At 73.4% G+C, this 230,686-nt stretch carries 124 protein-coding genes and 3 riboswitches (1 of these 127 cut by a window edge); of the genes, 87 read left to right on the forward strand and 37 right to left on the reverse strand.

The annotated features are described in order from the left end of the window. The 11 genes from HA073_RS08870 to HA073_RS08920 form a co-directional block, all read left to right on the forward strand. Positions 1–6,687, forward strand: a 6,687-nt coding sequence (locus HA073_RS08870) for a type I polyketide synthase (protein ID WP_166456118.1), incomplete at its 5' end; no start/stop codon positions are given. Positions 6,688–7,036: 349 nt separating this feature from the next. Continuing rightward, positions 7,037–17,140, forward strand: coding sequence for a type I polyketide synthase (locus tag HA073_RS08875; RefSeq protein ID WP_166456119.1), 10,104 nt, complete (start codon positions 7,037–7,039; stop codon positions 17,138–17,140). 43 nt (positions 17,141–17,183) lie between these two features. Beyond that, positions 17,184–31,829, forward strand: coding sequence for a type I polyketide synthase (locus tag HA073_RS08880; protein ID WP_166456120.1), 14,646 nt, complete (start codon positions 17,184–17,186; stop codon positions 31,827–31,829). A 40-nt stretch (positions 31,830–31,869) separates the two neighbouring features. After that, positions 31,870–43,056 (forward strand): type I polyketide synthase, encoded by an 11,187-nt coding sequence (locus HA073_RS08885; RefSeq protein WP_166456121.1) that lies wholly within the window; start codon positions 31,870–31,872, stop codon positions 43,054–43,056. Between the two features lie 46 nt (positions 43,057–43,102). Then, positions 43,103–57,241, forward strand: a complete 14,139-nt coding sequence (locus tag HA073_RS08890; protein ID WP_166456122.1) for a type I polyketide synthase — start codon at positions 43,103–43,105, stop codon at positions 57,239–57,241. Between the two features lie 47 nt (positions 57,242–57,288). Next, positions 57,289–68,238: a type I polyketide synthase gene (locus HA073_RS08895; RefSeq protein WP_166456123.1), complete on the forward strand. Its 10,950-nt coding sequence runs from the start codon at positions 57,289–57,291 to the stop codon at positions 68,236–68,238. A 36-nt stretch (positions 68,239–68,274) separates the two neighbouring features. Further along, positions 68,275–73,269, forward strand: coding sequence for a type I polyketide synthase (locus HA073_RS08900; RefSeq protein ID WP_166456124.1), 4,995 nt, complete (start codon positions 68,275–68,277; stop codon positions 73,267–73,269). A 46-nt stretch (positions 73,270–73,315) separates the two neighbouring features. Next, on the forward strand, positions 73,316–82,813 hold the full coding sequence (locus HA073_RS08905; protein ID WP_166456125.1) for a type I polyketide synthase: 9,498 nt from the start codon (positions 73,316–73,318) through the stop codon (positions 82,811–82,813). A 25-nt stretch (positions 82,814–82,838) separates the two neighbouring features. Then, on the forward strand, positions 82,839–88,298 hold the full coding sequence (locus tag HA073_RS08910; RefSeq protein WP_166456126.1) for a type I polyketide synthase: 5,460 nt from the start codon (positions 82,839–82,841) through the stop codon (positions 88,296–88,298). A gap of 87 nt (positions 88,299–88,385) precedes the next feature. Then, positions 88,386–89,438, forward strand: coding sequence for an ABC transporter ATP-binding protein (locus HA073_RS08915; protein ID WP_166456127.1), 1,053 nt, complete (start codon positions 88,386–88,388; stop codon positions 89,436–89,438). Next, positions 89,435–90,274: an ABC transporter permease gene (locus HA073_RS08920; protein ID WP_043322806.1), complete on the forward strand. Its 840-nt coding sequence runs from the start codon at positions 89,435–89,437 to the stop codon at positions 90,272–90,274. Before HA073_RS08915 ends, HA073_RS08920 begins: the two co-directional genes overlap by 4 nt. Positions 90,275–90,381: 107 nt before the next feature. Here the strand turns inward: HA073_RS08920 and HA073_RS31005 are convergent, their stop codons facing one another. Both HA073_RS31005 and HA073_RS08930 read right to left on the reverse strand, forming a co-directional pair. After that, positions 90,382–93,204, reverse strand: coding sequence for a LuxR family transcriptional regulator (locus HA073_RS31005; protein ID WP_166456128.1), 2,823 nt, complete (start codon positions 93,202–93,204; stop codon positions 90,382–90,384). Positions 93,205–93,717: 513 nt separating this feature from the next. Then, on the reverse strand, positions 93,718–96,573 hold the full coding sequence (locus tag HA073_RS08930; RefSeq protein WP_113973084.1) for an AAA family ATPase: 2,856 nt from the start codon (positions 96,571–96,573) through the stop codon (positions 93,718–93,720). Positions 96,574–97,845: 1,272 nt separating this feature from the next. On the opposite strand from HA073_RS08930, the gene HA073_RS08935 reads away from it, so the two are divergent. Then, positions 97,846–99,219: an AMP-binding protein gene (locus HA073_RS08935; RefSeq protein WP_166456129.1), complete on the forward strand. Its 1,374-nt coding sequence runs from the start codon at positions 97,846–97,848 to the stop codon at positions 99,217–99,219. Positions 99,220–99,261: 42 nt separating this feature from the next. On the opposite strand, the gene HA073_RS08940 is transcribed toward HA073_RS08935, so the two are convergent. Next, positions 99,262–99,699, reverse strand: a complete 438-nt coding sequence (locus tag HA073_RS08940) for a cold-shock protein (RefSeq protein ID WP_069088288.1) — start codon at positions 99,697–99,699, stop codon at positions 99,262–99,264. Between the two features lie 156 nt (positions 99,700–99,855). On the opposite strand from HA073_RS08940, the gene HA073_RS08945 reads away from it, so the two are divergent. Then, positions 99,856–100,518: a 4'-phosphopantetheinyl transferase gene (locus tag HA073_RS08945; RefSeq protein ID WP_043322816.1), complete on the forward strand. Its 663-nt coding sequence runs from the start codon at positions 99,856–99,858 to the stop codon at positions 100,516–100,518. Here the strand turns inward: HA073_RS08945 and HA073_RS08950 are convergent. Next, positions 100,515–101,927 carry an acyl-CoA synthetase gene (locus HA073_RS08950; protein ID WP_166456130.1) on the reverse strand — a complete coding sequence of 471 codons (1,413 nt, stop codon included), beginning with the start codon at positions 101,925–101,927 and terminating at the stop codon, positions 100,515–100,517. The genes HA073_RS08945 and HA073_RS08950 overlap by 4 nt on opposite strands. 197 nt (positions 101,928–102,124) lie before the next feature. On the opposite strand from HA073_RS08950, the gene HA073_RS08955 reads away from it, so the two are divergent. From HA073_RS08955 to HA073_RS09010, 12 genes are all read left to right on the forward strand, one after another. After that, complete coding sequence (locus HA073_RS08955; RefSeq protein WP_043322821.1) at positions 102,125–102,790, forward strand: HAD-IA family hydrolase; 666 nt, start codon at positions 102,125–102,127, stop codon at positions 102,788–102,790. A gap of 304 nt (positions 102,791–103,094) precedes the next feature. After that, the gene (locus tag HA073_RS08960; protein ID WP_043322824.1) at positions 103,095–104,036 is read left to right on the forward strand and encodes an ABC transporter ATP-binding protein; all 942 of its coding nucleotides are present in this window, start codon (positions 103,095–103,097) and stop codon (positions 104,034–104,036) included. After that, complete coding sequence (locus tag HA073_RS08965; RefSeq protein WP_043322827.1) at positions 104,033–104,770, forward strand: ABC transporter permease; 738 nt, start codon at positions 104,033–104,035, stop codon at positions 104,768–104,770. The genes HA073_RS08960 and HA073_RS08965 overlap by 4 nt, the downstream gene beginning before the upstream one ends. A gap of 251 nt (positions 104,771–105,021) precedes the next feature. Continuing rightward, the gene (locus HA073_RS08970; protein WP_030498879.1) at positions 105,022–105,264 is read left to right on the forward strand and encodes a DUF5988 family protein; all 243 of its coding nucleotides are present in this window, start codon (positions 105,022–105,024) and stop codon (positions 105,262–105,264) included. Between the two features lie 20 nt (positions 105,265–105,284). After that, positions 105,285–105,665, forward strand: a complete 381-nt coding sequence (locus tag HA073_RS08975) for a glyoxalase/bleomycin resistance/extradiol dioxygenase family protein (RefSeq protein WP_064445437.1) — start codon at positions 105,285–105,287, stop codon at positions 105,663–105,665. Between the two features lie 457 nt (positions 105,666–106,122). Next, on the forward strand, positions 106,123–106,686 hold the full coding sequence (locus tag HA073_RS08980) for a dihydrofolate reductase family protein (RefSeq protein WP_166456131.1): 564 nt from the start codon (positions 106,123–106,125) through the stop codon (positions 106,684–106,686). Between the two features lie 178 nt (positions 106,687–106,864). Further along, on the forward strand, positions 106,865–109,096 hold the full coding sequence (locus tag HA073_RS08985) for a hypothetical protein (RefSeq protein WP_309227998.1): 2,232 nt from the start codon (positions 106,865–106,867) through the stop codon (positions 109,094–109,096). A 141-nt stretch (positions 109,097–109,237) separates the two neighbouring features. Then, a complete protein-coding gene (locus HA073_RS08990) occupies positions 109,238–110,359 on the forward strand; it encodes a glycosyltransferase (RefSeq protein ID WP_375336230.1) in 1,122 nt (373 codons plus the stop codon). A gap of 40 nt (positions 110,360–110,399) precedes the next feature. Next, the gene (locus HA073_RS08995) at positions 110,400–111,254 is read left to right on the forward strand and encodes a DMT family transporter (protein ID WP_043322834.1); all 855 of its coding nucleotides are present in this window, start codon (positions 110,400–110,402) and stop codon (positions 111,252–111,254) included. Next, complete coding sequence (locus HA073_RS30850) at positions 111,251–111,385, forward strand: hypothetical protein (protein ID WP_255358557.1); 135 nt, start codon at positions 111,251–111,253, stop codon at positions 111,383–111,385. The genes HA073_RS08995 and HA073_RS30850 overlap by 4 nt, the downstream gene beginning before the upstream one ends. A 45-nt stretch (positions 111,386–111,430) precedes the next feature. Beyond that, complete coding sequence (locus HA073_RS09005; protein ID WP_166456133.1) at positions 111,431–111,967, forward strand: phosphatase PAP2 family protein; 537 nt, start codon at positions 111,431–111,433, stop codon at positions 111,965–111,967. 747 nt (positions 111,968–112,714) lie between these two features. Further along, positions 112,715–113,101 carry a hypothetical protein gene (locus tag HA073_RS09010; protein ID WP_166456134.1) on the forward strand — a complete coding sequence of 129 codons (387 nt, stop codon included), beginning with the start codon at positions 112,715–112,717 and terminating at the stop codon, positions 113,099–113,101. 82 nt (positions 113,102–113,183) lie between these two features. Here the strand turns inward: HA073_RS09010 and HA073_RS09015 are convergent, their stop codons facing one another. Beyond that, positions 113,184–114,821: a hypothetical protein gene (locus HA073_RS09015; RefSeq protein ID WP_064445441.1), complete on the reverse strand. Its 1,638-nt coding sequence runs from the start codon at positions 114,819–114,821 to the stop codon at positions 113,184–113,186. A gap of 755 nt (positions 114,822–115,576) precedes the next feature. On the opposite strand from HA073_RS09015, the gene HA073_RS09020 reads away from it, so the two are divergent. The 6 genes from HA073_RS09020 to HA073_RS09045 are packed head-to-tail and all read left to right on the forward strand — an operon-like array spanning position 115,577 to position 120,130. After that, positions 115,577–115,879 (forward strand): urease subunit gamma, encoded by a 303-nt coding sequence (locus HA073_RS09020; protein ID WP_166456135.1) that lies wholly within the window; start codon positions 115,577–115,579, stop codon positions 115,877–115,879. Beyond that, on the forward strand, positions 115,876–116,256 hold the full coding sequence (locus HA073_RS09025; RefSeq protein WP_051610833.1) for an urease subunit beta: 381 nt from the start codon (positions 115,876–115,878) through the stop codon (positions 116,254–116,256). Before HA073_RS09020 ends, HA073_RS09025 begins: the two co-directional genes overlap by 4 nt. Beyond that, entirely contained in the window at positions 116,253–117,956 is a 1,704-nt protein-coding gene (locus HA073_RS09030; protein ID WP_043322842.1) for an urease subunit alpha, read from the forward strand. The genes HA073_RS09025 and HA073_RS09030 overlap by 4 nt, the downstream gene beginning before the upstream one ends. Then, positions 117,956–118,645, forward strand: coding sequence for an urease accessory protein UreF (locus HA073_RS09035; protein ID WP_064445442.1), 690 nt, complete (start codon positions 117,956–117,958; stop codon positions 118,643–118,645). Before HA073_RS09030 ends, HA073_RS09035 begins: the two co-directional genes overlap by 1 nt. Beyond that, complete coding sequence (gene ureG, locus HA073_RS09040; RefSeq protein ID WP_043322846.1) at positions 118,635–119,393, forward strand: urease accessory protein UreG; 759 nt, start codon at positions 118,635–118,637, stop codon at positions 119,391–119,393. The genes HA073_RS09035 and ureG overlap by 11 nt, the downstream gene beginning before the upstream one ends. Then, positions 119,393–120,130 carry an urease accessory protein UreD gene (locus HA073_RS09045; RefSeq protein ID WP_166456136.1) on the forward strand — a complete coding sequence of 246 codons (738 nt, stop codon included), beginning with the start codon at positions 119,393–119,395 and terminating at the stop codon, positions 120,128–120,130. Before ureG ends, HA073_RS09045 begins: the two co-directional genes overlap by 1 nt. On the opposite strand, the gene HA073_RS09050 is transcribed toward HA073_RS09045, so the two are convergent. Then, on the reverse strand, positions 120,117–120,593 hold the full coding sequence (locus tag HA073_RS09050; protein WP_166456137.1) for a MarR family winged helix-turn-helix transcriptional regulator: 477 nt from the start codon (positions 120,591–120,593) through the stop codon (positions 120,117–120,119). The genes HA073_RS09045 and HA073_RS09050 overlap by 14 nt on opposite strands. A 96-nt stretch (positions 120,594–120,689) precedes the next feature. Here HA073_RS09050 and HA073_RS09055 point away from each other — a divergent pair, with 96 nt between their 5' ends. The 8 genes from HA073_RS09055 (at position 120,690) to HA073_RS09090 (ending at position 128,895) form a co-directional block, all read left to right on the forward strand. Then, positions 120,690–121,772: a substrate-binding domain-containing protein gene (locus tag HA073_RS09055; protein WP_043322855.1), complete on the forward strand. Its 1,083-nt coding sequence runs from the start codon at positions 120,690–120,692 to the stop codon at positions 121,770–121,772. Between the two features lie 404 nt (positions 121,773–122,176). Beyond that, positions 122,177–123,421 (forward strand): urea ABC transporter substrate-binding protein, encoded by a 1,245-nt coding sequence (gene urtA, locus HA073_RS09060; RefSeq protein WP_166456138.1) that lies wholly within the window; start codon positions 122,177–122,179, stop codon positions 123,419–123,421. Between the two features lie 65 nt (positions 123,422–123,486). Beyond that, the gene (gene urtB, locus HA073_RS09065) at positions 123,487–124,374 is read left to right on the forward strand and encodes an urea ABC transporter permease subunit UrtB (protein ID WP_043329910.1); all 888 of its coding nucleotides are present in this window, start codon (positions 123,487–123,489) and stop codon (positions 124,372–124,374) included. After that, positions 124,371–125,501 (forward strand): urea ABC transporter permease subunit UrtC, encoded by a 1,131-nt coding sequence (urtC, locus tag HA073_RS09070; RefSeq protein WP_043322861.1) that lies wholly within the window; start codon positions 124,371–124,373, stop codon positions 125,499–125,501. The genes urtB and urtC overlap by 4 nt, the downstream gene beginning before the upstream one ends. Continuing rightward, on the forward strand, positions 125,498–126,274 hold the full coding sequence (urtD, locus tag HA073_RS09075) for an urea ABC transporter ATP-binding protein UrtD (protein ID WP_084789371.1): 777 nt from the start codon (positions 125,498–125,500) through the stop codon (positions 126,272–126,274). The genes urtC and urtD overlap by 4 nt, the downstream gene beginning before the upstream one ends. Then, complete coding sequence (urtE, locus tag HA073_RS09080) at positions 126,274–126,966, forward strand: urea ABC transporter ATP-binding subunit UrtE (protein ID WP_064446439.1); 693 nt, start codon at positions 126,274–126,276, stop codon at positions 126,964–126,966. The genes urtD and urtE overlap by 1 nt, the downstream gene beginning before the upstream one ends. A gap of 182 nt (positions 126,967–127,148) precedes the next feature. After that, positions 127,149–128,216: a lytic polysaccharide monooxygenase gene (locus HA073_RS09085; protein ID WP_043322864.1), complete on the forward strand. Its 1,068-nt coding sequence runs from the start codon at positions 127,149–127,151 to the stop codon at positions 128,214–128,216. A gap of 94 nt (positions 128,217–128,310) precedes the next feature. Then, entirely contained in the window at positions 128,311–128,895 is a 585-nt protein-coding gene (locus tag HA073_RS09090; protein WP_166456139.1) for a hypothetical protein, read from the forward strand. Between the two features lie 109 nt (positions 128,896–129,004). Here HA073_RS09090 and HA073_RS09095 read toward each other — a convergent pair whose 3' ends face one another. Continuing rightward, a complete protein-coding gene (locus tag HA073_RS09095) occupies positions 129,005–129,604 on the reverse strand; it encodes a TetR family transcriptional regulator (RefSeq protein WP_064445449.1) in 600 nt (199 codons plus the stop codon). 129 nt (positions 129,605–129,733) lie between these two features. Here HA073_RS09095 and HA073_RS09100 point away from each other — a divergent pair, with 129 nt between their 5' ends. Together HA073_RS09100 and HA073_RS31105 are read left to right on the forward strand one after the other, a co-directional pair. Further along, positions 129,734–130,891 (forward strand): alkane 1-monooxygenase, encoded by a 1,158-nt coding sequence (locus HA073_RS09100; protein ID WP_043322873.1) that lies wholly within the window; start codon positions 129,734–129,736, stop codon positions 130,889–130,891. A 227-nt stretch (positions 130,892–131,118) separates the two neighbouring features. Continuing rightward, entirely contained in the window at positions 131,119–132,834 is a 1,716-nt protein-coding gene (locus HA073_RS31105) for a tetratricopeptide repeat protein (protein ID WP_309227999.1), read from the forward strand. Between the two features lie 92 nt (positions 132,835–132,926). Here the strand turns inward: HA073_RS31105 and HA073_RS09110 are convergent, their stop codons facing one another. Next, positions 132,927–135,266 (reverse strand): lysylphosphatidylglycerol synthase domain-containing protein, encoded by a 2,340-nt coding sequence (locus HA073_RS09110; RefSeq protein ID WP_166456140.1) that lies wholly within the window; start codon positions 135,264–135,266, stop codon positions 132,927–132,929. A 119-nt stretch (positions 135,267–135,385) separates the two neighbouring features. Here HA073_RS09110 and HA073_RS09115 point away from each other — a divergent pair, with 119 nt between their 5' ends. From HA073_RS09115 to HA073_RS09175, 13 genes are all read left to right on the forward strand, one after another. Beyond that, positions 135,386–136,042, forward strand: a complete 657-nt coding sequence (locus HA073_RS09115; RefSeq protein WP_166456141.1) for a DedA family protein — start codon at positions 135,386–135,388, stop codon at positions 136,040–136,042. Positions 136,043–136,081: 39 nt separating this feature from the next. After that, complete coding sequence (mgtA, locus tag HA073_RS09120; protein ID WP_166456142.1) at positions 136,082–138,622, forward strand: magnesium-translocating P-type ATPase; 2,541 nt, start codon at positions 136,082–136,084, stop codon at positions 138,620–138,622. Positions 138,623–138,724: 102 nt separating this feature from the next. Next, a complete protein-coding gene (locus HA073_RS09125; protein WP_166456143.1) occupies positions 138,725–140,317 on the forward strand; it encodes a beta-1,3-glucanase family protein in 1,593 nt (530 codons plus the stop codon). A gap of 111 nt (positions 140,318–140,428) precedes the next feature. Next, a riboswitch (cobalamin riboswitch) is annotated at positions 140,429–140,648 on the forward strand. Positions 140,649–140,763: 115 nt separating this feature from the next. Next, the gene (gene metE / locus HA073_RS09130; protein WP_166456144.1) at positions 140,764–143,013 is read left to right on the forward strand and encodes a 5-methyltetrahydropteroyltriglutamate--homocysteine S-methyltransferase; all 2,250 of its coding nucleotides are present in this window, start codon (positions 140,764–140,766) and stop codon (positions 143,011–143,013) included. A gap of 120 nt (positions 143,014–143,133) precedes the next feature. Then, positions 143,134–144,768: an Ig-like domain-containing protein gene (locus HA073_RS09135; protein WP_166456145.1), complete on the forward strand. Its 1,635-nt coding sequence runs from the start codon at positions 143,134–143,136 to the stop codon at positions 144,766–144,768. Between the two features lie 214 nt (positions 144,769–144,982). After that, positions 144,983–146,143, forward strand: a complete 1,161-nt coding sequence (locus tag HA073_RS09140) for an alkaline phosphatase PhoX (protein WP_166456146.1) — start codon at positions 144,983–144,985, stop codon at positions 146,141–146,143. Between the two features lie 201 nt (positions 146,144–146,344). Then, positions 146,345–146,481: riboswitch (cobalamin riboswitch) on the forward strand. A 97-nt stretch (positions 146,482–146,578) separates the two neighbouring features. Then, the gene (locus HA073_RS09145; RefSeq protein WP_166456147.1) at positions 146,579–147,622 is read left to right on the forward strand and encodes a peptidase; all 1,044 of its coding nucleotides are present in this window, start codon (positions 146,579–146,581) and stop codon (positions 147,620–147,622) included. Positions 147,623–147,690: 68 nt separating this feature from the next. Then, entirely contained in the window at positions 147,691–148,143 is a 453-nt protein-coding gene (locus HA073_RS09150) for a hypothetical protein (RefSeq protein WP_181373699.1), read from the forward strand. A gap of 85 nt (positions 148,144–148,228) precedes the next feature. Next, positions 148,229–148,367, forward strand: a riboswitch (cobalamin riboswitch). A 136-nt stretch (positions 148,368–148,503) separates the two neighbouring features. Continuing rightward, positions 148,504–149,958: a terpene cyclase/mutase family protein gene (locus HA073_RS09155; protein ID WP_166456148.1), complete on the forward strand. Its 1,455-nt coding sequence runs from the start codon at positions 148,504–148,506 to the stop codon at positions 149,956–149,958. Next, the gene (locus tag HA073_RS09160; RefSeq protein ID WP_166456149.1) at positions 149,955–150,857 is read left to right on the forward strand and encodes a hypothetical protein; all 903 of its coding nucleotides are present in this window, start codon (positions 149,955–149,957) and stop codon (positions 150,855–150,857) included. The genes HA073_RS09155 and HA073_RS09160 overlap by 4 nt, the downstream gene beginning before the upstream one ends. Continuing rightward, positions 150,850–152,094: a CbiQ family ECF transporter T component gene (locus HA073_RS09165; protein ID WP_166456150.1), complete on the forward strand. Its 1,245-nt coding sequence runs from the start codon at positions 150,850–150,852 to the stop codon at positions 152,092–152,094. The genes HA073_RS09160 and HA073_RS09165 overlap by 8 nt, the downstream gene beginning before the upstream one ends. Then, on the forward strand, positions 152,091–153,722 hold the full coding sequence (locus HA073_RS09170; RefSeq protein ID WP_166456151.1) for an ABC transporter ATP-binding protein: 1,632 nt from the start codon (positions 152,091–152,093) through the stop codon (positions 153,720–153,722). Before HA073_RS09165 ends, HA073_RS09170 begins: the two co-directional genes overlap by 4 nt. Next, positions 153,719–154,573 carry an ECF transporter S component gene (locus HA073_RS09175; RefSeq protein ID WP_166456152.1) on the forward strand — a complete coding sequence of 285 codons (855 nt, stop codon included), beginning with the start codon at positions 153,719–153,721 and terminating at the stop codon, positions 154,571–154,573. Before HA073_RS09170 ends, HA073_RS09175 begins: the two co-directional genes overlap by 4 nt. A gap of 20 nt (positions 154,574–154,593) precedes the next feature. Here the strand turns inward: HA073_RS09175 and HA073_RS09180 are convergent, their stop codons facing one another. Continuing rightward, the gene (locus tag HA073_RS09180; RefSeq protein WP_166456153.1) at positions 154,594–156,132 is read right to left on the reverse strand and encodes an RICIN domain-containing protein; all 1,539 of its coding nucleotides are present in this window, start codon (positions 156,130–156,132) and stop codon (positions 154,594–154,596) included. A gap of 417 nt (positions 156,133–156,549) precedes the next feature. On the opposite strand from HA073_RS09180, the gene HA073_RS09185 reads away from it, so the two are divergent. Together HA073_RS09185 and manD are read left to right on the forward strand one after the other, a co-directional pair. Next, the gene (locus HA073_RS09185; protein ID WP_013287071.1) at positions 156,550–156,720 is read left to right on the forward strand and encodes a hypothetical protein; all 171 of its coding nucleotides are present in this window, start codon (positions 156,550–156,552) and stop codon (positions 156,718–156,720) included. An 84-nt stretch (positions 156,721–156,804) separates the two neighbouring features. Beyond that, positions 156,805–158,013, forward strand: a complete 1,209-nt coding sequence (manD, locus tag HA073_RS09190; protein ID WP_043322904.1) for a D-mannonate dehydratase ManD — start codon at positions 156,805–156,807, stop codon at positions 158,011–158,013. 10 nt (positions 158,014–158,023) lie between these two features. Here manD and HA073_RS09195 read toward each other — a convergent pair whose 3' ends face one another. The 6 genes from HA073_RS09195 to HA073_RS09220 are packed head-to-tail and all read right to left on the reverse strand — an operon-like array spanning position 158,024 to position 165,891. After that, positions 158,024–160,135 (reverse strand): alpha-glucuronidase, encoded by a 2,112-nt coding sequence (locus HA073_RS09195; protein WP_166456154.1) that lies wholly within the window; start codon positions 160,133–160,135, stop codon positions 158,024–158,026. Further along, positions 160,132–160,821 carry a hypothetical protein gene (locus HA073_RS09200; RefSeq protein ID WP_104112229.1) on the reverse strand — a complete coding sequence of 230 codons (690 nt, stop codon included), beginning with the start codon at positions 160,819–160,821 and terminating at the stop codon, positions 160,132–160,134. Before HA073_RS09200 ends, HA073_RS09195 begins: the two co-directional genes overlap by 4 nt. Next, the gene (locus tag HA073_RS09205) at positions 160,818–162,344 is read right to left on the reverse strand and encodes a xylan 1,4-beta-xylosidase (RefSeq protein WP_166456155.1); all 1,527 of its coding nucleotides are present in this window, start codon (positions 162,342–162,344) and stop codon (positions 160,818–160,820) included. The genes HA073_RS09200 and HA073_RS09205 overlap by 4 nt, the downstream gene beginning before the upstream one ends. Next, positions 162,341–163,984 carry an extracellular solute-binding protein gene (locus tag HA073_RS09210; protein ID WP_069088313.1) on the reverse strand — a complete coding sequence of 548 codons (1,644 nt, stop codon included), beginning with the start codon at positions 163,982–163,984 and terminating at the stop codon, positions 162,341–162,343. The genes HA073_RS09205 and HA073_RS09210 overlap by 4 nt, the downstream gene beginning before the upstream one ends. A gap of 42 nt (positions 163,985–164,026) precedes the next feature. Beyond that, positions 164,027–164,965 (reverse strand): carbohydrate ABC transporter permease, encoded by a 939-nt coding sequence (locus HA073_RS09215; protein WP_309228000.1) that lies wholly within the window; start codon positions 164,963–164,965, stop codon positions 164,027–164,029. Then, on the reverse strand, positions 164,962–165,891 hold the full coding sequence (locus HA073_RS09220) for a sugar ABC transporter permease (protein ID WP_064445469.1): 930 nt from the start codon (positions 165,889–165,891) through the stop codon (positions 164,962–164,964). The genes HA073_RS09215 and HA073_RS09220 overlap by 4 nt, the downstream gene beginning before the upstream one ends. Before the next feature lie 67 nt (positions 165,892–165,958). Here HA073_RS09220 and HA073_RS09225 point away from each other — a divergent pair, with 67 nt between their 5' ends. Next, the gene (locus HA073_RS09225; RefSeq protein ID WP_043322924.1) at positions 165,959–166,987 is read left to right on the forward strand and encodes an acetylxylan esterase; all 1,029 of its coding nucleotides are present in this window, start codon (positions 165,959–165,961) and stop codon (positions 166,985–166,987) included. A 29-nt stretch (positions 166,988–167,016) separates the two neighbouring features. On the opposite strand, the gene HA073_RS09230 is transcribed toward HA073_RS09225, so the two are convergent. Genes HA073_RS09230 through HA073_RS09240 form a run of 3 tightly spaced genes read right to left on the reverse strand, consistent with a single transcriptional unit; the run spans position 167,017 to position 169,270 of the window. Continuing rightward, on the reverse strand, positions 167,017–167,982 hold the full coding sequence (locus HA073_RS09230) for an ABC transporter permease subunit (RefSeq protein WP_064445471.1): 966 nt from the start codon (positions 167,980–167,982) through the stop codon (positions 167,017–167,019). After that, positions 167,979–168,878: an ABC transporter ATP-binding protein gene (locus HA073_RS09235; RefSeq protein ID WP_064445472.1), complete on the reverse strand. Its 900-nt coding sequence runs from the start codon at positions 168,876–168,878 to the stop codon at positions 167,979–167,981. Before HA073_RS09235 ends, HA073_RS09230 begins: the two co-directional genes overlap by 4 nt. Continuing rightward, positions 168,875–169,270 carry a GntR family transcriptional regulator gene (locus HA073_RS09240; RefSeq protein WP_043322934.1) on the reverse strand — a complete coding sequence of 132 codons (396 nt, stop codon included), beginning with the start codon at positions 169,268–169,270 and terminating at the stop codon, positions 168,875–168,877. Before HA073_RS09240 ends, HA073_RS09235 begins: the two co-directional genes overlap by 4 nt. Positions 169,271–169,425: 155 nt before the next feature. Between HA073_RS09240 and HA073_RS09245 the strand changes: the two genes are divergently transcribed. The 4 genes from HA073_RS09245 (at position 169,426) to HA073_RS09260 (ending at position 174,491) form a co-directional block, all read left to right on the forward strand. After that, the gene (locus HA073_RS09245; RefSeq protein ID WP_064445473.1) at positions 169,426–170,952 is read left to right on the forward strand and encodes an alpha-N-arabinofuranosidase; all 1,527 of its coding nucleotides are present in this window, start codon (positions 169,426–169,428) and stop codon (positions 170,950–170,952) included. A 391-nt stretch (positions 170,953–171,343) separates the two neighbouring features. Further along, on the forward strand, positions 171,344–172,600 hold the full coding sequence (locus HA073_RS09250; protein ID WP_043322939.1) for an ABC transporter substrate-binding protein: 1,257 nt from the start codon (positions 171,344–171,346) through the stop codon (positions 172,598–172,600). A gap of 71 nt (positions 172,601–172,671) precedes the next feature. Beyond that, a complete protein-coding gene (locus HA073_RS09255; RefSeq protein WP_051611455.1) occupies positions 172,672–173,625 on the forward strand; it encodes a carbohydrate ABC transporter permease in 954 nt (317 codons plus the stop codon). Beyond that, the gene (locus HA073_RS09260) at positions 173,622–174,491 is read left to right on the forward strand and encodes a carbohydrate ABC transporter permease (protein WP_043322941.1); all 870 of its coding nucleotides are present in this window, start codon (positions 173,622–173,624) and stop codon (positions 174,489–174,491) included. The genes HA073_RS09255 and HA073_RS09260 overlap by 4 nt, the downstream gene beginning before the upstream one ends. A 17-nt stretch (positions 174,492–174,508) precedes the next feature. Here the strand turns inward: HA073_RS09260 and HA073_RS09265 are convergent, their stop codons facing one another. After that, complete coding sequence (locus tag HA073_RS09265) at positions 174,509–176,038, reverse strand: glycoside hydrolase family 43 protein (protein ID WP_166456156.1); 1,530 nt, start codon at positions 176,036–176,038, stop codon at positions 174,509–174,511. An 80-nt stretch (positions 176,039–176,118) separates the two neighbouring features. Here HA073_RS09265 and HA073_RS09270 point away from each other — a divergent pair, with 80 nt between their 5' ends. Further along, complete coding sequence (locus tag HA073_RS09270) at positions 176,119–177,783, forward strand: CocE/NonD family hydrolase (protein WP_166456157.1); 1,665 nt, start codon at positions 176,119–176,121, stop codon at positions 177,781–177,783. 27 nt (positions 177,784–177,810) lie between these two features. Beyond that, positions 177,811–179,775 carry a right-handed parallel beta-helix repeat-containing protein gene (locus tag HA073_RS09275; RefSeq protein WP_166456158.1) on the forward strand — a complete coding sequence of 655 codons (1,965 nt, stop codon included), beginning with the start codon at positions 177,811–177,813 and terminating at the stop codon, positions 179,773–179,775. A gap of 65 nt (positions 179,776–179,840) precedes the next feature. On the opposite strand, the gene HA073_RS09280 is transcribed toward HA073_RS09275, so the two are convergent. The 6 genes from HA073_RS09280 to HA073_RS09305 are packed head-to-tail and all read right to left on the reverse strand — an operon-like array spanning position 179,841 to position 188,333. After that, positions 179,841–182,270, reverse strand: a complete 2,430-nt coding sequence (locus HA073_RS09280; protein WP_166456159.1) for a phosphoketolase family protein — start codon at positions 182,268–182,270, stop codon at positions 179,841–179,843. A gap of 33 nt (positions 182,271–182,303) precedes the next feature. Beyond that, complete coding sequence (gene adhE / locus HA073_RS09285) at positions 182,304–184,898, reverse strand: bifunctional acetaldehyde-CoA/alcohol dehydrogenase (RefSeq protein ID WP_240925624.1); 2,595 nt, start codon at positions 184,896–184,898, stop codon at positions 182,304–182,306. A 56-nt stretch (positions 184,899–184,954) separates the two neighbouring features. Continuing rightward, positions 184,955–185,773 (reverse strand): ABC transporter ATP-binding protein, encoded by an 819-nt coding sequence (locus tag HA073_RS09290; RefSeq protein WP_043322950.1) that lies wholly within the window; start codon positions 185,771–185,773, stop codon positions 184,955–184,957. Continuing rightward, on the reverse strand, positions 185,766–186,581 hold the full coding sequence (locus tag HA073_RS09295; protein ID WP_051610846.1) for an ABC transporter permease: 816 nt from the start codon (positions 186,579–186,581) through the stop codon (positions 185,766–185,768). The genes HA073_RS09290 and HA073_RS09295 overlap by 8 nt, the downstream gene beginning before the upstream one ends. Then, positions 186,578–187,348 (reverse strand): ABC transporter permease, encoded by a 771-nt coding sequence (locus HA073_RS09300; protein ID WP_043322952.1) that lies wholly within the window; start codon positions 187,346–187,348, stop codon positions 186,578–186,580. Before HA073_RS09300 ends, HA073_RS09295 begins: the two co-directional genes overlap by 4 nt. Before the next feature lie 7 nt (positions 187,349–187,355). Further along, a complete protein-coding gene (locus HA073_RS09305) occupies positions 187,356–188,333 on the reverse strand; it encodes an ABC transporter substrate-binding protein (protein WP_043329931.1) in 978 nt (325 codons plus the stop codon). Positions 188,334–188,571: 238 nt separating this feature from the next. Between HA073_RS09305 and HA073_RS09310 the strand changes: the two genes are divergently transcribed. The 7 genes from HA073_RS09310 to HA073_RS09340 all read left to right on the forward strand — a co-directional run bounded on the left by HA073_RS09310 (position 188,572) and on the right by HA073_RS09340 (position 193,377). After that, on the forward strand, positions 188,572–189,801 hold the full coding sequence (locus tag HA073_RS09310; protein WP_309228009.1) for a flavin-dependent oxidoreductase: 1,230 nt from the start codon (positions 188,572–188,574) through the stop codon (positions 189,799–189,801). After that, positions 189,798–190,265, forward strand: coding sequence for a MarR family winged helix-turn-helix transcriptional regulator (locus HA073_RS30560; protein WP_199496004.1), 468 nt, complete (start codon positions 189,798–189,800; stop codon positions 190,263–190,265). The genes HA073_RS09310 and HA073_RS30560 overlap by 4 nt, the downstream gene beginning before the upstream one ends. Continuing rightward, entirely contained in the window at positions 190,262–190,747 is a 486-nt protein-coding gene (locus tag HA073_RS09320; RefSeq protein WP_113973054.1) for a DUF3237 domain-containing protein, read from the forward strand. The genes HA073_RS30560 and HA073_RS09320 overlap by 4 nt, the downstream gene beginning before the upstream one ends. 110 nt (positions 190,748–190,857) lie before the next feature. Then, on the forward strand, positions 190,858–191,271 hold the full coding sequence (locus HA073_RS09325; protein ID WP_166456162.1) for a DUF6153 family protein: 414 nt from the start codon (positions 190,858–190,860) through the stop codon (positions 191,269–191,271). A gap of 76 nt (positions 191,272–191,347) precedes the next feature. Beyond that, on the forward strand, positions 191,348–192,007 hold the full coding sequence (locus HA073_RS09330) for a DUF305 domain-containing protein (RefSeq protein WP_166456163.1): 660 nt from the start codon (positions 191,348–191,350) through the stop codon (positions 192,005–192,007). A gap of 87 nt (positions 192,008–192,094) precedes the next feature. Continuing rightward, positions 192,095–192,457, forward strand: a complete 363-nt coding sequence (locus HA073_RS09335) for a BlaI/MecI/CopY family transcriptional regulator (protein ID WP_082930889.1) — start codon at positions 192,095–192,097, stop codon at positions 192,455–192,457. Further along, complete coding sequence (locus tag HA073_RS09340) at positions 192,454–193,377, forward strand: M56 family metallopeptidase (protein ID WP_166456164.1); 924 nt, start codon at positions 192,454–192,456, stop codon at positions 193,375–193,377. Before HA073_RS09335 ends, HA073_RS09340 begins: the two co-directional genes overlap by 4 nt. Positions 193,378–193,404: 27 nt before the next feature. Here HA073_RS09340 and HA073_RS09345 read toward each other — a convergent pair whose 3' ends face one another. The 3 genes from HA073_RS09345 to HA073_RS09355 form a co-directional block, all read right to left on the reverse strand. Beyond that, a complete protein-coding gene (locus tag HA073_RS09345; protein WP_338104091.1) occupies positions 193,405–194,913 on the reverse strand; it encodes a CopD family protein in 1,509 nt (502 codons plus the stop codon). 353 nt (positions 194,914–195,266) lie between these two features. Next, a complete protein-coding gene (locus tag HA073_RS09350) occupies positions 195,267–196,700 on the reverse strand; it encodes a class I adenylate-forming enzyme family protein (protein WP_166456165.1) in 1,434 nt (477 codons plus the stop codon). Then, positions 196,690–198,234: an NAD(P)-binding domain-containing protein gene (locus HA073_RS09355; protein WP_166456166.1), complete on the reverse strand. Its 1,545-nt coding sequence runs from the start codon at positions 198,232–198,234 to the stop codon at positions 196,690–196,692. Before HA073_RS09355 ends, HA073_RS09350 begins: the two co-directional genes overlap by 11 nt. A gap of 63 nt (positions 198,235–198,297) precedes the next feature. Here HA073_RS09355 and hutH point away from each other — a divergent pair, with 63 nt between their 5' ends. The 7 genes from hutH to HA073_RS09390 are packed head-to-tail and all read left to right on the forward strand — an operon-like array spanning position 198,298 to position 207,037. Next, the gene (gene hutH, locus HA073_RS09360; RefSeq protein WP_043322962.1) at positions 198,298–199,785 is read left to right on the forward strand and encodes a histidine ammonia-lyase; all 1,488 of its coding nucleotides are present in this window, start codon (positions 198,298–198,300) and stop codon (positions 199,783–199,785) included. An 11-nt stretch (positions 199,786–199,796) separates the two neighbouring features. Then, positions 199,797–201,362 carry an NAD(P)-binding domain-containing protein gene (locus tag HA073_RS09365; RefSeq protein WP_166456167.1) on the forward strand — a complete coding sequence of 522 codons (1,566 nt, stop codon included), beginning with the start codon at positions 199,797–199,799 and terminating at the stop codon, positions 201,360–201,362. A 1-nt stretch (position 201,363) separates the two neighbouring features. Next, entirely contained in the window at positions 201,364–202,437 is a 1,074-nt protein-coding gene (locus tag HA073_RS09370; protein WP_064445489.1) for an alpha-hydroxy acid oxidase, read from the forward strand. After that, positions 202,434–203,768, forward strand: a complete 1,335-nt coding sequence (locus HA073_RS09375) for a cytochrome P450 (RefSeq protein ID WP_166456168.1) — start codon at positions 202,434–202,436, stop codon at positions 203,766–203,768. Before HA073_RS09370 ends, HA073_RS09375 begins: the two co-directional genes overlap by 4 nt. After that, positions 203,765–205,033 (forward strand): cation:proton antiporter, encoded by a 1,269-nt coding sequence (locus tag HA073_RS09380; protein WP_064445490.1) that lies wholly within the window; start codon positions 203,765–203,767, stop codon positions 205,031–205,033. The genes HA073_RS09375 and HA073_RS09380 overlap by 4 nt, the downstream gene beginning before the upstream one ends. 52 nt (positions 205,034–205,085) lie before the next feature. Continuing rightward, positions 205,086–205,757, forward strand: a complete 672-nt coding sequence (locus tag HA073_RS09385) for a response regulator transcription factor (protein ID WP_104112254.1) — start codon at positions 205,086–205,088, stop codon at positions 205,755–205,757. Then, positions 205,757–207,037, forward strand: coding sequence for a HAMP domain-containing sensor histidine kinase (locus HA073_RS09390; RefSeq protein WP_166456169.1), 1,281 nt, complete (start codon positions 205,757–205,759; stop codon positions 207,035–207,037). The genes HA073_RS09385 and HA073_RS09390 overlap by 1 nt, the downstream gene beginning before the upstream one ends. Before the next feature lie 132 nt (positions 207,038–207,169). On the opposite strand, the gene HA073_RS09395 is transcribed toward HA073_RS09390, so the two are convergent. Beyond that, positions 207,170–207,880 carry a hypothetical protein gene (locus HA073_RS09395; protein WP_233607837.1) on the reverse strand — a complete coding sequence of 237 codons (711 nt, stop codon included), beginning with the start codon at positions 207,878–207,880 and terminating at the stop codon, positions 207,170–207,172. A gap of 11 nt (positions 207,881–207,891) precedes the next feature. Then, positions 207,892–210,174 (reverse strand): fibronectin type III domain-containing protein, encoded by a 2,283-nt coding sequence (locus HA073_RS09400; protein WP_309228002.1) that lies wholly within the window; start codon positions 210,172–210,174, stop codon positions 207,892–207,894. 277 nt (positions 210,175–210,451) lie between these two features. Here HA073_RS09400 and HA073_RS09405 point away from each other — a divergent pair, with 277 nt between their 5' ends. From HA073_RS09405 to HA073_RS09440, 8 genes are all read left to right on the forward strand, one after another. Continuing rightward, positions 210,452–211,249: a TIGR02452 family protein gene (locus HA073_RS09405; RefSeq protein ID WP_069088332.1), complete on the forward strand. Its 798-nt coding sequence runs from the start codon at positions 210,452–210,454 to the stop codon at positions 211,247–211,249. Between the two features lie 9 nt (positions 211,250–211,258). Beyond that, complete coding sequence (locus tag HA073_RS09410) at positions 211,259–211,711, forward strand: OsmC family protein (RefSeq protein ID WP_166456171.1); 453 nt, start codon at positions 211,259–211,261, stop codon at positions 211,709–211,711. Positions 211,712–211,965: 254 nt separating this feature from the next. Next, complete coding sequence (locus HA073_RS09415) at positions 211,966–213,420, forward strand: family 43 glycosylhydrolase (RefSeq protein WP_166456172.1); 1,455 nt, start codon at positions 211,966–211,968, stop codon at positions 213,418–213,420. A gap of 41 nt (positions 213,421–213,461) precedes the next feature. Continuing rightward, positions 213,462–214,955, forward strand: a complete 1,494-nt coding sequence (locus tag HA073_RS09420) for a family 43 glycosylhydrolase (protein ID WP_166456173.1) — start codon at positions 213,462–213,464, stop codon at positions 214,953–214,955. A 38-nt stretch (positions 214,956–214,993) separates the two neighbouring features. Then, positions 214,994–216,511: an RICIN domain-containing protein gene (locus HA073_RS09425; protein WP_166456174.1), complete on the forward strand. Its 1,518-nt coding sequence runs from the start codon at positions 214,994–214,996 to the stop codon at positions 216,509–216,511. A gap of 60 nt (positions 216,512–216,571) precedes the next feature. Next, on the forward strand, positions 216,572–218,014 hold the full coding sequence (locus HA073_RS09430) for an RICIN domain-containing protein (RefSeq protein WP_043322973.1): 1,443 nt from the start codon (positions 216,572–216,574) through the stop codon (positions 218,012–218,014). Positions 218,015–218,299: 285 nt separating this feature from the next. After that, on the forward strand, positions 218,300–219,955 hold the full coding sequence (locus tag HA073_RS09435) for a glycoside hydrolase family 43 protein (RefSeq protein ID WP_187692950.1): 1,656 nt from the start codon (positions 218,300–218,302) through the stop codon (positions 219,953–219,955). Positions 219,956–220,106: 151 nt separating this feature from the next. Then, complete coding sequence (locus HA073_RS09440) at positions 220,107–221,447, forward strand: cytochrome P450 (RefSeq protein ID WP_158629871.1); 1,341 nt, start codon at positions 220,107–220,109, stop codon at positions 221,445–221,447. A gap of 65 nt (positions 221,448–221,512) precedes the next feature. Here the strand turns inward: HA073_RS09440 and HA073_RS09445 are convergent, their stop codons facing one another. The 7 genes from HA073_RS09445 to HA073_RS09475 are packed head-to-tail and all read right to left on the reverse strand — an operon-like array spanning position 221,513 to position 229,157. Further along, positions 221,513–222,703: an acyltransferase gene (locus tag HA073_RS09445; RefSeq protein ID WP_166456175.1), complete on the reverse strand. Its 1,191-nt coding sequence runs from the start codon at positions 222,701–222,703 to the stop codon at positions 221,513–221,515. Further along, entirely contained in the window at positions 222,700–224,016 is a 1,317-nt protein-coding gene (locus HA073_RS09450) for a glycosyltransferase (protein WP_104112261.1), read from the reverse strand. Before HA073_RS09450 ends, HA073_RS09445 begins: the two co-directional genes overlap by 4 nt. A gap of 20 nt (positions 224,017–224,036) precedes the next feature. Beyond that, positions 224,037–224,957 carry a diacylglycerol kinase family protein gene (locus tag HA073_RS09455; protein WP_043322980.1) on the reverse strand — a complete coding sequence of 307 codons (921 nt, stop codon included), beginning with the start codon at positions 224,955–224,957 and terminating at the stop codon, positions 224,037–224,039. Then, entirely contained in the window at positions 224,944–225,939 is a 996-nt protein-coding gene (locus HA073_RS09460) for an NAD(P)-dependent oxidoreductase (RefSeq protein WP_166456176.1), read from the reverse strand. The genes HA073_RS09455 and HA073_RS09460 overlap by 14 nt, the downstream gene beginning before the upstream one ends. After that, positions 225,939–226,988: a thiamine-monophosphate kinase gene (locus HA073_RS09465; RefSeq protein ID WP_069088338.1), complete on the reverse strand. Its 1,050-nt coding sequence runs from the start codon at positions 226,986–226,988 to the stop codon at positions 225,939–225,941. The genes HA073_RS09460 and HA073_RS09465 overlap by 1 nt, the downstream gene beginning before the upstream one ends. A 1-nt stretch (position 226,989) precedes the next feature. Then, on the reverse strand, positions 226,990–227,976 hold the full coding sequence (locus tag HA073_RS09470; protein ID WP_069088339.1) for a UbiA family prenyltransferase: 987 nt from the start codon (positions 227,974–227,976) through the stop codon (positions 226,990–226,992). Beyond that, complete coding sequence (locus tag HA073_RS09475; RefSeq protein ID WP_205796674.1) at positions 227,973–229,157, reverse strand: aminotransferase class I/II-fold pyridoxal phosphate-dependent enzyme; 1,185 nt, start codon at positions 229,155–229,157, stop codon at positions 227,973–227,975. Before HA073_RS09475 ends, HA073_RS09470 begins: the two co-directional genes overlap by 4 nt. A gap of 814 nt (positions 229,158–229,971) precedes the next feature. Between HA073_RS09475 and HA073_RS09480 the strand changes: the two genes are divergently transcribed. Beyond that, positions 229,972–230,364: a VOC family protein gene (locus tag HA073_RS09480; RefSeq protein WP_043329945.1), complete on the forward strand. Its 393-nt coding sequence runs from the start codon at positions 229,972–229,974 to the stop codon at positions 230,362–230,364. A gap of 48 nt (positions 230,365–230,412) precedes the next feature. Beyond that, positions 230,413–230,686: the 5' portion of a M23 family metallopeptidase gene (locus HA073_RS09485; protein ID WP_166456177.1), read on the forward strand. 377 nt of this gene lie beyond the right edge of the window; 274 of the gene's 651 nt are visible here — the first part of the coding sequence; its start codon is at positions 230,413–230,415; its stop codon lies off the right edge, out of view.

Consider the following 230,686-nt stretch of genomic DNA (forward strand, 5'->3'; position numbering starts at 1 on the left):
GAGGGCACGGCCGAGAAGCGGGCCGCCCCGGACGGCGGCGACGTCGAGTTCTGGACCGCCGTCGAGCGTGGCGACCTGGCCGCCCTCGCCGCCGAACTCGGCGACGACCTCGACGCCCTGGACACGCTCGGCCCGGCCCTGCCGGTCCTCTCGCGCTGGCGTCGTCACCGGTCCCGGGACACCGCGCTGGACGGGTGGTCGTACCGGATCGGGTGGGAGCCGGTCCGGCCGAACCCGAAGACCAGGCTGTCCGGGCGGTGGCTGATCGTCACCGTCGACAGCGGCGCCGACGCGGGCGTGGCGAAGACCCTCACCCAGGCCGGCGCCCGGGTGGACACGCTCACCGTGTCGTCCACCCTCGACCGCGCCGACCTGGGCGAGCGGCTGCGCCGGATCAGCGGGGACGGCTGGGCCGGGGTGCTCTGCGTCCTGCCCCGCCAGGACCGGCCCCCGGCGCACACGCCGGCGTTGCCCGCTGGCACGGCCGCCCTGCTCACCCTCGTCCGGGCGCTCACCGACACCGGCCTGGCCGGACGGGTGTGGGCGCTCAGTCGGACCGCGATGCCCGTCACGGCCGGCGAACGGGTCGACGACGTCTGGGCGGCCCTGGCCTGGGGCCTGGGCCGGGTCGTCGCCCTCGAACAGCCGGACCGCTGGGGCGGCCTGGTCGACCTGCCCGCCCGCGCCGACCGCGGCGCCCGCGCCGGGCTCGTCGCGGTCCTCGCCGACGGCACCCTGGACCAGGTGGCCGTCCGGCGCAGCGGCATCTTCGGCCGGCGGCTGGTGCCGGCCGCGCCGCCCGCCGGGTCAGGTTGGCGGCCCGCCGGGACGGTGCTGGTGACCGGTGGTACAGGAGCGTTGGGTCGGCACGTGGCCCGCTGGTTGCTGGCGAACGGGGCCGGTGAGGTGGTCCTCGCCTCGCGGCGGGGTCCGGGGGCTCCGGGTGCGGCGGAGCTGGTGGCCGAGTTGGGTGCGGTGCGGGTCGTGGCGTGCGACGTCACCGACCGGGCCGCCGTCGACGCCCTCGTGGCGGACCTGCCGGAGCTGACCGCCGTCGTGCACACCGCCGGAGCGTCCGGCGGCACCACCCCGGCGTACGAGGTGACCGACGGCGAGCTGTCGGACACCCTGGCCGGCAAGGTACTCGGCGCCCTGCACCTCGACGCCGCCTGCCGGGGTCGCGACCTCGACGCGTTCGTGGTCTTCTCCTCGGTCGCCGGTGTCTGGGGCGGCGGCGGGCAGGCCGGCTACGCGGCCGGCAACGCCCTGCTCGACACCCTCGTCGCAGCCCGCCGGGCGAAGGGCCTGCCCGCCACCGCGCTGGCATACGGCCCGTGGGCGGAGGACGGCATGGCCGCCGGGGAGACCGCCGACGGCCTGCGCCGCCGCGGGTTCAGCCCGCTCGCGCCCGACGCCGCCGTCGCGGCGCTCGGCCGCTGGGTGAACGCCCCCGAGGCGGCCCCGGTGATCGTGGACGTCGACTGGTCCCGGTTCGTCACGGCGTTCACCGCCGCACGGCCGAGCCACCTCTTCGACCGGGTCGCCCCCGCCGTCGCCGAGGAGCCGCAGCGGCCGGAGAGCGCCGCCGCCACCGACGGGCTGCGCAACCGGCTCGCCACGCTGCCGGCGACCGGCCAGGAGGCGCTGCTGGTCGACCTCGTCCGCGCGGAGGCGGCGGCCGTGCTCGGCCACCCCACCACCGACCAGGTGCCCGCCGGCCGGGCGTTCCGGGAACTGGGCTTCGACTCCCTCGCCGCCGTGCAACTGCGGGACCGGCTGGGCCGGGTCACCGGCCTGACCCTGCCGTCGACAGTGGTCTTCGACCACCCGTCGGCGGCGGAACTGGCCCGCTTCCTGCGTACCGAAATCGTCATCGGCGCGGACGGCGGCCCGGTCACCGGCGGCGTGGCCTCTACCCGGCCGGCGGCCGACGAGCCGATCGCGATCGTCTCCATGGCCTGCCGATTCCCGGGCGGCGTGTCGTCGCCGCAGGAGCTGTGGCGCCTGCTGGCCGAGGGGGTGGACGCGGTCACGCCGATGCCGGCCGACCGGGGCTGGGACCTCGACGGCCTGTTCGACAGCGACCCGGAGCGGGTCGGCACCAGCTACACCCGCAGCGGCGGCTTCCTGCACGACGTCGTCGGCTTCGACGCCGCGTTCTTCGGGATCAACCCGCGCGAGGCCCTCGCCATGGACCCGCAGCAGCGGCTGCTGCTGCACACCACCTGGGAGGTCTTCGAACGCGCCGGCATCGACCCGCACCGGGTACGCGGCTCCGCCACCGGCGTCTTCATGGGCACCAACGGGCAGGACTACGCCACGCTGCTGCTGGGCGCCCGCTCGCAGGTGGAGGGCTACCAGGCGACCGGCAACGGCGCGTCGGTGGTCTCGGGCCGCCTGGCGTACTCGTTCGGGCTGCACGGCCCGGCGGTCACCGTCGACACGGCCTGCTCGTCGTCGCTGGTGGCACTGCACCTGGCCGCGCAGGCGCTGCGCAGCGGCGAGTGCGACCTCGCCCTCGCCGGCGGCGTGACGGTGATGTCGACCCCGGGCGCGTTCCTGGAGTTCTCCCGGCAGCGCGGCCTCGCGGCCGACGGGCGGGTCAAGGCGTTCGCCGAGGCCGCCGACGGCACGGGCTGGGGCGAGGGCGTCGGCGTCCTGCTGCTCCAGCGGCTCTCCGACGCCCAGCGCGACGGCAACCGGATCCTCGCCGTCGTACGGGGCAGCGCCGTCAACTCCGACGGCGCGAGCAACGGCCTCACCGCCCCGAACGGGCCCGCCCAGCAGCGGGTCATCCGGCACGCGCTGGACAACGCCGGCCTCACCCCCGCAGACGTGGACGTCGTCGAGGCACACGGCACCGGCACCACCCTCGGCGACCCGATCGAGGCGCAGGCGCTGCTGGCCACGTACGGCAGGGACCGAACCGCCGAGCGGCCGCTGTGGCTCGGGTCGGTGAAGTCGAACATCGGCCACACCCAGGCCGCGGCGGGCGCGGCGAGCCTGATGAAGATGGTGCTGGCCCTGCAACACGAGGTGCTGCCGAAGACCCTGCACGTCGACGCGCCGACCCCGCACGTCGACTGGTCCTCCGGCACGCTGGCGCTGCTCACCGAAGCACGACCGTGGGCCGCCACGGACGGACCCCGCCGGGCCGGCGTCTCCTCGTTCGGCATCAGCGGCACCAACGCCCACGTGATCATCGAGGAGGCCCCGGCGCCGGTCGCCGCCGCCGACACCGCAACGTTCGACGTGACCGCGGGGCACGGCGAAGCGCGACGCGACCACCGCGCCGTGGCCCTGCCGTGGCCGGTCTCCGCCGCCGATCTGCCCGCCCTGCGCGAGCAGGCCGGGAGGCTGGCCGACCACGTCGCGACCGGCGACGACCCGGCCGGCCTGGTCGCCTGGGCGCTCGCCGACGGCCGCGCTCACCTCGGCCGGCGGGCCACCGTGATCGCCGCCGACCGGGAGACCCGGCTGGCCGCGCTGCGCGCCCTGGCCGCCGGGGAGGAGCACCCAGCGGTGGTCACCGCCCGGCGACGCGCCGGCGGCCTCGCCGTCCAGTTCTCCGGCCAGGGCGCCCAGCGCCCCGGCGCCGGCCGCCAGCTGTACGACACGTTCCCCGTCTTCGCGGCGGCCCTCGACGAGGTCTGCGCGGCCCTGGACCACCAGCTGCCGCAGCCGCTGAAGCCGGTGCTGTTCGCGGCCGAAGGCAGCGCCGAGGCGGCGCTGCTCGACGAGACGGTCTTCACCCAGGCGGGGCTGTTCGCGCTGGAGGTGGCCCTGTTCCGGCTGGTCGAGTCGTTCGGGGTGGTGCCCGGGCACGTCGCCGGGCACTCCATCGGCGAGATCACCGCCGCGCACGTCGCCGGCGTGCTGTCCCTCGCCGACGCCGCCACGCTGGTGGCCGCCCGGGGAAGGCTCATGCAGGCCCTGCCCGCCGGGGGCGGGATGCTCGCCGTCGCCGCCGACGAGGCGGCCGTCGTCGAGTCCCTGGCCGGGCTGGGTGACCGGGTCGGCGTCGCCGCCGTCAACGGCCCCACCGCCGTGGTGCTCGCCGGGGCCGTCGACTCCCTCGACGGGCTGGAGCGGCTCTGGCGGGAACGCGGGGTGCGCACCCGCCGGCTGCGGGTCAGCCACGCCTTCCACAGCCCGCTGATGGAACCGATGCTGGCCGAGTTCCGGGCCGTCCTCGACGGGCTGGCGTTCGCCGCGCCGCTGCTGCCGATCGTGTCGAACCTGACCGGGCGGCTCGCCGAGCCCGACGAGATCCGTACGCCCGACTACTGGGTGCGCCACGTCCGCGAGGCCGTCCGGTACGCCGACGGGATCGCCGCGCTGCGCGACGCGGGCGTGGACACCTTCCTGGAGCTCGGACCGCAGGCGGTGCTGACGGCGATGGCCGCCAGCCTGCTGCCCGGCGACGAGGACGGCACTGCCGTGGCGGCGCTGCGCGCCGGCGCCGACGAGCCGGCCGCCCTGCTCGCCGCGCTGGCCGTCGTGGACGGCACCGGGCGGGACGTCGACTGGGCGGCGGTGCTCGCCGCGCTGGCCGGCCCCCGCCCGGATCCCCGCCTGCTGCCCGAGCTGCCGACGTACGCGTTCCGGCCGCAGCGCTACTGGCCGACCCTCGACACGTCGCCGGCACCGGTCGCCGACCCGGTCGACGACGCGTTCTGGCGGGCCGTCACCGACGGCGACCTGGGCCGCCTCGGCCTCGACCCGGACCAGCCGATGCGCGAGCTGCTGCCGGAACTGGAGTCGTGGCGGCGTCGCCAGCAGCTCGACGGCACCCTGGCCGGCTGGCGGTACCGGGTCACCTGGGAACGCCGGGCGCTGACCGGCGCCGACCCGGGCACGTGGCTGGTCGTGGCCCCGCCGCACCAGGTCACCGACCGGGTGCTCGCCGCCCTCACGGCCGGCGCCGCGGCGGTGCACCTGCTGACAGTCGACCCGGCCACCGCCACCCGCGACGGTCTGGCCGCCGACCTCGACCGGCTCGCCGCCGCGCACCAGCCGACGGCGCTGCTGTCCCTGCTGGCGTTGGACGAGGCGCCGCACCCGGAGCAGACCGCACTGCCGACCGGCCTGGCGGCGAACCTGCTGCTGGTGCAGGCGCACACCGGCCGCTCCGGCCCGGCCGTACCGCTGTGGCTGGCCACCACCGGCGCCGTCGCCGTCGACGGGGAAGCGGTCGCGCACCCGGCGCAGGCCACCACGTGGGGCCTCGGCCTCGTCGCCGCGCTGGAACACCCCCGGCACGTCGGCGGAGTCGTCGACCTGCCGGCGGGCCCGGCCGAGGCGGCGTACGCGGCCCTGGTCGGGGCGCTGGTCAACGTCGACGGTGAGGACCAGCTCGCCGTCCGGGAGGCCGGCGTGCACACCCGGCGGCTGGTCCGCGACACCGGGCTGCCGGCGGCGGGCGACGGCTACCGGCCGAACGGAACCGTCCTGCTCACCGGCGGGACCGGCGCCCTCGCCCGGCACACCACCGACTGGCTGGGACGCCACGGCGCCGAGGTGCTCCCGCTGGCCGAGCCGGCCACGGGCAAGCTCGGCGACCTGATGGAGCAGCTCGCCGCCGAGGAACGGTCGGTGACCGCGCTCGTGCACGTCCCGGCCGAGACCGGCTCGGTGCCGCTCGCCGAGCTGACCCTCGCCGGCCTGGCCGCCGACCTGGCCGCCACCGTCGGCGACGTCCCCAGGTACGCCGACGAGCTGGCGCACCGCCCGCTCGACGCGTTCGTGCTGTGCACCTCGACCACGGGGGTGTGGGGCGCGGGCGGCCGGGCCGGCCAGTCCGCCGGCGATGCGCTGCTGCACGCGCTCGCGGCGAACCGGCGGCACGGGGGACTGGCGGCCACCGCCGTGGCGTGGGGCCCGTGGAGCGACGACCCCGAGTCGCCCGAGCAGGCGCAGCTGCGCCGGCGGGGCCTGCCGGGGCTGCCCCCGGAGCTGGCCCTCGAGGCGTTCGGTCAGGCGCTGCGGGCGGAGGCGGGGCTGATCGTCGCCGACGTGCGCTGGGACCGGTTCGTGCCGACGTTCGCGTCGATGCGGCCGTGCCCGCTGCTGACGGGGGTCCCGGAGGCGGGCGCGGCGATGCCCGCCGACGACGAGCGCCAGCCGGCGGACGACGAGGCGGCGACCGCGCTGCGGGAGCGGCTGCGGCCGCTGAGCCCCGCCGAACGCGAAGGCGTCCTCGTCGACCTCGTGGGCGGCCTGGCGGCGACCGTGCTCGGCCACGGCGGGGACGCGGGGCTGGAGCCCGACCGGGCGTTCCGCGAGGTCGGGTTCGACTCGATGACGGCCGTGGAGCTGCGCAACCGGCTCCGCGCCGCCACCGGCGTCCAACTGCCCGCCGCCGTGGTGTTCGACTACCCCACGCCGGCGGCCCTCGCCCGGCACCTGCGCGACCGGCTCGCGGAGGACGGCGCCGCCGCGGCGGCCCCGCTGCTCGCCGAGCTGGAACGGCTCGACGGTGTCTTCGCGGCCGACGCGCCGGACCGGCTGACCCGGCAGAAGCTGCTGGTGCAGCTGCAGGCGTTCGTCGCCCGGTGGGGCGACGACCGTGGTCCCGTCGAGGAGAAATCGGCCACGCACACCCTCGACGACGCCACCGATGCCGAGATCTTCGATTTCATCCACCGCGAGCTGGGTGGCCCCGGCGGCAATTTGCCGGGGATCTAGGAATGGTGTCGTACGACCGTTGTCGAAGGTCGTGACACGCTGGGCCGGGCGGGTCCGCGCACCCGCCCGGCCGCACCCCGCGAGGGCGGTGCGCCACACCGGTCGCGGGGCGGGTCGGCCCAGCCTGCGCCCCCGCCACCTAGGGGCACCCGTAGGGGCACGCTAGGGGTTGTGACCGCCGTCCGGCGACAATTACCTTTCGTCCGGCGCGTAAGACCTGGTGGGGGGCTGAAACGCCATTTTGTCTGGCAATTCGTGGTCGGCTGAATGGGTTTGGATCTTCGCGGCTTGTGGCGTCCGTGGACGGTATTGGGTCGCTGTTTCTCTCCGACCCGAAGAGGTGGCGTCAATGGCGACTGAAGATACGCTCCGGGAGTACCTGAAATGGGTGACGGCGGACCTTCACCAGACCCGGAGGAAGCTCGGCGAGCTTGAGGCGGCCAACCGCGAGCCGATCGCCATCGTCGGCATGGCCTGCCGCTTCCCGGGCGGGGTGGCCTCGCCCGAGGAACTGTGGGAGCTCGTCGACTCCCGCCGCGACGCCTACTCCGCGTTCCCCGCCGACCGCGGCTGGGACCTGGCCCGGCTGTTCCACCCGGACCCCGACCACCCCGGCACGTCGTACGTGGCCGAGGGCGGCTTCGTCGACTCCGCCACCGAGTTCGACGCCGCGTTCTTCGGCATCTCGCCGCGCGAGGCGCTGGCCATGGACCCCCAGCAGCGGCTGCTGCTGGAGACGTCGTGGGAGGCGTTCGAGCACGCCGGCATCGACCCCTCGACGCTGCGCGGCCACCAGGTCGGAGTGTTCGCCAGCACCACCGGCCAGGACTATGTGGGGCTGCTCCAGCAGCCGCCGCCCGGCACCGAGGGCTACATCCTCACCGGCACCGCGGCCAGCGTCGTGTCCGGCCGGATCTCGTACGCGCTCGGCATCGAGGGCCCCGCCGTCACCGTCGACACCGCCTGCTCGTCGTCGCTGGTCGCGCTGCACCTGGCCTGCCAGGCGCTGCGGCAGGGCGAGTGCACCCTGGCACTGGCCGGTGGGGCCACCGTCATGTCCACCCCGTCCGCCTTCATCGGCTTCAGCCGCCAGCGTGGCCTGGCCATGGACGGCCGGGTCAAGTCGTTCGCGGCCGCCGCCGACGGCACCGCCTGGGGCGAGGGGGCCGGCCTTCTGCTCGTCGAGCGGCTCTCCGACGCCCGCCGCAACGGCCACCCCGTCCTCGCGGTCGTACGCGGCAGCGCGGTCAATCAGGACGGCGCGAGCAACGGTCTGACCGCCCCCAACGGCCCGTCCCAGCAGCGGGTCGTGCTCCAGGCGCTGGCCAGCGCCCGGCTCGCGCCCGAGCAGGTCGACGTGGTGGAGGCGCACGGCACCGGCACCACCCTCGGCGACCCGATCGAGGCGCAGGCGCTGCTGTCGACGTACGGGCAGGGCCGTCCGGCCGACCGGCCGCTCTGGCTCGGCTCGGTGAAGTCGAACATCGGCCACACCCAGGCCGCCGCCGGCGTGGCCGGCGTGATCAAGATGGTGATGGCGTTGCGGCACGACACCGTGCCCGCCACCCTGCACGTCGACGAGCCGACGCCCAACGTGGACTGGACGGCCGGCGCGGTGTCGCTGGCGACCGAGCCGCAGCCGTGGCCCGCCGGGGAACAGCCCCGCCGCGCGGGCATCTCCTCCTTCGGCATGAGCGGCACCAACGCCCACGTGATCATCGAGGAGGCGCCCGCCGCCGACCCGGCGGACACCCCGGACGGCCCCGCCGCCGCGACCGACCCGGTCACCGCGCCCGTCACCGCCCCGGTCGACGGTGCCGGCCTGGTGCCGGTGCTGATCTCCGCCCGCGACGCCGCGTCCCTGACCGCGCAGGCCACCCGCTGGGCCGACTGGCTCGACGAGCGCCCCGAGCCGCGGCTGACCGATGTCGGCTGGTCGTCGGCGAGCACCCGGGCCGGCCTCGAGCACCGCGCCGTGCTGCTCGCCGGCGACCGCGCCGACCTGACCGCCGCCCTGCGCGCGCTGGCCACCGGCGGCGACGCCCCGGGCCTGGTCACCGGCGCGGGCCCGCGCGGCGGCAAGCTCGCGTTCCTCTTCTCCGGCCAGGGCGCGCAGCGCAGCGGCATGGGCCGCGAGCTGGCCGCCGCGTTCCCCGTCTTCGACCGGGCGCTGACCGAGGTCTGCGCCGAGCTGGACCGGCACCTGCCCCGCCCGCTCGCCCCGGTGCTCTTCGCGCCCGAGGGCGACGAGGAGGCCGGGCTGCTCAACCAGACCCTCTACACCCAGGCCGGCCTGTTCGCCGTCGAGGTCGCGCTGTTCCGGCTCCTGGAGAGCTGGGGGATCGTCCCGGACGTGCTGCTCGGCCACTCGATCGGCGAGCTCTCCGCCGCGCACGCGGCCGGTGTGCTGTCGCTGCCCGACGCCGCCACGCTGGTGGCCGCCCGGGGCCGGCTGATGCAGGCCCTGCCGGCCGGCGGCGCGATGCTGGCCGTCCAGCTCCCCGCCGACGCCGTCCGAGCCGCCCTGGCCGGCGTCGAGGACGCCGTCGCCGTGGCCGCCGTCAACGGGCCCACCGCCGTCGTCGTCTCCGGCGCCGCCGACGCCGTCGAGGAACTCGAACGCCGCTGGGCCGACCAGGGCGTACGTACCAGGCCGCTGCGGGTCAGCCACGCCTTCCACAGCCCGCTGATGGAACCGATGCTCGCCGAGTTCGCCGCCGTGGTGCGCCGGCTGGAGCTGCAACCGCCGGCGCTGCCGATCGTGTCGAACCTGACCGGCGCCGTCGCCGACGCCGACGAGATCCGTACCGCCGAGTACTGGGTGCGGCACGTGCGGGAGGCGGTCCGCTTCGCCGACGGCGTCGAGCAGCTGCGGGCCCTGGGCGTGCGTACGTTCCTGGAGGTCGGCCCCAGCGGGGTGCTCACCGCGCTGGCCCGCGACGTCCTGGCCGACGACGAGACCGCCGCCGTGGCGCTGCTGCGCCGCGACCGCCCCGAGCCCACGTCGGCGCTCACCGCCCTCGCCGAGCTGCACGTCGGCGGGGTGGAGGTCGCCTGGACGCGGCTGTACGCGGGCGCCGAGACCGCGCGGGTGCCGCTGCCCGGGTACGCCTTCCGCCGCCAGCGCTTCTGGCCCGAGCCGCCGCCCGCCGGCCCCGACACCGCCTCCGCCGACGGCGACGACGAGTTCTGGGCCGCCCTGGAGCAGGCGGACGTCGACACGCTGCGCGGCGAGCTGGGCGACGACGACGAGCAGGTGCGGGCGCTGCTGCCGGCCCTGCCCGTGCTGTCCTCCTGGCGCCGGTCCCGGCGGGAACGCTCCCTCGTGGACGGCTGGTCGTACCAGGTGAGCTGGCAGCCCGTGCCGGTCGCGGACGGCGACGCCCCGGCGGGCCGCTGGCTGGTCGTGCTGCCCGCCGAGGACGCGCCGGCGTGGGCCGACGGCCTGGCCGGGCTCTTCGGCGACGCCGAGCCGCTGGTGCTGCGCGTCGGCGCCGCGGACCTGGACCGCGCGGCGCTCGCCGCCCGGCTCCGGGTGCTGACCGGCGGCCGCGCTGTCGACGGCGTGCTCGCCGTCGTCGCCGGCCAGGACCGGCTGCTGCCCGAGCACCCCGGCGTGACCCTCGCCGCCGCCGGCACCCTCGCCCTCGTCCAGGCGATGACCGACCTGGACCTGGTGGCGCCGCTGTGGTGCGTCACCAGCGGAGCGGTGGCGGCGGCCCCGGGCGACCGGGTCACGCACCCGCTGCAGACCGAGGTCTGGGGCCTCGGCCGCGCGGCGGCTGTCGAGCAACCGCACCGCTGGGGCGGCCTGGTCGACGTGCCGGCCACCGTCGACGCCGCCACCACCCGGCGGCTCGCCGCCGTGCTGGCCGGCCACGGCGGCGAGGACCAGGTGGCCGTGCGCCCGGGCGGCACCTGGGCCCGCAGGCTCACCCCGGCCCCGCCGCCGAGCGACGAGAGCCCGGCCGGTGACTGGTGGTCCGGCGCTGTCCTGGTCACCGGCGGCACCGGCGCCCTCGGCGGCCACGTCACCCGCTGGCTGCTCGACCGGGGCGCCGGGCGGGTGGTCCTGGCCAGCCGCCGGGGCGCCGCCGCCCCCGCCGTGGCGGACCTGCTCGACCGGTACGGCGCCGACGGGCGGGTCACCGCCGCCACCTGCGACGTCACCGACCGGCGGTCCGTGGCGGACCTGGTCGGCTCGCTGCCCGACCTGACGGCGGTCGTGCACGCCGCCGGCACCGACCAGCTCACCCCGATCACCGACACCACCCTCGACGAGTTCTCCCACGTCGTCGCGGGCAAGGTACTCGGCGCCCTGCACCTCGACGCCTGCCTCGCCGAGCGCGACCTCGCCGCGTTCGTCATGTTCTCCTCCATCTCCGGCGTGTGGGGCAGCGCCGGGCAGTGCGCGTACGGCGCCGGCAACTCCCTGCTGGACGCCCTGGCGGTCAACCGGCGCGACCGGGGCCGGCCGGCCACCGCCGTCTCCTGGACGGCCTGGGGCGGCGCGCACGGCATGGCCGCCGAGAACGTCGCCACCGAGCAGCTCAACCGGATGGGCCTGCCGCCCGTCGATCCGGAGAAGGCGCTCGTCGCCCTCGACCGGGCGCTGCGGCGGCCCACGCCCTGCGTGACCGTCGCCGACGTCGACTGGAGCCGGTTCCACCCCGCGTTCACGGTGGCCCGGCCCAGCCCGTTCCTCGGCGACCTGCCGCAGGTGCGGGCGCTCGTCGCGCAGGAGGAGGCCGCCGCGCCGGCGGACGGGGTCGCGGCGCCGCTGCGCCACCTCGCGGCGCTGCCGGCGGCGGAGCAGGAGCGGGAGCTGCTGCGGTTGGTCAACGAGCAGACCGCGGCGGTGCTGGGCCACGCCACCCCCGACGAGCTGCGCGGGCGCCCGTTCAAGGACCTCGGCTTCGACTCGCTGACCGCCGTGGACTTCCGGGGGCGGCTGAACGCGGCCACCGGCCTGCGGCTGCCCACCACGCTGGTCTTCGACTACCCGACCCCCGCCGAGCTGGCCGCGCACCTGCGCGAGCTGGTCTCCGGCGCCGCCCCGGCCGACGCCCCGCAGGCCGTCGTCGTCGACGCCGACGAGCCCGTCGCGATCGTCGGCATGGCCTGCCGCTACCCCGGGGGCGTCGACGGGCCGGAGGCGTTCTGGCGGCTGGTCGCCGACGGCGTGGACGCCATCTCGCCGTTCCCCACCGACCGGGGCTGGGAGATCCCCGAGCCGGCCGAGGGGACGCGCCCGCCGGCGGGCGGCTTCCTCCACGACGTGGCGGACTTCGACCCCGCGTTCTTCGAGATCTCGCCCCGCGAGGCCCTCGCCATGGACCCGCAGCAGCGGCTCACCCTGGAGACGTCCTGGGAGGCGCTGGAGCGGGCCGGGGTGGACCCGGCGTCGCTGCGGGGCACCCGTACGGGCGTCTTCGTGGGCGCCTCCACCTCCGGCTACGGCACGGGGCTGACCGAGGTACCCGAGGGCGTCGAGGGCTATCTGATGACGGGCGCCGCGCACAGCGTCATCTCCGGCCGGGTCGCGTACGCCCTCGGGCTGGAGGGCCCCGCCGTCACCGTCGACACGGCCTGCTCCTCGTCCCTGGTGGCGCTGCACCTCGCCGGGGCGGCGCTGCGGCGCGGCGAGTGCGACCTGGCGCTGGCCGGCGGCGTGGCCGTGATGGCCACCCCGACGGCGTTCCAGGAGTTCTCCCGCCAGGGCGGACTCGCCTCCGACGGGCGGTGCAAGTCCTTCGCCGCGACGGCGGACGGCACCGGCTGGTCCGAGGGCGTCGGCATGCTGCTCGTGCAGCGGCTCTCCGACGCCCGGCGGCAGGGCCGCCGCGTCCTCGCCGTGGTACGCGGCTCCGCCGTCAACTCCGACGGCGCGTCGAACGGGCTGACCGCCCCCAACGGCCCCTCCCAGCAGCGGGTGATCCGGCAGGCGCTGGCCGGCGCCGGGCTGGCGGTCACCGACGTGGACGTCGTCGAGGCGCACGGTACCGGCACCGTCCTCGGTGACCCGATCGAGGCGCAGGCGCTGCTGGCGACGTACGGGCAGGACCGGGGCGACGCCGGCCCGCTGCTGCTGGGCTCGGTCAAGTCGAACATGGGCCACGCGCAGGCCGCCGCCGGTGTGGCCGGCGTGATCAAGATGGTGCTGGCGATGCGGGAGGGCACCGTACCGGCGACGCTGCACGTGGACGAGCCGTCGCCGCACATCGACTGGTCGGCCGGCGACGTGGAGCTGGTGACCCGGTCCCGGCCGTGGCCGGCCGCCGGCCGGCCCCGCCGCGCGGCGGTCTCCTCGTTCGGTATCTCCGGCACGAACGCCCACGTGGTCGTCGAGCTGCCCGCCGACGCGCCCGCCGGCGCCGAGGCGGCCGACGCACCGATGCCGCCGCCAGCCGCTGCGGCGGGGGAACGCCCCGCCGGGCTGCTCACCGCCGACGTGGTGGCCTGGCCCGTCTCGGCCCGCTCCGCCTCGGCCCTGGCCGCGCAGGCGTCCCGGCTGGCCCGGCACCTGCGCGCGCACCCCGGCCTCGCCCCGGCAGCGGTCGGCTGGTCGCTCGCCGCGACCCGCTCGGCGTTCGACCGGCGCGCCGCCGTGCTCGGCGCGACCCCCGGCGAGCTGCTGGCCGGCCTGGACGCGCTCGCCGCCGGCACCCCGGCCGGCAACGTCGTGACCGGCACCGTCGCCAACCACGGGGCGGGACCGGTGTTCGTCTTCCCGGGCGCCGCCCCGGCGGGCGCGGTGGCCGAACTGGTGGGCCGCTGCCCGGTCTTCGACGACACCCTCGCCGAGTGCCGGCAGGCCCTCGCGCCCTGGGTCGACGTCGATCCGGCCGCCCTGCTCACCGGCGCGGACGCTGCCTGGGCCGACCGGCCGGAGCTGGCCCGGCCCGTCCGGTTCGCCGTCGGCGTGGCACTCGCCGCCGTCTGGCGGCACGCCGGTGTCACTCCCGCCGCTGTCGTCGGCACCGGCGACGGCGAGGTCGTGGCCGCGTACGTGGCGGGCCTGCTGTCCCTGCCCGACGCCGCCCGCACGGTGGCGATGCGGGCCCGCGCCGCCGCCGGCGGCCTGGACCACGACGGCCTCCGCGCCGCCCTGGCGGGGCTCGCGCCGCAGCCCGGGACCGCCCGGCTGGCCTCCACTGTCACCGGGGACTGGGCCGACGCGGCGGGCCTCGGCGTCGACCACTGGACCGACCCGGCCACCCCGGGCACCGACCCGGCCACCCCGGGCACCGACCCGGCCGTCCCCGGCGCCGGGGACGGGGGGCCGGAGCGGCTCGACGCCGCCCTGCGTGCCGCCGTCGCGGCCGGCCACCTGACCTTCGTGGAGGTCTCGCCGGAGCCGGCACTGGCTGCCGGGATCGCCGCCGCGCTCGACGCCGCCGGCACCCCCGGACACGTCCTGGACACCCTCGGCGGCTCGGCCGACGCCGCCACCCGGCTGCTGACCGGCCTCGCCACCGCGCACGCCCTCGGCCTGCCGGTGGAGCACCGCCGGCTGCTGCCCGAGTCCGAACCGGTCGACCTGCCCACGTACGCCTTCGACCGGCACCGCTACTGGCTGGAGCGCACCGGCGCGCACCGCTCCGTCCTGCCCGCCGTGGGCCTCGACGTGGTGGACCACCCGCTGCTCAGCGCGGTGGCCGACCTGCCCGGCGACGAGGGACTGCTGTTCACCGGCCGGATCACCCTCACCACCCACCCCTGGCTCGCCGACCACGCCGTGCTGGGCATGGTGCTGCTGCCCGGGACGGCCCTGGTGGAGCTCGCGTCCTGGACCGGCCGGCAGGCCGGCGCGGCGACCGTCGCCGAGCTGAACCTGGAGGCGCCCCTGGCGATCCCCACCGAGGGAGGAATCGACCTGCGGGTACGCGTCGGCCCGCCGGACGAGACCGGGCACCGGCCCGTCGCCATTCACACCCGGCGCGACGACGACACCGCGGCCGACGGTTCCCGGCCCTGGCAGCGGCACGCCTCCGGGCAACTCGCCGACACCGCCGACCCGGACCCCGCGCCGGCCGCCGTGTGGCCGCCGGCCGACGCCGAGCCGATCGCCCTCGACGGGCTCTACGCCCGGCTCGCCGCCCAGGGCTACCACTACGGCCCCACCTTCCGGGCGCTGCGTGCCGCCTGGCGCTCGGGCCCGGACATCCTCGCCGAGGTCGCCCTGGACGCCGACGCGTCCACCGACACCACGGCGTTCTCGGTGCACCCGGCCCTGATGGACGCGGCGCTGCACGCCATCGGCGCCAGCGCCACGGCCGACGACCCGGCCGGCGACCCCGCCGGCGGCGCGTCGGGCACCGACGGCGGCCCCGGCATCCGCCCGGGCCTGCCGTTCACCTGGTCGGGCGTCACCATCCGGCCCACCCGTGCCCGCGAGCTGCGGATCCGGCTGCGCGCCACCGACGCCGGCTCCGTGGCCCTGACCGTCACCGACACGGGCGCGACCCCGGTCGCCTCCGTCGACGGTCTGGTCCTGCGGCCCATCTCCGGCGAGCAGCTCAGCGCCGCCCGCCGCTCCGCCAGCCGGTCCCTGCACCGCCTCGACTGGCTCGCCCCCACCACCGGCCGCGCGGACACCGCCTCCCGGCTGGTCGTCCTCGGCGCCGACTGGTCCGGCGCCGACCGGCACCCGGACCTGTCGACGCTGGTCGCCGACGTACGCGCCGGCGCCGCCGCGCCCGACGCGGTGGTGGTGACCTGCGCCGGAGCCGCCGCCGACGAGCCGCACCCGGCCGCCCAGGCGCACCGGGTCGCCCACCGGATGCTCGCACTGGCCCAGCAGTGGCTCGCCGAGGAGGCCCTGACCGCCGCCCGGCTGGTGGTGGTCACCCGCGGCGCGGTCCGGGTCGACCCGGACGAGCGGATCGCCGACGTGCCGGCCGCCACCGCCTGGGGCCTGCTGCGCTCCGCCCAGACGGAGAACCCCGACCGGATCGTGCTCCTCGACGTCGACGTCGACGTCGACGACGACGCCCCGGCCGCCGCGCTGCTGCCGGCCGCCCTCGCCACGGGCGAACCCCAGCTCGCCGTACGCGCCGGGCAGCTCCGGGTGCCCCGGCTGACCCGCCTCGGGCCGCCCCCGGCCGAGGCGTCCGGCCCCGACCTGGCCGCCGGCACCGTCCTGGTGACCGGGGCGACCGGCCTGCTCGGGCGGCTCGTGGCCCGCCGGCTCGTCACCCGGCACGACGTACGGCACCTGCTGCTGGTCAGCCGCAGCGGAGCGGACGCCCCGGGCGTCGCCGCGCTGGTCGACGAGCTGGCCGGACTGGGCGCCACCGTCCGGGTGGCCGCCTGCGACGTCACCGACCGCGAGGCGCTCGCCCTGCTGGTCGACCAGCTCCCCGCCGACCTGCCACTGACCGGCGTGGTGCACGCCGCCGGGGTGCTCGACGACGGTGTCCTGCCGGCGCTCACCCCGGAGCGCTTCGACACCGTGCTGCGACCCAAGGTCGACGCGGCCTGGCACCTGCACGAGCTGACCGAGAAGCTGGACCTGGCCGCGTTCGTGCTCTTCTCCTCGGCGGCCGGCCTCTTCGGCGGCCCCGGGCAGGCCAACCACGCGGCGGCGAACTGCTTCCTCGACGCCCTCGCCCAGCACCGGCACGACCGGGGACTCCCGGCGCTCTCGCTGGCCTGGGGCCCGTGGGTCAACGACACCGGCGACGGGCAGACCGGGCACGTCGACGAGGCCCGGATGAACCGGGGCGGCTTCGTGCCGCTCGGCGCCGAGGAGGGCATGGACCTGTTCAGCGAGGCCCTGCGCTTCGCCGAGCCGGTGGTCGTACCGGTCGACCTGGACCTCGCGTTGATCGGCCGGCACGGGCCGGCGGCGGTGCCGCCGGTGCTGCGGTCGCTGGTGCGGCCGGCGGCGACCGGCGCGGCCCGGGCCGCCGAGCGGAACCCGGCCGAGGCGCTGCGGGAGACCCTCGCCGCCACGGCGGAGGCCGACCGCGACCAGGTGCTCTCCGACCTGGTGCGGACCCACGCCGCCGCCGTCCTCGGCTACGCGTCGATCCGCTCGATCGATGCCGAGCGCGGCTTCGTCGAGCTGGGCTTCGACTCGCTGACCGCTGTCGAGTTCCGCAACCGGCTCAACGCGGCCACCGGCCTGCGGCTGCCCTCGACGCTGATCTACGACCGGCCGACCACGGCCGCGCTCGTCGAGTACCTGCGCGGCGCGCTGCTGGCGGAGCGCAGCACGTCCGCGCTGACGGTGCTCGGCGAGCTGAACAAGCTGGAGCACGCCATGCGCGCGGTGTCCACCGGCGACACCGACCGGGCCGCCGTCGGCGTCCGGTTGCGCGAACTGCTCTCCCTGTGGACCTACACCGAGGCCGGTGCGGACTCCGCCGCCGACGAGGGCACCAGCCTCGAGTCGGCCTCCGCCGAGGAGATCTTCAGCCTGCTGGACGAAGAGTTCGGCTCGGCCTGATCCGGCATGTCGCACACCTCGAACCCCGATACGGAGTGGCCCGATGCCCACTGAGGCAGAGTTCCTCGACTACCTCCGGCGTGCCACTGCCGACCTGCGCGACGCGCGCCGGCGGGTACGCGAGGTGGAGGCCAAGGACCGCGAGCCGATGGCCGTCATCGGCATGGCGTGCCGGTTCCCGGGCGGGGTGTCCAGCCCGGCCGAGCTGTGGGACCTCGTCGACCGGGGCGGCGACGGGGTGGGCGACTTCCCGACCGACCGGGGCTGGGACCTGGAGCGGCTCTTCAACGTCGACCCGGACAACCCGGGCACGTCGACCAGCAACCAGGGCGGCTTCCTCTACGACGCGCCACAGTTCGACCCGGGCTTCTTCGGCATCAGCCCCCGCGAGGCCCTGGCGATGGACCCGCACCAGCGGCTGCTGCTGGAGACCTCCTGGGAGGCGTTCGAGCACGCCGGCATCGACCCGCAGGCGCTGCGTGGCAGCCGGACCGGCGTCTTCGCCGGGGTCATGTACCACGACTACGCGTCGCGGGTGCTGGACCTGCCCGACGGCGTCGAGGGCTACATCGGCACCGGCAACTCCGGCAGCGTGGTGTCCGGCCGGGTGGCGTACACCTTCGGGCTGGAGGGCCCGGCCGTCACTGTGGACACGGCATGCTCGTCGTCGCTGGTCGCCGTGCACCTCGCGACGCAGGCGCTGCGCCAGCGGGACTGCGACTTCGCGCTCGCCGGCGGTGTGACGGTCATGTCCACCCCGGGCACCTTCGCCGACTTCTCCCGCCAGCGGGGCCTGGCCTCCGACGGCCGGTGCAAGTCGTTCGCCGCCGCCGCCGACGGCACCGGCTGGTCCGAAGGCGTCGGCGTGCTGCTCCTGCAACGGCTCTCCGACGCCCGCCGCGACGGCCGGCGCATCCTCGCCGTCGTCCGGGGCAGCGCGGTCAACCAGGACGGCGCCAGCAGCGGACTCACCGCCCCCAACGGCCCGTCGCAGGAGCGGGTGATCCGGCAGGCCCTCGCCAACGCCCGGCTCTCGCCGGCCGACGTCGACGTGGTCGAGGCGCACGGTACCGGCACCACCCTCGGCGACCCCATCGAGGCGCAGGCGCTGCTGGCCACGTACGGGCAGGACCGGGGCGACGGCGGGCCGCTCTGGCTGGGCTCGGTCAAGTCGAACCTGGGTCACACCCAGGCCGCCGCGGGCGCCGCCGGCCTGATCAAGATGATCGAGGCGATCCGCCACCGCACCATGCCCGCCACCCTGCACGTCGACGAGCCGTCCCCGCACATCGACTGGTCCGCCGGGCAGGTCTCGCTGCTGACCGAGGCGCGCGCGTGGTCGGCCACCGACCGGCCGCGCCGGGCCGCCGTGTCGTCCTTCGGCATCAGCGGTACGAACGCGCACGTCATCCTGGAGGAGGCGCCCGGCGACGACGCCCCGTCCACCGACGAGGCACCCCCCGCCGTCGACGCGCCGGTCGCGCTCCCGCTCGCCCCGGTGTTCCTCTCCGCCCGTACGCCAGAGGCGCTCGCGGGGCAGGCCGGCCGCTGGGCCGACCACCTCGCCCGCATCGACGCCCCACGTCCGGTGGACGTCGCGGTCTCCTCGGTCAGCCGCGCGGGGCTCGAACACCGCGCGGTCGTCCTGGCCGGCGACGCCGACGACCTGCTCGCCGGGCTGCGGGCCCTCGCCGCGGGCGAGCCGACCGGCGCCGTCATCACCGGCGCGTCGGCCCCGCGTGGCCGGGTGGCCTTCCTCTTCTCCGGCCAGGGCGCGCAGCGCGCCGGCATGGGTCGCGGGTTGTACGCGGCGTTCCCGGTCTTCGCCGCCGCGCTGGACGAGGTGTGCGGTCACCTGGATCCGCTGCTGCCGCGTCCGTTGCGGGAGGTGCTCTTCGCCGGGGCGGGCACGCCCGGGGCGGAGCTGCTGGATCAGACGGTGTTCACCCAGGCGGGCCTGTTCGCCGTCGAGGTGGCGTTGTTCCGCCTGATCGAGTCGTTCGGTGTGGTGCCGGACCTGGTGGCCGGGCACTCCATCGGCGAGATCGCGGCGGCGCACGTGGCGGGCGTGCTCTCCCTGGCTGACGCGTGCGCGCTGGTCGCCGCGCGGGGAAGGCTCATGCAGGCCCTGCCGGCGGGCGGCGGCATGCTCGCCGTGGCCGCCGACGAGGCCGCGGTGGCCGCCTCCCTGGCGGGGCTGACCGGCCGGCTGGACGTGGCCGCCGTGAACGGCCCCGCCGCCGTGGTGGTCGCGGGCGACGTCGAGGCGCTCGACGAGGTGCAGCGGGTGTGGTCCGAGCGGGGTGCGCAGACCCGCCGCCTGCGGGTGAGCCACGCCTTCCACAGCGCCCGGATGGACCCGATGCTGGCCGAGTTCGCGGCCGTCGCCGAGGGACTGACGTTCCGGCCGCCGACGATCTCTGTGGTGTCGAACCTGACCGGCCGCGTCGCCGACGCCGACCAGATCTGCGACCCGGGCTACTGGGTGCGCCACGTACGCGGCACCGTTCGCTTCGCCGACGCCGTCGACTGCCTGCGGGCGGAGGAGGTCGACACCTACCTGGAGGTGGGACCGAACGGCGTCCTCACCGCCATGACGCAGAACTGCCTCGCCGAGCGCGCGGAGGACGAGCCGGCGCCCCTGCTGGTGCCGGTGTCGCGCCACGACCGGCCTGAGCCGCAGGCCCTCCTGGAGGCCCTCGCGTCGCTGCACGTGCACGGCCGCGCCGTCGGCTGGGCGGGCCTGCTCGACCGGGCCGGCGGCCGGCACGTCGACCTGCCGACGTACGCCTTCGAGCACCAGCGCTACTGGCTGGAGCCGGCGGGCCGCTGGACGGACGTCTCCGGTGCCGGCCTCGGCGCGGCCGGGCACCCGCTGCTCGGCGCGGCGGTCTCCGTGGCCGGCGAGGACATGGTGGTGCTGACCGGCCGTCTCTCGACGTCGACGCACGCGTGGCTCGCCGACCACGTCGTCTCCGGCGCGGTGATCGTGCCGGGCGCTGCCCTGGTGGAGTTGGCAGTGCGGGCGGGTGACGAGGTGGGTGCGTCGCGGGTGCGGGAGCTGACCGTGGCCGCGCCGCTGGTGCTGCCGCAGGCGGGTGCGGTGCGGGTGCAGGTACGCGTCGGCGCGGCCGACGAGGCGGGCGTGCGTGTGGTGGCCGTGCACTCGCAGCCCGAGGGTGATCCCGAGGCGGAGTGGGTTTCGCACGCGGAGGGTGTGCTGGAGCCGGCGTCGGCCGACGAGCCGGGCGTGGGGGAGTGGCCGCCGGTCGACGGCGTCGAGGTGGACGTGGCGGGCTGGTATCCGGCCCTGGCCGAGCGCGGCCTGTCGTACGGGCCGGTGTTCCGGGGGCTGCGCCGGGTGTGGGCGTGCGGTGACGAGGTGTTCGCCGAGGTGGTGTTGCCGGACGAGGTGGCCGGTGACGCCGCGGGGTTCGGCGTGCACCCGGCGCTGCTGGACGCCGCGCTGCACCCGATCGGGCTGCTGTCCGGCTCGGAGGGCTCGGGCGGGGCGCGGGTGCCTTTCGCGTTCGAGGGTGTGCAGGTGTGGGCCTCGGGTGCGCGGGTGCTGCGGGTGCGGTTGACCCGCAACGGTTCGGCGGTGCGCCTGGTCGCGTGCGACGAGTCGGGCGCGGCCGTGGTGTCGGTGGACACCCTCGCCCTGCGCGAGCTGACCGGGGTGTCGGCGTCCCCGGACGCGTCGGCCCGGTCGCTGTTCGAGGTCGCCTGGCAGGCCCAGGAGGTCGCCCCGGCCGGGGACGCCTCCGGGTGGGCGCTGCTCGGCTCGCCCGCCGCCGGCCTGCCGGCCGTCGCTGAGCTGCCGGTGTACGCCGACGTCGAGGCGGTCGCCGTGGCGTCGGGTGTGGCGCCGCGTCTGTTGCTGGTGCCGGCGGGTGGCCTGCGCCGGGCCCTGCACGCCGAGACGGAACCTGCTTCGGTCTCCGGTGAGATGCCCGCCGCCGTCGACAATGGCCCCGAGTCGGTGCGGGCGGCGACGTCGCAGGTGCTGGCGACGGTGCGGTCCTGGCTGGCGGCGGACGCGCTGGCGGAGTCGCGGTTGGTGGTGGTGACCCGGGGTGCGGTGTCGGTCGGGGACGGAGACCGGGTCACCGACCTGGCCGCAGCGGCGGTCTGGGGTCTGCTGCGATCGGCGCAGTCGGAGCATCCGGGTCGCATCGTCCTGGCGGACGTCGACGGTGACGTGGACGCCGGGCTGCTGGCTGTGCTGACTTCGGTGGCCGACGAGCCGGTGACGTTCGGTGGTCAGGTCGCGGTGCGCTCGGGTGAGGTGTTCGTGCCGCGCCTGGTGCGCGCGGTAGCGCCCTCGTCGGCGGACGGTGCCGTGGTGGGTGACGGTGCGGTGCTGGTGACCGGCGGTACGGGTGCGTTGGGTGCGTTGGTGGCGGAGCATCTGGTGTCGGTGCACGGTGTGCGGTCGCTGGTGCTGGTGTCGCGTCGTGGTCCGGAGGCTGCGGGTGCGGGTGAGTTGTCGGAGCGGTTGTCCGCGTTGGGTGCGTCGGTGCGGGTGGTCGCCTGCGACGTGACGGACCGGGACCAGGTGTTCGGGCTGGTCGGTGAGGTTTCCGCCGAGGGTCGGCTGGCGGGTGTCGTGCACACCGCCGGCGTCCTGGACGACGGTGTCGTGGAGGGGCTGACGGCGGCGCGGCTGGCCGGGGTGTTGGCGCCGAAGGTGTCGGCGGGTTGGTTGTTGCATGAGGCGACGGCGGGTCTGGATCTCGACTTGTTCGTGGTGTTCTCGTCGGTGGCGGGTGTGTTGGGTTCGCCGGGTCAGTCGGCGTACGCGGCGGGTAACGCGTTCCTCGACGGGCTTGCGGTCCACCGGCGGCAGCTCGGGTTGCCTGCGGTCAGCCTCGCCTGGGGCATGTGGGACACCCCCGGCATGGCCGCGTCCCTCGACGAGGCGGACCGGGCGCGATCGACCCGGGGCGGCATCACCGCGATGAGCGCCGAGACCGGGCTGCGGCTGTTCGACGCCGCCCTGACCGCCGGCCGGCCGGCCCTGGTGCCCGCCGTGATCGACCTGGCCGCCCTCCGGGCCGCTGCCGGCGCCGGCCTGGTGCCGCCGATGCTTCGTAACCTGGTCGGTACGACCACGACCCGCCGCCAGGCGGGACAGGGCACCACCTGGGCGACCCGCATCGGCGGCCTGACCGCCGACGAGGCGCGCGCCCAGCTCGACGTGCTGGTACGCGGCCTCGTCGCGCAGGTGCTCGGGCACGGCGGGGCGGAAGCCGTGCCCGCCGACCGGGCGTTCCGCGAGCTGGGCTTCGACTCGCTGACCGCCGTCGACCTGCGTAACCGCGTGAACGCGGCCACCGGCCTGCGGCTGCCCTCGACGCTCGTATTCGACTACCCGACGCCGCAGGCGCTCACCACCCATGTGCACGCCGAACTGGCCGGCGCCGCAGGTCGCCCCGCCGCGCCGGGCGCGCGGACCACCACCCGCGCCGACGAGCCGCTCGCGATCGTGGGCATGGCCTGCCGCTACCCGGGCGGCGTCGAGACGCCCGACCAGCTGTGGGCGCTGCTGGCCGCCGGCGGGGAGGGGATCGGGGAGTTCCCCACCGACCGCGGGTGGGACCTGGAGAGCCTGTTCGACCCCGACCCCGACCACCCCGGCACGTCGTACACCCGCCACGGCGGTTTCCTGTACGACGCCGGCGCGTTCGACCCCGCCTTCTTCGGCATCTCGCCCCGCGAGGCCCTCGCCATGGACCCCCAGCAGCGGCTGCTGCTGGAGGCGTCGTGGGAGACGTTCGAGTCGGCCGGGCTGGACCCGCAGCGGCTGCGGGGCAGCCGGACCGGTGTCTTCGCCGGCGTCATGTACCACGACTACGCCTCCCAGCTGATGGAGCTTGCCGACGAGGTCGAGGGCTACGTCGGCACCGGCAACTCCGGCAGCGTCCTGTCCGGCCGGGTCGCCTACACGTTCGGCCTCGAAGGCCCGGCGGTCACCGTCGACACCGCGTGCTCGTCGTCGCTGGTGGCGCTGCACCTCGCCGCGCAGGCGCTGCGGTCGGGTGAGTGTGATCTGGCGTTGGCCGGTGGTGTGACGGTGATGGCGACGCCGGGGACGTTCATCGAGTTCTCCCGGCAGCGCGGTCTGTCGCAGGATGGTCGCTGCAAGTCGTTCGCGGCGTCGGCCGACGGCACCGGCTGGTCCGAGGGCGTCGGCGTGCTGCTCGTGCAACGACTCTCCGACGCGCAGCGGGAGGGCCGGCGTATCCACGCCGTCCTGCGCGGCACGGCCGTCAACCAGGACGGCGCGTCGAACGGGCTCACCGCCCCGAACGGCCCGTCGCAGCAGCGCGTGATCCACCAAGCCCTCGCGAACGCCCGCCTGACCCCGGCCGACGTGGACGCCGTCGAGGCGCACGGCACCGGCACGACGCTGGGTGATCCGATCGAGGCGCAGGCTCTGCTGGCCACGTACGGGCAGGAGCGTCCCGTCGACCGGCCGCTGCTGTTGGGGTCGGTGAAGTCGAACATCGGGCACACGCAGGCCGCCGCCGGTGTCGCTGGTGTGATCAAAATGGTCATGGCGATGCGGCACGGCCTCGTCCCGCCGACCCTGCACGTGGACGAGCCCTCCCCGCACGTCGACTGGACCGCCGGGGCGGTCGCACTCGCCACCGAGCCCACCCCCTGGCCGGCCGTGGACCGGCCGCGTCGGGCGGCGGTGTCGTCGTTCGGGATCTCCGGCACGAACGCGCACGTCATCATCGAGCAGCCGCCCGCCGAGACGGCCGGCGCGCGGCCCACCGACCGGCCGCGCGCCGACGTCGTACCCCTCGTGCTCTCCGCCGTGGACGCCCCGGCGCTGCGCGACCAGGCGGCCCGGCTGAAGGCGCACCTCGCGGCACACCCGGAGCTGGCGCCGGCCGACGTCGCGCACGCCCTGGTCACCACCCGGGCCACGTTCGACCACCGCGCCGTCGTCCTCGGCCGCGACACCGTCGACCTGACGCGGGCCCTGGAGTCGTTCCACCTCGGCGAGGCCACCGCCGCCGTCACCGGCGTCGCGGCGCGCGCCGCCGACCCGGTCCTCGTCTTCCCCGGCCACGGCGACCCGTGGCCCGCCGCGACCGTCGAGCTGCTGGACCGGGCACCTGAGTTCGCCACCGCGATCGCCGCCTGCGAGGCGGCCCTCGCCCCCCACGTGGACTGGTCGCTCGCCGCCGTGCTGCGCGGCGCGGACGGCGCTCCCACCCCGGCCGACCCCGGGGTGGCGCCGGCCGTCCGGTGGGCCGTGGCCGTCTCGCTGGGACGCTGGTGGCGCTCCCTCGGCGTACGACCCGCCGCCGTGCTCGGGCACGCTCACGGCGCGCTCGCGGCCGCCTGCGTGGCCGGCGCGCTGTCGCTGGAGGACGCGGCGAGGACGATCACCCTCGCCAGCCCGGCGGAGGACGGCCCGGACGCGCTGGCCGGGATCACCCTCCGGGCGGCCGACGTGCCGCTGTACTCGGCGACGACCGGCGGCCCGGTCGACACCGACGGCCTCGACGCCGCCCGGTGGTATCGGGACCTGACCACCGACGCCGACGCCGAACCGGCCGTACGCGCCCTGCTCGACCAGGGCCACCGGGTCCTCCTCGAGGCTGCCCCGGCGACCGTGCTCGCCGCCGGCATCCGCGAGAGCGCGCGGGCCGACGACGCCGTCGTGGTGGCCGCCGACGACACCGTGGCCGGCGGCTGGCAGCGCATGCTGACGGTCCTCGCCGGACTGCACGTGCACGGCGTGCCCGTCGACTGGACGGCGATCCTGGGCGCCCCCACCGGCCCGCCGCCCCCGCTGCCCACGTACGCCTTCCAGCGCCGGCGCTACTGGCCGCAGCCGACGGCGGTGACCGCCCCCGCCCCCGCCGGCACCGACGAGGCGGACCGGCGCTTCTGGGAGGCCGTGGAACGCGCCGACGCGTCTGCGCTGGCCGCCGCCATGCGCATCGACGAGGCCACGGTCAGCTCCCTCGACCCCGCGCTGCCGCTGCTCTCCTCCTGGCGCCGGCGCCGCCGCGACGAGTCCACCGTGGACTCGTGGCGCTACCGGGTGACCTGGAAGCCGCTGGTCGTCGCGCCGGAGGCCACCCTCGCCGGCACGTGGCTGCTGGTCGTGCCGGCCGCCGAAGCCGAGCACCCCCTGGTCGACGGCGTCGCCCGGACGCTGGGCGAGGGCGGGGCCGAGGTCGTCCGGATCGACGTGCCGGAGACGGGCCGGCCGGTGCTGGCCGAGCGGCTGGCGCGTACCGGCGGGCCCGTCGCCGGGGTGCTCTCCCTGCTCGGCCTGGACGACGCGCCGCACCCGGCCCACCCGGTCGTCCCGGCGGGTCTCGCCGCCACGTACGCCCTGGTCCAGGCCCTCGGCGACACCGGCGTCACCGCCCCGCTGTGGTGCGCCACCGCCGGCGCGGTCTCGACCGGCCGCGCCGACCAGCTCGACCGCCCCCGCCAGGCGATGCTCTGGGGGCTCGGCCGGGTGGTCGCCCTGGAGCACCCGGACCGCTGGGGCGGACTGCTGGACCTGCCCGCCGAGCTGGACCCCCGGGACCGGGCCCGGCTCGTGGCGGTGCTGGCCGGCGTCGACGCGGAGGACCAGCTGGCGCTGCGCCCCTCCGGGGTGTTCGCCCGGCGACTGGTCCGCGCCCGCGCCGAGCGCACCGCGACGCAGGACTGGCGTCCCGCCAGCGGCGCCGTCCTGGTCACCGGCGGCCTCGGGTCCATCGGGGCCCAGGTGGCGCGCTGGCTGGCCCGCGAGGGCGTGGTTGAGCTGGTGCTGACCGGCCGCCAGGGCCCCGCCACGCCCGGCGCCGACGAGCTGGCCGACGAACTGCGCGCCGCCGGCGCCACAGTCACCGTGGCCGCCTGCGACGTCGCCGACGCGGCCGCCGTACGGGCCCTCGTCGAGCGGCTCGCCGGGCAGGGCACCCACATCGGGGCCGTGTTCCACACCGCCGGCGTCGCCCACGCCGCGCCCGTCGCGGCCACCGACGTCGCCGACCTCGCCGACGCCCTGCGGGCCAAGGTGGCCGGCGCGGTCAACCTCGACGAGGCGTGCGGCGACGAACTGTCGGCGTTCGTGCTCTTCTCCTCCGGCGCGGGCGTCTGGGGCGGCGGGCACCAGGGCGGCTACGCCGCCGCCAACGCCTTCCTCGACGCGCTCGCCGAGGACCGGCGACGGCGCGGACGGGCCGCCACCGCCGTCGCCTGGGGTGCCTGGGACGGCGGCGGCATGGTCGACGCCGAGGGCGCCGCCGACCAGATGTTCCGCTCGGGCGTCCGGGCCATGCGCCCCGACCTCGCGGTCTCCGTCCTGGCCGAGGCGCTCGACCACGGCGACACCACGCTCACCGTGGCGGACATCGCCTGGGACCGGTTCCTGCAGACCTACACGCTGGCCCGCCCCCGGCCGCTGATCGCCGACATCCCCGAGGTGGCCCGGCTGCTCGCGGCCGGGCAGCGCGACGGCGGCACGCCCGACGCGGCGTCCCCGCTCCGCGGCCGGCTGGCCGGCCTCGCCGCACCGGAACGCCGTCGGGTCCTGCTCGACCTCGTACGCGTCCACGCGGCGGCGGTGCTGCGCCTGTCCTCGCCGCAGGCGCTGGCGGCGGACCGGTCGTTCCGGGAGATCGGCTTCGACTCGCTCAGCGCCGTCGAGATGCGCAACCGCCTCGCCGAGGCGGTGGGACTGAACCTGCCGGCGACCCTGGTGTTCGACCGCCCGACGCCCGACGCCCTCGCCGAGCACCTGGCGGGCCGGCTCGCGGGCGACGACACCCCGGCGACCGAGCCCGTGCGGGCCGCCACCGCGCTGGACGAGCCGATCGCCATCGTGTCGATGAGCTGCCGCTACCCCGGCGGCGTCGCCGGCCCCGAGGACCTGTGGCGACTCGTCGCCGAGGGACGCGACGGCATAGCGGAGTTCCCGACCGACCGGGGCTGGGACCTGGCAGCCATCTACGACCCCGATCCCGACCGGCCCGGCACCTCGTACGTGCGCGAGGGCGGCTTCCTCACCGACGCCGCCGGCTTCGACGCCGCCCTGTTCGGCATCTCTCCGCGTGAGGCGATGGTGATGGACCCGCAGCAACGGGTGCTGCTGGAGAGCGCCTGGGAGCTGTTCGAGCGGGCCGGCACCGCGCCCGCCGACATGCGGGAGACCAACACCGGCGTCTTCGTCGGCACCAACGGCCAGGACTACGCGACGCTGCTGATGGCCGCCCGGGTCGAGACCGAGGGCTACCAGGCCACCGGCAACGTCGCCGCCGTCATCAGCGGTCGGCTGGCGTACCACTTCGGGTTGCAGGGTCCCGCCGTCAGCGTCGACACCGCCTGCTCGTCGTCGCTGGTGGCGCTGCACCTGGCCTGCCAGTCCCTGCGGCAGGGCGAGTGCGACGTCGCGGTTGCCGGCGGCGTGACGGTGATGGCCACCCCCGGCCCGTTCCTGGAGTTCGCCCGGCAACGGGGGCTCGCCCTCGACGGCCGGTGCAAGTCGTTCGCCGGGGCCGCCGACGGCACCGGCTGGGGCGAGGGCGTCGGCTTGGTGATGTTGCAGCGGCTCTCCGACGCCCAGCGCGACGGCCGGCGGATCCTCGCCGTCGTGCGCGGCTCGGCGATGAACCAGGACGGCGCCAGCAACGGCCTGACCGCCCCCAACGGGCCCGCGCAGGAGCGGGTGATCAACCAGGCGCTGGCCAACGCGCGGCTGAGCGCCGCCGACGTGGACGCCGTCGACGGGCACGGCACCGGCACCCGGCTCGGCGACCCGATCGAGGCGCAGGCCCTGCTGGCCACGTACGGGCGGCAGCGCCCCGCCGACCGGCCGCTCTGGCTCGGCTCCGTGAAGTCGAACATCGGCCACACCCAGGCCGCCGCCGGCGTCTCCGGCGTGATCAAGATGGTGCTGGCCCTCCAGCACGACCTGCTGCCGCCCACCCTGCACGTGGACGAGCCGTCGCCGCACGTGGACTGGTCGTCCGGTGCCGTCGCGCTGCTGACCGAGGCGCAGCCGTGGCCGGACGTGGACCGGCCGCGCCGCGCCGGCGTGTCGTCGTTCGGGGTCAGCGGCACCAACGTGCACGTCATCCTCGAACAGGCGCCCGCCACGCCCTCGGCCGACACCGCCGCCCCCCGTCCGGCCGGCGCCGACGCGCCCACGACCGGCTCCAGCCGCGGCACGCCCGGTGCCGCCGACGGGACGCCGCTGCTGCCGTGGGTCGTATCGGCAGACACCGCCGACAGCCTGCGGGCGCAGGCGGCCCGGCTGGCCGACTGGCTGCCGGGCAGCGGAACACCCGCGGCCGACGCGGCCCGGGCACTGGCCACCGGACGGTCCCCGCTGCGGCACCGCGCGGTGCTGCTCGCCGCCGACGCCGACGCCGCCCTCGCCGGCCTGCGGGCCCTGGCGGCCGGGCAGGACCACCCCGGGCTCACCCGGGGCGCCGCCGAGCCCGGCGGCGCGCTGGCGGCGCTCTTCTCCGGCCAGGGCGCGCAGCACGCCGGGATGGGCCGACGCCTGTGGGAGACGTTCCCCGTCTTCGCGGCGACCCTCGACGAGGCGTGCCAGCACCTGGACGCGTACCTGCCGCGGCCGCTGCGCGGGGTGCTGTTCGCCGAGCCCGGCACCGCCGAGGCCGACCTGCTCGACCAGACCGTCTTCACCCAGGCCGGGCTCTTCGCCGTCGAGGTGGCGCTGTTCCGGCTGCTCGAACACTGGGGGATCCGGCCCGACTTCGTGGCCGGGCACTCGGTCGGGGAGATCAGCGCGGCCCACGTCGCCGGAGTGCTCGACCTGGCCGACGCCTGCGCGCTCGTCGGCAACCGGGGGCGCCTGATGCAGGCCCTGCCACCCGGCGGCGGGATGCTCGCCGTCGCCGCGCCCGAGGTCGACGTGCTGCGGGCCCTGTCCGGCACGCCGGGACAGCCCGCCGTCGCCGCCGTCAACGGGCCGGCCGCCGTCGTCGTCGCCGGCGCCGAGGACGTGCTGACCGAACTGGCCGCCCACTTCGCCGACCTCGGCGTACGCACCAAGCGGCTGCGGGTCAGCCACGCCTTCCACAGCCCGCTGATGGAGCCCATGCTCGCCGAGTTCGCGGCCGTCGCGGCGACCCTGTCGTACGCCCCGCCGACGGTGCCGCTGGTGTCGAACCTGACCGGCACGGTCGTCGACCCCGAGCAGCTCTGCACACCCGACTACTGGGTCCGCCACGTCCGCGAGGCGGTGCGCTTCGCCGACACCGTCACCCACCTGCACTCCCATGGGGTGACCCGGTTCCTGGAGATCGGGCCGGACACCGTGCTGACCGCCCTGACCGCCGACGCGCTGCCGGTGGACGCGCCGGTCGTCGTGACCGGCGTGCAGCGGCCCGGCCAGGACGAGGTGGCCACCCTGCTCGGCGCGGTGGCCCGGCTGCACTGCCACGGCGTGCCCGTACGCTTCCCGGCACTGCTGCCCGGCGCCGCCGCCCCGGTGGACCTGCCCACGTACGCGTTCGCCCACCAGCGGTTCTGGCCGACCCTCGACGCGGCGGCGACCCACACCCCCGCCGCCGCGCACGACGACGTCGACTCGGCGTTCTGGCGGGCCGTGGCGTCCGGCGACGGCGACGCGCTCGCCGGCCGGCTCGGCCTCGACGCGGACCGGCCGCTGCGGGAACTGCTGCCGGACCTGGACCGGTGGCGGCGCCAGCAGCAGGAGGACACCCTCGCCGGCGGCTGGCGCTACCGGATCACCTGGCGCCCGCGGGCTCTCGTCGCGGGTGCCGTCGACGGCACGTGGACCCTGGTGCACAGCGGTACGGACCAGCCGGTCGTCGACCGGCTCGCCGAACTGCTCACCGCGCGGGGCGGCATCGTGCGGCAGCTCGCCGTCGACCCGGCGACGACCGACCGGAGCACGCTCGCCGGGCAGCTCGCCGCCGCGGCGTCCACCCGGATCGTGTCGCTGCTCGCCCTCGACGAGCGGGCGCACCCCGACCGCTCGGCCGTGCCGCTGGGCCTGACCGCGAACCTGGCCCTGGTGCAGGCGGTCACGGACGCCCTGCCACCGGTGCCGCTGTGGCTGCTCACCCGGCGGGCCGTGGCCACCGGCGCCGACGACCCCGTAGCCCACCCCGCCCAGGCCACCACGTGGGGCCTCGGCCTGGTGACCGCGCTGGAACACCCCCGGCACTGGGGGGGCCTGCTGGACCTGCCCGCCACCCTGGACACCGCCGCCGCCGAGGGAGTCCTGGCGGCCCTCACCGCCGCCGGCGACGAGGACCAGCTCGCGGTGCGTGACTCCGGGACGTACCTGCGGCGGCTGGAGCGCGCGCCCCGCGCCGAGGCGCCGGCCGGCTGGCAGGCGCCGGGCACCGTCCTGGTCACCGGCGGCACCGGCGCCGTCGGCCGGTACGCCGCCGGCTGGTTCGCCCGGCACGGCGCGCGGCGGCTGCTGCTGGTCAGCCGGCGCGGCGCGGCGGCCCCCGGCGCGGACGAGGCGGTGGCGGAACTGGCCGCTCTCGGCGCCGAGGCGCGGGTGCTGGCCTGCGACCTGGCCGACCGGGACGCGGTCGCCGACCTGGTCCGTGGCCTGCGCGCCGACGGTGAGACCGTGCACGCCGTGGTGCACGCCGCCGGGGTGGGCCGGCTCAACCCGGTCGCCGCCGTGACCGAGGCGGAACTCGCCGACGTCGTCTCCGGCAAGATCGCCGGCGCGCGGCACCTCGACGAGTTCCTCGACCCGGAGGCGCTCGACCTGGTCGTGCACTTCTCCTCCATCGCGGCCGTCTGGGGCGTCGGCGACCACGGGGCGTACGCCGCCGGCAACGCCTTCCTGGACGCCTGGGCGCAGTCCCGGCCGGCCGGGCGGGCCCGGCACCTCTCGGTGAACTGGGGACCGTGGGCCGGCGGCGGCATGGTGACCGACGCGCACGCGGCGGCCATGAGCCGGCGCGGGGTGTCCCTGCTCGACCGGGAACCGGCGATGGCCGCCTTGCGCGCCGGCCTCGACGGCGACGACACCGCCCTCACCGTCGCCGACATCGACTGGGAACGCTTCGCGCCGGTGTTCGCCTCCGCCCGGCCCCGGCCGCTGATCAGCGAGATCGCCGAGGTGGCCGCCCAGGCCGCGGCGGCGCGCGCCGACGCCGAGGACGGCGACCAGGTCGCCGGCGAACTGCGCAAGCGGCTCGGCGAGTTGTCGCAGGCCGAACAGGCACGGCTGCTGGTCGATCTCATCCGCACCGCCGCGGGCGAGGTCATCGGCCACGACAGCCCGTACGCCGTGGAGGCCGGGCGGCCCTTCCGGGACCTCGGCTTCGACTCGCTCACCGCCGTGGAGCTGCGGGGCCGGCTGGCCCGCTCGACCGGGCTCAGCCTGCCCAGCTCGGTGGTGTTCGACCACCCGACCCCGCAGGCGCTGGCCGAGCACCTGCGGGCCGAACTGCTCGACGAAGCGTCGGTCGAGGCGCTACCCACCCTCGCGGAGCTGGACCAGTTGGAGGGCGCCCTCGCGCTGCGCGACCCGGACGACATCGGCCGGGTGCGGATCACGATGCGCCTGCACAACCTGCTCGAACGGCTCGGCGCCGCCGAGGAACGCCGGGAGGACACCGCCGGGGTGGCCGGCCGGCTGCGGGCGGCCAGCAACCAGGAGCTGTTCGACCTCATCGACCAGGACCTCGGGCTCTCCTGAGCCGCCCGGGATCTGTGGTGTCACGAGAAAGCGAGATGTCATGGCGGACGAAGATCGGCTGCGCGAATACCTGACGCGCGTCGTCGCCGAGCTGCAGCAGACCCGCCAACGGCTGCGCGAGGTCACCGCCGAGGAGTCCGAGCCGGTGGCGATCGTGGCGATGAGCTGCCGCTACCCGGGCGGCATCAGCTCGCCGGAGGAGCTCTGGGAGTTCGTCTCGTCCGGCGGGGACGCCATCGGCGACTTTCCCACCGACCGCGGCTGGGACCTGGACCGGCTCTACCACGCCGACCCGGACAACGCCGGCACCTCGTACACCACCGCCGGCGGGTTCCTGCGCGACGCGGGGCAGTTCGACGCCGCGCTCTTCGGTATCTCGCCGCGTGAGGCGGTCGCCATGGACCCGCAGCAGCGGCTGCTGCTGGAGGTCACCTGGGAGCTGTTCGAACGCGCCGGCATCGCCCCGCTGTCGCTGCGTGGCAGCCGCTCCGGCGTCTTCGTGGGCACCTCCGGGCAGGACTACGCCGCCGTGCTGCACCGGGCGCCCGGCGTCGAGGGGTACGTGCTGACCGGCACCGCCGCCAGTGTCGTGTCCGGTCGGCTGGCGTACACGTTCGGCCTCGAAGGCCCGTCGGTCACCGTGGACACCGCCTGCTCGTCGGCGTCGGTCGCCATCCATCTCGCCTGCCAGGCGCTGCGCCAGCGCGAGTGCGGCCTCGCCCTGGCCGGCGGCGCGACCGTGCTGGCCACCCCCGGCCCGTTCGTCGAGTTCTCCCGGCAGCGCGGCCTCGCCGCCGACGGCCGGTGCAAGTCGTTCGCCGCCTCCGCCGACGGCACCGGCTGGTCCGAGGGCGTCGGCATGCTGCTGCTGGAACGGCTCAGCGACGCCCGCCGCAACGGCCACCCCGTGCTCGGCGTCATCCGCAGCTCGGCGGTCAACTCCGACGGCGCGTCGAACGGCCTCACCGCCCCCAACGGCCCGTCCCAGCAGCGGGTCATCCGGCAGGCCCTGGCCGGCGCGAAGCTCACCCCCGACCTGGTCGACGTGGTGGAGGCGCACGGCACCGGCACCACCCTCGGCGATCCGATCGAGGCTCAGGCGCTGCTCGCCACGTACGGCCGGGAGCGGGGCGACGCCGCGCCGCTGCTGCTCGGCTCGATCAAGTCCAACATCGGGCACACCCAGGCCGCCGCCGGCATCGCCGGTGTGATCAAGATGGTGCTGGCGATGCGGCACGGCGTCGTGCCGGCCACCCTGCACGTCGACGAGCCCACCCCGCACGTGGACTGGGCCGCCGGCGCGGTCACCCTCGTCACCGAGGCCACGCCGTGGCCGGCCGTGGACCGGCCGCGCCGGGCCGCCGTCTCGTCGTTCGGGATGAGCGGCACCAACACCCACCTCATCCTCGAACAGCCCGAACCGGCCGACGTCGAGGCGGACCACCCGGTGCCGCCCGCGCCCGCGCCGGTGCTGCTCACCGGCCGCACCCGCACCGCGCTGCGCCGCCAGGCCGAGCGCTGGTCGGCCTACGTCGCCGACGACGCGCACCTGCGCCCGGCCGACGTCGCCTGGACCTCGGCGGTCTCCCGCTCGCCCCTGGAGCACCGGGCGGTCGTGCTCGCCGACGACCGCGACGGCCTGCTCGCCGCGCTGCACGCCCTCGCCGACGACCGGCCCGCCCCCGGGCTGGTCACCGGCGCCGCCGCCGAACGCGGCGGGGTCGCGTTCCTGTTCTCCGGCCAGGGCGCCCAGCGCGCCGGCGCCGGCCGGGAGCTGTACGAGGCGTACCCGGTCTTCGCGGAGGCGCTCGACGAGGTCTGCGGCCACCTCGACCACCGGCTGCCCCGGCCGCTGAAGCCGCTGCTGTTCGCCGAGCCCGGCACCGCCGAGGCCGACCTGCTCGACCAGACCGTCTTCACCCAGGCCGCGCTGTTCGCCGTCGAGGTGGCGCTGCACCGGCTGCTCGGCTCCTGGGGCCTGGCCCCCGACATGGTCGCCGGGCACTCCGTCGGCGAGCTGACCGCCGCCCACGTGGCCGGCGTGCTCAGCCTCGACGACGCGTGCGCCCTCGTCGCCGCCCGGGGGCGGCTCATGCAGGACCTGCCCACCGGCGGCGCGATGCTCGCCGTGGCCGCCGACGAGGCCCGGGTCGCCGAGTCGATCGCCGCGCTGACCGGCCGGGTCGCCGTCGCCGCCGTCAACGGCCCCGACGCCGTCGTCGTCTCCGGCGACGCGGCGGCCATCGACGAGCTGGCGGAACTCTGGACCGGCCGGGGGGTGAAGGTGCGGCGGCTGCGGGTCAGCCACGCCTTCCACAGCCCGCTGATGGAGCCGATGCTCGCCGAGTTCGCTGCCGTCGCCGCCCGCCTCGACCTGCGCGCCCCCACCCTGCCGGTGGTGTCCAACGTGACCGGCGAGCTGGCCGACCCGGCGCAGCTCACCGACCCCGGCTACTGGGTGCGCCACGTCCGGGAGGCGGTCCGCTTCGCCGACGGCGTACGCGCCCTGCGCGCCCACGGCGTCGGCACCTTCGTGGAGGTCGGGCCGGACGCCGTGCTCACCGCCAGCGTCCAGGAGACCCTCGCCGGGATCGAGACCGACGCCGCCTCCGCCGTGGTGGTGCCGGTGCTGCGCCGGGACCGCCCGGACCGCCGTGCCCTGCTCGCCGCCCTCTCCCAACTGCACGTCGCCGGCACGCCGCCGCACTGGGCGGACGTCCTCGCCGGCCGGCCCGGCCGGCTCGTCGACCTGCCCACCTACCCGTTCGAGCGGCAGCACTACTGGGTGCCGGCCGAGGCGCCCGCCGACGACACCACGACGGGCGGGGCCGGCGCGCTCGACCGCCGGTTCTGGGCGGCCGTCGAACGCGCCGACCTCGACGCGCTGCGCGACACCCTCGCCGTCACCGACACCGCCGCCGCCGAGTCGCTGCGTACCCTGCTGCCCGTCCTCGCCGACTGGCGGCGGCAGCGGCAGGAACACTCGGTCCTCGACGGCTGGCGGTACCGGGAGGAATGGCAGGTGGCCCCCGAGCCCGCCCCCGCCCGGCTGGCCGGCACCTGGCTGCTGGCGCTGCCCGCCGACGACGCCGACGACCCGGCGGCGCGGGCCGTCCGGGCCGCGCTGACCGGCGCCGGCGCCGACGTGCTGCCGCTGACGGTGGAGCCGGACGCCGACCGGGCCGGCCTCGCGGCGGCCCTCGCCGGCACCGAGCCCGCCGGCGTCGTGTCCCTGCTCGCCGGGGAACCACGCACCGCCGACGGCACCGTCCTGCCCGGCCTGACCGCCACCCTCGCCCTCGTGCAGGCGCTCGGCGACGCCGGCGTGGCAGCGCCGCTGTGGCTGGTCACCCGGGGCGCGGTCGCCGCCGCCTCGTACGACCGGCTCGCCGACCCGGCGCAGGCCGCGATCTGGGGCCTCGGCCGGGTCGTCGGCGTCGAGGCGCCGCACCGCTGGGGCGGCCTGGTCGACCTGCCGTCCGACCCCGACGACCGGGCCGCCTTCCGGCTCGCCGCGATCCTCACCGGCTCGACCGGCGAGGACCAGCTCGCCGTGCGCGGCCCCGGCGTCTTCGCCCGCCGCCTCGTCCGCGCCGCCCTCGGCGACCGTCCGCCGGCGCGCCGGTTCACGCCCACCGGCACCGCCCTGGTCACCGGCGGCACCGGCGGGCTCGGCGCGCGCGCCGCCCGCTGGCTCGCCGCCGCCGGAGCCGAGCACGTCGTGCTGGTCAGCCGGCGCGGACCCGACGCCCCCGGCGCCGCCGAGTTGGAGGCCGAGCTGGCCGCCCTCGGGGCCCGGGTCACCGTCGCTGCCTGCGACATCGCCGACCGGGCCGCCCTCGCCGACCTGCTCGACCGGGTCGAGGCCGACGGCCCGCCGGTGCGCACCGTCGTGCACACCGCCGGCGTCGCGCAGGCCACCCCGCTGGCCGAGGTCACCCCCGCCGAGCTGGCCGAGGTGACAGTCGGCAAGACCGCCGGGGCCACCCACCTCGCCGACCTGCTCGCCGACCGGGAGCTGGACGCCTTCGTCGTCTACTCGTCCATCGCCGCCACCTGGGGCAGTGGCGGGCAGGCCGGGTACGCGGCCGGCAACGCCTACCTGGACGCGCTGGTGCGGCGGCGGCGCGCCGACGGCCGGGCCGGCACAGCCATCGCCTGGGGCCCCTGGTCCGACGGCGGCATGCACGCCGCCGACGCCGAGCGCAACCTGCGCCGCCGGGGCCTGCCCGCCATGGACCCGGCCGTCGCCATGGCCGCGTTGCAGCAGGCCCTCGACCACGACGACGTCACAGTGACGGTGGCCGACGTGGACTGGACCCGGTTCGCCCCCGCGTACGCCTCCGCGCGCCGCCGGCCGCTGCTGGAGGGCGTACCGGAGGCGCGGGCCGCCCTAGACGGCGGCGCCGCGGCCGACGACGGCGACGACGGCCCGGCGGCCACGCTGCGCCGGCGCCTCGCCGCGCTGACCCCGGCCCGCCGCGAGGAGACCGTCGCCGACCTGGTCCGCGAACTCGCCGCCGACGTGCTCGGCCACGACGGCGGGGCTGCCGCCGTGGGCGCGACCACCGCGTTCCGCGACCTCGGCTTCGACTCGCTGACCGCCGTGGAGCTGCGCAACCGGCTCGTCGCCGCCACCGGGCAGGCGCTGCCCACCACCCTGGTCTTCGACCACCCCACCCCGGTGGTGCTGGCCCGCTTCCTGCTCGCCGGCCTCTTCGGCGCCGACGCCGGGGCGGCTCCCGTCGCCGTCCCGGCCGCCGTGGGCGACGACGAGCCGGTGGCCATCGTCGCCATGGCCTGCCGCTACCCCGGCGGCGTCAACGGCCCCGAACGGCTGTGGCGCCTCGTCGCCGACGGCGTCGACGCGATCGGCGACTTCCCGACCGACCGGGGCTGGGACCTCGACCGGCTCTACGACCCCGACCCGGCCAATCCCGGCACCACGTACGCCGACAAGGGCGGCTTCCTGCACGGGGCGGGCGAGTTCGATCCCGGTTTCTTCGGGATCTCGCCGCGCGAGGCGGCGGCGATGGATCCGCAGCAGCGGTTGTTGCTGGAGGTTTCGTGGGAGGCGGTCGAGCGGGCAGGGGTTGCGCCTGGGGTTCTGCGGGGTTCGCGAACAGGGGTGTTCGTGGGCACGAATGGTCAGGACTATGGGGCCCTGCTGATGGCTGCGGGGGAGCAGGCCGAAGGGTTCGGGGCCACGGGCAACGCCGCCAGTGTGGTGTCGGGCCGGGTGGCGTACGCGTTGGGGTTGGAGGGGCCGGCGGTGTCGGTGGACACGGCGTGTTCGTCGTCGCTTGTGGCGTTGCACCTGGCGGTGCAGTCGCTGCGGCGTGGCGAGTGCGACCTCGCCCTCGCCGGCGGCGTCACGGTCATGGCCACCCCCGGCACCTTCTTCGAGTTCTCCCGGCAGCGGGGCCTGGCGGCCGACGGCCGGTGCAAGGCGTTCGCGGCGGGTGCGGACGGCACGGGCTGGGGCGAGGGTGTGGGCGTGCTGCTGGTGGAGCGGCTGTCGGACGCGCGGCGCAACGGGCACCGGGTCCTGGCGGTGGTGCGTGGGTCGGCGGTCAACCAGGACGGCGCCTCGAACGGGCTGACCGCCCCGAACGGCCCGTCGCAGCAGCGGGTGATCCGCCAGGCCCTCGCGGGGGCCCGGCTGGGCAGCGCGGATGTCGACGTGGTCGAGGCGCACGGCACGGGCACGACGCTCGGTGACCCGATCGAGGCGCAGGCCCTGCTGGCGACCTACGGCCAGGACCGCGAGGGCGGCGAGCCGCTGCTGCTCGGCTCGATCAAGTCCAACATCGGCCACACGCAGGCCGCCTCGGGCGTCGCCGGTGTGATCAAGATGGTGCTGGCGATGCGGGAGGGCGTGGTACCGGCGACGTTGCACGTGGACGAGCCGTCGCCGCACATCGACTGGACCTCCGGCGCGGTGGAACTGGCCACGCAGTCGCGGCCCTGGCCGGTGGTGGACCGGCCGCGCCGGGCGGCGGTGTCGTCGTTCGGCATGTCCGGCACCAACGCCCACGTGATCATCGAACAGGCCGACGAGCCGCAGGCCGTGGCTGCCGCTCCGGCCGAGCAGGGCCCCGGGCTCGTTGCCTCCGACGTCGTGGTGTGGCCGCTGTCGGGACGTTCGAAGGGCGCCCTGACCGGCCAGGCGGCTCGCCTGGCGGAGTACGTGCGCGAGCACGGCGAGGTGGACGCGGCGGCTGTGGGCTGGTCCCTCGCCGCCACCCGGTCGACGTTCGACCAGCGGGCGGTCGTGGTCGGGTCGAGCGCGGAGGAGTTGCTGGCGGGGCTGGACGCTCTGGCGTCGGGGTCGCCGGCCGGCAACGTGGTCGCGGCGGCGGCTCTGTCGCATGGCGCGGGTGCGGTGTTCGTGTTCCCGGGTCAGGGTGCGCAGTCGGCGCGGATGGCGGCGGGTCTGGTGGGTCGTGCGCCGGTGTTCGACGCGCGTCTGGCGGATTGTCAGCGGGCCCTGGCCCCGTACCTCGATGTGGACCTCGTTGCGGTGTTGACCGGTGACGACGAGTCGTGGCTGGCGCGGGTGGAGGTCGTGCAGCCGGTGCTGTGGGCTGTTGGTGTGGCCCTGGCGGCGGTGTGGCAGCACGCCGGGGTCACCCCGGCGGCGGTGGTCGGTCACTCGCAGGGTGAGATCGGCGCGGCGTGTGTGGCGGGGATCCTGTCGCTGGGGGACGCGGCGAAGGCGGTGGCGTTGCGGTCGCGGGCGCTGACGGTGCTGCGGGGCACGGGGACGATGGCGTCGGTGGACCTGTCGGCGGAGGCGGTGGCTGAGCGGCTGTCGGCGTTCCCGGGTGTCGGGGTGGCGGCGGTGAACGGTCCGTCGACGGTGGTGGTGTCGGGTCCGCCGCAGCCGGTCGCGGATCTGGTGGAGGCGTGTCAGGCCGACGGGGTGCGGGCGCGGTTGATCCCGGTGGACTACGCGTCGCACTCCGTGGCGGTGCAGGAGGTGGCGGAGCGGTTGCGCGCCGACCTGGCCGACGTGACGCCGCGACAGGGCAACGTCCGGCTCGTCTCCACCCTCACCGGGGACTGGGTGGACCCGTCCTCGATGGACGCCGGCTACTGGTACGACAACCTGCGGCAGACCGTCCAGTTCGAGGCCGCCGTCCGGGTGGCCGTCGAGGCGGGTCACACGACGTTCGTCGAGATCTCACCGCATCCGGTGCTGACGATGCCGGTCACGGCGATCCTGGACGACGCCGGCGCGACCGGGCACACGCTGGGCAGCCTGCGCCGCGGTGACGACGATCCGACGCGGCTGCTGACCAACCTGGCGACCGCCCACGCGATCGGCCTGCCCGTCGACCTGACGGCCGTCCTCGCCGAGACCGACGTGGTGGCACTGCCCACCTACGCCTTCGAACGGGGACGCTACTGGCTGGACGCGCCCGCGCACCGCGTACGCGACGTCGCCTCGGCCGGCCTCCAGGACACCGGGCACCCGCTGCTCAGCGCGGCCGTACCCGTCGCCGACGACCGGACGGTGGTGCTGACCGGGCGGCTGTCGGTGCGTACCCACCCGTGGCTGGCCGACCACGCCGTCGGCGGGGCGGTGATCGTCCCCGGCACCGGCGTCGTCGACATGGTGGTCCGGGCCGGCGACGAGGTCGACGCCGGCCAGGTGGGCGACCTGACGCTGATCAACCCGCTGGTGCTCCCCGCGACCGGCGCGGTGCAGGTGCAGGTACGAGTGGGCCCGCCCGCCGACACCGGCGAGCGGAGCGTCACCGTGCACTCCCGCCGCGAAGAGGACGCCGACGCCGAGTGGACCCGGCACGCCGAGGGACTCCTCCTGCCGCAGCTGCCCGCCCCGACCGCCGTACCGGGGCAGTGGCCGCCGGCCGACGCCGTCGAGGTCGACGCCGACCTGGACGCCTGGTACGTGCAGACGGCCGAGGGCGGCCTCGGCTACGGCCCCTCCTTCCGGGGGCTGCGCCGGGTGTGGCGCGGCGACGGCGAGGTCTACGCCGAGGTGGCCCTGCCCGAGGAGGCGAGCGCCGACGCGTCCCGCTTCGGGCTGCACCCGGCCCTGTTCGACGCGGCCCTCCAGGCCAGCGGCGTCACCGCCCTGCTCGGCGACGCGGCGGACACCTCGGGGGCGGGCTGGATGCCGTTCGCCTTCCGCTCGGTCGCCCTGCACGCCCACGGCGCCACCCGGCTGCGGGCGCGGCTGCGCCCGCTCGGCCCGGACACCGTCGCGGTCACGCTCGCCGACACCGCCGGCCAGCCGGTCGCCACCGTCGAGTCGCTGACGTTCCGCCCGGTCGCCGCGGGCCGGGCCGACGAGGGCGCCGCCCTGCGCCGCACGTCGGTGTTCCACCTGGACTGGACGCCGTTGACGGACACCGGGGCGGCGGCCGGGGAGGCCCGCTGGGCGCTGCTCGGCGACGACACCCTCGGCCTCGCCGGGGCGCTCGCCGCCGCCGGGCACCCGGTGCGGTCCCACGCCGACCTGGCGGCGCTGGTCGCCGAGATCGGGGAGTCCGGGGACGTACCCGATGTGGTGCTGGATCTGCGCTCCGGCGCGGAGTCGGACCCGCAGCGGGCCGGTGAGGCCGCGCACGACGCGGCCCGCGACGCCCTCGCGCTGGTGCGGCAGTGGTTGGGCGAGCCCCGGCTGGGGCGGTCCCGGCTCGTGCTGCACACCCGGGGCGCGGTCGGCGCGGCCCCGGGCGAGGCCCCCTGCGACCTGGCCCGGGCGAGCCTGTGGGGGCTGGTCCGCTCGGCGCAGTCCGAGCACCCCGGCCGGTTCACGCTGCTCGACACCGACGACGCCGCCGCCTCCCTGGCGGCCGTCCCGGCGGCCGTCGCCTCCGGCGAGCCGCAGCTCGCGCTGCGCGACGGCGCGCTGCTCGTGCCCCGGCTGGCCCGGGCCCGCGACGCCGGTGTGTTGCCGCTGCCCGCCGACGAGGTGCCGTGGCGCCTCGACGTCACCGAGAAGGGCACGCTGGAGAACCTCGCCCTGCTGCCCGGTCCCGAGGCGGGCGGGGAACTGCCGGCGGGCCACGTCCTGGTCGGGATGCGCGCCTCCGGGCTGAACTTCCGCGACGTGGTGCTGGCCCTCGGCATGGTCCCCGACCAGGAGGTGCTGGGCAACGAGGGCGCCGGCGTGGTGCTCGGCGTGGGGCCGGGCGTCGCCGACCTCGCCCCCGGCGACCGGGTGATGGGCATCTTCTCCGGCTCGTTCGCCTCGGCGGCGGTCACCGACCGCCGGCTGGTCACCCGCATCCCCGACGGCTGGTCCTACACCGACGCCGCCGCCGTGCCCGTGGTCTTCCTGACCGCCTGGTACGGGCTGGTGGAGCTCGCCCGGCTGCGCGCGGGCGAGTCCGTGCTCGTGCACGCGGCGGCCGGCGGCGTGGGCATGGCCGCCGTGCAGATCGCCCGCCACCTCGGCGCGGAGGTCTACGGCACGGCCGGCCCCGGCAAGTGGCCGGCGCTGCGCGACACCGGCTTCGACGACGCGCACCTCGCCTCCTCCCGCAGCCTCGACTTCGCCGACGAGTTCGCCCACCGCACCGGCGGGCGGGGCGTCGACGTGGTGCTCAACGCCCTGCGCGGCGAGTACGTCGACGCGTCGCTGCGGCTGCTCGCCGACGGCGGCCGGTTCGTCGAGATGGGCAAGACCGACAAGCGGGACCCGCGGCGGGTCGCCGCCGACCACCCGGGCGTCAGCTACCAGGTCTTCGATCTCATCGAGGCCGGCCCGGAGAAGATCGGCGCGATGCTGGGCGAGCTGATGGCGCTTTTCGCCGCCGGTGCGCTGCGGCCCCTGCCCCGGCGCACCTGGGACGTCCGGCGCGCCCCCGAGGCGTTCCGCTTCCTCAGCCAGGCCCGGCACGTCGGCAAGCTGGCCCTGAGCATTCCGCAGGCGCCCCGGCTCGACGGCACGGTCCTGGTCTCCGGGGCGACCGGCACCCTCGGCGCGCTGCTCTGCCGGCACCTGGTCACCGCGCACGGCGCCCGGCAGCTGCTGCTGGTCAGCCGGCGCGGCCCGGACGCCGAGGGCGCCGACGAACTGCTCGCCGACCTGAAGGCGCTCGGCGCGGACGTGTCGATCGTCTCCGCCGACCTGGCCGACCCGGACGCCGTGGCGGACGTGCTGTCCATGGTGGACCGGCGGCACCCGCTGCGCGCCGTCGTGCACGCCGCCGGCGTCCTCGACGACGCCACCGTCGAGTCGCTCACCCCCGACCGCCTCGCCGCGGTGCTGCGGCCCAAGGTCGACGTGGCGTGGAACCTGCACCGGGCCACCCTCGGCCACGACCTGAGCGCGTTCGTGCTCTTCTCCGCCGCCGCCGGCGTGTTCGGCGGTCCGGGCCAGGGCAACTACGCCGCCGGCAACGCGTTCCTCGACGCGCTGGCGGAGCACCGGCGGGCCCTCGGCCTGCCGGCGGTCGCGCTGGCGTGGGGCCGCTGGGCACAGGCCAGCGGCATGACGGGCCACCTCGACTCGGCCGACATCCGCCGCCTCGACCGGGGCGGCATGGCGGCGCTCTCCGACGCCGAGGGGCTCGCCCTGTTCGACGCCCTCTGGCGCTCGGAGCGGGCGACACTCATGCCCGCCAAGATCGCCACCGGCGTGGCCGCGCCCGGGTCGCCCGTACACCCGCTGCTGACCAACCTGGTCCGCGCCGCCGGCCGCCGGGCCGCGGCCGGCGAGGCCGCCGACGGGCAGGCGTACGCCGAGACGCTGCGCGCCCTGCCCGACGACAAGCGGGTACGCGCCCTGCGCGACCTGGTGCTGGCGCACGTGGCGGTCGTCCTCGGCCACGGCGACCCGGCCGGCATCGAGCCGACCCGCGCGTTCCGGGAACTCGGCTTCGACTCGCTGACCGCCGTGGAGCTGCGCAACCGGCTCGGCGCGGCCACCGGGCTGCGGCTGCCGGCGACGCTGGTCTTCGACAACCCGACGCCCGAGGCGCTCGCCGTCCACCTGGCCGGGCAGTTCGCCCCGGCGAGCCCGGCCGGTGAGCCGTCGGCGGCGGGCCGGGAACTCGACCGGCTGGAGGCGGCGCTCGTCGGGCTGGACCCGGCCGACGACGAGTTCCGCCGGATCACCGACCGGCTGCACGGCCTGCTGGGCCGGCTGACCGAGCGGCAGGCGGACGCGGACGGCGACGACGACCTGGAGTCGGCCACCGCCGAGAACATCTTCGACCTGATCGACCGCGAGCTGGAGACGTCGTGACCACCAGCCGCAACGACATCGGCATGCCGAGTGAGGTAGGTCCACGGTGAGCAACGAGGACGAGAGGTACGTCGAGTACCTGAAGCGTACGACCTCGGAGCTGCGGCGTACCCGGCGTCGGCTGCGCGAGCTGGAGAGCCGGGACTCCGAGCCCATCGCCATCGTGGCGATGAGCTGCCGCTACCCGGGCGGCGTCGACAGCCCCGAGGCGCTGTGGCAGCTCGTGCACGACGGCGGCGACGGGATCGGGCCGTTCCCCGCCGACCGGGGCTGGGACCTGGAGAACCTCTTCCACCCCGATCCCGACCACCCGGGCACCAGTTACGTGCGCGAGGGCGGCTTCGTCTACTCCGCCGCCGACTTCGACGCCGACCTGTTCGGCATCTCGCCCCGCGAGGCCCTCGCCATGGACCCGCAGCAGCGGCTGCTGCTGGAGACCTCCTGGGAGGCGTTCGAGCGGGCCGGGCTGCCGCTGCCGGCCGTCCGGGGCAGCCGTACCGGCGTCTTCGTCGGGGCCTCGTCGCACGGCTACGACGGCATGATGGCGCAGGCCGAGAACGGCGAGGGTCACCTGCTCACCGGCAACGCCACCAGTGTCATCTCCGGCCGCGTCGCGTACACCCTCGGGCTGGAGGGGCCGGCGGTCACGGTCGACACCGCCTGCTCGTCCTCGCTCGTCGCCATCCACCTGGCCGCGCAGGCCCTGCGCAACGGCGACTGCGAGCTGGCCCTGGCGGGCGGCGTGACGGTGATGCCCACCCCGGCGGTCTTCGTCGGCTTCAGCCGGCAGCGCGGTCTCGCCGCCGACGGGCGGTGCAAGGCGTTCGCCGCCGGCGCGAACGGCACCTCGTGGTCCGAGGGCATCGGCATGCTGCTGCTCACCCGGCTCTCCGACGCGCAGCGGCACGGCTACCCGGTGCTCGCCGTGGTACGCGGTAGCGCGGTCAACTCCGACGGCGCGTCCAACGGGCTCAGCGCCCCGCACGGCCCCTCCCAGGTGCGGGTCATCCGCCAGGCCCTCGGCAACGCCCGGCTCACGCCCGAGCAGGTCGACGTGGTGGAGGCGCACGGCACGGGCACCCGGCTCGGCGACCCGATCGAGGCGCAGGCGCTGCTGGCCACGTACGGGCAGGACCGCGACGAGGCCGCGCCGCTGCTGCTCGGGTCGGTGAAGTCGAACATCGGGCACACCCAGGCAGCCGCCGGCGTGGCCGGTGTGATCAAGATGGTGCTGGCGATGCGGCACGGCGTCGTGCCGCCCACCCTGCACGTCGACGAGCCGTCGCCGCAGATCGACTGGACCGCCGGGGCCGTCACCCTCGCCACCGCCGTCACGCCGTGGCCGGCCGTGGACCGGCCGCGCCGGGCCGCCGTGTCGTCGTTCGGCGTCTCCGGCACCAACGCGCACACCATCATCGAGCAGGCCCCGGCTCCCGCCGAGGTCGAGGCCGAGGCCGAGCCGACCACGCCGCAGGCCCGCACGGTGGCCCCCGTGCTGCTCTCCGCCCGCTCCGACGCCGCGCTCGCCGCGCAGGCCGGCCGCTGGGCCGCCCGGTTCGCCGCCGACGACACCCTGCGCCCGCTCGACGTGGCCTTCTCGTCGGTCACCTCCCGCTCCACCCTGGACCGTCGGGCCGTGCTGTCCGCGACCGGCCGCGACGACCTGCTCGCGGGGCTGCGCGCCCTCGCCGCCGGGGAACCGGCCGGCACCGTCGTGCTCGGTGCCGGCGCGCCGCGCGGCCAGCTCGCGGTGCTCTTCTCCGGCCAGGGCGCGCAGCGCGCCGGCATGGGCCGGGAGCTGTACGCCGAGTTCCCGGTGTTCGCCGCCGCCCTCGACGAGGCGTGCGGGCACCTGGACAGGGCCCTGCCGCGCCCGCTGCGCGAGGTGCTCTTCGCCGCCGAGGGCTCGGCCGACGCCGACCTGCTGGACCAGACGGTGTTCACACAGGCGGGGCTGTTCGCCGTCGAGGTGGCGTTGTTCCGGTTGGTCGAGTCCTTCGGCGTCGCCCCCGACCTGGTCGGCGGCCACTCGATCGGCGAGGTCACGGCCGCGTACGTGGCGGGGGTGCTGTCGCTGGAGCACGCCTGTGCGTTGGTGGCGGCGCGGGGCCGGTTGATGCAGGCGCTGCCCGCCGGGGGTGGGATGCTGGCCGTCGCGGCCACCGAGACCGACGTGGCGGCCACGCTGGACGGGCTGGCCGGCGTGGGGATCGCGGCGGTCAACGGTCCGCAGGCCGTCGTGGTCTCCGGCGCCGTCGAGGCCCTCGACGAGGTGGAGCGGGTCTGGCGTGAGCGGGGCGTACGCGTCCGCCGCCTCACCGTCAGCCACGCGTTCCACAGTCCGCTGATGGAGCCGATGCTCGCCCGGTTCCGCGCGGTGCTCGACAAGCTCACCTTCGCCGCGCCGTCGCTGCCGGTCGTGTCGAACGTGACCGGCGCCCTGGCCGACGCCGACGAGATCCGCACGCCCGACTACTGGGTGCGCCACGTCCGCGAGGCCGTCCGCTTCGCCGACGGGGTCGGCGCGCTGCGCGCCGCCGGGGCGGACACGTTCCTGGAGATCGGCCCGCGCAGCGTGCTGACCGCGATGGCGGCCGACATCCTGCCCGCCGACGACGCCGTGCTCGCCGTGCCGGCGCAGCGCGCCGACCGGCCCGAGGCGCACGGGCTGCTGGCCGGGCTGGCCGAGCTGCACGTGCGCGGGGTGGCGGTCGACTGGCGGCGGTGGTTCGCCGACACCGGCGCGCGCCGCGTGGACCTCCCCACGTACGCCTTCCAGCACCAGCGCTACTGGCCCGAGGTCGGCGGCACCGCCGCGACGGCCGTGCCGGGTGACGCCGCCGAGGGGGACTTCTGGGCGGCCGTGGAGCGTGGCGACCTGACCGGGGTCGCCGCCCACCTGGCCGTGCAGGACGATCCCGCGGCAGTGGAGGCGCTCGCCCCGGCCGTACCGGTGCTGTCGTCGTGGCGGCGGGCCCGGCAGCGCGACGCCGTGGTGGACGGCTGGACCTACCGGGTCGAGTGGGAACCCGTACGCCCCGCCGCCGTTCCGGCGCTGACCGGCCGCTGGCTCGTCGTCACCGCCGACAACGACGACGCCGGGGTGGCCGGCACGCTGACCGGTGCCGGCGCCCACGTCGACACCCTGACCGTCGCCCCGGGCGTCGATCGCGCCGAGCTGACCGGGCTGCTGCGCGGCCACGGCGAGCAGGGCTGGGCCGGCGTGCTCTGCGTGCTGCCCGCGACCGACCGGGCGCTGCCGGACGCCCCGGCCGTCTCCGTCGGCGCCGCGCTGCTGCTCACCCTCACCCAGGCGCTCGCCGACGCGGGCCTGCCCGGCCGGCTCTGGTGCCTCACCCGGGGCGCCGTGCGCGCCGGGGCCGGCGAGACCCTCACCGACCCGTGGGCCGCCCTGGCCTGGGGCCTCGGGCGGGTCGTCGCCCTCGAACAGCCGGACCGCTGGGGCGGCCTGGTCGACCTGCCCGCCCGCGCCGACCGCGCCACGGCCGACGCGCTGCTCGCCGTCCTCGCCGACGCCGGGCACGACCAGGTGGCGATCCGCCCCCAGGGCGTCCTCGGCCGGCGGCTGGTGCCGGCCGTGCCGCCGGTGGGTGTGGGTTGGCGGCCTGCCGGGACGGTGCTGGTGACCGGTGGTACGGGTGCGTTGGGTCGGCATGTGGCGCGGTGGTTGCTGGCGAACGGGGCCGGTGAGGTGGTCCTCGCCTCGCGGCGGGGTCCGGGGGCGCCGGGTGCGGCGGACTTGGTGGCCGAGTTGGGTGCGGTGCGGGTGGTGGGGTGCGACGTCACCGACCGGGCTGCCGTCGATGCTCTGGTCTCCGGGCTGCCGGAGCTGACCGCCGTCGTGCACACCGCCGGCGTGATCGACGACGGCGTCCTCGACGGGCTCGACCTGACCCGGATGCAGGCCGTCCTCGACGGCAAGGTCCGCGCCGCCCGGGTCCTGCACGAGGCCACCGCCCACCGCGACCTCGACGCGTTCGTGCTCTTCTCCTCCCTCGCCGGCGTCATCGGCAGTGCCGGGCAGGGCAACTACGCGGCGGCCAACGCCTATCTCGACGCGTTCGCGGCCTGGCGACGCGACCAGGGCCTGCCCGCCACCGCCATCGCCTGGGGCGCCTGGGCTGAGGACGGCATGGCCGCCGCCCTGACCGCCCGGCTCGCCCGGGGCGGGGTCGACGCGCTCCCCGCCGCCGAGGCCGTCACCGCCCTCGGCCGGCTGGTCAACACCGCCGAGCCGGCGGTCACCGTCGCCGCCGTCGACTGGGGACGCCTCGCCGCGTCCTGGGGCCGGCCCACGCCACTGATCGCCGCCCTGCCCGGGGTGCCCGCCGTGCCCACCGGTCCCGTCCGCGCCGTGGTGGTCGGCCGGTCCCTGCCGCAGCTCGCCGACCTCGTACGCACCCAGGCCGCCGTCGTGCTCGGCTACCCGGCCGGGCGGCCGCTGCCCGAGCGCACCTTCCGTGACCTCGGCTTCGACTCGCTCACCGCCGTCGAGCTGCGCAACCGGCTGACCGCCGAGACCGGTATGACCCTGCCCGCCACGCTGGTCTTCGACCACCCCACGGTCGCCGAACTCGCCGCCCACCTGCACGGCCTCACCGCCGGGCACACCACCGGCGAGGTGGTCGCCGACGGCACCGGCCGTGACCGCGAACCGATCGCCATCGTCGCCATGAGCTGCCGCTTCCCCGGCGGGGTCACCTCGCCCGAGCAGCTCTGGGACCTGCTGGCCACCGGCACCGACGCGCTGAGCCTGATGCCCGGCGAGCGCGGCTGGAACCTCGCCGAGCTGTACCACCCCGACCCCGAGCACCTCGGTACCAGCTACGTCCGGGAGGGCGGCTTCGTCGCCGGTGCCGGCGAGTTCGACCCGGCGTTCTTCGGCATCAGCCCCCGCGAGGCCCTCGCCATGGACCCGCAGCAGCGGCTGCTGCTGGAGACCACCTGGGAGGCGTTCGAGCGGGCCCGGATCGACCCGACCGCCCTGCGCGGCAGCCGCACCGGCGTGTACGTCGGCACCAACGGCCAGGACTACGGCTCGCTGCTGATGGCCACCGGGGACGTCGACGAGAACTACCTCGCCACCGGCACCTCCGCCAGCGTCATCTCCGGCCGGCTGGCGTACACCTTCGGGCTGCACGGCCCGGCCGTCACCGTCGACACGGCCTGCTCGTCGTCGCTGGTCGCGATGCACCTGGCCGCGCAGGCCCTGCAGACGGGGGAGTGCGACCTGGCCCTGGCCGGCGGCGCCACCGTGATGGCCACCCCCGGCATCTTCGTCGGCTTCTCCCGCCAGCGCGGTCTCGCCGCCGACGGCCGGTGCAAGCCGTTCGCCGGAGCCGCGGACGGCACCGGCTGGGGCGAGGGCGTCGGCCTGCTGGTACTCCAGCGGCTCTCCGACGCCCGCCGCGACGGCAACCCGGTCCTCGCCGTGCTGCGCGGCAGCGCCGTCAACCAGGACGGCGCCTCCAACGGCCTCACCGCCCCCAACGGCCCCGCCCAGCAGCGGGTGATCCGGCAGGCCCTCGCGAACGCCGGACTCACCGCCGAGCAGGTGGACGCCGTCGAGGCCCACGGCACCGGCACCACCCTCGGCGACCCGATCGAGGCGCAGGCCCTCATCGCCACGTACGGCCAGGACCGGCCCGCCGACCGGCCGTTGTGGCTCGGCTCGATCAAGTCGAACATCGGGCACACCCAGGCGGCGGCGGGTGTGGCCGGGGTGATGAAGATGGTGCTGGCGATGCGGCACGGGGTGCTGCCGCCCACGCTGCACGTGGACGAGCCCACCCCGCACGTCGACTGGACCGGCGGCAGCGTCGAGCTGCTCACCTCCGCCCGGCCGTGGGAGCCGGCCGACGGGGTACGCCGCGCCGCCGTCTCCTCGTTCGGGATCAGCGGCACCAACGTGCACACCATCCTCGAACAGGCCCCCGCCGACGAGCCGGAGCCCGGACCGGCGGCCGACGTGCCGGCCGGGGAGCTGCCCTGGGTGCTCTCCGGGCGCACCGTCGACGCCCTCACCGCCCGCACCCGGGACCTGCGCGAGCACCTCGGCACAGTGGACGACGACGCGCTCGCCGACGTCGGCTGGTCGCTGGCCGCCACCCGCGCCGCCCACGACCACCGGGCCGTCGTCTTCGCCGCCGACCGCGACGACCTGGCCGCGTCCCTCGACGCGCTCGCCGCCGGCCGGCCCGGCCCGCAGACCGTCACCCGCGCCCCCGGCACGCCGGGCGAGGTCGCGTTCGTCTTCCCGGGCCAGGGATCGCAGTGGGCCGGGATGGCCGCCGAGCTGCTCGACACCGCCCCCGTCTTCGCGGAGACGTTCGCCGCCTGCGCCGAGGCACTGCGCCCGTACGTCGACTGGTCACCGACCGACGTGGTGCGCGGCGCGCCCGACGCCCCGTCGCTGGAGCGCGTCGACGTCGTGCAGCCCACCCTGTTCGCGGTCAGCGTCTCGCTCGCCGCGCTCTGGGAGTCGTACGGGGTGCGCCCCGGAGCCGTCGTCGGCCACTCCCAGGGGGAGATCGCCGCCGCGTACGTCGCCGGTGGCCTCACCCTCGACGACGCGGCGGCCGTGGTCGCGCTGCGCAGCCGGATCATCGCCGGCATCGCCGGGGACGGCGGCATGGTCTCGGTCGCCACCACCGCCGACGAGGCCACCGCGACGATCGCCCGCTGGGCCGGCCGCATCGCCCTGGCCGCCGTCAACGGACCCACCTCCGTCGTGGTCTCCGGCGACGGCGCCGCCCTCGACGAGCTCGTCGCCCACTACGAGTCCCACGAGGTGCGGGTGCGCCGCGTCCCCGTGGACTACGCCTCCCACTCCGCCCACGTCGAGCAACTGCGCGAGCAGCTCCTGGAACTGCTCGCCGGGCTGCGGCCCCGCACCGGCGAGGTCCGGTTCCGCTCCACCGTCGAGGGGGACTGGCTCGACACCGCCGCCCTCGACGCCGACTACTGGTACCGCAACCTGCGGCAGACCGTCCGCTTCGACGAAGCGGTACGCAGCCTCGTCGCCGCCGGCTACCAGACCTTCGTCGAGATCAGCGCCCACCCCGTGCTGACGATGGCCACGCAGGAGAGCGTCGAGCTGGCCGCCGCCGACCCGGACGCGGTCACCGTCACCGGCAGCCTGCGCCGGGGCGAGGGCGGCCTCGGCCGCTTCCTGCGCGCCCTGGCCGAGGTCTGGGCCGGAGGTACGGCCGTGGACTGGCGGCCCGCCTTCGCCGGCCTCGCCGGGCGTCGCCTCGACCTGCCCACGTACCCGTTCCAGCGGCAGCTCTACTGGCCGCAGCCGTCGACCGCGCCCGCCCCCGCGGTCGGGACCGCCGGTGCCGTGGCCGACGACGAGGTCGACGCCCGGTTCTGGGCCGCCGTCGAGGCGGAGGACCTGACCGCGCTCACGGCCGAACTCTCCGCCACGACCGAGCCGGGGCCCGTCCCGGAGACGGCGTTCGCCGACGTGCTGCCGGTGCTCGCCGCCTGGCGTCGCCGGCACCGCGACCAGGCCACCGTGGACTCGTGGCGGTACCGGGACAGTTGGACGCCCGTCGCCCCCGACGCCTCCGGCGAGCCGGCCGTCACCGGCACCTGGTGGCTGCTGACCGGCCCCGACGACACCGGCGCGGCCGAGGCCGGCTTCTGCGCCGAGGCGTTGCGGCGCCACGGCGGCACCGTCGTACCGCTGGCGCTGGACGCCGACCGCACGGACCGCGCGGCGCTCGCCGCCCGGCTGCGCGACCTCGCCGACGGCGGCCCCCGCCCCGCCGGGATCGTGTCGCTGCTGCCGCTCGACGAGACGCCCGCCCCGGCGTACCCGTCCGTGCCGGTCGGTTTCGCCGGCACCGTCACCCTCGTGCAGGCGCTCGGCGACGCCGGCGTCCGCGCGCCCCTGTGGTGCCTCACCCGGGGCGCCGTCGCGACCGGCCCGGCCGACCCGCTGCCGCACCCGCTCCAGCAGCTCACCTGGGGCTTCGGCCGGGTCGCCGCGCTGGAGCACCCGGACCGCTGGGGCGGCCTCGTCGACCTGCCCGACGAGCTCGACGACGCGGCCGGCCGCCGGCTCGTGCGCGTCCTCGCCGGCGCCGACGGGGAGGACCAGGTCGCGCTGCGGTGGGCCGGCGCGTTCGGCCGGCGACTGCTGCACGCCCCGCTCGGCGACACGCCCGCCCCGCGCGCCTGGCGGCCCTCCGGCACCGCCCTGGTCACCGGCGGCACCGGCGCGCTCGGCGGGCACATGGCCCGCTGGCTCGCCGCCAACGGCGCCGCCCACCTGGTGCTGGTGAGCCGGCGCGGCCGGCAGGCCGAGGGCATCGCCGACCTCGAGGCCGAACTGGTCGCACTGGGCGCCCGGGTGACCGTCGCCGCCTGCGACGCCGCCGACCGCTCGGCGCTCGCCGCCGTCCTCGCCGACCTGCCGTCCGAGCACCCGCTGACCACAGTCGTGCACACCGCAGCCGTGCTCGACGACTCGGTGATCAACTCGCTGACGCTGGACCAGGTCGACTACGCGCTCAGCGCGAAGGTCACCGCCGCACTGAACCTGCACGAGCTGACCCGCGAGCTGGACCTCGACGCGTTCATCCTGTTCTCGTCGATGGCCGGCACCGTCGGCAGCTCCGGCGTGGGCAACTACGCCCCCGGCAACGCGTTCCTCAACGCCCTCGCCGAGCACCGCCGCGCCCTCGGCCTGCCCGCCACCTCCATCGGTTGGGGCGCCTGGGGCGGCGGCGGCATGGCCGACGGCGAGTTCGGCCGGATGCTGCACCGCCACGGCGCACCCGAGATGCCGCCGCGGCTCGCCGTCGCGGCCCTGCACCAGGCCGTCGAGCACGACGAGACGTTCCTGACCATCTCGAACATCGCCTGGGAGCGGTTCTTCGTCGCGTTCACCGCCACCCGGCCCGGCCCGCTGATCTCGGAGATCCCCGAGGCGCAGCGGTTGCAGGCCACCAAGGGACTGGCCGAGACGAAGGAGACCGACGAGGCCGGCCCGGCCGGCGCGTTCACCCGGATGAGCGCCGCCGAGCGCCAGCAGGCGCTGCTCGACCTGGTCCGCGACCAGGCGGCCACGGTCCTCAGGTACGCCGACGGCCAGGCCGTCGACCCGCACCACGCGTTCCGCGACCTCGGTTTCGACTCGGTGACCGCGGTGGAACTGCGCAACCGGCTCGCCACCGCCACCTCGCTGCGGCTGCCGGTGACCCTGGTCTTCGACTACCCGTCGCCGACCGCGCTCGCCCGGCACCTGCACGAGGAACTGGGCGGGGAGGCCGCCGTGGCCGTCGAGGCCGCCCCGGTGGCGTTCGGCGACGACGAGCCGGTGGCCATCGTGGCCATGTCCTGCCGCTTCCCCGGCGGGGCCAACGATCCCGAGCGGTTCTGGCAGATGCTGCACGCCGGCCGCGACGCCGTGTCGGACCTCCCCGGCGATCGGGGTTGGGACGTCGAGCGCCTCTACGACCCCGACCCCTATTCCACCGGCACCTCCTACGTCCGCAGCGGCGCCTTCCTCTACGAGGCGGCGGAGTTTGATGCCGGTTTCTTCGGGATTTCCCCCCGCGAGGCGTTGGCCATGGACCCGCAGCAGCGGTTGTTGCTGGAGGTTTCGTGGGAGGCGGTCGAGCGGGCAGGGGTTGAGCCTGGGGTTCTGCGGGGTTCGCGAACAGGGGTGTTCGTGGGCACGAATGGTCAGGACTATGGGGCCCTGCTGATGGTGGCGGGGGACGAGGTGGAGGGCTTCGCGGGAACGGGCAACGCCGCGAGTGTGGTGTCGGGTCGGGTGGCGTACGCGTTGGGGTTGGAGGGGCCGGCGGTGTCGGTGGACACGGCGTGTTCGTCGTCGCTTGTGGCGTTGCACCTGGCGGTGCAGTCGCTGCGGCGTGGCGAGTGCGACCTGGCCCTCGCCGGCGGCGTGACCGTGATGGCGACGCCCGGGCTGTTCGTGGAGTTCTCCCGGCAGCGGGGCTTGGCGGCTGACGGCCGGTGCAAGGCGTTCGCTGCGGGTGCGGATGGCACGGGCTGGGGCGAGGGTGTGGGCGTGCTGCTGGTGGAGCGGTTGTCGGACGCGCGGCGCAACGGTCACGAGGTGCTGGCGATCGTGCGGGGCAGTGCGGTCAACCAGGACGGCGCCTCGAACGGGCTGACCGCCCCGAACGGTCCCTCGCAGCAGCGGGTGATCCGGCAGGCGCTGGCCTCGGCGCGGCTCTCCGCGGCCGATGTGGACGTGGTCGAGGCGCACGGCACCGGCACCACGCTCGGCGACCCGATCGAGGCGCAGGCCCTGCTCGCCACGTACGGGCAGGAGCGCGACGAGCCGCTGCTGCTCGGCTCGGTCAAGTCGAACATCGGCCACACGCAGGCCGCCGCCGGCGTCGCCGGCGTGATCAAGATGGTGCTGGCGATGCGGGAGGGCGTGGTCCCGGCGACGTTGCACGTGGACGAGCCGTCGCCGCACATCGACTGGACCTCCGGGGCCGTCGAGCTGGCGATCGAGTCGCGGCCGTGGCCGGCCGTGGACCGGGCGCGCCGGTCGGCGGTGTCGTCGTTCGGCATCTCCGGCACGAACGCCCACGTGATCATCGAACTGCCCGAGGACCTCCCCGCCGAGAGCGTGGAGCCCGACGGCGGGGCCGCCGAGGATCGCAGCCCGGGGCTCGTGGCCTCCGACGTAGTCGTCTGGGCGGTGTCGGGGCGGTCGAAGGGCGCGCTGGCCGGTCAGGCCGCCCGCCTGGCCCGGCACGTCCGCGCGCACGCCGACCTCGACGCGGCGGCGGTGGGCTGGTCTCTCGCCGTTACCAGGTCGGTGTTCGACCAGCGGGCGGCTGTGGTCGGGTCGAGCGCGGAGGAGTTGCTGGCGGGGCTGGACGCTCTGGCGTCTGGGTCGCCGGCCGGCAACGTGGTCGCGGCGGCGGCTCTGTCGCATGGCGCGGGTGCGGTGTTCGTGTTCCCGGGTCAGGGTGCGCAGTCGGCGCGGATGGCGGCCGGTCTGGTGGGTCGTGCGCCGGTGTTCGACGCGCGTCTGGCGGAGTGTCAGCGGGCCCTGGCCCCGTACCTCGATGTGGACCTCGTTGCGGTGTTGACCGGTGACGACGAGTCGTGGCTGGCGCGGGTGGAGGTCGTGCAGCCGGTGCTGTGGGCTGTTGGTGTGGCGCTGGCGGCGGTGTGGCAGCACGCCGGGGTCACCCCGGCGGCGGTGGTCGGTCACTCGCAGGGTGAGATCGGTGCGGCGTGCGTGGCCGGGATTCTCTCCCTGGAGGACGCGGCGAAGGCGGTGGCGTTGCGGTCGCGGGCGCTGACGGTGCTGCGGGGTACCGGGACGATGGCGTCGGTGGACCTGTCGGCGGAGGCGGTGGCTGAGCGGCTGTCGGCGTTCCCGGGTGTCGGGGTGGCGGCGGTGAACGGTCCGTCGACGGTGGTGGTGTCGGGTCCGCCGCAGCCGGTCGCGGATCTGGTGGAGGCGTGTCAGGCCGACGGGGTGCGGGCGCGGTTGATCCCGGTGGACTACGCGTCGCACTCGGCGGCGGTGCAGGACGTCGCGGAGCAGTTGCGCGCCGATCTGGCCGACGTGAGCCCGCAGCCGGGGCACACTCGGCTCGTCTCGACGTTGACGGGGGACTGGGTGGACCCGTCCTCGATGGACGCCGGTTACTGGTACGACAACCTGCGGCAGACGGTGCGCTTCGACGCCGCCGTGCGGGTGGCGGTCGAGGCGGGTCACACGACGTTCGTGGAGATCAGCCCCCATCCGGTGCTGACGATGCCGGTGACGGCGATCCTGGACGACGCCGGCGTCACCGGGCACACGCTGGGCAGCCTGCGCCGCGGTGACGACGATCCGACGCGGCTGCTGACCAACCTGGCTACCGCCCACGCGATCGGCCTGCCCGTCGACCTGACGGCCGTCCTCGCCGAGACCGACGTGGTGGCACTGCCCACGTACGCCTTCGACCGCAGCCGCTTCTGGCCCACCGCCGTGACCGGGCAGGACGGCGCCGAGGAGACCCCGAGCGGCGTCGACTCCGCGTTCTGGGCGGCCGTCGAACGCGAGGACCTGGCCGCGCTCGCGGAACTCACCGAGCAGGACGCGACGGAATCCCTGGAACGGCTGGGCGGGGCCCTGCCCGTGCTCGCCTCCTGGCGACGCCGGCAGCGCAGCCGGTCCGCCCTGGACGACCTGCGCTACCGCAGCGTCTGGCAGCCGTACACCGGCACGCCCGTCAGCTTCCTCCCCGGCGCCTGGTGGGTGATCGCCGACGCGCGGCACCCGGAGGAGGGCGAGGCCGCCGTCGCCGAACTGTCCCGCCGGGGCGCCGACGTCCGGCTGGTGTCGCTGCCGGAGAACCTGACCGACCGGGCCGCCCTCACCGCGCACCTGAGCGGTGTCGCCCGTACCTCCGACGGCGGAACGGCCCCGGTCGACGGGGTGCTGTCCCTGCTCGCCCTCGCCGACGGCGCGGTCGACGACACCCAGCCGGTGCCGCCGTTCCTCGCCCGGTCGCTGGCGCTGATCCAGGCGCTCGGGGACCTCGACGTCGCCGCGCCGCTGTGGTGCGTCACCCGGGGCGCCGCCGGCACCACCCGGGGCGGCACCGCCGGCCGCCCGGAGCAGTCGCTGCTCTGGGGCCTCGGCCGGGTCGTGGCCCTCGAACACCCCGAGCGGTGGGGCGGCCTGGTCGACGTACCGGCCACCCTGGACGACCACGGCTGGGACCTGCTCTGCGCCGCCCTCGCCGGCCTTGACGGCGAGGACCAGCTGGCGGTCGACGGCGCCACCGTCCTCGTCCGGCGGCTGGTACGCGCGCCCGGCGGCGAGGCGCCCGCCGATGACGCCGGCTACCCGGGCACGACGCTGGTCACCGGCGGCACCGGCGCGCTCGGCGCGGAGGTGGCCCGCTGGCTGGCCGCCCGGGGCGCCGAGCACCTGATGCTCGTCAGCCGCCGCGGCGCGGACGCCCCCGGCGCCACGGCACTCGTCCGTGAGCTGACCGGGGCGGGCACCCGGGTGACCGTCGCGGCCTGCGACGTGGCCGACCGGGCCGCGCTGGCCAAGCTGCTCGACGAGGTGCCCGCCGACGCGCCGCTGACCACCGTCGTGCACGCCGCCGGCGTGCTGGAGGACGGGGTGCTCGACGGGCTCACCCCCGACCGGCTCACCACCGTCCTGCGACCCAAGGTGCTCGGCGCCCTGCACCTGCACGAGCTCACCCTCGGGCGGGAACTGCGCGCGTTCGTGCTGTTCTCCGCGATGGCCGGCCAGCTCGGCGCCGCCGGTCAGGGCAGCTACGCCGCCGCCAACGCCTACCTCGACGCGCTCGCCGAGCAGCGGCACCGCCAGGGCCTGCCGGCCACCTCGGTCGCCTGGGGCCCCTGGGCGGCCGGCGGGATGGCCGCCACCGACCAGGCCGTCGAGGAGCGCCGCCGGCGTACCGGCGTGGCCCGCCTCGACACCGCGCTCGCGCTCACGGCGCTCGCCCAGTGCGTCGCGCGGGGCGAGCCGACGACGATGGTGACCGAGATCGACTGGGCCCGCTACGTGCCCGGCTTCGTGGCCGTGCGGCCCAGCCCGCTCATCGCGGGTGTGGCCGAGGCACGGCGGGCCGTCGCCGAGCGGGCCGAGGACACCGGCGTCTCCGCGGAGTCCCTGGCCGCCCTGCTCGCCGGGCAGACCGACGCCGAACGACGCAAGACCCTGCTGGAGCTGGTACGCGGGCAGGCCGCCGCGGTGCTCGGGCACGCCTCGATGGACGCCGTCGAGCCGGACCGGGCGTTCCGCGAACTCGGCTTCGACTCGCTGACCGCCGTGGAGCTGCGTAACCGGCTTACCGCGGCGACCGGCGTGCGGCTGCCCGCCACCGTGGTCTTCGACTACCCGACCGCCGCCGGGCTGGCCGAATACGTGCGGGCCGCGATCGTCGACGGCGGCGTGGCCGGGGTCGCACCGGTCTTCGGTGAGCTGGACAGGTTGGAAGCGGCACTCTCCGGCTCGGCGCCGGACCGCAGCGCCCGAATTCGGATCACCGAACGGCTGCGGGCGCTGCTGGCCTCCCTCAACGAGGCCGACGCCCCGGCGGACGGCGACACCGTCGCCGAGAAGCTCCAGGACGCGACGCCGGACGAGGTCTTCGACTTCATCGACCGCGAGCTGGGGATGTCCTGACGTGATCGCTGCTGCGACGACGGGTCAACACAAGGAGTGCGCGGTCCATGGCTGACGAGGCGAAGCTTCTCGACTACCTCAAGCGGGTCACCGCTGACCTGCACCAGGTGCGCCAGCGCCTGCGCGAGGTGGAGGCCGGTGAACAGGAACCGGTCGCCATCGTCTCCATGAGCTGCCGCTTCCCCGGCGGGGTGCGCTCTCCCGAGGACCTGTGGGAGGTGGTCGCGTCCGGCCGGGACGTGGTCACCGACTTCCCCGAGGACCGCGGCTGGGACCTCGGGTCGCTCTACGACAGCGACCCTGAACAGAGCGGCACGTCGTACACGCGGCAGGGCGGCTTCGTCCACGACCTGGCCGACTTCGACCCGGGCTTCTTCGCGATCTCCCCCCGCGAGGCGCTGGCGATGGACCCGCAGCAGCGCTGGCTGCTGGAGACATCGTGGGAGGCCCTGGAGCGGGCCGGCATCGACCCGCACTCGCTGCGCGGCAGCCGCACCGGCGTCTTCGCCGGCAGCACCGGCCAGGACTACGGCACCGTGCTGATGGGCGCCGCGCAGGGCCTGGAGGGGCACCTGATGACCGGCAACGCCGGCAGCGTGGTCTCCGGCCGGATCGCCTACACCTTCGGGCTGGAGGGCCCGGCGGTCACCATCGACACCGCCTGCTCGTCCTCGCTGGTCGCCCTGCACCTGGCGGGGCAGGCGCTGCGGCAGCGGGAGTGCACCCTGGCGATCGTCGCCGGGGTCACCGCCATGTGCACCCCGGCCGCCTTCGTCGAGTTCTCCCGGCAGCGCGGCCTGGCCGCCGACGGCCGCTGCAAGGCGTTCGCCGCCGCCGCCGACGGGACCGGCTGGTCCGAGGGCGTCGGCGTCCTGGTGCTGGAGCGGCTGTCGGACGCGCAGCGCAACGGCCACCCCGTCCTCGCCGTGGTGCGGGGCAGCGCCGTCAACCAGGACGGCGCCTCCAACGGCCTGAGCGCCCCGAACGGGCCGTCGCAGCAGCGGGTGATCCAGCAGGCGCTGGCCAACGCCGGCCTCGCCACCGGCGGCGTGGACGTGGTGGAGGCGCACGGCACCGGCACCCGGCTCGGCGACCCGATCGAGGCGCAGGCGCTGCTCGCCACGTACGGGCAGGACCGGGGGGACTCGGCGCCGCTGCTGCTCGGGTCGGTCAAGTCGAACATCGGTCACGCCCAGGCCGCCGCCGGTGTCGCCGGTGTGATCAAGATGGTCATGGCGATGCGGCACGGCGTCGTACCGCCCACCCTGCACGTGGACGAGCCGACGCCCGAGGTCGACTGGTCGGCCGGCGAGGTGTCGCTGGTGACCGAGGCGACGCCGTGGCCGGCGGTGAGCCGGCCGCGCCGCTCGGCCGTCTCCTCGTTCGGGGTGTCCGGCACGAACGCCCACACCATCCTGGAGCAGGCTCCGGAGCCCCAGCAGTCCCCGTCGGCCGCCGCCGCGTTGCCGGTCGAGCGGCCGGTCGTGCCGGTGCCGGTGTCGGCCCGGGACGCGGCCGGCCTCGCCGCGCAGGCGGGCCGCTGGGCGGCCCGGATCGCCGCCGACGAGACCCTGCGGCCCCTGGACGTGGCCTTCTCGTCGGTCACCTCCCGCTCCACCCTGGAGCACCGGGCCGTGGTCTCCGCGACCGGCCGTGAGGACCTGCTGGGCGGGTTGCGTGCCCTGGCCGCCGGGCAGCCGTCGGGTGCGGTTGTCGTGGGCCAGGCCGGCGGCCGAGCTTCGCTGGCGGTGCTGTTCTCCGGCCAGGGTGCGCAGCGCGCCGGCATGGGCCGGGAGTTGTACGCCGAGTTCCCGGTGTTCGCCGCCGCGTTCGACGAGGCGTGCGGGCACCTGGACAGGGCCCTGCCGCGCCCGCTGCGTGAGGTGCTCTTCGCCGAGCCGGGTTCGGCTGAGGCGGAGCTGCTGGACCAGACGGTGTTCACGCAGGCGGGGTTGTTCGCGGTCGAGGTGGCGCTGTTCCGTCTCGTCGAGTCCTTCGGCGTCGCCCCCGACCTGGTCGGCGGCCACTCGATCGGCGAGGTCACGGCTGCGTACGTGGCGGGGGTGCTGTCGCTGGAGCACGCCTGCGCGCTGGTGACGGCGCGGGGCCGGTTGATGCAGGCGCTGCCCGCCGGGGGTGGGATGCTGGCCGTCGCGGCCACCGAGGCCGACGTGGCGGCGGCGCTGGACGGGCTGGCCGGTGTGGGGGTCGCGGCGGTCAATGGTCCGCAGGCTGTTGTGGTCTCCGGTGCCGTTGAGGCCCTCGACGAGGTGGAGCGGGTCTGGAAGGACCGGGGTGTGCGGACGCGTCGGCTCGCGGTCAGCCACGCGTTCCACAGTCCGTTGATGGAGCCGATGCTCGCTGATTTCCGGGCCGTTCTCGACGGGTTGGAGTTCGCCGCGCCGGTGCTGCCGGTCGTGTCGAACGTGACCGGTGCCCTGGCCGGCGATGAGATCCGCACGCCGGAGTACTGGGTGCGGCACGTACGCGAGGCGGTGCGGTTCGCCGATGGGGTGACGGCGCTGCGGGCGGCGGGTGTGGATACGTTCCTGGAGGTCGGCCCGCGTAGCGTGCTGACCGCGATGGTCGGCGACATCCTGCCCGCCGACGACGCCGTGCTCGCCGTGCCGGCGCAGCGCGCGGACCGGTCCGAGGCGCACGGGATGCTGGCCGGGCTGGCCGAGCTGCACGTGCACGGGGTGGCGGTCGACTGGCGGCAGTGGTTCGCCGACACCGGCGCGCGCCGCGTCGACCTGCCCACGTACGCCTTCCAGCACCAGCGCTACTGGCCCGAGGCGGGCGCCGGGTGGACCGGCGACGTCACCGCCGTCGGCCTGCGCCCCGCGCAACACCCCCTGCTCGGGGCCGCCGTCGGCGTCGCGCACGCCGAGGGATTCCTGTTCACCGGCCGGCTGGCCCGGCGTACCCACCCGTGGATCTGTGACCACGTCGTCTTCGACACCGTGCTGCTGCCCGGCACGGGCTTCGTCGAACTCGCCCTCCAGGCCGGCGCGCACGTCGGCGCGGACCACGTCCGCGAACTCACCCTGGAGTCGCCGCTGATCCTGCCGGAGACCGGGGGCGTCGACATCCAGCTCTGGATCGGCCCGGCCGACGAGACCGGCTGCCGGTCCGTGTCGCTGCACTCCGCCCAGGACGGCGAGCCGGCCGAGGGCGCGGGCGAGCGGACCTGGACCCGCAACGCCAGCGGTGTGCTGGCCAGCGGCCCCGCCGCCCCGAGCGGCCCCGCCGGCTGGTCCGACCTGACCACCTGGCCGCCGCCGGGCGCCACCGAGGTCGGCACCGACGACCTCTACCTGAACCTCTCCGCCCAGGGCTACGACTACGGTCCGTCCTTCATCGCCCTGCGCTCCGCGTGGCGGCGCGGCGACGACCTCTTCGCCGAGCTGGCGCTGCCCGAGGCCCCCGCCGCCGAGGCCGGCGGGTACGGCCTGCACCCGGCCCTGCTCGACGCGGCGCTGCACACCCTCGGCCTGACCACGTCGGCCGGAGAGCCTTCAGGGGCGGGCATGCCCCCGGGGTACGGCCGGCTGCCGTTCTCCTGGAACGACGTCGCCCTGCACGGCGCCGGGGCCGCGGCGGCCCGCGTCCGGGTCTCGCACACCGGCCCCGACAGCATCTCGCTGCTGCTCACCGACGTCGCCGGTGCGCCCGTCATCTCCGTCGGCTCCCTGGTCCTGCGGCCGGTCTCCGCCGACCAGCTCCGCACCGCCTCCGGCGGCGGCACCGAGTCGCTCTTCCAGGTCGATTGGGCGCCGCTCGCGCTGCCCGCCGGCCCGTCCACTGCCGACTGGGCGGTCATCGGCGACGCCGCGGCGCTCACCGACGCGGTCGCGGCCACCGGCACGGCCGTGGCGGCGTACCCCGACCTGACGGCCCTGGCCACGGCGATGGACGACGGGACGGACGCGCCCGGCGTGCTGGTCCTGCCGTTGCTCGACCCGCCCGCGTCGGCGGACGTGCCGCGCGCCGTCGCCGAGGCGACCCACCGGGTGCTTGCCGTGCTCCAGCAGTTCCTCGCCGAGGAGCGCTACGCGGTGTCCAGGCTGGTGGTGCTGACCTCGGGCGCGGTCGCCACCGACCGGGACGCCGACCTGACCGACCTGGCCGGCGCCGCCGCGATCGGCCTGCTCCGCTCCGCCCAGTCGGAGAACCCCGACCGGTTCGTGCTTGTCGACGTCGACGACGTGGCCGGCTGTGCCGCCGTGCTCGTCCCGGCCGTCGCGACCGACGAACCGCAGGTCGTGATCCGCGCGGGTGTCGCCGCCGGCGCCCGGCTCACCCGGGTTCCCGCCCCGGCCGAGCCGCCGGCCGCCCCGTTCGACTCCGACGGCACCGTCCTGATCACCGGCGCCACCGGCACCCTCGGCCAGCTGATGAGCCGGCACCTGGTCAGCACGTACGGCGTCCGGCACCTCATCCTCACCAGCCGGCGCGGCCGCGCCGCCGGGGGCGTCGCGGAGCTCTGCGCCGAGCTGGAGGCGCTCGGCGTGAGCGTCACCGTCGCCGCCTGCGACGTCGCCGACCGCGCCGCCGTGGCCGAGCTGCTGGCCGGCATCCCGGCGGAGCACCCCCTCACCGCTGTCGTCCACGCCGCCGGCGTCCGCGACGACGGCGTCATCTCCTCGCTCACCCCCGAGCGGATGGACGGCGTGCTGCGGCCCAAGGTCGACGCCGCGTGGCACCTGCACGAGCTGACCGCCGACCTCGGCCTGAAGGCGTTCGTCTCGTACTCCTCGCTGGCCGCCACCGCAGGCGGCCCGGGCCAGGGCAACTACGCCGCCGCCAACGCGTTCCTCGACGGGCTGGCCCACCACCGCAAGGCGCGCGGCCTCGCCGCGCTCACCCTCGCCTGGGGCCTCTGGGCCGACCGCAGCGGCATGACCACCGAGCTGGACGACGTCCACCTCAACCGGATCTCCCGCTCCGGGGTCGCCGCCATGGAGGCCGAGGAGGGGCTCGCGCTCTTCGACGTGGCCTGCCGCACCACCGACGCCGCGCTCGTCCCGGCCCGGCTGGACCTCGCCGCGATGAAGGTGCAGTTCGCCGGCGGGAGCATCCCGCCGCTGTACCGGGCGCTGATCCGCACGCCCGCGCGCGCCGCCGCGGCCACCACCGGCGCGTCACTGGTGCAGCAGCTCGCCGGGCTGGGCGACGCCGAGCGGGCCGCCGCGCTGGTCGAGATCGTCCGCGGGCAGGCCGCCGCCGTGCTCGGCTACCCCGACCCGGCGGCCATCGAGCCGCGCCGGGCGTTCAGCGAGTTCGGCTTCGACTCGCTGACCGCCGTCGAGATGCGCAACCGGCTCAACAACGCCTTCGGGATGCGGCTGCCGGCCACCCTCGTCTTCGACTATCCGACCCCGCACGACCTGGCGGGCTTCCTGGGTACGGAGATCGCCGGCACCCCGGTCCCCGTGCGACCCGCGACGACCACCGTGCCGGTCGGCGACGACGAGCCCCTCGCGATCATCGGCATGGCCTGCCGGCTGCCCGGCGGCGTGTGGTCGCCCGACGACCTGTGGCGGCTGGTGGTCGACGGCGTCGACGCGATCAGCGACCTGCCGACCGACCGTGGCTGGGACCTCGACAGCCTCTACAGCCCCGACCCCGACGCCCCCGGCACCTTCTACGCCCGCGGCGGCGGCTTCCTCAGCGGCGTCGACCGGTTCGACCCCGGCTTCTTCGGCATCTCGCCCCGCGAGGCCCTGGCCATGGACCCGCAGCAGCGGCTGCTGCTGGAAACCACCTGGGAGTCCTTCGAGTCCGCCGGCATCGACCCGGCCGACGTACGGGGCAGCAGCACCGGCGTCTTCGTCGGCACCAGCGGCCAGGACTACGGCTCGCTGCTCGCGTACTCGCCGGAGGCCGCCGAGGGCTACATGCTGACCGGGATGACCAGCAGCGTCATCTCCGGCCGGGTGGCGTACACGTTCGGGCTGGAGGGGCCGGCGGTGTCGCTGGACACGGCCTGCTCCTCGTCGCTGGTGGCCCTGCACTGGGCCGGTCAGGCGCTGCGGCGCGGCGAGTGCGACATGGCCCTCGCCGGTGGCGTGATGGTGATGGCCACCCCGACCGCCTTCGTCGAGTTCTCCCGGCAGCGCGGCCTGGCCGCCGACGGCCGGTGCAAGTCGTTCGCCGCGTCGGCCGACGGCACCGGCTGGTCCGAGGGCGTGGGCATGCTGCTCGTGCAGCGGCTCTCCGACGCGCGCCGGCAGGGCCGCACCGTGTACGCGGTGGTGCGCGGCTCGGCGATCAACCAGGACGGCGCCTCCAACGGGCTGACCGCCCCGAACGGTCCGTCGCAGCAGCGGGTGATCCGCCAGGCGCTGGCGTCGGCCCGCCTTACCACGGCCGACGTGGACGTGGTCGAGGCGCACGGCACCGGCACCACGCTCGGTGACCCGATCGAGGCGCAGGCCCTGCTGGCCACGTACGGGCGGGAGCGGCCCGCCGACCGGCCGCTGCTGCTCGGCTCGATCAAGTCGAACATCGGCCACGCCCAGGCCGCCGCCGGGGTGGCCGGTGTGATCAAGATGGTGCAGGCCATCCGGCACGGCCTCGTCCCGGCGACGCTGCACGTGGACGAGCCGTCCCCGCACATCGACTGGACCTCCGGCGCCGTCGAGCTGGCCACGGAGTCGCGGCCGTGGCCGGTGGTGGACCGGCCGCGCCGGGCGGCGGTGTCGTCGTTCGGCATCTCCGGCACGAACGCCCACGTGATCATCGAGCAGGGTGACGAGCCGGTCGACGCCGCACGCGTGGACACCCGGCCCGGCCTCGTGGATTCCGGCGTCGTGGCATGGCCGCTGTCGGGGCGGTCGAGGGAAGGCCTGACCGGCCAGGCGGCCCGGCTGGCCCGGCACGTACGCGAGCACGGCGAGGTCGATGCGGCGGCGGTGGGCTGGTCCCTGACGACGACCCGGTCGACGTTCGACCAGCGGGCGGTCGTGGTCGGGTCGAGCGCGGAGGAGTTGCTGGCGGGGCTGGACGCTCTGGCGTCGGGGTCGCCGGCCGGCAACGTGGTCGCGGCGACGTCGTCGTCGCACGGTGCGGGCCCGGTGTTCGTGTTCCCGGGTCAGGGTGCGCAGTCGGCGCGGATGGCGGCGGGCCTGGTGGGTCGTACGCCGGTCTTCGACGCGCGGCTGGCGGAGTGCCAGCGGGCTCTCGCGCCGTATCTGGACGTGGACCTCGTGTCGGTGCTCACCGGTGACGACGAGTCGTGGCTGGCGCGGGTGGAGGTCGTGCAGCCGGTGCTGTGGGCCGTCGGCGTCGCCCTCGCCGCCGTGTGGCAGCACGCGGGTGTGGTTCCGGCGGCGGTGATCGGTCACTCGCAGGGTGAGATCGGCGCGGCGTGTGTGGCGGGGATCCTGTCGCTCGGGGACGCGGCGAAGGCGGTGGCGTTGCGCTCCCGGGCCCTGACCGCGCTGCGCGGCACCGGCACGATGGCGTCGGTCGACCTCCGCGCGGACGCGGTGACGGAGCGCCTGCCGGGCTTCCCCGGGGTGGGCGTCGCGGCGGTGAACGGTCCGTCGACCGTGGTGGTGTCGGGTCCGCCGCAGCCGGTCGCGGATCTGGTGGAGGCGTGTCAGGCCGACGGGGTGCGGGCGCGGTTGATCCCGGTGGACTACGCGTCGCACTCGGTGGCGGTGCAGGAGGTGGCGGAGCGGTTGCGCGCGGACCTGGCCGACGTGAGCCCGCAGCCGGGGCACACTCGGCTCGTCTCGACGTTGACGGGGGACTGGGTCGAATCGTCCTCGATGGACGCCGGCTACTGGTACGACAACCTGCGGCAGACCGTGCAGTTCGACGCCGCCGTGCGCGTCGCTGTCGCCGCCGGGCACACCACGTTCGTCGAGATCAGCCCCCACCCGGTGCTGACGATGCCGGTGACGGCGATCCTGGACGATGCCGGCGTCACCGGGCACACCCTGGGCAGCCTGCGCCGCGGTGACGACGACCCGACGCGGCTGCTGACCAACCTCGCCACCGCCCACGCGATCGGCCTGCCCGTCGACCTGACGGCCGTCCTCGCCGGGACCGACCCTGTCGCCCTGCCCACGTACGCCTTCGACCACCAGCGGTACTGGGTCGAGCCGCCGGCGCACCGGGCGCAGGACGTCAGCTCCGCCGGTCTCCAGGACGCCGGGCACCCGCTGCTCAGCGCCACGCTGACGTTCCCCGACAGCGAGCGGATGGTCTTCACCGGGCGGCTGTCGGTGCGTACCCACCCGTGGCTCGGCGAGCACCGGGTGATGGACAACATCCTGCTGCCCGGCACCGCCTTCGTGGAACTCGCCACATACGCCGGTGCGCAGGCCGGCTGCCCGACGGTGGAGGAGCTGACGCTGCTCGCCCCGCTCGTCCTGCCCGAACTCGGCGCGCTCCAGGTGCAGCTGACGGTCGGCGACCGCGACGACGACGGGCGGCGCACCGTCCAGCTCCACTCCCGGCCCTACCGGGACGGCTCCGACGAGATCCTCGCCGACGTCGCCTGGACCTGCCACGCCACCGGCCTGCTCGGCCCGCAGCCGGCCGACGCCGCGCCCGCCTTCGACCTGGGGGTGTGGCCGCCGCCCGGCGCGACGCGCGTCGAGTCCGACGACTTCTACTCCGGCATCGAGGCGACCGTCTTCGGATACGGGCCGGCGTTCCGGGGTCTGCGTGCCGCGTGGATCCGCGACGACGAGGTCTTCGCCGAGGTCGAGCTGCCCGCCGGCCACCACGCCGAGGCCGGCCGCTTCGGCGTGCACCCGGCGCTGCTCGACGGCGCGCTGCAGGCCATGTCGATCGGCGGCTTCCTCGGCCGGATGGGCGACGGCGCCGACGCCGGCGTGCCCCGCCTGCCGTTCGCCTGGACCGGGGTCTCCCTGCTCGCCGCCGGGGCCACCGCCCTGCGCGTGCGCGTCGCCGCGGCCGGCGAGGTCGGCGTCTCGTTCCAGGTGGCCGACGCCACCGGCGCCCCGGTGCTGCACGTCGACTCGCTGATCATGCGCCGTGTCTCCGGGGACTCCCTCGGCGCGGCCCGCTCCGGCCGGCACGAGTCGCTGTTCCAGGTGGACTGGCCCGTGCTGCCCGTGCCCACCGGCCCCGTGCCGGCGGCCACCCGCTGGGTGGCGCTCGGCGACGACCTGGTGCTCAGCGCGGCCTGCGAGGCGGCCGGTGCCCGGGTGCGTACCGACGTCGGGCTCGACACCCTCGGCGACCTGCTCGCCGGGGGTGAGCCGGCGCCCGAGCTGGTGATCGTCCCGGTCGGCGACGCCGGGAACCCGTCGGACCCGGAGCTCGCCGCGCAGGCGCGCGCCGCCACGCACCGTACGCTCGCCGCGTTGCGGACCTGGCTCGCCGACGACCGGTTCGCCGACTCGCGGCTGGTGCTCGTCACCCGGGACGCGGTCGCGGCGGGGGAGCAGGAGCAGGTGAACCTGCGCCAGGCCCCGGTCTGGGGCCTGCTGCGTGCCGCCCAGCTCGAACACCCGGGCCGGTGCCAGCTCGTCGACCTCGACGACGCCCCGGACAGCGCCGCCGCGCTGGCCGCCGCCATCGCCTCCGGCGAGCCGCAGCTCGCCGTGCGCGACGGGCAGGTCCGCACCCCACGGCTCGGCCGGGTTCCGGCCGGTGTCGAGCCGCTGCCCGGCGGGATCGACCCGGCCGGCACCGTGCTGATCACCGGCGGCACGGGCGTGCTGGGCCGCATCCTGGCCCGCCACCTCGCCACCAGCCACGGCGTACGGCACCTGCTGCTGGCCGGGCGGCGCGGCGCGGCGGCCGAGGGGATCGGCGACCTGGTCGACGAACTCGCCGGCACCGGTACGGAGGTGACCGTCGCGGCCTGCGACGCCGCCGACCCCGAGGCCCTGTCGGCGCTGCTGGCCGGGGTGCCGGCAGCGCACCCGCTCACCGCCGTGGTGCACGCCGCCGGCGTCCTCGACGACGGCGTGCTGGAGTCGATGACCCCCGAACGGGTGGACGCGGTCGCCGTGCCGAAGATCGACGCCGCCTGGCACCTGCACCGCCTCACGGCCGACGCGAACCTCGCGGCCTTCGTCCTGTTCTCGTCGGCGGCGGCCACGCTGGGCAGCGCCGGCCAGTCCAACTACGCGGCGTCGAACGCCTTCCTCGACGCCCTCGCGGCGCACCGCCGGGCACGCGGGCTCGCCGGCATCTCGCTCGCCTGGGGCCTGTGGGCGCAGGCCAGCGGCATGACGGGCCACCTCGGCGACGACGACGTGCGGCGGATGGCCGAGCAGGGCGCCACCGGCCTGGCCACCGAGCAGGCGCTGAATCTCTTCGACGCCGCGTGGCGGCTCGACGCGGCAACCGTCCTGCCGATGCGCCTGGACGTCGGGACGCTGCGCGGGCAGGCGGAGACCGGCACCCTCGCGCCCATGCTCCGGGCCCTGGTCCGGGTGCCGCTGCGACGCTCCATGGACGCCACCGGTGCCCGCTCCGGCGGGGTGCAGCTCGGCCGGCGGCTCGCCGGACTGGCCGCCCCGGAGCGGCTCAAGGTGGTGCTCGACGTGGTACGCGCGAACATCGCCGCCGTCCTCGGCCACGCCGGCTCGGACGCGGTCGACCCGAACCGGCTCTTCACCGACCTGGGCTTCGACTCGCTCACCGCCGTCGACCTGCGCAACCGGCTCAACAGCCTGTCCGGCCTGCGGCTGCCGGCGACGCTCGTGTTCGACTACCCGACGCCGACGGCGCTCGCCGAGAAGCTGACGAGCGAGATCGCCGCCGACGCGGCGCCCTCCACCCAGCCGCTCTTCCAGGGCATCGACACGGTGGAGAGCCTGCTCACCGCCATCCCGCTCGACCCGGCGGCCCGCGCCCGGTTCACCGCCCGGATGCAGGACCTGCTCGCCAAGGCGTCCGATCTGGCGGCCGGGCCCGCCGTCGAACCGGACCGGCCAGACCTCGACTCGGCCAGCGACGACGAGATCTTCGACTTCATCAGCAAAGAGTTTGGAATCTCCTGAGATGACCAACCTTCGGACCGAGGCAGGGGCCACCCGATGAGCGACGACAAGCTGCGGTACTTCCTGAAGCGGGTGACAGCCGACCTGCACGACACCAAGCGCAAGCTGCAGACCGTCGAGGCCCGCGACCAGGAGCCGCTGGCCATCGTCTCGATGAGCTGCCGCTTCCCGGGTGGTGTGCGGTCGCCGGAGGACCTGTGGGAGCTTGTCGCCGACGGCCGGGACGCGCTCACCGAGTTCCCGGACGACCGGGGCTGGGACCTGGAGGCGCTCTACGACCCCGACCCGAACAAGCCGGGCAAGAGCTACACCCGCATCGGCGGGTTCCTCGACGGCGCCGGTGACTTCGACCCGTCCCTGTTCGGGATCTCGCCGCGTGAGGCCCTCGCCATGGACCCGCAGCAGCGGCTGCTGCTGGAGACGTCCTGGGAGGCCGTCGAGCGGGCCGGCATCGACCCGCTGTCGCTGCGCGGCAGCTCCACCGGTGTCTTCGTCGGGCTGAGCACCTCGAACTACGGCATGGGTCTGCCGAACGTGCCCGAGGGCGTCGACATGTACATCGGCACCGGCAACACCACAAGCGTGGCGTCCGGCCGGATCTCGTTCACCCTCGGCCTCAACGGCCCGGCCGTCACCGTGGACACCGCCTGCTCCTCCTCGCTGGTGGCCCTGCACCTCGCCGTGAACGCCCTGCGCCGCGGCGAGTGCGACCTGGCCATCGCCGGTGGCGTCACCGTCATGGTCACCCCCGGCGTGTTCGTCGTCTTCTCCCGGCAGCGCGGCATGTCCGTCGACGGCCGGTGCCGGGCCTTCGCGGCCGGCGCGGACGGCACCGGCTGGGGCGAGGGCGGCGGCGTGCTCGTCGTGGAGCGGCTGGCCGACGCCGAACGCAACGGCCACCCGGTCCTCGCCGTGATCCGGGGCAGCGCCCTCAACCAGGACGGCGCCTCCAACGGGCTCACCGCCCCCAACGGCCCCTCTCAGCAGCGGGTCATCCGCCAGGCCCTCGCCAACGCCCGGCTCGGCTCCGCCGACGTCGACATGGTCGAGGCGCACGGCACCGGCACCACCCTCGGCGACCCGATCGAGGCGCAGGCGCTCATCGCCACGTACGGGCAGGACCGCCCGGCCGACCGTCCGCTGTGGCTGGGCTCGGTGAAGTCGAACATCGGCCACACCCAGAGCGCCGCCGGCGTCGCCGGGCTGGTCAAGATGGTGATGGCGCTGCGTAACGGCGTCATGCCGGAGACCCTGCACATCGACGAGCCGTCCCCGCACGTGGACTGGACGGCCGGGGCGGTCTCCCTGCTCACCGAGTCCAAGCCGTGGCCGGAACTGGACCGCCCCCGCCGCGGCGGCGTCTCCTCCTTCGGGGTCAGCGGCACCAACGCCCACGTCATCCTGGAGGAGTACCGCCCGCGCGTCGCCGAGGCGGCGACCGTCGACGGCGGGCAGGCGGACGGGACCGGCGCCGTCGAGCCCGCGCGCCGGCCGGGCCTGGTCGCGTCGGACGTGACCCTCTGGCCGGTGTCGGCCCGGTCGAGGACCGCCCTGGGCGGGCAGGCGGCCCGGCTCGCGGACTTCCTGCGCAGGCGCGGCGAGATCGATCCGGCGGCGGTCGGCTGGTCGCTGGCCACCACCCGCTCGACGTTCGACCACCGTGCCGCCGTCGTCGGGTCGACCGCCGACGAGCTGCTGGCCGGGCTGGACGCCCTCGCCGCCGGCCAGCCGGCGGGGAACCTCGTCACCGGTACGGTCACCAGCGCCGGCGCAGGTCCCGTCTTCGTGTTCCCGGGTCAGGGGGCGCAGTCGGCGCGGATGGCGGCCGGGCTCGTCGGTCGTACGCCGGTGTTCGACGCGAAGCTGGCCGAGTGCCAGCGGGCCCTGGCGCCGTACCTCGACGTGGACCTCGTCGCGGTGTTGACCGGTGACGACGAGTCGTGGCTGGAGCGGGTCGAGGTCGTGCAGCCGGTGCTGTGGGCCGTCGGCATCGCCCTGGCGGCCGTGTGGCGCGCGGCGGGCGTCGTCCCGGACGCGGTGATCGGTCACTCGCAGGGCGAGATCGGCGCGGCCTGTGTCGCCGGGATCCTGAGCCTGGAGGACGCCGCGAAGGCAGTGGCGTTGCGGTCGCGGGCGCTGACGGTGCTGCGGGGTACCGGGACGATGGCGTCGATCGACCTGTCCGCCGACGCGGTCACCGAGCGCCTGGGGGAGTTCCCGGGCGTCGGAGTCGCGGCCGTCAACGGGCCGTCCACCGTCGTGGTGTCCGGCCCGCCGCAGCCCGTGGCCGACCTCGTGCAGGCGTGCCAGGCGCAGGGCGTCCGCGCCCGGCTGATCCCCGTGGACTACGCGTCGCACTCCGAGGCCGTGCGGCAGGTGGCCGAGCAGCTCCGCGCGGACCTGGCCGGCGTCACCCCGCGGGCCGGCCACACCCGGCTGGTCTCCACCCTCACGGGCGAGTGGGCCGACCCGCTCACCATGGGCGCGGAGCACTGGTACGACAACCTGCGGCAGACCGTGCAGTTCGACGCCGCGGTCCGTACGGCGGTCGCCGCCGGGCACACCACGTTCGTCGAGATCAGCCCGCACCCGGTGCTGACGATGCCGGTCACCGCGATCCTCGACGACACCGGCGCGAGCGGGCACACCATCGGCAGTCTGCGCCGGGGCGACGACGACGCGACCCGGCTGCTGACCAACCTCGCCACCGCGTACGCCGTCGGCCTGCCCGTCGACCTGGCGGACGTCCTCGCCGAGACCGAGGTCGCGCCGCTGCCCACGTACGCCTTCGACCACCAGCGGTTCTGGCTCGACGGCAGCGGCGGGCCCGACCTGCAGACCCTGCTGTCGGGCATGAGCGGCGACCCGGGCGACGCGGGCTTCTGGGCCGCCGTCGAGAGCGGGGACGTCACGGCGCTCGCCGAGACCATCGCCACCGAGGAGACCCCGGCACACGAGGTTCTCGACGCGCTGCTGCCGGCCCTGCCGATGCTCACCTCCTGGCGCCGGCAGCGGCGCCGGCAGGCCGACATCGACAGTTGGCGCTACCAGGACACCTGGAAGCCCCTGACCGGCGTCGCCAACCGGGGCATGGACGGCACCTGGGTCGTGGTCATGCCGACCGGCGACATCATCGAGCCCTGGCAGGACGCCTGCGTCGAGGCGATCGCGGCGGCCGGCGCGACGCTCGTGCCGGTGGCCGTCTCCACGCCCGACGTCGACCGCGACCAGTTCGGCAAGCTGCTGCAGGAGGCGCTCGCCGCCGGACCGGGCGGCGACGCCACCGCCGACGTCGCCGGCGTGGTCTCGCTGCTCGCCTTCGACGAGCTGGCCCACCCGCTGTACCCCTCCGTGCCCGGCGGCTTCGCCGCCACCGTCGCGCTCTTCCAGGCCCTCGGCGACATCGGCCTGCGCGCGCCGATGTGGAGCGTCACCTCCGGCGCCGCGTCGGTAGGCATGGCCGACCTGCTGCGCGCCCCGGCGCAGTCGCTGGTCTGGGGCTTCGGCCGGGTCGCCGCGCTGGAGCACCCGCAGCGCTGGGGCGGCCTCGTGGACCTGCCCGAGGCCGTGGAGGACCGCTGTGCCGACCTGCTGGTCGCGGCCCTCACCACCGCCGGGGACGAGGACCAGATCGCGGTACGCCCGAGCGGCCTGCTCGCCCGCCGGCTCACCCGCGTCCCGCTCGGCGACAGTCAGCCCGCCAACCCGTGGCAGCCGTACGGCACGGGGCTCGTCACCGGCGGCACCGGCGCGCTCGGTGGGCACGCCGCCCGCTGGCTGGCCCGCAGCGGTGTGGAGAACATCGTCGTCGTCAGCCGGCGGGGCATGGCCGCGCCCGGCGCGCAGCAGCTCGTCGACGACCTCACCGCGCTGGGCGCCCAGGCCACAGTGGTCGAGTGCGACGCCTCCGACCGCGACGCCCTGGCCGAGCTGATCGAGGCGATCCCCGCCGAGTACCCGCTCACCGCGGTCGTGCACGCCTCCGCGGTCCTCGACGACGCCATGATCAACGACATCCGGCCCGAGCAGATCGAACGGGTGCTGCGGGCCAAGGTCGACGTCGCGTACAACCTGCACGAGCTGACCCTCGACCACGAGCTGTCCGCGTTCGTCATGTTCTCGTCCTTCGCCGGCAGCGTGGCCAGCTCCGGCGTCGGCAACTACGCCCCGAGCAACGCGTTCCTCGACGCGCTCGCCCAGCACCGCCGGGGCCTCGGCCTCACCGCCACCTCAGTCGCCTGGGGGGCGTGGGCCGGCGGCGGCATGGCCGACGGGCCGCTCGGCGAGCTGCTGCACCGCCACGGCGTACCCGAGATGACCCCGGAGGCGGCGATCACCGCGCTGCACCAGGCCGTGGACCACGGCGAGGCGTTCCTCACCATCGCCGACATCGCCTGGGAACGGTTCTCCGTCGCGTTCACCGCCACCCGGCCCGGTCCGCTGATCAGCGACCTGCCGGACGTGCGGCGGCTCGCCGCCGCCGAGGCGATGGACAGCGTGGAGGCCGGCGACGGCCCGGAGTCGTTGCGGGAGCGGCTCGCCGGGCTGCCCGCCGCCGAGCGGTTCGCCGTGCTGCTCGGCCTGGTCCGTGGCCAGGTCGCCGCCGTGCTCAACTACCCGTCCGCCGACTCCGTGGACGAGCATCGGGCGTTCCGGGAGCTGGGCTTCGACTCCGTCACCGCCGTCGAGCTGCGTAACCGGCTCGGCGCGGCCACCGCCGTGGCCCTCCCGGTCACCCTGGTCTTCGACTACCCGACCCCGACGACCCTGGCGGAGTACCTCTACGCCGAGGTCGCCCACGACGACGTGGTCACCCCGAACGCGCTCCTCGACGATCTGGACCGGATCGCCGAGGGCCTCGACGTGGTCGCCCGGGACGAGGCGGCCCGGGTGCGGGCCACCGTACGCCTGCAGGCGATGCTCTCCCGGCTCGGCCAGGACAGCGGTGGCGCCGACATCGGCCGGCACCTCGACGACGCCACCGACGACGAACTGTTCGCGATGGTGGACAAGGACCTCGGCATCTCCTGACCCAGCTCCAGCTCTCTCCCGTCTCTTTCGAGGAAGCGGCACTCCGATGGCCAACGAAGACAAGCTCCGCGACTACCTCAAGCGGGTCATGGCTGATCTCCACGACACCCGCCGCCGACTCAGCGAGGCCCAGTCCCAGGAACTGGAGCCGGTGGCGATCGTGGCGATGAGCTGCCGGTTGCCGGGCGGGGTGCGCAACCCCGACGACCTGTGGGAGCTGTTGCGGGACGGCCGGGACGCCGTCGCGCCCTTCCCCGACGACCGGGGCTGGGACCTGGAGCGCCTCTACCACCCCGACCCCGACCACCCGGGCACCTCGTACGCCCGGGAGGGCGGGTTCGTCGACGGGGCCGGCGACTTCGACTCCGCCTTCTTCGGCATCTCGCCGCGCGAGGCGCTGACCATGGACCCCCAGCAGCGGCTGCTGCTGGAGACCTCCTGGGAGGCGGTCGAGGCCGCCGGCATCGACCCCGCCTCGCTGCGCGGCAGCCGGACCGGGGTGTTCGTCGGCACCAACGGGCAGGACTACGGCACCCTGCTGATGATGTCGCCCGACGGCGACGAAGGGCACTCGATGACCGGGGGCGCGGCGGCCGTCGCGTCGGGCCGGGTGTCGTACGCCCTCGGGCTCGAAGGACCGGCCGTATCCATCGACACGGCCTGCTCGTCGTCGCTGGTGGCGCTGCACCTCGCCGTGCAGGCGCTGCGGGCGGGGGAGTGCGACCTGGCGCTGGCCGGCGGGGTGACCGTGATGGCCACCCCGGGCCTCTACATCGGATCCAGCCGGCAGCGCGCACTCTCCACCGACGGGCGTTGCCGGTCGTTCGCCGCCGCCGCTGACGGCGCCGGGTTCTCCGAGGGGGTCGGCTGGCTGCTGGTCGAGCGGCTGTCGGACGCCCGCCGCAACGGCCACCGCGTCCTGGCTGTGGTCCGCGGCACCGCCGTCAACCAGGACGGCGCGTCGAACGGGCTGACCGCGCCCAACGGGCCGGCCCAGCAGCGGGTCATCAGCCAGGCCCTCACCTCCGCCCGGCTCTCCACCGCCGACGTCGACGTGGTGGAGGCGCACGGCACCGGCACCAGGCTGGGCGACCCGATCGAGGCGCAGGCGCTCATCGCCACGTACGGGCAGGACCGTGACGAGGCACCGCCACTGCTGCTCGGCTCGGTGAAGTCGAACATCGGCCATGCCCAGGCCGCCGCGGGCGTGGCCGGCGTGATCAAGCTGGTGCTCGCCATCCGGCACGGCCTCGTGCCGGCGACGCTGCACGTCGACGCGCCGTCGCCGCACGTCGACTGGACGGCCGGCGCGGTGGAACTGGTGACGGAGGCACGCCCGTGGCCCGAGACGGGCCGGGTACGCCGGGGCGCCGTCTCCTCGTTCGGCATCTCCGGCACCAACGCTCACGTGATCATCGAGCAGTCGGCTGAGCCGGTCGAGTCGGATGCGGGTGGGCGTGGGGCGGGGTTGGTCGCTTCGGATGTGGTGGCCTGGCCGGTGTCGGCGCGGTCGGGGACGGCGTTGGCCGGTCAGGTTGCCCGGCTCGCGCGGCACGTGCGTGAGCGGGGTGGGATCGATCCGGTGGAGGTGGGCTGGTCGTTGGCGGCTACCCGGTCGGCGTTCGATCATCGCGTCGTTGTCGTCGGGTCGTCCGTCGAGGGGTTGCTTGCCGGGCTGGATGCCTTCGCTGCCGGTCAGCCGGCGGGGAACGTGGTCACGGGGGTGGCGTCGAGTCCGGGTGCGGGTCCGGTCTTCGTGTTTCCGGGTCAGGGCGCGCAGTCGGCGCGGATGGCGGCGGGGCTGGTGGGTCGTACGCCGGTGTTCGACGAGTGTCTGGCGGAGTGCCGGCGGGCGTTGGCGCCGTATCTCGATGTGGATCTCGTGTCGGTGCTCACGGGCGAGGACGAGTCGTGGCTGGACCGGGTCGAGGTGGTGCAGCCGGTGCTGTGGGCCGTCGGTGTCGCTCTGGCGGCGGTGTGGCGTGCGGCGGGTGTGGTTCCGGACGCGGTGATCGGTCACTCGCAGGGTGAGATCGGCGCGGCGTGCGTGGCGGGCATTCTGAGCCTGGAGGACGCGGCGCGGACGGTGGCGTTGCGGTCGCGTGCGCTGGCGGTGCTGCGGGGTACCGGGACGATGGCGTCGGTGGACCTGTCGGCCGAGGCGGTGGCCGAGCGGCTGCCCGCGTTCCCGGGTGTCGGGGTCGCGGCGGTCAACGGCCCGTCCACCGTCGTGGTGTCGGGTCCGCCGGAGCACGTCGCCGGCCTCGTCCAGGCGTGCGGGGCCGAGGGTGTTCGTGCCCGGCTGATCCCCGTGGACTACGCGTCGCATTCGCCCGCGGTGCAGGAGGTCGCCGAGCAGCTTCGGGCGGACCTGGCCGGTGTCGGTCCGCGGGCCGGTCACACCCGGCTCGTGTCCACTCTCACCGGGGACTGGGTGGATCCGGCGGTGATGACCGCTGACTACTGGTACGACAACCTGCGGCAGACTGTGCTCTTCGACGCGGCCGTGCGGACGGCTGTGGCTGCCGGGCACACCACGTTCGTCGAGATCAGCCCGCATCCGGTGCTGACGATGCCGGTCACCGCGATCCTCGACGACACCGGCGTGAGCGGGCACACCATCGGCAGTCTGCGTCGTGGTGACGACGACGCGACCCGGCTGCTGACCAACCTCGCCGCCGCGTACGCCGTCGGCCTGCCCGTCGACCTGACGAGGGTGCTGCCCGCCGCGGCCACCGTCGACCTGCCCACGTACGCCTTCGACCACCACCGGTACTGGCCCGCGCCGCCGCTCTTCCTCACCGCGGCCGACGCGGCCCCGGACATCGACCGCTGGCGCTACCGGGTCACCTGGCGGGCCCTGCCCGACCTGCCGCTGACCTGGCTCGCCGGCACCTGGCTCGTGCCGGTGCCCGCGGCGCTGGGCGACGACCCGCTGGTCACCGACGTGCTGTCGGCCCTGGGCAACTTCGGCGCGGACGTCGTCCCGGTGGAGCTGGACGTCACACACGACCCGGCGGCGCTGGCCGAGCGGCTGAGCGCCGCGCTCACCGGCCCGGACGGACCCGTCGCCGTGCTCTCGCTGCTGGGTCTGGACGAGCGGGCGCACCCGGAGCACCCGGCCACCTCGCTGGCCGTCTCGGGCACCGCCCTGCTGGTGCAGGCGCTCGGGCTGCTCGGCGTCGAGGCGCCGCTGTGGTGCGCCACCCGGGGAGCCGTCGTGGCCTGCGCCGACGACCCGGCGCCGCGCCCCGCCGCCGCCTCCGTCTGGGGGCTCGGCCGCGCCGTCGCCCTGGAACACCCCGCCCGCTGGGGCGGCCTGCTCGACCTGCCCGACGTGCTCGACGCGCAGGCCGGCGCGCTGCTCTGCGCGGCGCTCGGCGCCAGCGGTGGCGAAGACGCCTTCGGCGACGACGGCGCGGAGCAGTCCGGCCGGGGCGAGGACCAGCTCGCCGTCCGCGCCTCCGGCGTCTTCGTCCGCCGCCTCACCCGGATCACCGAACCCGAGCCGGTCGAGTCCGGCGACGCGGACGACACCCGGCGGATGCACGGCACCGTGCTGATCACCGGTGGCACCGGCGGACTGGGCGGGCATCTGGCCCGCTGGGCGGGCCGCTCCGGCGCCGCGCACGTCCTGCTGGCCAGCCGGCGCGGCCCGGACGCCCCGGGCGCCGCCGAGCTGGAGGCGGAGCTGACCGGTCTCGGCGTACGGGTCACAGTGGCTCGCTGCGACGTCGCCGACCGGGCACAGGTGGCCGACCTGCTCGCCGCCGTCCCCGCCGACGCCCCGCTGAGCGCCGTGCTGCACACCGCCGCCGTCCTCGACGACGGCATCGTCGACACCGTCACCGCGCAGCGCCTGCACACCGTCGCCGCGTCGAAGTGCGTCGCCGCGCTGCACCTGGACGAGCTGACCCGCGACCTCGACCTGGACGCCTTCGTGCTCTTCTCCTCGGTGGCCGGAACCACCGGCAACGCCGGGCAGGGCGCGTACGGGGCGGCCAACGCCTTCCTCGACGCCCTCGCCGAGCGGCGCCGGGCCGAGGGACTGCCGGCCCTCTCGGTGGCCTGGGGCGCCTGGCGCGGGGCCGGCCTGCCCGCCGAGAACGAACGCGCCCAGGAACGGCTGCGCCGGGGCGGCATGATCGGCATGGACCCGGAACTGGCCGTCGAGGCCCTCGCCCGGGCGCTGCGCCGCGACGAGCCCACCACAGTCGTCGCCGACATCGACTGGGCCCGTTTCGCCCCCGCGTTCACCCTGGTACGGCCCAGCCCGCTGATCGGCGACCTCGCCGAGGCCCAGGAGGCGACGCAGCCGGCCGGGCAGCAGGAGGCCGCCGAGGAGGAGACGGGCGTACCGTCGGCCCTCGCCCGGCGGCTCGCCGCGCTCGCGCCGGGGGAGCGCACCGCGACACTGCTGGAGCTGGTGCGGCAGTGCGCGGCGACGGCCCTCGGCTACGGCGCCGCCGACGACATCCCGGCCACCCAGCCCTTCCGCGACCTCGGCCTGGATTCGCTGACGGCAGTCGACATGCGCAACTTCCTGGCCGCCGCCACCGACCTGCGGCTGCCCGCGACGCTCGCCTTCGACTATCCGAACCCGACGGTGCTCGCCGCGCACCTCGGCGAACTGCTCACCGGGATCGTCCCCGACGCGACCACCCCCGCCCCGGCCGCCGCGGCCGAGGACGACGACCCGATCGCCATCGTGGCGATGAGCTGCCGCCTGCCCGGTGGGGCGGACACCCCGGAGCAACTGTGGCAGCTCCTCGCCGCCGGCGGCGACGCCATCGGGGAGTTCCCCACCGACCGGGGCTGGGACCTGGACCGGCTCTTCGACTCCGACCCGGAGAAGGAGGGCACCAGCTACGCCCGTGAGGGCGGCTTCGTCACCGGCGCCACCGACTTCGACGCCGGCTTCTTCGGCATCAGCCCCCGCGAGGCCCTCGCCATGGACCCGCAGCAGCGGCTGCTGCTGGAGGCGTCCTGGGAGGCGGTCGAGCGGGCCGGGATCGACCCGCACACGCTGCGCGGCAGCGCCACCGGCGTATTCGTCGGCACCAACTACCAGGACTACCGCAACCTGATGTTCAGCGCCGAGGGCGCCGAGGGGCACCTGATGACCGGCAACGCCGGCAGCGTCCTGTCGGGCCGGGTGTCGTACACCCTCGGGCTGGAGGGGCCCGCCGTCTCGGTCGACACCGCCTGCTCGTCGTCGCTGGTCGCGCTGCACTGGGCCTGCCAGGCGCTGCGCCGCTCGGAGTGCTCACTCGCCCTGGTCGGCGGCGTGACCGTCATGTCCACCCCCGGGGTGTTCGTCGGCTTCAGCCGGCAGCGGGGCCTCGCCCCGGACAGCCGGGTCAAGGCGTTCGCCTCCGCCGCCGACGGCACCGGCTGGGGCGAGGGCCTCGGCCTGCTGCTCGTCGAGCGGCTCTCCGACGCCCGCCGCAACGGTCACCCGGTGCTCGCGGTCATCCGGGGCAGCGCCGTCAACCAGGACGGCGCTTCCAACGGCCTCACCGCCCCGAACGGGCCGTCGCAGCAGCGGGTGATCCGGCAGGCGCTCGCCAACGCCGGCCTCGCCCCGGCCGACGTGGACGCCGTCGAGGCGCACGGCACCGGCACGAAGCTCGGCGACCCGATCGAGGCGCAGGCCCTGCTCGCCACGTACGGCCGGGAGCGGCCCGCCGAGCAGCCGCTCTGGCTCGGCTCGATCAAGTCGAACATCGGTCACACCCAGGCCGCCGCCGGTGTCGCCGGGATCATCAAGATGGTGCTGGCGCTGCGGCACGGCTACCTGCCGCAGACCCTGCACGTGGACGAGCCGACCGACCAGGTGGACTGGAGCGTCGGTGCGGTCGAACTGCTCCGCGAGGGCCGCCCCTGGCCGGTCACCGACCACCCGCGCCGCGCCGCCGTCTCCTCGTTCGGCATCAGCGGCACCAACGCGCACACCATCCTGGAGCAGGCCCCGGAGCCGGTCGAAGCCGAGCAGCCGACCGGTGACCCGGCGCGGCTGCCGGTGGTGCCGGTGCTGCTGTCGGGCCGTTCGGGGCTCGCGCTGGCCGCCCAGGCGCAGCGCTGGTCCGAGCAGCTCACCGGGCTGGAGGCGCCACGTACGGTCGACGTCGGCTGGTCGTCGGCCGTCGCCCGGGCCGCCCTGGAACACCGGGCCGTCGTGCTGGCCACCGACCGGATCGCGCTGGGCGCCGGGCTGCGCGCCCTCGGCGCCGGCGAGGACGCGCCGCTGGTGGTCACCGGCGTGGCGGTGCCCCGGCCGAAGGTGGCGTACCTGTTCTCGGGACAGGGCGCCCAGCGGGCCGGGATGGGTCGCGAGCTGGCCGAGGCGTTCCCCGTCTTCGCCGCCGCCCTGGACGAGGCCTGCGCCGCCCTCGACGCGCACCTGCCCCGCCCGCTCAGGCCACTGCTCTTCGCCGAGCCCGGCACGCATGAGGCCGAGGCGCTGGACCGCACCGAATTCACCCAGCCGGCGCTGTTCGCCGTGGAGGTGGCGCTGTTCCGGCTGTTCGAGGCGTGGGGGGTCCGCCCCGACGCCGTCGCCGGGCACTCGATCGGCGAGATCGCGGCCGCCCACGCCGCCGGTGTGCTCTCCCTGGCCGACGCCGCCGAGCTGGTCGCCGCCCGGGGCCGGCTGATGCAGGCGCTGCCGGCCGGGGGCGCGATGCTCGCCGTCGCCGCCACCGAGGCCGAGGTGACCGCCACGCTCGGTGAGCGGGCCGACCGGGTCTCCGTCGCGGCCGTCAACGGCCCCGCCGCGGTCGTGGTGTCCGGGGCCGGCGACGCCGTCGAGGAACTGGCCGCCCAGTGGGCCGCCCGGGGTGTCCGGGTCCGGCGCCTGGCGGTCAGCCACGCGTTCCACAGTCCGCTGATGGATCCGGTGCTCGACGACCTCGCCGCCGTCGCCGGACGGCTGCGGTACGCGGCTCCGAGCATCCCGATGGTCTCCACCGTCACCGGCGCGCCGGTCGACGCGGCGGAGATCGGCGCGCCCGGCTACTGGGTGCGCCACGCCCGCGAGGCGGTACGCTTCGCCGACGCCGTCGTGGCACTGCGCGAGCGCAACGTCACCGGCTACGTCGAGATCGGCCCGGACGGGGTGCTCACCGCCCTCGCCCAGGCCGTCCTGGCCGAGGCCCCGGCCGGCGGCCGGGCCCCACTGGTGGTGCCCGCCCTGCGCCGGGACCGCGCCGAGCCGAGCACCCTGCTGCGCGCGCTCGCCGCGCTGCACACCCACGGCGTCTCCCCGGACTGGTCCGCCGTCTACGCCGGTACCGGCGCCCAGCGGGTCGAGCTGCCCACCTACGCGTTCGACCGGCAGCGCTACTGGCCGGAGCCGCCGCCGTGGGCCGCCCTCGTGGCCGCCGACGAGGCCACCGAGGTCGAGCGCCGCTTCTGGGCCGCGGTCGAGGCCGAGGACCTGGAGTCGCTGGCCCGCGACCTCGACGTGCACCGCGACCAGCCGTTCGGCACCGTGCTGCCCGCCCTGTCGGCGTGGCGCCGGCGCGGCCGGGAGCAGGCCCTGGTCGACGGCACCCGCTACCGGGCGGTCTGGGAGCCCATCGCGGAGACCTCGCAGGAGCAGGACCCCGGCCGGTGGCTGGTGCTGCTGCCCGCCGACCGGGCCGACGACCCCGACCTGCACTCCTGCACCTGGGCCCTGGGCGCCGAGGTGAGCATCGTGCCCGTGGACACCGCCGCCGACTCCGAGGAGCTGTGCGGCGGGTTCGCCGACGTGCTCACCGAGGCGCTCGGCGCGGGCGACGGGCCGCTGTCGATCCTGTCCTTCCTCGGCCTGGACGACGCCCCGCACGCCGAGCACCCGGCGCTGCCGCGCGGCCTCGCCGCGACCGTGCACCTGCTCCAGCAGCTCGTCGACCTCGACGCCTCGGTCCGGCTCTGGTGCGTCACCCAGGGCGCCGTCGGCCTCGGCGACGGCGACGCCCCGGCCAACCCGCGGCAGGCGATGCTGTGGGGCCTGGGCCGGGTGGCCGCGCTGGAGCAGCCCGCCCGCTGGGCCGGGCTGGTCGACCTGCCCACTGACCTGGAGCCGTGGACGGCGATGCGTCTCGGCGGCATCCTCACCGGCGGCGGCGTGGAGGACCAGCTCGCCGTCCGCGAGTCCGGGGTGCTGGTGCGGCGGCTCGTACCGGCCACCACCACCGACGGGGAACTCACGCCGTGGCAGCCCCGGGGCACGGTGCTGATCACCGGCGGCGCCGGTGCGCTCGGTGGGCACGTGGCCCGCTGGGTGGCCGCCGAGGGCGCGCAACGGGTGGTGCTGACCAGCCGGCGGGGGACCGGCACCCCGGGCGCCGCCGAGCTGATCTCCGAGCTGGCCGGGCTCGGCGTGGACTGCCGGGTGGTCCGCTGCGACGCCGCCGACCGCGCCGCCGTCACCGACCTCCTGGCCGATCTCCGGCGGGAGGGGCCGCCGCTGCGCGCGGTGGTGCACGCCGCGGGTGTCAGCGAGGTGGTGCCGCTGGCCGACACCACCCTGGAGGACCTGGCGTACGTCATCGCCCCGAAGGTCTGCGGCGCCGAACACCTCGACGAGCTGCTCGGCGACGCCGAACTGGACGCGTTCGTGCTCTTCTCGTCCATCGCGGCGGTGTGGGGCAGCGGCGGACAGGGCGCGTACGCGGCCGGTAACACCTACCTGGACGCGCTCGCCGAGCGGCGACGCGGCCAGGGCCGGGCGGCCACCTCCATCGCCTGGGGACCGTGGACCGAGTCGGGCATGTACACCGAGGGTGCGGCGGAGCAACTGCGCCGCCGCGGCCTCCAGGTGATGCCGCCCGGCGTGGCGATGGCCGGGCTGCGGCACGCCCTGGCGGTCGGCGACAGCTGCGTCACCGTCGCCGACGTCGACTGGGCCACCTTCCAGCCGCTGTTCACCTCGCTGCGGCCCAGTCCGCTGCTGGCCGACCTGCCGGCCGTACGCGGGCTGGCCGCCGCCCCCGCCGAGGCGCCGGAGGCGGTCGCGCCCGGCGCCCGGGACCTGCTCGCCGGGCTGCGGGCGCTGCCGGACGACGAGCGGCGGGCCGCACTGCTGGAGATGGTGCGGGTCGACGCGGCGAAGGTGCTCGGCCACCCCTCCGCCGACGCGATCGAGACCGACCGGGGCTTCCTGGACCTCGGCTTCGACTCGCTCACGGCGGTGGAACTGCGCAACCTGCTCACCGCGGCGACCGGGCACGACCTGCCCACCACCGTCGTCTTCGACTACCCCACCCCGGACGGCCTGGCCGGCCACCTGTACGAGCAGCTCTTCGCGGGCGCTGCGGGGGACGACGGCGACGGCGGCGACGAGGAGTCCGTGCGCCGGGCCCTCGCCGCGATCCCGCTCGACGAGCTGCGGCAGGCGGGCCTGCTCGACCAGCTGCTCCAGCTGGCCCGTACGAGTGCCGGCACGCCGGCCGTGGCGTCCGCTGCCCCGGTCACGCCGTCCGCACCCGAGACCCAGATCCGCGAACTCGACGTCGCCGGCCTGGTCCGGATGGCCCTGGAAGGCTCCGACTCGTGACCCGGCCGGCCCTGAGGAGCGCCCGATGAATGTTTCCCTGGACGAGGTCGTCGGCGCGCTGCGTGCGTCCCTGCTCGACAACCAGAAGCTCAAGCAGCAGAACCAGCAGCTCACCGCCGCGCTCAGCGAACCGGTGGCGATCATCGGCATGAGCTGCCGGTTCCCCGGCGGTGTCGGGTCACCCGAGCAACTGTGGGACCTGGTGGCCGCCGGCGGCGACGCGATGTCGGCGTTCCCGGACGACCGGGGCTGGAACCTGGGCGCGCTCTACGACCCGGACCCCGACCCCGACAGCCGGGGCACGTCGTACGTGCGTGAGGGCGGGTTCCTCTACTCCGCCGGGGACTTCGACCCGGCGTTCTTCGGCATCAGCCCCCGCGAGGCCCTCGCCATGGACCCGCAGCAGCGGCTGCTGCTGGAGACCGCCTGGGAGGCGTTCGAGCGGGCCGGCATCGACCCCACCCGGCTGCGCGGCGCGCCCACCGGTGTCTACGCGGCCACCAGCAGCCAGGGTGACTACGCGGCCCTGCTCACCGGGGTCACCGGCGGCGTCGAGGGCTACCTCGGCACCGGCAGCGCCGCAGCCGTGGCGAGCGGCCGGATCTCCTACGCTCTCGGGCTGGAGGGGCCGGCGGTCACCGTGGACACCGCGTGCAGCTCGTCGCTGGTCGCGCTGCACCTCGCCTGCCAGGCGCTGCGGCTGGGCGAATGCACGATGGCGCTGGTCGGCGGGGTGTCGGTGATGGCCACCCCGACCGTCTTCGTGGAGTTCTCCCGGCAGCGGGGCCTGTCCACCGACGGCCGGTGCAAGTCGTTCGCCGCCGCCGCCGACGGCACCGGCTGGTCCGAGGGGGCCGGCATGCTGCTCGTCGAGCGGCTCTCCGACGCCCGCCGCAACGGCCACCCGGTCCTCGCCGTGCTGCGCGGCAGCGCCGTCAACCAGGACGGTGCGAGCAGCGGGCTGACCGCTCCGAACGGCCCGTCGCAGCGCCGGGTGATCCGGCAGGCTCTGGCGAACGCGGGGCTGGGTGCCGACCAGGTCGATGTCGTCGAGGCGCACGGTACGGGCACCACGTTGGGTGACCCGATCGAGGCGCAGGCGCTGATCGCAACGTATGGGCAGGGTCGGTCCGCGGATCGGCCGTTGTGGCTCGGCTCGGTGAAGTCGAACATCGGGCACACCCAGGCGGCGGCGGGTGTGGCCGGGGTGATGAAGATGGTGCTGGCGATGCGGCACGGGGTGCTGCCGCCCACGCTGCACGTGGACGAGCCCACCCCGCACGTCGACTGGTCGGCCGGGGCGGTGTCCCTGCTGACCGGCCCGCAGCCATGGCCGGAGACCGGGCAGCCACGCCGGGCCGCGGTCTCCGCGTTCGGCATCAGCGGCACCAACGCACACGTCGTCATCGAGCAGGCCGCCGCGACGGACACCGACGACGTCCGGCCGGCCGGTACGCCCGCCCCGCCGGTACCGTGGATCGTCTCGGCCCGCTCCGCACCGGCCCTGGCCGGGCAGGCGCGGCGGCTGCTGGCGCATCTGGCCGATCACCCCGATCTGACCCCCGCCGACGTGGCGTACTCGCTGGTCACCACCCGGGCGGCCCTGCCGTACCGGGCAGCGGTGATCGGCGGGGACCGCGACGCGCTGCGGGCCGGCCTGCACGCGGTCGCCGAGGAGCGCGACACCCCCGGCGTGGTGCGAGGCGTGGCCCGCCCGGCCGGCAAGGTCGCGTTCCTCTTCACCGGGCAGGGTGCCCAGCGCCTCGGCATGGGCGCCGAGCTGTGCCGCCGGTTCCCGGTCTTCGCCGCCGCCTTCGACGAGGTGGCCGGGGAGCTGAACCGGCACTTGAGCCGGCCGCTGCGGGAGGTGGTCTTCGCCGAGGCCGACTCGCCCGGCGCGGATCTGCTGGACCGTACCGAGTTCACCCAGCCGGCGCTGTTCGCCTACGAGGTCGCCGCATACCGGCTGGTCACGGCCTGGGGGCTACGCCCGCAGTTCCTGCTCGGCCACTCGGTCGGCGAGCTGGCCGCGGCACACGTCGCCGGGGTGCTGTCGCTGGCCGACGCGGCGACCCTGGTGGCCGCCCGGGCCCGGCTCATGCAGCAGTTGCCGCCCGGCGGGGCGATGCTGGCGGTGCAGGCGTCCGAGGCGGAGGTGGTCCCGCTGCTCGACGAGCGGGTGTCCCTGGCCGCCGTGAACGGCCCCCGGTCGGTGGTGCTCTCCGGCGACGAGGAGGCCGTGCTCGCGGCCGGGCGGCGGCTGTCCGCCGAGGACCGGCGGTCCCGTCGGCTGCGGGTCAGCCACGCGTTCCACTCCGCCCGGATGGACGCCATGCTGGCCGACTTCCGGATCGTCGCGGAGAAGGTCGCGTGGCACCCGCCGAACCTTCCGATCGTCTCCGACCGCACCGGCGAGCCGCTCACCGCCGCCCAGGCCACGGACCCGGGCTACTGGGTCGACCACGTCCGGGACACCGTCCGTTTCCACGCGGGCGTCGCCACCCTCGCCGCCGGCGGCGTCGGAACCTTCGTGGAACTCGGCCCCGACAGCGCCCTGACCGTGCTGGCCCGGGAGTGCCTGCCCGACATGGAACCGGCGGCCTTCGTGCCGCTCGCCCGCCGGGACCAGCCGGAGGCGACCACGCTGCTCGGCGCGCTGGCCGCGGTCGACCTGCGCGGTGCCGGGGTCGACTGGGCGGCTCCCTTCGACGGCAGCGACGCCGCGCGCGTCGAGCTGCCCACCTACGCCTTCCACCGCGAGCGTTTCTGGCCGGACCCGCCCACAGTGGATCTCGTCCCGTCCGCCGCGACCGGAGAGGACGAGGAGTTCTGGGCGGCCGTGGCGCAGGGACGACCGGCCGAGCTGGCCGCCGAGCTCGGCCTGCCCGCCGACCGGCAGGACGCGCTCGCCGACGTGCTGCCCGCCCTCGCCTCCTACCGGGACCGGCGGCGTCGCGGATCGGAGCTGGACGGGCTGCGCTACCGCGCCGACTGGGAACGCGTCGACCTGTCCCCGGCCCGTACCACGCCGACCGGCCGATGCCTGCTGGTGGCCGGGGCCGGCACCGACGCCACCGCGGTGCTCACCGTGCTGCGCGCCGAGGGCCTGGAGCCGACGCTGGTCACGGTCGGAGACGACCTGGACGCCGTCGCCCGGGCCTCGCTCGCCGACGGCACCTGGTCGGTCGTGGTCTCGCTGCTGGCGGCGGAGGACCCGGCGGCCGGCGCGGGAACCGGCGCGCTCGCCGGGACGGCCGCGCTGGTGCGGGCCCTCGCCGCTGCGGGGAACGGCACGCCGATGTGGACCGTGACCCGGGGCGCGGTGGCCGTCGACGCGCACGACGCCGCTCCCGGCGTGGCCGGGGCGTACCTCTGGGGCCTGGGCCGGGTGCTGGCGCTGGAGCAGCCGCGCGTGTGGGGCGGGCTGGTCGACCTGCCGGCGGAGCCGGACGACGTCGCGCTCGCCGCGCTCGCCCGGGTCGTCGCGTCCGGCGGCGACGAGGACCAGGTGGCGGTACGCGCCGGCGGGGTGTATGCCCGGCGGCTCCGCCGGGCCCCGGCCGGCGCCACCGATACGGACTGGCGGCCCCGCGGCGCGGTCCTGGTGCACGGGTCCGCGCAGGTGCGTACCCCGCACCTGCTGCGCTGGCTCGCCGAGCGCGGCGCGTCGCACCTCGTCCTCGTGGGGCCGGTGGCGGATGCCGACCCGCCCGGCCCGGACGTCACAGTCACCGCCGTCGGCGACCTGGACGGGCTGCCCGAGGTGCTGGACCGGCTGGCCGCCACCGGCAGCGAGATCCGCACCGTCCTGCACATCGCCGACTCCGACGGCGCCGGCGACCCGGTGGCGGTGCTGGACCCGCACGAGCTGGCCGACGCCGTGGCCGCCCGTACCGCCGCCGTGGAACTGCTCGGGCGGGCCTGCGCCGGCCTGCCGGTCGACGAGTTCGTCGTCTTCGCCTCGACGGCCGCCGTCTGGGGCAGCGGGGGAGCGGCGGTCGCCGCCGCCGTGGGCGCAGGGCTGGCGGCGCTGGCCGCGGGCTGGCGTGCCGCCGGCCGCCCGGCCACCGTCGTCGCGTGGGTGCCCTGGGCGGACGAGATCACCGACGCGGCGCAGTTGCGCCGCCGGGGGGTCCGGCCGCTGCCCGCCGACGTGGCCCTGTCCGCGCTGGGGCAGGCTCTGGTCCGCGGCGACGACCAACTGGCCGTGGCCGACCTCGACTGGCCCGCGTTCGTGCCGGCCTTCACCGCCGTACGGCCCAGCGCGCTACTGCGCGGCGTGCCCGAGGCGACGGCCGGCGCGGAGCCGGGGGCCGGCGACGCCGCGACCGATCCCGCCCGCGCGCTGCGCGAGCGGCTGGCCGGCGTTCCGGCCGGCGACCGGCACCGGATCCTGCTGGACCTGGTCCGGGCGCGGGCGGCCACCGTCCTCGGGCACGCCTCGCCCAACGCGGTCGAGGCCGACCGGGACTTCCTGGAACTCGGCTTCGACTCGCTGACCGCACTGGAACTGCGCGACGCGCTGCGCCAGGAGACCGCGGTAGAGCTGTCGGCGACCCTGCTCTTCGACCACCCCACCCCTACGGCGCTGGCCGTTCACCTGCTCGGCCAGCTCCTCGGCGCGGACGACGCCGGTGGACCTGCCGGGGAGAGTGCCGGCGGCGGACTGCTCGGCGGGTTGTTCAACCAGCCGAAGGCGCGCGAGGACCCGGCCGGGTATGCCGAACTGCTGGTCAAACTCGCCCAGTTCCGCCCCCGCTTCCGCGAGCCTGCGCAGCTCACCCGCCCGGCCGGTATCCTCCGGCTGGCCGAGGGCGGCGCCCGGGCGCAGTTGGTGTGCTGCTGCACGATGTCGCTGCTCTCCGGCGCGCACGAGTACGCCCGGCTGGCCGCCGGCTTCCGGGGCGTACGTGACGTGTGGGCCCTGCCCAACCCCGGGTTCGGCGTGGGCGAGGAGCTTCCCGCCGACCTCGACGCGCTGCTGCGGGTGCACGCCGACACGGTGCTGCGTACCGTCGGTGCCGGCCCGTTCGTGGTGGCCGGTCACTCCGGTGGTGCGATGGTGGCCAACCTGCTCGCCGGGGAGCTGGAACGCCAGGGCCGCCCGCCGGACGCGGTGGTGCTCATGGACACCTACCCGGCCGACAGCGAGGTGCTCGGCGGGTGGGTGCCGCAGCTTCTCGACGGGATGATCGACCGGGACACCGCGTACACGCCGATGGACGACTGGCGGACGACGGCGTGGGCGGGCTACCTGCCGCTGTTCCTGGACTGGCAGCCGACCGAGATGGCGGCGGCGACCCTGCTGGTGCGGGCCACCGAGCCGCTGGGGGAGTGGGACGGCGAACCGGACGGCTGGCGGTCGCGCTGGCCCTACCCGCACGAGGCTGTCGACGCGGCCGGCGACCACTTCAGCATGGTCGCCGACCGGGGGCCGGAACTCGCCGGCACGGTCCAGCGCTGGCTGGCCGCGCGGGGTCTGTGACCGGTTCCGCCCCTGGCGTGCCCCTAGCGCCCCCTATCGGCACACATACATCTATCGGACCGACGTTCCAGGACGGAGCATGACGACGTGGACGAGGCAGTGGTGGTCACGGAGCTGGTCAAGCGGTACCAGCCCAACATGCCACCGGCGGTGGACGGGCTGAGTTTCTCCGTCGCCGCCGGTGAGGTCTTCGGCCTGCTCGGGCCGAACGGTGCGGGCAAGACGACGACGATCGGGGTGCTGACCACACGGGTGCGGGCCACCTCGGGCCGGGCCCGGGTGTGCGGCGCGGACGTGATCGGCTCGCCCGCCGCCGCCCGGCAGTTGCTGGCGGTCGTACCGCAGCGGGTGAACCTGGACCGGGCGCTGACCGTCCGGCAGAACCTGCTGTTCCACGCGGCCTACCACCGGGTGCCCCGGGCGCAGCGCATCCGGCGGGCGGACGAGTTGCTGGACCAGATGGGGCTCAAGGACTTCGCGAACCACCGCACCGACTTCCTGTCGGGCGGCCTCGCCCAGCGGACGATGATCGCCCGCGCGCTGATGCACTCGCCCCGGGTGCTCTTCCTCGACGAGCCGTCGGCGGGCCTCGACCCGCAGTCCCGGCTCTTCGTGCACGACCGGATCGCCGAGCTGAAACGGGACGGCGTGACAGTGGTGGTCACCACGCACGACATGGACGAGGCGGAGAAGCTCTGCGACCGGGTCGGCATCGTCGACCACGGCAAGCTGCTCACCATGGACACGCCGTCCGCGCTGACCCGTACGCTGCCGGGCAGCAGCACCCTGACCCTCGTGGTGACCCCCGGCGCCTCCGCCGAGGAGGTGCGGGCCGCGCTCGATGCGATCCCCGACGTGGAGCAGGTGGAACACTTCAAGATGACCGCCAAGGCGCCCGTCGCCGCGCCGGCGTTTCCCGGCATGCCGGCGATGCCGATGCCCGCCCCGGTCCCGGACGCGCCCGCCGACTCGGACGCCCCCCTGTCCTTCCGGGTATACACCAGCGGTCAGCCGGCCAACGCCATCCCGATGGCGATGAAGATCCTCGCCGACCTGGGTTGCGAGGTTCGTGACCTCAACATCGGCCAGCCCAGTCTGGAAGATGTCTTCATCCACCTGACCGGAAGGGAACTTCGGTGAGCGTCACCGCCCCCGCCCCCCCGTCCGCGCCGTCACCGCCCGCGGCGCCGCCGCCGGTGCGCGCGCTGGACCAGCTCGCCACCTTCCGCGCGGTGCTCTCGCGTGACCTGTTCGTCACCGGCCGGGAGCTGATCGGCTTCCTGCTCCAGGTCTTCATCCAGCCGCTGTTCATGCTGCTGATCTTCGGCAAGGTGCTCAGCGACCTGGGCTACGCCAGCGACGACTTCTCCAACGTGCTGCTGCCCGGCGTCATCGCGCTGAACGCCTTCCTGATCGGCCTGGAGAACACCGCGCTGCCGATGATGATGGACTTCTCCTTCACCCGGGAGATCGAGGACCGCCTCCTGGCGCCCATGGCGACCCCGCTGGTGGCGCTGGAGAAGATCGTTTTCGGGGGCATCCGTGGCCTGATCGCCGGTGTGGTGCTGATCCCGGTCGGCATGCTCATGCTCGGCGTCACCTGGCCCTGGGCGGTGGTGCTCAAGGTGGTCGGGGTGTTGGCGATCGGCGCGCTGGTCGGCGCGGCGGTCGGTCTCGCCTTCGGCACCCTGGTGCCCACGCAGCACATCCAGATCATGTTCACCGTGGTGATGACCCCGATCATGTTCACCGGCGCCACCCAGTTCCCGCTGCTCGGCCTGGACTCGCTGCGCTGGTATCAGGTGATCTGTTCGCTGAACCCGCTGACCTACATCAGCGAGGCGACCCGGTCGCTCGTCGGCCCGCCGGGGGTCGAGTCGCTGCCGCTCTGGCTGTGCATGTGTGTCCTCACCGGGGTCTTCGTGGTGTTCTCGGCGATCGGCATGCGTGGCTTCATGCGCCGCGCCATGGACTGACCGCCCGGACACGATCCGCCGAGGGCCCGAACCGCATCTGCGGTTCGGGCCCTCGCTTTCGCCCCGTGTCGCAGGGGGCGGTGGTCACCGCGCCCCTGCGACAGCCGTCAGGACGTGGCGCTCTGTGCCTCGTCGGCCAGCGTCTCGGCGTACACGACGAGCCGGGACGGCAGGTCGGTCCGGCGCTTCACGTCGAGCTTGCGGTAGACCCGGGTCAGGTGCTGCTCGACAGTGCTCACCGTGATGAAGAGCTTGCTGGAGATCTGGCGGTTGGTGTGGCCGTGTGCGGCCAGCGCGGCAACGCGCCGCTCGGCGTCGCTCAGCCCGTCGTCCGGTTCCTGGAGTTCGGCGGCGGCCGGGTACGCCGGCAGTCCACTGCCCGGCTCCCGGCGGATCAGCCGCTGAGCCAGCACCGACGCCCCGCAGTCCTGCGCGAGCTGGTAGGCGCGGCGGACGAGCAGCCGGGCGCGGGCGGAGTCTCCGGCGCGCTGCAGCGTCTGACCGGTGTCGCCGAGGGCGCGGACGAGCTCCAACCGGTCGCCGCTGGACTGGAGCAGGTTGACCGCTTCGGAGAGCAGCTTGCGCCGGTGGTCCTGGGCGGCGGTGGTGGCGAGCAGGCGCAGCGTACGGCCCCGGGTCCGGTCGTCGACCCCGTGCGGCACCCGCAGTTGCTCCTGCAGGAGCTGCATGGCCTGCGTCTTGTTGCCGACGCTGAGCTGCACCCGGGCCAGCTCCAGCCGCCACGGCACCAGTCCGGCCGCGTCGATCCCCCACGTGCGCATCAGCTCGCCGCAGCGCCGCAGGTCGGTGGTGGCGGCGTGCGGCCGGCGTACGGCCAGGTGGTGCCGGCCGCGTGCGGCCAGGTAGTGCAGGCCCAATGGGGTGCGGAAGATGCCGGGCGGGGTCGGGTGGGCCAGCCACCGGTCGGCCTCGGCGAACCGGCCCGACTCCGTCGCGGACGCGATCAGGGTGGACAGCGGTCCGGCGATCGCCACTCCCCAGGCGGGGGCTGGCATGTCCTCCAGGGCCGCGCGGGCGTGGTGCTCGGCACCGGGCAGATCGCCGACGCGCAGGGCTGCCTCCGCCCGGATCGCCCGGATCACCGCCCGCCAGCCCGGCGCGTGCTGAACCACCGGCCGGTCGAGCAGCACGTCGCCCCAGACCACGGCCCGGTCCGACCGGCCGGCCCAGAGCAGCGCCAGCAGGGGCGCGGTCAGCAGGCCGAGGGCGCCGTCGTCCGTGTGGTGGCGCTGCAGGATCTGCTCGGCGGTCGGCGCCGTGTCGTTGTCGGCGGTCGGCGTCAGCGCGGTGCCGAGCACCGTGACCGCCTGCAGGAGCGGGCTGACGGTGGTCGGGGCGCCGGCCGCGCGGCTCCAGGTGGCCGGCGTCTGCCGTACGCTCGCCAGGTGGTCCGGGTGGGAGAGGGAGACCAGAAGCTGCATGATCCGCAGGCGGCCGGGCGGGGTGGCCGGAGCCTGCTCCTCGTCCGCCGAGAAGCCGCTGACGGCCTCAACAGCCTCGTCGACGCGGCCCTGCCAGAGCAGGTACGGCACCGCGGAGAGGCTCGCATCGGTGGACCAGCCGGCGGCGCGCGCCGTCTGCACCAGCTCCGTCAGCTGCCCGTTCACCGTCAACGGGTTTAGCTGCCAGCGGGCATTCACCAGCATCTCGGTGGTGGCGGTGCGTTGCCGCTCGTCCACCGGCGCGCTGGCGAGCAGCCGCAGGCAGGCCGCCGCGACGTCGGGCCGGCCGGACGAGAGCGCGTGACCGGCGGCGTCCTGGAGCACCGGTACCCGCCAGCCGGCCACCGTCGCACCGGCGGCCACGAGGTGCTCGGCTACCACGCTCGCCTCGGCGCCGCGGTCGTGCAGCACCTCGGCGGCCCGCTGGTGCAGGGCGCGCCGCTCGTCGGCCGACATGTCAGCGAGGATCGAGTGCAGGATACGCGAGTGGCGTAGCTGGTCGGACTCCATCAGACCCGAGGTACGCAACACCCGCACCGCCGGGACCGTGGTCGCGGGCATCACGTCGAGGAGGTGGCCGAGCAGTTCGGCCGACGCGGGCCGGTCGAGCACGGCGAGCGCCTGGGCCACCCGGCGTACCCCGGGCTCGTGGCGGTAAAGGCACCCGAGCACGGCCTGGTCGAACGCGTCACCGACGGACGGAAGGTCGTGGTCGCTGCCCCCGCCACCGGCCCGTTCGTCGAGCAGCGCCCGGGTGAGCAGTGGATTGCCTCCGGTCATCCGTACGTAGTGTTCCGCGGTCCTGCGGGTGTCTGCGTCGTCGACGGCGCCCTCGACCAGCCGGGCGACGGCGTCGACGGTCAGTGGTGGCAGGCCGATCCGGGAGAAGTGCGGCTGGCTGAGCAGCTCGGCGCGGAACAGCTGGTGCGGCGGGCGCAGCGTCGACGCCTCCGCGAACACGACCATGATCCGGGCGTGGCGCAGCCGCCGGGTCACGTAGAGCAGGCAGTGCAGCGAGGCCGGGTCCGCGTGGTGCACGTCGTCGACGAGGAGGACCAGGGGCCCGTTGGCCGTCAGGTCGATCAGGGTGGTGAAGAGGCCGTGCAGCAGGGGTGCCCAGGCCCGGTCTACGTCGGAGGCCTCGCCGCCGACTTCGGGCAACGGCACCGCGGAGGTGGCGTCGCGCAGCAGCTTCCCGACGTGGGCGGCGGCCTCCGGGGCGAGTCGTGCACTGTGGAACAGCTGCCCGACGACTCCCAGGTGGAGACCGCGCTCCGCCCGCGAGCCGGTCGCGCTCATCACCTGCCCGCGGGAGCCGGCCGTCCACTCGCCGAACGACTCCAGCAGGCTGGTCTTGCCGCTGCCCACGGCACCGGTGACCAGCGCGACGTGTCCGCGCTGCTGCTCTTCGCACGCGTGGAACACGCGCCGCAGACGGGTGATCTGTTCCTCTTGCTGAACCAACACCTGCGCGTAAGCCCTCCTTGTACGCGGCGCGGGCCTGGAAACGCCGGTGCGGCCCGACACCGCCACCCCTGCCGGAGACAGCCGCCCCTCCGCCCGCGTCTCGACGGGTAGGGGTGGAGCGCGCCGGGCGGCCACGCCGGGTGGACCTGAAATCCTTCGTCGGACCGGTCTTCTCGCCGTACGGTCCGCGTGTCGAGGCGAGTCTGGCACCGGCATGATGGTGCGACAACGGGCGTGAGACCCCATCGTTTCGCACCCAAACCTGCGGGCCCCGGAAGGCATTTAGGGGTTGCGCGGTTCGGGGTGATGGGTGTTGGAGCCGATCGGCCCAAGGGAGGCGACACGCCGGTGAGCGGCTGGTGCCGGGGCGTACGGCTCGATGGTGCCACACCGCGACTCCCGGCGCACGCCGATGGTACCCACAGTGGTGGTGAGCGAACTCTTCGCGACGGTCGGCGAGGGTGACGGTCGCGTGACGCCCGTCGGCTGTTCCGTGCGGAAGCCCGACCGGGATCAGCGCGGCCGAGGGCCGGACGGACGGCCGCCCGGGGGGTCCGTGCCCCGCGTCAGCGGATCCAGCACCGTCGTGCCGGAGCGGTCGAACCGTAGCCGTCCGGCGAGTTCGCCGCGCGAGTTGACGTCCAGCTTCCGGTAGATGCGCGTCATCCGCTGTTCGATCGCGCTGACCGTCAGGAAGAGCTTCTCGGCGATCTCACGATTGGTGTGACCCTGGGCGGCCAGGGTGGCCATCCTGGATTCGGTGTCCGTCAGGCCTTGGACCAGGACCGCCGCATCCGCCCGGCTGCCGGTGGCGCCGTCCCTGGTGGACAGGGCGCTGGGCCACAACGTCGGGATGCCGCACTCCTCCGCGAGAGCCCGGGCCGACCGGGTCGCGGCGCGGGCCTGCCGCCGGTCGCCGGCCTGCTCGTAGGCGTGACCGAGGTCGGCAAGGTTGTGCGCCAGTTCCATCCGGTCGCCGCACTGCCGCAGCAGCCGTACGGCGCTGCGCAGGTGCGGGATCCGTTCCTGTCCCTCCTCGGTCGCGGCCAGAACCCGCAGGGCCGCGGCCCGGTACCGGACATGGACGGGCCGCAGCCGGGCCAACTCGTCGCGCACCAGCTTGCGCGCCTGCAGACGGCGGCCCATCCGGAGCAGTGCCCGAGCCGACTCGGTACGCCACGGCACCAGGCCCGAGAAGTCCAGCTGCCACCGCTGCATCAGCTGCCCGCAGAGCTGGAAGTCGGCCAGCGCGGCCTCGGGGCTTCCCGCGGCGAGGGCGTGCGTCCCGCGGGCGTGCAGGTAGTGCAGCCCGAGCGGGGTCTCGAAGATCGCCGGCGGCACCGGCACCTGAAGGCAGGCGGCCGCCGTGTCGAGCTGGTCCATATAGGTCAGCGCCCGTATCCGGACGGCGAGAGGTATCCCGATCACCACCCCCCAGCCTTTCGGCGAGAGCTGCCCCAGTGCCTCGTCGGCCAGCTTGCCGGCGCGGGGGAGGTCGCCGAGCCGGCCGGCGACGGCGGCCCGCAGGGCAGTGAGCGTGGCCGAGGGGGTGGGGTGGTGCGGGGTGGCGAGGTGGCGGTCCAGCCGGTCGCACCAGTCGTCGGCCAGGTCGAGCTGGTCGGCGTAGATCATGGCGATGAGGGCGCAGATGACCCTCCACATGTGCGGTTCGTCGTCCGGCCCGGTGGTCGACAGTGTCCGCTCGGCCTGCTCGACCACGCCCGCGTCACCCCGGGCCAGCACGCCGGACAGCAGGATGACTCCGCTGAGCCCGTGCTTGACCCGGGCCAGCGTGAGCGGATCCCGCGCGGCCACGGCGGGCGCGGGCCGGTCGACCATGACCCCGGGATAGAGCGTCGAGATCCAGCCGGTGATGATGAGCAGCTCGGCCACGGACTGCGGATCTGCGGGATCCGACCGCTCGCTGAGGTGCCTGACCAGGTCGACGGCCTTGTCGATCTCACCGTGCCAGAGGAGGTACTGGATGGGACCGGCGGCCTGTTGGCTGCCGAGGTGCCCGGCCCGGATGGCGGTGGCGACGCTGACCAGGTGGGGGATCGTGGCCTGCGGGTCGAGTCGCCACTCGGCGCGCGCCAGCGCGGAGCGGATCCGCGCCCGCAGACACTCGCCGACGCCACTGCGGTGCGCCCGGCGCAGGTACCGCAGGGCGGTCTCCACCTCGCCGTCGAGCAGCGCCTGCTCGCCGGCGTCCAGCAGGGTCTGCGCCATCCAGGGTTCGGCCAGCTCGCCGATGTCCACCAGGTGCGGCGCGATCCGGGCCGGGGGCGCGCCGTCGTCGTGCAGCAGGCGGGCTGCTCCCAGATGCAGCCGTACGCGTTCCTCGGCGGTCATCCCGTCGATCACGGCCTGGGTCACCGCCGGATGGCGCAACCCCTGTTCGTCGATCAGCCCGGCGCTGGTCGACTTGTCGACAGCGCCCAGCGCGGGGTGCAACCGGGCGTCGACGAGATGCGGCAGCAGGCTGCCGTGCAGCGGCTCGCCGGTCACGGCGAGCACCCGGGCGGCGTTGAGCACCAGGCGGTCGCAGCGGTACAGGCAGCTCAGCACGGCCTCCCGGAACGACTCGCCGACCGCCGGGGCGCCGGCGGACCGTGGCGCGGCTGCCTGGTCATCGGCGAGCGCGTGCACCAGGAGCGGATTCCCGCCGCTGATCCGGTGGCTCTCCTCGGCGATGCTGCGGGCGAGCGGGATGTCGAGCCGCTGGGCGAGCAGCTGGAACGTCCCCTCGGCGGTGAGCAGCGGCAGGCGGATGCGGTGCAGCTTCGCCGGTTGCAGCATCTCGGCGTGCACGTCCGCCTGCCACGGCCGGGTGCGTGGCGCCTCCGTCAGGACCATCAGCACGGATAGGCCGGAGAGCCGCCGGGCCACGTAATCGAGACAGCGCAGCGACGGCACGTCCGCGTGGTGGATGTCGTCCACCACGATGACCAGCGGCCCCCGCGAGGTCAGTTCGAGCAGGGCGCGCCCGATGGCGGCGGTGAGCCGGGCGTTCTCCGCGTCCGCCGGATCGGCGTCGCTCCATGCGAGGGCGCCCGCGTCCAGCAGCCGGGCGAGGCGGGCCCGGATGTCGGGGGCGTCCGCGGCGCACGACGGCACCGCGCGGACGAGCTGCCGGACGACCTCCAGCGGTACGCTGCGCTCCGCGCGGGAGGCGCTCGCGCCGATGACCCGTGCTCCGGCGTCGCAGGCGCGCCGGGCGAAGGCCTGTGAGAGCGCGGTCTTGCCGGAGCCGACCGGGCCGGTCAGCACGGTCACCGGCCGGTCGGTCGGCGAGGTGCCGCCGCGGAGCAGGTCTGCGAGTCGGCGCTCCAGCAGGCCGAGCTGGCTCGAACGCTCGGTCAGCTCCATCACCGCCCCCTCCGGGGGAGGGCCGGGTGCCCGGTGCGGCCCGGCAGCTCGACCAAATTGGAGACCGGCAATTCTTGACCCATTCCATTATCGGCAAGGATCGACTGGTGTCGAGCTTTGCCGGTGCGCCATCGACCGACTTGACCGGTTGGCTGCTGCGAGCCGTGTTCCCGTGTGCGTCGGCGATAATTCCCCAGCTCTCTCGGGGTCGACACTTCCTATCGACCTGCTTGATGGTGGGAGTATGGCAGTTGGGCAATTGGGCGGCAAGCCGAGTTGTGTAAAGGATGGGCAAACATGGGTTACTTGTCTCGGGTGACCCGACCGGGGGTGGCGACGGAAAGTCGCCGGCTGGTCCCGTACCGTGACAGAGCGCTCTCCTGAGCCGATGGTTCCGCTTATTCGGCCCGCCTGCTGATTGGCGAATGGGCTCTTCCGTGCTAATCCGACGTCCGGGCGTTACCGGTCGCTCTCGCCGCAAGGTTCGAAGCTGCCGCGGTCGCGGCGTGCGGAGGCGTCGAGCTGGGCGTCATCGTCGTTGAACTCGGCGTTCGTGACCTCGCCCGTGCCGATCCCGGCGCGGGCGGGCGTGGTGCCGGAAGCTGCTGTGGAGGTGTCGTCCGCCCCCGGGGCGGGGCCGTGGGGTCCGGTCGGGGCTCCGGCAATTGCCGGAGGCGCTCGATTGTTGCGATGTAAGGCATTGATGCCGGAACTGCGATCGATGCCTGTCCGGCCCTGCCGGCGGTCGAGGCTTGGTGTGCGTCGGCGGGCCACGATTCGGACGTTTGGGAGATTCTGCGATTATGTATGAAAAAGAATTATGAATCCGAGTGTCCCGTTGGTTGCGGAGGCCTGCGGTCCCATCCGGCCCGAAGGCTGATCTCATGCGGCACACGTCAATGCGATAAAGCCGTGACGGCGAGCTGCCGGGCATCGAGGAGGACGTTTTACGGTCGATTTTCGCTCGCTGAGGACAAATGCGGCCTCTGCATTGTTCGCCGAGCCGGAGTGAGCGCTCGTGTCGGCCGTTGTGTCAGGACGGCCGGGATTCGGTCCTAGCTGGCCAGTAGGCCCGGACAGGGGGATTCGGACTCGGCGGCTAGGGGTTGTGCCCGACGATAGCCCGGCCCTAATTTCGGGGCACCCGGTCTCCACCGTCTGGATAGCCGGACATGGGGCCGTGCAGGCCCGAGACCTGAAGGGTTCTGTGGCCGTCGTGATGTCCCAGCTGCCGCCGCGACTCGTTGCGGCCCCGCGCAGGGGATAGCGGAGATGACACTGCTGCCGGTGCTGCGTGGATTCGGTGCGGATCGGGCCGACGCGGTCACGGTGGCCGGAGAAGCCCTCTCCAGCGAGGCCCTGCTGGGCTGCGTCACCGCCGTCGCTGATCGGATCAGGGGCGCGACCGCGGTCGCGGTCGACGGCACACCGACGCTGGAAGCGGTGGTCGGAATGCTCGGCGCCCTCCTCGCCGGGGCACCGCTCGTACCGCTGCCTCCCGGCGCCGACGAACGCGAACGCCGCCGTATCCTGCGGCAGTCCGGAGCGACGGTGATCCTCGGCCGTGCCCCGTCCGGGGCCGACGGCCTGTCCACGATCCCGGTCGACCTGCGAGAACACGCCTCGACGCGGCATCCCGAGCCCGCCCCGGGCAGCGACGCCGTCATCCTCTACACAGGTGGCGCATCAGGGCCGCCACGAGGGGTGCGCATCTCGCGCCGCGCCATCGCCGCCGACCTCGACCTTCTGGCCCGTGCGTGGCACTGGAGCGAGGAGGACGTGGTCGTCCAGGGCACCCCGCTGTTCCGGGCGTACGGTCTGGTCGTCGGCCTGCTCGGCGCGCTGCGGGCCGGCAGCCGTTTCGTCCACCTCGACCACGCCGGCACCGGGCCGGTCGGCTCCGTGCACCTGGCGTCGCCCGACCAGTGGGCGAAGATAGCGCTGGACGGCCACCGGGCCCGGCCGCTGTCCGCGGCGCGGATCCTCGTTTCCGCGGACGGCCCGCTGGCCCGTGCCGTGGCCGAACGGCTCCGACTGCTCACCTCGCACCGGCCGGTGCAGGCCTACGGCACCACCGAGACGCTCGTCGCGCTGACCGGGCGCCCCGGCGACCGTACGATGCCGGGCGCTGTCGGCACCCCCCTGCCCGGCGTCGAGACGCGCGTGCTGGACCGCGAGGACCGGCCGGTGCCGGCCGACGGCCAGTCGGCGGGCGAGCTGAGCGTCTGCGGGCCGATGCTGTTCAGCGGGTACGTCGGCGGGCGGAGCCTCGCCGCCGGTCGCTGGCACGCCACCGGCGACCTGGCCAGCGTGGCCCCCGACGGCACGTACCGGATCATCGGACGACGCGGGCTCGACGTGGTGCACAGCCGGGGCCGGCGGATGCCCGCCGGGCAGATCGAGGAGGCGTTGCTGAGCCACCCCGGCGTGCGCGACGCCGCCGTCGTCGGCACGCCGCACCACGCGCTCGGCGAGCAGGTCACCGCCTACGTCGTCGCCGAGGGGGTGACCGCGCAGGTGCTCATCGACCACGTCGGCCGGTACCTCTCGGCGGGCCAGCGCCCCCGGCGGGTGCACTTCGTCGACGAGTTGCCGCGCAGCGCCTTCGGGCGGATCAGGAAGTCCCTGCTGATCGCCGGCGGCTGAGCCGGCCGGACAGGGGGCAGCGGTGACCCGCCCCCGCCACGGTCAGCCCTCCACCCAGCCGTGCCGCCGGGCCAGCTCCAGCATCCTCGCACGTACCGCCACGATCTGCGCTCCGGTCAGGTCCGACACGGAGGTCACCAGCGCCTCGGTGGTCTCCGCGGAGAAGGCCCGCTCGGAGAGGACGTCGCACAGGCCCTCGTCGTCCTCCGCGCCGCCCGTGGCCTGTCCGCTGTCCCTGCTGCGCCCGCCGCCGACCGTGACGCCGGACACCCGCACCAGCACGGCCTTGGGCCCGCGCTCGGTCTCCACCGCGTCGTACTCGACCGGGACGCCGGGCGTCAGCGCCCACTTGTCGCCGTCGAGCATGTTCGCGTGCACGAACACGTCGTCGCTGCCGTCGTCCGGGGCGATGAACCCGTAGCCCCGCACCTCGTCGAACCGCACCACTTTGCCAGTGAGCATCGCCATTCCCGCGTCCATCCGCCCCAAATCCAGGTGCCCCGCCCGCAGGACCGGGACGGCGCTCAGAGTGGCACCTGTCCCGTGCAGGCCGGCACCCGTACCCGACCCCTATGGTGCACCTATCGCCGAGGCCCGCCGCGGCGAGGGGTGCCGCAGCGCCTACCATCGGCCAACGTGATCGAGCAGATCCTGCCCTCCACCGTGGCGGTGTCCGAGTCCTTCACCGATCCCGCCGGCGTGACCCTGTTCCCCGAGGAGGAGGCGCTGGTGGCACGGTCGGTGGAGAAACGACGCCGGGAGTTCACCACCGTGCGGCACTGCGCCCGGCTGGCTCTCGGCGAGCTGGGCCTCGCCCCGGCGCCGATCGTCTCCGGCGCACGCGGTGCCCCGCTCTGGCCCGACGGCGTGGTCGGCAGTATGACGCACTGCGATGGCTACCGGGCGGCGGTCGTCGGCCGTACGGCGGCGTTCGCCAGCCTCGGGGTGGACGCCGAGCCGCACGCCCCGCTGCCCGACGGGGTGCTCGGAGCGATCGCCCTGCCGGCCGAACGGTCGCGCACCGTCACGCTGGGCGCGGTCCGCCCCGCCGTCTGCTGGGACCGCCTGTTGTTCAGCGCCAAGGAGGCGGTGTACAAGGCGTGGTTCCCGCTCACCGGCCAGTGGCTGGACTTCTCCGAGGCGGACATCGTGTTCGACCCGGCCGGCACGTTCGAGGCCCGGCTGCTGGTGCCCGGTCCGGTGCTCGGCGGGGCCGAGGTGCGGGCGTTCGCGGGCAGGTTCCTGGTCGAGCGGGGACTGGTGGTCACCGCGATCAGCATCCCGGCGGTCGCGTCCTAACCGTCGGCGCTGAGCCGCGTCTTCTGCACCTTGCCCAGGGCGTTGCGGGGCAGGGCGTCGACCAGGCGCACCTCGCGTGGTCGCTTGTGCGCCGAAAGGCGCCGGGCCACGAAGTCGATCAGCTCGGCCTCGCCCACCCCGTCGCCCACCACGTACGCGGTGACCTGCTGACCGAGGTCGGGGTGCGGTGTGCCCACCACGGCTGCCTCACGGACCCCCGGGTGCGTCAGCAGGGCGTCCTCCACCTCCCCGGCGCCGATCCGGTAGCCACCGCTCTTGATCAGGTCGGTCGACGCCCGGCCGACGATCCGGTGCCAGCCGTCCGGGTCGACGATGGCGACGTCCCCGGTGCGGAACCAACCGTCCGGGGTACGGCTCGCCGCGTCGGCGTCCGGACGGTTGAGGTAGCCGTCGAACAGCGTGGGGCCGGTGACCTGAAGCTCGCCCATCGTCGCTCCGTCGGCCGGGAGCGGGGTGCCGTCGTCGCCGACCAGCCGCGTACGGACCCCGGGCAGCGCCAGCCCGACGGTGCCGGGCCGGCGTGGGCCGTCCGTCCTGGCGCTCACAGTGATCAGGGTCTCGGTCATCCCGTACCGCTCGACGACCCGGTGACCGGTGAGGGTGGCGAGGTCGGCGAAGACCGCCGCCGGCAGCGCCGCGCTGCCCGAGACCAGCAGCCGCGCCGGACGCAGCGCCCGGGCCGCGTCCGGGTCGGCGGCGATTCGGGACCACACCGTCGGCACCCCGAAGTACATCGTGCCGTTGGCGGCGGCGTACCGGTCGGGGCGGGGGCGGCCCACGTGGTGCAGCCGGCCGCCCAGCCGCAGTGGTCCGAGCACGCCGAGCACCAGCCCGTGCACGTGGAACAGCGGCAGGCCGTGCACCAGCAGGTCGTCCGGCGTCCATGCCCAGGCGTCGGCCAGCCCGTCGAGGCAGGCGGCGATCGCGCGGCGGGAGATCACGGCGCCCTTCGGGGCGCCGGTGGTGCCGCTGGTGTAGAGGATCACCGCGGTGCGGGCCGGATCCGGCTCGGGGTGGACGGTGTCCGACCGGCGGGTCAGGTCGACGGGTACGACGGGCCGGCCGGCGTCACCGACGGTGCGTTCCGCGCCGGCCGGGACCAGCAGCGCCGTCGCGCCCGAGTCGCGCAGGATGTGATCGCGCTCCATCGGCCCGGCGTCCGGCGGGATCGGCACGACCGCAACCCCGGCCGTCAGCGCGCCCACCACGCCGACCACGGTCTCCAGGGTGGCGGTGGCCTCGATCGCCACCCGGTCGACGCCGCGCAGCTCGTCGGCCACCGCCGTGGCAAGGCGGCGAAGCTCCACCCAGGACGCCGCCCGGCCGCCGACCCGGATCGCGTCCGGGTGCTCGTCGGTGCCCTTCGTCAGCCAGCCCAGCAGCGGCATGGTGCGATCCTCTCAGCGGCCCGGTCCGAGCCCTGCCGGGGGCCGCGACGCCGGTAGGGTCGTGGGGTACCGCCGGATCCGGGCGGGCGAGTGCGCCGCCGGTGGGCCGGGAGAACGGTCCTGACCGTAGTCGGGGGTCTCCGCGGCCTGCCACCCCTACCGGCCGTGGCGGTCGTGCGGGCGGGGAGGTGACATCGATGGTCGCGAGGGCGACGGCGGCACCCGACGGTGTCCGGGCGGTGGTGTTCGACCTCGACGGGGTGCTGGTCGACAGCCTCGCCGTGGCCAGAGAGGCGTTCGCCCTCGCCTACGCCGAGGTGGTCGGCGACGGCCTGGCCCCGGTCGACGAGTACTGCCGCCACCCGGGCCGGTACCTGCCGGAGGTGCTGGAGCTGATGGGTCTGCCGGCGGCGCTCGCCGAGCCGTTCGTGCGGCAGAGCAACCGCCTTGCACACCGGGTCAGCCCGGTCGTCGGCGCGGCGGAGCTGCTGCGCACCCTGCGTCGGCGGGGGATCGGGCTCGCCGTGGCCACCGGCCGCAGCGGTGTACGCGCCCGGGACCTGCTCGGCCGGCTCGACCTGTTGCCGCTCGTCGACCACGTGGTGGGCTCGGACGAGGTGCCCCGCCCGAAGCCCGCGCCCGATATCGTACGGCGGGCGCTGCACCTGCTCGGGGCCCGGCCGGAGGAGGCGCTGATGGTCGGCGACGCGCCCAGCGACCTGGCCAGCGCGCGGGCGGCCGGGGTGACGGCGGTGGCCGCGCTGTGGGGCGAGTCCGACGAGGAGACGCTGCGCGCGGCCGGCCCGGACGTCGTTCTGACCCGGCTCGACGAGCTGCTGCCGCTCTGCCCGGCACGGCGGTGACGAGCCACACCGGATCCGTGGGCGGGAAGCCGCCCGGAGCCGCCGCCCGCCCGGACGGGACGCCCGGACACCTGGCGTGACCGGGCGACACCCCTGTCGCCGGGCGGTACCCCTGTGGAGGATGGTTTCCCGCCTCGACACCCCCGATTCGTCACCTGATCAGTTGATCGGGGCATCGGTTGCGCGGATGATGTCGGGCGTCGGTCGGCCCGGGTCCGGCCCGTTGCCGCGGACCGACGCCGCGATCAGCCGAGTGGTCCGCCCTTCCCGGCGGCAAACCGCACATGAAGGAGGACCATCCCGGATGCCGGTCATCGAGGTCGATCATCTGCAGAAGCGGTACGGCGAGAAGGTCGCGGTCGACGACGTTTCCTTCACCGTCGAGCAGGGCGAGATCTTCGGCGTCCTCGGCCCGAACGGCGCCGGCAAGACGACCACTGTGGAGTGCGTGCAGGGGTTGCGCCGTCCCGACGGCGGGACCGTCCGGGTGTTCGGGCTGGACCCGGTGCGCGACCGCACCGAGGTGCGCCAGCGCGTCGGCGCCCAGCTCCAGGAGAGCCAGCTGCCGGACAAGGTGCGGGTGCGGGAGGCGCTGGACCTGTACCGGTCCTTCTACCGCAACCGGGCCGACATCGACGAGCTGCTGACCGACCTCGGCCTGGCCGAGCAGCGCAACACCTACTTCCAGAAGCTCTCCGGCGGGCAGAAGCAGCGGCTGTCGGTAGCCCTGGCGCTGGTGGGCAGGCCGGAGATCGCCATCCTCGACGAGCTGACCACGGGCCTCGACCCGCAGGGCCGCCGGGACACCTGGGATCTCGTCGAGCGGATTCGCGACCGCGGCGTCACCGTCGTGCTGGTCACCCACTTCATGGAGGAGGCGCAACGACTCTGTGACCGGATCGCGATCATCGACAAGGGGCGGATGGTGGCCATCGACAGCCCCGCTGGCCTGCTCGCCCGGGTCGGCAGCGAGCACCGGGTGCACTTCCGCCCGGCGGAGCCGGTCGAGGACGCGCTGCTGCTCGCCGCGCCCGACGTGACCGGGGTCAGCCGCTACGGGGCGGAGGTGACGGTGACCGGCACGAAGGACGTGCTCCAGTCGGTCCTGGCAGTGCTCAACGGGCGCGGGACGACCTACACGGACCTGCGGGTCGAGCAGCCCACCCTCGACGACGCCTTCGTCGCCCTGACCGGCCGCGGCGGCCGGGCCGCCGCGCAGTCCCCGACCGACGGGAGGTCGTCGTGAGCGCCCTGTCCAAGCTGATCGCCGTCGAGACGAAGCTGTTCCTCCGGGAGCCCGTGTCGTTGTTCTTCGTCTTCGCCCTGCCGATCGGCCTGATGCTCGTCTTCGGCCTGCCGCAGCGTGCCGGTACCGCCGCCGACACCGGCCAGCACGCCGAGCAGACGTTCCTGCCGTCGCTCGCGCTGGCTCTCACCATCGGCATGCTCGCGCTCTTCACCCTGCCGATGGCGCTGGGCATCTACCGGGAACGCCGGATCCTGCGCCGTCTGGCGACCACCCCGGTGCAGCCCGCGCTGCTGCTGGTCGCCCAGGTCGTGGTCAACCTCGTGATGGGCGTGCTCGGTGCGGTGGTCACCTCGATCGCTGTGCGGTTCCTGCTGGACCAGCCGGCGCCGGCCAACCTGCCCGGGTTCGTACTGGCCTTCCTCCTCGGGGTCGCGTGCCTGTTCGCCGTCGGCCTGCTGATCGCGGCGCTGGCGCCGTCGGCCCGGGCGGCACAGTCGATCGGCCCCGCGCTGTTCTTCCCGCTGCTCTTCCTGGCCGGCGCCTGGCTGCCCCGCGACCGGATGCCGGGTGCCCTGGCGGCCGTGGCCGACTACTCGCCGCTCGGCGCGACTGTCGACACCATCGGCGCGGCGTGGGCGGGGGCCGACCCGGAGCTGCCGCAGCTGATCGCCCTGGCCGTCACGGCCGCCGTCGCCGCCCTGGGGGCGACGCGGTTCTTCCGCTGGGAGTGAGCCCGCCTCCCGACCGGGCTGGTCCGGCATCGTCGCTGCCCAGGGCCGTTTCTAGGGGTGCGCTAAGGGTGCTCACGAAATGTGATCTGCACTACGTTCGGAGCTGAACGGGTGGCCGCTCACCGGACAAGGACGTTCGACCGCGGAGCGACCGTTCACCCGGCAACGGGTGTCGTTGGACCTGTGTGGACCGAACCGTGTCGCCCCTGCGGCGGCTCGTGGGGTGTGCGGAATGCGACGGAGGTCGTGCCATGAAGGACGTTTCGCAAGCTGATCCGGTCGCCCGGGACGCCGCCGGCGTCATCGATGTCGTCCTGGAGGGCGGCCCGGCCGGCCTGCCGGCCGATCTGCGCAGCCGTCGGGTGTCCAGGGCCGAGAAGAAGATCAAGATCCTGTACTACGGCGGGTACGAGCACTTCGAGCGGGGCACCGCCGCCGCGACGGTCGAGCCGGTGGTCTTCCGCTGGACCGGCCGGACCCGGATCGCCGAGTAGCGAAGGGACGCAGCAGTCTCATGCGGGCACAGGACCAGCGGACGGGACCGCACCTGACGGTCAGCGACACGAGCGAGGCGATCGCCTTCTACACGGACGTCTTCGACGCCGTGGCCATCCAACGGGAGTGCCTGCTCGACGGGCATGTCGTGCACGCGGAACTGGCCGTCGGCGGTCATCGCCTGATCGTGAGCGAGTGGTGGGAGGCGGGCGACCCGTCGGTGGCCGCGAACCGTGACGAGGTGTTGACCATCGAGCGGACGGACCCCGAGTCGGTGCTGCGGCGGGCGGTGGCCGCGGGCGCCCATGTCGAGCCGCCGGCTGCCCCGTCGCACCAGGTCACGTTGCGCGACCCCGCGGGCCTCTGCTGGACCGTCGTCGGCCCGCAGCGGGCGGGGTAGGGCGAGTCCCGGCGGACCCGGGACAGGCCGCGGGAACCCGTGCGTACGGCGCGGGTTCCCGCGGCCTGTCCGGCGGGACGTCGCCGGAGTCCGCGCGGTGCGCGGCGCCTGGGCGCTTCTCCGGTCTCCTGGTCAGCCGCGCGGCGGTCCCGCCGACAGTCCGGCTTCCGCCGTCAGGTCCTGAGTCGTACGCGGGCCGGCGGGGGCGACGATCAGCTGATCGTCTGCCGGGCCGACGGTTCCCTCAGCGCCTCCGCCACCAGCGTACGCAGCCGCCCGGCGGTCGCCCCGGCCGGCACACGCGGCGGTGGGCGTGCACCGTTCGCTGTTGGTGTCCGCCGGAGGTGTCGGATCTGGGCAGGGGTGTTCGTAGTCAATGAGCGGGGCAGCCCACGAGGCTGCTGGGTGATGCGCCCGTGCGTCCAGGCTGTTGCGGTTGACCATCGAGAGGTAAGGCATGGCCAAGCTGATCTATGTGAACAACGTGTCGCTCGACGGCTACATGGAGGACGAACGCGGCGCGTTCGCCTGGTTGCCGATGGACGACGAGGTGTTCGTCGTCTACACCGATCTCCTGCGGTCCGTGGGCACGTTCCTCTACGGACGGCGGCTGTACGAGGCGATGGCCGTATGGGAAACCGACGCCGCTCTGGCCGCGCAGTCCGACCTCATGGCCGACTTCGCAAGCGCCTGGCAGGCAGCGGGAAAGGTCGTGTACTCCACGACCCTCGCCGCGGTGTCGACCGCCGACACCCGCCTCGAACGCCGCTTCGACCCCGCCGCGGTACGCGAACTGAAGGCCACGGCCGGCAGCGATCTCACCGTTGGAGGTGCAAACCTCGCGGCGCAGGCTCTTGAGGCCGGGCTGGTCGACGAGTGCCAGCTGTTCGTCTGGCCCGTGGTCGTCGGCGGGGGTAAGCCGGGCCTGCCGTCCGGCATGCGCGTCGACCTCGAACTCCTCGACGAGCGCCGATTCCGAAACGGCGTCGTACACCTCCGCTACCGCCCTGTCGGGCAGTGAACGACGGCCCGTCCGATCGCCTGCGCTTGCGTGAAGGTGGGGCGCTGACGGCTGATCCGACCGGATGAGGTCGACCATCACCCACTCCGGTGAACGCACCCCGGGCGCGGCTCAATCCCCGCTCTCGGTGTTCGGTGTTCGGCAGCGGCACCGTGGCAGCTTCTGTGACGCTGTCCTGGTGAGCGCGCCCGGTGACGAGGCTGTCGAGCTGCGTGTTCACGGGGTCTCCGGCGCGTCGGCGGAGACCATCGTCGATCATCCGATCGTGGTGCGGGTGGCGGGGGACCGGCACGCCGGGTTCTACCGGGTCCGGGAGGGACTCGGTCGGGCGGGCGGCGCCACCGCCGGGGTGGTGGTGGAGGCGTACCGGTGGGGGGCCCTGACCGCGGGGGTGGCGGTGCGGACGGCGTCCATGCTGCTGCTGTTGCCGTTCATGCTGGGCAACCTCGCGGTCTGGCTGCGCCCCACCCTGGCGGACCGGTTCGGCCTGCTCGGCGGGTTGTGTCGCCTGCTCGCCGGGTCGCTGACCGTGGCGTTCACGCTCGCGCTGGTCGGGGTGAGCATGAACCTGCCCGGCTGGCAGTGCGTGCCGTACGTGGAGTGCCGGCAGGGGCGGCCGTACCTGTCCTGGCTGGCGGCGTTGCCAATGGGCCCGCGCCTGGCGGTGCTGGCATTGGTGCCGCTGCTGGCGTTGCGGGTGTTCTGGGCCGTCGGCGCGCGCTCGGCGCGTGCCTTCGAAGGCTTCGAGGCCGCCCCGCCACACGAGCGGGTGCTGGAGTCGACCGGGAGCCTAGCCGCACCGGGGATCTGGCACGACGAGCGGATGACGTCGTGGCTGCGTCAGATCCATGTCGGGCTGGGCGCCGGCACTGTTTACGTCAGCCTGGTCGTCGCGGTGTCACACGATCGGTGGAACGGCGTAGCCGTCGCGCTGCTCGGCCTCACCGGCGGACTCGTGCTGTTCTGCGCGGCGCTGCTGCTGGTGACAGTGAGCGTGAGGTGGGCCGGCCCGCTGCGACGCCTGCTGTGGATCCTCGTCGCGGTGGCCACCGTGTCGAGTCTCGGATACGCCGTGTCCCGACGGGAGGTGCCGGTGGTGGCCGGGCAGATGCCCGGCTACGAGGGCGCGGCCGCCGGCCTGGTCACCGCGCAGGGACTGCTGCTGGTCCTGATCGCCGCGGTGACGCTGGCGCGGCAGCACACCCGGCCGGCCGGCTCGCGCGCGCTGCTGCGCGGACTCGGCACGCCGCTGGTGGCGGCGATGTCGGTCACGGTCACCTCCGCCTACACCACCACGTTGGTGTTCCGGACCGCCGACCATCTCGACCGGGGCCGCATCCCCGACCCGATCCGGCCCAGCCCACCTGCGCTGGGCCCACTGGAACCACCGGTGGCGTACTGGTGGGCCGCGCTCGCCGGGCTGGCCGCGTTGCTCGTCGTCACCGCGGCGATTGCCCTCACCCTGCCCGCCGCCCGGCGCCGTCGTCGGGCGTACGCGCAACGCGTGGTCGAGCGGGACTACCCCGACGCGCCCGCTTCGGCGGCGCCGCGGCTGGCCGCGGTCCGCGACACGGTCGCCCGCTCCTTCGTCACCGAGGAACTCGGGCCGACCCTGGTCGCGTTCTTCGTGGTCTCCTCACTCGGGCTCGCCACCGTGGCGCTCGACCTCGTCGGGATCGGCCCCACACAACTCGCCGCCCGCCTCAATCGGCGCCACGACGTCCTCGCCGTGCTCACCGCATATGTCACCGACATCGGTATCTGGATCATCAGCCTCATCGTCGTCGGACTGCTGATCCTGGCCTACCGCGCGTACCGGTCGCCGGAGACCCGCCGGCTCGTCGGCGTGTTGTGGGATCTGGGCACGTTCTGGCCCCGGACGGTGCACCCGTTCGCACCGCCCTGCTACGCGGCGCGGGCCGTGCCCGAACTGACGCGGCGGGTCTGCGCACTGGCCGCGCATGGGCCCGTGGTGATCTCCGGGCACAGCCACGGCTCGGTACTGGCCGCCGCCACCGTCCTGCACCTGCCATCCGAGACTCTGCCACGGATCGCGTTGCTGACCCACGGCAGCCCCCTGTACCGGATCTATGCCCGCCTCTACCCGGCCTACCTCGGCGAACGGGTGCTGTGGGAGCTCGGTGAGCGGATCGACTGGCGGTGGCGCAACCTGTGGCGTGATACCGACCCGATCGGCGCGCCGATCTTCGACCATCCCGACCTCACGCCTGGCGTACCTCGGGAGGCCGCAACTGTCGACGTGCGGCTGCGCGATCCCCGCGGTGTCACCGTGGAGCCGACGGACACCGTTCCGCCCGCGGTGGAACGCCACTGGCCGTATCACACGCAACCGGAGTACCAGGACGCTGTCAGGCTCCTCGTCGGGAGGATCCGTGGCCGTGCGCCGTAGGTGGTGAGGTCAGGTTCGGGGCGCGGCCTGGACGACCACGGGGGGAGTCGCCCAGGCCGCGTCGGTGGTCAGGTGTGACGACGGTGACAGCGGGTACCCGCGCCCGTGAACAACGGGTGGCGGGAGCATCCTCATGCCCGGATCCCTCCCGGAACGTGGCCTGCACCGGATCGCCGGTGTGGCGGCGGAGGGATCGTCGTGGTGTCGGCCGACATCGGCGCGGGCCACGCCGCCGCCGCCGCTGAACTGGCTGCCCGGCTCGCCCTCGACGGCGTCGAGGTGCACCACCTCAACTTCTTCACGTCCCTGCCCAAGCCCCTGCACGGGATGATCCGCGAAGGTTACCGGTCGCTGTTGCGCTGGTGCCCGCTCAGCTACGACGCCTTGTTCACGATCACCGACCGTTCGCCACCGCTGGTGGCTATGATCAGGTCCGCCTTACGGTCGGCCCGCCGGCGGATGCTGATGCAAATGCCGCCGGACACCGGCCTGGTCGTGTCGACGTTCCCGTTCGCCAACCAGATCCTCGGCCCGCTGCGCCACAGCGGGAGGCTGAGCACACCGGTCGTCACCTATGTCACCGACTTCGTCATCCACCCGACCTGGATGGCGACCGGCGTCGACACCTACTGCGTGATCCACGAGGCCACCCAGCAGCAAGCCGCTGTTCGTGGCGCACCGGACGTCCGACTCGTCGACCCGCTTGTACCCGCCCGCTACCGGCCACCGACGGATGCCACCAGACGCGCCGCCCGCGCCCAGTTCACGCTGCCCGAAAAGGGAAGACTAGCGCTCATCGTCGCCGGGTCCTGGGGTGCCGGCGACGTGGCCCGTACCGCCAGGGAGGTACTGGCCGCCGGCTGTGTCACACCGGTGGTGGTATGCGGACGAAACGACAGCCTGCGCCGGCGCCTGGCCGGCTTTCCCGGGCACGTCATGGGCTGGGTCGACGACATGCCCACCCTCATGCAGGCGGTGGACCTGATCGTGGAGAACGCTGGTGGCCTCACCTGCCAGCAGGCACTGGCCGCGGGTCTGCCCACCATCACCTATCGCCCGCTTCCCGGCCACGGCCGAGCCAATGCGCAGGTGCTCGCCGGCGCAGGCCTGACCACCTACGTCCGAAACCCCGCCGACCTGTGCCAGGAGTTGACCCGCACAGCGGCTTCCGCCCTGCCGGCGTTCACCAGCGCCGACGACATGGCCGCGATCGTGTCCGCGACCCTACGGTCCGGGGCCGGAGTGGATGGGAACCCGCGGTGACGTCCCGGCGCTCACCCGCGGACCGCTCCTGCACCCAGCCATGATCTTTTACGCGCTGGCCGGGGCCTTCAGCTTCGCGCTGTCCGCCGCGCTGCATCAGCGCGCCGCGGCCCAGCAGCCGCGCTTCGCAGCGCTCGACCCGCGGCTGTTGCTGCGGCTGTTCCGCAACCGCCTGTGGCTTTCCGGCTGGATCCCGGACACGGCCGGAGTCGTCTTCCAGGTGCTCGCGTTGCGTTCCGGCGCGCTCGCGGTCGTGCAACCCATCATGGCCAGCGGGCTGTTCATGGCAGTGCTGATCGAGGCCGTCATCGCCGGCCAGCGCGTCGCGCGCCGGGACCTGCTCGCGGTTGCGGTGGGCGTGGTGGGCCTGACCGCGTTCCTGCTTCTCGCCGACGTCCGCGCCGGCGTGACCCGCCCTGCGCCGACGGCCTGGACGGTCGCCATGAGCTGCGCGGTGGCGGCCATTACGGCCTGCGTCCTGGCCGCGCGCCGCCGCCATGGCGCCGCGCGGGGCGCGCTGCTGGGCGTGGCCAGCGGCGTCGCGTACAGCTTCGCGGCGGCGCTGGTCAAGGACCTCGCCGGCGGCTCCCCGGGCTCCCTGCTGTCCGCCGTGGTCAGCTGGCGATCCGCGGCGCTGATAGTGGCCGTCGCCATCGGGCTGATCCTGAATCAGGCCGCCTTCCAGCACGGTCGCCTCGCCGCACCCCTGACAGCTCTCACGCTCACCGACCCCGTCGTCAGCGTTCTCGTCGCCATCACCGTCTTCCGGGAAACACTCTCCGACGAGCCCATCCGTATCGTCGGCCTTGTCCTGGCGGCCGTCACGGTCGGCGGCGGCGTGTGGCTCGCTGCTTCCGCCTGCTCGGCGGGATCGGTCGAACACCGCCGCCGGTGACCGTCACCCTTCCCGGTGCCTTCGTGGGCGTGCTGCTCGGCGTCGGCGCACCCGTCGAGGCGGTCGCCGTCGCGGTGACCATCGAACTGGTCGCCGACGGGCTGCTTCGCCGACCGGAACGCCGCGGATAACCCGATCTCCCCGAGGTCCCGCCACCGAGTCGGCAGGATGACATGGTGAACTACCGCCTGTTCGAACTCATCAACGATCACGCCGGACGCATCGACGGTATCGACGACGTCATGGAGTTCGCCGCGACCAGGTTGCTGTATCTGATCTTCGCAGTCACCGCGTTGCTTGCCGTGGTGACACTGCGCCGCCGACGAACACGCCCGGTCGTCGAGCTCGGCGCCGCCCTGGTCCTCGCCTTTGCCGCAGCCACCGTCCTGGCGCATTCGAACAGTCAGCAGCGCCCGTTCCAGAGTCATCACGTGCACCAGCTGATCCCTCACGGTGCGGGAGTTTCGCTGCCCAGCGACCACGCCACCGCCGCGTTCGCGCTGGCGTTCGGCGCTTACGCCTTCCTGAGCCGCCGGTGGGGCGTGGTACTGGCCGGCGCGGCGCTTGTCGTCGGGGTCGCCCGCGTCTGGGTCGGCGTGCACTACCCAGGCGACATCCTCGCCGCGGCAGTCATCGCCGGCCTCGCCGTCGTGGCCGTCAGCCTGGCGGGCCACCGCCGGCATCAACTCGGCGCACCGAGTCGACGAACATAGCGGGGCACCAGTCAGCCGGACCCTGGCTCCGATCATCACATTTACGAGGCGCCACCGCGTGAAGCCTTCGGTAACGACGAGGCCGTCACCAGTGATGACCGGCGTATGTCCCAGGACGTGCCTCATGCCGGGCTGCCGCGAGGCAGACCATGCGTTGGGCGCTCTGCTTGTGACGCCCCTGCCATGGCCGTCGCCCGCGCAGGCGATGTGCGGGGCGGTGGCTGTGCCTCGGGGAGCGGGCTGCCCGTTGGGCCCTACGAGGCGTCCGCTTGGCCTGGGCGGTCAGGAGACCCAGCAGGCGGAGGTTGCCGTGGGCCGGGACGCCGGGGTCGGTGGCGCAGAGGAACAGCGTCTGGTCCGGGGCACCCGGCATGGCGCCTCGTCAGCATGCTCGGTCCGACCGCCGGGTGGCTCATCCGCTTGATGCCGTGCCCGCGCTCGTACACGTGGTGCCTGTTGCGGCAGGTACCGGACTGCGGATTCCTGATCGGCAGCTCGCTGACGAGCTGGTTGTTCGGGTGCACGGGTCGCCCGGCGCGCCTGCACGGCCGGTGCATGTGGTCATGCACCGACCGTTCTCGGCCCGCCGGAGGTCACCCGCAGCGGTGACGCTCTCGCTTCGGTGTCTGGGATCGGCTCGTTTCGGCAAAGATCGGAGGGCGGGGCAGGCGCAGCAAGGGCACGAATGGGTGTCTGCCCGCCACATCGACGCTCCGCCAGCAGGGGCGAGTTCCTACGGAGGGTGTGGTGGCCGACGGGAACGCAAGCGACAGGGGCCTACGGCTGGCGGCTGTCCTGCTGGGCCTGGCCGGGATCTTCGACGCGGTAGCTGGTGCGGCCGACCTGAGCGGCACCCGCTACGTCTCGGTTGCTGACGGTGCCGTGCACGAGCACGACCTCACCGGCTGGGCTTGGCTGCATCTGGCCGTCGGGGTGTTCACGGCGCTGGCCGGAGCCCTCGGACCGCTCCGCCGCCGTTGGTCGACGTCCCTGGCTCTGGCCGCGGTGGTGATCTTCGTCGGGCTCCACCTGTTCTTCCTCACCTATCACCCGATCCGCACGGTGCTGGTGCTCGGACTGGCACTGGCTGCCGCCCGCTTACTGATCGTCAATCGATCTCGCGCTGTGGCTTGAGAGCGTCCGGGCGACGGTACCCGCACGCCTTGGCAAGGCGAGCGGCCGGCTCCGCGGTGGGCCGGCGACCAACGAGGACGGATCAGTCGGTTGGCTGACACACCTTCCCCGTGAAGGCGGGATCGGGTTGCCGGAACGCGGACCAGGCCGGGTTGGCCGCGATGGGCAGGGGCGGGGCCTGCCAGGCGGCGCCGAGACGTTGCAGGAGTGGGTACTCCTCGCGTTCCTGCTGGATCGGTTCGCCGGAGAGGAAGGTCAGGAGCCGGTCTTCGACCAGGCTGCGGTTGAGAAGACCCCCGTGTACGCCGGGCATCTGGAAGACGGGGATCCCGCTGTAGTCGCCGGGTGGCGCCTCTGCGGCCGTGGTGGTGGGAATGAAGGCGACCATCCGGATCCCGGGCACCGGACACATGAGTTGGTTACGGTAGAACGGCGCGTCGTCGACCAGGGAGCGGATGAACGGTTCGTCGGGCCCGGCATGCGGGCCACCGAACAGGCGCATCACGCCGAACACGATCCGAAGCTGCGATCCCGTCGCCACGCCCCAGCCGTGGTTCTCGCGCGGGGGCGGGTAGTAGGCGCGACCCGCGTTGATCAGGGGACTGAACATGGCCAGCGTGTCGACGGCGGGGTGCGCTCGCTGCTGAAGGTAGGTTCGGGCGACGATCGCGCCTTCGCTTTCCCCGATCAGGGCGATCGGCCGGCCGGTGCGCTGGTGTAGCCGTCGCACCTGTTCGTCGAGGAGTCCCACGCTGTCCGCCACCGAGATCGTGGTGTCGTGCGGCCGGTAGGGCAGGGGTGTGCCGTCCCGGCTCAACCCCCGGTAGGAGAACCTCTCGACACGATTGTCGAGAGGTTGCTCGCCCCCGTACGACGACCCGTAACCTGCGAGGACGATGACTGCCTGCGGCACGTCGGGCGGCAGCGGGTGGTCGAGGACCACCGCCTCGGCCCGCAGGCTCTTGTCCGGCACGGCATCCACCATCGGCGGGATGAGCAACGGCACCGCAAGGGCGAGAACCGCCGCGACGGGAGTCGCCGGCACCCTCACCCACCGTGTCGACGGATTGATCAGCGCGGTACGGACCGTCCGGTTCCACAGCAGCCCGTTGACCACCCCGGCCACGGCGGCCACCGGCACCGACCACCAGCCCGGCAGACTCCAGCACAACGCGCCGGCCACGGTCAGCACCACGAAGTTGAGCATCGACCATCCCACCAGCGAGATCGACGGCAGGCCTCGCCACCACGGCCCCACCACGGCTGCCCGTTGCAGGAATGGCGCCAGCAGGAACAACGGCACCAGGGAGGCCAGCAGGACCCAGGACAGCGCCACCACCGACGCGGCCACCGAGATCAAGGCCCACGGGGCGACGAAGACCGCCACCAACGCGGCGAGCCCGACATTCCGTTTCAACAGCCACCGCGCCGGTGGCCGAGGCACCTCAGCCGGCCATGCCAACATCACCAGCAGCGTGTGAAAGAGCCCTCGGGCCACCACCAGCAAACTGAGCCAGAACACGAATGACGGCCACGAGTCGTGGTAGACATACAGCCACCGCAGGTCGTGGTAGGTGTCGTACGGCCACACCGCCGCCGCCTGCGGCGCGAGGCCCCGCGCCGCGACGAAACCCAGCGAGACCAAGACGACGGCCTCGACCGTCGGAGACACCGCGGTCAGCAGCAGCAGGCCCACCAGTCTGCGGTCCGCGACCAGCACGCTGCCTCCCTTGCCGTTGCCCTCTGCATGGAGATTTCCGCACACCACACCCAAACGGCGGCGTATCCCGCAAGCCCGTACCCGATAGGAACAGCACCGCCGCGCCTGCCGGGATGGCCGGACCGCGAAGGCCGCGTTGCTGGCGCCGCCGGCTGCCCTTCTGGGAGCGGGTTCGGACCCTTGTCAGCGAGTCGACATCCGCGCACCGCGCCGGCTACCCACCACCGGGCGGGCCCTCACCCTCCGGCAACCTGTCCGACATCGACGCCGCCGGCCGCGGCGGCTGCACCTGCGTCCTCGACGTAGGGACGAAGTTCGGCGACGCATCGCGGCAGCGCGTTCGAGCACCGCCTGCCGTCGGATCTCCTCGTCTTCGCACCACAGTTGCAGGAATACCCGACGACGGCTTCCCCGACGTGCGCCCGCGTCAGCTCGCGAATGGGGTACTGCGGGCGTCCCTGGCGTGCCCTCCGACCCGGGCACCGGCAGGGCTCGATCCCTCACACCGAGCACACTGTTGCCCCCGCCGGTGGCGATCCTCTACGGTCTGCTCAAGCGGTGGGCGGTGCGGTCCGCATCCGACCGACACCGCCGGGTGCCCGTCGAGCGGGCCGGGATGGTGGAGTCCCGGGCCACCCGTAGGCGGCGTCGCGGCGGTCGTGTGACTCCAGCTCGTACTCCGGGTGGTCCTGCCCGGCGCGGCTCCACGCGGAGCCGACGGCGAGCGGGCCACGCCGACCCCACCGGAGAATCCCGTGTTCCTCAGCCCGCACGAGCAGGACCGCCTGCTCGTCCACGTCGCGGCCGACGTCGCTCGCCGCCGCCGCGAGCGCGGCCTGCGACTCAACTATCCCGAAGCCGTCGCGATCATCACCGCTTTCCTTTTCGAAGGGGCCCGCGACGGACGGTCGGTGGTCGACCTCATGTCGGCCGGCCGGAGCGTGCTCGGCCGCGAGGACGTCCAGGACGGCATCCCCGAGCTGCTGAGGGAGGTGCAGGTGGAGGCGACGTTCCCGGACGGTACCAAGCTCGTGACGGTGCACCACCCGATCCCGTGATCCCCGGGGAGATCCTGCCGGCGGCCGGCCCGGTCGAGATCAACGTGGGCCGGCCGGTGACCACTCTGGTCGTGGTCAACACGGCCGACCGTCCGGTGCAGGTCGGCTCGCACTACCACTTCGCCGAGGCCAACCCGGCCCTGATGTTCGACCGGGCGCTCGCCTGGGGTCAGCGTCTCGCCGTTGCGGCGGGCACCTCGGTCCGGTTCGAGCCGGGCGTGAGCCGCACCGTCGAGCTGGTTCCGCTCGGCGGCGCACGCGTCGTGCCCGGCCTGCGCGGCGAGTGCGCCGGGCCGCTGGACGAAGCGCCACCGGCCGCGCCGGGAACAGACGCGCCGACGAGCGGGGCGCCGACGACCGACGGGCCGACGCGGTGACCGCCGTGCGGCGGGACCGCTACATCGATTTGTACGGGCCGACCACCGGCGACCGCATCCGGCTGGCCGACACGAGCCTCCTGATCGAGGTGGAGACCGACCACTGCGCAGGCGGCGACGAGGCGGTCTTCGGCGGCGGCAAGGTGATCCGCGAGTCGATGGGCCAGTCGCGGGCGACCCGTGCCGAGGGCGCCCTCGACACCGTCATCACCGGCGCGGTGGTGCTCGACCACTGGGGGGTGGTCAAGGCCGACGTGGGTCTGCGCGACGGGCGGATCGTGGCGCTGGGCCGGGCCGGCAACCCGGACACCATGCCCGGCGTCCACCCCGAGCTGGTCATCGGCCCGGCCACCGAGGTCATCGCCGGGAACGGCCGGATCCTCACGGCCGGCGCCGTCGACACGCACGTGCACTTCATCTGCCCGGAGATCGTCACCGAGGCGCTCGCCGGCGGCATCACCACACTCGTCGGCGGCGGCACCGGCCCCGCCGAGGGCACCCGGGCCACCACTGTCACCCCGAACGCCTGGCACCTGGCCCGCATGCACGAGGCGCTGGACACGCTGCCGGTCAACGTGCTGCTGCTCGGCAAGGGCAACACCGTCTCACCGGAGGCGCTGTGGGAGCAGCTGCGCGCCGGCGCGGGCGGTTTCAAGCTGCACGAGGACTGGGGCACCACACCGGCGGCGATCGACGCCTGCCTGCGGGTGGCGGACGCCTCCGGGGTGCAGGTCTCCATTCACACCGACACCCTCAACGAGGCCGGTTTCGTGGCCGACACGCTGCGGGCGATCGCCGGCCGGGCCATCCACTCGTACCACACCGAGGGCGCGGGAGGCGGGCACGCGCCGGACATCATCACAGTGGCCGGCGAGCCGAACGTGCTGCCGTCGTCGACCAACCCGACCCGGCCGTACACCGCCAACACCCTCGCCGAGCACCTGGACATGCTGATGGTCTGCCACCATCTCAACCCGTCCGTGCCGGAGGACCTGGCCTTCGCCGAGAGCCGCATCCGGCCGTCCACCATGGCCGCCGAGGACCTGCTGCACGACCTCGGCGCGATCTCCATCATCGGCTCCGACTCGCAGGCGATGGGCCGGGTGGGCGAGGTGATCCTGCGAACCTGGCAGAGCGCGCACGTCATGAAGGAGCGGGTCGGCGCGCTACCCGGCGACGGCGCTGCCGACAACCACCGGGCCCGCCGGTACGTGGCGAAGTACACCATCTGCGCGGCGATGGCGAACGGGCTGGACCGGGAGATCGGCTCGGTCGAGCCGGGCAAGCTGGCCGACCTGGTGCTGTGGGATCCGGCGTTCTTCGGCGTACGACCGCACCTGGTGCTCAAGGGCGGCATGATCGCGTACGCCCAGATGGGTGACGCCAACGCGTCCATCCCGACGCCGCAGCCGGTGCTGCCACGCCCGATGTTCGGGGCGTACGGCGCCGCGGCGGCTGCGACCAGCCTGGCGTTCGTCGCGCCGGCCGCCCTCGACGCCGGGCTGCGCCTGGACGTGCGGCGACGGGTGGTGCCCGTCGCGGACGTGCGCTCGCGGGGCAAGGCCGACCTGCCGGAGAACGACGCGATGCCCCGGATCGAGGTGGACCCGGACACGTTCACCGTGCGGATCGACGGTCAGGTGGTGGAGCCGGACCCGGTGACACGCCTGCCGATGGCCCAGCGGTACTTCCTGTTCTGATGACGACGTCGAGCCTGTTCCTGCTGCTGGCCGACGGTCGCTTCCCGGCCGGCGCGCACGCCCACTCCGGCGGCCTGGAGGCGGCCGTCGCCGCCGGCCGGGTCACCGACCTGGCCACGTTGGAGGCGTTCCTGGCCGGTCGGCTGGCCACCGCCGGGCTGGTCGGTGCGGCGTTCGCGGCGGCGGCGCACCGGGCGGTGACGTCGGGTTCCGCCGTACGCGGGTCCACGCTGGCGTTGCTCGACGCGGAGCTGGACGCCCGGACGGCGGCGCCGGCGCTGCGTACGGTGTCCCGCCGCCAGGGACGGGCCCTGCTGCGCGCGGGCCGGGCCATCTGGCCGGAGGCGTCCTTCGACGACCTGCCCGCCACACCCGGCGGAGCGCACCAGCCGTTGGTGCTCGGGCTGCTCTGCGCCGCCGCGGGCCTGAGCCGCGCCGAGACCGCCACCGTCGCCGTCCACGGGACGGTGACCGGTGCGGCCAGTGCGGCGGTACGCCTGCTCGGCCTCGACCCGTACCGGGTCCAGGCCCTGCTTGTGGGTCTCGCCGGCCGGTGTGACGGCATCGCCGCGGCGGCGGCCCGGGCCGCCGACGACCCACCCGAGCGGCTGCCCGCGGCGGCCGCCCCGCTTGCCGACATCCATGCCGAAGCTCATGCCACCTGGGAGGTGCGTCTCTTTGCGTCCTGACACCGTTGCGCCCGAGGCCGACCGGAATCCTGCCCCGCACGACGAGACCGTTCCGCACACCCACCCCGAGCCGGGGGTGGACCCGCATCCGCCGCTGGCCCAAGCCGGCCGGGCGCTGCGCGTCGGCATCGGCGGGCCGGTCGGGTCCGGCAAGACCGCCCTGGTGGCGGCCCTGTGCCGGGCGTTCGCCGGGGAGCTGCGACTCGGCGTGGTCACAAACGACATCTACACGACCGAGGACGCCGACTTCCTCAAGCGGGCCGGTGTGCTGGACCCGGCCCGGATCCGCGCCGTGGAGACCGGTTGCTGCCCGCACACCGCCATCCGGGACGACATCGGGGCCAACCTCGACGCCGTGGACGAGCTGGCCGAGGCGGTCGGCCCGCTGGACCTGGTGCTGGTCGAGAGCGGCGGGGACAACCTGACCGCCACGTTCAGCAGAGGGCTGGTGGACCGGCAGATATTCGTGGTCGACGTGGCCGGCGGGGACAAGGTGCCGCGCAAGGGCGGACCCGGGGTGACGTCCGCCGACCTGCTCGTGATCAACAAGACCGACCTGGCCCCCATGGTGGGCGCGGACCTGGCCGTCATGGACCGGGACGCGCGGGCCCGGCGCGGCGACCTGCCGACCGTGTTCCTGTCGATCGTCGGCGACCCGGCGGCGGGGCAGGTCGCCGACTGGATCCGCCACGAACTGGCCCACCACGCGGCTCTGCACCCGGTCGCCGCGCGGGGCGGCCCGGCCTGATGCGCGCGTACGCCCGGCTGGTGGCCCGGGCCGACGGCCGGGGCGGCACGGTCCTCGCCGAGCTGCGCGGTGAGACACCGCTGCTGCTGCGGCAGACGCCCGGGCGCGGTCGGGCCGTGACGGTGTACGTGGTCGGCGGGGCGGCCGGCCCGCTCGCCGGCGACGACCTGCGGCTGGAGATCGACGTGGGACCGGGGGCGGCGGTGCGGCTGCACACCGTCGCCGCCTCGGTCGCCCTGCCCGGCCGGCCCGGCGTCGTGTCGCGGATGGTGGTGCGTGCCGTGGTGCACGACGGCGGCGCGCTGCACTGGCTGCCCGAGCAACTGGTCGCCGCGGCCGGCTGCGCCCACCTCGCCGAGTCCCGGGTCGAGGTGGCCGCCGGGGCGAGGCTGACCTGGCGCGACGAGGTGATCTGCGGCCGGTACGGCGAGGCGCCGGGCAGCGCGGTCGTGCACACCCGGGTCGACTACGACGGCCGTCCGTTGCTGCGCCAGTCGCTTGCCGTGGGACCGGGCGCGCCCGGCTGGGCCGGCCCCGCGGTGCTCGGCGGCGCGCCGGCCACCGGGTCACTGCTGGTGGTGGACCCGTCGCTGCCCCACGAGTCCGCGACGGTCGAGGGCACCGTCGCCCGGCTGCCCCTGGCGGGCGGTCCGGCGACACTGTGGATCGCCACCGCTGCCGACGCGCACACGCTGCGCGCCCACCTCGACGGCGATCCGCTGCTCACCGAGGTGTAGTGAGGCGAACGCCGGCCGTCTCGGCGTTGTCGCGCCGAGCCGCCGGGTCGAGCCGGGCGATCAGGTCGGCGAGGTGGTCGAGCAGGGGAGTGTCGGCCGGTACGCCCGCCTCGGCGAGGCTGGTGCGGACCCGCTCGTCGAGGCGGGCGTGCTCGCGGCGGCCTCGGGCGGTCAGGTGGGCCCGGATGCGCCGCCGGTCCAGCGGGTCGATCCGCCGGAACACCAGGTTCCGGTCGACGAGCTGGTCGACCAGCTTGGTGAGGGTCCCCGGCGGCAACGACGCCTCGGCGGACACTTCGCTCATCGGATGGCCCTGCCCGTCGGCGAGCAGGCAGAGCACCCGCCACGCCTCGGTGGTCAGGTCGTCGTCGGCCAGCACGGCGGCCAACCGGCGGGAGAGCAGCCGTTCGGCGCGGGTGAGCGAGCGCAGCAGATCGGCTGGCGCCCCGGGCACGTCTGACATGGAACTCCCTGGGCCGGTGGCCCTGCCATGGTAGCGACTCGTCCCGCTCCATGGAGAACTATGGTTTTCCCACGTCGGCCGGGCAATCATGGGCTCATGTCCGCGCCGGCCCCGCCGTGGCTCACAGTCGATCGGGCCGTGGTCAGCATCGCGCTGGTGTACCCGATGCGCGGGCCGGCGGGAATGTTCGGCCCGACCTGCGAACTCTGCGCCCAGCTCGCGGTCGAGGAGATCAACGCCGGTGGCGGGGTGCTGGGCCGCGAGGTGCGGCTGGTGCCGGTGGACGGTGGCGCGCCGCCGGCCGAGGTGGCCGCCCAGGTGGAGGCGCTGGTGTCGGTGGGCGCCGTGCAGGGCGTGACCGGCTGGCACATCTCCTCGGTGCGGCAGGCGCTCGCGCCCCGGGTCGCGCACCGCGTGCCGTACGTCTACACCGCCCTGTACGAGGGCGGTGAGCGTACCGAAGGGGTCTATCTGACCAGCGAGACGCCGGACGCCCAGCTGTGGCCCGCGATGCGGCTGCTCGCGGGGGAGCAGGGCGCGCGCCGCTGGTTCGTGGTCGGCAACGACTACGTGTGGCCCCGGCGCACCGCGCGGGCGGCCCAGCGGTACGCGCTGCGCGGCGGTGGTCGTGTGGTGGGGCAGGCGTTCCTGCCGTTGGAGACACACGACTTCGACGACGTGTTGCGCCGGATCGAGCGCAGCGAGGCCGACGCGGTGGTGATGCTGCTCGTCGGCGCGGACGCGGTGCGGTTCAACCGGGCGTTCGCGCGTGCCGCGATGGACCAGCGCTGCCTGCGGCTGAGCACCCTGATGGACGAGAACATGCTGCTGGCCAGCGGGGCGGGCGCGACGCGGCGGCTCTACAGCACGGCGGGCTTCTTCGCCGGCCTCGTGACGCCGGAGAACCTCGACTTCCACGGCGAGTTCGCCCGCCGGTTCGGGGTGGAGGCGCCGCCGCTGGGCAGCCTGGGGGAGTCCTGCTACGAGGGCGTGATGCTGCTCGCCGCGCTGATCGGGCAGGCCCGCACCCTCGACGTACGGGCGATCGAGACGGCTGCCGACACGGTGGCGTACCACGGGCCGCGCGGCCGGCTGCAGCTGCGTCGACGGCACGTGCGCCAGCGGATCTACCTCGCCGAGGCAGACGGTCTCGACTTCACAGTGCTCGCCCAGCTCTGACCGCCCGGTACCGGCCCTTGACACGTCCACCCGGCCCGGCCCTAAGATACTTCCTGCGTGAAGTATCTACCCCAGGGGTGGATACCGCGAATGTCTGTCCACCGTCGGCGGAATCTGTCCGCCGACCATTGTGGTGGCGCAATTCTTCACCGAATTCATCACGGCTGACACCGCCTCGCACGGGGCGGTGTCAGCCGTTGCGGCGTGCGTTCTCTCCGGGTTTCCGGGAAACAGTCAATTAAGGACCGGGAAACGTCCGCGCAATCATGCCGGTCAACGCTTTGCGTGCCCAAAGCCGATGCGATGACCACAGGCGACGTCCACCCGTCGACCCCGGCATCGCCAACTCCACCGGACCGCACCGACCGTCCTTTCGCTACTTGAGCGCACCGCAGGGAGATTAGATGTCACTTCTTTGGGGCCGCCGCATCCTGGCGGGGGCCATGACCCTCGTCGCCGCGGTCGCCGTGACCGCGTGCGGCAGCAAGACCAGTGACGAGGGCGGCGCGGTCGGCGTCACCGCCGACGTCTCCGGCGACACCGTCAAGGTGGGCCTGCTCAACTCGCTCTCCGGCACCATGGCGATCAGCGAGGTCACCGTCCGCGACTCCATCATGCTCGCCGTCGAGGAGATCAACGCGGCCGGCGGCGTCCTCGGCAAGAAGATCCAGCCGATCGGGGAGGACGGCGCCTCGGACTGGCCCACCTTCGCGGAGAAGGCCGAGAAGCTGATCTCCGAGGACCGGGTCGCGGCCGTTTTCGGGTGCTGGACGTCGGCCAGCCGCAAGGCGGTCAAGCCGGTGTTCGAGAAGAACAAGGCGCTGCTGTTCTACCCGGTGCAGTACGAGGGCCTGGAACAGTCGCCCTACATCTTCTACACGGGCGCGACGACAAACCAGCAGATCGTCCCCGGGCTCGACTACCTCAAGGCCCAGGGAACGAAATCGGTCTACCTGGTCGGCAGCGACTACGTCTTCCCGCGAACGGCGAACAAAATCATCAAGGCGTACGCGGCGGCGAACGGCATGACTGTGGTCGGTGAGGATTACGCGCCGCTCGGGTCCACCGAATTCGGCACGATCGTCAACAAGGTCAGGTCGTCCGGCGCGAAGGCGGTCTTCAACACCCTCAACGGCGACAGCAACGTGGCGTTCTTCAAGGAGTACAAGTCGGCCGGGCTCACCGCCGCCGCGATGCCTGTGGTGTCGGTGTCCATCGCCGAGGAGGAGGTCAAGAGCATCGGCACCCAGTACCTGGAGGGTCAGCTGACCGCCTGGAACTACTACCAGACCACGCCCGGCGCGGCGAACGGCAAGTTCGTGGCCGCGTACAAGGCGAAGTACGGCGCGGACAAGCCGACGAGCGACCCGATGGAGGCCGCCTACGTCAGCGTCTACCTGTGGAAGGCGATGGTCGAGAAGGCCGGCGCGTTCGACGTCGAGAAGGTCCGTGGCGCCTCCGACGGCATCACCTTCGAGGCGCCGGAGGGCCTGGTCACCGTCGACGGCAAGACCCAGCACATCGCCAAGACCGCCCGCATCGGCAAGGTCGGCGCGGACGGCCTGATCACCGAGGTGTGGAACTCCGGCAAGCCGATCGCGCCGGACCCGTACCTGAAGACCTATCCGTGGGCGAGCGGCCTGAGCTGACGACGCCGGCCCCGGGCGGGGTGGCCCCGCCCGGGGTTTCGACCAGCAGTACGGGAGTACCCACCGTGACAGTCCTCTTCGGTCAACTCTTCACCGGCATCAGCATCGGCGCGGTGCTGCTGCTCATCGCGCTCGGGCTGGCGCTGACCTTCGGCCAGATGAACGTCATCAACATGGCGCACGGCGAGTTCATCATGGCCGGCGCGTACACCACGTACGTGCTGCAACAGAGCATCACCGGCGCCGGCCTGTCGCTGCTGGTCGCGCTGCCGGTGGCGTTCGTGGTCGCCGGCACGATGGGGGTGCTGCTGGAGATCCTGCTGATCCGCCGGCTTTACGCCCGTCCGCTGGACACCCTGCTGGTCACCTGGGGCGTGTCCCTGATGCTGCAACAGCTCGCGCGGGACATCTTCGGCAGTCCGAACGTGCAGACCCGCGCGCCGGATCTGCTCACCGGCAACGTGGCGGTGCCCGGCGGGCTGACGGTCGCCAACAACCGGCTGTTCATCCTGGCCCTGGCCCTGGCCGCCGTCGCCGCCCTCACGCTGGCGCTGCGGTTCACCCCGCTCGGACGCCGGATCCGCGCGGTCGTGCAGAACCGCGACCTCGCCGCGGTGTCCGGCATCCCCACCGCCCGGGTCGACCGGACGACCTTCTTTCTCGGCTCGGGCCTGGCCGGGCTCGCCGGGGTGGCGCTCACCCTTCTCGGCCCGATCGGCCCGACCATGGGCACCAACCTGATCATCGACGCCTTCCTGGTTGTCGTGGTCGGCGGGATCGGTCAGCTCAAGGGCAGCGTGATCGTTGCCTTCGCCCTCGGGGTCCTCCAGGCCACCGGGGAGTACCTCACGACTCTCAGCGTCGCCAAGGTGATCGTCTTCGTGGCGATCGTCGCGTTCCTCCAGTGGCGGCCACAGGGCCTGTTCACCCTGCGGACCAGGAGCCTCGCATGACCGCCGTGACACCCGCGCCGCCGAGCACCGCCGGCGCACCGGCCCCGGCCGACGTCGCGCCTGGGAGCCGGCCCGGTGGCCGGTCCCGGCTGCGCGCGGCGGCGGGGTTCGCGTTCGGCGCGGCGCTGCTGTTCGCCGTCGCGCCGCTGGCGCTGTCGGACTTCCGGCTGGCCCTGCTCGCCAAGTACCTCTGCGTCGCCATGGTGGCCGTCGGCATCGGCATCGCCTGGGGGCGCGGCGGCATGCTCACCCTCGGCCAGGGCGTCTTCTTCGGCCTGGGCGGCTACGCGATGGCCATGCACCTCAAGCTCGCCGACGCGGGTCCCGGTGGGATGCCCGACTTCATGCAGCTGTACGGGCAGCTCGACGAACTGCCGGTCTGGTGGCGGCCGTTCGCCAGCCCGTGGTTCGCGCTGCCGGCCACGGTGCTGCTGCCGATGGCCGTCGCGTTCGGGCTCGGCTCACTGGTGTTCCGCCGCCGGGTGCGGGGCGCGTACTTCGCCATCCTCAGCCAGGCGCTCGCCGCCGCCATGGTGATCCTGTTGATCGGCCAGCAGGGGACCACCGGCGGCACCAACGGGCTCACCGACATCCAGGGCTTCTTCGGTTACGACCTGGACGACCCGGTCAACCAGCGGATGGTCTACTTCATCATCGCCGGCGTCCTGCTCGCGCTGCTCGCGCTGGCCCGCCAGATCGTCCACAGCCGCTACGGGGAACTGCTGGTGGCGGTGCGGGACAGCGAGGAGCGGGTCCGCTTCCTCGGCTACGACCCGGCGTCGGTCAAGCTCGTCGCCTACGTGGTGGCGGCGGGTATGGCGGGCCTCGCCGGCGCGCTGTTCGTGCCGGCGGTGGGCATCATCTCGCCCGCCCTCATCGGCATCGTCCCGTCGATCGAGTTCGTCATCGGTGTGGCGGTGGGCGGCCGGGCCACGCTGCTCGGGCCGGTGCTCGGCGCGGTGGCGGTCGCCTGGGCGCGTACCGCCCTCTCCGAACGTTTCCCGGGCACCTGGACGTACCTGCAGGGTCTGCTCTTCGTGGTGGTCGTGGCGTTCCTTCCCGGCGGCCTGGCGTCGCTGTGGGCGCTGGCCCGCCGCCGCGCCGAGCGGGCGGAGGTGCACCAGTGAGCGACGACCGGCTGGACGGGCTGTCCGTCCGTGACGTGCGGGTCAGCTTCGACGGCTTCACCGCCGTCGACGGCGTCTCGCTGGAGGTGCCCGCCGGTGACATCCGGTTCCTGATCGGGCCGAACGGCGCCGGCAAGACCACCCTTGTCGACGCGATCACCGGTCTGGTGCGGGCCACCGGCTCGGTGCGCTTCGGCGACCAGGAGCTGCTGGGTCGCCCGGTGCACCGGATCAGCCGGCTCGGCGTCGGCCGGACGTTCCAGACGTCGACGGTCTTCGAGGAGCTGTCGGTCGTGCAGAACCTCGACATCGCCGCGGGCGCCCGCCGGAGCTGGGCCACCCTGGCCCGGCGCCGTCGGGGGATCCCCGACGAGGTGGCCGCCGCGCTGGAGACCATCGGGCTGGCCGGCCGGGCCGACCAGCTCGCCGGCACGCTCGCGCACGGCCAGAAGCAGTGGCTGGAGATCGGCATGCTGCTGGTGCAGGACGCGCGGCTGCTGCTGCTCGACGAGCCGGTCGCCGGGATGAGCCACGAGGAGCGCGACGCCACGGGCGTCCTGCTGGAGACGGTGAGCCGGGATCGCACGGTGGTGGTGATCGAGCACGACATGGACTTCCTGCGTCGCTTCGCGCGCAGCGTCACCGTGCTGCACGCGGGGAGGGTGCTCAGCGAGGGCACCGTGGCGCAGGTCCAGGCGGACCCGCGCGTGCAGGAGGTCTACCTCGGCCACCCGGTCGACGCCGGGTCGGTCCCCAGCCCTCTGGAGGCATGATGCTGACCCTGCGTGGGGTGCACGCCGGATACGGGCGTTCCCGGGTGCTGCACGGCGTGGACCTCGCCGTCCCGCCCGACGGGGTGGCCGCGGTGCTCGGGCACAACGGCGCCGGCAAGAGCACCCTGCTGCGGGTCGCGGCGGGCCTGCTGCGCCCGAGCGCCGGCACCGTCGAGCTGGACGGCGAGGACGTCACCCGTCTCGCGCCGCACGAGCGGGTGGCGCGTGGCATGGCGTACGTCCCGCAGGGCCAGCAGTGCTTCCCGCACCTGACGGCGGCGGAGAACCTGCGCCTCGTCGCCGACGCCCGGCGCGACGGCGCGGTGGCGACGGCGGAGGCGCTGGACCTGTTCCCGGCGCTGCGTCCGCTGCTGCGGCGGCGGGCCGGGCTCCTCTCCGGCGGCCAGCGTCAGCAACTCGCCATCGCCCGCGCGTTGATCACCCGGCCCCGGCTGCTCATGCTCGACGAGCCGACCGAGGGCATCCAGCCGTCGGTGGTCGCCGAGATCCAGGAGCGGATCGTCGAGCTGACCCGGCAGTCCGGCTTCAGCGTGCTGCTCGTCGAGCAGCATCTCGGGTTCGCGCTGCGGGTGGCGAACCGTTATCACGTCCTCGAATCCGGCCGGGTCACCTCGCACGGCGACGGGGGAGTGACGGCGGAGCGGGAGGTCCGGGCGGCTCTCGCGGTCTGATCCGGGACGGGTCCGATTTACATTGACGGCGGTCTTTACTAAGATCGTGGCTGGGAGTCGCCAAGCGCTGCTGGGCAGCAGTGCCGTCCACCTGGTGGGCGGCTTGAATCGATCGGCGTCACCTTCTCCGGGGTGGGCACCCAGCGAGGGCCACTGGGCGTCGGCGCATCCACTGGAGCATCATGAAAATCTCACGGACAGCACGCCGTCTGGGACTGGCCGCGGCCGCAGTTCTCGTCGCCTCGTTCACGATGGTCGTGGTCAACCAGGCCGGTCCGGCCTCGGCGCACGGATCGGTCACCAACCCGCCGTCACGCAACTACGGATGTTACGAGCGCTGGGGTTCCGACCACCTCAACCCCACGATGGCCCAGACCGACCCGATGTGCTGGCAGGCGTGGCAGGCCAACCCGAACACCATGTGGAACTGGAACGGCCTGTACCGCGAGAACGTCGGCGGCAACCACCAGGCCGCCGTGCCGGACGGGCAGCTGTGCAGCGGCGGTCGCACCCAGAACGGCCTGTACGCCTCGCTCGACGCGGTCGGCGCGTGGACCGCGAAGTCGATGCCGAACAACTTCACGCTGACGCTGACCGACGGCGCCAAGCACGGTGCCGACTACATGTTGATCTACATCACCAAGCAGGGTTTCGACCCGACCACCCAGCCCCTCACCTGGAACAGCCTCGAACTGGTGCTGCGCACCGGCAGCTACCCGACCACCGGGCTCTACGAGGCGCAGGTGAACGCGGGCAACCGCACCGGGCGGCACGTCGTCTACACCATCTGGCAGGCGTCCCACCTCGACCAGCCGTACTACCTCTGCAGTGACGTGATCTTCGGCGGCGGCAACAACCCGCCGCCGACGACCCCGCCGCCGACCACGGCGCCGCCCACCACCCCGCCGCCCACCACGGCGCCGCCCACCACGCCGCCGCCAGCCGGCAACGGCGCCTGCACCGCCACCTACCGCAAGACCAGCGAGTGGTCCGGTGGCTTCGGCGCCGATGTCACCGTCCAGGCCGGCAACGCCGCCATCTCCGGATGGACGGTGGCGTGGACCTGGCCCAACGGCCAGAGCATCACCAACGCCTGGAACGCGACGGTCACCTCCAGCGGCTCGTCGGTCTCCGCGTCGAACGTCGCCTACAACGGTTCCCTGAGCGCCAACGCCAGCACCAGCTTCGGCTTCAACGCCTCCTGGAACGGCACCAACTCCGCACCCACCCTCACCTGCACCGCCCGGTAACAGCGTCTGCGGTGGGGTGGCGCGGCACGCGCCACCCCACCGCCGGCAGGGCCCTGCGCCAGCATCAGGAACCGCGACGAGGTGAGGAACGACAATGATTTCCCGGGTAGGCGTCGGCGGCTGGTACCGAAGCGTCTTCGTGTGGATCGAGGTGTGCCTGCTTGCCGCGTCGCTCGGTGTGGCCGCCCTGGTCACCTCGACCACCCCGAGGACGGACCCGGCAGTTCTCCGCCAGGAGATCCTGACCCGGATGCGTACGACCCTCGAGCAGGCGGACCCGAAAGATCATCAGCACGCCGGGCACACCGCCCCACAGGCGCCGGCCGGAGAGCAGGCGCTGCCGGCGATCGTCTGCGGAGTCCATGTCTACGGTTACGAGCCCACCGAGGCCGCCACACTGGCCGACGTCGAGACGGTCTACGGCTTCCACCTCTGCGGCGTCGCCGAACAGAAGCGCCACTGGGACGGGGCGGTCAAGCTCGTCGGCCCGGTGATCATGGACATGACCACCCAACCTCCCGGCATTCAGGTGGTCGAGGCGACCGCCGACGTCAGGTTCGTCGACCGGCTACGGGAGATGTTCCCCGACAAGTACGAGGAACTGGCGCTCAGGGAGGCGTTGCCCGCATCGGAGATGGCCGACCTGCGACGCCGGTACGACGCCGCCGCCGGCCTCTGACCACGCCGGACGGCCGACACCCGCCGGCGGGCAAGCGGCCTGGCCGGCAGCAGATCGTCACCGGCGGGGATGCTCTCCTTCCGCCGTCTGTGGCAGCTGTTGCGCCGGTTCACGCCCGCGGCGGGTCCAGGAAGCGTTGTGCCAGATCGGCGAGGGTGTCGGCGGTGGTGTCGACGGGCGCGGTCGGCAGCACGATGTGGCTGACGACCAGTCGCGCGAGGGATTCGGCGCCGACGGTGACGTCATCGGCCGGTACCCGGGGCAGGTGCGTGCCCGCCCACTCTCTCAGCACCGTGACGGCGGCGGCCAGGGCCAGGTCGGCGCGGGTGGTCAGGTAGGGGAGCAGGGCGTCGGTGCCTCGGGCGCTGTTGAGGACGGTTTTGACCAGCGGGTCGGTGCCGGCCTGCGTCAACACGAACGTGACCGCGGCATGGACGGCGGCCCGTACGTCGCCGCCGTGTGCGGACAACGCCTCCCGTACGCCGTCCGTGAACCGGTCGATCTCGCGGTGTGCGATGGCTTCGCCGAGTCCGGCCTTGTTGGTGAACTCGTTGTAGAGCGTCTGCCTGCTCACGCCCACGCGGGCCGCCACGTCGGCCATTCGTACCGCGTCCCAGCCGCGGTCGATCGCCAGGTCGCGGCCGGCCTTGAGGACCGCGTCGCGCAGGTGGCGGCGCGCGGTGTGGCGATAAGGCGGAGGGTCGACCATGGTGCGCCGAGTCTATCGACTGGACACATACGCCTTGCATGCCCACCAAATTTACGCGCGGCCAGATATTGTCAAGCATGGGTATCCGTGTGACAGTCGACGCAGCGCTCGACACTCCGGAGGCGGCACATGCAGACCTCGATCGATGCTCCAGCGGTCGCCGCCGGTTGGCATGACGGCAAGAAGCACCTGTGGCCACTGGCTCTTCTCGTGCCGGTGCTGCCGTTCCTGGCGTACGCGTTGTGGCAGGCCGGTGCGGGACCCGCTGCCTGGTGGCTCACCCCGGCGGTGGTCTTCGGACTCATCCCGGTCATCGACGTGCTGCTCGGTGACGACGGGGAGAACCCGCCCGACGACGTCGCCCGGCGGTTGCAGGAGGTCCGTTACTACCGCTGGATCACGTTCCTGTTCCTGCCGGCGCAGTACGCCGCCCTGCTGCTCGGAGCATGGGTCTGGACGCGTGGCGGCCTCGGTCTCGCCGGCGCCGCCGGCCTGGTCGCCACAATCGGAATCGTCAACGGACTGGCCATCAACACCGCACACGAGCTCGGCCACAAGCGCGAAACGGTCGAGCGGTGGATGTCGAAGATCGCGCTCGCGCCCACCGGGTACGGCCACTTCTACGTCGAGCACAACCGCGGACACCATGTCCGTGTCGCCACACCGGAGGATCCGGCCAGCGCCAGGCTGGGGGAGAGCTTCTACTCGTTCTGGCCACGTACGGTCTGGGGCAGCCTCATCTCGGCGTGGCGGCTGGAGACCGGCCGCTTCCGGCTGCGGCACAAGAGTCCGTGGACGCTGCGCAACAACCTGCTCAACGCCGGGCTCATGACCGTCGTGCTCTTCGCCCTGCTGATCGCGGTGTTCGGGTGGCGGCTCGTGCCCTTTCTGCTCCTACAGGCGATCGTCGGCTTCTCGCTGCTGGAAGCGGTCAACTATCTCGAGCATTACGGACTGTGCCGCCGGCGCACAGCCACCGGCCGCTTCGAGAAGGTCGACCCACGACACAGCTGGAACAGCGACCGCGTCGTCACCAACGTGTTCCTCTTCCAGCTGCAACGCCACAGCGACCACCACGCCAACCCGCTGCGCCGCTACCAGACGCTGCGCAGCTTCGACGTCTCGCCGCGGCTGCCCGGAGGCTACGCCTCGATGGTGTTGCTCGCTCTCGTTCCGCCGCTGTGGTACCGGGTGATGAACCCACGGGTTCTGGCGCACTACGGCGGCGACCTGAACCTCGCCAATCGCAACCCCCGCGCCGAGGCCCGACTGCGGCGCCGCTACTAGACCTCGGCCCTGCGCCGCGAATTGCGAGCACCCTTCTTATTTGCATCGACCGGGATTACGCTCTGGGCCAGTCCTGAGGTGGATCACATCGGAGGTTCCTATGAGGAGAATGACCATCCGTCGCACTTCTGCGCTCCGCCTGGTGTCGGGCGCACGCCGGCTGTGGATCGAGTGGTGCTGGTAACTGCCGGTCCGGCGGGCGCTTCCGGGCGCCCGCCCCTGCGGCGGTGGGCCCTGCGGTGACCGGCGGGCCGGAACGTTACGACTGCCACCGCGACCACGGGCCGTACGCCGGGGTCTCGGTCTTTCTGGGTCGGGTCGCCGCCGACCGGCCCCGCCTGGCGGCCCGGCACGCGGTCGAACTGCGCGCGATCGCCCCCCGGCTCGATCCGGCGGCCCGGCCGGCCGCCGAGGAGGAGCCGATCCGCTTCCACCCCGCCCGCCGTACCGCCTGCCTTGCCTACGGCGCGGCGGAGTTGGTGGCGGCCTGGGCCGGCACGCTCCGGCGGCCGGTGACCGTCCGGTTCGATCACGTCGCCAGCGCCGACGAGACGACCACCGAGCTGCTGGACGCGCTGGCCCGCCGGCTCGGGCCTTCCCCGGTGCGCCTCGACCTGCGCGACGAGGGCGCCCCCGACCCGGCGCCCGACGGGCGCACCCCGCAGGCGCTGCGGCGGGCCCTGGGCGACAGCCTGGCCCGCGGCTACTACCACCACGCGGCCCGGGTCGCCCGGCGCGGGCGGGCGACGGTCACCCCCGACGGCGACCTGCGGCACTGGTGGGCGTTCACCACCGGCCTGGCCACCGCCCTGGCGGCCCTGAACCGGGCCGCCGAGGCGCTCGACCTCTACGACGAGGCGCGGGCCGTCACCGACGATCCGAAGATCACGATGTCGGCGGCGTACGCCACCGCCATGCTGCACGCCCGGCACCTGCCGGCGGCCGAGCAGGACCCGGCGCTGGCCCGGCAGTGGCTGGAGCGGGCGCTGTACCTCGCCGCCGAGCTGGCCGACCCACGCCAGCGGCTGTTGTCGACGGTCTTCTACGAGCAGGGCCTGGCGCTGCTGGACAGCCGGGCCGGCCGGCCCGACCGCGCGCTGCGGCTCGTCGACGACGGACTGGCCCGGCTGACGGCCGCGCTCGGGCCCGGCGAACGCCCGCAGGACCTGGCCCGGCTGCGCCACAACCGGGCGCAGGTTCACCTCGCGCTGGGCGACCCGGCGCGGGCGCTGGCCGACCTGGACACCGTGATCGCCCACGACCCGGACAACTGCGAGTACTACGTGGACCGCGCCGCCCTCTACCGGGCGGCGGGCCGGAGCCGGGCCGCGATCAGGGACTACGACGCCGCCATCCGGCTGGGACCGCACCTGCCCGAGGCGTACTACAACCGGGCCGTGCTCCACCAGGAGCGGGGCCGCCCCGAGCGGGCGCGCGCCGACCTGGAGCGGGTGCTCGCCATCGAACCCGGGCACCTCGACGCCCGGATCGCCCTGGTCAACCTGCACGTGGAGCGCGGCGAGCTCGACGCCGCCGAGGCCGGCGCACGGGCCGGGCTGGCCGGCGCTCCGCACGAGCCCGCGCTGCTGTGCACCCTGGGCCTGATTCTCGCCGAGCGCGGCCGGCCCGCCGAGGCCGACGAACTGCTCACCCGGGCCCTGAGCGGGGACCCCGAGCTGGTGGAGGCGTGGACGAACCGGGCCGCCGCCCGGTTCGAGCGCGGCGACGTGGCCGCCGCGCTCGCCGACCTGAACCGGGCGGTGGCGCTGTCGGAGGCCCCCGTGCCGCGCTACAACCGGGGCACGGCCCTGACCCGGCTGGGCCGGTGGGACGAGGCGGCCCGCGACTTCGCCCATGCGCTCGCCCAGCCCGGCCTGGACCGGGCCCTGCGCCGGGATCTGCGCGCGGAACTCGCCCGCTGTCGCCGGGCGCTGGCCGGCTGACCCGGCCGGGCGTAGCTCGGGAGACGGTCGAAGACGCGCGGATCGCCACTGCCGCTCCGGCCCCGCCCACGATCGCCCCCCGTCGCCGGCGTTCACAGCAGCCGGCGCCGGGTCAGGAGCCGGAAGGCCAGATATCCCGGCGGTACCGGGAGCCAGAACGTCGCGAGACGGTAGATCAGGGTGCCCGCGACGGCGGCGTCCAGTGGCACTCCGTAGAGCAGCAGACCGGAGACGAGCGCGGCTTCGGTGGCGCCGAGCCCGCCGGGGGTGGGCGCGGCGGACGAGACACCCTCGCCGACGAGGCAGACCAGGATCACCGGGGGCAGGTGGGCCAGCGGGACCGGGCCGGCGGCGATCAGCGCGACGTAGAGACAGAGGCCATAGGTGAGGGTGAGCGCCGTCGACGCGACGACGAGCCACCGCAGCCCGTGCTGGTGGCGCAGTTCGCGCAGCGCGGTCACGACCTGGCCGGCCGCGGCGCGTCCACGCCGCCGGACCCGGGGTACGGCGAGCACGCCGGCGAGGACCAGCAGCACGGCCAGGGCGCCCAGTAGCAGCGGCAGTGCCCTGGCCGCGTCGTGGGTGAGGATGCGGGCGGGCTGGCGTGCGAACGGCAGCAGCACCGGCAGCAGCAGCACGACGGACACCACGCCGGCGGCGCGGGAGACGGCCACGGCGGTGCCCGCGTCAGCGGCGACGAGTCCCTTCTGGTGCAGGTAACGCAGGCTGAGCGCGGCGCCGCCGAGGCTGCCGGGCGCCAGCCGGTTGGCGAACGACGCGGCCACCTGCACCAGGGTGGCCTCGCCCAGCGGGACCCGGCCGGCCGTGGCCAACCGGAGCACGAGACCGCTGAGCAGGTAGGTCAGAGCGGAGCCGAGCAGCGTCGCGGCGACCGCTACCGGGTTGGCGTGCACGATCAGACCCAGGGCGGTGCGGATCTCGCCGAGCTGGGGGAGCAGCAGGTGCACGACCAACCCCAGGACCAGCAGCTCCAGGACGGTGCGGCGGCTGATCCGGACCACCTTCGCCGCCGGGCGGTCGCGGTCCGGGCTGCGTCGCAGGATCTCCTGGCGAAGGCTGTCGAGCATGCCGGGCCGGGCGCGCAGGGCGGTCCGGCCGGCGCGGGACAGCACCGCGGGTTGCAGGAACGGCACGCTGTCCGCGACCGCCGCGACACCCAGGCGGTCGATCGCCGCATCGACCACGCCGGCCGGGTCGACCCGGCCGACCAGGGCGACCATCAGCTCGACGACGTCGCGGGCCCGCTGCTCGGCCGAGGCGTCGTCGGCGCCGAAGCCCAGGTCCACCAGGTAGACGTGGTCCCGGCCGACGAGCACATTCGCGGCCCGCAGGTCCCGGTGCGCGATGCCCACCCGGTGCAGACGCGCCACCTGGTCCCAGGCGTCGCGTACGGCGGCAAGCGGGACCGGCCCGACGACGGTGTGCAGCGGGGCGGCGTCGATGAACTCCTGCACCAGCACGGCGTCGCCGCCGGGCGCGGCGGCGGTCGTGACGACGGCCGGTATCCGCACGCCGGCACGCGCGGCGAGCAGGGTCAGACAGGTCTCGTGTTCGCTCTGCTGCCGTGCGCTCAGGTACGGCGGCGCGTCGGCCACGTGGCGGTAGCGCATCCGCCGGTAGAGCTTGTAGACCCAGTCCGCGTCGCGTTGCTCGCCACCGGTCACCTTGACGAACAGTCGCCGACCGCCGGTGGTGACCGCCTGCCACGGCTGCGAGCCACGGGCGTCGCCGTGGATCGGCGCCAACCATGCCACCTCGATCCCGCGCCGCCGCAGCGTCGCCCGCAGTGCGGGCACCGACCGTTGCGGCCCGACCTCGCCGACCACGAGTCGGGCCAGACACACCGCGAGCCAGCCGACGAGGACACCGCCGGCCACGTCGATCGGCAGATGCGCTCCGACGTGGATCCGCGCGACGGCGACCAGCCCGATCACCACCCAGGCGGCGCGGCGCCACCGGGGGCCGCCGGCCCGCGCGGCGACGAGCGCCAGGGCGGTGGCGACCGCGACGTGTCCCGACGGGTACCCGAGGCGTCCGGTGATCGTCTCGCGCAGGACCACGTCGGTGAACAGCGCCGCGGGCCGCTGCCGGGCGACCGCGGCCTTGACGGCTGTCGCGAGCCAGTACGCCAGATTCCCGGCCAGCAGGAGAGTCCACGCGGCGCCGATGCGGCGTGCGATGACGGCTGCTGCGGCGGCGACGAACACCGCCGGGTACGAGCCGAGCTGCATGACCAGGACCAGGACCGGGGTCAGCCCGGCCGGAAGGTGGTTGAGCAGGGTGAACAGGTCCTGCTCCCAGCGAGGCACCCGGTGGCTGCGTACGGCCGCGCTGAGCGCCGCCAGAAGGCACGCCGAGACGGTCAGGCTGACCAGCAACGCCGGCGACGGGCGATGCGTACGCGCTCCCACCGGTCCTCGGCCGCCCCTCGTCCGGCACCGTCCCTGCCGTCGACCCGAACCCTACGTTTCGTCCGCCCGCGGGAGGCGCTTCTCTCTCACCGGCCACTCTCCGGGGCGACAATCATCGGGTGGACAGGATCCTGGCGGTGCTCGTGGGGCTGCCGCCGCTGCTCGTCCTGACCCTGGTGATCGTCCTGCCGGCCCTGGAGTCCTCGACGCTGCTCGGGCTGGTCGTACCGGGTGAGACAGCGATCCTGATCGGCGGGCTGGTGGCCCACGGTGGCGCGCTGCCGCTGTGGGCGGTGGTGGCCGCCGGGGCGGCCGGGGCCTGCCTCGGTGACCAGGCCGGGTACGCCCTCGGCCGCCGGTACGGCGCGGGTGTGCTCGCCCGCGCCCCGCGAGTGCTGCGCCGGCGCCTCGACATCGCGCGGGCCCGCCGCCTGGTCGCCCGCCGCGGGGCGTGGGCGGTGCTCATCGGACGCTGGGTGGCGGTGCTGCGCGCCGTGGTTCCCATGATCGCCGGCGCCGGTGGGATGCGGTGGCCGGTGTTCCTGCGGGCGAACCTGGCCGGCGGCCTGGTGTGGGCGACGGCCGTGGCGCTGCTGGGCTACCTGGGCGCCGCCTCCTACCGCTATCTGGAACGGGAACTGGGCATCGGGGAGTGGGCGCTGCTGGCCCTGATCGGCGTCGGCGTGGCGCTGCGGGCGTGGCAGAGGGCACGGCGCGAACCGGCCGACGGTGAGCGGGCAGGCCAATCACCCGCGCGCGGTGGGGCGGATCGGTAGCGTCACTCGTGGGGGTGGCCGGCGACCGCGGAGTGCGCAGTGGGGCGAGCAGACGACGGGCGCGCGGCGTTCTGGGCCGGGCCGCTGCCGCAGGCCGTGGCCGCCGTCGGAGCCTCCACGGCCGGGCTCACCGGTGAACGCGCCGCCGCCCTGCTGCGCGAGCACGGGCCCAACCGGGTCGACGCGGGCGCCAGGCGGGGCTGGCGGCTCCTGCTGTCGCAGTTCACCAGCCCGATCATCCTGATCCTGATTGCCGCGACCCTGCTGTCGATGGCCGTCGGGGATCTGATCGACGGCACGATCATCCTGGCCATCGTCGCGGCCAGCGGTGGCCTCGGCTTCTGGCAGGAACACGCCGCCGGGCGGGCCGTCGACGCGTTGCAGGCCCGGGTCCGGGTGGACACCGAGGTGATCCGCGACGGGCGTGAGGTGTCCGTACCGGTCGAGGAGGTCGTCGTCGGCGACCTCGTGGTGCTGCGCGCCGGGGACGTCGTCCCGGCGGACTGCCGGATCGTTGAGGCGGAACGTCTGCAGGTCGACCAGGCGGTGCTTACCGGCGAGTCGTTCCCCGTACCCAAGTCGGACGACCCGTCGCCGCCGGACGCGGAGCTGACCGCGCGCGGCAACGCGCTGTGGATGGGTACGCACGTGGCCAGTGGCACCGCGCGCGCGGTGGTGATGCGCACCGGCCGCGACAGCACCTTCGGAGCGGTGTCCCGCCGGGTCGCCTCCCGCCCCGCCAGCACCGGCTTCCAGCGCGGGCTGACCCGCTTCGGGCTGCTGCTCGTGCGGATCATGGTGGTCCTGCTGGTCGGCATCTTCGTCGCCAATCTGCTGCTGCACCGCCCGGTCATCGACTCCCTGCTGTTCTCGCTCGCCCTCGCCGTCGGGCTGACCCCGCAGATGCTGCCGGCGATCGTCGCGGTCAGCCTCTCCGCCGGCGCCCGTGCGATGGCCGCGCACCGGGTCATCGTCAAGCGCCTCGAGGTCATCGAGGACTTCGGCGCCATGACCGTGCTGCTGACCGACAAGACCGGCACCCTCACCGCCGGCACGGTCACCCTCACCGGCTGCCTCTCGGTCGACGGTGAGCCGGACGCCGAGGTGGCCCGGCTCGCGAGGCTCAACGCCGGCCTCCAGCGTGGATTTCCCAACCCTGTCGACACGGCGATCATGAGGGGGCAACCACCCGCCGACCCGGGCACCCGCATCGCCGAGGCGCCCTACGACTTCACCCGCCAGCGCCTGTCCCTGCTGGTGCGCGACGGAGACGAGCCGATCCTGGTCACCAAGGGTGCGCTACGCGCGGTGCTCGACGTGTGCGCCACCGCACGCACCGCCGCGGGCACGGTACCGCTGGACGAGGTACGCGAGCGGGTCCTGCGACGGTTCGCCGCGCTCAGCGACCAGGGCGACCGGGTGCTGGGCCTCGCCGTGCGAGCCATGCCCGGCGCCACCGCCGTCGCCGTCGCCGACGAACGGGAGATGACGCTGGTCGGGCTGCTCGCCTTCCAGGACCCACCCCGCGCAGACGCCGCCGCCGCCATCCGCCGGCTCGCTGACATGGGCGTCACGGTCCGACTGGTCACCGGCGACAACCGGCACGCCGCCCGGCACGTCGCCGCCAGCGTCGACCTCGCCGGCGAACCGCTCGTCGGCGCCGACCTCGCCGCCTGCCCCGACGACCAGTTGCCGGAGCGGATCACCGACGTCACCGTGTTCGCCGAGGTGGACCCGCTGCAGAAGGAACGCATCCTGACCGCGCTGCGCCAACGCGGCGACGTCGTCGGGTTTCTCGGCGACGGCATCAACGACGCTCCCGCGCTGCACGCCGCCGACGTCGGCATCTCCGTCGACACCGCTGTCGACGTCGCCAAACAGGCCGCGGCGATCGTGCTGCTCGACAAGAACCTCGACGTGATCGCCGACGGCATCCGCCTCGGCCGCCGCACGTTCACCAACACCTTGAAGTACATCCGGGTCAACACCAGCGCGTCCTTCGGCAACGTCGTCAGCATGAGCATCGCCGCGCTCCTGCTGCCCTTCCTGCCGCTGCTGCCCCGTCAGGTCCTGCTGCTCAACTTCCTCTCCGACATCCCCTACACCACCCTGTCCACCGACTACGCCGATGCCGAGCAGATCCAGCATCCGCGTACCGTCGACGTCCGGACCATCCGCAGGTTCATGCTGGTGTACGGCTCGATCAGCATCGCCGTGGACCTCCTCGTACTCGGCGCCCTGCGCTGGTGGTGGCACGTGTCGACCGACGTCTTCCGCGCCGCCTGGTTCGTCCAGTTCACCGCCACCGAGATCATCGCGCTGCTGGTGCTGCGCTCCAATCGGAGTTTCCTGCGCAGCCGCCCCTCCGCCGCGCTCGCCGGCACCGGACTGTTGCTCATCACGGTCACCGTCGCGCTGCCCTTCAGCCCACTGTCCGCGCCACTCGGACTCGCCGCGCTCCCGCCGGTGGTGCTGGCGGCCCTCGCCGCGGTCACCCTGGTCAACGTCGCCGCCAACGAGACCGCCAAGTACGTCGTCCCGCCGGACCCGACCGCCGCACGGCGGGTGCCCCGCCCGTGACGGTCTGGCGTCCATCGGTGATCGCCTATTGACAAACAAAATTAACAATTGGACCCTGCTGAGAGAGCGCTCTCCCGTCCCTGTCTCCAGCGAGGTGTCGCCATGCGTCTTCGAAGAAAGCTGCTCGCCGCCGCGTCCGCACTGCTCGCCGGGCTCGCGGGCACCGTCGTCGCCACGCCCGCCCACGCGGTCGGACCCGCGTTGCTACCCGTCACCGTCACCAACACCACCGGTCGCACCGACCCGGTCTACCTCTACGTCATCGGCGTCCAGCTCTCCTCCGGCCGGCTCGGCTACGTCACCGCCGGTGGCGCCTTCGTGCCGTGGAGCGGCGGGCAGATCCCGCCGTCGCCCGCGCCGGACGTCTCCATACCGGGCCCCGGCAACGGCGGCAGCACCACGATCCAGTTGCCCCGGGGCTTCTCCGGCCGGGCCTACTTCGCCCTCGGGCAGAAGCTGAAGTTCTTCCTCACCCCGGACGGACTGGTGCAGCCCGCGCCCTGGGCGGCCGGTGACGCGAACCGCGACATCCTCTTCGACTGGAGCGAGTTCACCTACAACGACTCCGGGCTGTGGCTCAACAGCTCCCAGGTCGACATGTTCGCGATCCCGCACGCGGTCACGGTGACCGGCGCCAACGGCGTCACCAAGCGCACCGGCGACGTGGTGGCCAACGGACGCAACGCGGTCATCGACGGCATCCGGGCGCAGCCGGGCTGGGCCAACACCGTCCACACCCGCTCCGACGGGACCGTGCTGCGCGTCCTGGCCCCGGGGAAGGCGGCCGGGGCCGGCCTGCTGAGCACCACCTACCTGGACTCCTACATCGCCTCCGCGTGGAACGCGTACACCACGAAGACGCTGACCGTGGCGCCCTTCGCCGACCAGCCGGCCATCCGGTACTACGGCCGCACCTCGGGCAACACCATGACCTTCACAAACGGCAGCGGCCAGGTGGTCGCCTCCTTCAACCGGCCCTCCTCGGCCAGCGTCTGGGGATGCGACGGCGACCTGCCCGCGCCGAACGACCAGGTGGTCGGCCCGATCTCGCGTACGCTCTGCGCGGCCCTCAACCGAGGCACGCTCGGCACCATCGACACCCAGCCCAGCACGAACGCCGCCGACTTCTACCGCAGCAACCCCACCAACCAGTACGCCCGCCTGATCCACGCCAACATGACCGACGGCCGGGCGTACGCGTTCGCCTTCGACGACGTCGGCGGATTCGAGTCACTGGTGCACGACGGCGACCCCCGTTCGGCCGGACTGATCCTCAGCCCGTTCACCGGAGGTGGGGGCGGCAACCCGACCACCGGGGTGCCCGTGGTCAGCAACTGGAACAACAAGTGCATCGACGTGCCGAGCTCCAACTTCGTCGACCGCGCGCCGCTGCAGATGTGGAACTGCAACAACACCAACGCGCAGAAGTGGACGTTCAGCGGCACGGCGCTGAAGAGCCAGAACAACAAGTGCATGGACGTCGACGCCGGGTCCACCGCCAACGGGGCGGTGGTGCAGCTCTACACCTGCAACGGCACCGGCGCCCAGCAGTTCACCCTGAACGCCGCCGGGGACCTGGTCAACCTTCAGGCCGACAAGTGCGTCGACATCAAGGACCGGAACGGCAACGACGGCGCGAGGCTCCAGCTCTGGGACTGCACGGGCACGGCCGGCCAGAAGTGGCGCAAGGGCTGACCGGCCCTGCGACGGGGGGCGGGGGCGACCGCGAGTCGCTCCCGCCACCCGCCGCGACGGCTCGCCGTCCCGCAGGACGGACGCGCCGACCACGTCGGCTCACCGCCCCATACGATGGACAACGGTGCTGGTTCGCCGTGCCCGTGAAGGGTGTGGCGTCGTAAGAGGGAACCCGGTGTGAGTCCGGGACTGCCCCGCAGCGGTGAGTGGGAACGACAGCCGTCATCGAAGCACTGGACCGTGAGGTCTGGGAAGCGACGGCCAGTAGGTGACCGGGTGGATCCGGTCGCGCCCGCGAGTCCGAAGACCTGCCCGCACCGCGCGCACCGTCCGGTGCGCGCCGCCGACGGTCGCTCGGGACGGCCGGTGCGGAAGCCGGTACGCCGTCTGTACCCCTTCCCTCCCCGCCTCGATCGGCCTCGTGTGCTTCGAGGGAAGGGATCTCCATGAGTACCGCATTCGGTCAGAGCACCGTGCTGGGCTATCCGCGTATCGGGGGCAACCGGCAACTCAAGAGGGCCGTCGAGGCCTACTGGGCGGGCCGGATCGACGCCGAGGAGTTGGCGGCGACCTCTGCCGCGCTACGGGCGAAGGTGTGGCGGACGCTGCGCGACGCGCGCCTGGACGCGATCCCGTCCAACACGTTCTCCTACTACGACCACGTGCTGGACACGGCCGTCGCCGTCGGCGCGATCCCGCGCCGGTTCGCCCGTCTCGGCCTCGGCGACCTCGGCACCTATTTCGCCATGGCCCGGGGCGTCGATGCCGAGCCGGCGCTCGAACTGACGAAGTGGTTCGACACCAACTACCACTATCTGGTTCCCGAGATCGGCTCCGACACCACCTTCGCGGCGAATCCCGACAAGGCGCTGCGCGAGTACCGCGAGGCCCGCGAGCTGGGAATCGACAGCCGGCCGGTGCTGGTCGGGCCGGCCACATTCCTGCTGCTGGCCAAGCCCACCGAGGCCGGCGGCGAACCGTTCGACCGGCTGACCGACCTGGTCGACGTGTACGCCGGCATCCTGCGATCCCTCGCCGCGGCAGGCGTGCGATGGGTGCAGCTGGACGAACCCGCCTATGTCGCCGACCGGAGCGCCGCCGAGATCGACGCGCTGCGGGAGGCGTACACCCGGCTCGGCGCGGTGGAACAGCGGCCGGCGATCTTCGTCGCCACCTATTTCGGCGAGCTCGGTGACGCGCTGCCCGCCCTGCTCGACACGCCGGTCGAAGCGGTCGGCGTGGATCTGGTGGCCGGGCCCGGCAACCTGCGGCGGCTGGCCGGTGCGGGACCACTGCGCGGCAAGACGATCGTGGCCGGCCTCGTCGACGGCCGCAACGTCTGGCGTACCGACCTGCGGGCCGCCGTGGCGGCCGGTGCCGCCGTCACCGCCCTCGCCGACCACGTCGCCGTGTCCACCTCGTGCTCGCTGCTGCACGTGCCGGAGGACCTGTCCGCCGAGACCGCTCTCGACCCGGCGCTGCGTCAGCGGCTCGCCTTCGCCCGGCAGAAGGTCGATGAGGTCGTCCGGCTCGGCCGCGCGCTGCGCAACGGCACCACGTCCCTGCCCGAGCCGCTGCCGCCCACCCCTGCCGCCTGGCGCGACGACACCGTACGCGGCCGGCTCGCCGCGCTGCGCGCCACGGATCGGCAGCGCGGCGCGTACCCGGAGCGTGCGGCGGCACAGCAGGCCCGGCTCAACCTGCCGCCCCTCCCGACCACGACCATCGGATCGTTCCCGCAGACCGACGAGCTGCGCCGCGCGCGTGCCGAGCACCGGGCCGGGCGTCTCGACGACGCCGCCTACACGCAGCGGATGCGCGCCGAGGTCGAGCACGTCGTCCGGCTCCAGGAGCGGCTGGGCCTGGACGTGCTCGTGCACGGCGAGCCGGAACGAAACGACATGGTCCAGTACTTCGGCGAGCAGCTGGACGGGTTCGCCGCCACCGAACACGGCTGGGTCCAGTCCTACGGCTCCCGATGCGTGCGTCCGCCCGTCATCTACGGCGACGTGGCACGCAGGGCGCCGATGACCGTCAACTGGTCCACCTACGCGCAGTCGCTGACCGACCGGCCGGTCAAGGGCATGCTCACCGGCCCGGTCACGATCCTGGCCTGGTCGTTCGTCCGCAGCGACCAGCCGCTGGCAGACACCGCGGACCAGGTCGCACTCGCCCTGCGCGACGAGTGCCGTGATCTCGAGGCAGCCGGTATCCGGGTCATCCAGGTCGACGAGCCGGCGCTGCGTGAGACGCTGCCACTGCGCAGGGCGGACCAGAAGGCGTACCTGGACTGGGCAGTCGGGGCGTTCCGCCTGGCCACCTGCGGAGTCGCCGACGACACCCAGATCCACACCCACCTGTGCTACTCGGAGTTCGGGGAGGTGATCACGGCCATCGACGCCCTCGACGCCGACGTCACAAGCATCGAGGCATCCCGCTCCCGGATGGAGGTTCTCGACGACCTCGCCGCGATCGGATACCGCCGGGGGGTGGGGCCCGGCGTCTGGGACATCCACTCACCCCGGGTGCCGTCCCACGACGAGGTCGTCGGCGCGCTGCGCCGGGCCGTGGCCGCGGTGCCGGCCGAGCGGCTGTGGGTGAACCCCGACTGCGGCCTCAAGACGCGCGGCTATCCCGAGGTCGAGGCGTCCCTCCAGCACCTGGTCGCCGCCGCGGCCGAGCTGCGCGGACGCTGAGCCGCCGGCCGGGCGGAACGCCGCGCCGTTCCGCCCGGCCCGGGCCCGGTTCAGCCCTTGACAGGCCGTGCCCCGAGCGCCGAGGCTGCATGAAGTGATATATGTCGATGTTACGGGGGCATGATGCGACGCAGGATCTTCGCGCTGGCTACAGCAGCCGCGGTCGTCGTCGGCGGGGCCATGACGATGGCGCTGCGGCCGGCCTACGCCGCGACGGCGTGCACGGTGGACTACACCATCACCCGGGAGTGGTCCAGCGGCTTCTGGGCCGAGCTCACCGTCACCAACCTGGGCGCTCCCGTCACCGACTGGTGGCTGCGGTTCCGGCAGGCGAACGGTCAGACGATCACCATGGGCCTCGACCGGCTGCCGGACGGATACACGCTGGGCAGCGGCGAGATGTATCCGATGACCATGCTCCGTCCCCCGGCGGGATCCACGCTGCCGACCGGCGCCTCGGTGACGGTGCGGTTCGGCGGCAACTACCAGGGTGCCGACCCCGAGCCGACCGACTGGGTGTTGAGCGGCCAGCCGTGCGACGGGGACGGCGCCGACCCGACCGGCTCGTCGCCGCCGCCGGCCTCGGGGAGCCCGCGGCCCAGCCCACTGCCGGGCGGGCCGTCGGTGGCGCTCACCTCGCCCTGGCCCAATGACTTCTTCGCCGCGCCGGGCGTCATCCCGATCCGTGCCGAGGCCACGGCGGCGCCCGGCCGGCGGATCGAGCGGGTCGAGTTCCGCGAGCGCGGCAGGCTGCTCGCCGTGGACACCACCGCGCCGTACGCGTTCGACTGGCGCGGCGTGCCGCCGAACAGCGGCACCCGCGTCACCGCCACCGCCTACGACAGCAGCGGCGCCCAGGCCACCGCCGAGGTCCGCGGCATCCGGGTGCTCCCGCCGCAGGCGCCCGGCGCCGCGCCTGCGCTGAAGGCGTTCGGCAACCGCATCCTCACGGTCACAGCCAGTCCGAGGCCGTACCGGCCCCGTGGAATCATCCGGTCGGCCGCGCCCGGCGAATGCGCATGGGGACCGATCCACTGGGACGGCCCGGTCGACGACGCGTCGGTAGGCGCGCTGCGGGCCCGCGGCGTCAACGCGGTACGGGTCGTGCTGAGCGACGCCTGCTACGCCTACACCGGCAGCCCTGCCGATCGGCAGAACCGCGTCGGCTACCTCGACGAGGCGGCCCGGTACGTCGACCTGCTCGTCCGGGCCGGCATCACACCCGTCGTGTCGCTGCGGCAGAGCGACATCTCCGCCACCCGCACGTTCTGGAGCGCGGCGGCGGAGGTGTTCGGCGACGACAACGCAGTGGTCTTCGACATCTCGTCCTACGACTTCCCGGCGGCCGGCGGCACCGATCCCGCGGCGGTCTGGACCTGCTGGCGCGACGGCGGTACCTCGTGCACGGGCACCGGCCTGCCGCCCTTCGGCGTGCAGGAGCAGATCCGCCTGCTTCGCGTCCAGGGCTCGTTCAACCTGGTCCTCGCCGCCGGGATCGACGGCGGCAACGATCTGAGCCGGTGGCTGGAATATCGCCCGGCTGACCCGGACGGCCGCAGCGTGGCCGCCGCCTGGCGCGTCGACGACCGCTCGGCCTGCGCCACGCCGGCCTGCTGGCGGTCCACGCTGCTCCCGGTCGCCGCCCAGGTGCCGCTGGTCGCCACCGACGTCAGCGCCGGCTCGGGGGCGCCGACGTTCGTACCGCGGACTGTCGCCTGGCTCGACCAGCACGGCATCGGCCACCTGCGCCGGTGACCGGGGGAGGGGAGGCCGCGGCCGGAGGGCCGGTCAGACGGCCGCGCGCGCCCACTGCTGGTTGGTGCCGCTGCCTCTCCTACCCGTACGACCCCTCGACCGGGTCGGCGTGGGCGGGACATCGCACATCGAGCCGTCCATCGACGTTCATCCAACAGATCGGCGTGCGTAAGCTCCGCACGGTCGGATCCATGGAACCTACGGAGGAGGTTCCATGGATCGTCGAACGATGTTGCGGGCCACCGTTGTCGGTGCGGGCGCTGTCGCCCTGCCGTTCACGGCGTGGTCGGCGGCGTACGGAGCCCCGGCACAGAACGCGGCGGGGCCCTACGGCGGGCTTCAGGCAGCCGACGCCAACGGCATCCAGATGCCGGCCGGGTTCACCAGCTCGATCGTCGCGCGGTCCCGGCGGACGGTGCCGGGGACGTCGTACACCTGGCACGACGCCCCGGACGGCGGCGCCGTGTTCCCGAACGGCACCGGCTGGATCTACGTGTCGAACTCCGAGGTGTCGGCCGGTGCGGGTGGCGGCGCCTCACGCCTCGTCTTCAACTCCAGCGGCGCCGTGGTCGGGGCGTCGCGGATCCTCTCCGGCACCAACAACAACTGCGCCGGTGGGAAGACACCGTGGAACACCTGGCTCTCCTGCGAGGAGGTGTCCCTGGGCCGGGTCTTCGAGACGTACCCCCTCGGCGGGACCGCGGTGGCGCGTCCTGCGATGGGCCGGTTCAAGCACGAGGCGGCCGCGGCCGACCCGGTCCGCCGGGTCGTCTACCTGACCGAGGACGAGACCGACGGCAAGTTCTACCGCTTCGTGCCGGCCACCTGGGGCGACCTGTCCGCCGGAACCCTCCAGGTCCTCCGCGCCGGTACGGCCACCTCCGGCACGTTCACCTGGGCCACGGTGCCCGACCCGGACGGCTCGCCCACCCCGACCCGGCAGCAGGTGTCCGGCGCGAAGACGTTCAACGGTGGCGAGGGCTGTCACTACGCGGACGACACCGTCTGGTTCACCACGAAGGGCGACAACCGCGTGTGGCAGGTCAACCTGGCCGCCGGCACATACGAGCTCGCCTACGACGACAACCTGGTCAGTCCGGGCACCCCTCCGCTGACCGGCGTCGACAACATCACCGGGTCCACTGCAGGTGACCTCTACGTCGCCGAGGACGGCGGCAACATGGAGATCTGCATGATCACGCCGGACGACAAGATCTCGGTCTTCCTGCGGATCACCGGACAGAGCGGTTTGGAGATCACCGGGCCGGCGTTCACCCCGGCGGGGGACCGGCTGTACTTCTCCTCGCAACGCGGCACGACCGGCTCGTCGTCCGGCGGCATCACCTACTGCGTCACCGGTCCGTTCCGCCGTTGACCGGCTCCCGGTCCCGCCGGCAGTGACCACACGGTGAGGGACGCCCGGTCCTCACCGGGCGTCCTTCACCGGCGTGCTCCACGCGGACGCGCCGGGACGACGGCTTCTCGACGTCGGGGTGTGAAACCGCCGATTCCGCCGGCCGTCACGGCACGTGGCCGGTTCCTGGCGCATTGACATCGGCGCACCGGCCACAGCAGACTGTCGCGACAACTCAACCACCGCGTGTACGTGCGGGGGAAGACCGGTCGAAATCCGGCGCTGGCCCGCAACGGTAGGCCGCCCAGAGAACTCTGCGGCGGCGAGCCCGAATACCCGTCGTACGCGTGCAACCGCTCCCCACCCGTCGTGGCCCACGGGTCGGAGTCCCGGACGCCCCCGCGTACTGCGGTCGTCCGGGCTTTCGACGACCGCCGGGCCGGAAAGGCGCTTCCGATGGTCGTCCGCCGAAGTCGGCACCGCCTGCTCGCGCTCCTCTGCGGCGTACTCGCCGCCCTCACCCTCACCACACCGGCCGTCGCCGCCCCCGATCGCGCCGCCCTCACCCGCCCGGAGGCCGCCGCCGGCTGGCTCGCCCGGCAACTCGTCGACGGCGAACGCTTCGAGGCGGTCTTCGACGGTGTCGCCTACCCCGACCAGGGGCTGACCCTCGACGCCGTGTTCGCCTTCGCCGCCGGCGGCGTCGCCGACGACCACGGCGCCGGCGCGCTGGCCTGGGTCACCCGGCCGGACATCCGCGACGGCTACCTCGGCGACGGCGTCTCCGAGGCGTACGCGGGCGCGACCGCCAAGCTCGCCCTCGCCGTGCAGGTGCGCGGCGGCGACCCGGCCGACGTCGGCGGGGTGGACCTGATCGCCCGGCTGCGTTCGCTGCAGACGCCGGCCGGCCGGTTCAGCGACCGGTCCGCGTACGGCGACTACAGCAACGCGTTCAGCCAGTCCTTCGCGCTGCTGGCGCTGGACCGTACGGCGGCCGGGGCGCCTCCGGCGGCGGCCGCCTGGCTGGCCGGCATCCGATGCCCGGACGGCGGCTACCCGCTGCTGCCCGCCCAACCGGTCTGCACGTCCGACGTGGACGCCACCGCGCTCGTGACGCAGGCGCTGCGCGCCGCGGACCGTCCGGCCGACGCCGCCGCCGGGCTGCGCTGGCTGGTGTCCGTTCAGCGTGCCGACGGCGGCTTCGCCAACGCGGCCGGCACACCGAACGCCAACAGCACCGGCCTCGCCGCGCAGGCCCTGCGCGACGGTCACCGGCTACCGGCCTGGGCGCGGTCCCGGGCGTTCCTCGCCGGACTCCAGGTCGGCTGCGCCGGGGCGCCCGCCGACCGGGGCGCCGTCGACTTCGACGGTGGCGGCTTCGACCCGGCCACCGCGCCCCGGGCCACCGCCCAGGCCGTCCTCGGTCTCACCGGGATCGGGTACGCCCGTCTGTCCGCCGCCGGCGCCGACCTCGGCGCACCGGTGCTCGCCTGCCCGTGAACCGCCTCGCCGCTCACCCGATCACAGGAGGACCCGTGTTCCGTCACCGTCCCACCGCCCGCACCTGGATGGCCGGCCTGCTGGCCGCCGTCGTGGCCGGCGTCGCGCTGACCGCAGTCGAACCCGCGCCCCGGTCGGCGCACGCCGCCGCCTGCGCCGGCACCTCGGGAGTCACTGTGGTCGTCGACTTCGCCGCGCTCGGCGGCGGCGTCCAGGTCGCCTGTGCGCCGGGCGATCCGGCCACCGGCCTGGCCGCGCTTCAGGCCGCCGGCTTCACCGTCACCGGCACCGCCCGCTGGGGCCTGGCCTTCGTCTGCCGGATCAACGGCAAGCCCACCGCCGCGACCGAGCCGTGCGTCAATACCCCGCCGGCCACCGCGTACTGGTCGTACTGGCACGCGTCCAGCGGCGGCTCCTGGTCCTACAGCACGTCGGGGGCGACCGGCTACAACCCCGCGCCGGGCAGCGTCGAGGGCTGGTCCTTCGGCGCCGGCGCCCCGCCGAGCATCGCCGCTCCCTGACCCGCCGGCTGCGAACGGTGTGACCAGCGGCGCACCGGGTACCGGCAGCTGCTCTGGCGTCGTCGCGCGCCCGGGCGGTACGGTGTCGGCACCCGGTGCGCCGGGCACAACTGCATACGTCCCGTGTGGGGGGAAGCCGGTTCGAAGCCGGCGCTGACCCGCAACCGTGAGCGAGAGTCCCTTTTCGCGAGCCGGAATGCCCCGCCCGGGACGAGCGGCTTCCACTGTCGAGGTCTACAGGGTGAAGTCCGGGCCGCCGAGGTCCGACCACCCCGCCCACCGCAGCACGCGGAGCGGGGTGTCCGTCTCTCGGGGTGCTTTCCGGAGGTTTCACCGACCGCTCTGCGAAAGGCACCCCTGATGCCCCTGTCCCGGCGTCTCACCACCGGTCTCGGTACAGCCACGGTGACGGCTCTCGCCGCGATCACCGGCACCCCGCCGGCCGTTGTCGCGGCACCCGCCCCGGCCCACGTCACCGCCGCCCGCGACGCCGCGTCCTGGCTGGCCGGCGAGTTCACCGACGGGGCGCTGCCCGGCCCGTTCGCCCCCGAGGACTGGGGGCTGACCATCGACGGCCTGGTCGCGCTGTCCGCCACCGGCGTCGACGCACCGACCCGGCAGGCGGCGACCGCGCAGGTCGCGACACACGTACGGTCCTACAACAGCTACGACGACTGGGGCATCGAGGGCTTCACCGACGGCGGGGCCACCGCCAAACTGCTCTACGCCGCAGCCGCCGCCGACGCGGACCCCACCGACTTCGGCGGCTACGACCTGCGGGCGGAAACCCTGTCGCTGATCGCCACGGCCGACGCCGGGCACCAGCGGGGACGGATCACCAGCCGTACCACCGCCGACAGCGGCCCGGACGCCAGCAACACCTTCGACCAGTCCTTCGCCGTGCTCGGCCTGGCCCGCAGCGGCGACCTGCCACAGGATCCGGTGGACTTCCTGATCCGGCAGCAGTGCGCGGCGGGCGGCTTCCGGCTCTACCCGGACGCCGCCGACGGGCCGTCGCCGTCCTGCGACGACCAGCCCGGCGCCACCCTCGACGTCGACTCGACCGCGATGGCCGTGCAGGCGTTGCTGGCCGCCGCCGAGGACGGCGCCACGGGCGCCGGCGACGCCGCCCGCAAGGGCGCCGACTGGCTGGTCACCCAGCAGCACGCCGACGGTTCCTTCGGCGGCTCGGGACCCACCACCGGCGCGAACTCCAACAGTACCGGCCTGGCCGGGCAGGCCCTCGCCGCCGCCGGCCGCGACGACGAGGCCGCCCGGGCGGCGACGGCCCTGGCCGCGCTGCAGCTCACCGCGGGCAACGGTGGCGCGGCCTCCGCCGACGCCGGCGCGATCGCCTACAACACCGACGGATTCACGGCTGCCGCGGCGGCCGGGATCACCGACACCGACCTGGACCAGTGGCGCCGGGCCACCGCGCAGGCCCTGCTCGGGCTGGCCCAGGTCCCGCTGGGCCGGATCGGCCTCGACCCGCCGCCCACGTCGACTCCCACCCCGACCGGCACGGCCTCGCCCACCGCGCCGTCCACGCCCTCCGCGTCTCCCACGCTCACCACGTCGCCTCCACCGACCGGCACCGCCGGCCCGACGCCGAGCGTGACCAGCCCTGCGGCGACACCCGCGCCTACGACCGCGGCGCCGGCCACCGTCGCGCCGCCGATCACGACCCCGGCCGCGTCCGGGCCGGGCGGGCTGCCGACGACCGGCGTGGCGATCGGTAGCTACCTGCTGATCGCGCTGCTGCTGATCGGTGGCGGAGTGACACTGCTCGTGCTCGGCCGACGGCGGGCGGGATGAGCCTCCGCGCCGCCCGTGGCGCGCTGGCCGTCGCCCTGGTCACCGCCTGCACCACGATCGGACCGGGCAGTCCTGCGGTGGCCGCCGGGTCGGCCGGCTACTGCCCGGACGCCTCCGGGGTCACAGTCGTGGTGGACTTCAACGAACTCGGCGGCGGGACGGTGGTGCGGTGCGCGCCGGGCGCCCAGGCCACCGGCCTCGCGGCGCTCAAGAACGCGGGCTTCCCGATCACCGGAACCCTGCGCTGGGGCGAGGGGTTCATCTGCCGGATCGACGGCAAGCCGTCGGCCGCGACGGAGAAGTGCGTCGACACCCCGCCTGCGAGCGCCTACTGGTCGTACTGGCACGCCCCGAACGGCGGCAGCTGGACGTACAGCGACAAGGGCGTGCTCAACCGCAAGCCGGCGGCCGGCAGCTTCGAGGGCTGGTCGTTCTCCCTCAACCGCAACGCCGACGACGCGCCCCGTCCCGGCGTCGCGCCGAAACGCCCCGCCCCTCCACCGCCACCGCCACCACCGCCGCCGCCCACGGGCGGTGAGCCGGCGGCGCCACCACCGGCAGGAGGAACCGTCGCACCGCCGCCGGTCGCCGGTGGCCGGCCCGGCGAGCCCACCCGGCCGGGCGGCACCTCCGGCCCGCCGGTCTCCGTCGGCCCGCCGACCTCCGCCGGCACGTCACCGACGGCCGGTACGCCGACCCTGACGGCGACGCCGGGCGCCGCCACCGGCACGGCACCGCAGGGCTCCTCCGACGAGCCGGTGGTGACGGATGTCGCCGCGTCCCGTGACGACGACGGCCTGCCACTGGGCACGATCGCCGGGGTGCTTCTGCTCGCCCTGCTCGCCACCGGCGCGCTGGTCGCGGCCCGACGACGCCGTGCCGCCGACCCGGATGACTGACGTCACGGTCACCGGGTCGCGGCCGGCCGACGCCCGTCGTCTGCCGGGCCGGTGGCCGGTGTGGTGGCTGCCCCGGGGGCTGCACCCGGGCGCATGGTGGCTGTGGGCGCTCGGCCTGGCCACCGCGGCCAGCCACACCACGAATCCGCTGCCGCTGGCCCTGCTCGTCGCCGTCGCCGGTCTGGTGGTGGTGCGTCGCCGGGGCGACGCGCCGTGGGCGTTGGCGTTCCGCATGTACGTCTGGCTCGGCGCGGTGATCGTCACGATGCGGGTGGTGTTCCGGATCGTGTTCGGCGGCGGCCAGGGCGACCACATCCTGGTCCGGCTGCCGGAGATCCCGCTGCCCGCGTGGGCGGCGGGCATCCGCCTGTTCGGACCGGTCGCCGCCGAGCAGATCCTCGGTGGCTTCTACGACGGGCTGCGGCTGGCGACGATGCTGATCTGCCTCGGTGCGGCGAACGCCCTGGCCAACCCGAAGCGGCTGCTCAAGGCCGTACCCGGAGCGCTGTACGCGATCGGCACCGCCGTCGTGGTCGCGTTGTCGGTCGCCCCGCAGCTGGTGGAGAGCGTGCTACGGGTCCGCCGGGCCCGGCGGCTGCGCGGCGCGTCCGCCCGCGGGATGAGGGCGCTGCGCGGGATCGCCCTGCCGGTGCTGGCCGACGCGTTGGACCGGTCCCTGGCCCTCGCGGCCGCGATGGACTCCCGTGGTTACGGCCGCACCGCGGCGGTGCCCGCCGGGCAGCGAACCGTCACCGGGGCGCTCGTCCTCGGCGGGCTGGTCGGCGTCTGCGCCGGCACCTACGGGCTGCTCGACACCGCCGCACCCGGCTACCTGGGGCTGCCGATGCTCCTGGCCGGACTGACCGCCGCCGTGACCGGCATGCTGCTGGCCGGTCGCCGGGTCCGCCGCAGCCGGTACCGACCGGACCGCTGGCGCCCGGCCGAGCTGCTCGTGGCCGGCTGCGGGGTGGCCGCCGCGGCACTGACCATGCTCGCCGGCTCGGTGGACCCGGAACTCCTCTACCCGCCGGTCAGCCCGCTCACCTGGCCCCAGCTGACCCCGCTGATGCTTCTCGCCGTCGGCGTCGCGGCGGCACCCGCCTGGCTGGCGCCGCCACCACCGCCGACGGTACGTGCCGGACGCCCGCCGTCGGTGGACCGGCCCATCCCCGTCACGGACGTGCCGGCAGACGGAGTGCGCGCCGCGAGGGCATCGACACCGGGAGACCGCCCATGATCACTTTCGACCGGGTCACCGTCCACTATGCCGAGGGCGGCCCGCCACCGTTGCGGGATGTGACGTTTCGCGTCGAGGAAGGTGAACTCTGCCTGGTCGCGGGCCGTACCGGCGCCGGAAAGTCGACGCTGCTGCGGGCGATCAACGGTCTCGTCCCACACTTCACCGGCGGCACCCTGCACGGCGCCGTCACCGTCGACGGCAGGGACACCCGCACGCACCCGCCGCGCGATCTCGCCGACGTCGTCGGCGTGGTCGGCCAGGACCCGTTGGCCGGCTTCGTCACCGACACCGTCGAGGAGGAACTGGCGTACGGGATGGAGCAGCTCGCCCTGCCACCCGCGGTGATGCGCAAGCGGGTGGAGGAGACGCTGGACCTGCTCGGCATCGCCGACCTGCGCGACCGGCCCCTGCGGACGCTGTCCGGCGGTCAGCAACAGCGGGTCGCCATCGGCGCGGTGCTCACGGCGCACCCCCGTGTGCTGGTGCTCGACGAACCCACCTCCGCGCTGGACCCCACCGCCGCGGAGGACGTGCTCGCCACCGTCAACCGGCTGGTGCACGACCTCGGAGTGACAGTGGTGCTGGCCGAGCACCGGCTGGAGCGCGTCCTGCAGTACGCCGACCGGCTGCTGTACCTGCCCGGCGACGGCCATGTCCACGACGGGACGCCGGCGACCGGGCTGGCCCACATCGACATCGCGCCACCCCTGATCGAGCTGGGTCGCCTCGCCGGCTGGACACCGCTGCCGTTGTCGGTCCGTGACGCCCGCCGACGGGCGTCCGACCTCCGGCACCGGCTCGCCGGCGTGGCGCCGCCGCCGGTCCCGGCGGGCGCGGACACCGGTCCCACGCTGACCGCGCGGAAGATCGTCGTACGGTATCCGGGCACCGTCGCGGTGGCCGGCGTCGACCTTGATCTGCGCGCCGGCCGGGTCGTCGCGTTGATGGGCCGCAACGGATCCGGCAAGTCCAGCCTGCTCTGGGCGGTGCAGGGCAGCGGCCCACGCCACGGCGGCACCGTCGCCGTGACCGGGCCGAAGGGCACCGTCGACCCGAAGGCCCTGCCGGCCGGTCAGGCCCGCCGGCACGTCGGCCTCGTCCCGCAGGACTCCGGTGACCTGCTCTACCTGGAGACAGTCGACGCGGAGTGCGCCCAGGCCGACCGGGAGACCGGCGTGCCGGCCGGCACCTGCCGGGCGCTGGTGGACCAGCTCGTCCCCGGACTGCCCGGTGACCGGCACCCCCGGGACCTGTCCGAGGGACAGCGGCTCGCCCTCGCACTCGCCGTGCAGCTCACCGCCGCTCCGCCGGTGGTCCTGCTCGACGAGCCGACCCGCGGCCTGGACTACCATGCCAAGCGGCAGTTCACCGCCGTCGCCCGGATGCTGGCCGGCAGCGGCCGAGCCGTGGTGGTCGCCACCCACGACGTCGAACTCGTCGCCACCCTCGCCGACCGGGTGATCGTGATGGCCGAAGGGGAGATCGTCTCCGACGGCACCACCGCAGAGGTCATGCTCGCCTCGCCGGCGTTCGCGCCGCAGGTGGCCAAGGTCCTCGCCCCCGCCCCCTGGCTGACAGTGGAACAGGTCGCCGCCGCGCTCGACGAGACCAGGGCACCGGCATGAGCGTGCTACGGGTCGCCCCGCGTACCGCCGTGGTGCTGACCCTCGCCTCGGCCGCCGCGCTGGCCACCTTCACCTGGCCGTTCTTCGTCCCCGCACACCCGGAGAGCACCGCCCGCACCGGCGAGGCGCCGCTGGTCTTCATCGTCATGCTGCCGATACTCGTAGCGCTCGTCCTCGCCGAACTCACCTCCGGCGGCATCGACAGCAAAGCCCTGGCGATGCTCGGCGTACTCGCCGCCGTCAACGCCGCCCTGCGCCCCCTGGGTGCCGGGACCGCGGGCATCGAGACCGTGTTCTTCCTGCTCGTCCTCGCCGGCCGGGTCTTCGGACCCGGGTTCGGCTTCCTGCTCGGCGCCACATCGCTGTTCGCCTCCGCCCTGCTCACCGCAGGCGTCGGGCCGTGGCTGCCGTTCCAGATGCTCTGCGCCTCGTGGATCGGCCTCGGCGCCGGCCTGCTTCCGGCCCGGCTGCGCGGCCGCGCCGAGGTCGCCGTCCTGGCCGGGTACGGGATGCTCGCCGCCTACGGCTACGGCCTGCTGATGAACCTGTGGTTCTGGCCGTTCAGCGTCGGCGCGGACACCCAGCTGTCCTACGTCGCCGGTGCCCCCGTACTGGAGAACCTGCACCGTCTCGCCCTGTTCACCGCCGTCACGTCCACCTTCGGCTGGGACACCGGCCGCGCGATCACCACCGCCGTGGCGATAGTCCTCGCCGGTCCCGCCGTCCTCGCCGCGCTGCGCCGCGCCGTCCGGCGGGCCGCGTTCGGCGCGCCGGTCACCTTCGCCGCGGCGTCCGACAGGCCCGCGGCGAAGGTGACCGGCATCCCGCAGTCCTCCTCGCAGGCGACGTAGGGCGCCGGCCGGAGGGTCGGTCAGACGGTCGTACGCGACCACTGCTGGTTGGCGCCGGTGTTGCACGCGTACTGCTTGAGGACCGCACCGTCAGCGGTCGATGCGGCCGGTACGTCCACGCACTTGCCGCTGTGCCGTGCCCGGAGTTGGAAGTAGCTTCCGCCTGTGACCATCTGGAACTGCTGGTTGGTGCCGCTGCCGCAGGTGTACTGGATCAGTTCGGCGCCGTCGGCGGTGGACGCGCTCACGACGTCGAGGCACTTTCCGCTGTTGCGGCTGACGAGTCGCCAGTAGCCGTTGCCGGCGTCCTGGAACTGCCACTGTTGCCACGTGTTGCCGTTGTACGTGTACTGGCCGACGCGCGCGCCGTTGTCGGTGTTCGGTTGCTGGACGTCCATGGCCTTGCCGCTGTGTCGCACGGTGATCCGGTAGAACGTGTCAGTCGGCGGGGGCGTCGTGGGGCCGCCGCCGATGGTGTCGCCCCAGGCGTACCGGATCTGGTCGGCGCCGGAGGTGTTGCGGACGGTCAGGTTGAGGTCGGTGCCGCTACCGCTGAGCGAGTACATCGAGTACCAGTCGTAGCCGATGGTGCCGGGCTTGCCGCCGAGCGCGGGCCAGTAGGTGCCGCCCATCCGGTTGTCGCGCATGACCTGGGCCATGGCGCGGATGTGGCGCACGAAGTTGTCGGTGCTGTTCGCGTCGGCGTAGTTGCGGCCGTCGTTCATGGGTGCGCCGAACTCGGTGGCGACCGCCCGCGACGCGCAGTTGCCGAGGCGGGTCTGGATGTGGCTCCGGAAGGCGTCGTAGGTCATCTCGCCGTAGAAGAAGGCGTAGTGGTGGAACGACAGCAGCGTCGAGGCGAATCGGCTGTCGTTGCAGATGTCGCGCAGGTCCTGACTGAACCCGGTGCCCCCGATGAGCACCCGGCTGGGCACCGCCGAGTAGTGGTAGCTGAGCCAGTTGGCCGCGACGTTGCGCCACTCCGTCGAGCTGTAGCCGTGGGGCTCGTTCATCGGCTCGAAGTAGACGTCGGGGTTCGAGCCGTACGTGTTGGTCACCGTGGACCACATCGCGTTCCACGCGGCGAGGTTCGTGATCCGGCCGCCGGAGGCGGCGCCGTCCTCCCAGTAGGCGAGGATGACCTTGAACCCGCGGGCGGTGGCGGCGTCGATGGCGCCCCGGTAGGCCTCCCACCACGCCGTTCCCACCGTGTGGGTGTTGATGGGCAGCCGGACGGTGTGGACGCCCATGGTGGAAGCCATGTCGTCGTAGAGGGCGTTGGCCTTGGCCCGCACCGTCGCGTTGCTGTCGGAGGAGCTGAGGCCCTGCACGACGAGGGGACCGGTGCTGAAGTTGTCACCTAGCACGGCCCAGTTCATGCCTCGGAACTGGTTCGTGGCGGCGACGGCGGGCGACGACATGACGGCGACGCCGCCGACCATCGCCGTCGTCGCGGCCACCAGCACGATCAGCAGCCGGCGTAGTGACCTGGTGCTCCGCGCCGGGCCCGGTGGGCGGCGCCGCGACGAGGTGGTCCGCGTCGGGAAGTGGTCGATCATCTGATCCAGCCTCTCTGGCTCCGGACATCGGGCTGACCGCCGAATCCGCTGCTGCCCGTAGTGGTCCCGGCCGTCGTGAGGACCCTCTGGAGATGGGCGCTGTTAGCGCTAACGCCGGTGGAGCGGCGTACCTCCGGGCTTCAGCGGCGGGGTGCGTGACACCGAGGCAGGGGTATGCCTTCTGGCTGTTAAATGTGCGTTGCGAACAAGTGTTCGCGATCACATCCGGAGTGTCAAGGCATCGATGTGTGTCGTCCCCTGTGGCGATCGGGGTGCCGGGGTGGGGCGTGGCCCTGCGTCGACCTCGTGATCCAATGAGGCGCATGGTTCTCCAGTGGATCGCCGCCGGCCTCCTGTTGCTGATCGGGCTGGCGCGCTCGGCGGGCGGGCGCGGCGGAGGCGTCGGATACTGGGTCGATGACCAACCCCGACCTCGATCCCGAGGTGTACCCGCCGATCGACCCGCGTGAGGACGTGCCGGACGATCCCGGCGAACTCCTCCCGGACACGCCCGGCGAACTGCCCGAGGCGCCGGTCGAGCCGATGCCCGACGACGGGGAGCCCGGGGGCGTACCCGAACCGGCCTGACCGGCCCGGCGCCGGGGTGCCCGATAGATCGACGATGGTGGATAATCTTGCGGTGACCGGCGCGCGGACCGCAGGGGAGACCGGATGAGAATCGTCGACGCCCGGGTGATCGTGACCTGCCCCGGCCGGAACTTCGTGACCCTGAAGGTCGTGACCGACGAGGGAGTCACCGGAGTCGGCGACGCCACCCTCAACGGCCGGGAGTTGGCCGTCGCGTCCTACCTGCGCGACCACGTCGTGCCGCTGCTGATCGGGCGCGACCCGGCCCGGATCGAGGACACCTGGCAGTACCTCTACCAGGGGTCGTACTGGCGGCGCGGACCGGTCACGATGAGCGCCGTCGCCGCCGTGGACACCGCGCTGTGGGACATCAAGGGCAAGGTCGCCGGGCTGCCGGTCTACCAGTTGCTCGGCGGCCGGTCCCGCGAGGGCGTGACCGTGTACGGGCACGCCAACGGCGAGACGGTCGACGAGGTGCTGACCGAGGTCGCCCGTTTCGTCGACCTCGGCTACCGCGCGGTGCGGGTGCAGTGCGGCGTGCCCGGCCTGCCCCGGACGTACGGCGTCAGCGCCGACAAGATGTTCTACGAGCCCGCCGACGCCGCGCTGCCGACCGAGACGACCTGGTCCACCGAGGCGTACCTGGCCCACGTGCCGGGCGTGTTCGCCCGGGTCCGCGAGGAGTTCGGGCCCACCCTCCGGCTGCTGCACGACGTGCACCACCGGCTCACCCCGATCGAGGCGGCGCGGCTCGGCAAGAGCCTGGAGCCGTACGCGTTGACCTGGATGGAGGATCCGGTCCCGGCGGACCTGCAGGAGGGCTTCCGGCTCATCCGCTCGCACACCACCACGCCGATCGCCGTCGGCGAGGTCTTCAGCAGCATCTGGGACGCCGCCCAGCTCATCCGGGAACAGCTCATCGACTACGTCCGTACGACTGTGGTCCACGCCGGCGGGATCACCCACCTGCGGCGCATCTTCGACCTCGCCGCGCTGCACCACGTCCGCAGCGGCTCGCACGGCGCCACCGATCTCTCCCCGGTCTGCATGGCCGCCGCGCTGCACCTGGACATCGCCATCCCCAACTTCGGTCTGCAGGAGTACATGCGGCACACCGAGGCGACGGACGAGGTTTTCCCGCACGGCTACCACTACGACGGCGGCTACCTGCATCCGGCCGAGACTCCGGGGCTCGGCGTGGACATCGACGAGCAGGCCGCGGCCCGCTACCCGTACGCGCCGGCCTACCTGCCGGTGAACCGGCTGACGGACGGCACCGTGCACCCCTGGTGAGCGCGCCGGCTCAGTGGATGCGGCGGCCGTGCGCGTCCGGGATCCCGGACTTGCGGAAGAAGTACGTGTTGATCTGGTCCCGCCACTCGACGGCGCTGCGGAGCTGTTCGTCGAGGCGCTCGGCGACCCGGTCGTGGACGGCCGGGTCGACCGCCCCGGCGACGAGCCGCCACCGTTCCCGCATCGCCATCACCTCCTCGACCCCGGCGAAGTGCGTGTCGTAGATGTGCTGGATCACGGTACGGCCGCTGTGCAGCACGTGCCGGTAGGGCACGTGATGGAAGAACAGCAGCAGTTCGTCGGGGCAGCGTTCGCGGGACTCGTACACCTCGGACCACGGCGGCGGGTACTGGCCGGTGAAGCCGGTCCCGGTCGCCCGGGTCCGGTCCACCCCGACGCCGTCGCGGTCGGCGAAGTGGTAGGTGCCCCACGGGGTGTACTCGTAGCCGTCCACGTCCGGGCCGTAGTGGTGGCCGGGCCGCACCATGAACCCGACGCCGAGCGGGGCGGTGTAGCGCTCGTAGGTGCGCCAGGAATCGTCCATGATCGCGTGCATCGTGCGCCGCAGCGCTTCCGGGTCGCCGGTGGTCACCGGCAGCCACGTCAGGTCGATCCACTCGTCGAGGATCGCGCCGGGATCCAGCAGCGGATCCCAGGCGAGCCGGCCGAAGGCGTACAGGTTCGCCTGGGCCAGCGGGTGCCCGGTCCAGAACGGGTCGTCGCCCACGTTGGACACGGCGACCAGGCCGCCACCGGCGCCCGCCCGTCCGGCCGCAATGTCGGCGATCGTGTCGCCGGCCGCGCCCCGGGGCCGGAACCGCAGCACCAGGCTCCACCAGGGGCCGAGGTAGCAGACGTGCCGCTGCTGGCCGGTGTACTCCTGCGTCGCCTGCACCTCCACCGCCAGCCGGGTAGCAGGCATCGCGGCGAGCACCGGGGACACCGGTTCGCGTGGCTGGAAGTCGATCGGGCCGAACTTCACCTGGACGATCACGTTGTCGGCGAATCGTCCGTCCAGCGGCGCGAAGTGGTCGTGGGCGGCCCGGGCCCGGTCGGTCGACCGGTCCCGCCAGTCCTGGTGGTGGTCGTAGACGAACGCCCGCCAGCGCACCACGCCGCCGTGCGGTGCGAGCGCCTCGGCGAGCAGGTTCGCGCCGTCGGCGTGGTCGCGCCCGTACGCGAAGGGGCCGGGCCGGCCCTCGGAGTCGGCCTTCACCAGGTAGCCGCCGAAGTCGGGGATCCGCTGGTAGACCCGCCGGGTGGCGGCGGCCCACCAGTCCCGTACGCGCTCGTCCAGCGGATCGGCGGTGGGCAGGCCGCCGAGGGCCACCGGGGCGGCGAAGGTCACCGCCAGATGCACCCGGATGCCGTACGCGCGGAACACCTCGGCGATCTCCGCGACGTCGCCGAGCCGGTCGGTCAGCAGCAGCGCCTCGGTGTCGTGCACGTTGACGTTGTTCACGCAGATCGCGTTGACGCCGCAGGCGGCGAGCAGGCGGGCGTAGTCGCGGAGCCGGGCGGGCTCGCGCCGGGTGGCGCCGTCGCGCCAGAACAGGGAGCCGCCGGCGTAGCCTCGCTCGACCTGGCCCGACACCGGGTGCACGGCCACGTTGTCCCAGTGGTCGAGCATCCGCCGGTCCAGTGCCGGCCGGTGCCGCCGCGCCGGAAGGTCGTCGTGGAAGGCCGCCGCGCCGAGCCGGACCACGTGGAACATCCCGTACAGCAGGCCGGCCGGCGCGTCGGCGAGGACCACTGTCACGCCGCTGGCCCGCGTCAGCAGGTACCCCTCGTCGCCGAGCGCGCCGTCGCCGGTGCCGTTCACCGCCGGTGTCGCGCCGAGCCGGACCGCCTCCGCCGCCGCGTTCGGCACCGGGCCGGCGCCGCGCAGGGCCAGCACCAGGTCGGCGTCGACAGGCCACGGTGGCCCGTGCCAGAGCCGTCCGCCGTAGCGGGCGCAGGCCCGGCTCACCTCGCCGAGGACGGTGTCGACCAGGAGCCCGTCGCCGTGCACCAGCACCGGCCGGGAACCGAGCTCACGGAACGCCGCAGTCGGTAGCCAGGCGGCATGCCAGGCCGACTCGCCGCTGTCGGCCGACAAGCGGCCGGTGACCGGGACGCTCACGCGGTGAACTCCGCCCGGATGTCGTCGATCATGGGAGCACCGATCCGCAGCAGCGCCAGCACCAGGAGCGCGGCGAGCAGGGCGAGCACCGCCTCGGAGAACACCGCGGTGACGCCGGCGGCGGCGACCAGCAGCGCGACGTTGCCGAACGTGACGCCGGGCTTGCGCGCCACGTAGTAGACGGCGAGCCGGAGCACGTCGCGGGTGCGGAAGGTGAACAGCGAGACGATCACCAGCGCGTTGACCCCGACCAGGATCACCCCCGCCCCGACCACGACGAGCGGCACGGCCCACCAGCCGGGGACGGCGGCGGCGGGCAGGTTCGCCAGGTTGAGCGCGATGACTGCGAGCCACAGCAGCGTGGGCGCCCAGACGCGCAGCACGCCCGCCAGGTTCTCCCGGTAGGCCCGGCGGAACGCGGCGGCGGGACGGAGATCGGTCAGGTCGGGGCGCTGGTGCCGCAGCGTGTGCAGCGCGGCCGAGACGGCCGGACCGACCGGCAGCGCGGCGGCGGCGACCAGCGGAAGGTTGCTGCTGTCGCGGTCGAGCAGCACGAGTACGGCCAGACCGGGCAGCGTGCTCACCAGGAGCAGCAGTTCGACCACGAGCAGGGTGTGGACCGTCGCGGCGGCCCGCGACAACGGCCCGTCGCCGAACTCCCGCAGCCCGCCGGTCGCGCCGGTCACCGTCGGTCCTCGTGCGGGTCGAGCAACCTGTCGTCCCACCACGGCGGCGTCTCGTCCACTACCGGGGTCAGCTCGGCGAGAGTCACCTCGTGCCGGGCGAGGTCGAGGTCGAGGTCCGCCCGCCCGCCCGCGACCGGCACTGCGCGATGGGTACGGGCCGGCTCGGCGGCCTCCCGCAACGCGTCGAGCTGCCGTGGCCGGGGTGAGTGCGGGCTGCCCATCTCCCGCCAGGCCGCGAAGGCGTTGCCGGCGTCCTCACTCACTGCCGAGCGGAGCAGGAACGCCGACGCGGTGCCCGGCGGGCCGATCGGAACGGACAGCGACAGGGTGTGCCGCTCGGGTACCGGCTCGCGGCCGGTGACGTCCACCGGGGCCCAGGCCAGGACCGCGACCCGGCCGTCGGGGTGCCGGGTGACGAGATGGTCCGGCCCGCGCGCGAGCACCTCGTCGCCGAGCCGGGCCATGAACGCGTACAGATGGTAGGTGGGCTTCTTGATCTGCCGGTGGGTGAGCAGGCCGAAGCCGCCGTGCAGCGGCGCGGTCGGCACCCCCTCCTCCTCGAACACGTCGCTGAAGGTCCAGTAGGAGAAGGAGTCGACCAGATCCCCGCCGCCGGCCAGCACCGGAGCGAGGTAGGCGGCGTGGAAGGCCGTGTCGTGGATCGGGTTGTCCGGCCGGTAGGAGGAGTTGAACTCGGTGATGTGCACCGGGTGGTCGGCCAGCGCGGTGCCGGCCAGGTGCCGGCGGGGCGCGGCGAACTGTTCCAGCAGCTCCGCGGCCGGAGCCAGGGTCTGCCGGGTGCCGAACGGCAGGTGCCGGGCCGGGCCGGAGGTGTAGGCGTGCCGGCTGACGAAGTCGACGGGCACGTCGCGGTCGGTGACGAACTCGGCGAACGGCTTCAGCCACTCGTCGGCGCCGGGGGACAGGGCCGGGCCGCCGACCTGCAGTGCCGCGTCGACGTCCTTGACGGCGTGCGCCGACACCTCGTACAGGCGGTGGTAGGCGTCCTGGTCGGCGCCCTGCCAGAACGCCGGCAGGTTGGGCTCGTTCCACACCTCGATCGGCCAGCCGCGCACCTCGTCGAGGCCGTACCTGTCGACCAGGTGGGCCACCGTGGCGCGCACCAGGTCACCCCATTCGGTGTACGACCGGGGCGGCGTCACGTTTCCCCGCCACCAGAACACGGTCTGGTCGCCGGAGGCGAGCGCCGAGGGCATGAACCCCAGCTCCACGAAGGGTCGGATGCCCAGCGCGAGGTAGGCGTCGACGACCTGGTCCACGTAGGTGAAGGCGTGCCGCACCCGGCGCTCGCCCCGGTATTCGTACGGGCGGTGCACGCCGACGCCGTCGCTGAGCAGCCCGTGGCCGCGGATGTGCCGGAAGCCGATGTCCTGCTGCACCAGCGCCAGCGAGTCCTGATAGTCACGTCGCAGAGCCAGGTCGAACCGGCCGGTGCCCACGCAGGTACGCCAGGCGTCGGTCAGCCGGCCGGCAGGCCGGTCGGGGACGAGGAGCCGCGTCATCCGTGGTTCTTGCGGTACCGGTCGTACGCCTTGTTGACCAGGTCGATGTAGGCCTGCGCGTTCTTGCCCTTCAGCTCCGAGACGTAGGCGTCCCACTCGCTCAGCGGCCGCTGGCCGAGGGCGAACTTCAGCGTGTTCTGGGTGACGTGGTCCTTCAGCGCGGTCGCCCACAGCGTCGTCTGCTCCCGCTCGGAGTCGCTGAGCGGCGCCGGTGGCGGAGTCACCCAGGGCGCGGCCTTGCGGGCGTTCATCTCCTTCTGGAACTCCAGTTCCTCGGGCGAGAAGAACGACTGCACCAGGTCGAGCTTGCCCCCGTAGGCGAAGACGCCGTTGTAGAAGCCGAAGTCCTTCTGCAGGTGCTTGGTGCCCTTGGGGTTGAGGCCGATGACGTTGACGTCCGGGGCGAGGGTGCGCTTGCCCGAGCCGTCCTTGGTGTACGTGGTTCCCTCGACGCCCCACTTGGCGAACTCCTGGCCGGCGTCGGAGTACCAAAGCCAGTCGACGAACTGCATCATGGCCACGAAGTTCTTGCCGTCGCGCGCCTTGCTGGAGATCATCACGCCGTTCTCCAGCCGGGTCGCCGGGTTGACCGCTCCGGCCGGCCCGACCGGGAAGAGGATCTTGCCGAGCCGGGCGTTCGGGTTGATCTTCGCGATGTCCGGGCGGTAGTCGTTCACCAGGGTCTGCGCGTTCGTGCTGATCACGAAGGACTTGCCGCTGGCGAGCTTCTGCCGGGCCTGGTCGTCGGTCTGGGTGAACGTCTCCGGGTCGAGCAGCCCCTCGGCGACCAGCTTGTGGAGATACTCCACCACCTGCCGGTAGCCGTCCGAGGCGCCGGTGAAGACGTACTTCCCGGCCCCGGAGTCCCAGCTCGTCGGCTGGTAGTTCCAGCCGGCGCCGGGCAGGCCGTGCGCGAGGGCCAGCATGTTCAGCAGGTTGCCGGCCGGGTTGGGCTTGCCGAACCGGTCGGAGAACGGGATGACGTCCGGGTGGGCCGCCTTCATCGCCTTGAGCATGGCGTACACCTCGTCCCAGGTGGTCGGGGACGGGATCTTCAGCTGCTCCAGCACGTCGGTGCGGACCGCGAGCGTGTAGTCCTGCCAGGGCTTCTCGTGCAGGCCGGGCAGCAGGTAGAACTTGCCGTCCTCCTGCCGGAGCGTGTCCATCTCCGGCTGGAGCTTCCACTTCTCGATCTTGTCCTTGAAGTGCGGCATCAGGTCGAGGTAGTCGCTGACCGGCAGGATCGCGCCGGAGGAGACGTACGAGTTCTCCTGCGGGTGGTAGGTCTTCGGGATGATCATCGGGGCGTCACCGGAGCCGACCAGCACGCTGCGTTTCTGCTCGTAGTCGCTCAGCGGCACGGCGACCGGGTCCAGCTTGACGTTCGTCCGCCCGGCCAGCTCGGTCCAGAACAGCCACTCCGGCTTGAGCGGGTAGTTCGGGTGGTTGTTGTAGAGGATCGAGAACGTGACCGGCTCGGTGGCCTTGAACTGGTCGCCGATGCCGTACTTGTCCATCGCGCCCGTACGGTTGCGGTCGAGGTCCTTCTTGTCCGGGGTGTCGTCGCCGCAACCCGCCAGGGCGACGACGGCGGCCGCGCCGCTGGCGAGCAGTACCTGGCGCCGGGACAGCTGGGCCATGGGTTCTTCCTTCCGGTGGTGGGGTGGTGGTGCGGGCGGCGGCTATCCCTTCACGGCGCCGAGCATGATTCCGGAGACGAAATAGCGCTGGATGAAGGGATAGACCGCGAGGATCGGCAGGATCGTCAGCACGATCGTCACGGACTGGATGGTGGCGGCGGACTGGACGACGTCGCCGGCGCTGCCGAGGCCGCCGCCGGTCTGCGTGGCGTCGGTCGCGCCCGCGATGAGGTTGCGCAGATAGACCGTCACCGGGAGCAGGTCCTGCCGGTCCATGTAGAGGAACGCGGCGAACCACGAGTTCCAGAACGAGACGGCGTAGAACAGCACCATCGTGGCGACCATCGCCTTCGACAGCGGCAGGACGATCCGCAGCAGCGTGCCGTACGTGTTCAGCCCGTCGACGGCGGCCGCCTCCTCCAGCTCGACCGGCAGGCTCTCGAAGAACGCCTTCATCACCAGCAGGTTGAACACGTTTATCGCGTTGGGCAGGGCGATCGCCCACACCGTGTTCTTCAGCCCGAGGCTGGTGACCAGGACGTAGTTGGGGATCAGGCCGCCGGTGAAGAACATGGTGAACACGGCGATCCCGACCAGCGCGGTCCGGCCCCGCAGGTGCCGCTTCGACAGCACGTACGCATAGCAGGTGGTCAGCACGACGGAGACGAGCGTGGCGACCACCGTGTAGAAGACGGTGTTGCGGTAGCTGACCCAGAACGTCGGGTCCGACGTCACCACCCGGTACGCGGTCAGGTTGAACCCCCGCGGCACGAGGTTCACCTCGCCCGCGACGATGTACGCGTTGTCGCTGAGCGAGCGGGCCACGATGGTGAGGAACGGATACAGGGTCACCACCACGACGCCGGTCAGCACGAGGGCGTTCACCACCTGGAAGACCCGGTAGCCGCGGGTGGGCCGGGGGCCACGCGGCCGGGCCGCCGGTTTCCGTGTACGGGCCTGGGCGCGGGCCTGCGTGCTCACCACAGGCTCGTCCCCACCGTGCGCCGGGAGATCGCGTTCGCCGACAGCACCAGCGTCAGCCCGATCACGGACTCGAACAGGCCGATGGCGGCGGCGTAGCTGAGGTTCCCGGAGACGATGCCCACCCGGTACAGGTAGGTCGAGATCACGTCCGCCGTCGGGTAGGTGAGCGGGTTGTACAGCAGCAGGATCTTCTCGAAGCCGACGGCCATGAAGGTGCCGATGTTGAGGATCAGCAGCGTCACCATCGTCGGTCGGATCCCCGGCAGCGTCACGTGCCAGGTCTGCCGCCACCTGTTGGCGCCGTCGATGCGGGCCGCCTCGTACAGGTCGCCGTCGACGGTGGTGAGCGCGGCGAGGTAGAGGATGGTGCCCCAGCCGACGGTCTGCCAGACCTCGGAGGAGACGTAGATCGTCCGGAACCATCCGGCCTGCTGCATGAACGCGACCGGCTCGCCGCCCACGGCACGCACCATCTGGTTCACCGTGCCGTCCACCGACAGCAACTGGAGGACCATGGCGGCCACGATCACTATCGACAGGAAGTGCGGCAGGTAGGACACCGACTGGACGAACCGCTTGAGCGCGCGGTTGCGCACCTCGTTGAGCAGCAGCGCGAGCACGATCGGCAGCGGGAAGCAGAACACCAGCGTCAGCGCGCCCAGCACCAGCGTGTTTGTGAACACGCTCCAGAAGGTCGGGTCGGTGAAGAACAACCGGAAGTACCGCAGCCCGGTCCAGTACTCGCCGAAGAGGCTGCCGCCCGGCTGGAAGCGCCGGAACGCGATCACGTTGCCGAGCATCGGCAGGTAACGGAACGTCAGGAAGAACAGCAGCGGCAGGACTGCGAGCGAGTAGAGCTGCCAGTCCCGGCGCAGGGCCCGCCGCCAGGGCGTACGGCGACTGCGCGGGGTCGGGGCTGCCAAGCTCGTCCTCCCCCTGACCATCGGCCGGAACGTTTCCGGTAATACGTCGTAAGCCTTTCGGAAATTTATGGGTATCGTTATCTTCGTGTCAAGAGCGTCGATTGATATCTCCCTAGGCCAGCTCCGCCGCTACACGCCGGCTGTCGTCGAGCCCGCCGACTTCGACCGGTTCTGGCGGGCCACCCTCACCGCCGCCGCGGCCAGCCCGGTGCTCGTCGACGTCCGCCCCGAACCCACCGACCTGCGGCTGCTCGACGTGTGGGACGTGACGTTCGCCGGGTTCGCCGGCGAACCGGTGCGGGCCTGGTACACCCGTCCCGCGGGCGTAGCCACGCCGCTGCCGGCAGTGGTGGAGTACCCCGGCTACGGGCGCGGCCGGGGCCTGCCGGGGGAGCGGCTCACCTGGCCGGTGGCGGGCTACGCCCACCTGCTGGTGGACAACCGGGGACAGGCCGGCCTGTACAGCCGCGGTGACACCCCGGACCCGCACGACGCTCCCGGCGGGCCCAGCCCCGCCACGAGGGGAATCCTGTCCCCGGACGACTACCACTACCGCCGCCTGATCACCGACGCGGTCCGCGCGATCGACGCCGTCCGCGTACTGCCCGGGGTGGACCCGGCCCGCGTCGCCGCGGTGGGCAACAGCCAAGGTGGTGGACTCGCGCTCGCGGCGGCGGGCCTCGTCGACGGCCTCGCCGCGCTCCTGGTCACCGCCCCGTTCCTGTGCGACATCCAGCGCGCCATCGAAGTGACCGAGGCGTCCCCCTACGGCGAGATCGCCCGCTACCTCGCGGTGCACCGCGAGGCCGAGGAGCCGGTCCGGCGCACGCTGTCCTACGTCGACGGCGTCAGCTTCGCCCGGCGCGCCACCGCCCCGGCGCACTTCGGGATCGGTCTGCGCGACGAGGTCTGCCCACCGAGCACCGGCTTCGCCGCCTACAACCAGTACGCCGCCGCGAGCGGATCGGCGGCGCCGCTACGGGAGATGCACACGTACCCGTTCAACGGCCACGAGGGCGGGGAGGCCGTCCACGTCCGGCGGCAGCTGCGCTGGCTGGACGCGGTGATGCGTTCCGCCGGGACGGCAGCCGGCTGACGGACTCACCGGATGTCCGATGCAGAGCGCTAGATCACCCGGCGGCGTACCCGCCACACCACCACGCCGATCAGGATCGCCGCGACCGCGACGAACACCGCCGCCTCGATGAGCTGGAACGTCCAGAACCGGTCGGCCGGGTGGTAGACCCCGAACCGCTGGATGCCGCGTTCGTGCAGGAACTGGCTGAGGTTCGTGCCGGCCTGGTTGGCCGCGTCCTCCAGTTCGTAGTACTCCGTCGAGCTCAGCCTGCGCCCGGCGGCGTCCGCGTAGCCGCGTTCGATCACCCAGTCGGCGACGCCGGCTCCGGCCTGACCCTTCGTGCCGCCGGCGGGGACCGGCTCCATGGTGGTGAGCGGCGTGGCGTACGCGGGACGGGCCAGAAGCGCCACCGACATCCGGGCGGCGAGGAACGCCCCGAACGCGACGCCGAACGCGGGCAGGCTGCGCCGCAGGATCGCCCCCGCGGCGGTGGCGACGCCGAACGCGAACAGCGCGTACGCCAGCGGAACGAGCCCTTCCAGGTCGAAGGCGTCGTACTGGAACCGCCCTTCCCAGGCATCGAACGGCTGCCGGAACCAGGTGAGCACGGCGGTGAACATGCCGGTGAGCGCGACGGTGACGCCGGCCAGCGCGGCGAGCTTGGCCGCCAGCCAGCGCATCCGCGGCACGGCCTGGGTCCAGGCGAGCTGCCAGGTGCCGTCCTCCAGTTCGCGGGCGAGCAGCGGCGCGCCGAGGAACGCGCCGATGACGACGGGCACCAGGTAGAAGGCCGCGAGGAGGTTCTCGACGTATCCGTACTCCTCGTCGAGCCGGCGGAAGGCGGCCGTGCACGTCTCGCCGGCGCCTGCTGTTCCCGCGCACCGGGCGGGGCCGCCGGGGAACAGGTCGTGGGCCTGCGTCCCGAGCACGAGCAGGGCGATGCCGAACACGCCGAGAAGCAGACCGAGGACACAGACCTCGGTGCGGTGCTGGCGCCAGATCAACCACGTCATGCCGCCACCTCCGACGGGACCGCGGCGCCCGGCTCGGACGGCCGGCGCAGGTACGCCAGCACCAGGTCCTCCAGCCCGACCGGCTGGGCCTGCCAGCCCGGCGCGGCCGGGATGCCGCCGTCGCGTACCAGCAGGGTGGTGTGCCGGTCGCTGTGGACGGCGTCCACGACGGCGCCGGCCCGGTCGAGGTCGGTGGCCGTGCGCGGGCCGACGAGCAGCCGGTGCTCGGCGAGGAGGGTGTCGATGTCACCGGTGAGCGTGACCCGGCCGTGGTTGAGCACGACCAGGTGGTCGCAGACACGTTCCAGCTCGTGCACGACGTGGGAGGAGAACAGGACCGTCACCCCGCCGTCGGCCACCGCGCCCATGAGGACCTGCAGGAATTCGCGCCGGGCCAGCGGGTCGAGGCTGGCCACCGGCTCGTCGAGGACCAGCAGGTCCGGCCGTTTCGCCAGGGCCAGGGCCAACGCGACCTGGGCCTGCTGCCCGCCGGAGAGCGAGCCGGCCCGGCGGTCCAGCGGGATGCCCAGCTTCGCCAGCCGGCGCTCGGCCAGCCCTTGGTCGAAGCGGAGGTTGCAGGCCCGGCCGAAGCGGAGCATCTCGGCGACGGTGAAGCGCTTGTACAGCGGGTGGTCCTGGGCCAGGAACCCGATCCGGGACAGGGTCTGCGGGGTGCTGGCGGTGACGTCGTGGCCGAGGACCTCGACGGTGCCGGTGCTCGGCGCCAGCAGTCCGACGATCAGGCGCAGCAGCGTGGTCTTGCCCGCGCCGTTCGGCCCGACCAGGGCGATCACGCCGCCCGCCGGCAGGGTCAGGGTGCAGTCGCGCAGCGCCCAGCCCTTCCGGTACCGCTTGCCCACGCCGTCGGTGCGCAGCGCGATCTCGGTGTCTGTCACGCCACGTCCTCGTTTCTCGTCTGCTGGTGGACGGAGGTGAAGAGCGCGTCGACCGCCTGCTCGTCGAGGCCGGCCTCGTAGGCGCGGCGCAGCCACGTCGCCAGGCCGCGGCGCAGCGACGTGTACGTCGACGGCGACATCGCGGCCGACTGCTGCTCGGTGACGAACGTGCCCTGGCCGGGCCGGCCGGTGACCAGGTTCTCCTGCTCCATCTGCCGGTACGCCTTGGCCACGGTGTTCGGGTTGATGGCCAGGTCCTCGACCACCTCGCGGATGAGCGGGAGGCGGTCGCCGGGTTGGAGGAAGCCCAGCAGCACCGCCTGGCGGACCTGCTGGACGAGTTGCAGGTACGGCGGCACGCCGGAGTGGGTGTCGAGCCGGAAGACGAACACTGGTAGCCCTTCGCTGTTTTACTAGTACCGTAGTAAAGCCGCAGGTGGGCGGTCAAGAAGGGCGGGTTGGCCGCGGCTGGGGGATCGACATGATCGCCGATGGCTGTATCGTTGCCGACGCCGCATCCCGCAGGCCGCTTCCACCAAGGACGACCATGACCGCCTCCACCGTCACCGCCGTCATTGACCTCGACCTGACCGGCCCCACCATCTCCCGCCACGTCTACGGCCACTTCGCGGAGCACCTGGGGCGCTGCGTCTACGGCGGCTTCTGGGTGGGGGAGGGCTCCGCGATCCCGAACGAGGGCGGGATCCGCCTCGACGTGGTGGAGGCGCTGCGCCGCATCGGCATCCCGAACCTGCGCTGGCCGGGCGGCTGCTTCGCCGACGACTACCACTGGCGCGACGGGATCGGCCCGCGCGAGCTGCGGCCCCGCATGGTCAACTCGCACTGGGGCGACGTGGTCGAGGACAACTCCTTCGGCACGCACGAGTTCATGGCGCTGTGCGAGCTGCTGGGCGCGGATCCGTACGTCTCCGGCAACGTCGGCTCGGGCAGCGTGCGGGAGATGTCCGAGTGGGTCGAGTACCTGACCCGCGGCGACGACTCTCCGATGGCCGCGCTGCGGCGGGAGAACGGGCGCGACGAGCCCTGGCGGGTCCCGTTCTGGGGACTGGGCAACGAGGCGTGGGGCTGCGGCGGCAACCTGCGCGTCGAGCAGTTCGCCTCGCTGGCCCGCCAGTACGCCACCTACGTCCGCGACCACGGCGACAACACCGTCTACCGGATCGCCGCGGGCGCGAACAGCGACGACTACCACTGGACCGAGACGTTGATGCGCTCCTTCGACGACCTGGCGGCGCCGGACTCCCGCGCCTGGCCGTTCCAGGCCGTCTCGCTGCACTACTACACGATGACCCGAGGCTGGTCGTCGAAGGGCGCGGCGACCGGCTTCGACGAGGAGGAGTGGTACCTCGCGCTGCGGAACGCGACCCGGATCGAGGAGCTGGTCTCACGCCACGAGGCGGTCATGGACCGCTGGGACCCGCAGCGCAAGGTCGGCCTCGTCGTGGACGAGTGGGGCACCTGGTGGGACGTGGAGCCGGGCACCAACCCCGGCTTCCTCTACCAGCAGAACACGCTGCGCGACGCGCTGGTGGCCGCGGTGCACCTCGACACGTTCCACCGCCACGCGGCGCGCGTCGTGATGGCGAACATCGCGCAGACAGTGAACGTGCTCCAGGCCATGATTCTCACCGACCCGGAGACGGGCGCGCTGGTGCTCACGCCCTCGTACCACGTGTTCGCGATGAACCGGGCCCACCACGACGCGGCGTCGCTCGCGGTGACTGTCAAGGGCGAGGTCCCGGTGCGCGAGGTCGCGGGGGATCACCTGGCGACGCTCTCCGCGTCCGCCTCGACGCGCGGCGACACGGCGCTGGTCTCGCTGTCGAACCTCGACGCGCGGCGTCCGGTGACCGTCGTCCTCGACCTGCGCGGTCGGGACGTCACCTCCCACCGTGCCACCGTCCTGACCGCCGACGCGCTCGACGCGCACAACACGCCGTCGACCACGGGCGTCGCGCCCCGCGAGCACGCCGGGGTCACGGACCACCCGCGTGGCCTGGAGGTCGAACTGCCGCCGCACGCGTACGTCACGGTGGCGCTCGACCTCGCCTGACCGCCGGACACACGGCTCCGCGCACGGCCGCGTGACGACAGCGGTCCGGTGACGCCTGCGTTCCTCTCCTCACTCCGGCGCCGGGGCCAGTAATCGCCAGTGACCTCGGTCGATCGAGTTCGCCCAGTGGCGCGCTGCTCGGTCCGATAATTTTCGGTGCTGTGCCGGTCGGAACGTCTGCCTCTTGCCCGGTGCTACCGCAGGCAGCGGGGTCGTTGACGGATGGCGGGGCACTTAGTAGCCTCAGCGCACACAATCCTGGCATGTAAATATCTCGATAAGTTTCGGAGACGACGACCTCGCCTGCGGTGCCCACCGCCGGCAGGGCCGCCGCGCTGATTCGCCACGGTCACCCGACCACCGCCGCGCACGATTACCGCATGGAGGGCCGTTGAAACGCGTCCGGAGCACCGTAGCCATCATCGCCACCGCCGCGCTCCTCCTCGGCGGATGTGGCGGATCAGACGGCGAATCCGACTCGAAGACCTTCGAGTTCTGGTCGTTTGCCAACATCAACCAGAAGGCCGACGTCGACGTCTACACCAAGGCGCACCCCGATGTGCGCATCAAGCTCACCGAGGTCGGCAGCACCACCGAGACCGCGCAGGCGCTCACCGCCGCGCTGGCCGGTGGCAAGGTGCCCGACCTGGTGCTCATCCAGGCCGACGACCTGCCGAAGTTCATGCAGTCGCCGGACAACTTCGTCGACCTCACCACGCTGGGCGCCGGCGACATCAAGGGGAACTACCTCGACTGGGTGATGTCGCAGGCGACGACCAAGGACAACAAGATCATCGGGGTGCCGACCGACGTCGGCGGGCTGGCGGTCGCCTACCGTACCGATCTGTTCAAGGCGGCCGGCCTGCCCACCGACCGGGACGAGGTCGCCAAGCTCTGGCCGACGTGGGACGAGTTCATCAACGTCGGTAAGCAGTACGTCCAGAAGACCGGGAAACCGTTCGTGGACAACACGCCGACCAGCGTCTTCTTCCAGGCGGTCAACCAGGGCAGCCAGCGCTACTACAGCGCCGACCGCAAGCTCGACTACGACAACGAGCAGGTCAAGGCGGCGTTCGACGTGACGCTGAAGGCCTTCGAGGCGGGCATCTCCGCCAAGCAGGGGTCGTTCTCCTCCGGCTGGACCGCGGCCATGAAGAAGGGCGACTACGCGGTGGTGTGCTCACCGTCCTGGATGCTCAGCCAGATGAAGACGAACGCCCCCGAGACGAACGGCAAGTGGGACATCGCCACCATTCCCGGGGGTTCGGGGAACTGGGGCGGCAGCTTCCTCGCCATCCCCAAGCGCGCCAAGAACGCGAAAGCGGCGTGGAACTACATCTCCGAGATGCAGTCGCCGAAGGGCCAGCTCGAGCACTTCCTGATGCAGGGGTCGCTGCCCACCACGCCGTCGGTCTACACGGATCCGCAGCTGGTCGGAAAGACCGACCCGTTCTTCAGCAACGCGCCGATCGGCAAGATCTACACCCAGTCGGTGCTGGGGATCAAGCCGTTCTACTTCGGCCCGCAGGACGGCCCGATCGGCACCGAGTTCCTCAACACGCTCACCAGCGTCGAACAGGGCAAGGTGAGCCCGGCGAAGGCCTGGGACACCGCGCTGACAAACGTCAAGAACGCCGTACGCGAATGACCGAGGGCTGACGTGCGGCAGCCGGGCACCGCCCGGCTGCCGCCCATCGCGGAGGTGACGCTTTGACCACCATGCTCAGCCCGGCCACGGCCCCGCCGGACCTCCGGCGGCCCCATCGCAGACGGCGGATCCAGCAGGGCGTACGGGAGTTCCTGGCGCCGTACGCGTACATCGCGCCGTTCTTCGTGCTCTTCCTGATCTTCGGTCTCTTCCCGCTGCTGTTCACCTTCTACATCTCCCTGTTCGACTGGGATCCCATCGGTGAGCACCGTTTCGTGGGGCTGGACAACTTCACCGAACTTCTGCACGACCCGCGCTTCTGGGGCGCGTTGCGGAACACGTTCAGCATCTGGGTGATGTCGACGGTGCCGCAGTTGCTCCTGGCGCTCGGCCTGGCGCATCTGCTCAACCACGCGCGGCTGCGGCTGGCCGCGTTGTTCCGGATGTCGGTGCTCGTCCCCTACGTCACCTCGGTCGCGGCCACGACCATCGTCTTCGCGCAGATGTTCGACCGCGACTACGGCATGATCAACTGGTTCCTCGGGCTGCTGGGCTTCGACCACATCGACTTCACAGCCTCGCTCTGGGGCAGCCACGTCATGATCGCCACGATGATCGCCTGGCGCTGGACCGGGTACAACACGCTGCTGTACCTCGCCGCGCTGCAGTCGGTACCCCGGGAGCTGTACGAGGCCGCCGCCGCCGACGGCGCGAACGGCTGGAAACAGTTCCTGCACATCAGCATCCCGTCGTTGCGGCCGATCATCGCGTTCACCGTCGTGACGTCGACCATCGGCGGGTTGCAGGTCTTCACCGAGCCGCTGCTGGCCAACCCGGTGGGTGGGCTCACGTGCGGGGCGGCACGGCAGTGCCAGACCGTCACCCTCTACCTCTACGAGCAGTCCTTCGGGCAGTTCCACTTCGGCTACGGCGCGGCGGTCGGCGTCGCGCTCTTCGTCATCGTGGTCGCCTTCTCCGGACTCAACTATCTGCTGGCCACCCGCGTCCGCTCGGAGCGCCCATGAAGCCCGCACCCTCGACCGCCGCGCCCGTACGGACCCGGCGGCGCTCGGCCAACCGCGTCTCGATCGCGGTGTACGCGCTGCTCACGCTCGTGGCGCTCGCCAGCGTCTTCCCGCTCTACTGGATGTTCGTGGTGGCGACGACGGACTCCGCCACCGCGACGACCCTCCCGCCGACGATCACACCCGGCGGCAACTTCCTGCACCTGGCGGAGCTGGTCTTCACCATCGTGCCGTTCGTGCAGTCCCTGCTCAACAGCGTCATCGTCGCCGGCACGATCGCCGTGGGCCAGGCGGTGCTCTGCGCGCTGGCCGGGTTCGCCTTCGCCAAGCTGTCCTTCCCCGGCCGCAACACGCTGTTCCTCATCGTCGTGCTGACCATGACGGTGCCGGCGCAGCTGGCGGTGGTGCCGCAGTACCTGATCATGTCCCAGCTGGAGTGGGTCGACACCCTGCAGGCGGTGATCGTTCCCGGTCTGGTCAGCGCGTTCGGCATCTTCTGGATGCGTCAGCACATCGGCAGCACCATCGACGACGAGCTGATGGCCGCGGCACGTGTCGACGGCGCCACCACCTGGCAGATCTTCTGGCGGATCGCGTTCCCGCTGGTCCGCCCGGCGGCGTACGTGCTGGGGCTGTTCACGTTCGTCTACGCGTGGAACGATTTCCTGTGGCCGTTCATCGTCCTGAAGTCGCCGGAGAACTACACCGTCCAGATCGCCATCAAGGCGCTGCAGCAGAACCGGGACATCGACCTGGGGCTGGCCATGTCCGGCTCGTTCCTGGCCACCATTCCGCTGCTGGTGCTGTTCGTGTTCGTCGGACGCCGTCTGGTGCAGGGAATCATGGAAGGCGCATTCAAGGGGTGAGGTCCGTCTCGGTCCCGTCAGCCGGCCGGCCGGTAGTCGAACCAGTCGAAACCGGCGCTTCCCTCGGTGACGTACATGCCGATGACCCGGCCGGTGAACCCGGAGGCGACCTCGGTGGACAGGTAGCGCCCGTCGAGCTCCGCCAGGCACGTCCAGCCGTCGCCGGTCTCGACCTCGAAGCTGATCGTGTCACTGCCGGCCGCCGTGACGCCGACGAGGCCCGCCCGCGCCAGGTCGCCGGACGAGGTGACCGTCGGGGGCAGCACGCCGGTGGTCCGGATGGCCAGCGCCACGGTCACCGCCCCCGCGGGCACCGGGCACTCCCCGAACACCTGCCGAAACGGTCCGACCCGGCCGACGACCCGGGCCTGCCCCCGGGCGAGCTCCAGGTCGTAGTGGTGGGCCTCGTCGATCCTGATCGTCAGGCCGGACCGGCCGGAGCCGGGATCGAGGCGGGCGCTGACCCGGCAGTCGTGGTGCTGCTGGCGGCGGCCGACGACGGTGGCGCCACTGCGGTCGAGGCTGTCGCCGGTCGCGTGCAGCGTCAGCCAGCCGGGCCGGTCGGTCAACGACCACGCCGAGTCGGGCCGGCTACGGGGAGAGATCCACTGTGGGCCGAGCCGCTCGTCGTCAAAGTCGTCCCGCTCGGCCCACCGGCTCGTCCCATCCGGGCCGTTGGCGATCGAGACCGGGTCGACCACCGGCCACCCGTCGACCCAGCGCACCGGCGCCAGGAACGTCTCCCGTCCCAGGACGTGGTAGGGCGGCCACTGGCCCTTTGGCCGGATCCCCAGCAGAACCATCCACCAGCTGCCGTCGGCCGCGTCGACCATGTCGGCGTGCCCGGTCGCCTGCACCGGCCGGTCGGTGCCGCGATGCGTCAGGATCGGATTGGCCGGCCCCGGCTGGAACGGCCCGCGTGGCGAGCGGGCGCGAGCGACACTCACCGCGTGGCCGGTGTGGGTGCCGTCCTCCGAGACGAGCAGGTACCACCAGTCGCCGACCCGGTACAGATGCGGCGCCTCCGGGTACTGGCCACCCGTCCCCGACCACATCGCCACCGGCCCTTCCAGGACCTCTCCGGTACGCGGGTCGATCCGGTACGACTCGACCCCGGACACCGTCATCCAGCAGGTGCCGTCGTCGTCCCACGCCAGCGACGGGTCCACGCGGGGCAGATCCAGGTAGACCGGGTCCGACCACGGGCCGGCCGGGTCGGTCGCCGTGACGATCAGGTGCCGGTCGAGCGTGACGTTCGTCGTGACGACCCAGAACCGGCCGTCGTGGTGGCGGATCGTCGGCGCGTAGATGCCCCGCGAGGCGAGCGTGTCGGCCGGCAAACGGAGCTGATCGGCGCGGTCCAGCACGTTGCCGATCTGCTGCCAGCTGACCAGGTCACGACTGTGGAAGATCGGCACACCGGGCGCGTACTCGAAGCTCGAACACACGAGGTAGTAGTCGTCACCGGCGCGGCAGATGCTCGGATCGGGCCAGAAGCCCGGGAGGATCGGGTTGCGGTAGCCGTCGTCCGCAGGCTCCGGTTCCATTTCCGCTCCTTCTCGTACGGGCACAACGCCTCCACGAGTGTCGATGTCGCGAACCGTATCGGACAACCCGCGAGTGGGCGATGACAGTTCTCGGCCGCCTCCTGTCCCGGCGCCCCCGTCGCGACGCGGCCACGGAGTTCCCGTACACCTTCACCGTGCGGCGCGGGCTGCGCGTGCCGATGGACGACGGCGTCGAGCTGGTGGCCGACCTCTACCAGCCGGTCGGCGTGGTGGAACCGCCGTTGCCCACGATCGTCGTCCGCTCCCCGTACGGCCGGCACGGCTCGCTGACCCACGCGCCGGCGCTGGCCCGCGCGGGGTTCACGGTGCTGGTGCAGAGCTGCCGCGGCACCGGTGGCTCCGGTGGCAGTTTCCGGCCACAGCTCGACGAGCAGCGCGACGGCATCGCCACCCACCGGTGGGTACGCCGCCAGCAGTGGTGCACCGGCACCGTCGCGACGTACGGGGAGAGCTACCTCGGCTACACCCAGTGGGCGGTGGCCGGACGGATGTGCCGTGACGACCCCGGCAACGCCCCGGACGCGCTGTGCCTGAACGTCACGATGGCCGACTTCGGCCCGATCACCTGGACCAACGGCGCGTTCTCGCTGGAGGGCTCGCTCGGCTGGTCGCGCCGGATGGACCTGCGGGGCCTGCGCGGCGCCCTGGTCCGGGCGTGGCTCGCGCGGCGGCCGGACCGGAAGCTGGCCGCGGCCTTCGACGTGCTGCCGCTGTCCCGTGGCGACACCGCGGCGGCGGGCCACCCGATCAGCTGGTACCAGGACTGGCTGGCCCACGAGAAGCTCACCGACGACTACTGGACCCGGCAGTCGCACACCGCGTCGGTGCCCGACGTCACCGCGCCCGTGTACCTGGCCACCGGCTGGTACGACATCTTCCTGCCCTGGCAGCTGCGCAACTACGCCCAACTCGCCGCGGCCGGCCGCCCGCCCCGGCTGACCATCGGCCCGTGGGGCCACAGCAGCGCGCAGAGCCCGTTCCTTCCCGAGTCCATCGCGTTCCTCAAGGAACACTTCGCCGGCGCGCCCACGACCCGGCCGGCACCGGTGCGCGCCTTCCTCACCGGCGCGGAGCAGTGGCACGATCTGCCCGCGTGGCCACCGCCGGGCACCGTGGCGCAGCGGTGGCACCTGCACCCCTCGGGGCTGCTCGACCCGGCCGTCCCCGGCGCGGGCAGCACCCGCTACACCTACGATCCCGACCGGCCCACGCCCGCGCTCGGCGGCCCCGGCATGGGCCCGTCCCCGGGGCCGGTCGACAACAGCGCCCACGAACGCCGCGCGGACGTGGCCGTCTTCCGCAGTCCACCGCTGGCGCACGCGCTCGTACTCGCCGGGGAGCCGACCGCCCATGTCCGGTTCCGTTCGACGGCGGCCAGCGCGGACGTGTTCGTGCGGATCTGCGACGTGCACCCCGACGGCCGCTCGATGAGCGTGTGCGACGGCATCCGCCGCGTCGGCGGCGTCGGTACCGCGGCTACCGACCCGCAACCGGACGAGGACGGGTTCGTCGAACTGGAGGTGCCGCTGTGGCCGGCGTTCCACCGCTTCGCCGCCGGCCACCGCGTCGCCGTGCAGGTCAGTTCCGGAGCGCATCCGCGCTACGCCCGCAATCCCGGCACCGGCGAGCCGGCCGCCACCGCGGCCAAAACGGTACGGGCGGAGCAGGAGATCTCCCACGGCGGCGACCACCCGTCCCGGATCGACCTGCCGGTATGGACCTGAACAGACATCTCCAGAAGGGACCCCCGGATGGCATCCGTATTCCACGTGGCGACAAGCGGTTCCGATCGCGCCGACGGCTGCGCCGAGCGGCCGTTCCGGACGATCAACCGGGCGGCGGGCGTCGCCCAGCCCGGTGACACGGTGGTGGTGCACGCGGGGGAGTACCGCGAGTGGGTGAAGCCACGCCACGGCGGTCTCAGCGACTCCCGCCGCATCACCTACGAGGCCGCGCCCGGCGAGCACGTGGTGATCAAGGGATCGGAGCGCGTCACCGGCTGGGAGCCGCTCGGCGGGACGGTGTGGCGGGCACGAGTCGACAACGCGCTGTTCGGCTCGTTCAATCCGTTCGCCGAGGAGGTGACAGGTGACTGGATCGTCCACCGCACCGGCACGCCACCCAAGCACCTCGGTGAGGTCTACCTGAACGGCCTGAGCTTCTTCGAGGTGGGGAGCCGCGCGGAGGTCGAGGACCCGCCCCGGCGTACCGAGGTCGTCGACGACTGGACCGGGGTGACCCGTCCGGTCGGCGATCCCGACCAGGCCCGGCTCGTCTGGTACGCCGAGGTCGGTGAACAGACGACGATCTGGGCCAACTTCCAGGGCGCCGACCCGAACACGGAACTCGTCGAGATCAACGTACGCCGCAGCGTCTTCTACCCGGAACAGCCGCACCTGGACTACATCACCGTCCGTGGCTTCGAGTTGGCGCACGCGGCCAGCCCGTGGGCGCCACCGACCGCGGACCAGCCGGGCCTGATCGGACCCGGCTGGGCGAAGGGCTGGGTCATCGAGGACAACGTGATCCACGACGCCAAGTGCTCGGCGATCTCGATCGGGAAGGAGGGCTCCACCGGGCAGAACTTCTCCGCTCTGCGCGGCGACAAGCCGGGCTACCAGTACCAGCTGGAGTCGGTCTTCGCGGCCCGCCGGATCGGGTGGGACCGGGAGCACATCGGCTCGCACGTGATCCGCCGCAACACGATCTACGACTGCGGCCAGAACGCGATAGTGGGTCACCTCGGGTGTGCGTTCTCCACCATCGAGGACAACCACATCCACCGCATCGGCCTGAAACGCGAGTTCTACGGGTACGAGATCGCCGGCATCAAGCTGCACGCCGCCATCGACGTGGTGATCCGGCACAACCGGATTCACGACTGCTCGCTCGGCACCTGGCTGGACTGGCAGGCGCAGGGCACCCGGGTCTCCCGCAACGTCTACCACGACAACTGCCGGGACCTCTTCGTCGAGGTCAGCCACGGTCCCTACCTGGTCGAACACAACATCTTCGGCTCGGCCGCCGCGTTGGAGCTGTTCAGCCAGGGCGGTGCCTTCGTCAACAACCTGATCTGCGGCACGGTACGGCTGGAGCCGGTGCTGGACCGCGCCACCCCGTACCACCTGCCGCACAGCACGCAGGTCGCCGGGTACGCGGTGATCTACGGTGGGGACGACAGGTACGTGGGCAACCTCTTCCTGGGCGGCGATCCGGGCGCGGCCTACGCGACGGGTGCGGAGGGTCGGGGGACGCCGCTGGGCGGCACCGCCGGATACGACGGCCATCCCGCGTCGTTCGCGGAGTACCTGGCCCGCCTGGACGAGCAGCCGCCCAGCGACCAGAAGAAGTACCTCGACGTAAAACAGCCGGTGTACGCCCGGGCGAACGCCTACGCCGCGGGCGCCCGGCCGTTCGCGGGCGAGCGTGAGCCATGGGTGCTGGACGCCGCGACGGCGACGGTCGTCGCGGAGGGGGACGCGGTCTGGCTCGTCACCGACCTGCCCGAGACGTTCGACGAGGCCCGTGTCGGTGTGGTCACCGGCCGGGATCTGGAACGGGTCCGGTGCGCCGACGCGGATTTCGAGGAGGCGGACGGCAGCCCGGCCGTCATGGACGTCGACCTGGTGGGGGAACTCCGGCAACCGGGAGGGGAAGGCGCCGTCGGCCCGATCGCGGGTCTCGGGTCCGGTGCGCGCCGCACGCGCGTCTTCTGACGGCGGACCCGCCCGTACGCGAACGGAGACGGTGACGCCGGGCGGCGCCACCGTCTCCGTCTGCCTCAGCCGCGCGCGGCCCAGTCGCCGAGGGCCCAGTCGCGCACCTCGGGCATGTCCTCCAGGTGCTCCACCACGTACGTCTCGTGGCGGTCGAGCTGGCTGCGGCACCACGCCTTGAGGTCGGCGGCGCCGCGTGGGAGGCGCTTGGCGTTGTTGATGGCGTCCATCACGAGGTGGTACCGCGACGCCTTGTTGCGCACCGTCATGTCGAACGGCGTGGTGGTCGTGCCCTGCTCGATGAAGCCACGCACGCGGAACCGGTCCGCGTCCGGGCGGCCGTGGACGAGCTGGTGGATCGCGCCGGGGTAGCCGTGGAAGGAGAAGATCACGTCGACGTCGTCGGTGAACAGCTCGGTGAACAGGGTCTCGCTCATGCCGTGCGGGTGGTCCTTGGGCCGGACCAGGGTCATCAGGTTGACCACGTTGACCACGCGGACCTTGAGCCCGGGCAGCCGCTCGCGCAGGATCTGCGCCGCCGCGACCGTCTCCATGGTGACGACGTCGCCGGCGCAGGCCAGGACGATGTCGGGGTCGCTGGTGCCGTCGTCGGTGCCGGCCCACTCCCAGATCCCCGCGCCGCGGGCGCAGTGTTCGATCGCCTCGTCCATGGAGAGGTACTGCAGCTGCGGCTGCTTGTCGATGACGATCAGGTTGATGTACGACCGCGACCGGAAGCAGTGGTCGGCCACCGACAGCAGGGTGTTGGCGTCCGGCGGCAGGTAGACCCGGGCGACGTCGCCCCGCTGGGTGAGCACCACCTGGATCAGGCCCGGCCCCTGGTGGGAGAAGCCGTTGTGGTCGTTGCGCCACGCCGTCGAGGTGAGCAGCACGTTGAGGCTCGGCACCTTCGCCCGCCAGGGCAGGTGCTTGGCCTCCTGCAACCACTTGCCGTGCTGCACGGTCTGCGAGGCGCTGACCATCGCGAACGCCTCGTAGGTGGCGAACATGCCGTGCCGGCCGGTCAGGTTGTAGCCTTCCAGCCAGCCGTGGCAGTTGTGCTCGCTCAGCACCTCCATCACCCGGCCGTCGCGGCCGATCGCCACGTCCTCCGGTGTCACCCGCTCCATGAAGGCACGTTCGGAGACGTCGAAGACGCTGCCGAGGCGGTTGCTGTTGGTCTCGTCCGGACAGAACAACCGGAACCGGTCGGCGTTGCGCGTGTAGATGTCGCGGATCATCTCGCCCAGCTTGCGCGTCGACTCGGCCCGCTGCTGCGCCGGCCGGGGCACCTCGATCGCGTACGACCGGAAGTCCGGCAGGTCCAGGTCCCGGGTCAGCAGTCCGCCGTTGGCGTGCGGGCTGGCGCTCATCCGCAGGTCGCCGTCGGGGGCCTGGTCCCGGATCAGCGCCACCGGCGCGCCGGTGGAATCGAACAGCTCCTCCGGACGGTACGACCTGAGCCAGCGCTCGAGCAGCGCGAGGTGCTCCGGGTTGTCCTTGACGCCGGACAGCGGCACCTGGTGCGAGCGCCACGTGCCGGTGACCGGCGTCCCGTCGACGGTGTCCGGGCCGGTCCAGCCCTTCGGCGACCGCAGGACGATCAGCGGCCAGGTCGGGCGGGTGCCGTCCCAGGAACCGTCACGGGCGGCGGTCTGGATGTCGCGGATCCTCGTCCACGCGGCGGCGAGCGCGGCGGCGAAGCGGTGGTGCATGCCGGGCAGGTCGGAGCCCTCGACCTCGATGACGTCGTAGCCGTGGCCCCGCAGCAGGTGGCGTACCTCCTCGGGGTCCTTGCGCCCGAGTACGGTGGGACCGGAGATCTTGGCGTCGTTGAGGTGCAGGATCGGCAGGACGGCGCCGTCGCGTTCGGGGTTGAGGAAGGACACGCCCTTCCAGGAGCCCTCGAGCGGCCCGGTCTCGGCCTCGCCGTCGCCCACCACCGCGATGGCCAGCAGGTCCGGGTTGTCCATCACCGCGCCGAACGCGTGGACCAGGACGTAGCCCAGCTCGCCACCCTCGTGGATGGAGCCCGGGGTGGTCACCGACACGTGCGACGGGATGCCGCCCGGGCTGGAGAACTGCCGGAACAGGCGCAGCATCCCGGCCTCGTCCTGGCTGACGTCCGGGTAGATCTCGCTGTAGGTGCCCTCCAGATAGCCGGCGGCCACCAGCGCCGGCCCGCCGTGGCCCGGGCCGGCCAGGTAGATCGCCTGCTGACCGGTGTGCCGGATCAGCCGGGAGACGTGCGCGTAGATCAGCGACAGGCCGGGGCTGGTTCCCCAGTGGCCGAGCAGGCGCGGCTTGATGTGCTCGGCCGACAGCGGCTCGCGCAGCAGCGGGTTGCCCTGCAGGTAGATCTGCCCGATGGTCAGGTAGTTGTTCGCCCGCCACCACGCGTCCAGACGGGCGAGTTCGGTGTCGTCGAGTTCGGCGAGCGTACGGATTTCGGATTCGACCGCGGTCACCGTGCTTCCTTTCACTGATCTCGTCATGTCCGGACCCAGGTTAGGCCCAGCCGGGCTCGTTCACCGGGGGCCGCAGACCGCAAGCCGCGGGACCTTCGGCCCTCTCGATCCGTAGTACGCGGCGCGCATCAGTTCCTGCATGTCGCCGAGCATCGGCATCCGCGGATTGGCCGGCGCGCACTGGTCCTCGTACGCGTTCAGCGCCTGCTGCGGCAGCGCGGCGAGGAAGGCCCGCTCGTCCACCCCGAGGGCCGCGAACGACGGCTCGATGCCGACCTCGTCGCGCAGGCGCTCGATCGCCGTGGCCAGGGCTTCGACCGCTTCGGCGTCGGTGGCCGCGGGAAGCCCGAGGGTACGGGCGATGTCGGCGAAGCGCTGCGGCGCCCGGTACGTCTCGTACCTGGGCCAGCCGGTGAGCTTGCTCGGCACGGTCCCGTTGTACCTGATGACGTGCGGGAGCAGGATCGCGTTGGTGCGCCCGTGTGCGACGTGGAACGTGGCACCCAGGGTGTGCGACATGGCGTGCACGATGCCGAGGAAGGCGCTGCCGAACGCCATGCCGGCGATCGTGCCGGCGTTGTGCATCTTCTCGCGGGCCACCGGGTCCGCGGCGCCCTGGTGCACGGCCCGGGCGAGGTTGCCGAAGATGAGCCGGACGGCGTGCAGGGCCAGACCGTCGGTGAAGTCGTTGGCGTAGACCGACACGTACGACTCGATGGCGTGGGTGAGCGCGTCGAAGCCGCTGTCCGCGGTGACCACCGCCGGCAGGTCGGCGGCCAGGACCGGGTCGACGATCGCCACGCTCGGGGTGAGCGCGTAGTCGGCGAGCGGGTACTTCTTGCCGGAGGCGGTGTCGGTGATGACCGCGAACGGGGTGACCTCGGCGCCGGTGCCGGAGGTGGTCGGAACGCAGACGAGTTGGGCCAGCGCGCCGAGGGTGGGGAACTTGAAGGCGCGTTTGCGGATGTCGAAGAACTTCTCCCGCAGATCGGCGAAGACCACTTCGGGGTGCTCGTAGCGCAGCCACATCACCTTGGCGGCGTCCATCGCCGAACCGCCGCCGAGCGCGACGATGGTGTCCGGGCGGAACGAGCGCATCAACTCGGCGCCCCGGTCGACCGTTTGTACGCTGGGCTCCGGCTCGACGTCGTCGATGATCTGCAGGGCGACCTGCTCGCGGCGGCGGTGCAGCACGGACAGCACGCGGTCCACGTACCCCAGTCTGGTCATGGTGTGGTCGGTCACCACGCTGACCCGGCGGACGCCGGGCATGTCGGCGAGGTAGCGGATCGCGTTCGGCTCGAAGTAGATCTTCGGCGGCACCTTGAACCACTGCAGGTTGTTCGTCCGCCGGGCCACCCGCTTGATGTTGATGAGGTCGACCGCTGTGACGTTGTGCGACACCGAGTTGTGGCCGTAGCTTCCGCAGCCCAGCGTCAGCGACGGCAGGAAGGCGTTGTACATGTCGCCGATGCCGCCCTGCGAGGCCGGCGCGTTCCAGATGATCCGGACGGCCTTGACCCGGCGGCCGTACGCCTCGGCCAGGTCGGCGTCGCGCGTGTGGATGACGGCGCTGTGCCCCAGGCCGTCGAACTCGACCATCTGCTCGGCGTACTCGAATCCCTGGTCGTGGCCGGTGGCGGGCAGCAGGGCGAGCACCGGGCAGAGCTTCTCCCGGGTCAGCGGCTCGGCCGGGCCGACCCGGTCGACCGGAACCAGGATGATCGAGGTGTCCGGGTCGACCGGGAATCCGGCGTGTTCGGCGATCCAGGTCACCGGCTGCCCGACCACGTCCGGGTTGAGCTTCCCGGAGCCGAAGAGCAGCTTCTCCAGCAGCGACTTCTCCTCCGGCGTCGCGATGTGGGCGTGCAGTCGCCGGAACTCGGCGAGGGCGGCCGGCCGGATCGCGTCGTCGATGATGACGGCCTGCTCGGAGGCGCAGATCATGCCGTTGTCGAACGCCTTGGACAGCACCACGTCGTTCACCGCGCGGGCCACGTCGGCCGACGCCTCCAGGTACGCGGGGACGTTCCCGGCGCCGACGCCCAGCGCCGGTTTGCCGGTGGAGTAGGCGGCGCGGACCATGGCGTTGCCGCCTGTCGCCAGGACCACCGAGACGTCGGGATGCCGCATCAGCTCGTTCGTCGCGGCCACCGACGGCTCGTCGATCCACTGGATGCAGTGCTCCGGCGCGCCGGCGGCGACGGCGGCGTCGCGGACCGTGCGGGCCGCTTCCTGGCTGCACCGTTGCGCCGCCGGGTGGAAGGCGAAGATGACCGGGTTGCGGGTCTTGAGGGCCAGCAGCGCCTTGAAGATGGTGGTCGAGGTCGGGTTCGTCACGGGCGTCACCGCGGCCACCACGCCGACCGGCTCGGCGATCTGGGTGATGCCCGTGATGTCGTCCTGAGCGATCACCCCGACCGTGCGGACGTCGGCCATGTGGTTGGTGACGTGTTCGCAGGCGAAGATGTTCTTCACCGCCTTGTCCTCGAACACGCCGCGACCGGTCTCCTCGACCGCCAGCATCGCGAGTTCGGCGTGCCGGCCGAGCGCCGCCACCGACGCCTTCTTCACGATCCCGTCGATCTGTTCCTGGCCGTAGGAGTCGTAGGCGGCCAACGCCGTGAGACCGTTCTCCACCAGGGTTCCGATCATGCTTCCGCCCTCCATCGGTCGTCACCCCGAACATAGATCCGCGGTGATCGATGCGACTATGGCCGGTGGGCCCGCGAGGACGGGACCACCGGCCCGCGCTTGGCCCGCTGGATCTGCTCGTAGACGTGGGTCCGCAGTTCGGTGAACCGGGGCAGGGCCCGGGTGGTGAGCTGATCGCGTTCCGCCGGGAGGTCGATCACCAGGTCCTCCTGGACCCGGGTCGGTGAGTTCGACAGGACGAGCACGCGCTGGCCCAGGTAGACGGACTCGTCGATGTCGTGCGTCACGAAGACGGTGGAGATCCCCCGGGTCAGGTGCAGTTCGCGGACGAGGTCCTCCAGGTCCGCGCGGGTCTGCGCGTCCACCGCGGCGAACGGCTCGTCCATGATCAGCACGTCCGGCTGGTACGCGATGGCGCGGGCGATCGCCACCCGTTGCTGCATTCCGCCGGAGAGTTGCCACGGGTGGCTGCGCGCCGACTGCGGCAGCCCGACCGCGTCGAGGGCGTCGGCGACCAGCCGGGCGCGTTCGGCGCGGGAGAGCTTCTTGTGGCGGAGCGGAAGCTCCACGTTGCCGCGGACGGTCAGCCACGGGTAGAGGCTGCGGCCGTACTCCTGGAAGACCACGGCCATCGCCGGGCTCGGCCCGGTCACCGGCGAGCCCTCCATCTCGACCAGGCCGCTGGTGGGCCGCAGCAGTCCGGCGAGGCATTTCAGGAGCGTGGTCTTGCCGCAGCCGGAGGGACCGACGACGCACAGCAGCTCACCGGGATCCATGGTGAAGCTGAGATCCCCGATCGCCTCGACCTCGCCCCGGCCGGAGGCGTAGACCTTCCGCAGGTGCTCGACCCGCAACAGGGGGGTCCCGTCAGGCACGGGTGATCTCCTTCATTCCGTGGTACCAGCGCAGGACGCGGCGTTCGACGACACCGAAGGCCACGGCGAGGAAGACGCCGATGAGGCCGAGCAGGAGGATGCCGCTCCACATCTCGGCGATGAGGTAGTTCCGCTGGAAGTAGGCGATCCGGTAGCCGAGGCCCGCCGACGACGCGAACATCTCCGAGATGACCATGAGGATCAGGGCCACCGAGAGCGCCTGCCGTACGCCGGTCATGATGCGCGGACTCGCCGCCGGGAGGATCAGCAGCCACAGCCGGTCCCACCGCGAGATCCGGAACGAGCGCGCGGTCTCCAGCATCACGCTGTCGGTCGACCGGACGCCTTCGATCGTGTTCAGCAGGATCGGCCAGATCGCGCCGGAGGTGATGACGACGACCTTCATGGTGTCGGTGATGCCGAGCAGGAGCATCGCGACCGGGATCAGCACCGGCGGCGGAATCGCGCGGAAGAACTCCAGCAGCGGTTCGAGCATCTCGCGTAGCGGGCGGAGCCGGCCGATGACGACGCCGGCGGCGACGCCGAGCAGGATCGACGCGAACAGGCCGATCAGGAGCCGGTACACGCTCGGCAGGACGTCCTCGACGAACGCCGGGCCGATCCAGGTCTGCCGGAACGCGTCGAGGAGCGTGCCGGGGCCGACGAGGAACCGGCTCGTCGACCGGGTGGACCAGACCGCCCAGAGGCCCACGGCCAGGATCGGAAGGCCGACCGCGAACAGGAGGTTCTCGGCGACCCTGACGCCCAGGTCACGAGGGCGGGCCTTTGCCGCGCCGACGGCGGTCATCGGGCCGCCTCGTCCGCGAGCACCGACTGGTGCCAGGCCAGCGAGCGGCGTTCGACGAAGCGGAACACGACGTTCACCAGCAGGCCGAGCATCCCGGTGACCACGACGAGGCCGTACAGGCCGACGGCGTCACCGGCGGAGCGGGACAGCTCGATCATCCGACCGAGGCCGGGGTTGCCGATCACCATCTCGGCGGTGACGGCCAGGATGAGCGCGACCGCCGCGCCGAGGCGCAGGCCGGTCATCAGGTACGGCAGAGCGGTCGGCAGGATGAGGTAGCGCAGCCGCTCGGCGCGGGTGAGGCCGAAACTCCGCGCGGTGTCCCGGGCGACGCTGTCGACGTCGGCGACGCCGTAGATCACCTGCACGAACACCTGCCAGAACGCCGCGTAGACGATGATGACGAGAGCGGCGCGCATCTGCAGGCCGAACATCAGCACGGCCAGCGGGATCAGCGCGACCGACGGCACCGGTCGCAGGAACTCGACTGTCGTGTGGGTCGCGCGACGCAGGAACGGCACCATCCCGACCACGGTGCCCAGCGCGACCGCCGCGAGCGTCGCCACCGTCAGACCGATCGCCCACGACGTCATGGTGAGCCGGACCCGACGCCAGAACGCCAGGTCGCGGACCTCCTGGGCCAGCCGTCCGAACACGTCGGTGGGGTACGGCAGGTAGTCCGGGTCGACCAGCCCCAGCGCCGGGATCAGTTGCCAGACGACGAGGAACCCCAGCAGGCCGACGGCGCCCAGCAGGATCTTGCGCATCGGCCGGCTACTGCTGCTGCTGGATGAGGCGGTCGAAGTCGGGGCGCCGGTCGAGTACGCGGTACTTCTGGGCGAGCGTCGCCAGTTGCTCCAGGCCGGCCCGGTCGAGCTCCCATCCGAACGCCGGGAGCCGCACGGAGTCCGCCACCGCCTCCGGCAGTTCGAGGTTGTCCTTGATGGCCTGGCGCAGATCCTTCTCGTTGGCCGGATCCTTGGCCCAGGCGAGCGTCTTCTTCATCGCCGCCGAGAAGTCCGCGACCAGGGCGGCGTCGGAGTCCTTCAGCTTGCTCGACGTGATCGTCGTCAGGGTGGTGAGTCCGGGGACGGTGGCCTGGTACGGAGCGACCACGAGCACGTCGCCGCGCTTGCGCATCTGGGTGATGAACGGCTCGGTCACCCAGGCGGCGTCGATGTTGCCGGCGGCGAGCTGGGCGGGCGCGTCCGGGAAGGCCACCTCGACGAACTTGACCTTGGTGGGGTCGCCGCCGTCCTTCTCGACCGCCGCCATGATCGTGACGTCGCCGGCGGCGCCCAGGCTGTTCACCGACACCTTGCGCCCGGCGAGCTGGGACGGCCGGGTGATGCCGGATTTCGCCGACGCCAGCACGGCGTTGATGTCGTCACCGTCGGCGTAGGACGACGCGTAGTTGCCGATGATCACCACGCCGAGGTTCTGCAGGTCGGCCCGGAACGGGCCGAACGGCTGACCGATGGCGAAGTCGATGTCGCCGTTGATCAGGGCCGGGATGGCCTGGGCCCCGCCCTGTGCGGGCACCACTTCCACGTCGAGCCCCTGCTCCCGGAAGATGCCCGCCTTGATGCCGCCCCACAGCGCGGCGGTCTCGCTGATGGGCAGCGCCGCCACGCGGACCTTGCGCAGCTCGCCGCTGGACCCGGGGGACGGATCGGTGGCGTCGGAGTCGGTGCAGCCGGTCAGGGCGATCGCGACGCTGGCGAGAACAGCCAGGGCGGTGACCTTCTTCATGGACGAGCCCTTCCGTGCGAAGCGCTGGTGCATCCGGAGGAGTGGGGGCCGGCGAACAGAGGTGAACCATCCGACCGCGTCGATCAGCGTCGTGCAGAGTTGATTGATTGTCAAGAATTCTGATAAGGCGACTCGCATTGCGCCCGAAGCGGTCCGACCTCGATGACAATGCGTCTTGACGAACGACGATTTTGTGACCAAACTGTGCGGTGGCGGAGGGGGCGACGACTTGGCGATCGTGATCGTGGGCGCTGGTATCGGTGGCCTCACCACCGCGCTCAGCCTGCACCGGGCCGGCTTCCGTGACATCGCCGTCTATGAGCGCGCCGACGCGCTGCGCCCACTCGGCGTCGGGATCAATCTGCTTCCGCACGCCGTCCGAGAGCTGACCGAATTGGGTCTCGGAGAACGCGTGGAAAGGCTGGGCGCCGCACCCGGCACACTGGCTTACTGCAACCGGCACGGTCAGCAGATCTGGAGCGAGCCGCGCGGACTGGACGCCGGATATCGCTGGCCGCAGCTTTCCGTGCACCGCGGCCGGTTCCAGATGGAACTGCTCGCCGTGGTGCGGGAACGGCTGGGCGCCGACGTGGTGCGCACCGGGCACCGGCTCGTCGGCGTCCACGACGGCGTCGCGCGCTTCGCCACGGCAGCGGGAGAGGTGAACGTCGCGGCCGACCTGATCGTCGGCGCGGACGGCATCCACTCCGCGCTGCGCCGGCAACATCAGCCCGACGAGGGTGAGCCGCTCTGGAACGGGCTGACGCTGTGGCGGGGGACGGCCCGGGCACCCGGATTCCTGGACGGGCGAACCATGATCATGGCGGGGGACGCGGAGCAGAAGTTCGTCGCGTACCCGATCGGTCCCGGCGTGATCAACGTCGTGGCCGAGCGGCGCGGCCCCGGCTTCGCCGGGCCCAACGCGGACTGGAACCGGACCGTCGACCCCGCGCCCGTCGTCGCGCTCTTCGCGGACTGGCGTTTCGCGTGGCTCGACGTGCCGGAACTGCTGGCCGCCGCCGACGAGATCCTCGAATACCCCATGGTGGACCGCGACCCCATCGACACGTGGACCCACGGGAACACGACACTGCTCGGAGACGCGGCACACCCGATGTACCCGAACGGCTCCAACGGGGCGTCGCAGGCGATCCTGGACGCGCGTACCCTCGCCTTCCACCTCGCCACCGCGACGACGGTCCCGGCGGCGCTGGACGCCTACGAGGCGGACCGGCGGCCGGCGACCACCGCGCTCGTGCTGAGCAACCGGCGGCAGGGCCCGGAGCAGGTGATGGTGCTCGCCCGCGAGCGCGCGCCGGACGGGTTCGCGCACATCCACGACGTCATCCCGCCGGAGGAGCTCACCGAGATCGCCACCGGCTACAAGAAGGCGGCCGGCTTCCTGCCCGCCGATCTCAACGAACGTGCCTCCCTGACGCCGACGGTCTTCTCCGGTGTCCTGCCGTGACCGGCCCCGAATCGGCCGAACTGGACGCGGCACGCCTGGCCTCGGTCATCTCACCGCTGCGCCGCACGCTGCTCGCCGCGGCCCGGGCCGCCGAGCACCTGCCGGAGATCCCGGACGCGCAGATCGAGATCGTGCGGGCACTGCCCCGCGGCACCGTGTCCGGCCCCGGTGAGCTGGCCGAACGACTCCGCCTGAGCCGCTCGACGGTCAGCAACCTGCTCACCACCATGGCGGGCAACGGCCTGGTCGAGCGCCGCCCCCGTCCCGGCAACCACCGCCACGTCGACGTCCTGGCCACCCCGAAGGCCCTCGACCTGTTCGACCGCTTCGACCTCGCGAGCGGAGACCTGGTCGCCCGCGCCGCGGCCACCCTGTCGGCGGCGGACCGCGCGGCCCTCGCCGCCGCGGTGCCCGCGCTGGAGCGCCTGCGCGACGCGCTCGCGGACACCAAGGACACCCCATGAGTACGCGCCGACCCGCGGTCAGCGCCCCGGCGGTGCCCGGACTGGAGGCCGCGTTCGACGTGGAGGTGCGGCTCGGCGTGCTGGAGGACCACGGGGTGACCCGCGCGGGCCACCGGCGCGTGGTGCCTGTCGTCGGCGGCCGGGTCACCGGCCTGTTCGACGCCGACATCCTGCCCGGCGGCGCCGACTGGCAGCTGGTCCGCCCCGACGGCGCGATCGAGATCGACACGCGCTACTCGGCGCGCACCGCCGACGGCGGCCACGTCTACCTCCGGACGTTCGGCGTCCGCAGCGGCCGCCCGGAGATCCTCGCGGCGTTGTTGCGCGGCGACGCGGTCGACCCCGCCGAGTACTACTTCCGCCTGGGCGTACGACTGGAGACGTCGGTGCCCGCGCTGGCCGCGCTGGAGCAGTCGATCTTCGTGGCGTCGGCGATCCGCGAGGCCGACCGGGTGCGCTACACCGCCTACCGCGTCACCTAGGTGGTCCCGGGCGGCGGGTTGTGCGCGATCGCCCTCCCCGTGCCCGGCCCCTGTGCTATCCCATCTACTATGCGCCTGTAGTAGATGCTCGAGCCTGCGGAGGGGGTGGGATGGGACGCACTCACCCCCTGCTGCGGCTGGCGTTGTTCGTCGCCGTGGCGTTCGGGGTGTTCGGCATGCACACCTTCGGCCACCCGGCCGGACCCGACGCCGCCCACGCGAGCGCCGCACACGGAAGCACCGGCCACGACGCCGGCGCCGCCCACGAGATCGCCGCCGCGCCTGACGCCGCACACGGACCGGACGGCTCGCCCGGGCACCGCGACGGGACGCACGCGTTCACCGTGTGCCTGGCGGTGCTGGGTGGCGCCCTGGTCCTCGGCGTCCTGGCCCTGTTGCGCCGACGCCACCGGGGCGCCGGCACACCGACTGGCCCCTGGTCCCGGGTGAACCGCCCGGACCGGGGCCCACCCCGCCCGACCATCGGGCTGCGACTGCGAGCCGTAACGGTCCTGCGGACGTGAGGAGAGCACGGTCCGGCGTCTCGCCCGGACCCGACGACTCCGTTCCGGAACACCTCACGACAAGGACCACGTACTGATGAAACCGACCATCCTGCGCCGCGCCGCCCTCGCGGGCGTCGCCCTGTCCGCCCTGCTCGGCACCGCCGCCTGCGGCGGCGCGGACGACACCGGCGGCATGACGCACGGCACCGGCAGCAGTTCCGCAGCGGGCGCCTCGCCCTCGGCCGACGCCACCGTCAACGACGCGGACGTGATGTTCGCCCAGATGATGATCCCGCACCACCAGCAGGCGGTGACGATGGCCGACCTGGCCCCGACGCGCGCGAACGACCCCGAACTGAAGGCCCTGGCTGCCAAGATCAAGGCGGCGCAGGATCCGGAGATCGCCACCATGAAGGGGTGGCTCACGGCCTGGGGCAAGCCCACGGACCTGCCCAGCGACCACAGCATGCCCGGCATGAGCGCCACGCCCGGGCACGGCATGCCGGGGATGGACTCGGGGATGCCCGGCATGCTGTCCGAGCAGCAGATGAAGGACCTCGCCGCGGCGAATGGCGCTGCCTTCGACAAGATGTTCGCCGAGATGATGATCGCCCACCACAAGGGTGCCATCGACATGGCCAGGACCGAACAGGCCGACGGGAGCAACCCCGAGGCCAAGGCGCTGGCCGCCAGGATCGCCTCGGATCAGGCCGCCGAGGTGCAGACCCTGCAGAAGATCCTCGACCGCCTGTAGGCGACCGGGTGCGGCCGGCCCTGGCGTCGGGACCGGCCGCACCGCCACGACACCTGACGTACCCTGACCGGCACGAAGGGAGAGCGCGTGGCGGAACTGGGCCGACTCGAATCGGCAGTGATGGACGTCCTGTGGCGTGCGCCCGAGCCCGTGCTCGTGCGCGACGTCCTCGACGCGGTGACCACCGACCGGGTCCTGGCGTACACGACGGTTCTGACCGTGCTGGACAACCTGCACCGCAAGGGCTGGGCCGTACGGGAGAAGGACGGCAAGGCCTACCGCTACCGTGCCGCCGGTACCCGCGAGGAGATCATCGCGCGGACACTGCGCCGGGTCGTCGAGACGAGCACCCACCCCGACCTGGTGCTCCTGCACTTCGCCCGATCCGCCTCCGACCGCGAGCTGCACATCCTGCGGCAGGTCCTGGACGAGCGGGAGTCCGGGAAGTGAGCCTCGCGCTCGCCCTCGTCACCGGCGCGGCGATGGTCGCCTGGTGTGGCCCCGCCGCGTTGCGGCTGTGCTTCCGGCACGTCGCCGACCCCGTCGCGATGCTGCTCGGCTGGCTCGGCCTGATCGTCGCGGTGTTCGCCACCTTCGTCCTCGCCACCGTGATGCTCCTCGCGCCGGGCAGCACCCGGCAGTGGGCGCTGCACGATCTCGCCCGCATCTGCTGGCACTGGGCGCAACCCAGCCGGCCGCCCGCCGTCGACGAGATCGTCGGGGCGACCGGCGCGCTGCTCCTGCTGGCCGTGCTCGCCCGGTTCACGGCGACCTGCACCCGCCGGGCGCTGCGCGCCCGCCGTGCCCGCCGCGCCCACGCCGACCTGCTCACGCTCGCCGCCGACCCGCCGGAGCGCGGCGAGGCGGCGGTGCTGTGGATCCCTCACCCGACCCCGATGGCCTACAGCCTCGGCGGATCCGGCGGGCTGACGGTGCTGGCCAGCGCCGCCGGTGACCTGCCGGCCGAGCAGCTCGCCGCGGTGCTCAGCCATGAGCGGGCACACCTGCGGGAGCGTCACCACCTCCTGGTGGCCGCCGTGGAAGGGCTCGCCGCCGCCGTACCGTGGCTGCCCCTGACCCGCCAGGCGCCCGCGGCCGTGCGCCTGCTCGTCGAACTGCGCGCCGACGCCGCCGCCGTCCGCGAGTGCGGCCCGACCGCCGTCCGCGACGCGCTGCTGACCTTCGCCGGCGCGCCGCACCCGCCGTCCGCGCTGTCGATGGCCGGTGCCGATGTGGCCATCCGGCTGCAGCGCCTCCAGGGGCACCGCCCGCACCGCCGTAACCTGCTCGCCCGTGCCGTGCTCGCCTCGACCACCCTGGCGGCCCCGCTGGGCGCCGGTGTGGTCACCGGCATCCTGTTCTGCCTGTAGACCCCGGGACCACCCGGGCGTCGCGGCCTACGTGCCGGTGTTGACCAGGATCGCGGTGGCCAGCAGGACAGCCACCATCAACACCGCCTCCGCCAGCACCGTGCGGCGCAGGCGACGCATCCCGTCCGGGGTGGGGTCGTCCAGCCGGGGCACCACCCGCCTGCTGTTGTAAAGCCCGACGACGGCCACGACCGCCACCAACGCGACCTTGACCAGGAGCACCCGTCCCCAACCGGTGCTCACCAGGTGACCGGGCCGGTCCAGGATCGCCACTGTCAGTGCGACGCCTGCGACACCCGTCAACGCCACGGCGGCGCTGGCCGGAACGGAGAATCGCACCGCCATCTCGGCGGCGCCCGTCGGCACACCGAGACGCGCACGCCCGAACAGCAACGCCGCCAGGAGCAGAACCCCGCCGACCCACACCGCCGCGGCGAACGTGTGCGCGACGTCCGCCGCCACGACGATCATCCGCGGTCCCGCGGTGACGGTGTGCCCGTCGAACAGGAACGAACCGAGCAGCAGCGCCACTGTGACACCGAGGAGCACCGGCCGGACCGCTCGCGCGCGTATCCGCTGCGCCTCGCCGCCGCTCACGTCACCGGCGGGCGGCACGACCAGGGGACGAGGGGCGGTCGGGATCGCGGCGACCGTCGCCACGGCGTGCCGCCCGACCGCGTGCCGGCCCCGGATCAGCGCCGCCTCCAGGGAACCGGCCACGAGTAACCCGGCCGCACCGGCGAACCGCAGGCCCAGCCCGGCGGCCACCGGCGTACGGCCGAGCGCGGTCAGCGCCGGTACGCTGACCGCCGAGGTGAGACCGCCCCCGCCGAACACGGCCGCCAGGGCCGCCAGTTCGAGCACCACACCGGCCGCCACCGTCAGCCCGGCGACGCGTACCCAGACCTGGACCAGCCGGATGTCGCTGCGCGTACCCACCAGTGTGGTCAGCGCGAAGACCAGACCACCCACACCGAGCAGGATCGCCCCGTAGGACAGCCACCGCCCCGCCGTGCCGACGAACCGCACCGAACCCTGGTCGGCGTCAGCCGTGTGACCCACCGCGTGCCCAGCGGAATGGGCCGGTGGGGACGCCGACGGAACGGCCGGTCCACCGTGACCGGTGTGCCCGTGCGAACCGGCCGTGGGCCGGGGGGTGGCCGTCGCGCCCGGTGGCGCGTCGGCCGGGACCACGGTGAACGTGACATCGCCGGTCAGGGGATGGGCGTCCGGGGCGGCCACGCTCCAGCGCAGCGTGAACTCCCCGTCGGTCAACGCGGCGGAGGGGTGGACCAGCCAGGTACGGCCCCCGTCGGGGGTGTGAGTGGTCACCGGAACGGCCGCACCCTCGCGGGAGAGCCGGAAGCCGGCCGCGGTGGGCGTGCCGGGGGCGCTGAACGTCAGCCGGATCTCCGCGACCGCGGCGTCCACGCGCGTGCCGTCCGCCGGTACGACCTTGAGCAGCTTGAAGTGCGCGGCGGCGGGCGACGCGAACCCGAGCACCACGAACACGGCGGGACAGCACGCCAGCCACACCAGCAGCACCCACCGTGCCGCGCCGCGCGCCGGTGACCGATGACGCCCCGGGAAAGGCACCGCTGATCCCTTCGTCGAGGAGGCGTGGAGCCGGCGCCCATCGCTCCGACCTGATGCGGTCGCCATCCTAAGGGAACTACTAGCAGTTGGTAGTAGAGAGCTGGCCTGGTCAACGGAGCAGTGCGTCTTCGTGGCGTCGGCGATCCGCGAGGCCGACCGGGTGCGCTACACCGCCTACCGCGTCACCTAGGTGGTTTGCGTTCCGGGCCTCAGGCCTGCGCTCCCGCGTAGATCCACGGCACGATCAGCGCGTACCCGAGCAGGAGCGCGCCGACGGTGACGACCGGTGAAGGTCATGTGGGTGCCGGGTACGCCAGGGCGCGCTTGTCCGGCTTGCCGCTCGCCGCCACCGGAACCCGCTCGATGGCCTGGATCGTCTTCGGTGCCGACGATTCGCCTAGCGCCTCCGTCACCACGGCACGCAGCCGCCCGGCATCGATGTCGTGACCGGCGGCCGGCACCACGTACGCGTGCACCGCCTCCCCGGTGACGTCGTCGGGACGGCCGACGACGTACGCCTCGGCGACCGTGGGATCGGCGGCGAGCACCCGCTCGATCGGGCCGGCGTACACCAGGTTGGCATGCACGATGATGACGTCCCGGATCCGGCCGAGCAGGTGCAGATAGCCGTCGCCGGCGAGCCGGGCCAGGTCGCGGGTGCGCACCCAGCCGTCGACGAACACGTCGGCGGTCTCGGCCGGGTCGCCCCAGTAGGCGGTGGCCTGCGCCGGTGTCCGTACGAACAGTTCCCCCTCGGTGGCGGGCCGGCCGTCGGCGTCCCGGATGGACAGCGCGGTCACCGCCGGTGGGCGGCCGACCGAGGCGAGCGCGGCCGGGGACGCCAGCATCTCGGTCGGCGTCACCATCGTGATCATCCCGGTCTCGGTCTGGCCGTAGCCGTGGAAGACGACGGGGCCGAGCACGTCGAGCGCCTCGGCCAGCCGGCCCGGTGGGAGTGGGGAGCCGGACACCAGCAGGGCCCGCAGGCTGCTCAGGTCGACCGGATCGGCGCGCTGGTCGCGCACGAGCTGGTACAGCTTGCCCACGGTGATGACGCTGGCGGTCGCCCGGTGCCGGGCGATCATGCCGGGGAAGCCCGGGGGCCGGGCCGCGACGAGGGTGCCGCCCGCAGCCAGGGTGAGGATGCCGTACTCCAGCATCACCTGGCTGCTCAGCGAGCCGAAGACCAGGTAACGCTGGAGCCGGGTGGCGAGGTCGGCGACCGCCGGGGGCCACCGGTCCGGGTACGGGGCCCAGGCCGCGCTCATCGCCGCGTACGTCTGCGCGCAGCCCTTCGGGCTGCCGGTGCTGCCGCTGGTCCAGACGATCCGGGCGACGTCGTCCGGGCGACCGGCGGCGATCAGCGGCCTTCCGTCGTCGGGGGTGCCCGCCAACTCGGCGACCCGGGCGTCGTCGACCAGCAGCGTGTTCTCGCCGAGTTGCCAGGCGCTGTGGGCCGGTGTCAGGTCGGGGCGGATTCCGGATACCCGGGCGCCGACCGCGAACGCCGCGATGATCGCCGCGAACGCCTCCGCGGTGACGCCGAGCCGCAGGGCCACCCCGACGCCGGGGCCGGCCCCCGCGGCCCGGAGCCCGGCGGCGATGCGACGGACCAGCCGGTACATCTGGGCCGTGGTGACCCTCCGGTCGCCGTCCTCGAAGACCGGCCGGTCGTCACCGGTGGCGAGCAGGTCCAGCACGGGCTGCGGCCAGACCTCAGCCGGCATCGGAGAGCACGCCCTTGACGAAGAGCACGAGCGGCTGGTGGTGCACGTCCGGCAGATTCCAGTGGTTCTCGAGGTTCTCCGCGAGGTGGTGCGTGGCGACGACCCGGCCGCCGCGGTGGACCCGGACGACCGGGTGCAGGTAGCTGGCGTCGTGCGCGTGCGCGGCGTCGTTCTCGGCGATCCGGGGCACCGTGACGTCGAACGGGTCGACCTGGTCGTGGTCCGGCCCGTACTCCAGGGTGACCACGAACGCGAACGGCTCCGGGCCCAGGCCGCCGTCGTGCACGTACGCGACGGGCACCTCCTCGTGGTAGCGCGCGGTGTCGCCGTCGACGACGACGACGTCGCCGAGGACCGCGAACTGTTGCCACAGCGCCGAGGTGCGGTTGATCCGGGCGATGACCGCGTCGGCGATCGCCTCCGGGGTGGGTTCCAGCGGCGTGGCCGGCCACGGGGTGTCGTGGTGGCGGGCGCCGAGGATCCGGTGCAGGGCCCGCACGCCGTACCGGAAGCCGTGGATGAACCCGTTCGTCGAGCGCTTGAAGTCGCGCTGCTGGGTGAGGGTGCCGGCGAAGTAGAGGCCGGGCACGTTCACCGACTCGTACGCCGGGGTCTGCTCGGGGAAGCGGTCGTTGATGACCAGCCGTGGCCGGGCGGACGGGTCGAAGATGCTCGCGTCGAACCGGAATCCGGTGCAGAGGATGACCCGGTCGTAGTCGATCTGCCGGATCGCCTCGACCGTGCGGGCGTACCGGAAGTCGATCCGGTAGCCGCCGTCGTCGCGCCGGGCGATCCGCTCGACGACGCCGTCGAGGACCGCGTTCTGCGACTTGAGCTGGTACGTGTCGAGGAAGTTGTTGTTCACCGCTCGCAGGTGCCCGACGTAGTGCGACTGCCACGCCAGCTTGATCGAGTGCGGGCCGGCGACGTGGATGACAGCGGCCGTCTCGACCAGGGCGTCAGCGGTCTCGAAGGCCGAGTTGCCCTTGCCGATGATGAGGACGCGCTGGTTCGTGAAGTCGTCCGGGTCGACGCTGACCGTGTCGTACCGCTCGGCGAGCGCGGCGCCCTCGATCGGCGGGACGTACAGCTGGGACACGCCGGTGGCGACGACCACCCGGCGGGCGGTGAGGGTGTCGTCGCCGGCGTCGACGGTGAACAGGTCGCCGTCGCGCGCGATCCGGGTGACCCGGATGTCGTATCTGACCCGGAGGCCGCGTGCGAAGTCGGCGAGGTAGCGCACCAGGTCGGCCGCGTCCGGGAAGTACCGGCGGCTGTAGTTCTTGAACAGCAGCGCCGGATCGTCGGTGAGCAGCGAGTTCCAGTCCGCGCGCAGGTTGAACTCCGGATCGTCGGACCCGGTCCAGACCTTGTTGATCGAGATGAGTTGCCGGTGCCGGGGGTAGGTGGTGAAGAACGTGCCCGGCGCCGGGCCGGCCTCCAGGACCAGGTAGTCGCGGCCGTCGCGCTCCAGCAGGTGAGCGAGCTGCAACCCGGCCGGTCCGGCTCCGATGATCAGATAGTCGACCGTCATGCGCCGCAACGTAGCGACTCGATCTCAGAGCGTTCTGAGAATTCGTCTCTAGGGTGCGATCGCATGACGACAGAGGTGGACCTCGATGTCCCACTGCGGATCGCCGACCTCCGTGCCGCCCGTGACCCGGTCAAGGTCGTGGTCGGAGCACAGGCCAGGGAGCGCGTCACGGCCGCCCGTACCTTCCTGTCCGCGGTGCTCGGCGACGACCGCGCGGTGTACGGCGCGACCACCGGCTTCGGCGCTCTCGTCGGGTACGCGGGCCGCGCCGACCTGCGCGACCAGGCCGACAACACGCTCGCCCACCTCGGCGCGGGGCAGGGCCCGGAACTCGACCCGGAGGTGGTCCGCGCGACACTGCTGCTGCGGGCCGCGTCGCTGGCCCGGGGCGCGTCGGGGGTCTCGCCGCACGTCATCGACGCGCTCGCGGCGATGCTCGCGACCACGTTCGTCCCCGCGGTGCCCCGGCTGGGTTCGGTCGGCGCCAGCGGTGACCTGATCCCGCTGGGCGCCGCCGCCCAGGCGTTACGGGGCCGTGGGCACGCCTACCTGGACGGGGTACGGCTACCGGCGGCCGAGGCGCTGCAGCGGGCCGGCCTGGAACCGCTGCCGCTGGACGGGCGGGACGCGCTCGCCCTGGTCAACGGCACGTCGCTGACCACCGCGGCGACGGCGCTGGCGCTGGACGCGGCCCGCTGCGCGCACCGGGCGGTCCAGGTGCTCACCTGCCTGCTCGCCGATCTGCTGGGCAGCGACACGCAGTTCCTCGACGCCCGGCTGCTGGCCGCGTACGGCCATCCGGGCGCGGTCGACGTGGGCGCGCGGATGCGGCGGGTCGGCGCCGGGATCGTCGCGTCCGGGGCGCGCCCGTTGCAGGAGCCGTACAGCATCAGGTGCGCGCCGCAACTGCTCGGCGCGGCCGAGGACGCGCTGCGCTACGTCGACGCCGTTGTCGGGGCCGACCTCGCGAGCGTGACCGACAACCCGCTGTTCTTTCCCGACGAGGACCTCGTCGTGCACGGCGGCAACTTCTTCGGGCAGCCGGCCGCGTTCGCCGCCGACGTGCTGTCGATGGTCGTGGCGCAGGTCGGCAACCTCGCCGAACGGCAACTGGATCTGCTCGTCGACCCGAACCGCAACGGCGGCCTGCCGCCGATGCTGGCCGCCGGCCCGGGACAGCAGCACGGGCTCCAGGGCGTGCAACTGGCGGCGACCGCCCTGATCACCGAGATCCGCCGGGACACCATGCCCGCGAGCATGCAGAGCGTGCCGACCAACCTGCACAACCAGGACGTCGTCCCGCTCGGCACCCAGGCCGCGCTGCGGGCGCTGGACCAGACCCGGCTGCTGCACCTGATCGTCGGATCGCTCGCGGTGGGACTGCGCCAGGCGGCGTACGTCGGCGCGCGTGCGCCGACCGCGCCCGGCTGTGCCGAGGCGCTGGCCGCGGTGGCCGCTGTCGTACCGCCGATCGACCCGGACCGGCCGCTGGACGCCGACGTTCGGCGCGCCGCCGATGTGATCGCCGATTTCTCCGTTTCCTTCTCCTGAGGTGGACGCACATGACGCTTGACTACCTGATCGTCGGAGCCGGACCGGCCGGCCTGCAGCTCGCGGCCCTGCTGGAGGCCGACGGCAAGCGCGACTATCTGGTCCTGGAACAGGCGGGGATACCGGGGGCGTTCTTCGCCACCTTCCCCCGCCACCGGCAACTGATCTCCATCAACAAGCCGCACACCGGCTCCGACGATCCGGAGCTGAACCTGCGGCTGGACTGGAACTCGCTGCTCAGCGACGACCCGGCGCTGCGGTTCACCGGCTACACCGAGCGGTACTTCCCCGACGCCGACGTGATGGTCCGCTACCTGGCCGACTTCGCCGCGAGGACGGGGGCGCGTGTCCGGTACGGCTGCCGCGTGACGTCGGTCGGCAAGGTCGACGGGGTGTTCGAGGTCCGGGCGGGGGAGGAGGTGTTCCGGGCGCGACGGCTCGTCGTCGCCACCGGCGTCTCGCAGCCGTACCGGCCGGAGATCCCGGGCCTGGAACTCGCCGAGCAGTACGCGGAGATGTCCGTCGACCCGCGCGACTACCTGGACCAGAAGGTGCTGATCATCGGCAAGGGGAACTCCGCGTTCGAGACCGCGGACAACCTGATGGAGACCACCACGCTGATCCACGTGGCCGGGCCGAGTTCGATCCGGATGGCCTGGCGCACGCACTACGTGGGACACCTGCGCGCGGTGAACAACAACTTCCTGGACACCTACCAGCTGAAGTCGGCGAACGCGATCCTCGACGGCGACGTCAAGCGCATCGAGCGCGACGGCGACGGCTTCACTGTGACCTTCTCGTTCTCCCGCGCCGACGAGGTGGTCAAGGAGCTGCGGTACGACCGGGTGCTCGCCTGCACCGGGTTCGCCTTCGACGCGTCCATCTTCGACGACACCTGCCGTCCGCAACTCGCCATCCGGGACCGCTTTCCGGCGCAGACCGCGGAGTGGGAGTCGGTGAACGTGCCCGGCCTCTACTTCGCCGGCACGATCAGCCAGGAGCGGGACTTCAAACGCTCGACGAGCGGCTTCATCCACGGTTTCCGGTACGCCGTCCGGGCGCTGCACCGGATCCTGGAACGGCGGTACGGGGACACGCCGTGGCCGGCGGAGAAGCTGGACGCCACCGGGGAGCTGATCGCCGACGCCGTCGTCGCGCGGGTCAACCGCACCTCCGCGCTGTGGCAGCAGTTCGGTTTCCTCGCCGACGTGGTCACCGTCGCCGGGTCCGACGCGCGCTACCACGAGGAGGTGCCCGTCGAGTACTTCACCGGCACCGGCCTGCGTACCCCCGACCACGACTACGAGCACGCCTTCGTGGTCACCCTGGAGTACGGTCCCGAGCACGACCAGGTGGACCCGTTCGACGTCACCGTCAACCGGGTCGCCCAGGACGTCGCCGGCCAGGCCCACGACGCCGCCTACCTGCATCCGGTCGTCCGCCAGCACCGGGCGGGCCGGGTCGTCGCCACCCACCACCTGGCGGAGAACCTGGAGAACCGGTGGGACCGGCCGGAGACCCATGTCGCGCCGCTCGTCGCGTTCGTCGACAGCTGCCTGAGCAGTGCCGAGAGCTGAGATGCGCCCGCTCGACGCGGCGCTGGACGGTCCGGCGCTGAACCTGGCCGAGCTGGCCGCCGACGCGCGGGGCCGCCTGGACCCGGTGCACTGGGACTTCTTCTCCGGCGGAGCCGGCGAGGAACGTACGGTGCGCGCCAACGAGGCGGCCTTCGCCCGGCGCTACCTGGTGCCCCGCGTCCTGCGCGGCGCCGCCCGGCGCGACCTGCGGGTCTCCCTGTTCGGCAGCCGGATCTCGATGCCGGTGCTGATCGCGCCGACCGCGTTCCACCGGCTGGCCCACCCCGAGGGCGAGGTGGCCACCGCCCGCGCCGCCACCGAGGCGGGCACGATCATGGTGGTCAGCATGGCGGCCACCCGCCCGGTCGAGGAGATCGCCGCCGCGGGCGGGCCGCTCTGGTTCCAGCTGTACCCGCAGCCGGACCTCGACTTCACCGCATCGGTGGTACGGCGGGCGGAGGCGGCCGGGTGCAGCGCTCTGGTCGTCACCGTCGACTCGCCCGTGTTCGGCCGGCGCGAACGCGACCTGCGGCACGGCTTCGTCGACCTGCCGGCCGGGCTGAGCTGCGAGAACATGCGCGACGCGACCGGCCGGGTGCGGGACATCGAGATGGACGCCGGGCTGGACTGGGCCCGGATCGCCCGGCTGCGCGAGATCACCGCGCTGCCGATCCTGCTGAAGGGGGTGCTGCATCCGGCGGACGCGGCGCTGGCCGTCTCGTACGGTCTCGACGGTCTGCTGGTCTCCAACCACGGGGGCCGGCAGCTCGACGGCGCGCTGGCCACCCTGGACGCGCTGCCCGCGGTGGTCGAGGCCGTCGGCGGGCGGCTGCCGGTGCTGCTCGACGGCGGTGTCCGCCGGGGCGCCGACGTCCTGGTGGCGCTGGCGCTCGGCGCGAGCGCGGTGCTGGTCGGCCGCCCGGTGCTGTGGGGGCTCGCGGTGGGCGGCGCCGCCGGGGTACGCCACGTGCTCGACCTGCTCCACGCCGACCTCGACCGGACGCTGACGCTGGCCGGCGTCACCGGGCCGGCCGACCTGCGCGACGACCTGGTCGCCACGGTGGCGTGCGGATGAGCGCCCTGATCGTCCTGCTGGTCCTGGCCGGGATCGGGTGGACCGTGCCGTACTGGCTGCCCCGCACCGTGGTCCGGCTGCGGGAGTGGGTGTTCGTCAGAGTCAACGGTGTCGAAGGCGTTCCGGTGCCGGGCCCCGTCGTCGGCATGGAGCACTTCGAGCGGGTGTACGCCGATCCTGCGGCGGACGGACGCAGCCGCGGGGCCGGGCTGTCGGACCTGTTCTGGTACTGGTTGGCGCCCGGACCGCACATGCACCAGGAACATCTGGAGCCGGGGGAGCGCTACCGCACCGTCGCCGCCACGACCCGGCGGGTGCTCGCGGTACGCCGCGAGCGCTGCGACGCTCTCGCCACCGCCGCCACCCGGCGGGTGCTCGATCGGTTGCCGGCCGACCGGACCAGCCACGTCCGGCTGCGCGACCTGATGATGCCGGTCTGGGCCGAGGTCTACTACGAGCTCGTCTTCGGCGAGGCGTGCCCGCCGCACGCGCGGGCGCTGATCGTCGCCAACGCCGACGACGTGGTCAGCGGGCTGAAGTGCACCGGACTGCGGCACATGCGGCGGCGCGAGCGGCTGACCGGGTATCTGCGCGACCGGATCGAGGCGGGCACCTGCCCGGTGACGCTGCCGCCGCCGTTCACCGCCCAGGAGACGGCCTGGTATCTCCAGGGCGCGTTCTTCAACACCGCCGTGGTGCAGATGTCCGAGGCGATGGCGCACGTGCTGCTCGCCCTCGCCACGCACCCCGACGTGCAGCGCGGGCTGGACGGTGACGACGCGCTGGACCGGGTGATCGACGAGACGCTGCGGGTGCACCCGCTCTTCGGCGTCGCGCACCGGATCACCTCGGCGCCGATCGCGCTGCCCACCGGCGTGTCGCTGCCGGCCGGAACGGTGCTGCTCTTCAACTACCTGGCGTTCCACCGCGGTGGGGCCGCCGGTGACGACCGGTTCGACCCGGACCGGTGGTTGACGCTCAAGCGCGGCGACGCGCACTTCATCCCGTACGGGGTCACCGCGAACCGCGCCTGCCCGGCCCGCGGCGTCGCGCCGGTGATGATGCGCGCCGCGACCCGCGAGGTGCTGCGCCGCTACGTGCTGACCTCCTCCGTCTCACACACCCGGTCGCTGCCCAGCCGGGGCCCGGCGTATCTGACACCGGTCGGGAGCCCCCCGCCGGGGCGGCTGCGGCTGGCCGCGATGCGGTCGCGGGACCGGTGGGCCGACGTGGGCCGCAGTATCCGGCAACTGGTGTTCGGCACCTGGATGGTGGTCGACGCCCGCCGGCAGCGGTTGTGCACCGACTACTTCGAGAGGGCTGTCCGATGACACCAACGGAGCTGGCGCCACGGTTCTTCATCGCGGTCACGGTGATCCTGATCTTCTGCAAAGGGGTCGCGTGGCTGCTCGGCAAGGCGGGCCAGCCCGCCGTGGTCAGCGAGATGCTCGCCGGCGTACTGCTCGGCCCGTCGCTGCTCGGGCTCCTCCTGCCGGACGTGCAGAACGCCCTGTTCCCGGCACCCCTGCTCCCGGTCCTCTACATCGTGGGTCAGGTCGGCCTGGTGCTGTTCATGTTCCAGGCCGGGTACGCGTTCAGCAGCCATCGGGTCACCGGGCTCGCCGGCACCGCCGGCGTGATCTCGCTGGCCGGAGTCACCGCGCCGCTGCTGCTGGGGGCGCTGCTGGTGCTGGTGACGGCGGGCGTTGTGCCGATCCAGGCCGACGGGACGTCACTCGGGGTCTCGGCCGCGTTCGTCGGCGTCGCCCTGGCCATCACCGCGTTCCCGATGCTGGCCCGGATCATCACCGAGAAAGGGCACGCCGGCACCCGGCACGGCACGCTCGCCCTGGCCAGCGGCGCGATCGACGACGTGGTCGCCTGGATCATGCTGGCCGCCGTGCTGGCGGTCGCGTCCGGCCGGGCCGGTCCGGCGATCGTCACCGCGGGCGGAGCGGTCCTGTTCGGGCTGGTGCTCTGGTTCGGCGGGCGTACGGCCGCCGCCACGCTGATGACCCACCGGGCCCTCAACGACCGCGCCCGGCTGCTCGGCACCGTCGCCCTGCTGTTCCTGGTCGCCTGGTACACCGACGAGATCGGGCTGTACGCGGTCTTCGGCGCGTTCGCGGTCGGCGTGGTGATGCCCCGCACCGACAACACCGACAAGGTGGTGGACACGCTCACACCGGTCGCCGCGACGCTCTTCCTGCCGTTGTTCTTCACCTACTCGGGCCTGCGTACGGAGTTCGGCCTGCTCGCCTCGCCGCCGGTGCTGTTGTTCGCGCTGGCCTGCGTGACGGCGGCGATCGCCGGCAAGTTCGGCGCCTGCTGGGCGGCGGCCCGGCTGCGGGGTGAGCCGTCGAGCGTCGCGATGCGGGTCGGCGCGCTGATGAACGCCCGTGGCCTGATGCAGCTCATCGCGCTGAACGTCGGGCTGGAGGCGGGCATCGTGAGCCCCGCCCTGTTCACCGTGCTGGTGCTGGTCGCGCTTGTCACCACGCTGATGACGACGCCGGCGCTGAGCTGGATCGAGCGCCGGGAGGCGCGGCAGCCCGACGGCGTACGGACGCCCGCGCTGGCGGTTTCAGATAGTTGAAGAGGCAAGTACTGACGCTTCCATCGTCAACCATCTATGAGATCGTTAACATATGCGGGGCGGAACATCGAACCGGCTGTTGCTGGTCGAGGACGACGCGGATCTGACCGAGATGCTCACCGAGACGCTCGGCCACGAAGGTTACCTGGTCGACCAGGCCTTCGACGGCCAGCGCGGGCTGCATCTCGGGCTGACCCGCCCGTACGACGTGATGGTCATCGACCGGATGCTGCCGGCGCTCGACGGCCTCGACCTGGTCACCCGCCTGCGCGCCCGGGCGGTCCCGGCCCGGACCCTGATGCTCACCGCCCTCGGCACCGTCGACGACCGGATCGCCGGGCTGGACGCGGGCGCCGACGACTACCTGGTCAAACCGTTCGACCTCGACGAACTGAGCGCCCGGGTCCGGGCGCTGTGCCGGCGCCGGCCCGAGCCGACCGACGTGCTGCGCATCGGCGCGGGGCGACTCGACCTGGGACCGCGCGAGGCGGTGCTGCCCGACGGCACCCGGGTGGCGCTGTCCACCCGCGAGTTCGAGCTGCTGCGGGTGCTGGCGGCCCGGCCGAACGCCGTCCATCCGCGAGCCGTGCTGCGTCGCAAGGTCTTCGAGGAGGCTGCCGGCGCATCGATAGTGGACACATACGTCTACTACCTGCGGCGCAAGCTCGGCCGCGCGGTGGTACGCACCGTGCACGGTCTCGGCTACCGCCTCGGGACCCTCTGATGGAGGCGGTCGAGAAGGCGATCGTCAGACGGGCCCGGCTACGGATCGGCCTGCTCGTCGGCCTCACCATCGGCGGCCTGCTCCTGCTGGCCGGTGGCATCTCCTACGCGGTCCTGGTCCGCGGCCAGGAGGCGCAGATCCAGCGTGAGCTGGCGTGGGGCACGGAACACGGGACGATCGCCGGGCCGCCCGCATGCAGTTGGATCTTCCGGTACGACGGCGCCACCGTGCGCACCGGCGCGAACCCGCCGCCACCGGGCTTCCCGTTGCACGACACGCTGGCCACCGTGGCGGCGAACCGGACCACCGAGATCACCACCGTCGCGCGTAACGGCACCACGTACCACGTACGCACCGAGGCGCGCGGCGACACCGTCGTCCAGGCGGTGTTCGACGCCCGCTTCCAGCTCTCCGACCGCCGGCACCTCCTGCTCGCGTTCAGTCTCGCGGCGGCGGCCGGGCTGCTCGCCGCCGTGCTCACCGGTGTGCTCGTCGGCCGCCGTGCCGTCGCGCCGCTCGCGGAGGCGCTGACCCGGCAGCGCCGCTTCGTCGCGGACGCCAGCCACGAGCTGAGGACGCCGATCGCCCAGGTGCACACCCGGGCCCAGCTGATCGCGCGCCGGGCACGCAACGACGGCGCCGCCACGAACCTGGACGACCTGGAACGGCTGATCGGCACCACGCGCCGGCTCGGCGAGATCGTCGACGACCTGCTGCTCTCCGCCCGGCTCGCCGCCGCGCCCGCCGACCGGGAGCCGGACCCGCCGGTCGACCTCACCGCGCTGATCGGTACGACAGTCGCCGCCGAGGGTGACCGGGCAGCCGAGCGCCAGGTCACGCTCGTCCTGGACGTCCCGGGTGACCCGCTGCCGGTGCCGGGTGTCGAGTCGGCCCTGCGCCGGGTCGTCGGCGAACTGCTGGCGAACGCGCTCGCCCACACCCCCGCGGGAGGCCGGATCACCGTGACGCTGCGGGCGGTGGACAACGCCGCGGAGTTCGTGATCGCCGACACCGGCAAGGGCTTCGACCAGGCGGACGCCCGGCGGATCTTCGACCGGTTCCACCGTGGCGCGGGCGCCGGAGACCGCCGCTTCGGCCTGGGACTGGCGCTGCTTCAGGAGGTCGTCACGAGCCACCACGGCACAATCGAGGCGGAGGGTCATCCGGGCCGGGGAGCCCGCTTCACGGTGCGCCTTCCCACGGCGGGATCGTCGGCTACCACGGGTCGGGCCGCGCGGATCAGGAACCTTCGGATGTGGCAGCTCGGCGCCGGTACGTGATCGCCGGACGGGACGGATTGCCACACCGGGACGCCGCGTGGTCGCTCCGAGCGCACTGGCCGCCAGTGCGCTCGGAGCGACGGATGAGATCGCCGGTGCGAACCCGGGCATCCCCCGGCCCGCGGTGCCGGGTCAGATGCCGAGCGACCTCCGAGTGGCCCGCACCGTGTCGGACAGTTCCTCGTAGCAGTCGAATCCCCGCTCGATGCAGTCCATGTCGACCCCGCATTCGCGCTGCCGCGCCCGCAGCAGTGACTCGTCCGCCACGTACACCGGAAAGGTCAGGAAATCGACGTCGGGAACCCGTTCCCGGAGCACGGCTACCTCGTCCTGCCCGTCTTCCCTGACCTGGAGCCAGCCGTTGAGGTCATCGTGGACGACCGCGCCGGCGGCGATCCCCTTCGTCCAGCCGGTGAAGAGCGCGGCGAGGCTGGTGGCGGCACGAGCCGAACCCCAGACGTCGGGGGTGAACTCGTAACGCCAGATCTCGCCCTCGTACTCGCCGGCGAGCACGAACGTGTAGACCAGATGCTCGAAGTTGAACAAGCGCACCTGGTGCCGCCACGGGAACGGCGTGCCGATCGAGATGGCCAGGGTGTCGAGTTCCTCGCCCCCGTCGGCCGGCCACGGCATGATCCAGCCGCCGTTGGGAAGCAGCCGCCGGGGCGGCCAGTTCTGTGACTGGAACCAGGTCAGCTGCTCCGCGACGTGGTCCACGCCGAAGATGCGGTAGACCGAGCCGGGCGGCTGCCCGGCGGGCGCCTCGGCGTGCTCGGGCCAGTCGAGGCCGGCCGCGGTCGCCGCCGCACGGTACTCCGCGACGGCGTCACGCAGTACGCGCATGTCGTCGAGCATCAGGGAGCCGCCGCCGGCTTGGGGCTCATGCACATGCTGGCCCCGCCCTCACTGACCCGGAACCCGAAGCTCGGCCCGTTCGCCGCGACCCACGGCTTCACCGGCAGCACGATGAACCGCTCTCCGTCGGCGACCTCGCACTTGCGGAAGAACGCCGACATCTCGGTGCCCTGCGGGCTCGACTCCGACGGTGGAACCGGCTTCAGGGAAGCGCGCTCGCCCGACAGGTTCACCGCCTGGTTGGTCACCCAGAACGGGAACTCGTCGCACACGGTTCCCGGCGCGCGCCCGGTGCACTCGTTCGGCGTGAAATGGGTGTTGAACCACCGGCGTGGATAGCCGGCGTCGATGGCGGCCCGACCGCCCTGGCTGCGAGCCGGGTAGAACCACTGGGCCCGCGTCGGTGGCTGCGGATATCCACCGTCACCCATCGCCGTCACGATGTGGGTCCCGGTCTCCTTCATGGGCCGGAGGTCGTAGGACACGCCACCGGGGACGTAGACGGCGAAGCCGTTGTCGCAGCCGGCCGTACCCTGGGTGCCACGCTGGGCGGTGCACGCCGCATCGATGATCCGCTTGAGCCGGCCGTCCTCGGCGTTGGTCCAGGCGAAGGGAATGCCGTCCCGGTCGGCCACCAGCTTCGTCGTCTTGATCACCTCCGCGTAGATCTTCAAGCTGTTGTACCACTCGCCCTCGTCCGCGCCCCAGTTCTCGAACGTGTCGAAGTCGGTGTCGTGGCGGATCGGGTACTCGAGGATGCCGTGGATGCCGATCTGACCGGGGAAGAGGATCTCGAGCAGCGCCCAGAGCGCGAGTCCGATGCCGATTCCCGAGATAGCGACGACGACCCAGGAGGTGCCGACGGCGGCAGCGGGCGCGACTGCGACGAGCCGGACGGCCTGCGCGGCAGGCGCCAGCACGAGCGTGCACGTGGTGGTGTTCTGGGCGCACCAGGTGATCGGCATCGTCGCATTGCCCGGATCGAACAGCGTCGAGACGCGACCGGGGACCGGGTCCACCGAGGAGATCACCGGACCACGGCCGGGCGGTGCCGCCGAGAAGAGAAGCTGGGTGAGGCTGTCCGCGCAGTTGACGAGCTTCTCCCCGGACGGCGGTAGGAAGGCGTCCAGGCAGCTGTCGTTCGAGACGGTGTAGCAGCCCGGGAACAGCTCCGTGCTGCCGGCCGGCACCGTGACACTGGTACGCGAGTCCGCAGCGAGGTAGAAGTCTCCGCCGCTCCCGGCGCACTGAGAGCCTTCGCTTGCCGCCTGCTGGGTGGCGGCGGGAGACACCTCGTCCGTATTGATCATGGTGGTGAAGTCGGCGGAGAGCTCACGGGCCACCGTGCGGTCGGCGCGTAGCGCCTCGACCCGGAACGTGTACGGCGTGTACTCCTCCAGGGGGCCGATCGGAAGGACGATGCTGTTACCCGCCGTGCACGGGTTCGCCGGATTGCCGTCGGCGTCCTGGCAGAAGTGGGTCAGCGAGAACTCGTCGTACAACTGGCCGTCGAGGTAGGCGCGGTAGCTGGTCTCGGTTGCGGGGTCGGGATGCCATGTTGCCGTGGCGGCACCCTGCTCCGGGTCGAGGACCAGGTCGGCGTCGGGATCCGGTGGCGGCGGGGCGGCGGCCGTCGTGAAGGACGCCGTGGCGCGGGTCGCGGACTTGTTGCCGGCCAGGTCGACGGCGACCACGGAAACCGTGTGGTTGGTGGACGGCGACAGCCCGGTGATGGAGTACGACCGGGTGCCGATGGTGGTCCGGTGCGGGGTTCCGCCGTCGACGGTGATCTCGTACCCGGCAAGGCCGTAGTTGTCCGTGGCCTCGCCCCAGGTCGCCTTGGCCGTGGTCGCCGTGATCGCGCCGATGGTCAGGTCCGGGACGGCGCTCGGCGGGAGCAGGTCCACCACGGTGACGGACCGCAGGATCCGGGCGTAGCGTCCGGGTTCGCGTTCGGCGCGGGCGCACACCTCGTTCTCGCCCAGTTCCGCCGGGCGAAGACTGGCGGTCCACGACGCCGACCAGTCCGACACACCGGCCGGCGGCGGCCCGAGGGTGATGTCGGTGGTGGTCAGCCGGCCGACCGAGACGTCGACCATGGTGGCGTTCTTGTGCAGGAAGCCGCTGAGAGCGATCTTCCCGTGCTCGTCGACCGCGACCTCGGTCCCGGTCGTCGGCCCTTCGAGCCGGATGGAGGCGTGGTTGACGTCCTCCGGCACCGACGGGTCCGCGCACGCGGGAAGTTGCTCGGCCGGAGTCGCCTCGGCAGCCGGCTGGCTCACCAGGCCGACGGGGAGGATGAGCGAGACGGCGAGCGCCGTAGCTCGTAAGAATCTGCTGAAATGCCTGTCGTGCCCATGGTTGGCCATGCCTACCCCCGTATGAATGACGCCAATCAATGGTTGGGCGGACATTAGCAAGGCGCGGTCCATCGTGGTGGCCCCTCGTCGCCCGGTCGCACCAGGCGACGTGGCCGGAGCGGAGGTCACTAATCGGTTGCCCGTCGCGGTGAGGGCTGCCTAGATTGCCGATCATGCACGACATCGACGGGCGTTCCGGATGAGCAGCCGTCTCCGCGAGATCGCCCGGCAGACGGTCGCGATCGCCGAGTCGGGGCGCTACCGCAACAACGCCGGCGAGGACATTACGATCGAAGCGGCGGTACGCGCCGCGGTCGACGGCACCCGTGAGCACCTGCCGGACGAGGTCCTCCACCTCGACGGCGCGAAGCCCGGCGCCGACACCGTCGAGGTGACGTACGAGTCGACGTTGCAGGCGGCCCGCCGGCTCGGACCCGGCGCGGCGTGTCTGGTGTTCGCGTCGGCGAAGAACCCGGGTGGCGGGTTCCTGGGCGGGGCGAAGGCGCAGGAGGAGAGCATCGCCCGCTCGTCGGCGCTGTATCCCTGTCTGCTCGCCGCCCCGGACTTCTATGCCTTCCACCGGGGGCAACGGGATCTGCGCTACAGCGACCGCGTCGTCTACTCCCCGGGCGTGCCGGTGTTCCGTGACGACAAGGGGAACCTGCTCGACCGGCCGTACACGACGTCCTTCCTGACCGCGGCGGCGCCGAACCTGGGCGCGATCGTGCGCAACCAGCCGGAGCGCGCGCCGGACGTGCCGGCGGTGCTGGGCCGGCGGGCCCGGCGGGTGCTGGAGGTGGCGGCCGCGCACGGGCATCGGACAGTGGTGCTGGGCGCGTGGGGGTGCGGGGTGTTCCGCAACGACCCGGCCGTGGTGGCCGGCGCGTTCGCCGACGCGCTCCGGGTGGTCGACCGGTTCGACCTCGTGGTGTTCGCCGTGCGCGACGGGCTGCCGGGCACACCGGTCTACCGCACGTTCGCGGAGCGCTTTCGGTAGGTTCGTCGCATGAGTGAGGACACGCTCCGGTCGGTGGAGATCGAGCGCACCAGCGTGGGCAGGTACGTCGTGCGCAACGCCCGTGGCGGCGAGCTGTCGATGGGTACGGGGGAGGACGCGACCTTCACGCCCGTGGAACTGCTGCTGGCGGCGCTCGGCGGCTGCACCGCCGTCGACGTCGACCTGGTGACCAGCCGGCGCGCCGAACCGACCCGGTTCGCCGTCACGGTGAGCGGTGACAAGATCCGCGACCCGGAGGCCGGCAACCGGATGGAGAACCTCACCGTCACCTTCGCGGTGGCGTTTCCGGCCGGCGCGGACGGTGACCGGGCCCGCGAGGCGCTGCCCCGATCTCTGCGGCAGTCACACGACCGGCTCTGCACCGTGTCCCGCACGGTGGAGCTGGGCACCCCCGTCACCATGGTGGACGCGAGCGACAGGGGCCCGTCCGAGCCTCGGTGACCGCCGGAGACCCGGTGCCACCCGGGCCGATCCGCCAGGTCTGTTAACGCTAACCAATGCCGAGGCAGTGTCCCGGCATGTGTCGCCATCCGGCCACAGAAAAGCCTTCGGGAAGCTTCGACCCCTCGATTACCTTGACAGCCGTCTATGTTATCGAAAACATGACTGGTAACCCGGACGTAACGCCGCTGCCATGATCGCTCGCCCCGTCTCGTGATCTCGGGAGCGGAAGCGACCAAGCGCGGGAGGTTTCGGTGGCACGGACCGCTCAGACGACGCGGACGGTTGCGGTGGTGGTCTCGGCGACCCTGGCACTCGGCGCGGGGGCGCTGGCCGGGGTGCCGCCCGCGTCGGCGGCGACGGTGGACACGACCGCGTCGTACGTGTTCGTGAACCGGCACAGCGGCAAGGCGATGGACCTGTACGACTGGTCGACGGCGGAGAACGCGCCGGTGAACCAGTGGACGCGCAACGACCTCGCGGTGCAGCAGTGGCAGTTCGTGGACGCCGGTGGCGGCTTCTACAAGGTGCGGTCGCGGCACAGCGGGAAGGTGCTGGAACTGCCGAGCGGCAGCGACGGCACCCAGCTGGTGCAGTCCACCGACAGGTCGTCGGCCACGCAGCAGTTCCGGTTGCAGGACTCCGCGGGCGGGTTCGTGCGGTTCGTGAACCGCCAGTGGAACAAGGTGATCGACGTGTGGGGCTGGTCGACCGCCGACGGCGGCCGGCTGGCCGGCTACTCCGACCTGGACGGCGGCAACCAGCAGTGGCAGCTGATCCGCCTGGGCGGCGGGACGCCGACCACCCCGGCACCCACCACTCCGGCGCCGGCGTATCCGCAGCCCGGCCGGGTCACCGGCGACATCGGCGTGCACGACCCGACGGTGGTCAGACGACCCGACGGCACCTACCTCGTCGCGCACACCGGTGACGACATCGCGTTGAAGACCTCCACCGACCGGGTGGCCTTCCGCAACGCGGGCACCGTCTTCCCCGGTGGCGCGCCGTGGACCACCACGTACACGGGTGGCGCGCGCAACCTCTGGGCGCCCGACCTGTCGTACCGCAACGGGCGCTATCACCTGTACTACTCGGCGTCGACCTTCGGCTCCAACCGCTCGGCGATCTTCCTGGCCACCAGCGCCACCGGAGCCTCCGGGAGCTGGACCAACGAGGGGCTGGTCGTCGAGTCGCGGACCACCGACGACTTCAACGCCATCGACCCGAACCTCACCGTCGACGACCAGGGCCGCTGGTGGCTCACCTTCGGCTCGTTCTGGTCCGGCATCAAGATGATCCCGATCGACCCGGCCACCGGACGCCGGCTCGGCACCGCCATGTACGGTCTCGCGAACTACGGCCCCGGCATCGAGGCGCCGGTCCTGGTCAAGCGCGGCGCCTGGTACTACCTGTACGTCTCGTTCGACAGATGCTGCCAGGGCGCCGCCAGCACGTACCGGATCATGGTCGGCCGTTCGGCGAGCCCGACCGGGCCGTTCCTGGACCGCGCCGGCCGGGACATGCTCGCCGGAGGCGGTACCCAGATCCTCGCCTCGCACGGCAGCGTGCACGGGCCCGGCCACCAGGCGGTCCTCGCTGACACCGACGGCGACGTCCTCTTCTACCACTACTACGCCGACAACGGCGCGTCGCTGCTCGGCGTCAACCGCATCGGCTACGACGCCGACGCCTGGCCCTACGTCTACTGACCCGGGACCAGCCCCGATACCTGGCCCACCTGGGAGGGCACATGCCGCTTCGACACCTGCTCCGCACGGCCCACCGGGCCGGCGCGGCGCCCGCACGCCGTCGCCGGCGGCCGATGCTGGCCGCGGCGCTCGCGGCGATCGCCGTGACCGCCGGCCTGCCGCCGGCCGGACCCGCGCAGGCCGCACCGGCGGTGAACCACACCAACCCGCTGGTCAACCAGCGTGCCGATCCGCACATCGTCAAGCACAGCGACGGCTACTACTACATGACCGCGACGGTGCCCGAGTACGACCGGATCGTGCTCCGGCGGGCCACCACCCTCCAGGGACTGGCCGGCGCCGCGGAGACGACGATCTGGCGCCGGCACACCAGCGGAGAGATGGGCGCCCACATCTGGGCGCCGGAGATCCACTTCATAAACGGCAAGTGGTACGTCTACTTCGCCGCCGGACGCACCGACGACGTGTGGCGGATCCGGATGTACGTGCTGGAGAACGCGAGCGCGAACCCGCTGTCCGGCTCGTGGACCGAACGCGGCCGGATCACCACGCCGTGGGACACGTTCAGCCTGGACGCCTCCACGTTCGTCGTGAACGGGGTGCGGTACCTGACCTGGGCCCAGCAGGAACCCGGCATCTCCACCAACTCCAACGTCTACCTCGCCCGGATGGGCGCCAACCCGTGGCAGATCACCGGCACGGTGACCCGGCTGGTGGTGCCGACGTACGACTGGGAGACCCGGGGTTACCGGGTGGCCGAGGGCCCGACGGTGATCCAGCGCAACGGCCGGGTGTTCCTCACCTACTCGGCGAGCGCCACCGACGCCAACTACTGCCTCGGCATGCTGACCGCGTCCGCCGGCGCGAACCTGCTCGACGCCGCCGCCTGGAGCAAGAGCCCGACCCCGGTGTTCGCCAGCAGCGCCGCCACCGGCCAGTACGGCCCCGGACACAACTCCTTCACCGTCTCCGAGGACGGGCAGAGCGACATCCTGGTCTACCACGACCGCAACTACCGGGACATCAGCGGCGACCCGCTCAACGACCCGAACCGGCGGACCCGGATCCAGAAGCTGTACTGGAACGCCGACGGCACCCCGAACTTCGGCATCCCCGTGCCCGACGGGGCCACCCCGGTCCGGCTGCGGTCACACGACCTGACGACGAGCTACGTCCGGCACTACGACTACCGCGCCCGCGTCGAGCCGAACGTGACGAAGCTGGCCGACTCGCAGTTCCGCATCGTCCCCGGCCTCGCCGGCGGCGGATCGGTGTCGCTGGAGTCCACGAACTTCCCCGGCTACTACCTGAGGCACCGCGCGTTCGCCCTCTACGTCGAACGCGACGACGGCTCCGCCCTGTTCGACAACGACGCGAGCTTCCAGCGCCGTCCCGGCCTGGCCGCGCCCGAGGCGCTCTCGCTGGAGTCGCAGAACTACAGCGGCCGGTACGTCCGCCACCGCGACGGACTGCTCCAGCTCGAAGCGGTGGACACCAGCGCCGACCGGGCCACTGCCACCTTCCACCTGGAGTAGGCGCCCGCAAACCGGCGTACCCCCTTTGGAGGTCCACGATGCTCAACCCCGCAGTGACGTCGCCGCCCGGTGCCCGACGGCCCCGGCGGGCCGGCCTGGTGCTGGCCCTGGTGGCGGCGGTGGCCGGCGCGATCGGCGTGGCGGCGGTGGCCGCGCCGCCGGCGCAGGCCGCCACCATCGACACCAGCGCCTGGTACGTGCTGGTCAACCGCAACAGCGGCAAGGTCGTCGACCTGTGGGAATGGAACACCGCCGACGGCGCCGAGTACCGGCAGTGGCCCGACCTCAACGGCACGAACCAGCAGTTCCAGGTCCTCGACTCGGACAGCGGCTACATCCGCCTGATCAACAGGCACTCCAGCAAGGCCCTGGAGGTCTGGGAGCGATCGACCGCCGACGGCGCCCGGATCAGCCAGTACACCGACCTCAACGGCGCCAACCAGCAGTGGCAACTGGTCCCGATCGGTACCGGCACGCCCACCACGCCGCCACCGGCCACCGGGTGCGGCAGCGGCACGTACCAGGCCGAGGCCGTGTTGAACGGTGGAACCTGGACGGCCCGCAACGGATCGTCGACCGTGTACACCGGCTCGGACATGCTCGCCGCGATGCAGGCGGCGGTGAACTCGCTGACGCCGGGACGGACCGCGAAGCAGCGGGTGGTGGTGCGCGGCTCCGGCTCGATGAGCGCGGGCTCGCGGTTGTCGCTGCCGTCGTACACGACGCTGGCGGTCTGCGGCACGATCAACGTGACCGGCTCGGGGTCGGGCGACTACGCGCCGGTCTACTCCCGCGGCACCACCGACGTCGAGGTGCAGAATCTGACGCTCACCGGTGCTCCGCTGTACGGGATCTTCATGCGCAACGTGAACAACCTGACGCTCGGGCAGATCGACATGCGGCTGTCCGGCGGCCTGGGCGTGCGGATCGACAACCACGGTGGCGACCGGGCGGTCAAGGTGCGCAACGTGCGCATCGACACCGTGTACGTGTCGGGGACCGGCGCGCACGGCGTCGAGACGTACGGCGTCGACGGCCTGACGATCGGCACCGTCACCGCGCGCAACACCGGATACTCCGGTCTGCTGCTCAACGACACGATCAACGCCACAGTGGGCACCGTCGACGCGCAGGGCGCCGGCACCGGAACCGGCTACGCGGCGTTCCGGATGGCCAACCGCAACGGCCGGATCGGCAGCTCGTACCCGACGAACATCCGGGTCGGCACCGTGATCGCGTCCGGTGGCGGCCGGGGGATCTTCTGCGTGTCGGAGTCCGGCGGCGCGGTCGTCGACCGGGTGACGATCTCCAACACCGGCAACAACTCGATCCTCGTGGAGAACTGCTACAACGTCACGATCGCCGGAGTGTCCGGCACGGTGACCGGCGGCGGCGAGGTGCGCATCGCCTCCCGGACCGAGTTCCCGATCTCCTCGGGCATCCGCTTCCAGAACCTCACCGTCACCAACACCAACATCACCCAGAGTCCCTGCGGCGGAGCGAACAACACGATCAGCAACGTCACGCGGGTCAACTCGACGCTGACCTGGTGTTGAGCGCCGCAGGCGCACCCCCGCACCACCCACCCACCACCACCGTCCACCGGAGGAGTCCCCGTGACAACGGCTCTCACCACCACCGAAAGGCGCCGGCGGCACCGCTGGCGGTCAGTGGTCGCCGCCGCCGGCGCCCTCGTCGTCGGCACCGTCGGCGCGGTCGTCGCATCGCCCTCGGCCCAGGCCGCGACCATCGACACAGGCGCGTACTACGTGCTGGTCAACCGAAACAGCGGCAAGGTCCTCGACGTCCGGGACACCTCGACCGCCGACGGCGCGGTGATCCAGCAGTGGTCCCGCAACGACGGCGCGTGGCAGCAGTTCCAGTTCGTCTCCTCCGGCAGCGGCTACTACCGCCTGCGAGCCCGCCACAGCGGCAAGGTGATCGACCTGTGGGAGTGGAACACCGCCGACGGCGCCGAGTACCGGCAGTGGCCCGACCTCAACGGCACGAACCAGCAGTTCCGGGTCCTCGACTCGGACAGCGGCTACGTCCGCCTGATCAACAGGCACTCCAGCAAGGCCCTGGAGGTCTGGGAGCGGTCGACCGCCGACGGCGCCCGGATCAGCCAGTACACCGACCTCAACGGGTGGAACCAGCAGTGGCAACTGGTGCCGATCGGCGCTGGCAGCCCCGGCACGCCCCAGACAGGGCTGGTCGGCTGGGCCACCCAGAACGGCGGCACCACCGGCGGCGGCAACGCCGCCGTCACGACGGTGACCAGCGCGTCCGCCCTGTCCAGCGCGCTCGGGTCGTCCAGCGCCGCGGTGATCCGGGTCTCCGGCACCATCTCCTGCTCCGGCATGCTGCGGGTCCGCTCCAACAAGACGATCCTCGGCAACGCCGGCGCGACGATCTCCGGCTGCGGATTCACCGTCAGCGGCGACCGCAACGTCATCGTCCGCAACCTGAACTTCCGCAACTGGAACGATGACGCCATAAACGTCGAGCAGTCGGCCACCAACATCTGGATCGACCACAACAGCTTCACCAACGGGTACGACGGCGCTGTCGACATCAAGCGCGGCTCCGACTTCGTCACCGTGTCCTGGAACCGCGTCTACGGTCACGACAAGTCGATGCTGCTGGGCCACAGCGACGACAACGGCAGCCAGGACGTCGGGCACCTCCGGGTCACCTACCACCACAACTGGTTCGACGGCTCCAACCAGCGCCACCCGCGGGTGCGCTTCGGCAACCCGGTCCACGTCTACAACAACCTCTACAGCAACGTCGGCGGCTACGGCGTGGCGTCGACGATGAACGCCGGGGTGCTCGTGGAGGGCAACTACTTCGAGAACACCGCCGACCCCTACCACCGGGGCGAGGGCTCCTCCGGCCCCGGATCCCTGGTCGCACGCAACAACTGCTTCGTCAACTCGGGGGCCGGGCAGGCCGGCGGCAGCGTCGCCGGCATCCCGTACCCGTACACGATGGACGCCGCCTGCGACGTGAAGTCCGTCGTGACGGCGGGCGCCGGCGCCGGCCGGATCAGCGTCTGATCGCGCGCCGCCTGGCGCCACCACGTCACCGGCTGGGCCGGCCCGGGCTTTCTCGGGCCGGCCCAGCCGCCGGAAGCAGGGCCGGGCCGGGCTCTCATTGCGGGGCCGCCGAGGGGGTGACGGGATGAACTATCGGAAGAAGTTCCGGAAACAGAAAGCGCTAACAGAACACAGATGTACTGGTCGTCGACATTGTCACTAGAACGCTTCAACGGATAGTCTGTGCCGGTCGGGCGATCGAAGTTCGCCGAAACTTTCGACAAGCTACCGCTACGGAGAAGCGACATGACGACCGCAACAAAGAGCCCCGAAACAGCCGGGCCCCACGGCGGCGAGGTGCGCGGCCGTCTGATCCGAAATCCGGTTCTTCCCGGCTTCAACCCCGACCCGTCGATCTTGCGCGTCGGCACCGATTACTACATCGCGACGTCGACCTTCGAGTGGTACCCGGGTGTCCGCCTGCACCACTCGACCGACCTGGTGCACTGGCGCCCGCTCGGCGGCGTCCTCACCGAGCGGCGTCTTCTCGACCTCACCGGAGCGGGTGACTCCTGTGGCGTCTGGGCGCCCGATCTGTCCTATGTGGATGGCGAATTCCATCTCCTCTACGCCGACGTCGCCAGCTTCGCCAGCGGGTACTGGGATCCCCAGAACTACCTGGTGACCGCGTCCGACCTGGCCGGGCCCTGGTCGGATCCGGTGGTGCTGCACGGGCGCGGGTTCGACGCGGCGTTGTTCCACGACGAGGACGGCACGACCTGGATGCTGTCGATGACCGCGGACTGGCGGCCCGGCCGCGACCGGTTCGCCGGCATTCAGATCCAGCAGTACGACCGTGAGGCCCGTCGCCTCGTCGGCGCCGAACGGGTCATCTTCCACGGCACCACGGTCGGCGTCACCGAAGGGCCGCACCTGTACCAGAAGGACGGCTGGTACTACCTGGTGACCGCGGAGGGTGGCACGTCCTGGACGCACCAGGTGACAGTGGCCCGCTCGCGTAGCCTGTTCGGGCCGTACGAGGTCGATCCGGCCGGCCCGATGCTCACCTCGCACGGTCGTCCCGAGCTGGAGCTGCAGAAGGCCGGCCACGGCAGTCTCGTGTCCACGCCGGACGGGCGTTGGTACCTGGCGCACCTGACCGCCCGGCCGTACACCCCACTCGGCCGGTGCGTGCTCGGCCGGGAGACCGCGATCCAGGCCGTGCAGTGGCCGGAGGGGGAGTGGCCGCGCATCGAGGGCGGGGTACCGGCGGTGACGGTGCCGGTGCCAGGCGAAGCCGAGCCGGCAGAGGATCCGACGGAGGACCGGGACGACTTCACCGGGCCGGTGCTCGGCCCGGAGTGGTCGACGCTGCGCCGCCCCGCCACTGCGGACTGGGTGGACCTCACGTCGCGTCCGTCGTACCTGCGGATCCAGGGCGGGCAGTCGCCGGTCGGCCGCCAGCGTCCGAGCCTGGTCGCGCGCCGTGTGACCGCGCAGCAGTGCGAGCTGACCGCGCATATGCGCTTCGAGCCGGCCAACTACCGCCAGCTCGCCGGCGTCACCGCCTACTACAACACCCGCAACTGGCACTTCGCCTACGTGACCGCCGACGACGACGGGCGGCCGGTACTCGAGGTGATGTCGTCCGACAACGGCCGGCGGGCCATGCACGACGCGTGCCGCGTCGAACTGCCGGAAGCGGGGGAGATCACGCTGCGGGTCACCTTCGACGGTCCCCGTGTCACGTTCGCCTATCAACCAGCCGGCGCGGCGCACTGGATCGGGCTGCCGGCGGAACTGGACGCCACCATCCTGTCCGACGAGTACGCGGCGACGCTCGTGGACGGTGAGCCGGAGGGCTGGGGCTTCACCGGCGCGTTCGTCGGCCTGTGGGTACAGGACCTGGGCGCCGAAGGCGGATACGCGGACTTCGACTGGGCCTCGTACCGCTCCTGGTGACTAGTGGCCGGCCTGATCGCGGCCGGGTGTGTGCGCCGTCCCCGGCGTCCGCGCCCGGCCGCGTCGCGTTGCGCACCCGGTCGGTCGACGTCTCGGCGCGGCACGTGGAAACATGGTCGACGTACGTCGATCGATCGAACGGGGGATCATCGTGACGACGCAATTGTCAAAGGCCGCCGTCGTGCCGGGTCCGGCCGGGCATCCGCTCCTCGGCATGCTGCCGGCGCTGCGCCGCGACCTGCTGGGCACGATTCTGGACGGCTTCCACACGTATGGCGACGTGGTGGCGTACCACGTCGGACTGCCCCAGGGGCCGCGCGCCGTCAGCATGGACGTGGTGAACGTGCACCACCCCGACGGCATCCACCAGGTCCTCACCACGCCGCAGGTGTTCAGCCGCCGCGCGAGCGCGTACGAGATCCTCCGCGAGTTCATCGGAGAGGGCCTGCTGACCAGCGACGGAGACCGGTGGCTGCGACAGCGGCGGACGCTGCAACCGCTGTTCACGCCGCGCCGGGTGGCCCGCTACACCGAGCTGATGACCGAGGAGGCAGCCCGCGTCGCCGACGACATGGCGCTCACCACGGGATCCGTCGTGGACCTCTACCAGGTGATGCAGCGCTACACCATGCGTGTCGTCGGCCGGGCGCTGTTCGGCGACGACATCGACGAGGTCGTACCCCGTCTGCAGGAGCTCATGCCGATTCTGGGCGACCTCGCGCTGGCGCGCGCCCTGCAGGTGGTCAAGCTGCCGCTGAGCTGGCCGACGCCGCGGGCACGCCGGATCGGGCAGGTACGCGCGAGTCAGTACGAAATCGTCGACCGCATCATCGCCGATCGACAGGGCCGGGCGGTCGGGGAGGGTAAGGAGGATCTGCTCAGCCGGTTGTTCGCGGCCGAGGATCCGGAGACCGGGCAGGCGCTGTCCATCGAGGAGATCCGGGACCAGGTCCTGGTGTTCCTGCTCGCCGGCCACGAGACGACCTCGGCCGGGCTGGCCTTCACCATGCACCTGCTGGGCCGCCATCCCGACGTGCAGGAGCGGGTCGCGGCCGAGGCCGCCACGGGCGACGGGGAACTGGTGCGGGCCGCGGTCCTGGAAGGCATGCGGCTGTACCCGCCCGTGTACAGCATGGAGCGGATGTCCGAGACGGACGTCGTCGTCTCCGGTCACCGGATTCCCGCCAACACCAAGGTGGTACTCGCTCCCTGGGTCACGCACCGGCACCCGGAGTTCTGGCCCGACCCCGAGCGTTTCGAGCCCGACCGGTTCCTCGGCCGGCAGGAGCGGCCGCGCTATGCGTATTTCCCCTTCGGTGGCGGGCCGCGTAGCTGCATCGGGGAACACTTCGCGCTGCTGGAGATGACCGTACTGCTGAGCGCGTTGCTCGCCCGCTATCGCGTCGACACGCGCGACGAGAGGCTGGAGCTCGTACCGATGGTCACTCTGCGTCCGGCCGGCGCGGTCCGGGCCACGCTGACCGTCCGGTGAACCGGCGCCCTGACTGATCCGACGGGGTCAGCCAGGGCGCGTCCGGCTCCGGTGAGGGTCGGTCGCTACGTGACCCGCGACCCTTCGCCCTTCGCGGCGGGCACCGCCTCGACGGCTGGTGGAGCGCCAGTCACCGCGGCGGGCCGGGGATCGGCGGCACGCCTGCGGGGCCTGGCGAACCGGCGCATCATCGGCCGTTCCACGCTGACGTGCAACAGCGACGCGAGGCCGAGCGTCACCAGGTACGCGCCGACCATGACGGCCAGCGCAGCGGCGACACCGAAGCCCTCCGGGGACATGTTGCCGGCGCCGTACAGCACCAGGATGTGGATGAGATAGAAGGCGAAGGACGTGTCGCCCAGCCAGCCGGCGACCGGCCCGCGCAGTGGTGAGCGGTGCCCCTCGACGTCGGCCCGGGCTGCGGCGGCCACCAGCAGCGCGAGCGGGACGACCATCGCCGCGACGACCGAGTAGAGCAGCGGCACGACCTCGGAGACGCCGTAGAAGGCCAGCGTGACAAGTGCGGCGGCGGGCAGGCTCAGCCGGAACCACAGGCCCTGCATGACGAGCCGGGCGATGACGATCCCGAGGAGGAAGTCCAGCATCCGGATCAGCGGAAACTGTTGCACGAACCAGAACTGCGGAAATGCCGCATCCGCATAGGTGTACGTCGGCTCGGCGGGAAGGAACGCCGTGGAGACGACGGGGGCGACGAGCATCGCGGCGACGATGCCACCGGCGATCCACCAGAGCCAGACGGCGGAGAGCCGCCGGAAACCGGCGAGCAGCCACGGGAACGACGCATAGAAGAAGATCTCACAGCTCAGCGACCAGCTCGGCGGATTGATTCCGTTGAAGATGAACTCGTCCGGAATCCAGCTCTGCACCAGCGTGATGTTCGCCAGCGTCGGCCACAGCGGCGCGCCGCCCCGGATCAGGACCATGAGAACGACGACCACGGCGCACACGACCAGATGGTTCGGCAGGATCCGGGCGGCCCGGCGGCGCCAGAACTGGCGCTTCGGCTCGTGCTCCGGAGCCGACCAGGTCAGGACGAAGCCGCTGAGGATGAAGAAGAAGCCGAGGGCGGCAGAGCCGGTCCGGCTGAGGACGGCGAACCACCAGTCGTCGATCCGGTCGTCGGCGAAGAAGCCGAACAACGTCGTGTGGGAGAAGAAGACCGTCACGGCCGCGATCCCCCGCAACCCGTTGAGCGTCGGCAACTGCCGGGCCATGCGGCCCGCCTGCTGTGTCATCGGCGGCCACCCTCCGTGGTGTCGGACAACTCCTGTCGGCGTACCGGCCGGCGCGTCCGGAACGCCTGCTCCGCGATGTCGGCCGCGCGCCGTACGCCGTCCAACTCCGCGATCCTGCGCTTGTAGTGCTGGGCCTTCGCCCGGTAGGCGGGGTCGCCGCTCACCCTGTCGACGGCCGCACGAAGCCGCCCCGGAGTCACCTTGTGCACCGGGATGAACTCGCCCGCGCCGAGGTACTTGAGCCGGGCCGCCACGCCCGGCTGGTCGTTGCCCACGGGTAGCGCGACCATCGGCACGCCGTGGGCGAGGGACTCCAGCGTGGTGTTGATTCCGGCGTGCGTGATGACGAGGGACGCCCGCGCCAGCAGGTCGAGCTGTGGTGCGTACCGCACCACGATCGGGTTGCCGGCCAGGTCGGCCGGCGGCTCGACATCCGTGCTGCCGAGGGAGACGACCAGTTGCGCGTCGAGTCCGGAGCACGCCTGGGCGATCGCCCGGAATATGTGCGGGAGGCGGTTCTGGAGGGTGCCCATCGACGCGTAGATCAACGGGCGACCGTCGAGCTTCTCCCACGGGAAGGACACCGGCTCGGTGCTGTCCTCGTCATGGAACGGCCCGGTGTAGTGGAACGTGTCCGGCAACCGGGTGCGCGGGAAGTCGAAGAACGGCGGCTGCTGGGTGATCTGGGCGAGGTCCGAGCCGTCGTTGACTCCCTTGACCGGCGGCAGGCCCCATGCGGCGCGACGTTCGTTGATCCGTTGCACCACCGGCCGGATGACCCAGGCGATCACCTGGTCGCCCAGCATGTTGCGCACGCGCGCGAGCAGTGAGGGATGGTACGGCCACGCCGTCATGAACGGCGGTACACCCGGCTCGGTGTTCAGCGCCAGCGCGTTGCAGACGTTCACGACCGGAAGGTCGAGGTGTTCCGCGACGGAGTTGCCCGCGCCGTAGACCTGGTCCACCAGCAGCGCGTCAATGCCGTGCCGCTGCACCAGCCCCGGTAGGTCCCGCAGGAGGACCTCGACCTCCCGTACGTAACCGCGGACGATGAAACGGATCGCGGCCAGACCGGTCAGCCGGCCCTGTTCCTCGGAGAAGCGGGCCAGTGTGCCGACCGGAAACTCACGCTCGCCGATCGGTGCGAAGGCGAACCCGGCCGTGAACGACCTCGTCCCGGCGTCCGGCAGGGAGACCAGGGTGACCCGGTGGCCGCGTCGGAGCAGTTCCCTGCCGAGCGTCGCCATCGGGCTGAGCTGACCGGTGTAGTCGGGGACCACCAGTCCGATGTGGAACGTGTTCGGGGCAGGCATGTCTCGCTCCCTCGCTGGGCTCATACCACAGTCGTCAGACGCGACTGATGTATCGAAAACTCGGCCGGGGTACGTCCGACGATCTCGCCGTCCACCTCCACCGGCAGCGGACTGTCCGCGTCGACACGCACGGTGCGCACCTCCTGCCGGTGGATCGCCGGGTGTCCCGCGGCGGCGCCGCGGAACACCCGCCACATCAGCCCGGCCACGCCGGCCCGGCCCACGCCGGCCACCCGCACCGCGTCCAGGTAACCCGCCCGCGGCGGCTCGGCGCGGCCGAAGGTCAGCCCGCCGGCGAAGTACGGCACCTTGAGCACGGCCAGATTGGTGATGATCTGGTGCGACGGTTCGCCGTCGAGTTCCAGCCGCACCGCGACGGGCCGCCAGCGGGCCAGCGTCCGGATGCTGGACGCCGTCTCGGCGAGTTGGAGGTTGAGCCGCTTGAGGACCCGGTTGGCCGGTGTCTTCTCGGTGAACCGCTGGCCGATCACGCTGATCAGCCCGACCGTGCAGCTGACGAGGAAGTACCTGTGGCCCCGGGTGCCGTCGGGCCGGGTGAAGGTCACCTCGCCGACATCGGTCTCCCGGTCGCGGGCGCGGTCGAGCAGACCGCCGAGGTCGGCGACCGGCCGCAGGCCGCGGGCGAAGTCGTTGCAGGTGCCGGCCGGCACGTACGCCAGCCGCACCTTCTCCCCGCCCGCCACCAGCACCCCGTTGGCGACCTCGGACAGTGTGCCGTCACCACCGACCGCCACCACCGTGCCGTACCCGTCCTCCACCGCCTGTCGCCCGAGCGCGATGCCGTGCCCGGGGTGGCGGGTGAACCAGCAGTCCGCCTCGGGTAGCTCGGTGGCGATCCGCTGCTCGATCGTGCGCCCGCGCTGGACCCCGGAAGCGGGGTTGACGATGCAGACGGCCGGGCCGCGCTCACCGGCCGCCATGTGCCTGCTCCTTCGTCAGGTCCGCCAGGGAGTGGCTCAGCGCCTCCGCGAAGCCGACCCGTGGTGAATAGCCGATCGACCGGATCCGGCCGACGTCGTACCGCATTCCTCCGGCGACGGACCGGACCGCGTAACGGGTGAGCAACGGCCGGCCCGACCCGGTGCCGATGCCGGCGAGCCCGGCCAGTTCGGACAGCGCGCCCACGGCCAGCGCCGCGCCGAACGGGACCGACGAGGTCGGTGGCCTTGCCCCGATCCGCTCGGCCACCGCGGCGAACAGCCGCGCCAGGGTCAGGCCGTACGAGTCGCCGACGATGAACCGCCCACCCGCGCACCCGGGTGCGGTGCCGGCCAGCACGATCGCGTCGGCCAGGTTCGCGCTGTACGTCAACTCGATCGGGGGCGCGCCGCGGTCGAACTGGACGAGCTTGCCGTCTCGCAGTCCGCGCACGAGCTCGGGCAGGAAATTGCGGTCACCGGGTCCGAAGACCCAGGCGGGGTACACCACAGTGACGTCCAGGCCGTTTCCGTGGTACGACCACGCCACGTCTTCCCCGGCAGCTTTCGACAGCGGGTACGGGTATCGCGGCACCCGCCGCGGTGACGCCTCGTCGATGACCTTCGCGGCGTCGAAACCGAAGACGTCGACGGTGCTCAGGTAGACGAACCGGGAGACGCCGCAGCGTCGCGCCTCGTCCAGCACCGCCCGGGTGCCGTCCCGGTTCACCTGCCAGATGCGAGGGCCGGGCCGCCAGTCGGTCAGATCGGCGGCCGCGTGCACCACGAGGTCGACGCCCGCGCAGGAGCCACGCAGCGACTCCGGATCGGTCAGGTCACCGAGGTGCGCCGCGTACGTCGCGTGGTCCGGTGCGGGCGTCCGCACCAGCCCTCGTACCGACCAGCCGTTCTCCGCGAGCGCGGCCGCGACCGCGCGGCCGACGCAGCCGGTGACACCCGTCACCAGCGCGACACGGGACCCCATCACGAGCCGCCCGTCAGCAGTGCACGCAGGTCGGCGAGCAACGACCCGGCCGGGTCGAGCGCCCGCATGCGCGGCAGCAGGGTGCGCAGGTCCCGGCGCTGGCCTGACTCGTCGATCAGCAGCAGTTCCGGGCCGGCGACGAACTGTCCCACGTGCGCGGGCTGGAGGCCGCGCTCCGACATCGCCCGGGAGCATCGCTCCGCGTCGGCCGGATCGATCGCGTACAGCAGCTCGAATTCGCCCCACTCCGCGGCAGCCGAGCACCACCGGGGCAGGCGGGCCGCCTCCGCGACGGCGGAGGCGATCGGCGCGTACACCTCGTCGTGCAGCACCACCTCGACCCCCAGGCCATTGAGCTCGGCCAGGCTGACCGCCGCGCTCAACAGGCCGTCGCTGGTGTCGATGCACGCCCGGGCGTACCGGCGCAGTGGATCGCCCGCGGCCACCCGCGCCTCGGGCAGCCACGGATCGCCCGCCGCCGTGCCGCCCAGCGCCAGGGTGCGGAATCCGACCGCGTTGCCGGCTCCGACCGGACCGGTCACGTAGAGCGCGTCACCGGGCCGGGCGCCGAGCCGGCTCAGGACGGAACCGCGGCGCAGCGTACCCAGGGCACACGAGGTGAAGCTCTCCTCGTTGGCCCAGTTCGTGTCACCTCCAACGACGTGGCAGCCGTAGCGTTCGGCGGCCTCGGACGCGCCGCGCCCGAACTCGCGGGCGTCCTCGAGAGTCCATCTGTCCCGGCGCAGCGAGCAGGAGACGAGCACGGCGACCGGGTCGGCGGCCACCGCGGCGAGGTCACTCACGCTGACGGTGGTGGTCAACCATCCCTTCGCGTACGGCGTGGTGGCGGTGGCCAGCTCGGCGCCGTCGTTCAACGTGTCGACGGTCAGTGCCAGGAGCCCGCCGGCGCCCAGATCGAGGAGTTCGGCGTCGGCCTCGAAGGCGTTGTTGAGCTGCCGGGGCGACCGGACCATGCACTCGCGTATCGCGGTGATCAGGCTGCCCTCGGCCGCGTTCAGGGACAGCCGGTTCCAGGCGGTGGAGGTCATGTCATGCCTGCCGGGAAGACTGGGTCGCGCGCAACGTCAGCTCCAGATAGGCCATCATCGGAACGGCGACGACGAGGAAGAGCGTCGGCCGGTGCAGCGCGCCGAGCGACAGGAAGAACAGCGTGGTCGCCCTGATGAACCAGACCAGCGCCTCGTACGCGCGGGTCTCCGGCGCCCTGATGAGCGTCACGAGACTCTGCGTGAACCCGAGCCCGGACGCGACGAGCAGCGCCCAGAAGACGACCTCGGCATAGGCGCCCGCGCGATCGGCGCCCGCCACGGCCGCCGCGCCCGCGGCCACCACCGCCACGACCGGGAACACCACGGCGATCCGGCTGGAGGCCCTGGTCCCGATGGCCACCGGCAGCGTCCGGTAGCCCGCGACCCGGTCGCCTTCGATGTCCTTGAAGTACCCCACGAGGCAGAAGCCACTGAACGCGACCGCGACGAGCGCCGTCTGGAACCAGGTCACCGCCGGGATGTCGAGCCATCCCGCGTCGGGTCGGACGGCCACGGCGCCGAGCACCGTGAACAGCGCCATGTCGACGCCGTTGACGAGGTTGCCCAGCATGGGGATGCGCTTGGTCCAGGAGTAGACCAGGTGACCGCCGATCGCGATGACGCTCCACAGGGCCAGCGTCGGTGCGACCACGACAGCCACCAGCATCAGCGCGGTGGACAGCGCGAGCGTCAGCCCCAGCCCGACGTGGGGGTTTATCAGCCCGGTGACGAAGGGGCGGTCCGGCGCGTTGACGGCGTCGGCCTTGCGGTCGAACCAGTCGTTCATCACCACGCCGACGCCGTATCCGAGGGTGCAGAACAGCAGCCCGATCACGATGCTCGCGGCGCTGGCCCCGACCGGCGGCGCCGTCATGCCGACCAGACCGGCCGACAGCGAGAAGGGCACGAAGTGGAGCCGCCACATCCGCGCCCAGGCCACCAGCAGGTCCCGGGTGCTGACTGCGGGTTCGAGCCGGCTGACGGTCATCGGTCCTCCAGGTGCATCAGGTCGCGGACTTCGGCGAACACGGCGACGACGCGCTTGAGCTGCTCCGACGTGTGCGTGGTGGCGAAGCTCGCCCGCAGCCGGGGCGAGGCGGCCGGGGGGACCACGGCGTTGACGTACACGCCGCGGTCCAGCAGGCTGCGCCACGCGAGCAGGGTCTGCTGGACGCCGTCGAGCCGCACCGACACGATCGGCGTCTCACTCGGTATCGGGTCGTAACCCAGGGCGGTGAGCTCGCGACGCACGTACGAGGCGTTCTCGACCGCCTGCCGGCACAGCCACGGTTCCGCCCGCAGGATGCGCAACGCGGCGTAGGCGGCGGCCAGGTTCGCCGGCGGCGCGGATGCGCTGAAGATGAGGCTGCGCGCGTGGTGGCGGAGGTACTCGATGACATCCTCCGGACCGAGCACCGCGCCGCCGATCGACGCCAGCGACTTGCTGAAGGTGACCGTGACGAGGTCGACCTGATCGGTGACGCCGAAATGGGCGCTGGTGCCCCGGCCGTCGGCCAGCACGCCGATGCCGTGCGCGTCGTCGACGAGCAGGCGGGCGCCGTACTGCCGGCACAGCCGGACCACCTCGTTCAGCGGGCACAGATCGCCGGCCATCGAGTAGACGCCGTCGACCACGACCAGCCGGCCGGCGTCCGAGGGGCCGGCCGCCAGCTGCCGCTCCAGGTCGGCCATGTCGTTGTGGGCGAACCGGCGGGTCTTCGCCCGGCTCATGCCGCAGCCGTCGTAGGCCGAGGCGTGCGCCTCGCGGTCGAGGATGACCTCGTCGTGACGAGACAGCAGCGACGCGATGACTCCGACATTCGCCTGGTAGCCGGTCGGGAACACCAGAGCGGCCGGCATGCCGAGGAACTCGGCCAGCTCGTGCTCCAGCTCCTCGTGCAGAGGTGTGTTGCCGTTGAGCAGCCGAGAGCCCGTACGCGACGACCCGTACGCCTCGATCGCCGCCTGCGCCGCTGCTTTCACCTGGGGGTGGGAGGTGAGTCCGAGGTAGTTGTTCGAGCCGCACATCAGGATGTCGCCGTCCCCGGTCTGCGCGACGGTCGCGTCCTGCCCCTCGAAAGGAGTGAAGTACGGGTAGAGCCTGGCCGCGCGAGCCTCCCTGCTCTCGGTGTACGACCGGCAGCGGCCGAAGATGTCCACTGTCACCACGTTCGCGTAACCCCTCTCGTCTGGTACCCCGTGTGCATCAGGTCATCGGGCGGACCTGCTGCCCCAGCTGTCGGCGAACTCGCTCCGGACGGCGGCGCACCGCCGACCGGTTCCGGCCGGTACGGAACCGCTGTGCGGAGGGAGGTGGGCGATCGGACGCGGACGGCGTACGGAGGCTCTGCGGGTGGGTGCCCGCCGAGGCGGGCCCGGGCTCTCGCCGCAGGGTGGCCGGACCTGCCCGGCGGCCTGGCGCAACGGCGCGCCGACACGCCGGTGGCGGGTTCGCCCGGGTGAACGACGGCCGCCGGCCGCGGTTCGGCCATTCCGAATGCGAGCGGGTGATCCGGGCACCGCGGCCTGCACTTCGATCCGGGGCCGGCGATATCAGCCGGCATCAGGCCATCAGGCTTGCGAAGGCTCTCGGAAGCCAGGACCAGAACCAGAAGACGCGCTTCTACAGCAGCCCGATGAAAACGGTATTTCGACGGCAACACATAGACCGGTACCTCCCCCGTTCCGCTGTCGACATTCATCAGCGGCGAATCGCTAAGCGATCTCTCTGGGGCAGGATGCTACGCCGGATCCGCAGCGCGAGTCCACCCCGCTTCGGGCGTCGGTTCCTCCCGGGCGCGGGGTCCACGCCGGCTTCCGGTGCGGTGCGCAGGGCGGTGATCGAGGGCTTGAACAGGGGTCATCCGGCCGGTTCGACAAGATCAACGAATAGTCGTCGATGAATAACCCGCATCTTCGTTCCGGCTGCCCGGCTTTGACCGGTCGCGCATCGGGCAGGCGAATCGGCGGGAGAATGTGGATAATGATCGTCGTGGCGCATCGCAGCAGACTCTCGACGATCCTGATCGACGTGCCGGGCGGTGAGGCGCCCGCAGCCGCCGCCTTCTGGTCGACGGCACTCGGCGTTCCGGCACGTACAGTCCCCGACGAGCCGCAGTTCACCTCTCTGCACGGCGCGTTGCCCGGCCTGGTGCTCGCGATCCAGTCCGTGGACGAGCCGGCTCGATATCACGTCGACATCGAGACCGACGACGTCGAGGCCGAAGCACGCCGGCTGATCGCCCTCGGTGCTGTCGAGGTCGGCCGCTGGCTGGAGTGCATCACCTTACGGGCTCCGGGCGGTCATCTCGTGTGTGTCATCCCGTGCCACAGCGATCCGAAGACCTTCGAGTCCCTCTCCCAGGCGTGGGAGTAGGCGCGCGGCCACGCAGGCGTCCGCATGGCCCGTGTCATGCTCGAAGCGATGAGCACCCAGCGTCCGCGCGACCCACGTCCCCTCCGTCGGCCGCGCCGCCCCCTGGCCCGCGTCGCGTTGGTCGCCGGCGTCCTCGCCGCGTTGGGCGCCGTCGCTGTGGTCGTGGTGCCGCTGCTGCGGCCGCCGGGCCCGCGACCGGCCTTCCAGCTCCCGGTGGCCTGCGGTGAGACCTGGCGCCTGTCGACCTATCCCGGGCACGACGACTACGACATCGACCTGTTCCCGGCCCGGGGCGAGGCGTGGGGACGGCCGGTGCTGGCCT

Source organism: Micromonospora sp. CMU55-4 (genome assembly GCF_011602315.1).
Taxonomy (GTDB): domain Bacteria; phylum Actinomycetota; class Actinomycetes; order Mycobacteriales; family Micromonosporaceae; genus Micromonospora; species Micromonospora chalcea.

Bases quoted from the DNA above. Each gene is read 5' to 3' on its own strand.
- HA073_RS09210 (WP_069088313.1), bottom strand. From the start codon at position 163,984: ATGGCCCAGCTGTCCCGGCGCCAGGTACTGCTCGCCAGCGGCGCGGCC.
- HA073_RS09035 (WP_064445442.1), top strand. From the start codon at position 117,956: ATGACGACGTCGAGCCTGTTCCTGCTGCTGGCCGACGGTCGCTTCCCG.
- HA073_RS09375 (WP_166456168.1), top strand. From the start codon at position 202,434: ATGAGCGCCCTGATCGTCCTGCTGGTCCTGGCCGGGATCGGGTGGACC.
- HA073_RS08900 (WP_166456124.1), top strand. From the start codon at position 68,275: ATGAGCGACGACAAGCTGCGGTACTTCCTGAAGCGGGTGACAGCCGAC.
- HA073_RS08935 (WP_166456129.1), top strand. From the start codon at position 97,846: ATGACACTGCTGCCGGTGCTGCGTGGATTCGGTGCGGATCGGGCCGAC.
- HA073_RS09160 (WP_166456149.1), top strand. From the start codon at position 149,955: ATGAGCCTCCGCGCCGCCCGTGGCGCGCTGGCCGTCGCCCTGGTCACC.
- HA073_RS09245 (WP_064445473.1), top strand. From the start codon at position 169,426: ATGACCGCCTCCACCGTCACCGCCGTCATTGACCTCGACCTGACCGGC.
- HA073_RS09455 (WP_043322980.1), bottom strand. From the start codon at position 224,957: ATGGCGGCCGGTGAGCGCGGCCCGGCCGTCTGCATCGTCAACCCCGCT.
- HA073_RS09420 (WP_166456173.1), top strand. From the start codon at position 213,462: ATGCCGCTTCGACACCTGCTCCGCACGGCCCACCGGGCCGGCGCGGCG.
- HA073_RS09265 (WP_166456156.1), bottom strand. From the start codon at position 176,038: ATGGAACCGGAGCCTGCGGACGACGGCTACCGCAACCCGATCCTCCCG.
- HA073_RS09295 (WP_051610846.1), bottom strand. From the start codon at position 186,581: ATGACCGCCGTCGGCGCGGCAAAGGCCCGCCCTCGTGACCTGGGCGTC.
- HA073_RS09330 (WP_166456163.1), top strand. From the start codon at position 191,348: ATGAAACCGACCATCCTGCGCCGCGCCGCCCTCGCGGGCGTCGCCCTG.
- HA073_RS09390 (WP_166456169.1), top strand. From the start codon at position 205,757: ATGGAGGCGGTCGAGAAGGCGATCGTCAGACGGGCCCGGCTACGGATC.
- HA073_RS09435 (WP_187692950.1), top strand. From the start codon at position 218,300: ATGACGACCGCAACAAAGAGCCCCGAAACAGCCGGGCCCCACGGCGGC.
- HA073_RS09185 (WP_013287071.1), top strand. From the start codon at position 156,550: ATGACCAACCCCGACCTCGATCCCGAGGTGTACCCGCCGATCGACCCG.
- HA073_RS09205 (WP_166456155.1), bottom strand. From the start codon at position 162,344: ATGACGCGGCTCCTCGTCCCCGACCGGCCTGCCGGCCGGCTGACCGAC.
- HA073_RS08975 (WP_064445437.1), top strand. From the start codon at position 105,285: ATGCGGGCACAGGACCAGCGGACGGGACCGCACCTGACGGTCAGCGAC.
- manD (WP_043322904.1), top strand. From the start codon at position 156,805: ATGAGAATCGTCGACGCCCGGGTGATCGTGACCTGCCCCGGCCGGAAC.
- HA073_RS09425 (WP_166456174.1), top strand. From the start codon at position 214,994: ATGCTCAACCCCGCAGTGACGTCGCCGCCCGGTGCCCGACGGCCCCGG.
- HA073_RS09175 (WP_166456152.1), top strand. From the start codon at position 153,719: ATGAGCGTGCTACGGGTCGCCCCGCGTACCGCCGTGGTGCTGACCCTC.
- HA073_RS09150 (WP_181373699.1), top strand. From the start codon at position 147,691: ATGGCCGGCCTGCTGGCCGCCGTCGTGGCCGGCGTCGCGCTGACCGCA.
- HA073_RS09370 (WP_064445489.1), top strand. From the start codon at position 201,364: ATGCGCCCGCTCGACGCGGCGCTGGACGGTCCGGCGCTGAACCTGGCC.
- HA073_RS09445 (WP_166456175.1), bottom strand. From the start codon at position 222,703: ATGACACAGCAGGCGGGCCGCATGGCCCGGCAGTTGCCGACGCTCAAC.
- HA073_RS09180 (WP_166456153.1), bottom strand. From the start codon at position 156,132: ATGATCGACCACTTCCCGACGCGGACCACCTCGTCGCGGCGCCGCCCA.
- HA073_RS09260 (WP_043322941.1), top strand. From the start codon at position 173,622: ATGAAGCCCGCACCCTCGACCGCCGCGCCCGTACGGACCCGGCGGCGC.
- HA073_RS09350 (WP_166456165.1), bottom strand. From the start codon at position 196,700: ATGCCGGCTGAGGTCTGGCCGCAGCCCGTGCTGGACCTGCTCGCCACC.
- HA073_RS09275 (WP_166456158.1), top strand. From the start codon at position 177,811: ATGGCATCCGTATTCCACGTGGCGACAAGCGGTTCCGATCGCGCCGAC.
- HA073_RS08905 (WP_166456125.1), top strand. From the start codon at position 73,316: ATGGCCAACGAAGACAAGCTCCGCGACTACCTCAAGCGGGTCATGGCT.
- HA073_RS09465 (WP_069088338.1), bottom strand. From the start codon at position 226,988: ATGACCTCCACCGCCTGGAACCGGCTGTCCCTGAACGCGGCCGAGGGC.
- HA073_RS08980 (WP_166456131.1), top strand. From the start codon at position 106,123: ATGGCCAAGCTGATCTATGTGAACAACGTGTCGCTCGACGGCTACATG.
- HA073_RS09480 (WP_043329945.1), top strand. From the start codon at position 229,972: ATGATCGTCGTGGCGCATCGCAGCAGACTCTCGACGATCCTGATCGAC.
- HA073_RS09140 (WP_166456146.1), top strand. From the start codon at position 144,983: ATGGATCGTCGAACGATGTTGCGGGCCACCGTTGTCGGTGCGGGCGCT.
- HA073_RS09170 (WP_166456151.1), top strand. From the start codon at position 152,091: ATGATCACTTTCGACCGGGTCACCGTCCACTATGCCGAGGGCGGCCCG.
- HA073_RS09300 (WP_043322952.1), bottom strand. From the start codon at position 187,348: ATGCGCAAGATCCTGCTGGGCGCCGTCGGCCTGCTGGGGTTCCTCGTC.
- HA073_RS09380 (WP_064445490.1), top strand. From the start codon at position 203,765: ATGACACCAACGGAGCTGGCGCCACGGTTCTTCATCGCGGTCACGGTG.
- HA073_RS09050 (WP_166456137.1), bottom strand. From the start codon at position 120,593: ATGTCAGACGTGCCCGGGGCGCCAGCCGATCTGCTGCGCTCGCTCACC.
- HA073_RS08950 (WP_166456130.1), bottom strand. From the start codon at position 101,927: ATGCCGCTGCTGGGCTGGCTGACGAAGGGCACCGACGAGCACCCGGAC.
- HA073_RS08930 (WP_113973084.1), bottom strand. From the start codon at position 96,573: ATGGAGCTGACCGAGCGTTCGAGCCAGCTCGGCCTGCTGGAGCGCCGA.
- adhE (WP_240925624.1), bottom strand. From the start codon at position 184,898: ATGATCGGAACCCTGGTGGAGAACGGTCTCACGGCGTTGGCCGCCTAC.
- HA073_RS08910 (WP_166456126.1), top strand. From the start codon at position 82,839: ATGAATGTTTCCCTGGACGAGGTCGTCGGCGCGCTGCGTGCGTCCCTG.
- HA073_RS09255 (WP_051611455.1), top strand. From the start codon at position 172,672: ATGCTCAGCCCGGCCACGGCCCCGCCGGACCTCCGGCGGCCCCATCGC.
- HA073_RS09055 (WP_043322855.1), top strand. From the start codon at position 120,690: ATGTCCGCGCCGGCCCCGCCGTGGCTCACAGTCGATCGGGCCGTGGTC.
- HA073_RS09395 (WP_233607837.1), bottom strand. From the start codon at position 207,880: ATGCGCGTACTGCGTGACGCCGTCGCGGAGTACCGTGCGGCGGCGACC.
- HA073_RS09100 (WP_043322873.1), top strand. From the start codon at position 129,734: ATGCAGACCTCGATCGATGCTCCAGCGGTCGCCGCCGGTTGGCATGAC.
- HA073_RS08875 (WP_166456119.1), top strand. From the start codon at position 7,037: ATGGCGACTGAAGATACGCTCCGGGAGTACCTGAAATGGGTGACGGCG.
- HA073_RS08955 (WP_043322821.1), top strand. From the start codon at position 102,125: ATGGTCGCGAGGGCGACGGCGGCACCCGACGGTGTCCGGGCGGTGGTG.
- HA073_RS09410 (WP_166456171.1), top strand. From the start codon at position 211,259: ATGAGTGAGGACACGCTCCGGTCGGTGGAGATCGAGCGCACCAGCGTG.
- urtE (WP_064446439.1), top strand. From the start codon at position 126,274: ATGCTGACCCTGCGTGGGGTGCACGCCGGATACGGGCGTTCCCGGGTG.
- HA073_RS08880 (WP_166456120.1), top strand. From the start codon at position 17,184: ATGCCCACTGAGGCAGAGTTCCTCGACTACCTCCGGCGTGCCACTGCC.
- HA073_RS08940 (WP_069088288.1), bottom strand. From the start codon at position 99,699: ATGGACGCGGGAATGGCGATGCTCACTGGCAAAGTGGTGCGGTTCGAC.
- HA073_RS09155 (WP_166456148.1), top strand. From the start codon at position 148,504: ATGCCCCTGTCCCGGCGTCTCACCACCGGTCTCGGTACAGCCACGGTG.
- HA073_RS08895 (WP_166456123.1), top strand. From the start codon at position 57,289: ATGGCTGACGAGGCGAAGCTTCTCGACTACCTCAAGCGGGTCACCGCT.
- hutH (WP_043322962.1), top strand. From the start codon at position 198,298: ATGACGACAGAGGTGGACCTCGATGTCCCACTGCGGATCGCCGACCTC.
- HA073_RS09325 (WP_166456162.1), top strand. From the start codon at position 190,858: ATGGGACGCACTCACCCCCTGCTGCGGCTGGCGTTGTTCGTCGCCGTG.
- HA073_RS09230 (WP_064445471.1), bottom strand. From the start codon at position 167,982: ATGACGTGGTTGATCTGGCGCCAGCACCGCACCGAGGTCTGTGTCCTC.
- HA073_RS09470 (WP_069088339.1), bottom strand. From the start codon at position 227,976: ATGACCGTCAGCCGGCTCGAACCCGCAGTCAGCACCCGGGACCTGCTG.
- metE (WP_166456144.1), top strand. From the start codon at position 140,764: ATGAGTACCGCATTCGGTCAGAGCACCGTGCTGGGCTATCCGCGTATC.
- HA073_RS08995 (WP_043322834.1), top strand. From the start codon at position 110,400: ATGATCTTTTACGCGCTGGCCGGGGCCTTCAGCTTCGCGCTGTCCGCC.
- HA073_RS09320 (WP_113973054.1), top strand. From the start codon at position 190,262: ATGAGTACGCGCCGACCCGCGGTCAGCGCCCCGGCGGTGCCCGGACTG.
- HA073_RS09090 (WP_166456139.1), top strand. From the start codon at position 128,311: ATGATTTCCCGGGTAGGCGTCGGCGGCTGGTACCGAAGCGTCTTCGTG.
- HA073_RS09355 (WP_166456166.1), bottom strand. From the start codon at position 198,234: ATGACGGTCGACTATCTGATCATCGGAGCCGGACCGGCCGGGTTGCAG.
- HA073_RS09450 (WP_104112261.1), bottom strand. From the start codon at position 224,016: ATGCCTGCCCCGAACACGTTCCACATCGGACTGGTGGTCCCCGACTAC.
- HA073_RS09095 (WP_064445449.1), bottom strand. From the start codon at position 129,604: ATGGTCGACCCTCCGCCTTATCGCCACACCGCGCGCCGCCACCTGCGC.
- HA073_RS09125 (WP_166456143.1), top strand. From the start codon at position 138,725: ATGCGTCTTCGAAGAAAGCTGCTCGCCGCCGCGTCCGCACTGCTCGCC.
- HA073_RS09305 (WP_043329931.1), bottom strand. From the start codon at position 188,333: ATGAAGAAGGTCACCGCCCTGGCTGTTCTCGCCAGCGTCGCGATCGCC.
- HA073_RS09270 (WP_166456157.1), top strand. From the start codon at position 176,119: ATGACAGTTCTCGGCCGCCTCCTGTCCCGGCGCCCCCGTCGCGACGCG.
- HA073_RS09385 (WP_104112254.1), top strand. From the start codon at position 205,086: ATGCGGGGCGGAACATCGAACCGGCTGTTGCTGGTCGAGGACGACGCG.
- HA073_RS09280 (WP_166456159.1), bottom strand. From the start codon at position 182,270: ATGACGAGATCAGTGAAAGGAAGCACGGTGACCGCGGTCGAATCCGAA.
- urtA (WP_166456138.1), top strand. From the start codon at position 122,177: ATGTCACTTCTTTGGGGCCGCCGCATCCTGGCGGGGGCCATGACCCTC.
- HA073_RS08960 (WP_043322824.1), top strand. From the start codon at position 103,095: ATGCCGGTCATCGAGGTCGATCATCTGCAGAAGCGGTACGGCGAGAAG.
- HA073_RS09225 (WP_043322924.1), top strand. From the start codon at position 165,959: ATGGGTATCGTTATCTTCGTGTCAAGAGCGTCGATTGATATCTCCCTA.
- HA073_RS09045 (WP_166456136.1), top strand. From the start codon at position 119,393: ATGCGCGCGTACGCCCGGCTGGTGGCCCGGGCCGACGGCCGGGGCGGC.
- HA073_RS09145 (WP_166456147.1), top strand. From the start codon at position 146,579: ATGGTCGTCCGCCGAAGTCGGCACCGCCTGCTCGCGCTCCTCTGCGGC.
- HA073_RS09405 (WP_069088332.1), top strand. From the start codon at position 210,452: ATGAGCAGCCGTCTCCGCGAGATCGCCCGGCAGACGGTCGCGATCGCC.
- HA073_RS09165 (WP_166456150.1), top strand. From the start codon at position 150,850: ATGACTGACGTCACGGTCACCGGGTCGCGGCCGGCCGACGCCCGTCGT.
- HA073_RS09460 (WP_166456176.1), bottom strand. From the start codon at position 225,939: ATGGGGTCCCGTGTCGCGCTGGTGACGGGTGTCACCGGCTGCGTCGGC.
- HA073_RS09085 (WP_043322864.1), top strand. From the start codon at position 127,149: ATGAAAATCTCACGGACAGCACGCCGTCTGGGACTGGCCGCGGCCGCA.
- HA073_RS08970 (WP_030498879.1), top strand. From the start codon at position 105,022: ATGAAGGACGTTTCGCAAGCTGATCCGGTCGCCCGGGACGCCGCCGGC.
- urtC (WP_043322861.1), top strand. From the start codon at position 124,371: ATGACCGCCGTGACACCCGCGCCGCCGAGCACCGCCGGCGCACCGGCC.
- HA073_RS09365 (WP_166456167.1), top strand. From the start codon at position 199,797: ATGACGCTTGACTACCTGATCGTCGGAGCCGGACCGGCCGGCCTGCAG.
- HA073_RS08885 (WP_166456121.1), top strand. From the start codon at position 31,870: ATGGCGGACGAAGATCGGCTGCGCGAATACCTGACGCGCGTCGTCGCC.
- HA073_RS09135 (WP_166456145.1), top strand. From the start codon at position 143,134: ATGATGCGACGCAGGATCTTCGCGCTGGCTACAGCAGCCGCGGTCGTC.